At 65.5% G+C, this 230,686-nt stretch carries 204 protein-coding genes and 3 tRNA genes (1 of these 207 only partly in view); 100 read left to right on the forward strand and 107 right to left on the reverse strand.

The genetic code is table 11. The features are described 5' to 3' along the window. A protein-coding gene (locus V9K93_RS01755; RefSeq protein WP_337301993.1) for a TolC family protein crosses the window boundary here: on the forward strand, positions 1–857 show its 3' portion. Its footprint begins 583 nt before the window's first position; the window shows 857 of its 1,440 coding nt (coding positions 584–1,440); its start codon lies off the left edge, out of view; its stop codon occupies positions 855–857. Between the two features lie 159 nt (positions 858–1,016). On the opposite strand, the gene rlmB is transcribed toward V9K93_RS01755, so the two are convergent. From rlmB to rnr, 3 genes are all read right to left on the reverse strand, one after another. Continuing rightward, positions 1,017–1,760: a 23S rRNA (guanosine(2251)-2'-O)-methyltransferase RlmB gene (gene rlmB / locus V9K93_RS01760; protein ID WP_012510538.1), complete on the reverse strand. Its 744-nt coding sequence runs from the start codon at positions 1,758–1,760 to the stop codon at positions 1,017–1,019. A gap of 94 nt (positions 1,761–1,854) precedes the next feature. Further along, positions 1,855–2,349: a GFA family protein gene (locus V9K93_RS01765; protein ID WP_046983113.1), complete on the reverse strand. Its 495-nt coding sequence runs from the start codon at positions 2,347–2,349 to the stop codon at positions 1,855–1,857. A gap of 83 nt (positions 2,350–2,432) precedes the next feature. Further along, positions 2,433–4,892, reverse strand: coding sequence for a ribonuclease R (rnr, locus tag V9K93_RS01770; RefSeq protein ID WP_046983114.1), 2,460 nt, complete (start codon positions 4,890–4,892; stop codon positions 2,433–2,435). A 128-nt stretch (positions 4,893–5,020) separates the two neighbouring features. Between rnr and V9K93_RS01775 the strand changes: the two genes are divergently transcribed. Together V9K93_RS01775 and V9K93_RS01780 are read left to right on the forward strand one after the other, a co-directional pair. Further along, positions 5,021–5,105 (forward strand) — tRNA-Leu (locus tag V9K93_RS01775). A 182-nt stretch (positions 5,106–5,287) separates the two neighbouring features. Next, positions 5,288–5,374, forward strand: a tRNA-Leu gene (locus tag V9K93_RS01780). Between the two features lie 130 nt (positions 5,375–5,504). Here V9K93_RS01780 and V9K93_RS01785 read toward each other — a convergent pair. Continuing rightward, positions 5,505–6,251 (reverse strand): sulfite exporter TauE/SafE family protein, encoded by a 747-nt coding sequence (locus tag V9K93_RS01785; protein ID WP_065722395.1) that lies wholly within the window; start codon positions 6,249–6,251, stop codon positions 5,505–5,507. 99 nt (positions 6,252–6,350) lie between these two features. On the opposite strand from V9K93_RS01785, the gene V9K93_RS01790 reads away from it, so the two are divergent. The 3 genes from V9K93_RS01790 to V9K93_RS01800 all read left to right on the forward strand — a co-directional run bounded on the left by V9K93_RS01790 (position 6,351) and on the right by V9K93_RS01800 (position 7,995). Further along, positions 6,351–7,250 carry a LysR family transcriptional regulator gene (locus V9K93_RS01790; protein ID WP_136638648.1) on the forward strand — a complete coding sequence of 300 codons (900 nt, stop codon included), beginning with the start codon at positions 6,351–6,353 and terminating at the stop codon, positions 7,248–7,250. 50 nt (positions 7,251–7,300) lie between these two features. After that, positions 7,301–7,387 (forward strand) — tRNA-Leu (locus V9K93_RS01795). Between the two features lie 329 nt (positions 7,388–7,716). Beyond that, positions 7,717–7,995 (forward strand): hypothetical protein, encoded by a 279-nt coding sequence (locus tag V9K93_RS01800; protein WP_136638649.1) that lies wholly within the window; start codon positions 7,717–7,719, stop codon positions 7,993–7,995. A 132-nt stretch (positions 7,996–8,127) separates the two neighbouring features. On the opposite strand, the gene emrB is transcribed toward V9K93_RS01800, so the two are convergent. From emrB to emrR, 4 genes are read right to left on the reverse strand one after another with little or no spacing between them, the layout of a single operon-like run. Continuing rightward, complete coding sequence (gene emrB / locus V9K93_RS01805; protein ID WP_046983117.1) at positions 8,128–9,717, reverse strand: multidrug efflux MFS transporter permease subunit EmrB; 1,590 nt, start codon at positions 9,715–9,717, stop codon at positions 8,128–8,130. A 7-nt stretch (positions 9,718–9,724) separates the two neighbouring features. Continuing rightward, positions 9,725–10,903, reverse strand: a complete 1,179-nt coding sequence (gene emrA, locus V9K93_RS01810; protein WP_046983118.1) for a multidrug efflux MFS transporter periplasmic adaptor subunit EmrA — start codon at positions 10,901–10,903, stop codon at positions 9,725–9,727. Positions 10,904–10,914: 11 nt separating this feature from the next. Then, a complete protein-coding gene (emrC, locus tag V9K93_RS01815) occupies positions 10,915–12,411 on the reverse strand; it encodes a multidrug efflux transporter outer membrane subunit EmrC (protein WP_046983119.1) in 1,497 nt (498 codons plus the stop codon). Next, positions 12,408–12,851 (reverse strand): multidrug efflux system transcriptional regulator EmrR, encoded by a 444-nt coding sequence (gene emrR / locus V9K93_RS01820; RefSeq protein ID WP_025877626.1) that lies wholly within the window; start codon positions 12,849–12,851, stop codon positions 12,408–12,410. Before emrR ends, emrC begins: the two co-directional genes overlap by 4 nt. Positions 12,852–13,023: 172 nt before the next feature. On the opposite strand from emrR, the gene V9K93_RS01825 reads away from it, so the two are divergent. Together V9K93_RS01825 and parC are read left to right on the forward strand one after the other, a co-directional pair. After that, complete coding sequence (locus V9K93_RS01825) at positions 13,024–13,905, forward strand: helix-turn-helix domain-containing protein (RefSeq protein WP_049456750.1); 882 nt, start codon at positions 13,024–13,026, stop codon at positions 13,903–13,905. Between the two features lie 60 nt (positions 13,906–13,965). Beyond that, positions 13,966–16,209 (forward strand): DNA topoisomerase IV subunit A, encoded by a 2,244-nt coding sequence (gene parC / locus V9K93_RS01830; protein WP_046983121.1) that lies wholly within the window; start codon positions 13,966–13,968, stop codon positions 16,207–16,209. Positions 16,210–16,548: 339 nt separating this feature from the next. Here the strand turns inward: parC and bfr are convergent, their stop codons facing one another. Next, positions 16,549–17,037, reverse strand: coding sequence for a bacterioferritin (gene bfr, locus V9K93_RS01835; protein WP_004151115.1), 489 nt, complete (start codon positions 17,035–17,037; stop codon positions 16,549–16,551). Positions 17,038–17,160: 123 nt separating this feature from the next. Here bfr and V9K93_RS01840 point away from each other — a divergent pair, with 123 nt between their 5' ends. Then, the gene (locus V9K93_RS01840; RefSeq protein ID WP_337301994.1) at positions 17,161–19,488 is read left to right on the forward strand and encodes a penicillin acylase family protein; all 2,328 of its coding nucleotides are present in this window, start codon (positions 17,161–17,163) and stop codon (positions 19,486–19,488) included. 57 nt (positions 19,489–19,545) lie between these two features. Here V9K93_RS01840 and asnB read toward each other — a convergent pair whose 3' ends face one another. Then, positions 19,546–21,237: an asparagine synthase B gene (gene asnB, locus V9K93_RS01845; protein WP_295381942.1), complete on the reverse strand. Its 1,692-nt coding sequence runs from the start codon at positions 21,235–21,237 to the stop codon at positions 19,546–19,548. Between the two features lie 354 nt (positions 21,238–21,591). On the opposite strand from asnB, the gene V9K93_RS01850 reads away from it, so the two are divergent. Then, a complete protein-coding gene (locus tag V9K93_RS01850) occupies positions 21,592–22,470 on the forward strand; it encodes a tetratricopeptide repeat protein (protein WP_046983125.1) in 879 nt (292 codons plus the stop codon). A gap of 142 nt (positions 22,471–22,612) precedes the next feature. Here the strand turns inward: V9K93_RS01850 and dapE are convergent, their stop codons facing one another. Genes dapE through map (V9K93_RS01880) form a run of 6 tightly spaced genes read right to left on the reverse strand, consistent with a single transcriptional unit; the run spans position 22,613 to position 29,545 of the window. Then, positions 22,613–23,740 carry a succinyl-diaminopimelate desuccinylase gene (gene dapE, locus V9K93_RS01855; protein WP_046983126.1) on the reverse strand — a complete coding sequence of 376 codons (1,128 nt, stop codon included), beginning with the start codon at positions 23,738–23,740 and terminating at the stop codon, positions 22,613–22,615. Continuing rightward, complete coding sequence (locus V9K93_RS01860; RefSeq protein WP_136638654.1) at positions 23,737–24,108, reverse strand: arsenate reductase; 372 nt, start codon at positions 24,106–24,108, stop codon at positions 23,737–23,739. The genes dapE and V9K93_RS01860 overlap by 4 nt, the downstream gene beginning before the upstream one ends. 31 nt (positions 24,109–24,139) lie before the next feature. Then, entirely contained in the window at positions 24,140–25,006 is an 867-nt protein-coding gene (locus V9K93_RS01865; RefSeq protein WP_046983127.1) for a hypothetical protein, read from the reverse strand. A 2-nt stretch (positions 25,007–25,008) separates the two neighbouring features. After that, the gene (gene dapD / locus V9K93_RS01870; protein WP_046983128.1) at positions 25,009–26,073 is read right to left on the reverse strand and encodes a 2,3,4,5-tetrahydropyridine-2,6-dicarboxylate N-succinyltransferase; all 1,065 of its coding nucleotides are present in this window, start codon (positions 26,071–26,073) and stop codon (positions 25,009–25,011) included. Then, positions 26,073–28,682 (reverse strand): [protein-PII] uridylyltransferase, encoded by a 2,610-nt coding sequence (locus V9K93_RS01875; RefSeq protein WP_478475564.1) that lies wholly within the window; start codon positions 28,680–28,682, stop codon positions 26,073–26,075. Before V9K93_RS01875 ends, dapD begins: the two co-directional genes overlap by 1 nt. A gap of 20 nt (positions 28,683–28,702) precedes the next feature. Beyond that, positions 28,703–29,545 (reverse strand): type I methionyl aminopeptidase, encoded by an 843-nt coding sequence (map, locus tag V9K93_RS01880; RefSeq protein WP_046983130.1) that lies wholly within the window; start codon positions 29,543–29,545, stop codon positions 28,703–28,705. A gap of 173 nt (positions 29,546–29,718) precedes the next feature. On the opposite strand from map (V9K93_RS01880), the gene V9K93_RS01885 reads away from it, so the two are divergent. From V9K93_RS01885 to V9K93_RS02000, 24 genes are all read left to right on the forward strand, one after another. Continuing rightward, the gene (locus V9K93_RS01885) at positions 29,719–30,249 is read left to right on the forward strand and encodes a Csu type fimbrial protein (protein WP_046983131.1); all 531 of its coding nucleotides are present in this window, start codon (positions 29,719–29,721) and stop codon (positions 30,247–30,249) included. Further along, positions 30,249–30,998, forward strand: coding sequence for a fimbrial biogenesis chaperone (locus V9K93_RS01890; protein WP_253077641.1), 750 nt, complete (start codon positions 30,249–30,251; stop codon positions 30,996–30,998). The genes V9K93_RS01885 and V9K93_RS01890 overlap by 1 nt, the downstream gene beginning before the upstream one ends. A gap of 7 nt (positions 30,999–31,005) precedes the next feature. Then, the gene (locus V9K93_RS01895; RefSeq protein WP_337301995.1) at positions 31,006–33,384 is read left to right on the forward strand and encodes a fimbria/pilus outer membrane usher protein; all 2,379 of its coding nucleotides are present in this window, start codon (positions 31,006–31,008) and stop codon (positions 33,382–33,384) included. Next, positions 33,381–34,418, forward strand: coding sequence for a Csu type fimbrial protein (locus V9K93_RS01900; protein WP_337301996.1), 1,038 nt, complete (start codon positions 33,381–33,383; stop codon positions 34,416–34,418). Before V9K93_RS01895 ends, V9K93_RS01900 begins: the two co-directional genes overlap by 4 nt. 158 nt (positions 34,419–34,576) lie before the next feature. Further along, positions 34,577–34,792: a hypothetical protein gene (locus V9K93_RS01905; RefSeq protein ID WP_046983134.1), complete on the forward strand. Its 216-nt coding sequence runs from the start codon at positions 34,577–34,579 to the stop codon at positions 34,790–34,792. Continuing rightward, on the forward strand, positions 34,792–35,490 hold the full coding sequence (locus V9K93_RS01910) for a fimbrial biogenesis chaperone (protein ID WP_046983135.1): 699 nt from the start codon (positions 34,792–34,794) through the stop codon (positions 35,488–35,490). The genes V9K93_RS01905 and V9K93_RS01910 overlap by 1 nt, the downstream gene beginning before the upstream one ends. 221 nt (positions 35,491–35,711) lie before the next feature. Continuing rightward, positions 35,712–36,515, forward strand: a complete 804-nt coding sequence (gene rpsB, locus V9K93_RS01915; protein ID WP_012510514.1) for a 30S ribosomal protein S2 — start codon at positions 35,712–35,714, stop codon at positions 36,513–36,515. 125 nt (positions 36,516–36,640) lie between these two features. After that, complete coding sequence (tsf, locus tag V9K93_RS01920; RefSeq protein WP_046983136.1) at positions 36,641–37,516, forward strand: translation elongation factor Ts; 876 nt, start codon at positions 36,641–36,643, stop codon at positions 37,514–37,516. A gap of 281 nt (positions 37,517–37,797) precedes the next feature. Beyond that, on the forward strand, positions 37,798–39,336 hold the full coding sequence (locus tag V9K93_RS01925; RefSeq protein WP_046983137.1) for a GGDEF domain-containing protein: 1,539 nt from the start codon (positions 37,798–37,800) through the stop codon (positions 39,334–39,336). A gap of 120 nt (positions 39,337–39,456) precedes the next feature. Next, positions 39,457–40,185 (forward strand): UMP kinase, encoded by a 729-nt coding sequence (pyrH, locus tag V9K93_RS01930; RefSeq protein WP_005408745.1) that lies wholly within the window; start codon positions 39,457–39,459, stop codon positions 40,183–40,185. 96 nt (positions 40,186–40,281) lie between these two features. Then, complete coding sequence (gene frr, locus V9K93_RS01935) at positions 40,282–40,836, forward strand: ribosome recycling factor (protein ID WP_004151064.1); 555 nt, start codon at positions 40,282–40,284, stop codon at positions 40,834–40,836. A 5-nt stretch (positions 40,837–40,841) separates the two neighbouring features. Continuing rightward, complete coding sequence (gene uppS / locus V9K93_RS01940) at positions 40,842–41,609, forward strand: polyprenyl diphosphate synthase (RefSeq protein ID WP_046983138.1); 768 nt, start codon at positions 40,842–40,844, stop codon at positions 41,607–41,609. After that, entirely contained in the window at positions 41,606–42,442 is an 837-nt protein-coding gene (locus V9K93_RS01945) for a phosphatidate cytidylyltransferase (RefSeq protein WP_046983139.1), read from the forward strand. The genes uppS and V9K93_RS01945 overlap by 4 nt, the downstream gene beginning before the upstream one ends. 2 nt (positions 42,443–42,444) lie before the next feature. After that, positions 42,445–43,635 carry a 1-deoxy-D-xylulose-5-phosphate reductoisomerase gene (locus V9K93_RS01950; RefSeq protein ID WP_046983140.1) on the forward strand — a complete coding sequence of 397 codons (1,191 nt, stop codon included), beginning with the start codon at positions 42,445–42,447 and terminating at the stop codon, positions 43,633–43,635. A gap of 55 nt (positions 43,636–43,690) precedes the next feature. After that, on the forward strand, positions 43,691–45,049 hold the full coding sequence (gene rseP / locus V9K93_RS01955) for an RIP metalloprotease RseP (protein ID WP_046983141.1): 1,359 nt from the start codon (positions 43,691–43,693) through the stop codon (positions 45,047–45,049). Between the two features lie 74 nt (positions 45,050–45,123). Beyond that, entirely contained in the window at positions 45,124–47,487 is a 2,364-nt protein-coding gene (bamA, locus tag V9K93_RS01960; RefSeq protein WP_046983142.1) for an outer membrane protein assembly factor BamA, read from the forward strand. A gap of 376 nt (positions 47,488–47,863) precedes the next feature. Continuing rightward, positions 47,864–48,886 carry a UDP-3-O-(3-hydroxymyristoyl)glucosamine N-acyltransferase gene (lpxD, locus tag V9K93_RS01965; protein ID WP_046983143.1) on the forward strand — a complete coding sequence of 341 codons (1,023 nt, stop codon included), beginning with the start codon at positions 47,864–47,866 and terminating at the stop codon, positions 48,884–48,886. Next, a complete protein-coding gene (fabZ, locus tag V9K93_RS01970) occupies positions 48,883–49,341 on the forward strand; it encodes a 3-hydroxyacyl-ACP dehydratase FabZ (RefSeq protein WP_004150978.1) in 459 nt (152 codons plus the stop codon). Before lpxD ends, fabZ begins: the two co-directional genes overlap by 4 nt. A 16-nt stretch (positions 49,342–49,357) precedes the next feature. Continuing rightward, the gene (gene lpxA, locus V9K93_RS01975) at positions 49,358–50,149 is read left to right on the forward strand and encodes an acyl-ACP--UDP-N-acetylglucosamine O-acyltransferase (protein ID WP_012510508.1); all 792 of its coding nucleotides are present in this window, start codon (positions 49,358–49,360) and stop codon (positions 50,147–50,149) included. Then, complete coding sequence (gene lpxB / locus V9K93_RS01980; RefSeq protein WP_046983144.1) at positions 50,146–51,405, forward strand: lipid-A-disaccharide synthase; 1,260 nt, start codon at positions 50,146–50,148, stop codon at positions 51,403–51,405. The genes lpxA and lpxB overlap by 4 nt, the downstream gene beginning before the upstream one ends. After that, complete coding sequence (rnhB, locus tag V9K93_RS01985; RefSeq protein ID WP_046983145.1) at positions 51,402–52,076, forward strand: ribonuclease HII; 675 nt, start codon at positions 51,402–51,404, stop codon at positions 52,074–52,076. The genes lpxB and rnhB overlap by 4 nt, the downstream gene beginning before the upstream one ends. Before the next feature lie 260 nt (positions 52,077–52,336). Further along, a complete protein-coding gene (dnaE, locus tag V9K93_RS01990) occupies positions 52,337–55,927 on the forward strand; it encodes a DNA polymerase III subunit alpha (protein ID WP_046983146.1) in 3,591 nt (1,196 codons plus the stop codon). 65 nt (positions 55,928–55,992) lie between these two features. Continuing rightward, positions 55,993–56,862, forward strand: a complete 870-nt coding sequence (locus tag V9K93_RS01995; protein ID WP_046983147.1) for a hypothetical protein — start codon at positions 55,993–55,995, stop codon at positions 56,860–56,862. Positions 56,863–56,975: 113 nt separating this feature from the next. Beyond that, complete coding sequence (locus V9K93_RS02000) at positions 56,976–57,935, forward strand: acetyl-CoA carboxylase carboxyltransferase subunit alpha (protein ID WP_012510504.1); 960 nt, start codon at positions 56,976–56,978, stop codon at positions 57,933–57,935. Positions 57,936–58,262: 327 nt separating this feature from the next. On the opposite strand, the gene V9K93_RS02005 is transcribed toward V9K93_RS02000, so the two are convergent. Then, positions 58,263–58,718 carry a CopD family protein gene (locus tag V9K93_RS02005; protein WP_253077652.1) on the reverse strand — a complete coding sequence of 152 codons (456 nt, stop codon included), beginning with the start codon at positions 58,716–58,718 and terminating at the stop codon, positions 58,263–58,265. Between the two features lie 147 nt (positions 58,719–58,865). Here V9K93_RS02005 and V9K93_RS02010 point away from each other — a divergent pair, with 147 nt between their 5' ends. Then, positions 58,866–59,456, forward strand: coding sequence for a class I SAM-dependent DNA methyltransferase (locus tag V9K93_RS02010; RefSeq protein WP_046983149.1), 591 nt, complete (start codon positions 58,866–58,868; stop codon positions 59,454–59,456). 93 nt (positions 59,457–59,549) lie between these two features. Next, positions 59,550–60,857 (forward strand): polyhydroxyalkanoate depolymerase, encoded by a 1,308-nt coding sequence (locus V9K93_RS02015; protein WP_046983150.1) that lies wholly within the window; start codon positions 59,550–59,552, stop codon positions 60,855–60,857. A 106-nt stretch (positions 60,858–60,963) separates the two neighbouring features. Here V9K93_RS02015 and V9K93_RS02020 read toward each other — a convergent pair whose 3' ends face one another. The 3 genes from V9K93_RS02020 to V9K93_RS02030 all read right to left on the reverse strand — a co-directional run bounded on the left by V9K93_RS02020 (position 60,964) and on the right by V9K93_RS02030 (position 63,847). Continuing rightward, on the reverse strand, positions 60,964–61,953 hold the full coding sequence (locus tag V9K93_RS02020; protein WP_046983151.1) for a sensor domain-containing protein: 990 nt from the start codon (positions 61,951–61,953) through the stop codon (positions 60,964–60,966). Further along, positions 61,950–62,315: a PadR family transcriptional regulator gene (locus V9K93_RS02025; protein WP_004150914.1), complete on the reverse strand. Its 366-nt coding sequence runs from the start codon at positions 62,313–62,315 to the stop codon at positions 61,950–61,952. The genes V9K93_RS02020 and V9K93_RS02025 overlap by 4 nt, the downstream gene beginning before the upstream one ends. 92 nt (positions 62,316–62,407) lie before the next feature. Beyond that, entirely contained in the window at positions 62,408–63,847 is a 1,440-nt protein-coding gene (locus V9K93_RS02030) for a HEAT repeat domain-containing protein (RefSeq protein WP_337301997.1), read from the reverse strand. A 170-nt stretch (positions 63,848–64,017) separates the two neighbouring features. Between V9K93_RS02030 and V9K93_RS02035 the strand changes: the two genes are divergently transcribed. After that, positions 64,018–64,920, forward strand: a complete 903-nt coding sequence (locus tag V9K93_RS02035; protein ID WP_136638662.1) for a peptidylprolyl isomerase — start codon at positions 64,018–64,020, stop codon at positions 64,918–64,920. A gap of 563 nt (positions 64,921–65,483) precedes the next feature. Here V9K93_RS02035 and V9K93_RS02040 read toward each other — a convergent pair. Beyond that, on the reverse strand, positions 65,484–66,356 hold the full coding sequence (locus V9K93_RS02040) for a DMT family transporter (RefSeq protein ID WP_046983154.1): 873 nt from the start codon (positions 66,354–66,356) through the stop codon (positions 65,484–65,486). A gap of 116 nt (positions 66,357–66,472) precedes the next feature. Here V9K93_RS02040 and V9K93_RS02045 point away from each other — a divergent pair, with 116 nt between their 5' ends. Both V9K93_RS02045 and V9K93_RS02050 read left to right on the forward strand, forming a co-directional pair. Beyond that, on the forward strand, positions 66,473–67,417 hold the full coding sequence (locus V9K93_RS02045) for a LysR substrate-binding domain-containing protein (RefSeq protein ID WP_004150868.1): 945 nt from the start codon (positions 66,473–66,475) through the stop codon (positions 67,415–67,417). 69 nt (positions 67,418–67,486) lie between these two features. Continuing rightward, on the forward strand, positions 67,487–67,780 hold the full coding sequence (locus V9K93_RS02050; protein WP_046983155.1) for a hypothetical protein: 294 nt from the start codon (positions 67,487–67,489) through the stop codon (positions 67,778–67,780). Positions 67,781–67,900: 120 nt separating this feature from the next. Here the strand turns inward: V9K93_RS02050 and V9K93_RS02055 are convergent, their stop codons facing one another. Beyond that, a complete protein-coding gene (locus tag V9K93_RS02055) occupies positions 67,901–68,668 on the reverse strand; it encodes a DUF4349 domain-containing protein (protein WP_211195195.1) in 768 nt (255 codons plus the stop codon). A gap of 32 nt (positions 68,669–68,700) precedes the next feature. Next, positions 68,701–69,057, reverse strand: coding sequence for a GFA family protein (locus V9K93_RS02060; RefSeq protein WP_046983156.1), 357 nt, complete (start codon positions 69,055–69,057; stop codon positions 68,701–68,703). A 113-nt stretch (positions 69,058–69,170) separates the two neighbouring features. Between V9K93_RS02060 and V9K93_RS02065 the strand changes: the two genes are divergently transcribed. Continuing rightward, positions 69,171–70,979: a DUF885 domain-containing protein gene (locus V9K93_RS02065; protein WP_337301998.1), complete on the forward strand. Its 1,809-nt coding sequence runs from the start codon at positions 69,171–69,173 to the stop codon at positions 70,977–70,979. A gap of 474 nt (positions 70,980–71,453) precedes the next feature. On the opposite strand, the gene agp is transcribed toward V9K93_RS02065, so the two are convergent. The 3 genes from agp to V9K93_RS02080 all read right to left on the reverse strand — a co-directional run bounded on the left by agp (position 71,454) and on the right by V9K93_RS02080 (position 76,319). Then, positions 71,454–72,671: a bifunctional glucose-1-phosphatase/inositol phosphatase gene (agp, locus tag V9K93_RS02070; protein WP_337301999.1), complete on the reverse strand. Its 1,218-nt coding sequence runs from the start codon at positions 72,669–72,671 to the stop codon at positions 71,454–71,456. A gap of 120 nt (positions 72,672–72,791) precedes the next feature. After that, positions 72,792–74,624 (reverse strand): multidrug efflux ABC transporter SmrA, encoded by a 1,833-nt coding sequence (gene smrA / locus V9K93_RS02075; protein ID WP_136638665.1) that lies wholly within the window; start codon positions 74,622–74,624, stop codon positions 72,792–72,794. Between the two features lie 132 nt (positions 74,625–74,756). Beyond that, a complete protein-coding gene (locus V9K93_RS02080) occupies positions 74,757–76,319 on the reverse strand; it encodes a serine hydrolase (RefSeq protein WP_295380505.1) in 1,563 nt (520 codons plus the stop codon). Between the two features lie 110 nt (positions 76,320–76,429). Here V9K93_RS02080 and V9K93_RS02085 point away from each other — a divergent pair, with 110 nt between their 5' ends. Genes V9K93_RS02085 through V9K93_RS02095 form a run of 3 tightly spaced genes read left to right on the forward strand, consistent with a single transcriptional unit; the run spans position 76,430 to position 78,678 of the window. After that, entirely contained in the window at positions 76,430–76,873 is a 444-nt protein-coding gene (locus V9K93_RS02085; protein ID WP_295380504.1) for a VOC family protein, read from the forward strand. Continuing rightward, the gene (locus V9K93_RS02090) at positions 76,870–77,685 is read left to right on the forward strand and encodes a DUF72 domain-containing protein (protein WP_295380503.1); all 816 of its coding nucleotides are present in this window, start codon (positions 76,870–76,872) and stop codon (positions 77,683–77,685) included. The genes V9K93_RS02085 and V9K93_RS02090 overlap by 4 nt, the downstream gene beginning before the upstream one ends. Before the next feature lie 45 nt (positions 77,686–77,730). Continuing rightward, positions 77,731–78,678: a DMT family transporter gene (locus V9K93_RS02095; RefSeq protein WP_337302000.1), complete on the forward strand. Its 948-nt coding sequence runs from the start codon at positions 77,731–77,733 to the stop codon at positions 78,676–78,678. A 30-nt stretch (positions 78,679–78,708) separates the two neighbouring features. On the opposite strand, the gene V9K93_RS02100 is transcribed toward V9K93_RS02095, so the two are convergent. The 6 genes from V9K93_RS02100 to V9K93_RS02125 all read right to left on the reverse strand — a co-directional run bounded on the left by V9K93_RS02100 (position 78,709) and on the right by V9K93_RS02125 (position 88,325). Then, positions 78,709–79,869 (reverse strand): AAA family ATPase, encoded by a 1,161-nt coding sequence (locus V9K93_RS02100; protein WP_337302001.1) that lies wholly within the window; start codon positions 79,867–79,869, stop codon positions 78,709–78,711. Between the two features lie 121 nt (positions 79,870–79,990). Next, positions 79,991–81,061: a sensor domain-containing diguanylate cyclase gene (locus V9K93_RS02105; RefSeq protein WP_295380500.1), complete on the reverse strand. Its 1,071-nt coding sequence runs from the start codon at positions 81,059–81,061 to the stop codon at positions 79,991–79,993. A 144-nt stretch (positions 81,062–81,205) separates the two neighbouring features. Continuing rightward, positions 81,206–81,928 (reverse strand): pseudouridine synthase, encoded by a 723-nt coding sequence (locus V9K93_RS02110; protein ID WP_012510490.1) that lies wholly within the window; start codon positions 81,926–81,928, stop codon positions 81,206–81,208. Between the two features lie 34 nt (positions 81,929–81,962). Then, a complete protein-coding gene (locus tag V9K93_RS02115) occupies positions 81,963–83,627 on the reverse strand; it encodes a sensor domain-containing diguanylate cyclase (protein ID WP_295380499.1) in 1,665 nt (554 codons plus the stop codon). A 109-nt stretch (positions 83,628–83,736) separates the two neighbouring features. Continuing rightward, entirely contained in the window at positions 83,737–86,160 is a 2,424-nt protein-coding gene (locus tag V9K93_RS02120; protein WP_136638672.1) for a putative bifunctional diguanylate cyclase/phosphodiesterase, read from the reverse strand. Between the two features lie 227 nt (positions 86,161–86,387). Continuing rightward, a complete protein-coding gene (locus V9K93_RS02125; protein ID WP_046983170.1) occupies positions 86,388–88,325 on the reverse strand; it encodes a DEAD/DEAH box helicase in 1,938 nt (645 codons plus the stop codon). 265 nt (positions 88,326–88,590) lie between these two features. Between V9K93_RS02125 and V9K93_RS02130 the strand changes: the two genes are divergently transcribed. Continuing rightward, a complete protein-coding gene (locus tag V9K93_RS02130; protein ID WP_004150681.1) occupies positions 88,591–88,812 on the forward strand; it encodes an RNA-binding S4 domain-containing protein in 222 nt (73 codons plus the stop codon). A gap of 25 nt (positions 88,813–88,837) precedes the next feature. Here V9K93_RS02130 and ubiM read toward each other — a convergent pair whose 3' ends face one another. The 4 genes from ubiM to V9K93_RS02150 form a co-directional block, all read right to left on the reverse strand. Beyond that, positions 88,838–90,016, reverse strand: coding sequence for a 5-demethoxyubiquinol-8 5-hydroxylase UbiM (ubiM, locus tag V9K93_RS02135; protein WP_136638673.1), 1,179 nt, complete (start codon positions 90,014–90,016; stop codon positions 88,838–88,840). 80 nt (positions 90,017–90,096) lie between these two features. After that, positions 90,097–90,486: an MAPEG family protein gene (locus V9K93_RS02140; protein WP_032128357.1), complete on the reverse strand. Its 390-nt coding sequence runs from the start codon at positions 90,484–90,486 to the stop codon at positions 90,097–90,099. Between the two features lie 11 nt (positions 90,487–90,497). Then, positions 90,498–91,043, reverse strand: coding sequence for a DUF4019 domain-containing protein (locus V9K93_RS02145; protein ID WP_046983173.1), 546 nt, complete (start codon positions 91,041–91,043; stop codon positions 90,498–90,500). A gap of 58 nt (positions 91,044–91,101) precedes the next feature. Further along, positions 91,102–92,265 (reverse strand): COG3904 family protein, encoded by a 1,164-nt coding sequence (locus tag V9K93_RS02150; protein WP_337302002.1) that lies wholly within the window; start codon positions 92,263–92,265, stop codon positions 91,102–91,104. 349 nt (positions 92,266–92,614) lie between these two features. Here V9K93_RS02150 and V9K93_RS02155 point away from each other — a divergent pair, with 349 nt between their 5' ends. The 3 genes from V9K93_RS02155 (at position 92,615) to V9K93_RS02165 (ending at position 96,249) form a co-directional block, all read left to right on the forward strand. Then, positions 92,615–94,093, forward strand: a complete 1,479-nt coding sequence (locus V9K93_RS02155; protein WP_136640096.1) for a DNA-3-methyladenine glycosylase 2 — start codon at positions 92,615–92,617, stop codon at positions 94,091–94,093. Then, a complete protein-coding gene (locus tag V9K93_RS02160; RefSeq protein WP_012510484.1) occupies positions 94,090–94,581 on the forward strand; it encodes a methylated-DNA--[protein]-cysteine S-methyltransferase in 492 nt (163 codons plus the stop codon). The genes V9K93_RS02155 and V9K93_RS02160 overlap by 4 nt, the downstream gene beginning before the upstream one ends. A gap of 408 nt (positions 94,582–94,989) precedes the next feature. Then, positions 94,990–96,249, forward strand: coding sequence for an alkaline phosphatase family protein (locus V9K93_RS02165; protein ID WP_337302003.1), 1,260 nt, complete (start codon positions 94,990–94,992; stop codon positions 96,247–96,249). Between the two features lie 112 nt (positions 96,250–96,361). Here V9K93_RS02165 and V9K93_RS02170 read toward each other — a convergent pair whose 3' ends face one another. Together V9K93_RS02170 and V9K93_RS02175 are read right to left on the reverse strand one after the other, a co-directional pair. Beyond that, entirely contained in the window at positions 96,362–96,541 is a 180-nt protein-coding gene (locus V9K93_RS02170; protein ID WP_004150462.1) for a 30S ribosomal protein THX, read from the reverse strand. 110 nt (positions 96,542–96,651) lie between these two features. Continuing rightward, the gene (locus V9K93_RS02175) at positions 96,652–97,065 is read right to left on the reverse strand and encodes a MerC domain-containing protein (RefSeq protein ID WP_008264835.1); all 414 of its coding nucleotides are present in this window, start codon (positions 97,063–97,065) and stop codon (positions 96,652–96,654) included. Positions 97,066–97,200: 135 nt separating this feature from the next. Between V9K93_RS02175 and V9K93_RS02180 the strand changes: the two genes are divergently transcribed. From V9K93_RS02180 to V9K93_RS02195, 4 genes are all read left to right on the forward strand, one after another. Next, complete coding sequence (locus tag V9K93_RS02180) at positions 97,201–99,405, forward strand: TonB-dependent receptor (protein WP_337302004.1); 2,205 nt, start codon at positions 97,201–97,203, stop codon at positions 99,403–99,405. Positions 99,406–99,604: 199 nt separating this feature from the next. Then, positions 99,605–100,171, forward strand: coding sequence for a TetR/AcrR family transcriptional regulator (locus tag V9K93_RS02185; protein ID WP_010483118.1), 567 nt, complete (start codon positions 99,605–99,607; stop codon positions 100,169–100,171). Beyond that, positions 100,171–101,844: an MFS transporter gene (locus V9K93_RS02190; protein WP_136640073.1), complete on the forward strand. Its 1,674-nt coding sequence runs from the start codon at positions 100,171–100,173 to the stop codon at positions 101,842–101,844. Before V9K93_RS02185 ends, V9K93_RS02190 begins: the two co-directional genes overlap by 1 nt. Positions 101,845–101,854: 10 nt before the next feature. After that, positions 101,855–103,015, forward strand: coding sequence for an HlyD family secretion protein (locus V9K93_RS02195; RefSeq protein ID WP_136640152.1), 1,161 nt, complete (start codon positions 101,855–101,857; stop codon positions 103,013–103,015). A 94-nt stretch (positions 103,016–103,109) separates the two neighbouring features. On the opposite strand, the gene V9K93_RS02200 is transcribed toward V9K93_RS02195, so the two are convergent. The 7 genes from V9K93_RS02200 to creB all read right to left on the reverse strand — a co-directional run bounded on the left by V9K93_RS02200 (position 103,110) and on the right by creB (position 110,978). Further along, positions 103,110–103,601, reverse strand: coding sequence for a Fur family transcriptional regulator (locus V9K93_RS02200; protein ID WP_004150412.1), 492 nt, complete (start codon positions 103,599–103,601; stop codon positions 103,110–103,112). 34 nt (positions 103,602–103,635) lie between these two features. After that, positions 103,636–105,039 (reverse strand): glutamate--tRNA ligase, encoded by a 1,404-nt coding sequence (gene gltX, locus V9K93_RS02205; RefSeq protein WP_046987667.1) that lies wholly within the window; start codon positions 105,037–105,039, stop codon positions 103,636–103,638. Between the two features lie 157 nt (positions 105,040–105,196). After that, on the reverse strand, positions 105,197–106,780 hold the full coding sequence (locus V9K93_RS02210; RefSeq protein WP_046987668.1) for a M28 family metallopeptidase: 1,584 nt from the start codon (positions 106,778–106,780) through the stop codon (positions 105,197–105,199). Positions 106,781–106,964: 184 nt separating this feature from the next. Beyond that, a complete protein-coding gene (locus V9K93_RS02215; protein WP_004150406.1) occupies positions 106,965–107,375 on the reverse strand; it encodes a hypothetical protein in 411 nt (136 codons plus the stop codon). Positions 107,376–107,385: 10 nt separating this feature from the next. Further along, entirely contained in the window at positions 107,386–108,705 is a 1,320-nt protein-coding gene (gene creD, locus V9K93_RS02220) for a cell envelope integrity protein CreD (protein ID WP_046987669.1), read from the reverse strand. Between the two features lie 81 nt (positions 108,706–108,786). Further along, positions 108,787–110,247 carry a two-component system sensor histidine kinase CreC gene (gene creC, locus V9K93_RS02225; protein ID WP_253077671.1) on the reverse strand — a complete coding sequence of 487 codons (1,461 nt, stop codon included), beginning with the start codon at positions 110,245–110,247 and terminating at the stop codon, positions 108,787–108,789. 2 nt (positions 110,248–110,249) lie between these two features. Continuing rightward, positions 110,250–110,978: a two-component system response regulator CreB gene (gene creB, locus V9K93_RS02230; protein ID WP_337302005.1), complete on the reverse strand. Its 729-nt coding sequence runs from the start codon at positions 110,976–110,978 to the stop codon at positions 110,250–110,252. 35 nt (positions 110,979–111,013) lie between these two features. Between creB and V9K93_RS02235 the strand changes: the two genes are divergently transcribed. The 4 genes from V9K93_RS02235 (at position 111,014) to V9K93_RS02250 (ending at position 116,788) form a co-directional block, all read left to right on the forward strand. Then, positions 111,014–111,871 (forward strand): 23S rRNA (adenine(2030)-N(6))-methyltransferase RlmJ, encoded by an 858-nt coding sequence (locus V9K93_RS02235; RefSeq protein WP_046987671.1) that lies wholly within the window; start codon positions 111,014–111,016, stop codon positions 111,869–111,871. 95 nt (positions 111,872–111,966) lie between these two features. Then, on the forward strand, positions 111,967–112,512 hold the full coding sequence (locus tag V9K93_RS02240; protein ID WP_046987672.1) for a GNAT family N-acetyltransferase: 546 nt from the start codon (positions 111,967–111,969) through the stop codon (positions 112,510–112,512). Between the two features lie 148 nt (positions 112,513–112,660). Further along, a complete protein-coding gene (mfd, locus tag V9K93_RS02245) occupies positions 112,661–116,125 on the forward strand; it encodes a transcription-repair coupling factor (RefSeq protein WP_337302006.1) in 3,465 nt (1,154 codons plus the stop codon). 45 nt (positions 116,126–116,170) lie between these two features. After that, positions 116,171–116,788: an HD-GYP domain-containing protein gene (locus V9K93_RS02250; RefSeq protein WP_046983231.1), complete on the forward strand. Its 618-nt coding sequence runs from the start codon at positions 116,171–116,173 to the stop codon at positions 116,786–116,788. Between the two features lie 91 nt (positions 116,789–116,879). Here V9K93_RS02250 and V9K93_RS02255 read toward each other — a convergent pair whose 3' ends face one another. After that, positions 116,880–118,973, reverse strand: a complete 2,094-nt coding sequence (locus V9K93_RS02255; RefSeq protein ID WP_136638295.1) for a M13 family metallopeptidase — start codon at positions 118,971–118,973, stop codon at positions 116,880–116,882. A gap of 209 nt (positions 118,974–119,182) precedes the next feature. Continuing rightward, positions 119,183–119,932 carry a 2,3-diphosphoglycerate-dependent phosphoglycerate mutase gene (gene gpmA / locus V9K93_RS02260; protein WP_136638296.1) on the reverse strand — a complete coding sequence of 250 codons (750 nt, stop codon included), beginning with the start codon at positions 119,930–119,932 and terminating at the stop codon, positions 119,183–119,185. A 94-nt stretch (positions 119,933–120,026) separates the two neighbouring features. Between gpmA and nfi the strand changes: the two genes are divergently transcribed. After that, on the forward strand, positions 120,027–120,701 hold the full coding sequence (nfi, locus tag V9K93_RS02265) for a deoxyribonuclease V (protein WP_136638297.1): 675 nt from the start codon (positions 120,027–120,029) through the stop codon (positions 120,699–120,701). 38 nt (positions 120,702–120,739) lie between these two features. Here nfi and V9K93_RS02270 read toward each other — a convergent pair whose 3' ends face one another. Both V9K93_RS02270 and V9K93_RS02275 read right to left on the reverse strand, forming a co-directional pair. Next, positions 120,740–121,720, reverse strand: coding sequence for a cation diffusion facilitator family transporter (locus V9K93_RS02270; RefSeq protein ID WP_295379105.1), 981 nt, complete (start codon positions 121,718–121,720; stop codon positions 120,740–120,742). 218 nt (positions 121,721–121,938) lie between these two features. Next, positions 121,939–124,188: a TonB-dependent siderophore receptor gene (locus V9K93_RS02275; RefSeq protein ID WP_136638299.1), complete on the reverse strand. Its 2,250-nt coding sequence runs from the start codon at positions 124,186–124,188 to the stop codon at positions 121,939–121,941. 286 nt (positions 124,189–124,474) lie between these two features. Between V9K93_RS02275 and V9K93_RS02280 the strand changes: the two genes are divergently transcribed. Then, a complete protein-coding gene (locus V9K93_RS02280) occupies positions 124,475–125,890 on the forward strand; it encodes a GGDEF domain-containing protein (protein WP_337302007.1) in 1,416 nt (471 codons plus the stop codon). A 24-nt stretch (positions 125,891–125,914) separates the two neighbouring features. On the opposite strand, the gene V9K93_RS02285 is transcribed toward V9K93_RS02280, so the two are convergent. Then, the gene (locus V9K93_RS02285) at positions 125,915–127,099 is read right to left on the reverse strand and encodes an MFS transporter (protein ID WP_337302008.1); all 1,185 of its coding nucleotides are present in this window, start codon (positions 127,097–127,099) and stop codon (positions 125,915–125,917) included. 77 nt (positions 127,100–127,176) lie between these two features. On the opposite strand from V9K93_RS02285, the gene V9K93_RS02290 reads away from it, so the two are divergent. The 18 genes from V9K93_RS02290 to V9K93_RS02375 all read left to right on the forward strand — a co-directional run bounded on the left by V9K93_RS02290 (position 127,177) and on the right by V9K93_RS02375 (position 144,080). After that, positions 127,177–127,626, forward strand: a complete 450-nt coding sequence (locus tag V9K93_RS02290) for a winged helix-turn-helix transcriptional regulator (protein ID WP_136638302.1) — start codon at positions 127,177–127,179, stop codon at positions 127,624–127,626. A 73-nt stretch (positions 127,627–127,699) separates the two neighbouring features. After that, positions 127,700–128,827 (forward strand): metallophosphoesterase, encoded by a 1,128-nt coding sequence (locus tag V9K93_RS02295; protein ID WP_337302009.1) that lies wholly within the window; start codon positions 127,700–127,702, stop codon positions 128,825–128,827. A gap of 132 nt (positions 128,828–128,959) precedes the next feature. Then, on the forward strand, positions 128,960–129,643 hold the full coding sequence (locus V9K93_RS02300) for a response regulator (RefSeq protein ID WP_004150098.1): 684 nt from the start codon (positions 128,960–128,962) through the stop codon (positions 129,641–129,643). Then, positions 129,640–131,019: a sensor histidine kinase gene (locus tag V9K93_RS02305; RefSeq protein ID WP_046983241.1), complete on the forward strand. Its 1,380-nt coding sequence runs from the start codon at positions 129,640–129,642 to the stop codon at positions 131,017–131,019. The genes V9K93_RS02300 and V9K93_RS02305 overlap by 4 nt, the downstream gene beginning before the upstream one ends. Positions 131,020–131,099: 80 nt before the next feature. Further along, a complete protein-coding gene (locus V9K93_RS02310) occupies positions 131,100–131,936 on the forward strand; it encodes an alpha/beta hydrolase (protein ID WP_136638306.1) in 837 nt (278 codons plus the stop codon). Position 131,937: 1 nt separating this feature from the next. Beyond that, complete coding sequence (locus tag V9K93_RS02315; RefSeq protein ID WP_012510464.1) at positions 131,938–132,297, forward strand: EamA family transporter; 360 nt, start codon at positions 131,938–131,940, stop codon at positions 132,295–132,297. Continuing rightward, positions 132,294–132,692 carry a DMT family transporter gene (locus tag V9K93_RS02320; protein ID WP_337302010.1) on the forward strand — a complete coding sequence of 133 codons (399 nt, stop codon included), beginning with the start codon at positions 132,294–132,296 and terminating at the stop codon, positions 132,690–132,692. The genes V9K93_RS02315 and V9K93_RS02320 overlap by 4 nt, the downstream gene beginning before the upstream one ends. A gap of 10 nt (positions 132,693–132,702) precedes the next feature. Then, positions 132,703–133,905 (forward strand): DegT/DnrJ/EryC1/StrS family aminotransferase, encoded by a 1,203-nt coding sequence (locus tag V9K93_RS02325; protein WP_136638307.1) that lies wholly within the window; start codon positions 132,703–132,705, stop codon positions 133,903–133,905. Positions 133,906–134,079: 174 nt separating this feature from the next. Beyond that, positions 134,080–134,796 carry an MtnX-like HAD-IB family phosphatase gene (locus V9K93_RS02330; RefSeq protein ID WP_337302011.1) on the forward strand — a complete coding sequence of 239 codons (717 nt, stop codon included), beginning with the start codon at positions 134,080–134,082 and terminating at the stop codon, positions 134,794–134,796. Between the two features lie 64 nt (positions 134,797–134,860). Then, positions 134,861–136,261 carry an aspartate aminotransferase family protein gene (locus V9K93_RS02335; RefSeq protein WP_046983245.1) on the forward strand — a complete coding sequence of 467 codons (1,401 nt, stop codon included), beginning with the start codon at positions 134,861–134,863 and terminating at the stop codon, positions 136,259–136,261. Positions 136,262–136,290: 29 nt separating this feature from the next. After that, entirely contained in the window at positions 136,291–137,355 is a 1,065-nt protein-coding gene (locus V9K93_RS02340; RefSeq protein ID WP_337302012.1) for a GNAT family N-acetyltransferase, read from the forward strand. Positions 137,356–137,358: 3 nt separating this feature from the next. Further along, positions 137,359–138,243, forward strand: a complete 885-nt coding sequence (locus V9K93_RS02345) for an arginase family protein (RefSeq protein WP_337302013.1) — start codon at positions 137,359–137,361, stop codon at positions 138,241–138,243. 146 nt (positions 138,244–138,389) lie between these two features. Continuing rightward, positions 138,390–138,749 (forward strand): bleomycin resistance protein, encoded by a 360-nt coding sequence (locus tag V9K93_RS02350; protein WP_046983248.1) that lies wholly within the window; start codon positions 138,390–138,392, stop codon positions 138,747–138,749. Between the two features lie 68 nt (positions 138,750–138,817). Further along, a complete protein-coding gene (locus V9K93_RS02355; RefSeq protein ID WP_253077686.1) occupies positions 138,818–139,030 on the forward strand; it encodes a ParD-like family protein in 213 nt (70 codons plus the stop codon). Between the two features lie 10 nt (positions 139,031–139,040). Next, positions 139,041–139,832, forward strand: coding sequence for a type I methionyl aminopeptidase (map, locus tag V9K93_RS02360; protein WP_337302154.1), 792 nt, complete (start codon positions 139,041–139,043; stop codon positions 139,830–139,832). A 91-nt stretch (positions 139,833–139,923) separates the two neighbouring features. After that, a complete protein-coding gene (locus V9K93_RS02365; RefSeq protein ID WP_046983251.1) occupies positions 139,924–140,307 on the forward strand; it encodes a BlaI/MecI/CopY family transcriptional regulator in 384 nt (127 codons plus the stop codon). After that, on the forward strand, positions 140,304–141,773 hold the full coding sequence (locus tag V9K93_RS02370; protein WP_337302014.1) for a peptidoglycan DD-metalloendopeptidase family protein: 1,470 nt from the start codon (positions 140,304–140,306) through the stop codon (positions 141,771–141,773). The genes V9K93_RS02365 and V9K93_RS02370 overlap by 4 nt, the downstream gene beginning before the upstream one ends. 252 nt (positions 141,774–142,025) lie before the next feature. Beyond that, positions 142,026–144,080 carry a TonB-dependent receptor plug domain-containing protein gene (locus tag V9K93_RS02375; protein ID WP_337302015.1) on the forward strand — a complete coding sequence of 685 codons (2,055 nt, stop codon included), beginning with the start codon at positions 142,026–142,028 and terminating at the stop codon, positions 144,078–144,080. A 96-nt stretch (positions 144,081–144,176) separates the two neighbouring features. Here the strand turns inward: V9K93_RS02375 and V9K93_RS02380 are convergent, their stop codons facing one another. Then, on the reverse strand, positions 144,177–144,797 hold the full coding sequence (locus V9K93_RS02380) for a LysE/ArgO family amino acid transporter (protein ID WP_337302016.1): 621 nt from the start codon (positions 144,795–144,797) through the stop codon (positions 144,177–144,179). A 107-nt stretch (positions 144,798–144,904) separates the two neighbouring features. On the opposite strand from V9K93_RS02380, the gene V9K93_RS02385 reads away from it, so the two are divergent. The 5 genes from V9K93_RS02385 to V9K93_RS02405 all read left to right on the forward strand — a co-directional run bounded on the left by V9K93_RS02385 (position 144,905) and on the right by V9K93_RS02405 (position 150,579). Next, a complete protein-coding gene (locus tag V9K93_RS02385; protein WP_295377722.1) occupies positions 144,905–145,798 on the forward strand; it encodes a LysR family transcriptional regulator ArgP in 894 nt (297 codons plus the stop codon). A 78-nt stretch (positions 145,799–145,876) separates the two neighbouring features. Next, positions 145,877–147,277, forward strand: coding sequence for a TolC family protein (locus V9K93_RS02390; protein ID WP_337302017.1), 1,401 nt, complete (start codon positions 145,877–145,879; stop codon positions 147,275–147,277). Further along, on the forward strand, positions 147,270–148,283 hold the full coding sequence (locus tag V9K93_RS02395) for an HlyD family secretion protein (protein WP_136638316.1): 1,014 nt from the start codon (positions 147,270–147,272) through the stop codon (positions 148,281–148,283). Before V9K93_RS02390 ends, V9K93_RS02395 begins: the two co-directional genes overlap by 8 nt. Then, positions 148,268–149,455 carry an ABC transporter permease gene (locus tag V9K93_RS02400; protein ID WP_046983258.1) on the forward strand — a complete coding sequence of 396 codons (1,188 nt, stop codon included), beginning with the start codon at positions 148,268–148,270 and terminating at the stop codon, positions 149,453–149,455. The genes V9K93_RS02395 and V9K93_RS02400 overlap by 16 nt, the downstream gene beginning before the upstream one ends. Further along, positions 149,452–150,579, forward strand: coding sequence for an ABC transporter permease (locus V9K93_RS02405; protein ID WP_046983259.1), 1,128 nt, complete (start codon positions 149,452–149,454; stop codon positions 150,577–150,579). Before V9K93_RS02400 ends, V9K93_RS02405 begins: the two co-directional genes overlap by 4 nt. Positions 150,580–150,697: 118 nt before the next feature. On the opposite strand, the gene V9K93_RS02410 is transcribed toward V9K93_RS02405, so the two are convergent. Both V9K93_RS02410 and V9K93_RS02415 read right to left on the reverse strand, forming a co-directional pair. Further along, the gene (locus V9K93_RS02410) at positions 150,698–151,066 is read right to left on the reverse strand and encodes a glycine zipper 2TM domain-containing protein (RefSeq protein ID WP_032127541.1); all 369 of its coding nucleotides are present in this window, start codon (positions 151,064–151,066) and stop codon (positions 150,698–150,700) included. 167 nt (positions 151,067–151,233) lie between these two features. Further along, on the reverse strand, positions 151,234–153,456 hold the full coding sequence (locus V9K93_RS02415; RefSeq protein WP_337302018.1) for a methyl-accepting chemotaxis protein: 2,223 nt from the start codon (positions 153,454–153,456) through the stop codon (positions 151,234–151,236). 313 nt (positions 153,457–153,769) lie between these two features. On the opposite strand from V9K93_RS02415, the gene V9K93_RS02420 reads away from it, so the two are divergent. Next, a complete protein-coding gene (locus V9K93_RS02420) occupies positions 153,770–154,162 on the forward strand; it encodes a barstar family protein (protein ID WP_046983261.1) in 393 nt (130 codons plus the stop codon). 27 nt (positions 154,163–154,189) lie between these two features. On the opposite strand, the gene V9K93_RS02425 is transcribed toward V9K93_RS02420, so the two are convergent. Further along, positions 154,190–155,182 carry a glycosyltransferase family protein gene (locus V9K93_RS02425; protein WP_046983262.1) on the reverse strand — a complete coding sequence of 331 codons (993 nt, stop codon included), beginning with the start codon at positions 155,180–155,182 and terminating at the stop codon, positions 154,190–154,192. Next, positions 155,182–156,459, reverse strand: a complete 1,278-nt coding sequence (locus V9K93_RS02430) for an O-antigen ligase family protein (protein ID WP_136638318.1) — start codon at positions 156,457–156,459, stop codon at positions 155,182–155,184. The genes V9K93_RS02425 and V9K93_RS02430 overlap by 1 nt, the downstream gene beginning before the upstream one ends. A 590-nt stretch (positions 156,460–157,049) precedes the next feature. Here V9K93_RS02430 and V9K93_RS02435 point away from each other — a divergent pair. The 4 genes from V9K93_RS02435 to V9K93_RS02450 all read left to right on the forward strand — a co-directional run bounded on the left by V9K93_RS02435 (position 157,050) and on the right by V9K93_RS02450 (position 161,861). Beyond that, on the forward strand, positions 157,050–158,915 hold the full coding sequence (locus V9K93_RS02435; protein ID WP_337302019.1) for an SIR2 family protein: 1,866 nt from the start codon (positions 157,050–157,052) through the stop codon (positions 158,913–158,915). 218 nt (positions 158,916–159,133) lie between these two features. Continuing rightward, positions 159,134–160,363: an argonaute/piwi family protein gene (locus V9K93_RS02440; protein ID WP_239500778.1), complete on the forward strand. Its 1,230-nt coding sequence runs from the start codon at positions 159,134–159,136 to the stop codon at positions 160,361–160,363. A 266-nt stretch (positions 160,364–160,629) separates the two neighbouring features. Continuing rightward, positions 160,630–161,358 (forward strand): NYN domain-containing protein, encoded by a 729-nt coding sequence (locus V9K93_RS02445; protein WP_414715602.1) that lies wholly within the window; start codon positions 160,630–160,632, stop codon positions 161,356–161,358. 20 nt (positions 161,359–161,378) lie between these two features. Next, positions 161,379–161,861 carry a hypothetical protein gene (locus V9K93_RS02450; RefSeq protein WP_088100473.1) on the forward strand — a complete coding sequence of 161 codons (483 nt, stop codon included), beginning with the start codon at positions 161,379–161,381 and terminating at the stop codon, positions 161,859–161,861. 32 nt (positions 161,862–161,893) lie between these two features. On the opposite strand, the gene V9K93_RS02455 is transcribed toward V9K93_RS02450, so the two are convergent. The 3 genes from V9K93_RS02455 to mobQ form a co-directional block, all read right to left on the reverse strand. Further along, positions 161,894–162,607 carry a lysozyme inhibitor LprI family protein gene (locus tag V9K93_RS02455; RefSeq protein ID WP_140393506.1) on the reverse strand — a complete coding sequence of 238 codons (714 nt, stop codon included), beginning with the start codon at positions 162,605–162,607 and terminating at the stop codon, positions 161,894–161,896. A gap of 675 nt (positions 162,608–163,282) precedes the next feature. Next, positions 163,283–163,462, reverse strand: a complete 180-nt coding sequence (locus V9K93_RS02460; RefSeq protein WP_088100475.1) for a hypothetical protein — start codon at positions 163,460–163,462, stop codon at positions 163,283–163,285. Between the two features lie 100 nt (positions 163,463–163,562). Next, a complete protein-coding gene (gene mobQ, locus V9K93_RS02465; RefSeq protein WP_088100476.1) occupies positions 163,563–165,086 on the reverse strand; it encodes a MobQ family relaxase in 1,524 nt (507 codons plus the stop codon). A 258-nt stretch (positions 165,087–165,344) separates the two neighbouring features. On the opposite strand from mobQ, the gene V9K93_RS02470 reads away from it, so the two are divergent. From V9K93_RS02470 to V9K93_RS02485, 4 genes are all read left to right on the forward strand, one after another. Continuing rightward, positions 165,345–165,611: a hypothetical protein gene (locus tag V9K93_RS02470; RefSeq protein WP_088100477.1), complete on the forward strand. Its 267-nt coding sequence runs from the start codon at positions 165,345–165,347 to the stop codon at positions 165,609–165,611. 189 nt (positions 165,612–165,800) lie between these two features. Beyond that, on the forward strand, positions 165,801–168,764 hold the full coding sequence (locus tag V9K93_RS02475) for a tellurite resistance TerB family protein (protein WP_337302020.1): 2,964 nt from the start codon (positions 165,801–165,803) through the stop codon (positions 168,762–168,764). Beyond that, on the forward strand, positions 168,761–170,059 hold the full coding sequence (locus tag V9K93_RS02480; RefSeq protein WP_337302021.1) for an ATP-binding protein: 1,299 nt from the start codon (positions 168,761–168,763) through the stop codon (positions 170,057–170,059). The genes V9K93_RS02475 and V9K93_RS02480 overlap by 4 nt, the downstream gene beginning before the upstream one ends. Positions 170,060–170,061: 2 nt before the next feature. Continuing rightward, positions 170,062–172,242, forward strand: coding sequence for a DEAD/DEAH box helicase (locus tag V9K93_RS02485; protein ID WP_337302022.1), 2,181 nt, complete (start codon positions 170,062–170,064; stop codon positions 172,240–172,242). Positions 172,243–172,322: 80 nt separating this feature from the next. On the opposite strand, the gene V9K93_RS02490 is transcribed toward V9K93_RS02485, so the two are convergent. The 6 genes from V9K93_RS02490 to V9K93_RS02515 form a co-directional block, all read right to left on the reverse strand. Beyond that, positions 172,323–172,784, reverse strand: coding sequence for a hypothetical protein (locus V9K93_RS02490; protein WP_265951442.1), 462 nt, complete (start codon positions 172,782–172,784; stop codon positions 172,323–172,325). 975 nt (positions 172,785–173,759) lie between these two features. Then, positions 173,760–174,494 (reverse strand): uracil-DNA glycosylase family protein, encoded by a 735-nt coding sequence (locus tag V9K93_RS02495; RefSeq protein ID WP_265951443.1) that lies wholly within the window; start codon positions 174,492–174,494, stop codon positions 173,760–173,762. A 65-nt stretch (positions 174,495–174,559) separates the two neighbouring features. Continuing rightward, positions 174,560–176,203: a DUF6119 family protein gene (locus V9K93_RS02500; RefSeq protein ID WP_265951444.1), complete on the reverse strand. Its 1,644-nt coding sequence runs from the start codon at positions 176,201–176,203 to the stop codon at positions 174,560–174,562. Between the two features lie 509 nt (positions 176,204–176,712). Beyond that, positions 176,713–177,252: a DUF6624 domain-containing protein gene (locus V9K93_RS02505; RefSeq protein ID WP_337302023.1), complete on the reverse strand. Its 540-nt coding sequence runs from the start codon at positions 177,250–177,252 to the stop codon at positions 176,713–176,715. A 148-nt stretch (positions 177,253–177,400) separates the two neighbouring features. Next, positions 177,401–177,850, reverse strand: a complete 450-nt coding sequence (locus V9K93_RS02510; protein ID WP_100434270.1) for a BLUF domain-containing protein — start codon at positions 177,848–177,850, stop codon at positions 177,401–177,403. Between the two features lie 208 nt (positions 177,851–178,058). Beyond that, positions 178,059–179,102 carry an NADPH:quinone reductase gene (locus tag V9K93_RS02515; protein WP_337302024.1) on the reverse strand — a complete coding sequence of 348 codons (1,044 nt, stop codon included), beginning with the start codon at positions 179,100–179,102 and terminating at the stop codon, positions 178,059–178,061. Positions 179,103–179,164: 62 nt separating this feature from the next. On the opposite strand from V9K93_RS02515, the gene V9K93_RS02520 reads away from it, so the two are divergent. Next, a complete protein-coding gene (locus V9K93_RS02520; RefSeq protein WP_100434268.1) occupies positions 179,165–179,497 on the forward strand; it encodes a winged helix-turn-helix transcriptional regulator in 333 nt (110 codons plus the stop codon). Positions 179,498–179,624: 127 nt separating this feature from the next. On the opposite strand, the gene V9K93_RS02525 is transcribed toward V9K93_RS02520, so the two are convergent. The 3 genes from V9K93_RS02525 to V9K93_RS02535 are packed head-to-tail and all read right to left on the reverse strand — an operon-like array spanning position 179,625 to position 181,365. Then, on the reverse strand, positions 179,625–180,476 hold the full coding sequence (locus tag V9K93_RS02525; RefSeq protein WP_265951465.1) for an MBL fold metallo-hydrolase: 852 nt from the start codon (positions 180,474–180,476) through the stop codon (positions 179,625–179,627). A 9-nt stretch (positions 180,477–180,485) separates the two neighbouring features. Beyond that, positions 180,486–180,812: a hypothetical protein gene (locus tag V9K93_RS02530; RefSeq protein WP_265951466.1), complete on the reverse strand. Its 327-nt coding sequence runs from the start codon at positions 180,810–180,812 to the stop codon at positions 180,486–180,488. Then, positions 180,805–181,365, reverse strand: a complete 561-nt coding sequence (locus tag V9K93_RS02535; protein WP_265951467.1) for a hypothetical protein — start codon at positions 181,363–181,365, stop codon at positions 180,805–180,807. Before V9K93_RS02535 ends, V9K93_RS02530 begins: the two co-directional genes overlap by 8 nt. A gap of 127 nt (positions 181,366–181,492) precedes the next feature. On the opposite strand from V9K93_RS02535, the gene V9K93_RS02540 reads away from it, so the two are divergent. Continuing rightward, on the forward strand, positions 181,493–182,392 hold the full coding sequence (locus tag V9K93_RS02540) for a LysR substrate-binding domain-containing protein (protein WP_265951468.1): 900 nt from the start codon (positions 181,493–181,495) through the stop codon (positions 182,390–182,392). A gap of 875 nt (positions 182,393–183,267) precedes the next feature. Here the strand turns inward: V9K93_RS02540 and V9K93_RS02545 are convergent. From V9K93_RS02545 to V9K93_RS02565, 5 genes are all read right to left on the reverse strand, one after another. After that, positions 183,268–184,173, reverse strand: coding sequence for a LysR family transcriptional regulator (locus V9K93_RS02545; RefSeq protein WP_265951469.1), 906 nt, complete (start codon positions 184,171–184,173; stop codon positions 183,268–183,270). Positions 184,174–184,254: 81 nt separating this feature from the next. Then, complete coding sequence (locus V9K93_RS02550; RefSeq protein ID WP_337302025.1) at positions 184,255–184,971, reverse strand: type 1 glutamine amidotransferase domain-containing protein; 717 nt, start codon at positions 184,969–184,971, stop codon at positions 184,255–184,257. Between the two features lie 101 nt (positions 184,972–185,072). After that, positions 185,073–185,846, reverse strand: coding sequence for an SDR family oxidoreductase (locus tag V9K93_RS02555; protein ID WP_265955848.1), 774 nt, complete (start codon positions 185,844–185,846; stop codon positions 185,073–185,075). A gap of 252 nt (positions 185,847–186,098) precedes the next feature. Then, a complete protein-coding gene (locus V9K93_RS02560) occupies positions 186,099–187,292 on the reverse strand; it encodes an MFS transporter (protein WP_337302026.1) in 1,194 nt (397 codons plus the stop codon). A 3-nt stretch (positions 187,293–187,295) separates the two neighbouring features. Continuing rightward, a complete protein-coding gene (locus V9K93_RS02565; RefSeq protein ID WP_337302027.1) occupies positions 187,296–187,622 on the reverse strand; it encodes a type 1 glutamine amidotransferase family protein in 327 nt (108 codons plus the stop codon). A gap of 155 nt (positions 187,623–187,777) precedes the next feature. On the opposite strand from V9K93_RS02565, the gene V9K93_RS02570 reads away from it, so the two are divergent. Continuing rightward, a complete protein-coding gene (locus V9K93_RS02570) occupies positions 187,778–188,686 on the forward strand; it encodes a LysR family transcriptional regulator (protein ID WP_265955852.1) in 909 nt (302 codons plus the stop codon). A 185-nt stretch (positions 188,687–188,871) separates the two neighbouring features. Next, positions 188,872–190,218 carry an ATP-binding protein gene (locus tag V9K93_RS02575; protein ID WP_337302028.1) on the forward strand — a complete coding sequence of 449 codons (1,347 nt, stop codon included), beginning with the start codon at positions 188,872–188,874 and terminating at the stop codon, positions 190,216–190,218. A 45-nt stretch (positions 190,219–190,263) separates the two neighbouring features. Here the strand turns inward: V9K93_RS02575 and dsbG are convergent, their stop codons facing one another. The 3 genes from dsbG to dsbD are packed head-to-tail and all read right to left on the reverse strand — an operon-like array spanning position 190,264 to position 193,912. After that, positions 190,264–191,097, reverse strand: a complete 834-nt coding sequence (gene dsbG / locus V9K93_RS02580) for a thiol:disulfide interchange protein DsbG (protein ID WP_337302029.1) — start codon at positions 191,095–191,097, stop codon at positions 190,264–190,266. Continuing rightward, positions 191,094–191,915 (reverse strand): TlpA disulfide reductase family protein, encoded by an 822-nt coding sequence (locus tag V9K93_RS02585; protein WP_265953192.1) that lies wholly within the window; start codon positions 191,913–191,915, stop codon positions 191,094–191,096. The genes dsbG and V9K93_RS02585 overlap by 4 nt, the downstream gene beginning before the upstream one ends. 20 nt (positions 191,916–191,935) lie before the next feature. Next, entirely contained in the window at positions 191,936–193,912 is a 1,977-nt protein-coding gene (gene dsbD, locus V9K93_RS02590) for a protein-disulfide reductase DsbD (RefSeq protein ID WP_337302030.1), read from the reverse strand. A gap of 147 nt (positions 193,913–194,059) precedes the next feature. On the opposite strand from dsbD, the gene V9K93_RS02595 reads away from it, so the two are divergent. Continuing rightward, positions 194,060–194,731 carry a response regulator gene (locus V9K93_RS02595; protein ID WP_337302031.1) on the forward strand — a complete coding sequence of 224 codons (672 nt, stop codon included), beginning with the start codon at positions 194,060–194,062 and terminating at the stop codon, positions 194,729–194,731. A gap of 76 nt (positions 194,732–194,807) precedes the next feature. Here the strand turns inward: V9K93_RS02595 and V9K93_RS02600 are convergent, their stop codons facing one another. The 12 genes from V9K93_RS02600 to V9K93_RS02655 all read right to left on the reverse strand — a co-directional run bounded on the left by V9K93_RS02600 (position 194,808) and on the right by V9K93_RS02655 (position 203,990). Beyond that, on the reverse strand, positions 194,808–196,250 hold the full coding sequence (locus V9K93_RS02600; RefSeq protein WP_337302032.1) for a dihydrolipoyl dehydrogenase: 1,443 nt from the start codon (positions 196,248–196,250) through the stop codon (positions 194,808–194,810). Positions 196,251–196,365: 115 nt separating this feature from the next. Beyond that, on the reverse strand, positions 196,366–196,731 hold the full coding sequence (locus tag V9K93_RS02605) for a thioredoxin family protein (RefSeq protein WP_080356154.1): 366 nt from the start codon (positions 196,729–196,731) through the stop codon (positions 196,366–196,368). Positions 196,732–196,788: 57 nt separating this feature from the next. Beyond that, positions 196,789–197,118, reverse strand: a complete 330-nt coding sequence (gene trxA, locus V9K93_RS02610) for a thioredoxin (RefSeq protein WP_049450043.1) — start codon at positions 197,116–197,118, stop codon at positions 196,789–196,791. Positions 197,119–197,158: 40 nt separating this feature from the next. After that, on the reverse strand, positions 197,159–198,280 hold the full coding sequence (locus V9K93_RS02615) for an alkene reductase (RefSeq protein ID WP_049450041.1): 1,122 nt from the start codon (positions 198,278–198,280) through the stop codon (positions 197,159–197,161). Positions 198,281–198,351: 71 nt separating this feature from the next. Then, positions 198,352–198,912 carry an OsmC family protein gene (locus V9K93_RS02620; RefSeq protein WP_049450039.1) on the reverse strand — a complete coding sequence of 187 codons (561 nt, stop codon included), beginning with the start codon at positions 198,910–198,912 and terminating at the stop codon, positions 198,352–198,354. Positions 198,913–199,018: 106 nt separating this feature from the next. Continuing rightward, the gene (locus tag V9K93_RS02625) at positions 199,019–199,699 is read right to left on the reverse strand and encodes a DsbA family oxidoreductase (RefSeq protein WP_088100497.1); all 681 of its coding nucleotides are present in this window, start codon (positions 199,697–199,699) and stop codon (positions 199,019–199,021) included. A 110-nt stretch (positions 199,700–199,809) separates the two neighbouring features. Beyond that, entirely contained in the window at positions 199,810–200,373 is a 564-nt protein-coding gene (locus tag V9K93_RS02630; protein ID WP_337302033.1) for a TetR/AcrR family transcriptional regulator, read from the reverse strand. 96 nt (positions 200,374–200,469) lie between these two features. Further along, positions 200,470–200,811: a carboxymuconolactone decarboxylase family protein gene (locus tag V9K93_RS02635; protein ID WP_049450033.1), complete on the reverse strand. Its 342-nt coding sequence runs from the start codon at positions 200,809–200,811 to the stop codon at positions 200,470–200,472. Positions 200,812–200,834: 23 nt separating this feature from the next. Next, positions 200,835–201,629, reverse strand: a complete 795-nt coding sequence (locus tag V9K93_RS02640) for an SDR family NAD(P)-dependent oxidoreductase (protein ID WP_088100498.1) — start codon at positions 201,627–201,629, stop codon at positions 200,835–200,837. 598 nt (positions 201,630–202,227) lie between these two features. Further along, positions 202,228–202,722 carry an ABC transporter permease gene (locus V9K93_RS02645; RefSeq protein WP_337302034.1) on the reverse strand — a complete coding sequence of 165 codons (495 nt, stop codon included), beginning with the start codon at positions 202,720–202,722 and terminating at the stop codon, positions 202,228–202,230. Between the two features lie 45 nt (positions 202,723–202,767). Next, a complete protein-coding gene (locus tag V9K93_RS02650) occupies positions 202,768–203,130 on the reverse strand; it encodes a hypothetical protein (RefSeq protein ID WP_337302035.1) in 363 nt (120 codons plus the stop codon). Next, the gene (locus V9K93_RS02655; RefSeq protein WP_049450028.1) at positions 203,127–203,990 is read right to left on the reverse strand and encodes a hypothetical protein; all 864 of its coding nucleotides are present in this window, start codon (positions 203,988–203,990) and stop codon (positions 203,127–203,129) included. Before V9K93_RS02655 ends, V9K93_RS02650 begins: the two co-directional genes overlap by 4 nt. Before the next feature lie 147 nt (positions 203,991–204,137). Between V9K93_RS02655 and V9K93_RS02660 the strand changes: the two genes are divergently transcribed. Beyond that, the gene (locus V9K93_RS02660; protein ID WP_074726288.1) at positions 204,138–204,485 is read left to right on the forward strand and encodes a helix-turn-helix domain-containing protein; all 348 of its coding nucleotides are present in this window, start codon (positions 204,138–204,140) and stop codon (positions 204,483–204,485) included. A 351-nt stretch (positions 204,486–204,836) separates the two neighbouring features. Here V9K93_RS02660 and V9K93_RS02665 read toward each other — a convergent pair whose 3' ends face one another. The 4 genes from V9K93_RS02665 to V9K93_RS02680 form a co-directional block, all read right to left on the reverse strand. Then, entirely contained in the window at positions 204,837–205,445 is a 609-nt protein-coding gene (locus V9K93_RS02665) for a hypothetical protein (protein ID WP_049450024.1), read from the reverse strand. A gap of 94 nt (positions 205,446–205,539) precedes the next feature. After that, entirely contained in the window at positions 205,540–205,962 is a 423-nt protein-coding gene (locus V9K93_RS02670) for an ankyrin repeat domain-containing protein (protein WP_049450022.1), read from the reverse strand. 134 nt (positions 205,963–206,096) lie between these two features. After that, positions 206,097–206,870, reverse strand: coding sequence for a hypothetical protein (locus V9K93_RS02675; protein WP_074726215.1), 774 nt, complete (start codon positions 206,868–206,870; stop codon positions 206,097–206,099). Positions 206,871–206,881: 11 nt separating this feature from the next. Beyond that, complete coding sequence (locus V9K93_RS02680) at positions 206,882–208,765, reverse strand: site-specific integrase (protein ID WP_049450064.1); 1,884 nt, start codon at positions 208,763–208,765, stop codon at positions 206,882–206,884. Between the two features lie 136 nt (positions 208,766–208,901). On the opposite strand from V9K93_RS02680, the gene mutS reads away from it, so the two are divergent. The 3 genes from mutS to V9K93_RS02695 all read left to right on the forward strand — a co-directional run bounded on the left by mutS (position 208,902) and on the right by V9K93_RS02695 (position 214,072). Next, positions 208,902–211,523 (forward strand): DNA mismatch repair protein MutS, encoded by a 2,622-nt coding sequence (gene mutS / locus V9K93_RS02685; protein ID WP_489686262.1) that lies wholly within the window; start codon positions 208,902–208,904, stop codon positions 211,521–211,523. 194 nt (positions 211,524–211,717) lie between these two features. Beyond that, complete coding sequence (locus tag V9K93_RS02690; RefSeq protein ID WP_447780995.1) at positions 211,718–213,361, forward strand: catalase; 1,644 nt, start codon at positions 211,718–211,720, stop codon at positions 213,359–213,361. 108 nt (positions 213,362–213,469) lie between these two features. Then, positions 213,470–214,072 carry a DUF937 domain-containing protein gene (locus V9K93_RS02695; protein WP_337302037.1) on the forward strand — a complete coding sequence of 201 codons (603 nt, stop codon included), beginning with the start codon at positions 213,470–213,472 and terminating at the stop codon, positions 214,070–214,072. Positions 214,073–214,144: 72 nt separating this feature from the next. Here the strand turns inward: V9K93_RS02695 and V9K93_RS02700 are convergent, their stop codons facing one another. From V9K93_RS02700 to V9K93_RS02710, 3 genes are all read right to left on the reverse strand, one after another. Then, entirely contained in the window at positions 214,145–215,332 is a 1,188-nt protein-coding gene (locus V9K93_RS02700; RefSeq protein ID WP_337302038.1) for a glycoside hydrolase family 5 protein, read from the reverse strand. A gap of 113 nt (positions 215,333–215,445) precedes the next feature. Next, on the reverse strand, positions 215,446–215,853 hold the full coding sequence (locus tag V9K93_RS02705; RefSeq protein ID WP_004149153.1) for an RNA-binding S4 domain-containing protein: 408 nt from the start codon (positions 215,851–215,853) through the stop codon (positions 215,446–215,448). Positions 215,854–215,862: 9 nt separating this feature from the next. Then, entirely contained in the window at positions 215,863–216,102 is a 240-nt protein-coding gene (locus V9K93_RS02710) for a hypothetical protein (protein WP_012510442.1), read from the reverse strand. Between the two features lie 62 nt (positions 216,103–216,164). Between V9K93_RS02710 and V9K93_RS02715 the strand changes: the two genes are divergently transcribed. Then, positions 216,165–217,637 carry an MATE family efflux transporter gene (locus V9K93_RS02715; RefSeq protein ID WP_046983268.1) on the forward strand — a complete coding sequence of 491 codons (1,473 nt, stop codon included), beginning with the start codon at positions 216,165–216,167 and terminating at the stop codon, positions 217,635–217,637. 97 nt (positions 217,638–217,734) lie between these two features. Here the strand turns inward: V9K93_RS02715 and V9K93_RS02720 are convergent, their stop codons facing one another. The 10 genes from V9K93_RS02720 to ffh form a co-directional block, all read right to left on the reverse strand. Then, on the reverse strand, positions 217,735–218,142 hold the full coding sequence (locus tag V9K93_RS02720) for a DUF1801 domain-containing protein (protein ID WP_295377605.1): 408 nt from the start codon (positions 218,140–218,142) through the stop codon (positions 217,735–217,737). Positions 218,143–218,180: 38 nt separating this feature from the next. Beyond that, a complete protein-coding gene (locus V9K93_RS02725) occupies positions 218,181–218,615 on the reverse strand; it encodes a DUF1801 domain-containing protein (RefSeq protein WP_046983270.1) in 435 nt (144 codons plus the stop codon). Positions 218,616–218,694: 79 nt separating this feature from the next. Next, complete coding sequence (locus tag V9K93_RS02730; RefSeq protein ID WP_295377599.1) at positions 218,695–219,075, reverse strand: DUF6404 family protein; 381 nt, start codon at positions 219,073–219,075, stop codon at positions 218,695–218,697. Between the two features lie 82 nt (positions 219,076–219,157). Further along, a complete protein-coding gene (gene rplS, locus V9K93_RS02735; protein ID WP_004149090.1) occupies positions 219,158–219,559 on the reverse strand; it encodes a 50S ribosomal protein L19 in 402 nt (133 codons plus the stop codon). Positions 219,560–219,713: 154 nt separating this feature from the next. Continuing rightward, positions 219,714–220,472 carry a tRNA (guanosine(37)-N1)-methyltransferase TrmD gene (gene trmD, locus V9K93_RS02740; protein WP_253077702.1) on the reverse strand — a complete coding sequence of 253 codons (759 nt, stop codon included), beginning with the start codon at positions 220,470–220,472 and terminating at the stop codon, positions 219,714–219,716. An 8-nt stretch (positions 220,473–220,480) separates the two neighbouring features. Beyond that, entirely contained in the window at positions 220,481–220,993 is a 513-nt protein-coding gene (rimM, locus tag V9K93_RS02745) for a ribosome maturation factor RimM (protein ID WP_004149035.1), read from the reverse strand. 44 nt (positions 220,994–221,037) lie between these two features. Continuing rightward, entirely contained in the window at positions 221,038–221,298 is a 261-nt protein-coding gene (rpsP, locus tag V9K93_RS02750) for a 30S ribosomal protein S16 (protein ID WP_004149033.1), read from the reverse strand. Between the two features lie 101 nt (positions 221,299–221,399). Beyond that, positions 221,400–222,212, reverse strand: a complete 813-nt coding sequence (locus V9K93_RS02755) for an aminotransferase class IV family protein (protein ID WP_337302039.1) — start codon at positions 222,210–222,212, stop codon at positions 221,400–221,402. Then, entirely contained in the window at positions 222,209–223,285 is a 1,077-nt protein-coding gene (locus tag V9K93_RS02760; RefSeq protein WP_295377587.1) for an NAD(P)H-dependent flavin oxidoreductase, read from the reverse strand. The genes V9K93_RS02755 and V9K93_RS02760 overlap by 4 nt, the downstream gene beginning before the upstream one ends. A 144-nt stretch (positions 223,286–223,429) precedes the next feature. Next, positions 223,430–224,806, reverse strand: coding sequence for a signal recognition particle protein (gene ffh, locus V9K93_RS02765; RefSeq protein WP_004149025.1), 1,377 nt, complete (start codon positions 224,804–224,806; stop codon positions 223,430–223,432). 122 nt (positions 224,807–224,928) lie between these two features. On the opposite strand from ffh, the gene V9K93_RS02770 reads away from it, so the two are divergent. Then, entirely contained in the window at positions 224,929–225,723 is a 795-nt protein-coding gene (locus V9K93_RS02770) for a cytochrome C assembly family protein (RefSeq protein ID WP_337302040.1), read from the forward strand. A 71-nt stretch (positions 225,724–225,794) separates the two neighbouring features. Here V9K93_RS02770 and V9K93_RS02775 read toward each other — a convergent pair whose 3' ends face one another. The 3 genes from V9K93_RS02775 to V9K93_RS02785 all read right to left on the reverse strand — a co-directional run bounded on the left by V9K93_RS02775 (position 225,795) and on the right by V9K93_RS02785 (position 230,563). Next, complete coding sequence (locus V9K93_RS02775) at positions 225,795–226,259, reverse strand: YqhG/Tai3 family protein (RefSeq protein WP_136638329.1); 465 nt, start codon at positions 226,257–226,259, stop codon at positions 225,795–225,797. Between the two features lie 92 nt (positions 226,260–226,351). Further along, the gene (locus tag V9K93_RS02780) at positions 226,352–228,658 is read right to left on the reverse strand and encodes a tetratricopeptide repeat protein (protein WP_337302041.1); all 2,307 of its coding nucleotides are present in this window, start codon (positions 228,656–228,658) and stop codon (positions 226,352–226,354) included. A 48-nt stretch (positions 228,659–228,706) separates the two neighbouring features. Next, on the reverse strand, positions 228,707–230,563 hold the full coding sequence (locus V9K93_RS02785; protein WP_337302042.1) for an ATP-binding protein: 1,857 nt from the start codon (positions 230,561–230,563) through the stop codon (positions 228,707–228,709). Positions 230,564–230,686: the final 123 nt, after the last annotated feature.

The following is a 230,686-nucleotide window of genomic DNA, read 5'->3' on the forward strand; positions in this document are numbered from 1 at the left end:
ACTGGACGCTGGCCTATCTCAACCAGTCGATCGCCACCGGCCAGGCCAACCTGGAGCGGCTGGAGCGTACCCGGGAACTGGTGCAGGCACGCTTCGACGCCGGTGCGGTGTCGCGCCTGGAAGTGCGCCAGGCGCTGCAGAACCTGCAGTCGCAGCGGGCCTCGCAGAGCGCACTGGAACAGCAGCGTGTGGAAGTGCGCAATGCGCTGACGGTCCTGCTGGACGGCACGCCGTGGCCGCAGCAGGACGAACCGCAGGACCTGCTCGGCGCTCGCAGCCCAAGCATTGCCGAGGGCCTGCCGACCGACCTGCTTGGCCGCCGTCCCGACCTGCGCGCGGCCGAACTGCGGCTGCGCAACAGCCTGAAGACCATCAAGGTCACTGCCACCCAGTACTACCCGGCGCTGAGCCTCACTGGCAGCCTTGGCTCCAGTGCGACCTCGCTGGGTGACGTGCTGCGCAACCCGGTGGCCACCCTGGGCGCCGGCCTGTCGCTGCCGTTCCTCAACCTGCAGCGCGCACAGCTGGATACCGATATCGCCGGCACCGCGTACCAGATTGCTGCAACCAATTTCCGCAAGACGCTGTACACCGCGCTTTCGGAAGTGGACAACGCACTCTCGGCACGCGAGCAGCTGGTCCGCCAGGTCGCCGCCTCGCAGGCCTCGTACGACGAAGCGGTGGAAGTTGAACGCGCGCAGGAAGTGCGCTACCGCGTGGGCGCCACCGACCTGCGCACCTGGCTGGAAGCACAGCAGACCCGGCGCGACGCCGAGCTGTCGCTGGCGCGTGTGCGCCAGGGCCAGCTGAACAACGACGTGACGTTGTTCAAGGCACTGGGCGGCAGCGCGGGGTAAGGCGGCGGGAGCGCCAACCAAGGTTGGCGACTACCGGTAGGTGCCGACCTTGGTCGACACGGCCGATCCACGCCATGCGTGAATCGGATCGCCGGTAGCGCCGGGCCATGCCCGGCGAAGCAATCCGCCGGGCATGGCCCGGCGCTACCGGAAAGCCGATCAACCGCGCTGGCGCACGGCCTCGAACAGGCTGACGCCGGCGGCGACGGAGACGTTCAGGCTCTCGATCTCACCCGGCATCGGGATCTTGACCAGGCCATCGCAGTTCTCGCGGGTCAGGCGGCGCAGGCCGTCGGCTTCGCCGCCCAACACCAGCGCGATGTTGCCCTTCAGGTCCAGCTGGTACAACGAGGCGGTGGCTTCACCGGCCAGGCCGTAGATCCACACACCCTGCTTCTGCAGGTCCTTCAGGCAGCGCGACAGGTTGGTCACCGCCACCACCGGAATGAGGTCGGCGGCACCGGCCGAGGTCTTGCGCACCGTGGCATTCACCGACGCCGACTTGTCCTTGGGAATGATCACCGCGGTGGCGCCGGCCGCGGCAGCCGAACGCAGGCACGCGCCGAGATTGTGCGGGTCCTGCACCTCGTCCAGCACCAGCAGCAGGGCCTTGCCTTCGGCGGCCGTGACCAGGCCTTCCAGCTCGTTCTCACTGTAGGTGCGGGCCGCGGCATAGCGTGCGGCCACGCCCTGGTGACGTACCGAACCGCCCACGCCGTCCAGCGCCTGGCTGTTGACCTTGCGCACGTCGATGCCCTTGCGGCGGGCGTTTTCCTCGATCTCGGTCAGCCGCGGGTTCTTTGCACCGGCCTCGACCAGCACTTCGCGGACGTTCTCGGCGTCGTTCTCGATGGAGGAGGCGACGGCGTTGACGCCGACGATCCACTGGCTGTTCTTGCTCATGCGGGGGCCGAACCGGATAGGGGGTGGCTATGGTAGAGCATCGGCGCCGACCGCGCTGCGCGCTCGCCGGGCACGGCCCGGCGCTACCCGCCGCTCAGCCTTCGGCGGAGCGGCTGCGTGGCGGCCAGTGCGGGGTGTCGTGGTCGGGGTGCTGGTGGGACACGATCGTGGCCAGGAATTCCAAGGCCGCGATGTCCTCCTCCGTGCGCCGCGCCGGCAGGCTGGACAGGCTGTCGACGAACCCCAGCTTGCGCTCCACCCCGTACTGGATCGTCGGCGGCAGGCGTTCGGGTTGGTCAAAGGCACCAGCGGCCACGGCCACGCCGTCGGGGGCTTCATAGGTCAACGGGGTACCGCAGTCGGCGCAGAAGCCACGCCGCACCACGTTGGACGACTGGAAATAGCGCGGCTGCCCGCGGGTCCAGCTGAACTGCACGCCGCGCACCGAGACCAGCGGCGCGTAGTAGGCACCAAACGCCTTCTGGCACATCCGGCAATGGCAGATCGAACTGTCGGTCAGTTCACCGCGCGCCTGGAAGCGGATCGCGCCACACTGGCAGCCGCCGCTGTATTCGGGTTGGCCCTGCATGGTGGGTTCCTCCGTAACGTCGTGCCCACCAAGGTTGGCACCTACCAGGTGAGGTAGGTGCCGACCGTTGGTCGGCACACCTTTCAATACTTCTTTTTCGTGCGCTTGGTCGGCTTGCCACGCTCGGGCAGCGGCGGCAGGCCGTCACCTTCTTCCTCGCCCTTGTGCTCGACCAGGCGGAAGTCGATCTTGCGCTCCTCCATGCTGGCCTTCAGCACCAGAATGCGTACCTGGTCACCCAACCGGTAGCTGCTGCCACGGCGCTCACCGGTCAGCGTCTTGCGGGTCGCATCGAACTTGTAATAGTCCTGCGGCAACTGGGTCACGTGGACCAGGCCCTGCACCTTCGAATCGGCCAGCTCAACGAACAGACCGAAGCTGGTCACGCCACTGATCACGCCATCGAACTGGCCACCCACGTGCTTTTCCATCCACGCCGCGCGGTAGCGTTCGTCGACTTCGCGTTCGGCCTCGTCGGCACGACGCTCGCGCTCGGAACACTGCAGCGCCAACGCCGCCATCTCGCGCGCGTTGTAGGTGAACTTGTCCAGCGGCTTGCCGGACAACGCGTGCTTGATCGCGCGATGCACCAGCAGGTCGGGATAGCGGCGGATCGGCGAGGTGAAGTGCGCGTACGCCTCCAGTGCCAGGCCGAAATGACCGTTGTTGTCCGGGCTGTACACGGCCAGGCTCTGGCTGCGCAGCAGCACCGACTCCAGCAGCGTTGCATCGGGGCGATCGCGGATCTTCTTCAGCAACTTGGTGTAATCGCCCGGGCGCACCTTCGACCACGGCGGCAGGCTCAGCTTGAATTCCTTCAGGAACTCCAGCAGGTCGGCGTACTTGGTCTCCGGCGGCTTCTCATGCACACGGTACGGGGCCGGCACATGGCGCGACAGCAGGTACTTCGCTGCCTCCACGTTGGCCGCGATCATGCATTCCTCGATCAGCTTGTGTGCGTCGTTGCGCACCAGCATCCCGGCCTGGGTCACTTCGCCACGGTTGTCCAGAACGAAGCGTACTTCGCTGCTCTCGAACTCGATGGCGCCGCGCTTGGCGCGCGCCTTGGCCAGCACCTTGTACAGTTGGTGCAGGCGCTGCACCTGCGGCAGCAGGTCGCCGATGAACGCCTTCGCGCCAGCATCGTCCTCGCCCACCGCCTGCCAGACCTGGGTGTAGGTCAGGCGTGCGTGCGAATTCATCACCGCTTCGTAGAAGCGCGAGTGGGAAACCACGCCATCACGGTCGATCTGCATGTCGCAGACGAAGCACATGCGATCGACCTTCGGCATCAGCGAGCAGATACCGTTGGACAGGGTCTCCGGCAGCATCGGCACCACGAAGCCCGGGAAGTACACCGAGGTCGCACGCTTCTGCGCTTCCTCGTCCAGCGGCGTGCCGGGGCGCACGTAGTTGGAGACATCGGCAATGGCCACCACCAGGCGGAAGCCATCGGCGTTCGGCTCGCAGTACACCGCGTCGTCAAAATCCTTGGCGTCCTCGCCATCGATGGTGACCAGCGGCGTGCTGCGCAGGTCGACGCGGTCGCCAATCATCGCCGGTTCCACCACCAGCGGCACCGATGCGGCTTCGTCCAGCACCTCCTGCGGGAACTCGAACGGCAGTTCGTGGCCGTGGATGGCGGTCTCCACCACCAGCGAGGCGGTCAGCTTGTCGCCGAGCACCGCGATGATGCGACCGATCGGCGGGCGCCGGCTGTCCGGGGCCTGGGTCAATTCGCAGACCACCAGCTGGCCGTCGCGTGCGCCACCGGTCTGGTCCGGCGGTACCTGCACGTTGCGCTGGATGCGCTTGTCATCGGGCACCACGTAATTGATGCCCATCTCGATGCTGAAGCGACCGATCAGGCGGGTCATGCCACGTTCCAGCACGCGGGCGATGCTGCCCTCGCGACGGCCACGGTGGTCGATGCCGGTGACGCGGGCGAGCACCTTGTCGCCGTGCATCACCTTGCGCATTTCATACGGCGGCAGGAACAGGTCGTCGCCGCCCTCGACCGGGCGCAGGAAGCCGAACCCTTCCGGGTTGGCGATCACCACACCCGTGACCAGGTTGAGGGTCTGGATCGGCGCGAAGCCGCCGCGGCGGTTCTGCACCAGCTGGCCGTCACGGACCATGGCGCCGAGCCGGCGCGACAGCGCCTCGGCACGGTCAGGCGCGCCCAAGCCCAGGCGTGCACCCAGCTCCTCGGCAGTCTGCGGTCCTTCGCAACGCTCGAGCAGGGCCAGGATGGCTTCGCGACTGGCGATGGGTTGTTCGTATTTCTCTGCTTCGCGGGCGGCATAGGGATCGTCGATCACTTTGCCGGTCGGCGGCAGCTTGCGGCCCGGGGCCGGGCCCGGCGCCTCAGTGCTGCGGATCCTGCGGCCACGTGGCGGAGCGCCACCGTCGGCCAGTTCCGGGAGCCAGCCCGGCAGCGGCTTGCCCGGCTTGGTGGTGCGGGCTGCGCCCGCCTTGGCGCCCTTCTTCGGGGCCTGGCTGCGGGACGTGGTCCCGCCCTTGCTTGGTTTTTTGGTAGTCATCGCCCTACATGGTAGCCGTTGATGGCGTGCAGAACGGGTCAGCGCGCCTTTTGAAGAACCTGCATGAGAAATTTGAGGGAAGTCGTTGACAGGCTGCCAATTCATCTTCACAATTGCGCCTCTGGAACGCCCAGGTGGCGGAATTGGTAGACGCACTAGTTTCAGGTACTAGCGGGTAAAACCGTGGAGGTTCGAGTCCTCTCCTGGGCACCAACGAAAAAACTCCTCGCTTCGGCGGGGATTTTTTTTGCCCGGAATCCGGCTCTGACCCCGGCACCGGGGCGGATCCCTTCCTGCGAAGAAAAGGCTCTGGCCCCATCGCCAGAATCCATCGCGGGATTCATCCAGAAGTGTTGACACCCCCGTAACAACACCCCATAATTCTCCTCCTCGACGCCCAGATGGCGGAATTGGTAGACGCACTAGCTTCAGGTGCTAGCGGGGGCAACTTCGTGGAGGTTCGAGTCCTCTTCTGGGCACCATGTCGAGAAAGAAAACAACCCGCGCAAGCGGGTTTTTTCTTGTCTGTGATCCGGGGCGCGTAGAGTCAAGCTTGCTCAACTCTACAAAGGCGGACCGCGGTGTTCGCCGGGCCATGCGCGGCGACCTCCATCAGAACAACGGCCGCAGCACCAGCTCCAGCCCGAGCAGCAGCAGGAACCCGAGGAAACACGCGCGGAACACGCGTGCGCTGATCCGCTGCCGGATCACCTGCCCCAGCCACATGCCCAGCAGTGCCGGCACCACCGCCAACGCGCTCAGGCCCAGCTGCTGGATACCGAACGCGCCATGCAGCACCAGACCTGTCGTCAGTGAAATCGTCGACACGGTGAACGCCAGCCCGAGCGCCTGCACCAGCTCTTCGCGCTGCAGCCCCAGCGATTGCAGGTACGGCACCGCCGGCATCACGAACACGCCGGTCGCACCAGTCACCATGCCGGACAGTGCACCCACCAGCGGCCCCAGCCAGCGTTCGCGCCGTTCTGGCACGCGGAACACCGGTGCAAACAGCGCGTACGCGGCATAGATCACCAGCGCCATGCCCAAGGCCACGCGCGACCAGGTGCGATCCACCCGTACCAGCAGCGCGGCCGAACCCAGCGTCACCACCACCACGGCCAGCATCATCGGCCACAGCCGCCGCACGATGGGCCCCAGCGACGGGCCCGACAACAACTGCCACGCGTTGGTGACAAAGGTGGGAATGAACAGCATCGAGGCCGCCGCCACCGGCGACAGCGCGCTGCCCAGCAGGCCCATCGCCACCGTCGGAAGGCCCATGCCGGTCACACCCTTGACCACGCCCGCCAGCACGAACACCGCCACCAGCAGAAAATAGAAGTACGTCGTTTCGTTCATGCCGTCATTGGATCGGGCAGGCCATCGGCGCACAATGCGGTCTTCCCGACCCTGCCTTCGGTTGAACCGAAGGCTCTGGTGTCACGAGGAGGACAACACATGCGGATGGACATTGCCGACCTGCGCCTGTTCCTGGCCATCGCCGAAGCGGGCAGCATCACGGCCGGTGCATCACAGGCAAACCTGGCACTGGGCTCTGCCAGCGAACGCCTGCGCGCCATCGAAGCCGACGCCGGCACAGCCCTGCTGACCCGGCACCCGCGCGGGGTCAGCCTCACTGAAGCCGGTGCCGCCCTCGCCCACCATGCGCGGTTGATCGTGCAGCAGCAGGCGCAGCTGCGCGGCGAAATGCAGGCGTTCGCCCATGGCGCGCGCGGCACCCTGCACCTGTACGCCAATACCGCCGCACTGACCAACTACCTGCCGTCGCGGCTGGCCCCCTGGCTGGCCGAACGGCCGCGACTGCATGTAGAACTGCTGGAACGCACCAGCCCTGAGGTTGTACGCGCGATCAGTGCCGGCCAGGCCGAGGCCGGCATCATCAGCGACGCGGTCGACGCTGACGGACTGCAGCAGCACGTGGTTGCCGAAGATCCGCTGATGCTGCTGCTGCCGGCCGATCACCGCTTCGCCCCGCAGCGCACGCTGGCGTTCGCGGACGTGGCGGGCGAGACCTTCGTCGCGCTGGCCGACGGCAACGCACTGCAGACCTACATCGAAGACCAGGCCCGCGACATTGGTCGCCGCCTCGACGTCCGCATCCGCATGAAAACCTTCGAAGGCGTGTGCATCATGATCGGCCACGGCATCGGCCTCGGTATCGTACCGCGCTCCATCGCCCGCCAGCATCGGCGCAGTACGCATACCGTTGCAGTGCCGCTTGCCGATGCGTGGGCACAGCGTCGCCTGTGCGCCTGTTTCCCACACTGGAAAGCGCTTTCGCCGCCAATGCGCAGCCTGCTGCTTCACCTCGGCGTCGAAGCAGAAAAAAAAGTGTGAAACAGTGTTGACACATCCGCTGCCATGCCGCAAAATTCTTCTCCTGAGTCGCCCAGGTGGCGGAATTGGTAGACGCACTAGCTTCAGGTGCTAGCGGGGGCAACTTCGTGGAGGTTCGAGTCCTCTCCTGGGCACCATGACTCAGCAAATGATCAAACCCGCGCAAGCGGGTTTTTTCATGCCTGCGGTTTGGGATGCGCGATGCATTGCGATTGCCGCTCAGTGTGTCGTATCCGGCACCTCCCTGGCAGCCATCTGCTCGTGCGAGCTCCCACCGGCGCGTCGCTATCACGCCCTGAGCGACAACCTTTTCGGGATCCATTCCACGTTTCGTTCGAATTCGTACTTCTCCTAGACGGAATCCACTCGCGATTCCTCGCCCCCGGCAGGCAGATTCTCGGATGCCGGGTGCAGCTACCCCACCATGCCCTGCCCCTGCGCGCCTTCCCCCAACAAAGGACGCTCCATGCAGCGCAGCATCATCTGCCCCCACTGCCACACTGCCTCCAACCACGGCGTAAGCGTCTGCGTTGGATGCCAGGCCGAAGTCCACTATGGCGCTTCCAGAGAAGCGTACGCGGTTGTTTCTGTTGCCGCCCTTGTCTGCGGCGCATTCATCGGCAGCCACCTGCAGGCCACTGCCGGCTGGGTCAGCGGCGGCGTCGTGCTTGTGGCAGGAATGTGGGCGCTGGCCCAGCTGTTCCGCGATCGCGTGGTTTTCAAGCGCGTATATCGCACACGCTAGACTCGCACCAATGCGCTTGGCCTGGATGTCCTTCGGTACGCCACCTGACAGACATGGCCTGGCGTTGACAGCAACGCGCAAACAAAAACCCCGCCTTCCGGCGGGGTTTTGTTTTTCATCGACAATGATCGATCAGTGCCCACCGCCCGCCGAGGCCGCACCCGCACCGGCACCGAACGGCGGCTTGGCCAGCCACAGGAAGGTGATGATCGCCAGGAAGATCCAGCCCAGCAGGAAGAAGATGTCGTTGAAGCCCATCTGCGAGGCCTGGTGGTTGATCATGTTGTTCAGTACCGCCGCGCCATGCTGCAGGTCGCCCTGCCCCATCGCCGCTACCTGGTCCTGCATGCCCGGCTGGTAGGCCGAGATGTGCTCGGTCAGGTCCGCATGGTGCACCTGGGTACGGCGCGCCCACAGCCACGTCGTCAACGATGCCGCGAAGCTGCCGCCCAGCGTACGCAGGAACGTGGCCAGGCCGGAGCCCGCCGCGATCTCGCGGCCATCCAGGTCCGACAGCAGGATCTGCAACACCGGCATGAAGAACAAGGCCACGCCGATACCCATGATCAACTGCACGCCGGCCACGTGCTGGAAGTCCACCTGCAGGTTGAAGCCAGAGCGCAGGAAGCTGGTCATCGACAGGAACACGAAGGCGATGGTTGCCAGCATGCGCATGTCGAAGCGCGAGGCGTACTTGCCCACGAACGGGGTCATGATCACCGGCAGGATGCCGATCGGCGCCGTCGCCAGGCCCGCCCAGATCGCGGTGTAGCCCATGTCACGCTGCAGCCACTGCGGAATCAGCAGGGCCACGCTGAAGAACGCCGCGTAAGCCACTACCATCGCCAGCGTACCGGCGCGGAAGTTGCGATGCCGGAACAGCTTCAGGTCGACGATCGGATCCTTGTCGGTCAGTTCCCAGATCAGGAACACCGTCAGCGTGACCACTGCCACACACGCCAGCACTACGATCTTCATCGACGAGAACCAGTCCTCGTCATTGCCCAGGTCGAGTACCAGCTGCAGCGCACCGACGCCGATCACCAGCGTGACCAGGCCGACGTAGTCCATCTTCGGCTTCTCGATCTGCTCCGGGCGCCCCTTCAACTGGTTGCCTACCACCAGCGCGGCAAAGATGCCCAGCGGCACGTTGATCAGGAAGATCCATTCCCAGCTGTAGTTGTCGGTGATCCAACCACCGAGGATCGGGCCGCAGATCGGCGCCACCACCGTGATCATCGCCAGCAGCGCCAGCGCCTGTCCGCGTTTTTCGCGGGGATAGATCGAGACCAGCAGCGACTGCGTGATCGGGTACATCGGGCCGGCCACGAAGCCCTGCAGCGCGCGCGACAGCACCAGCATGCCCATGCTCTGCGCCAGGCCGCACAGCAGCGAAGTGATGACGAACGCCAGCGTGGCCCAGACGAACAGCTTGCGTTCGCCGAAGCGGCGGCTGAGCCAGCCGGTCAGGGGCAGCGCGATGGCCGTGCTGACCGCGAACGAGGTGATGACCCACGTCGCCTGCTGCGAACTGGCACCGAGATTACCGGCGATGGTGGGCAGCGAGACGTTGGCGATGGTGGTGTCGAGCACCTGCATGAACGACGCCATCGCCAGGCCCACGGTGCACAGGGCGACGCTGGGCGGCAGGAACCCGGAGGCCGCACCCGACGCCGCCGGGGCGCCCGGAGCACCGGGCGCGGCTGGAGCTTGTGCGGACATGGCGACCTCAGCCCACCTTCGCCTGCTGCGGCAGGTTGCCCTGGATGATCGTGTGGATCACCTCGTCGGCATCATGCAGCTGCTTGGCATACACGTCGGTGTCGAACACCGTGCCCTTGGCCGGGGTGCTCGGCAGCACTTCACCCTTCTGGTCGCGCAGGCTCACTTCGGCCTTCATCGACAGGCCGATGCGCAGCGGGTGCTCGGCCAGCTGCTTGGCATCGATGGCGATGCGCACCGGCACGCGCTGCACGATCTTGATCCAGTTGCCGCTGGCGTTCTGCGCCGGCAGCAGCGAGAACGCCGAACCGGTACCCAGGCCCAGGCTGTCGATGCGGCCCTTGTACTTCACGTCGCCGGCATACAGGTCCGACTTCAGCTCCACTTCCTGGCCCAGGCGCATGTGGCGCAGCTGGGTTTCCTTGAAGTTGGCCTCGACCCACATCTGCTCGGTCGGCACCACCGCCATCAGTGCGTTGCCCGGCTGCACGCGCTGGCCGACCTGCACCGAACGACGGGCGACGTAGCCGGTGACCGGCGCGACGATGCCAGCGCGGGCGTTGTTGAGGAAGGCCTGGCGCAGCTGCGCGGCGGCAGCCTGCACATCCGGCTGGGTGGCGATCACGGTGTCGTCGACCAGCGCACGGTTGCGCTCGACGGTCTCGCGCGAACCGGCCACGGCCGCTTCGGCAGCGGCCAGCTCGTCACGGGCGTGCGCCAGTTCTTCGTTGGAGATGGCACCGGTGGTGGCCAGGTCCTTGCGGCGGGCGAAGTCGTCGCGCACACGCTTCAGGGTGACCTGGCGGGCGTTCAAGTCCGCCTGCGCACCTTCCACGCTGCGGTACAGGCCACGGGTCTGGCGCACGGTCTTGGCGAGGTTGGCTTCGGCCTGCTGCAGCGCTACTGCGGTGTCGGACGGATCCAGCTGCACCAGCAGCTGGCCGCGCTCCACGCGCATGCCGTCATCAGCGTTGATGGCGACCACGGTACCGGCCACCAGCGGGGTGATCTGCACCTGGTTGCCCTGCACGTAAGCGTCGTCGGTTTCTTCGAACCAACGGCCGAACATGAAGTACCACAACGCCAGTGCGGCAAGCAGCAGCACGACGATCACGAAAAGGCCGCGCAGCAGGTTGCCGCGGCGGTTGGGGGCGGCCGGGGCCGCGGTGTCTTGGGTCTGGCTCATGGCAGGGATCTTCAGGAATGCGAGGAATCGGAATGGGAGGCGAGCGGCGCGGCGTGATCGGCATCACTGGGCTGGAAACCACCGCCCAGCGCCTTGCTCAGGCGCACGGAGGTCTGCACCTGCTGCGACTGCAGGCCGGCCAGCTGCTGCTGTGACTGCAGCAGGGTGGACTGCGCGGTCAGCACGTCCAGGTAGCTGCCGATGCCAGCGCGATAGCGCTGCTGGGCCAGGTCGAAGGCCGAACGCGCGGTGTCCACCGCCTGCTGTTGCGCGTTCGACTGCTGCGCCAGTGAGCGCACCGCGTTGACCTGGTCGGCCACGTCGCGCAGTGCATCGAGCACGGTCTGGTTGTAGTTGGCAACCGCCAGGTCGTACTGCGCATCGGTGTTGGCCAGGTTGGCGCGCAGCTTGCCGCCTTCGAAGATCGGCAGGCTCAACGCCGGGCCGATGTAGGCGAAGGTGGAGCTGCTCTTCAGCAGATCGCCCACGTTCGGTGCGACGACGCCAGCCAGTGCGGTCAGGTTGAAGCTCGGGTAGAACTTGGTCCTGGCGACCTTGATCTGCTTGTCGGCCGCTTCCACCCGCCAGCGCGCGGCAACGATGTCCGGACGACGGCCGAGCAGCTCGCTGGGCAGCACGCCCGGCAGCTGGAGCGCCATCGGATTCAACGCCTGCGGACGCTGGATCGACAGGCCACGGTCCGGGCCCTTGCCGACCAGGGCAGCCAGCGCGGTGCGGGCGGCGTCGATGCGCTGCTGTGCGGCCAGCACCTGCTGCTGCGCGGCCGGCACGCGGGCCTCGGCCTGGCGCACCTGCAGATCGCTGTCGATGCCGGCACTGCGGCGCTGGCGGGTCAACTGCAGCGACTTCTGCGAGCGGGTCAGCTCTTCCTCGGCCACGTCGTTGAGCTGCCACGCGTAGGCCAGGTCGGCATAGGCCTGGGTGATGCCGGTGGACAGGTTCAGGCGCGCGGCCTGGGCTTCAACAGTGGCGGCATGCGCGCCATCCACGGCGGCTTCCCAAGCGGCGCGCTTGCCGCCCCACAGGTCCACGCCATAGCTGAAATCAAACGCGACCTGGCTGCTGCCAGCGTAATGGCCGCCCATCTCGCTGCCGGCCATCGACTCGGGCAGGCGCAGACCGGTGTAACCACCGGACACCGACAGGCTGGGCAGGCGATCGGCACGCGCGGTACCGACCTGCGACTGCGCCTGGCGCAGGCGCGCATCGGCAGCGTCCAGGCTCGGGTGGCCGGCCAGCCCCTCGGCGACCAGCGCGTCCAGCTGCGCATCGCCCAGTGCCTTCCACCAGTCCTGCGCCGGGAAGCCGGTGGCGCTCAGATCGGTGTCGGCCAGGGTGCGTTCGCTGTGCAGGCTGTCCACATCGAGCACGTGGCCCTGCGGGTTGAGGCCGCGGCTGCTGGCGCAGGCGGCCAAGGCCAGGGCCAGCGCTGATACCAACAGCGCGCGCCCGGACCGGCGGAGAGTGGAATGCGGGATCGGGTTCATGGGGTCGTCAGGGAATCGCGGATTCGGGTGAGGAGGGACAGCAGCTGCGTGCGTTCGTCGGCGGACAGGTCACGCAGGGCGTAATCCATCACCGCGTCGCCACGCAGCTTCAGCCGCGCCCACAGCGCGCGGCCTTCATCGGTCAGCACGATCTGCAGCGCACGCCGGTCCTGGGCATGCGGCTCGCGGCGTACGCAGCCCAGTGCCTCCAGCTTGTCCAGCAGACGGGTCACCGCACTGGGCACCTGGTCGATGGCCTGGGCCAGTTCATTGGCCGTGCACGGCGCCATGTTCGAAAGCACCTTCAACCCGATGTAGTGGGTGAAGCCGATGCCGAGGTCTTCTTCAGCCATGGAGGCGTCGAGTTGGCGGACCAGGCCATCGCGCACCTGGCGCAGCAGCAGGCCGAAGCTGGGGGGAGTGGTTGCAGGACAGATCATGGGGGAGCATTCTCTTCCAAAAAAAATATTTCTCAATGGAAATATTTGATCTGGCATCGAATGCTGTGTTGCAGCAGTGGGCTGGATCAGTGAAGGCGCTCACCTTAATGGCCCGCTCAGCTGGCCCGGTAGTACAATTCAGCCAATGGATGACACATTTCAGCCAGCGGATATGATGAACAAGGCAGAAATTCCCCCTCCCAAGCGCCTGCTGCGTGATGACGCACTGGACTGGTTCGAGCGCAATGACGGCCCTCCGGTTGTCGCTTTCCGCTTCGACAGCCCGCAGGGCCTGGTCCGTGAAGTGGACTGGCATCACCATCAGCGCGCACAGCTGATCTGTGTCGAGCGCGGCCTGTTGACCACCCGAACCTCGCACGGCACGTGGTCGCTGGCGCCGGGTTCGGCCGGCTGGATGCCGCCGCTGGAGCCGCATACGGTCACCCTAGACGGGCCATTACGTGGCTGGGGCATGGCGCTGGCCGCGCCCGCCTGCGCCACCCTGCCCTCCGACCCCTGCGTGCTGGGCCTGTCCAAGCTGGCGCAGGCGCTGGCCGACCGTATCTGCGAATGGCCGCTGGGCTATGCCACCACCCCTGAGCGCCAGCACATCATCGATGTACTGCTGGACGAGATCCGCACCGCACCGCGCCAGCGCATGCACCTGCCGATGCCGCACGACCGGCGCCTGCTGAAGATCGCCTCGCAGCTGCTGGCCGACCCGTCCGACGAGCGCAGCCTGGCCGAATGGGCGCACTGGGCGGGTCTGTCGCCGCGCAGCCTGACCCGCCACTTCCGCGACGAGACCACGCTCAGCTTCGCCCAGTGGCGGCAGCAGGCCCGCCTGTCCGAGGCGCTGCGCCAGCTGACCGACGGCCGCAGCGTGGCCGATATCGCCCACGCGCTGGGCTTCAGCAGCGCCAGCGCCTTCGTCACCGTGTTCCGCCGCCACTTCGGTTTGCCGCCCGGGCGCTACCTGGCGCGGGCCGGGCATGGCCTGGAAACCGGACTGGACCCTGCGCGCGGCTTGGCATCCCCGGCCGCATCCGGATAATCACAGGATTGCGAGCGGCGACCGCCGTCGCCGCCTCCCGACAATAGGTAACAACGCCGCATGACCGATCTTGCCCGCCCCGTGTTCCACGGATTCGAACAACTGCCGCTGCGCGAGTACGCAGAACGCGCCTACCTCGACTACTCGATGTACGTGGTCCTGGACCGTGCCCTGCCGTTCATCGGCGACGGCCTGAAGCCGGTACAGCGCCGCATCATCTATTCGATGAGCGAGCTGGGCCTGAATGCCGCGTCCAAGCCGAAGAAGTCCGCGCGCACCGTCGGTGACGTCATCGGTAAGTACCATCCGCATGGCGACAGCGCGTGCTACGAGGCGCTGGTGCTGATGGCGCAGCCGTTCTCGTACCGCTACCCGCTGATCGAGGGCCAGGGCAACTTCGGTTCCAGCGATGACCCGAAGTCGTTCGCGGCGATGCGTTACACCGAATCCAAGCTGACCCCGATCGCCGAAGTACTGCTGGGCGAACTGGGCCAGGGCACCACCGACTGGGCGCCGAACTTCGACGGCACCCTGCAGGAACCGACCTGGATGCCGGCGCGGCTGCCGCACCTGCTGCTGAACGGCACCACCGGCATCGCCGTAGGCATGGCCACCGACGTGCCGCCGCACAATCTCAACGAGATCGTCAGCGCGCTGCTGCACCTGCTGGACAACCCCGAGGCCAGCGTGCGCGACCTGTGCGAGCACGTGCAGGGACCGGACTACCCCTCCAGCGCCGAGATCATCACCGCGGCCAATGACCTGCGGAACATGTACGAGACCGGCAACGGCAGCGTGCGTGCGCGTGCGACCTTCACCAAGGAAGCCAACAACATCGTCGTCACCGCGCTGCCGTTCCAGGTGTCGCCGTCGAAGGTGATCGAGCAGATCGCCGCGCAGATGCGCGCCAAGAAGCTGCCGTGGCTGGAGGACATCCGCGATGAGTCCGACCATGCCAACCCGGTGCGCGTGGTGCTGGTGCCGCGTTCCAACCGTGTCGACGCCGAGCAGCTGATGGGCCACCTGTTCGCCACCACGGACATGGAGCGCAGCTACCGCGTCAACCTCAACGTGATCGGGCTGGACGGCCGTCCGCAGGTGAAGAACCTGAAGATGCTGCTCAGCGAATGGCTGGCGTTCCGCAGCAGCACCGTCACCCGCCGCCTGCAGCACCGCCTGCAGAAGGTCGAGCGCCGCCTGCACCTGTTGGAAGGCCTGCTGGTCGCCTTCCTCAACCTGGACGAGGTGATCCACATCATCCGGACCGAGGACGAACCGAAGGCGGCGCTGATCGCGCGCTTCGGCCTGTCCGACGACCAGGCCGAGTACATCCTGGAAACCAAGCTGAAGCAGCTGGCGCGCCTGGAAGAGATGAAGATCCGTGGCGAGCAGGACGAGCTGGCCAAGGAGCGCGAGAAGATCCTCGGCATCCTCGACAGCAAGACCAAGCTGAAGAAGCTGATCCGCGACGAACTGACCGCCGATGCCAGGAAGTTCGGCGACGCACGCCGTTCGCCGCTGGTGCAGCGCCAGGCCGCGCAGGCCATCGACGAGACCGAACTGGTGCCGAGCGAGCCGATGACCGTCGTGCTCTCGGAGAAGGGCTGGATCCGTGCCGCCAAGGGCCACGACGTCGATGCGTCCGCCCTGTCCTATCGCGATGGTGACGCCCTGCAGGGCGCGGTGCGTGCACGCAGCACCCAGCAGGTCGCGTTCCTCGACAGCGAGGGTCGCGCCTACTCGACGCCGGTACACACCCTGCCCTCCGCGCGTGGCAACGGTGAACCGCTCACCGGACGCTTCTCGCCGGCCGCGGGCACCAGCTTCGTGACCCTGGCCAGCGCCGAGCCGGACACCCGCTTCGTGCTGGCCTCCACCCACGGCTACGGCTTCGTCACCCGCTTCGAGAACCTGATCGGCCGCAACAAGGCCGGCAAGGCGATGCTGAACCTGTCAGCCGGTTCGACCGTGCTGACCCCGTCGGTGGTGGCCAACGTCGCCACCGACCGCATCGTGGCGGTGACCAGTTCCGGCAACCTGCTGGCAATCGCCGCCAACGACCTGCCGGAACTGGACAAGGGCAAGGGCAACAAGATCATCGAGATCCCGAAGGCCAAGCTCGCCACCGAACGCGTGGTCGCCATCGTGGCGATCAGCCCGGGCCAGACCCTTCAGGTGCGCAGTGGGCAGCGCACGATGGGCCTGAAGTTCAACGAGCTCGACGCCTACCTCGGCGCCCGCGCCACCCGCGGCCACCTGCTGCCGCGCGGCTGGCAGAAGGTGGAAGGGCTGTCGGTGGAGTAAGGGCTGGGGCCCTGCTCCTGGTGGGTGTCAACCTTGGTTGACACACCTTACCCCGGTAGACGCCAACCCCGGTTGGCGTTTTCCATCCCAATGGGGTCAGAGCCGTTTTCGTTGAAAACGGATCCGACCCTGGACACGAAAAAGCCGGGGCATTCCCCGGCTTTTTCGTTGTCGGCTGGCGGGCGGTGGAGCAGCTGGCGGGCGAAAGCTGGCTGGCGGTGCTCCGGTGCTGGCGGGCGACAGAACGCTGTGCTTCTGGTAGACCCGACCGCTGGTCGGCTGCCCTGCAAAAGCGGCCGACTAACAGTCGGCCCCACCGGGTCGGCGCGAGGCGCCGGCTCAGTGCGCCGGGGCGCCGTTGCCGTCGATCTTGCTCAGCTGGTACAGCTCCAGGCCGATGCGCTTGATCAGGCCCAACTGCTGTTCCAGCCACCAGGCATGGTCTTCCTCGGTGTCCTTCAGCTGCGCCAGCAGCATGTCGCGGCTCACGTAGTCACCCTTCTCCTCGCACAGCTTCATGCCGGCGGCGAGATTGTTCCGAACCGCGTATTCAGTATCCAGATCCTTCTGCAGCATCTCCTCCACGGTCTTGCCCGGCTCGGTGGCATGCGGGCGCATGTCCGGGTCGCCTCCGAGGAACAGGATCCGGCGCAGCAGCGCGTCGGCGTGCTGGGTTTCCTCTTCCATCTCGTGGTTCAGGCGTTCGTACAGCGCGAACAGGCCCTGGTCCTCGTAGCGGCGGGAATGGATGAAGTACTGGTCGCGGGCAGCGAGTTCGCCGCGCAGCAGTTCCTTCAGGCAGGCGATGACGTCCGGGTTGCCTTTCATGGGGGGCTCCTGTGAATCGATGTGACATAGGGTGCCGCATTTCAAAATACGGTGATCTAATCGGAATCAGTCGCAGTTGCGCCTGCGGCTACAATCGGCCCACGAGTTCGGAAAGGACGTGCGATGCGACGTACATGGCGTTGGGTGCTGGGCGTGCTGATCGCCATCGTGCTGGTTACCGTACTGGGCCTGTGGCTGCTGCTGCGCGGCAGCCTGGCCGACCTCGATGGCGAACATGCACTGCCTGGGCTGGCCAGGCCGGTCACCGTCGAACGCGATGCGCTGGGCGTGGTCACCATCACTGCCGGCAGCCAGGCCGACGCGATGCGAGCACTCGGCCACGTGCATGCGCAGGAGCGCTATTTCGAGATGGACCTGATGCGCCGCAGTGCCGCCGGCGAGCTGTCGGCGCTGTTCGGGCCGAAAGCCATCGACGCCGACAAGCGCATGCGCGTGCATCGCCTGCGCGCCCGCACCGAGGCGCATCTGGATACCGCGCTGGGCGACAACGGCGCGGCCGTGCGTGCCTATGTGGACGGCGTCAATGAAGGCCTGGCTGATCTCTCCGTGCGGCCATGGGCCTACCTGCTGCTGCGGCAGTCACCGCACCCGTGGCAGGCCAGCGACAGCGTGCTGGCCGGACTGGCCATGTACGCCGACCTGCAGGACCCAGGCAACCAGACCGAGCTTGCCCTGAGCCGCATCCGCGCGGTGGTGCCGCCGGCGCTGTACGCGCTGATCGCCCACGACGGCACCGAATGGGATGCACCGCTGTTTGGCGAAGCCACCGGCAACGCGGCCCTGCCCGATGCAAGCCAGCTCGATCTGCGCACATTGAAGGGAAAGCCGGGCACCGAGCAGGAGGAGGCGGACGTCATCGGCAGCAACAACTTCGCGGTGGCCGGCGCGCTCACCGCCGACGGCCGCGCGATCGTGGCTGACGACATGCACCTGGGCCTGCGCGCGCCTGGCCTGTGGTTCCGGGTGCGCCTGCGTTACCCCGACCCGCAGGCTGCAGGCGGCCAGGTCGACGTCACTGGCTTCTCGCTGCCTGGCCTGCCGGCGGTGATCGTCGGCAGCAATGGACACGTCGCCTGGGGCTTCACCAACAGCTACATCGATACTGCCGACTACCGGACTGAACCGGCCAGCGCCGCTGTGACCGTGCACGACGAACGCATTGCGGTGGCCGGCCAGGCCGACGTGGTGTTCCCGGTGCGCGAAACCGCCTGGGGCCCGATCCTGCACACCCATGCCGATGGCAGCGGCGATGCCCTGCGCTGGGTCGCGCACCTGCCCGGCGCGGTGCGCCTGGACTTCGGTGACCTGGCCCGCGCCGGCGATCTGGATGGCGCCCTGCACTTCGCCGACCGCGCCGGCATCCCCGCGCAGAACCTGGTGGTCGGCGACCGCAGCGGACGCATCGCCTGGCGCCTGATCGGCGCCCGCCCCGACCGAGGCCCCGGCTGTGCACCGGCCGGCCTCACTGCGGCCAGCAACCAGGATTGCGCGCCGTGGCCGATCCGCAGCGATGCCTCGCCGGCACTGATCGATCCCCCCAACCATCGCCTGTGGACCGCCAACGGCCGCGTCCTCGACGGCGAAGCACTGGCCAGCGTCGGCAATGGCGGCTATGACCTTGGTGCCCGGGCGCGGCAGATCCGCGATCTGCTGGCAATCCAGGAGCGCTTCGACGAGCACGACCTGCTGGCGATCCAGCTCGATGATCGTGCCGTATTCCTGCAGCGCTGGTGGGCCCTGCTGCACGATGTCATCGAACGCAGTGACGACCCCGCCCTGAAGCGTTTGAAGGAGGTCAGCCATCAATGGGGCGGTCGCGCTTCGGCCAGCTCGGTCAGCTACCGGGTGGTGCGTGAATTCCGTACACAGGTAATGGAGACGTTGTCCGATGCACTGCTGGCACCGGCCAACGCGGCACTGGGCGATGACTATCTGGACCCGCGCCTGGCGCAGCTGGAAGGCGTGGCCTGGCCGATGCTGCAAGAGCGTCCGGCCAATCTGCTGCCTCCCGCCTTCGACAGCTGGGACGCGCTGCTGCTTGATGCAGCTCGCCGCACCGAGAGCGAGCTGGCCAAGCGAGGCCCACTGGCCCAGCGCACCTGGGGCGAGCGCAACACCGCGGCGATCTGCCATCCCATCGCGCGTGCATTGCCGGACATCGCCAAACGCTGGCTGTGCATGCCCACCGATCCCCTGCCCGGTGACCGCGACATGCCACGCGTGCAGACGCCGAACTTCGGTGCCTCCGAACGCATGGTGGTTTCGCCCGGCCACGAGGCCGACGGCATCGTGCACATGCCCGGCGGCCAGAGCGGCCATCCGCTGTCGCCGTACTGGGCGGCTGGCCACGAAGACTGGGTGCATGGCCGACCGACCCCGTTCCTGCCAGGCAAGGCGCAGCACGTGATGACGCTGGTCCCTGCGCGTTGACGACCAGGGTCAGATCCCTTTTCCAAAGAAAAGGGATCTGACCCCATCATTGCAGCGTCAGGCCAGCGCCTGCTCATGCACGCCGGCAATCGCGCGGCCGGAAGGATCGGCTGCTGCCGCGAAGCTGGCATCCCACGCAATCGCCGCCGGCGACGAACAGGCAATCGACTTGCCGCCCGGCACGGTCTCGGCCGCCGCGCGGCTGGGGAAGAACTGTTCGAACAGGTGGCGGTAGTAGTACGCCTCCTTGGTCTGCGGCGGGTTGTGCGGGAAGCGCTTGTCGGCCGCCGACAGCACGCGGTCGCTCACCTGCGCTTCGGCATGCGCTTTCAGCCCGTCGATCCAGCCATAGCCGACGCCGTCGCTGAACTGCTCCTTCTGCCGCCACAGGATGCTGTCCGGCAGGTAGCCCTCGAACGCTTCGCGCAGCACCGCCTTCTCGATGCGGCGGCCACCGAAGCCGGCACCGACCATCTTGTACGCGGCATCGAAGCGCATCGCCACATCGAGGAACTCGCGGTCGAGGAACGGGACACGCGGCTCCACGCCCCAGGCCATCATCGACTTGTTGGCGCGCAGGCAATCGTAGTTGTGCAGGGCATCAAGCTTGCGTACCAGCTCATCGTGGAATTCGCGCGCATCCGGCGCCTTGTGGAAGTACAGGTAGCCGCCGAAGATCTCGTCGCTGCCTTCGCCGGAGAGCACCATCTTCACGCCCATCGCCTTGATCCGCCGTGCGAGCAGGAACATCGGCGTCGATGCACGGATGGTGGTGACGTCGTAGGTCTCGATGTGGCGGATCACTTCCGGCAGCGCATCGAGGCCTTCCTCGAAGGTGTATTCGAAGCCGTGATGCACGGTGCCGAGTGCCTCGGCAGCGATCGCCGCAGCCGCCAGATCGGGCGAGCCCTTCAGGCCGATCGCGAACGAATGCAAGCGCGGCCACCAGGCTTCGGTCTGTCCACCATCCTCGATGCGGCGACGCGCGTAGCGTGCGGCCACCGCCGCCACCAGCGACGAGTCCAGGCCACCGGACAACAGCACGCCGTACGGAACGTCGCTCATCAGCTGGCGTTCCACCGCATGCTCGAACGCCTGGCGCAGTTCGGCCAGGTCGGCCTGGCGGCCCTGCACGTCGGCATAGTCGCGCCACGGTTGCTGGTAGTAGCGCACCAGCTCACCGCTGGCGCTGTCGAAGTAATGGCCCGGCGGGAACTGCGCGACGTCGGCACAGGTATCGACCAGTGCCTTCATTTCCGAGGCCACGCGCAGCCGGCCCTGTGCATCGTGGCCCCAGTACAGCGGCACCACGCCCACCGGGTCACGTGCCACCAGCACCCGTCCGGCCTCGCGATCCCACAGGGCGAAGGCGAAGATGCCATTGAGCTGTTCCAGCCACTGTGCTGGCGTACCGCCCTGACGGTACAGCGCGTTGATCACCTCACAGTCCGAACCGGTCTGGAAGTCGTAGGCGGTGGTCAGCGTGGCCTTCAGCTGCTGGTGGTTGTAGATCTCGCCGTTGACCGCCAGCGCCAGCTGCCCATCGGCCGACAACAACGGCTGCGAGCCACCGGCCGGATCGACGATGGCCAGCCGTTCGTGAACCAGCAGCGCGCCTTCATCGAGGTACACGCCGCTCCAGTCCGGACCGCGGTGACGCTGGCGTTGCGACAGCTCCAGCGCGTGGCGGCGCAGGGCGGGAAGATCGTCACCGGCCTGCAGGCCGAAGATTCCGAAGATCGAACACATGGCAGAGCTCCTGTTGTGGGGATTTCACGGGGAAGGTGTTCGACCGGCAACCAGGCCCGGGGGGACTGCACCCGGGCACAAAAAAACCCGCATCGGCTGATGCGGGTTTTCTGGTGTCCGGGCGTGTGTTGCTGTCTATCTACCCAGGGCGCAGTCCCGCATCGGCCGCGCACGATTATTCGCGCGCAGATTATTGCGGTTGTTGTTATTGACGGCGGTGGCCAGGCGGATCGACATGGCATCGACCCTACCCCGGTTTTCGGCGCCGCGCAACAGTTGCGTCGGCAACCACGCGGAAGGACCGCCACCGCGCCAGCCAGCGCATAATGGCCCACCCTGAACCGTGTAACAGGAATGCAACACCGCAATGGACGCACCGGGGCGCTGGCCGCCCTGCTCTGCCTGGGCCTGGCCGCCTGCCAGAGCCTACCCCCACCTTCCACACTGCAGCTGGACCAGCAACAGGTACTGGAGCAACGCGGAACCGACGGCAGCTTCGACGGCGCCTGGGAAACCGCGCGGACCTTCGAGCGCTTCAACGATCTGCGCGCCGTCACCTACTACGAGCGTGCCGCAGCGATCACACCCTGGACCTTCCACAACACCAAGGCGGAAGAAGCACTGGGCCGGATCTGGATCTCCGGCACGCTGCAGCATGCCGACAGCCCCCACATCAACCCGGCACCGGTGCTGCGCGCGTCCTGGCGACGTGGCGAACGCTGGTCTATGGCCGCCGCCAACCACGGCAATCCGTATGCGTTCTTTGACCTGGCCAAGGCCTATCGCGAGCGCGGCGATGCCCAGCGAGCGCTGCGCTGGGACCTTCGCGCGATGGTCTACCAGCGCTATGCGTCGTCGTCATCGGGACTGCCCGGCGCAGTAGCGGCCACAGGCGATACCGTGCATCCGCTGGTGGCGAGGATCCAACGCCGTGCCGCTGCAGGTGACGCCGACGCACAGGTCGATCTGGGCGCACTGCTGGAAAAAGGCGTCGGCCTGCCACGCGATCCAGCGCGTGCACTGCAGCTGTACCAGCGCGCAGGTGAGCGGGGCAATGTGTTCGGCCAGTACTTCGCCGGGCTGCTGCTGGGCCGCAGTGCGCCGGGCGTGGAGAAGGACACCGATGCTGCCGCGCGCTGGTTCGCGCGCGCCGAGGCGCAGCGCTTCTACATGGCCGCGCCCAGCTACTGGAAGAAAGCGATCGAGCCGCCGTTCTTCATTTTTTCAGAGTAGAGCCGAGCCATGCTCGGCCGCTTCTGGTGGAATAAACAGCCGAGCATGGCTCGGCCCTGCTGGGAAGCGGCCCCGGCGGGAGGCGTGCCGACCAACGGTCGGCACCCACCTCGGCAGGATCGGGGTATCCCCACCACAGGGCTCACACCAGCAACCGTTCCACCAGCCGCTGGTACAACCCCGGCAGTGCTTCCAGATCGTCAACGCGCACGTTCTCGTCCACCTGGTGGATGCTGGCGTTGACCGGTCCTACTTCGATGCACTGCGCGCCCAGCGGCGCGATGAAACGTGCATCCGAGGTGCCGCCGCCGGTGCTTTCTTCCGGGGCACGGCCGATGTGCTCGGCCAGTACCGCGCGCGCAGTCGCACGCAGCGTGCCTTCCGGGGTGTAGAACGGCTCACCGCTGCGATGCCACTTGAGCGTGTACTGCAGGCCATGCCGGTCAAGCAGTGCAATGATCTCTGCCTCCAGCTTCGGCGCATCCCAGTGCGGGTTGTAGCGGATGTTGAAATCCACCTCCAGCTCGCCGGGAATCACGTTGTTGGCACCGGTACCCGCGTGGATGTTGGATATCTGCAGGCTGGTCGGCGGGAAGCTCTCATAACCGTCGTCCCAGCGCCGTGCGCTCAGTTCGGACAGTGCCGGTGCCGCCTGATGGATCGGATTGCGCGCTTTTTCCGGGTACGCCACATGCCCCTGCACGCCCTGCACGCGCAGCTTGGCAGACAGGCTGCCACGACGGCCTACGCGCAGCAGGTCACCCAGCGTCGAAGTAGACGATGGCTCTCCTGTAATGCACCAGTCGATGCGCTGGCCGCGTTCGGCGAACAGCCGCGCCACGTGGCGCACGCCGTCGATCGCATCGCCCTCCTCGTCACTGGTCAGCAGTACTGCCAGCGTGCCGGGATGATCGGGATGTGCGGCGACGAACTGCTCGGCGGCGACCACGAATGCAGCCACGCTGCCCTTCATGTCGGCGGTGCCACGGCCGTACAGCACACCATCACGGATCTGCGGCGTGAACGGATCGCTGGCCCAGGCCTCACGCGGGCCAGGCGGTACCACGTCGGTGTGGCCCAGCAGCACCAGTACCGGCGCACCCTGGCCGTGGGTCGCCCACAGGTTGTCGACCTCGCCCAGGCGCAGGTGGTCGCAATGGAACCCGGCCTGCTTCAGCCGCGCCGCCAGCAATGCCTGGCAGCCGGCATCGTCCGGCGTCACCGAAGGCCGCGAGATCAGCTCGCAGGTCAGGTCGAGCACCGCGCTCATGCGTCGCCCACGCTGAAGCGCGCCTTGAAGCCGTTGTCACTGAACCCCTGGGTGACCTTGCCATCGGTGGTGACCACCACCGGGCGCTTGATCAGCTGCGGGTACTCGCGCAGCAACAGCTTCCACTCGGCCTCGGAATCGGCGGACTTGCGGTTGTCCGGCAACTGCCGCCAGGTGGTGGACGACTTGTTGACCATCGCGCCCAGGCCGCCCAGCTGCGCCGCCCACGCCAGCAGCGTTTCCGGGCTGGGCGTGTTGTCGCGGTAGTCGACGAAGGTGTACGGCACGCCGAAGCGGTCCAGCCACTTGGTCGCCTTCTTGCAGGTATCGCAGTTCTTCAAACCGTAGACAGTGGTGCTCATGGCCATCTGTGATGCTGGAAAACAGAGGGCCAGAATCTCACAACAGGCGCTCGGACACGACCCGGAACGGCACCCGGGGCAGCCGGAAGGCCAGTCCCCCATGCAACGCCACGTCCATCGCCTGCAGACGAGGGCAATGCAACTCGCCGAGCAGGCGCAGCGGCAGCAGGCTGTCGACGTCCACCGGCAACGCAATGCGCGTGCTGGCCCAGCGGTGGTCACAGGTACGGGCGATGGCCTCGTCCTGGCAGGTCAGGAAGCTCAGCACGGCGTGGTGACCACCGAAAGCGGCCGACCATGCTGCATCCTCCCAGGCGCCTGCGGCCCGCCACTGCAGGCGCAGGTCCGGTGCACTGCCCTCCCCACCCTCGATCCCCGTACAGCCGCCGCCTTCGGCGTCCAGCACATGCGCGAAGCGTGCCGGCAGATGCGGCTGCATGGCATCGCTGAAGGCGCGGGCGCCGGCCACGAAGGCCAGCTGGTCCATCACGTTGCGATCGAACAGCACCACCGGCGTTCCGTCCGGATCGTCGTCGCGGCGCAGGTACCAGCGCCAGTTGCTCTGCCTGGGAGACGGCAGCAGAGAACGCAGCGGCCCAGCCAGCGCCGGCCCAAAGTGCCCATGCCGGTAGCTGAGGATGGTGTAAGGCGTATGTCCGGCATGGACCACGTAATGATGGCCCGGCGGTGGCGTTGGTGCGTGGCGCACGTCGACCCACCAGCTCACGTAGACCACGTCGCGCACATCGCTGACCAGGGCCGGCATCGGCCAGCGCCGCGACAGCCCGCGGCGCAGACGGGTCCAGCGCAGGGCGTGCAGCAGGCGCGGCAGCATCCGCCCGAACAGGGTGTCGGACGGATGCCGGTAGATCGCGGACTGCGCCAGATCCTCCGGCGCAGTCACCGTCAGTCGGCCAGGCCGCGCAGCAGGTCGTTGACGCTGGTCTTGCTGCGGGTCTTGGCATCGACCTGCTTGACGATCACCGCGCAGTACAGCGAATGGGTACCGTCCTTGCTCGGCAGCGAGCCGGACACCACCACGCTGTACGGCGGGATGTAGCCATAGCTGATCTCGCCGGTGGCACGGTTGTAGATGCGGGTGCTCTGGCTGAGGAACACGCCCATGCCGATCACGCTGTGGTGGCCGACCACCACGCCTTCCACCACTTCCGAACGCGCACCGATGAAGCAGTGGTCCTCGATGATGGTCGGGCTGGCCTGCAGCGGTTCCAGCACACCACCGATACCGGCGCCGCCGGACAGGTGGCAATGCTGGCCGATCTGCGCGCACGAACCGACGGTGGCCCAGGTGTCGACCATGGTGCCCTCGCCGACGTAAGCGCCGATGTTGGTGAAGCTCGGCATCAGCACCACATCCTTGCCGAAGTACGTGCCGCGACGGGCAATCGCGCCCGGCACCACGCGCACGCCGCCACGGCGGAATTTGGCTTCGTCGTAGCCGGCGAAGCGCGATTCGACCTTGTCCCAGAACGGCGCCGGACGCGCATCGACCACCGCCATGTCGTTGACTCGGAAGTACAGCAGCACGGCCTTCTTCAGCCACTCGTTGACCTTCCAGCCACCGTGGCCGTCCGGCTCGGCAACGCGGAATTCGCCGCTCTCCAGGCCATCGATCACGCGGTTGACCAGCGGCTTGGTCGAACCTTCCAGTTCGTGCAGGGTCAGCGTGGCGCGCCGCTCGAACGCGCTCTCGATGCCGAACTTCAGCTCTTCCACGCCCGGCGCAGCCGGCTTGCGCAACGACTTGCGGGCGATGGTCTCGGCGCGCGTGGTTTCAGCGCTCTTGGCCGGAGCCTTCTTCGCTGCTGCGGCCTTTTTCACCGGGGCCTTCACTGCAGCGGCCTTCTTCGGCGCAGCGGCCTTCTTCGCGGCCGGCGTGGCGGCAGCAGTTTTCCGGGCCGCTGCGCTCTTGGTGGTCGCGGCGGTCTTCTTGGCGGGCTTGGTGGCCATCAGGCGGGGTCTCCGGCGTTTCGATCAGGGTCCAGGCAGGCGAGCATTGCGTCATGCAGCTGCTGCCGGGCGGGTTCAGTCAGGGGGAGGTCGTGTTCGTCACTGATCACGAAGGTATCTTCGGCGCGTTCGCCAAAGGTGGCAATGCGCGCGTCCTGCACGCGCAGGCCCTGGTTGCGCAGCACGAACGCGACGTCGGCCAGCAGGCCGGGACGGTCGGGGGCGACCAGGGCAAAACGGGTCGCGCCGGGCTCATCGCGGAACTCGATGCGCGGCGCAAAACGGAAGTGGCGCAGCTGCCGTGGCACCACGCGGCGTGACGGCCGCAGGCGGGTCAGGTCGCCGCTGAGCGCTTCACGCAGGGCGGCCTCCAGATTGGCGCTGCTGCCATCGGCGAAGGTATCGGCCGGGCTCACTTCAAACGTATCGAAAATGGTATCGGCCGGGCCATCCAGCACGCGTGCGCGATGGATGCCGTAGCCCTTGCGGTCCAGCGTCATGACGATCGCGGCGAACAGGCCGTCGCGGTCAGGCGAGTGCACGAACACTTCCAGTGCGGGATCGTCGACGCTGATCCGGCGCACCTTCACCAGCGCCTGCCCCTGCTTCACCGGCACCAGGGCAGCGGCCTGCCAGGCCAGCTGCTCCGGGCGCAGGCGGATGAAGCCTTCGTCGGGCATCACCGCGAACTGGCGATCGATGGTGGCGTCGTCGTAACCCTGCTCGCGCACCAGTGCACGCACGCTGTCGCGCGCTTCGGCCACGCGCTCGGCGGCCGGTACCGGATGCTCCAGGCCCTCGCGCAGCGCACGCCGTGTGGCGAAGTAGAGGTCGGCCAGCAACCGGTCCTTCCATGCGTTCCACAGCTTCGGGCTGGTGCCGGCGATGTCGGCGCAGGTCAGCAGGTACAGATAGTCCAGACGGTCGCGGCTGCCGACCAGGGTCGCAAAGCGATGGATCACCACCGGATCGGCGATGTCCTGCTTCTGTGCCGTCATCGACATGCGCAGGTGCTGTTCGACCAGCCACGCGACCAGCTCAGTATCGGAAGCACTCAGCCCGTGCGCCTGGCAGAACGCACGCGCATCGACCGCTCCCAGTTCCGAGTGATCACCGCCACGGCCCTTGGCGATGTCATGGAACAGGCCGGCCAGCAACAGCAGCTCCGGCTTGCGCAGGCGCGGCCACACTTCATGCGCGATCGAGAAGCGCTCGTCGGCACGGCTGCTGGCGAACAGGCCGATGTTGCGCAGGACCATCAGCGTGTGCTGATCGACGGTATAGACATGGAACAGGTCGAACTGCATGCGCCCGCTGACCTGGGCGAAGGCGGGAATCCACTGCCCGAGCACGCCCAGCCGCGCCATGCGCGAGAGCGTATCGACCGGGCGCTGGCCGCGCAGCAGCGCCAGGAAATGTTCGCGTGCATCGGTATCGGCCTGGTCGTAGGCCGGCAGCTGCGGCAACGATTCGGCCAACGCGCGTGCGGTCAATGAATGCAGGCCCCGCACCTGCGGGTTGTTGGCCCAGCCGGCGAACAGCGCGAATACCTGGCCGATGTCGCCACGCGGCCATTCGGCCTCGTTGGCGGCCAGATAGCCACGACGCAGGGAAAAACCAACGGTCAGCGGTTCCGGCTGTGCCTCGCCATCGAACTGCTCCTCGAAGCGCTGCAGCAGGCGGTCGCTGATCCGGCGCACCACCAGTGCGGCGCGGTAGAAGCCCTGCATCATCTTCTCGACACCGAGGTTCTCGGCGTCGTCTTCGAAGCCCAGGCGCGCGGCCAGGGTCTTCTGGTAATCGAAGCGCAGGCGCTCTTCCGGGCGACGTGCCACCAGGTGCAGGCCAAAGCGCAGGCGTGCCAGCACCGCGCGCTCGCGCTTCAGTGCTGCCGCTTCGTCGGCGCCCAGATGGCCGAGCCCGACCAGCGCCTCCAGGTCACGCACGCCGAACGCACGCAGCGCCATCCATCCCAGCGTGTTGAGGTCGCGCAGTCCGCCGGGACCATCTTTCAGGTCGGGTTCCAAATTATCGGCGGTGTCGCCAAAACGCTGGTGGCGGTTGCGCAGTTCTTCCAGCTTGGCCAGGAAGAACGCACGCGCCGGCCACAGCTCACGGTCGTCGATGGCCTCGCGCAACGCGCGACGGGTCGCATCCTCGGCGAGGATCGGTCGCGCCTCGATCAGTGCGGTCATCACCGTCTGGTCGGCAGCGGCCTCACGGCACTGCGCGGCCGAGCGCACGGCGTGGCTGACCGCCAGCCCGCAATCCCACAACAGCGCGAACAGGCGCGCCAGCGCGGCCTCGTGGGCCAACTGCGCCGCCGGCTCTCCGAACACCAGCAGGTCGATGTCCGAACACGGGAACAGTTCCCCACGCCCGTAGCCGCCCACCGCGAACAGCGACAGGCCGCTGTCGGTGGGCAGGCATCGCTGCCAGGCAAGGCGGATCAGGTGGTCGGCAGCGCGCGCGCGCAGCGCCAGCAGTCGCTCGATGTTGTCGCCCTGGTCGAATCGGCGGTACAGGCGCGCGTCGGCCTGCTGCAGCGCCTGGCGCGCGGCAGCAGCCCAGTCCGTGTCATTGAGCGACGCGGCCGGCGTGTCCAGCAGCGAACTCGCCGGCAACATGCTCAGGAGACCTGCGACTCGCCCGGCGACAGGGTCAGCACGTCGACGCCGGTTTCGGTGACCGCGATCATGTGCTCCCACTGCGCCGACAGCTTGCGGTCCTTGGTCACCACGGTCCAGCCATCCGGCAGCACCTTGTTGTAGCGGGTGCCCTCATTGATCATCGGCTCGATGGTGAAGGTCATGCCCGGCTGCAGCACCAGGCCCTGGCCGGGACGGCCGTAGTGTACCACCTGCGGTTCGTCGTGGTAGACCTTGCCGATGCCGTGGCCGCAGTACTCGCGCACCACGCTGAAACGCTCGCCTTCGGCGTAGCTCTGGATGGCATGGCCGATGTCGCCCAGCGTAGCGCCCGGACGCACCGCGCGGATGCCGCGCCACATGGCTTCGTAGGTGGCTTCCACCAGACGCCGCGCCATCACCGAGGGGGTGCCGACGAAGAACATGCGGCTGGTGTCGCCGTGCCAGCCATCCTTGATGACGGTGACGTCGATATTGATGATGTCGCCATCCTTCAGGACCTTCCCTTCACTGGGAATGCCGTGGCAGATGACGTTGTTGACCGAGGTGCACACGGTCTTCGGGAAGCCGCGGTAGCCGACGTTGGCCGGAATGGTGCCCTGCACGTTCACGATGTGGTCGTGGCAGATGCGGTCCAGTTCCTCGGTGGTGACACCGGGCTTGACGTGGGGGGTGACGATGTCGAGCACTTCGCTGGCCAGGCGGCCGGCGACACGCATCATCTCGATTTCCTGCGGGGTTTTCAGATTCACGCTCATGGCGCCCATTATCGCCGATCCGGCCGCAATCTGAACGAACGCCACCCAACTGGCGATCCGGGCCATGCACGGTTCCGGCAAGGAAAGTGAAAGCGTGATGGAGTCCGCCCTTTCGCCTGCCTATTTATCACGGATTACAGACACTTACGGCACCTAAGCTGGGGCCACTGTCGTCAACGCGGCGCCGAACATGCCGCCTTCGCCTTGTTCAACGGACCTTCGGGTCAGGGAGGTTGTCCATGCGATTCCCGCTTCGTTCGCCGCTTGCCTGGGCCTTGGCCGGGGTCCTGCTGTCCAGCCCGGCCCTGGCCGCCGACACCACCACTTTCAACGTCACCCTGGTGGTTACCAAGGCCTGCACCATCACGGCGGCGGCCGCCACCAACGTCGACTTCGGCACCGCCGCCTCGACCACCGCTACTCCCACCCTGGGCCAGGGTACGGTGACCGCACAGTGCTCGGCCCTGACCCCGTACACGATTTCACTGAATGCGGGTGCCAACGCCAGCACCGCCAATGACGTCACCACCCGCCGGATGAAGAACACCAACGCCGCGGTGACTGCCAACAACTTCGTGGGCTACCAGCTGTACCAGGATGCCGCGCACACCCTGGTCTGGGGTTCCACCTCCGGCACCAACACGCAGGCCGGCATCGGCACTGGCCTGGCCGTGCCTTACATCGTCTACGGCCAGATCCTCAACCTGAGCACCAACAACCCGGCCACCGGTAACTACCTGGATACGGTCACCGCCACGATCACCTATTGATGGAGCACGCCCGCATGGCCGGACCCCGCCCGTGGCGCGCCACCGGCGTGGCGCTGCTCGCCCTGTGCCTGCTGGCGACCTCCATGGCAGGTGCCACCAGCCTGCAGGTCGCCCCCACCAGCCTGCAGCTGGAAGCCCGCCAGCGTGCCGGCGAGCTGTGGCTGACCAACAGCGGTACCTCGCCGGTGAAGCTGCAGGTACGCGTCTTCCGCTGGGTGCAGCAGGGCGGGCAGGAACAGCTGCTGCCCACCGATGAACTGGTCGCCACCCCGCCGATGCAGGAACTGGCGGCCGGGCAGCAGCAGCTGGTGCGGGTGATGCGGCCCAACCGCGAGCCGCCGCCGGCACAGCAGTACTACCGGCTGATTGTCGACGAGGTGCCCGACCTGGCCACTCGCACCGACGGCATGCAGTTCGTGCTGCGCTATTCGATCCCGGTGTTCGTGCAGCCAGCGTCGGGCAAGCTGGCCGCGCGGCTGGAGGCCCGGCTGGTGCGGCTGGCCGATGGCCGCAACGGGGTGGAGGTAGCCAACGCCGGCAACAGCTATGCGCAGATTGCCGACCTCGCACTGGGCAGTGCCCAGCGCCCTCGCATCGTGCACCCCGGGCTGCTGGGCTATGTGCTGCCCGGGCAGGTGATGCGCTGGCCGATCGAGCGCACCGCCATCGACCGCGACAACGACCAGATCACGGCCAAGCTCAATGGCGAGTCGGAACAGACGCCGCTGTCGCCCCCATCGGCTCGCTGAGGCGTTGATGGGCGCGCTGCTTGCTGCCCTGGCTCCTGCGGCGACCGAAGCCGCCGATGTGTCCGGCGTAACGGCCACCGGGGCCGCCGACGTATCAGGCATCTCCGCCGATGCGATCCTGCCGCCCCCCACCCCGCTGACCGCCAGCCAGACGCTGTACCTGGACGTGTCGCTCAACAGCACGCCGCGCGGGCTGCTTCCCTTCATCGAGAACCGCGGCCGCCTGCAGGCCAGCCCCGAGGTTCTGCGCCAGCTCGGCTTCAATGCCAGTGGCGATGCACCGGTGTACCTGGACCAGATCAGCGGCGCGGTGGTGCGCTATGACGCCCACCTGCAGACCCTGGCGCTGGACGTGCCGCTGGACCAGCTGACCCTGCCGACCACCGTGCTCAGCCGCCCGCAGACGCGTGCGCCCGCCGGCAGCGCCTCGCCCGGCGTGCTGCTCAACTACGACATCTACGGCAGCCGGGTGGACACGCTCGGCAACCTCAGCCTGAGCTCGGAGCTGCGCCTGTTCGGCGTCGGCGACGGCACCTTCGAGAACACCGCGATCAGCCGTCGCTACCAGCAGCCCGGCGACCGTCGCTGGCGCGGCGAAAGCGTGCGCCTGGACACACGCTGGCGCCTGGATTTCCCCGACAAGGCGATGACACTGGAGGTCGGCGATTTCTACAGCGGCTTCGTCGATTGGACCCGACCGGTGCGCCTGGGCGGCCTGCAGATCGGCCGCAACTACGGGCTGCAGCCCTATCGCGTCCTGACCCCCACGCCCAGCTTCCTCGGCCAGGCGGCGGTGCCGTCCACGGTCGAGCTGTACGTTGATGGCCTGCGTCAGTACAGCGGTCAGGTGCCGGTTGGCCCGTTCCAGCTGGCCGCGCAGCCGGGCATCAGTGGCACCGGCAGCGCGCAGGTGGTGGTCACCGATGCGTTCGGCCGCATGCAGACGCTGGACTTCAGTTTCTACGGTACCCAGCAACTGCTGGCCAAGGGCCTGTCGGACTGGTCGGTCGGCGTCGGCCGCCTGCGCGAGGACTTCGGCCAGCGCTCCTTCGCCTACGATGATCGCACTGTGGCCAACGCCAGCTGGCGCGGCGGCATCAGCGACTCGTTCACCGGCGAGGCCCATGCCGAAGGCGGCGGCGGCCTGACCCAGGCCGGCGTCGGCGGCTGGTGGCTGCTCGGCGGTGCCGGCGTGTTCAACGCGGCTTACGCGCACAGCGATTACCACGGCCTGCAGGGCGGGCAGTGGGCGCTGGGTTACAGCTGGAACAACCGGCGCGTCAACTTCAACCTGCGTAGCGTGCGCAGCCACGGCGACTACCGCGACCTGGGCGCATTACAGGGCAACCTGCCGCCCAGCATCAGCGAGCAGGCCACGGTCGGCACGGATCTGCTGCGGCTGGGTACGCTCAGCGCCAGCTACCTGCGCCTGCGCTACCCGGATGGCGAGGACAACCGCTACGCCAGCCTGTTCTGGTCGCGCACCTGGAGCCAGCGCTGGTCAGCCTACCTGTCGGTGAACCAGAACCTGGACCAGAGCGACGACCGCAGCATCTATCTGTCGGTGACCGCCAGCCTGGGCAACAACCGCCAGGCCAGCCTGTCCAGCCAGCGCAACGGCGACAGCCAGAGCTGGGTGGCCGACGTGACCCAGCCGGTGCCCGGCGACGGCAGCGCTGGCGGTGTCGGCTGGCGTGCACAGGTACGCCATGGCGAAGACGGCAATGGTGGCCTGGCCGAGGTCGGCATTCTCAATGACATCGGCCGCTATTCGTTCGGCGCCTCGCGCCAGGGCGGGCTCAACTATGCCTACGGCAGCGCCAGTGGCAGCCTGGTCTGGATGGGCGGGCACGCGTTCGCCACCCGCGAGGTCTCGGACGCGTTCGCGGTGATCAGCACCAACGGCGTCGGCGGCGTGCCGGTGCGGCTGGAGAACCGCCTGATCGGCGTCACCGATGATCGTGGCCTGCTGCTGGTCAGCCCGCTGCTGTCCTGGCAGCGCAACCGGGTCTCGATCGACACTCTGGACCTGCCCGAAGACATGCGTGCCGACCGCATCGAGGACTGGGTGACGCCGCGCCAGCGCGCAGGTGCGCGCGTGACCTTCCAGCTGCGCTCGCGGCCCTCTCTGAGCCTGACCCTGCTGGCGATGGACGGACAGCCACTGGAAGTGGGCAGCGAAGTACAACTGCCCGATGGCCGCCAGACGACGGTGGGCTATGACGGCCTGCTGTATCTGGAAGACGTCGCCGCCGGCAGCGTGCTGTACATCACCACCAGCCGCGGACAGTGCCGCGTGAAGGTGCCAGATCTGCCCAAGGTGGTGGCAGCCGGCGCGCGGCCGAAGCCGGCACCGCTGCAGTGCATCCCGGAGGTGGCGCCGTGAGGGTGCTGCTGCTCGGCCTGTTGCTGTTGGCTGGCCTGCTGGCGAGCGCACCGACGGGCGCCACCGCGGCCTGTACGGCCGTCGCCAACCCCACCCTGCCGTTCGGCAACATCAACAGCAATGCTCCCGGCCCCACTACAGCCACGTTGAACATCACGGTCACCTGCACCACCGCCGCCCTCAGCCTGCTGGCCACTACCGGTGTGCGCGTCTGCGTGGGCATCGGTGCCGGCAGTGGCGGCGGTAGTGCCACTACATCACGGACGATGGCCACCGGCAGTGGCGACACCATGAATTTCCAGTTGTACAACAACGCCAGCTTCGGCCAGGTCACCGGCCTGCTTCCACACGGCACGCCACCGGCACAGGAACTGGCCATGTCCTACAACGTACCGCTGCTGACAGGCGGCAGCGGCGCGCAGACCACGCAATTGTTCGCGCAGATCCCCGCCAACCAGGTTCTGGCTTCCGGCGCGTACAGCAGCTCGTTCAATGGTGCCAACGTGGTATTGACCTGGGCCTGGAATGAAGTGCTGCTCGGCACCGCCACCGTGCCCGCCACCTGCAACGGCGGCGCCACCGGTACCAACAGCGCCAGCGCCGCCTTCAGCTTCACCGCCACCGCCAACGTGCTGCCGCAATGCGGCAGCTACGTCACCACCAACATGAACTTCGGCAATGTCACCGGCGGCATTCCGGCCAACATCGACCAGACTGCCACACTGACGCTGACCTGCCTGAAGAACACCGCCTTCCAGGTCGGCCTCAACAACGGCCAGAACAACCCCGCTGCCACTACCACCCGGCGCATGGCCACCACCATCGGCACCGGTACCTACTTCCTCAATTACGAGTTGTACCGGGACTCGGCACGGACCCAGCGCTGGGGCAATACGCTGACCGTTGATACCGCCAGCGGAACCGGCACCGGAAGTGCGCAGCAGCTGACCATCTACGGCCGGGTGCCCCCGGTCAGTGGCCAACCACCGGCGGGAACCTACAACGACCTGGTACAGGTGACGATCACCTATTGATTCATGTGTAGAGCCGAGCCTGCGCTCGGCTGCATTTCACGGGATCCGGCAAGCCGAGCACGGTCTTCGCTACAGATCCGGCCACTTCGGCCGATACCGCGCAGCAGGTCTTTCAGCACGGTGGATGGCAGGTGGTTCGCGCACTTCTGATCGGGGCGATGCTGGTCGCCAGTACGCCCGCGTGGGCCGATCCCAGCAACACGTTGCAGATCCGCCTTACCGTGGTCGAAGCCTGCAGCGCTGACACAGGCAATGCCGGCTGCCCGGTACCCCACCAGCGCAGCGACGCAGCACAGCTGCCGCCACAGATCCGCGAGCTCGTGCCGCCTGCAACCGATGACGACGAAACACCCACCGTGACCGTCATCTACTGATGCGCCTGTTGCTGCCCCTGCTTGGGTTGCTGCTGGCACTGCCTGCCGCAGCGCTGGAGCTAATGCCGACCACGTTGCAGCTGCCGGCCGAAGGTGGTCATGCCGAATTGTGGCTGCACAACCCGGGCCCAAGCCGCTGGCAGGGCCAGGTGCACATACTGGCGTGGGAACAGCACCCCGATGCCGAAGTGTTGCGGCCCAGCGACCAGATCCTGGCCAGCCCCACGCAGCTGGACCTCGCCCCCGGGGCACGCCAACGCATCTGGCTGCTGCCACGTCAGCCCGCGCCAAGTGTTGGCGAGCAGGCCTACCGGATCGTGCTGGCTCCAGGTGTACCTGACCTGCCTCGTTACTCGCTGCCGCTTTTCCGTGGCCAGGCCGCACCCGTGGCGCAGCCGCGACTGCATGCCCGCGTCGAACCGGGCATGTCGCAACCCGTGCTGCGACTGAACAACACGGGCGCCTTGCACGCCCGCCTCCACGATCTCTCGTTCATCACCGATGGCGGTCGCCGCAACCTCCTGCTGCCGGGGCTGGCCGGCTACATCCTGCCCGGCCAAGTCCGCCGCTGGGCCCTGCCCCAGCGCGCCCAGGGCTACACTGGTGGCCGGTTCCTGGCCCGGCTGCAGGACGGGCGCGAGGTCGAGTTGGCCGTGCCAGACCCTGCGATTGCAGCCAGCGCATCGAGCGGGCTATAATCGTCCGGATTCCTGCCGCATGCGTGCGCGGGAACCCGTCCACACCGGACGTCACCGGTGAATCCACACCTGCTGCCCCCATCCGTGCCGGGGTGCTCCGCAAGGAGTTCGGCCACGGAGGCAACAGGGAAGCCCAACCCCGGAACCATCCGCGCTTCCACGCGTCCCGCATACCTCTATCCCGCGGGCGGAATCGCCGGTTCCATATCAGGAGTATTGCAATGCCCCAGGTCACCATGCGTCAGATGCTGGAAGCCGGCGTCCACTTCGGCCACCAGACCCGCTACTGGAACCCGAAGATGGCTCCGTACATCTTCGGCGCCCGCGGCAAGATCCACATCATCAACCTGGAAAAGACCGTCCCGCTGTTCAACGATGCGATGAACTTCATCTCGTCGGTTGCCCAGAAGCGCGGCACCGTCCTGTTCCTGGGCACCAAGCGCAGCGCCCGCGAAACCATCAAGGAAGAAGCCGAGCGTTGCGGCATGCCGTTCATGAACCAGCGCTGGCTGGGCGGCACCCTGACCAACTTCCGTACCGTCAAGCAGTCGGTTGCCCGCCTGAAGGAACTGGAAGCCGGTGAAACCGACGGCACCTTCGAGAAGCTGGTCAAGCACGAAGTGCTGGGCCTGCGTCGCGAGCGCGACAAGCTGGAAGCCTCGCTGGGCGGCATCAAGGACATGAACCGCCTGCCGGACGCCATCTTCGTGATCGATATCGGCCACGAAGACATCGCGATCAAGGAAGCCAAGAAGCTGGGCATCCCGGTCATCGCCGTGGTTGATACCAACTACAACCCGGAACTGGTGGATTACGCGATCCCGGGCAACGACGACGCCATCCGTGCCGTGCAGCTGTACTCGCGCGCCGCCGCCGACGCCGTGCTGGAAGGCAAGGCTGCTGCTCCGCACGCCGCCACCGTCCGTGAAGAAGAGTTCGCCGACGCTCCGGCCGAAGACGCCAAGCCGGCCCGCCGCGCTCCGGCCAAGAAGGCTGCTGCCGACAAGGGCGAAGCCCAGGCCTGATCCAGGCCCCGGTGGGCGCCACGCGCCCACCTGTCCTGTCCGCTGCCGATGGCGCGACGACAGGACACTGTCACACGGGCCGGCCACCATGCCGGCCCAACCCCTTTCTTTCGTGAGGTAATCCCGTGGAAATCACTGCTTCCCTGGTCAAGGAACTGCGCGAGCGCACCGGCGCCGGCATGATGGAATGCAAGAAGGCTCTCACCGAAGCCAACGGCGACATCGACGCTGCTGCTGAAGCCATGCGCAAGTCCGGCGCTGCCAAGGCCGACAAGAAGGCTGACCGCGTGGCCGCCGAAGGCCGTCTGGGCCTGGCCCAGGATGGCGGCAAGGCCGTGCTGGTCGAAGTCAACTCGGAAACCGACTTCGTCGCCAACGACGTCAACTTCAAGAACTTCGTCGATTCCGTCGCCGCTGCCGCCCTGGCATCGGGCGCCAATGACGTCGAAGCCGTGAAGGCTGCCAAGCTGGCCGATGGCCGCACCGTTGAAGAAGCCCGCGCCACCGCCGTGCAGACCCTGGGTGAGAACATCCAGATCCGTCGCATGGTGAAGGTTGATGGCAACAACACCATCGGCGCCTACGTCCACACCAACGGCAAGGTTGGCGTGCTGGTCGACCTGGTCGGCGGCGACGTCGAGCTGGCCCGTGGCCTGGCCATGCACGTGGCTGCCCTGAAGCCGCCGCACAACAAGGCTGCGGACGTCCCGGCCGAGTTCGTCGAGAAGGAAAAGGAAATCGAGCTGGCCAAGATGTCCGAAAAGGACAAGGCCAAGCCGGCCGAGATCCTGGAAAAGATCATCAGCGGCAAGATCAACAAGATCGTCAGCGACGTGACCCTGTACGGCCAGACCTACGTGCTGGGCGACACCACCGTCGAGCAGGTGGTCAAGGCCGCTGGCGCCGACGTGGCAGGCTTCAAGCTGCTGGTCGTCGGCGAAGGCATCGAGAAGGTGGTGGAAGACTACGCCGCCGAAGTTGCCAAGGCGATGCAGGTCTGATTCCAGCCTCCCGGCTGTGATGCGACCAGAAGGAGCCGCGGGGAACCGCGGCTCTTTTTTTATGCCCGCCCCGGTGACAGGTGCGCACCGCTGGTGCCATCTCTGCCATATCTGTGGGTGCGCACCGTTGGTGCGCATACCGGCACCCAGGGTCTTTGCGTTGCGCGCGAATCAGGCCGATACTCGGCGCAGGGAATCCACAGTCACATAGCAGGAACGAAAGTCGCGGACTGTGATGTATTCCTAGGTATTCTTGTCCTAATGGAATTGAACGATCCGACATGCCTCCCGAGCTGACAGCTGCCCTGGCGCTCTGCCGCAACCTGCCTTCGCCGCCCGGTATTGCCCTGCGCATCATCGAACTGGCCCAGGACCCGGAAGCGGACATCGCCACCGCCGCCGACATCATCGCCATCGACATGGCGCTGAGCGCTCGCATGCTGCGCATCGCCAATTCGCCGCTGTATGCCAGCCGCCGCCGGATCGAGAACCTCGGCCAGGCACTGACCATGCTCGGCCTGAACGCCACGATCAGCCTCGCGCTCGGCTTCACCGTCACACAGGGCCTGACCGGTGGCGCTGGGGCCGATCATGACCTGCGCCAGCGGGCGTGGAAGCGCAGCATCCTCAGCGCACTGGCCGCCAGCCAGCTGGGCCAGGCCCGCGGCCTGCGCCGCCTGGAGGAGCTCATGCTGGCCGGCCTGCTGCAGGACCTCGGCGTACTCTGCCTGGCCCAGGCCGAATCGGAACGCTACCTGCCGCTGCTGCGCGAGGCCGGCGACAACACCGACCTGGTGGCGCGCGAGCGCAGCGAACTGGGTTGCAGCCACGCCGATGTCGGCGCCTGGGTGGCCGAACAATGGGGCCTGCCGCGCTACCTGGTGGAAAGCATCAGCCACAGCGAGGATGAAGGCGCTGCCGAATCGCCGTTCCAGGCGTGCGTACAGCTGTCCGGCGCGGTGGCCGACATCTGGCTGGATACCGATGCCGACGCCGCCCGCGAACGCGCCCTGCAGCAGGTACACGACCGCCTGGAGCTGGACAGCGCCCGCTTCGACCAGGTGCTGGCCCGCATCAGTGCCGCCCTGCCGGACATCGCCAGCCTGTTCGAGGCCGGACTGAACTCGCCGTCGCGGGTGCGCGAACTGATCGACCACGCCCAGGAACTGGCGACCCTGCGCAACCTGCGCGAACTACAGGATGCCGACCAGGCACGCCGCCGCGCCGACGAATTCGAGGCCCGGGCCAAGCGCCTGGCCGACCAGGCGCACCGCGACGCACTGACCGGCGTACTCAACCGCCGCCAGCTGGAGGCGGTGCTGGAACAGGAATTCCTGCGCGCCGGCCGCCAGGGCTGGCCACTGTCGGTGGCCTTCATCGACCTCGACGACTTCAAGAAGATCAACGACGCCCACGGCCACCTGACCGGCGACGAAGTGCTGCGGGCCTTCGCCGGCAAGCTGCAGGGCCAGCTGCGCAACAGCGACACCGTGGCCCGCTTTGGCGGTGAGGAGTTCGTCGCACTGCTGCCCAATACCAGCGAGTCGGTGGCACTGGACGTAATCCGCCGGGTATTGGCCAACATCGTTGCCACGCCGATGGCCGAGATCGAGGGTGGCCCGCTGTTCGTCACCTTCTCCGCCGGCGTGGCCACCCAGGGCGGCTACGAGCGCTTCGCTGACGTGCAGGACCTGCTGCGCGCCGCCGACGACGTGCTGTACCGCTCGAAGAACCTGGGCCGCAACCGGGTGATCGCCCGCTCGCCCGGCGCCCTCGGCCACGACGAGCTGTCAGCCACCGCCGGCGCTGAACTGGGCTGAACGAACGCCCCGGATGACCGGGGTGAACGCCGGTATTTTGCGCCGCAGTGCACAAAACACTTTGGCGCAACGCTGCATGCGCGTAGAATCGCCCGCGATTTCCACGCACCCGAGGTCCCTATGTCCAAGCTCGCCTATCGCCGCATCCTTCTGAAACTGTCCGGGGAGGCGCTGATGGGAGATGAGGACTACGGCATCGACCCGAAGATCATCAACCGCCTGGCCCGCGAGGTCATCGAAGCCCAGCAGGCCGGTGCCGAAGTGGCACTGGTGATCGGCGGCGGCAACATCTTCCGCGGTGCCGGCCTGGCCGCTGGCGGCATGGACCGGGTCACCGGCGACCAGATGGGCATGCTGGCCACGGTCATCAATGCGCTGGCCATGCAGGATGCCCTTGAAAAGCTGGGCGCCAAGGCCCGCGTGATGAGCGCGATCAAGATCAACGACGTGTGCGAGGACTACATCCGCCGCCGCGCCATCCGCCACCTGGAAAAGGGCCGCCTGGTGATCTTCGCCGCCGGCGTTGGCAGCCCGTTCTTCACCACCGATTCGGGCGCCGCCCTGCGCGCCATCGAAATCGGCGCCGACCTGCTGCTGAAGGCGACCAAGGTCGATGGCGTCTACGACAAGGACCCGAACAAGCACAGTGACGCGGTCCGCTTCGACAGCCTGAGCTACGACGAAGTGATCCGCCGCGGCCTGGAAGTGATGGATACCGCCGCCTTCGCGCTGGCGCGCGACAGCGACCTGCCGATGCGCGTGTTCGACATGGGCCAGCCGGGCGAGCTGCTGAAGATCCTCAACGGCGAGAACATCGGCACCCTGGTCCAGGGCCGCGATCCGGCCTGAGCCTGAGCGCCAGGCGAGCTGCGGGTCGATTCAGGCCCGGCAGCGTCCCGTATTCGCCTATAATCGCCCGATTCCAGTTACACCCAGGACCGGGCGATGCTCAACGACATCAAGAACAACGCGCAGACGCGCATGGCCAAGAGCATCGACGCTCTGAAGCACACCCTCACCTCGATCCGCACTGGCCGCGCCACGCCGGCCCTGCTGGACCGGGTTACGGTCAATGCCTACGGCAATGCCAGCACCCCGCTGAACCAGGTTGCGTCGATCTCCAACGCCGACGCCCACTCGCTGCTGGTCACGCCGTTCGACAAGAGCATGATCAAGGAGATCGAGAAGGGTCTCTACAACGCCGAGTTCACCCCGAACACCCTGGGCACCGCGATCCGCATCAACATGCCGCCGCCGACCGAAGAGCGCCGCAAGGAGCTGGCCAAGCAGGTGCAGAAGGAAGGTGAAGGCGCCAAGATCGCGATCCGCAACATCCGCCAGGACGCGAACAAGGAAATCGCCAAGCTGGACAAGGACAAGGCGATCAGCGAAGACGAGAAGAAGCGCGGCGAAGACGACATCCAGAAGTTGACCGACGCCAATATCAAGGACGTCGACAAGGTCGTCGCCGACAAGGAAAAAGAACTGCTGTCGGTCTGAAGTCGATGCCTTCAGTCCCGCCTCCGTTGCCGGCTGCCCTGCCCCGCCACATTGCCATCATCATGGATGGCAATGGACGCTGGGCACAGCAGCGCCGTCGCCCGCGCGTGATCGGCCACCGTGCCGGCGCGCGCGCGGTCAACCGCACCATCGAGCGCTGCCTTGAACTGGGCATCCCGGCGCTGACCCTGTTCGCGTTTTCCAGCGAGAACTGGGGCCGGCCGCAGGAAGAAGTCGACGCGTTGATGAAGCTGTTCCTCGGCGCGCTCGACCGCGAAGTGGACGAGCTGCATCGGCGTGGCGTGCGCGTACGCTTCATCGGCGAGCGCGAACGCTTCGGCGCCGGGCTGGTCAGCCGCATGCAGCTGGCCGAGCAGCGCACCGCCGACAACACCGCACTGACCCTGTCGATCGCCGCCAGTTACGGTGGCCGCCAGGACATCGCGCGTGCCGCGCGCGAACTGGCCGCCGAAGTCGCGGCAGGCCGCCTGCTGCCGGAGCAGATCGACGAATCGCTGCTGGGCCGTCAGGTCGCGCTGGCCGATCTGCCGCCGCCGGACCTGTTCATCCGCACCGGTGGCGACACCCGCATCAGCAACTTCCTGCTGTGGCAGCTGGCCTACACCGAGCTGTGGTTCACCGAGGCGCTGTGGCCGGACTTCGATGCGGCCCTGCTGCAACAGGCGCTGGACGCCTATGGCAGCCGCGAGCGGCGCTTCGGCCTGACCAGCGCCCAGATCGCCGCACTGGCCACCGAGACCACCAGCCCATGACCAAGACCCGAGTCCTCGCCGCGCTGATCATGGCGCCGGTCGCCATTGCCGCGATCCTGCTGCTGCCGACGCAATGGCTGGCCGCCGCCGCCGCCGCCGTGCTGCTGATCGGCCTGTGGGAGTGGCTGAAGCTGGCCGGGATCGAAGACACCCTGGCGCGTACCGTGCTGCTGGTGCTGAACCTGCTGCTGATGGTGCTGCTGGTCTGGGCCGATGGCAGCACGCTGGTGCTGTTCCAGATCACCACCCTGGCCGGCGTTGCCTGGTGGCTGGCGGCGCTGGTCTGGCTGCGCTTCTTCAATTTCGGTGCCCAGCCTTCGGCACCCTCGCGGATCGTGAAGATGCTGGCCGGCTCCCTGGCCATCGTCCCGGCCTGGGCCGCGCTGGTACTGATCCACGCCGGCGGCGATCCGCCCGGCAAGCAGGGCCACCTGTGGCTGCTGGCCGCACTGGCGCTGGTCTGGGCCGCCGATTCAGGCGCCTATTTCGCTGGTCGTCACTTCGGCAAGCACAAGCTGGCCCCACGCATCAGCCCGAACAAGACCTGGGAAGGCCTGTTCGGTGGCCTGCTGGCCGGTGTCGCCGTGGCCGTCGGCCTGGGCTGGCTGGCCGGCATCGACATCGCACACCTGCCGGGCCTGCTGATCACCTCGGTGGTGGCGGTGTTCGCCTCGGTGCTGGGCGATCTGTTCGAGAGCCTGATCAAGCGCCATGCCGGTGCCAAGGACTCAGGGCACCTGATCCCGGGCCATGGTGGCGTGCTCGACCGTGTCGACGGTGTTCTTGCCGCCGTGCCGGTGTTCGCGCTGGGCAAGGAAATCTTCGGGTTCTGACCATGAATGCTGTCGCAGACCTGCGCCGGGTCGCCGTGTTCGGCGCCACCGGCTCGATCGGTGCCTCCACGCTCGACGTGATCGCCCGCCACCCGCAGCGCTATCAGGCCACCGTGCTCGCCGCCGGCCGCCAGGTGCAGGCGCTGCTGGCATTGTGCCGGCAGCACCGTCCGGCGCATGCGGTGATCGCCGACGAATCGCTGTTCGCCGAGCTGCGCGACGGCCTGCGCGAGGCAGGCCTGTCCACCGAGGCCCACGCCGGCCATGCCGCGCTGGACCAGTTGGCCGCCAGCGACGCCTGCGACACCGTGGTCGCGGCGATTGTCGGCGCTGCCGGCCTGTCCTCGACCCTGGCCGCGGCCGCCGCCGGCAAGCGCATCCTGCTGGCCAACAAGGAATCACTGGTACTGGCCGGCGAACTGCTGACCCGTACCGCCCAGCAGGCAGGCGCCGAGATCATTCCGATCGACAGCGAGCACAGCGCGATCTTCCAGTGCCTGCGCTCGCGCGACGCCAGTGTCGATGGCGCCGGCGTACGCCGCATCCTGCTCACTGCGTCTGGCGGCCCGTTCCGCGGCCGCAGCCGCGCCGAGCTTGCCGCGGTCACCCCGGCGCAGGCCGTGGCCCACCCGAAGTGGTCGATGGGCCCGAAGATCTCGGTCGATTCGGCGACGTTGATGAACAAGGGCCTGGAAGTGATCGAGGCCCACCACCTGTTCGGCATCCCTGGCGAGCGCATCGAAGTGCTGGTGCACCCGCAGAGCCTGGTCCATTCGCTGGTCGAGTTCGTTGACGGCTCGACCCTGGCCCAGATGGGCCTGCCGGACATGCGCACCACCCTGGCCGTTGGCCTCGGCTGGCCGCAGCGCATCGAATCGGGCGTGGCCGGGCTGGACCTGCTGGCGCAGGGCCGCCTCGATTTCGAGGCCCCGGATACCAAAGCCTTCCCGTGCCTGGCGCTGGCCTGGCAGGCCATGCAGGCCGGCGGCACTGCCCCGGCCGTGCTGAACGCCGCCAATGAAGAGGCGGTTTCAGCGTTTCTTCAGGGCCGGATCGGTTTCCTGACCATTCCGGAACTGGTTGCTAACGCTCTTTCAACACTGCCGACCCAAGCAGCCGATACACTTGAGGTTCTGTTGTCCGCCGACCAGCGGGCACGCCAGCTCACCCTGAACACCATCGCCGCCGCCTGAACGAACGCCTCGCCCAGCATGACGACGCCGCCCCTGCCCGCCAATGTGAGCCTGCATGACTGATTTCATCGGATCGGTCTGGTGGATGATTGTCAGCCTCGGGCTGCTGGTCACCTTCCACGAATTCGGGCATTACTGGATCGGCCGCCTGTGCGGGGTCAAGGTGCTGCGCTTCTCGGTCGGCTTCGGGCGCCCGCTGTGGTCGCGCCGCGACAAGCACGGCACCGAGTTCGCCATTGCCGCCATCCCTCTGGGTGGCTACGTGAAGTTCCTCGACGAACGCGAGGTGGAGGTCCATCCGCACGAACGCGGCCAGGCTTTCAACCACAAAACGGTCTGGCAGCGCATCGCCATTGTCGCCGCCGGACCGATCGCCAACCTGCTGCTGTGCATCCTGCTGCTGTGGGCGATGTTCGTGATCGGCAAGCAGGACTATTCGCCGACCATAGGCCGCGTCAGCGGCATCGCCGCCACAGCCGGCCTCGGCAGCGGTGACCGCGTGCTGCGCGTGGACGAGCGCCAGGTGGTGACCCTGGGCGAGGCCAGCATGGCGCTGACCGCCGCGGCAATGGACCGCCGTGACGTGAAGCTGGAAGTGCTGGACCCGGCCGAACAGGTGCGCGTGCGTACCCTCCCCCTGTCGCAGCTGCCAGCCGGTTTCGATGAACGACGGGTGCCGATCCTGGCGGGCCTGTACTGGCAGTCGTGGCTGCAGCCGGCGCTGGTGGAATCGCTGACCCCGGATTCGGTCGTCAGCGGGCAACTGCAGCCGGGCGACCTGATCGTGGCCATCGACGGCCAGCGCATCGACGGCGCCGACCAGGTGATCGGTGAGATCCAGGCGCTGGGGCGTGCCGGCGGCCCGGGCATGATCGAGGTCCTGCGTGGCGGCGAGCGCCTGGCGCTGGAAGTCACGCCACGCAAGGGCCAGGACGCCAAGGGCGACCCCACCTGGCAGATCGGCGTTCAGTTCCCGACCAAATTCAGCCCACCCTACGACACCCTGCTGCGCTACGGCCCATTGGACTCGGTCACCGTCGCGGTACGTGAAACCGGCCGCCTGGCGGCCGATTCGCTCGGCATGATGGGCCGCATCGTCACCGGCAAAGCCTCGCTGCAGAACGTTTCCGGGCCGGTCACCATCGCCCGCGTGGCCAATGTCTCGGCCAAGCGCGGCCTCGACTGGTTCCTGCAGTTCCTTGCCCTGTTGTCGCTCAGCCTGTGCATCATCAACCTGCTGCCGATCCCGATCTTGGACGGCGGCCACCTGCTGTATTACCTTATCGAGTTGGTCAAGGGCAGCCCGCTGAGCGAGCGTGCCATCGCCGCCGGCCAATACATCGGCCTGGCGTTGTTGGCCGGGCTGATGGGGTTGGCGTTCTACAACGACATCCTCGGCCTGGTCCCGCGATGAACTTTTCCACGTTGTTGCCGTCTACAGCGTCGGCATCCCGCACCAATGAAATCGACCTTCCTACCGGACGTGACATGACGCGACTCCCCAATCGCCGCCTGCTGGCCCTCGCCCTCGCCGCCGTCACCGGCGCCCCCGGCCTTGCCCAGGCAGCCGAGCCCTTCACTGTCAGCGACATCCGCGTCGATGGCCTGCAGCGCATCAGCTCGGGCACGGTGTTCACCTACCTGCCGGTGGAACGTGGCGAGACGGTCACTGACAGCAAGGTCGGCGAGACCATCCGCGCCCTGTACAAGACCGGCTTCTTCGAAGACGTGCAGCTGGACCGCCAGGGCAGCATCCTGGTGGTGACCGTCAAGGAACGCCCGGCGATCAACAAGCTGACCGTGACCGGCAACAAGGACATCAAGTCCGAGCAGCTGCTCAAGGGCCTGTCCGACATCGGCCTGACCGAGGGTGGCACTTTCGACCGCCTGAGCCTGGACCGCGTGACCCAGGAACTGCGCCGCCAGTACAACGACCGTGGCAAGTACACCGTCGAGATCACCCCGACGGTGAGCCCGCTGGACCGCAACCGCGTGGACATCGCGATCGCCATCAAGGAAGGCAAGGCGGCCAAGATCCGCCACGTCAACCTGGTCGGCACCGAGAAGTTCGAGAGCAAGGACATCCTGGAAACCTGGGAGTCCAAGGAGCACAACTGGGCGTCGTGGTACCGCCGTGACGACCAGTACTCCAAGGAAAAGCTGTCCGGCGACCTGGAAAAGCTCAACTCCTGGTATCTGGATCGCGGCTACGTCGACTTCAGCATCGACTCCACCCAGGTGTCGATCAGTCCCGACAAGCGCGACATGTTCCTCACCGCCGGCGTGACCGAAGGCGCGCAGTACAAGATCTCCGAGATCAAGGTCAGCGGCGACACCATCCTCCCGCAGGAGGACGTCGAGCGCATGGTGATCCAGAAATCCGGCGACACGTTCTCGCGTGCGCTGCTGGAATTCAGCTCGGATACCATCACCAATTCGCTGTCCAACATCGGCTACGCCTTCGCCAAGGTGAACCCGATTCCGACCACCAACCGCCCCGAGCAGACCGTTGCCATCAACATGCAGGTCGTTCCCGGCCCGCGCGTGTCGGTGCGCCGCATCCTGTTCCGCGGCAATACCCGTACGTCCGACGAAGTGATGCGTCGCGAAATGCGCCAGTTCGAGAACAGCTGGTACTCGCAGGCCGCGATCGACCGCTCCAAGATCCGCCTGCAGCGCCTGGGCTACTTCGAGTCGGTGGAAGTGGAAACCCCGGCCGTCAGCGGCAGCAACGACCAGGTCGACGTCGTCTACAACGTCAAGGAAACCACCTCGGGCAGCTTCGTGTTCGGCCTGGGCTATTCGCAGTCCTACGGCATGACCACCTCGGTGCAGCTGTCGCAGAACAACTTCCTCGGCGGCGGCAACCGCGTGTCGGTCGAAGCCTCGCGCAGCAGCTACCTGCAGCGTTACGGCTTCAGCTACACCAACCCGTACTTCACCGATGACGGCGTGTCGCTGGGCTACAACCTGTCCTGGCGCGAGCTGGACTACTCCGACTTCAACACCGCGCAGTACAACAGCACCAATGGTTCGGCGCAGGTGGTGTTCGGCGTGCCGATCACCGAGACCGATACCGTCTCGCTGATGTTCGGCATCGACAGCAACCAGATCACCACCTACCAGGGCTCGACGCCGCAGTCGATCATCGACTACATCAACGTACTGGGCAGCAAGACCTTCCATGCCTGGCGCACGGAGCTGGGCTGGGCACGCGACTCGCGCAACGACTACTTCATGCCGACCCGCGGTACCTACCAGCGCGTTGGCCTGGAAACGACGCTGCCGGGCTCGACCATCGAGTACTACAAGCTGAACTACCAGATCAGCAAGTACTGGCCGATCATGCCGTCGCTGGTCATCAACACCCGCGCCGAAGTTGGTTACGGTGACAGCTATGGCAGCGACAAGACCGCAATGGTGCCGGACAAGGATGGCAACCTGCGTTCGGTCACCGCATCGGGCCTGCCTTTCTACGAGAACTTCTACGCCGGTGGTACCAACTCGGTGCGCGGTTTCGAGGACAACACCCTCGGCCCGCGTGAAGCCACCGCCGGTTATCCGGAAGGCCAGCCGCTGGGTGGTTCGCTGAAGACCGTCGGTTCGGTCGAAGCCTATTTCCCGCGCCTGTTCGACAGCCCGTCGGCGCGCGTGTCGGCCTTCGTCGACTTCGGCAACGTCTACACCGGCGTGGACAACTTCAAGGCCAACGAACTGCGCGTGTCCACCGGTGTGGCCCTGCTGTGGCGCGCCCCGGTCGGCCCGATCTCGATCAGCTACGCCTTCCCGCTGAAGAAGGAAGACGGCGACAAGGTCGAGCGGCTGCAATTCACGTTCGGTGGCCAGTTCTGAGGAACGTCGTTCCTCAGAACTGATCCACCTCCGGTGAATTGCCCCCGCATTTCACCTATCCCCCGCGCCGCTGGCGCGCCCCCCTTAACAAAGGGGGGCTCTCCACCAGTCGGGGTGCGAAGCGCCGGGCATTGCCCGGCGTTTTCGTTCTACTTGCTCGCCGCCGCCGTTACTTCCCGCGCTCGCGTGAAATCATCTGGCGATGGCGCAGGGGGCTGACCAGGACCGTTGGCGCCATGGATGGCGCCATCGAGCCCCCAGGGATGGGTTTACGGCGTGTCCTGGGCAGCCCCCTGCGCCATCACCCCGGGACATCAGGCAGGCGCCGCTTTTGACCCTGCATGACCGAAATGGCGTCACACGTTAAACTCCCGCCGTGAATACTCCCACCTACACCGCCCAGCAACTCGCCGAGCAGTTCGGCCTGCAGGTCCATGGCGACCCCGCCACCGCCATCCATGGCGTGGCCACCCTCGCCCATGCCGGCCCAGGCCAGCTGACCTTCCTCGCCAACCCGCGCTACCGTGCGCAGCTGGCCGACAGCCACGCCTCGCTGGTGGTGCTGCGTGCCGAAGACGCCGAGGCCGCCCCCGGCGCCGCGCTCGTGGCCAAGGACCCGTACACCACCTTCGCCAAGATCGCTGCACTGTTCGACATCGCGCCGACGCGCCCGCCGGGCATCCATCCCAGCGCCGTCATCGATCCCAGCGCCCAGGTCGCGGCCAGCGCGCATATCGGTCCGTTCGTCTCCATCGGCGCACGCAGCGTGGTCGGTGAGAACTGCATCATCGGCACCGGCAGCGTGATCGGCGAAGACTGCAGCCTGGACTCCGGCTGTGAACTGATTGCCCGGGTTACCCTGGTGACCCGGGTCAAGCTCGGCAAGCGCGTCCGCGTGCACCCCGGTGCCGTGCTCGGCGCCGATGGCTTCGGCCTGGCGATGGACGCCGGCAAGTGGATCAAGGTGCCGCAGCTCGGTGGTGTCCGCATCGGCGACGACTGCGAGATCGGAGCCAATACCTGCGTCGACCGCGGAGCGCTGGAAGACACGGTGCTGGATGAGGACGTTCGTCTGGACAACCTGGTGCAGATCGCGCACAACGTGCAGATCGGCGCGCACTCGGCCATCGCCGGCTGCACCGGCATCGCCGGCAGCGCCAAGATCGGCCGCTACTGCCTGCTCGGCGGCCACGTCGGCGTAGTCGGCCACCTCGAGATCTGCGACAAGGTCGTGATCACCGGCAAGTCCGTGGTCCGCAACTCCATCCATGAGCCGGGCGAATACTCGTCCGGTACCCCGTTGACCGATAACCGCACGTGGCGCAAGAACGCCGCGCGCTTCAAGCAGCTGGACGTATTGGCTCGCCGCGTCCTGGCTGCTGGCAAGGAGAAAGAATGAACGACACGCTGCAGCTTCCGATCGACGTCTGCCAGATCCAGGAACTGCTCCCGCACCGTTACCCGTTCCTGCTGGTCGACCGGGTGCTTGAGCTCGACATCGAGGCCAAGCGCATCCTGGCGCAGAAGAACGTGAGCATCAACGAGCCCTTCTTCCAGGGTCATTTCCCGGGCCGCCCGATCATGCCCGGCGTGCTGATCATCGAAGCGCTGGCCCAGGCCGGTGGCGTGATGACCCAGCTCACGCTCGGCCGCGACTCGCAGTCCAAGCTGTTCTACATGGTCAAGGTGGAAAACGCCCGCTTCAACAAGCAGGTCGTCCCCGGCGACGTACTGCTGCTGGATGTGCAGATGAAGCGCTTGATCCGCAACATGGGCTGGTACTACGGCGAAGCCAAGGTCAACGGTGAAGTCGTTGCCTCGGCCGAAGTCATGTGCGCCGGCGCCAAGGGCTGATCCACTGGAGGCAGGAATGACTGACAACGCACCCCGGATCCACCCGACCGCCGTCATCGATCCGGCCGCGCGCCTGGCCGATGACGTCCAGGTGGGCGCCTTCACCCTGATCGGTGCCGATGTGGAAATCGGCGCCGGCACGGTGGTCGGCCCCCATTGCAGCATCCACGGCCCGACCCGGATCGGCCGCGACAACCGCTTCGTCGGCCACGCCGCGATCGGTGGCGAACCGCAGGACAAGAAGTTTGCTGGTGAGCGCACCGAGCTGGTGATCGGCGACCGCAACGTGTTCCGTGAATTCGTGACCGTGAACCGCGGCACCGGCGGTGGCGGTGGCATCACCACCATCGGCAACGACAACTGGATGCTGGCCTACACGCATGTGGCGCACGACTGCCATGTCGGCAACTTCTGCGTGTTCTCCAACAACACCACCCTGGCGGGCCACGTGACCGTGGGCGACTACGTGATCATCAGCGGCTTCGCCGGTGCCCACCAGTTCTGCCGCATCGGCGCGCATGCCTTCCTCGGCATGGGCGCGCTGACCAACGGTGACGTGCCGCCGTTCACCATGGTCGGCACCGACTCTCTGGGGCGCCCGCGAGGCATCAACAGCGAAGGCCTGAAGCGCCGTGGCTTCGATGCCGAGCGCATCTCCGCCATCAAGCGTGCCTACCGCACGCTGTACGTGGCCGGCCTGCCGCTGGCCGAGGCCAAGCAGCAGCTGACCGAACAGGCGCGCGGCAGCGATGACGTGAAGGCCATGCTGGACTTCATCGAGCACGCCGAGAGGCCGTTGCTGCGATGAGCAACGCGACCGGCCAGGCGCCGGCCAGCGCCGCCGTGATCCCGCTGGCCTCGATGGCCGGCAGCGTCCCTGCGCAGCGGGTGCTCAGCGAGCGCCCACTGCGTATCGCCCTCGTCGCCGGTGAAGCCTCCGGCGACCTGCTCGGTGCAGGCCTGGTGCGTGAACTGAAGGCGCGCTTCCCGAATGCCGAATTCGCCGGCATCGGCGGCGATGCGATGCGCAGCGCCGGCTGCCAGACCTGGCACGATGCCAGCGAACTGGCGGTGATGGGCCTGACCGAAGTACTGCGCCACCTGCCACGCCTGCTGAAGCTGCGCTCGGCGTTCCGCCAGCGTGCGCTGGATTGGCAGCCGGATGTGTTCATCGGTATCGACGCCCCCGACTTCAACCTCGGTATCGAGCGCTGGCTGAAGCAGCGTGGTGTGCGCACCGTGCATTACGTCAGCCCCTCTGTCTGGGCCTGGCGCGAGAAGCGCGCCGAGAAGATCGGCAGCAGTGCCGACCTGGTGCTGTGCCTGTTCCCGATGGAACCGCCGATCTATGCCAAGCACGGCGTCGACGCGCGCTTCGTCGGTCATCCGATGGCCGATGACATTCCGCTGCACGGCAACCGTGAGGAAGCCCGTGCCGCACTGGGTTTGCCGACCTCGGCCAAGGTGCTGGCGGTGCTGCCGGGCAGCCGCCTGGGTGAAATCTCGCGGCTGGGTGAGCCGTTCTTCGAGGCCGCCTGGCAGGTCTCCGAGCGCATCCCCGGCCTGCATGTGGTGGTGCCTGCCGCCAACCCAGCCTGCAAGCGCCTGATCGAAGAGCAGCTGTCGCGCTCGGCGTTGCCGGTGGCGTACTCGCATGTGCTCGACGGCCAGGCCCGCAACGCGATGATCGCGGCCGACGTGGTGGTGCTGGCTTCCGGCACCGCGACCCTGGAAGCAATGCTGGTGAAACGGCCGATGGTGGTCGGCTACCGCGTCAACGAGCTGACCTACCGGCTGGTCAAGGCGCTGGGTCTGATCAAGGTGGACCGTTTCGCACTGCCCAACATCCTGGCTGGCCAGGACCTGGCGCCGGAACTGATGCAGCACGACTGCACGCCGGACAAACTGGCGGCTGCGGTCCAGCAATGGTTCGACCACCCGCAGCGGGTGACCGATCTGCAGGGCACCTATGCCCGCCTGCATGAGCGCCTGCGCCGCAATGCCTCGGCCCGCGCCGCCGACGCCGTCGGCGAACTGCTGATGCGCGAACAGGACCAGGCATGAGCCGCCGCCACGCCGCAGCGGCCAGCCTGGCGCTGTTCGACGGCGGCGCGGTGATCGAACCGGAGCGCCTGGTCGCCGGCGTCGACGAAGCCGGCCGTGGCCCGCTGGCCGGGCCGGTAGCGGTGGCGGCGGTGGTATTCGATCCATCGCGGCCACGCATCAATGGCCTGGACGATTCCAAGCAGCTGACCGCGGCCCGTCGCGAGCAACTGCATGATCGCATCATCGAACGGGCGCTGGCCTGGCACGTAGTGCTGGTGGACGTGGACACCATCGACCGCCTGAACATCTACCAGGCGACCCTGCAGGGTATGCGCGACGTGGTTGCGGCCGTGGCCCATGTGGCGGGCTTCGCCCGCATCGATGGCAACGTGGTGCCGAAGGGCCTGGTGCTGCCGGCACAGGCGCTGGTCGGAGGCGACGGCATCGACCGCGCCATCATGGCGGCCTCGATCCTGGCCAAGGTTTCGCGCGACCGTTACATGCTGGACGTGCATGCCCTCCACCCGCAATACGGCTTCGAGCAGCACAAGGGCTACGGCACCCCCGCCCACCTGGCCGCCCTGCGCGAGCACGGGCCCTGCCTGGAGCACCGGCGCAGCTTCGCCCCGGTGCGCGAGTGCCTGGAAACGCCGCCCGCGGCGGCTGACATCGCCATCGCGATCGCCTGAACAACGGCCGCCGGGCATGGCCCGGCGCTACCACGGCAGCGTGGACGCACCCGGCGACCGGGAAATCCACGTACACGGCAATATGAACGCATCCGGTAGCGCCGGGCCATGCCCGGCGGCATGCGCGCAATCGCCGTACCGTCAAGCCTTGTCGCCACCCCCTGCCCTCGCTACCCTGACCAGGCACTCCAGCGCTTCCCGACCCCGGCGACGATTCCCCCGTCAGCACCCGGGGCCCGCGCGCTCCAACCTGGTCCGGCATGTCCAACTCCCGCTTCGTACATCTCCACGTCCACACCGAGTTCTCGCTGGCGGACTCGACCATCCGCGTGCCGGCCAAACCCGATCAGGCCGACCCGAAGAAGGCCAAGCAGGCCAACCTGCTGTCGCGCTCGGTCGAGCTTGGCCTGCCCGCACTGGCGGTGACCGACCTCAACAACCTGTTCGCCCTGGTCAAGTTCTACAAGGCGGCCGAAGGCGTGGGCATCAAGCCGATCGCCGGCGCCGATGTGCTGATCGCCGAGGACGGGCAGGACCCGTGGCGGATGACGCTGCTGTGCCGCGACCGCGAGGGCTACCTGAGCCTGTCGCGCCTGCTGACCCGCGCCTGGATGGAAGGCCATCGCCCCGAAGGCGGCGTTGCAATCCACCCGGACTGGCTGAAGGCCGGCAACGCCAACCTGTTCGCACTCGCTGGCCGGCAGAGCCTGGCCGGGCGCCTGGCGCTGGACGGCAAGCATGAACTGGCCGAGCAGCAGCTGGCCGACTGGCAACGCGTGTTCGGCGACGGCCTGCACCTGGAGCTGACCCGCACCGGCCGCGAAGGCGAAGAAACCTTCAACCAGTTCGCACTGATGGCGGCCGGCCAGCGTGGCCTGCCGGTGGTGGCCAGCAACGACGTGCGCTTCCTGTCGCCGACGGATTTCAGCGCGCACGAAGCGCGCGTATGCATTTCCACCGGCCGCGTGCTGGACGATCCCAAGCGCCCGCGCGAGTACAGCGACCAGCAGTACCTGAAGTCGGCCGAGGAGATGTGTGCGCTGTTCGCCGACATCCCCGATGCGATCGACAACACGCTGGCGCTGGCCGAACGCTGCAACATCGAGATGCGGCTGGGCACCTACTTCCTGCCCAACTACCCGGTGCCCGACGACGAGACCCTGGACACCTGGATCCAGAAGATGTCGCGCGACGGCCTGGAAGAGCGCCTGGAGAAAAATCCGCTGGCGCCGGGCAAGACCCGCGAGGAGTACTTCGAACGCCTGGAGTTCGAGCTCAACACCATCATCAAGATGGGCTTCCCGGGTTACTTCCTGATCGTTGCCGACTTCATCCAGTGGGGCAAGAACCAGGGCATCCCGATCGGCCCGGGCCGTGGTTCGGGTGCCGGCTCGCTGGTGGCGTGGGCGCTGAAGATCACCGACCTGGACCCGCTGCCGTACAACCTGCTGTTCGAGCGATTCCTCAATCCGGAACGCGTGTCGATGCCCGACTTCGACATCGACTTCTGCATGGACCGCCGCGACGAGGTGATCGACTACGTCGCGCGCAAGTACGGGCGCGAGCGCGTCAGCCAGATCATCACCTACGGCACCATGGCCGCAAAGGCAGTGGTGCGTGACTCCGGTCGCGTGCTCGGTTTCCCGTACGGCCTGGTCGACGGCGTCTCCAAGCTGATCCCGAACATCCTCGGCATCCACCTGAAGGATGCGCTGGGCAAGGGCAAGGAAGGCCCCAGCTCGGAAATGGCCTCGGCCGAACTGATCCAGCGCTACGAAACCGAGGACGATGTCCGCGACCTGATCGACCTGGCGCTGCAGTTGGAAGACCTGACCCGCAACGCCGGCAAGCATGCCGGTGGCGTGGTGATCGGTCCCGAGCCGCTGAGCGAGTTCTGCCCGCTGTACGCCGAACACGACGAGAACGGGCTCGGCAAGAACCCGGTCACCCAGTTCGACAAGAACGACGTGGAAGAAGTGGGCCTGGTGAAGTTCGACTTCCTCGGCCTGCGCACGCTGACCATCATCGACTGGGCGGTGAAGGCGATCAACAAGCGCCATGAGCGCGCCGGCATTCCGCCGGTGGACATCGCCGCGATTCCGCTGGACGACACGCCCACCTACAAGGACATCTTCGCCAACGGCAATACCGGCGCGGTGTTCCAGTTCGAATCCTCGGGCATGCGGCGCCTGCTGAAGGACGCGCGCCCTGACCGGTTCGAAGACCTGATCGCGCTGGTGTCGCTGTACCGCCCCGGCCCGATGGACCTGATTCCTTCCTTCAACGCGCGTAAGCACGGCCAGGAAGAAATCATCTATCCCGATCCGCGCACCGAAGCCATCCTGAAGGACACCTACGGCATCATGGTGTACCAGGAGCAGGTGATGCAGATGGCGCAGATCGTCGGCGGTTACTCGCTGGGCGGCGCCGACCTGCTGCGCCGTGCGATGGGCAAGAAGGTGCCGGCCGAAATGGCCAAGCACCGCGAGATCTTCCGCGAAGGTGCGGCCAAGGATGGCGTGGACGAAGCCAAGGCCGACGCGATCTTCGACCTGATGGAGAAGTTCGCCGGCTACGGCTTCAACAAGTCGCACGCCGCCGCCTACGCGCTGGTCAGTTACCAGACCGCCTGGCTCAAGCGCCATTACCCGGCCGAGTTCATGGCGGCCACGCTGTCCTCGGACCTGGACAACACCGAGAAGGTGGTGGGCTTCCTGGACGAGGTGCGCAACCTGGGCCTGACCGTGCTGCCGCCGAAGGTGAACCACTCGGCCTTCATGTTCGAAGCGGTCACCCCGGACACCATCCAGTACGGCCTGGGCGCGATCAAGGGCGTCGGCCAGGGTGCCTGCGAGGCGGTGGTGGACGAACGCCTGAAGGGCGGCGACTACAAGGACCTGCTCGACTTCTGCACCCGCGTCGGTTCGGCCAAGCTCAACCGGCGCACGCTGGAGGCGATGATCAACTGCGGCGCGCTGGACGAGCTGGGCCACAATCGCGCCTCGTTGATGCTGCAGCTGCCGGAAGTGATCAAGGCCACCGAGCAGATGGCGCGCGAGCGTGCCTCCGGCCAGAACTCGCTGTTCGGTGGCCCCGACCCGAGCACGGTGACCATCCAGCTGGACCTTCCCGAAGCCGAGGAATGGCCGCTGCTGCAGCGCCTCAATGGCGAGCGCGACACGCTGGGCTTCTACCTCAGCGGCCACCCCTTCGACCCCTGGCGTGACGATGTGCGCGACCTGGTCGGTACTGACCTGGGTTCAGTGGAAAAGATCTGGAGCGCCAACAGCGGTGGCGGTGGCGGCGGCGAGAAGCGCTGGCGACCGGAAGTGCAGACGGTGCTGGCCGGCCAGGTGGTCGGCGTGCGCCGCAAGGGTGAAAGCCAGATCTTCATCCAGCTCGAAGATGGTCGCGGTCGCGTCGAGTGCAGCGCGTTCTCCGACGCGATGGCCGAGTTCGGCCACCTGATGACCAAGGACCGCATCCTGGTGGTCAAGGGTGGCCTGCGCGAGGACGAATTCAACGGCGGTTTCGCATTGCGCATCCGCCAGTGCTGGGACTTCGACGAAGTCTGCGCCAACTACGCCACGCGGCTGTCGCTGCGCCTGGACCTGCGCCAGCAGCGCCCGGTATGGGAGCGCATCGACGCCCTGCTCGACCGCCACCGCCCCGGCCGCACGCCGCTGCGCCTGGACCTGCTGCTGAAAGGGCCGCACGGCGGCGTCGCCGGCATGCTCGATGTGTCCGGGCAGAGCGCGGTACGCATCGATTCCAAGCTGATGGAGGCGCTGCGCGCCGACCCGGCCGTGCGCACGCTGAAGGTGCGCTACAGCCCGCCATGGGCCAGCTGAGGCTGGCTCCCTGGTTTTCCTGAAACTTCTGTTTTCCCCGTTCCAAGTATCAAGGACGATTACCGATGAAGACCCTGTTGTTCCCGTTCGCCGCTGCGCTCGCACTGGCCGCCTGCTCCCCGTCGAAGATCGAGTTCCAGATCGACAACCCGACCGACACGCCGCTGGCGTTGAGCATCGACGGCCAGGACCTGCCGGTGGCCGCACAGGGCTCGCGCCCGATTTCGCTGGCCGTGGGCGAGCATCGCCTGCACACCGACAAGCTCGGTGATGTGCGCTTCATCGTCTACGTCGACGGTCGTGGCGGGCTGATCAACCCGACCCTGAGCGAGTACGTGGTCGCCCGCGAGATCTATGTCACCGACGAGAGCAAGCTGAAGAACTTCGGCACCGGCAAGGCCGGCATCGAGCTGGGCGGTGTCGACTTCGAAGGCCCGTTCGAGAAGAGCCACGAACTGTTCATCGACAAGACCTGGACCTACGGCGTGCGCGAACCGTTCCCCGAGGAAAAGGTGGTCGCCCACGTCGATTCCAGCGGCGGCCAGATCGTGGCCAAGGTGTTCACCGCGCCGGATTTCATCACCTACGTGGAAGAAGGCATGGGCGAGCCCGGCGCGTTCAAGCGCGAGCAGCCGGCCGGCTACGTGGCCCCGACGTTCGGCCTGGAACCGGCCCCGGCCAGCCTGCCGGCGCTGGTGCCGGCCTTCGAGGCGCATGCCGCGCCGCTGCGCGAGGTCTATGCGCGCTGGCTGAAGGCGACCACCGCCGATGAACAGAAGGCCCTGCGCAAGCAGGACTTCGCCGCACAGATGGCCTTCACCTCGGCCACCGCCACTCTGGGCAGTGGGCTGGGCCGTGAGGCCAACGAGGCCTACAACGACTTCGTTTCCCAGCGCAGCCAGCTGATGGGCCGCAGCGCGCTGGTGGTGCCTTGAGCTGACTGGCGCGCCCTGCCCGGCTGCGCTACCGTCGCCTTCCAGACGAAGGCGTACGGGTGCTTTGCACGCATTCGGCTAGAATTCCCCCCTTCTTTACACGACGGCTTCCGATGAATCCGAACTACCTCGACTTCGAGCAACCCATCGCCGACCTGGAAGCCAAGATCCAGGAACTGCGCAACGCCAGCGCCGGGCCGGCGGTCAATGTCGAGGCGGAAGTGCACGCGCTGCAGGACAAGCTGCGCCTGCGCACCGCGCAGATCTTCCGCAACCTGACCTCGTGGCAGGTACTGCAGCTGGCCCGTCACCCGTCGCGCCCGTACACCGCCGACTACCTCCGCGTGATGTTCGATGAGTTCCAGGAGCTGGCCGGCGACCGTGCCTTCGCCGACGACAAGGCCATCATGGGTGGCCTGGCCCGCATCAACGGCCGTTCGGTGATGGTGATCGGCCACCAGAAGGGCCGCGACACCAAGGAAAAGATCAAGCGCAACTTCGGCATGCCCAAGCCGGAGGGCTACCGCAAGGCGCTGCGCCTGATGAAGATGGCCGAGCGCTTCGGCCTACCGGTGCTGACCCTGATCGATACCGCCGGCGCCTGGCCGGGCATCGACGCCGAATCGCGCGGCCAGTCCGAAGCGATCGCGCGCAACCTGATCGAGATGGCTGAGCTGAAGGTGCCGATCATCTGCACCGTGATCGGCGAAGGCGGCTCCGGCGGCGCGCTGGCGCTGGGCGTGGGTGACCGCACCGTGATGCTGGAATATGCGGTCTACTCGACCATCACCCCGGAAGGTTGCGCCTCGATCCTGTGGAAGGACGCCGGCAAGGCGAAGGACGCGGCCGAGCAGCTGGGCCTGACTGCCCCGCGCCTGAAGAGCCTGGGCCTGGTCGACAAGGTCGTGCGCGAGCCGACCGGTGGCGCCCACCGCAACCCGACGCAGATGGCCAAGCGCCTGAAGGCGGTACTGCTGAACGAGCTGGATGCGCTGGAAAAGCTGTCCACCGAGCAGCTGCTGGAACAGCGCTATACCCGCCTGCGCAGCTACGGCACGTACGAAGCGGCCTGATCGCTACCTGACGTCGGATAAAAAAAGAGCCGGGCAGATGCCCGGCTTTTTTTTGTCTGTACCTCGCACAGCATCCGCGCATGGCGTGGATCTACTGGGTGCAGCTGCGGCCGTTGACGTTCGGGTCCGCCATGAGGGAGCCGAGCATCGCAGGGGAATCAGGCGCGAAGAGGCGCCGGTGTCTGAGCGCAGCGAGTTCGGCGCCGTCCACTGATTCACCGAGAAGCGCAGGGAACCGGTGCGCAGCACCGGCCCACGTTCGGCGGCGAGTTCTTTGGTTACTTTCTTGCACGAGCAAGAAAGTGACATGTTCGAACGCGCGGGACTTCAGAACGGCTTGGCCAGCACCAGCCACACGATCGGAATGAACGCCAGCAGCGGGATCTCGTTGATCCAGCGCAGCGCGCGCGACGACGGCAGCGCCCTGCCCTTGGCCACGCCCTTCAGCAGCCGCCCGATCCAGATGAAGTACGCCAGCAGCAAGACTACCAGGCCCAGCTTGGCGTGCAGCCAACCAGCGCCACCGGGGGCGACCATGGTCGGGAAATCCGGGATGACCCTGTAGCCCAGCCACAGCACCAGACCCAGCAGGAACGCCAGGCCGAACATCGAGTGGCCGAAGCGGTACAGGCGCAGGCCCATCAGCTGCAGGCGCTCGGTCACCGCCGGCTGGCCAGCGGTCTCGGCCAGATTCACCAGAATGCGCGGCAGGTAGAACACCGTCGCCATCCACGCCACCACGAACACGATGTGGAAGGTCTTGACCCAGTAGTAGCTCTGCATGCGCTCGCTCCGGCGGCTGGCGTAGGTTGGCGGCCATTCTCGCATGCCGTGGCCGGGCCCCCCCTCGCGCCAGCGCCGCGACACATCGACGCATGGCACGCCGCAACGCCGTACGATAAGCGCCGTTTTCACCACTGCGACCGACCCATGGACAAGACCTACGACGCCGCCTACTTCCAACGCTGGTACCGCAGCGCCGACATCGGCGGCAGCGCTCGACTGGCGCGCAAGGTCGCTCTGGCCGTGGCCAGCGCCGAGTACTACCTGGAACGGCCGATCCGCAGCGTGCTGGATATCGGCTGTGGCGAAGGCGCCTGGCGCGCACCGCTGCTGAAGCTGCGTCCGAAGGTCGAATACCTCGGCTTCGACAGCAGCGAGTACGCTGTGCGCCGCTACGGTCGGACCCGCAACCTGCACCTGGCCAGCTTCGGTGATTTCGCTTGGCTGCGGCCCTGTGCCCCGGTCGACCTGCTGATCTGCTCGGACGTGATGCACTACGTACCCAATCGCGAACTGCGCGCAGGCCTGGCCGGCGTGGCTGAACTGACCGCGGGGGTGGCCTTCCTGGAGACCTTCGCCGCCGAGGATGCGTTCGAAGGCGACCACGATGGCTTCCAGGCCCGCCCGGCGCGCTGGTACCGGCGTGAACTGGCCCGGCAGGGCATGCAGCCGGCAGGGTCGCATTGCTGGCTCGGCCCCGCTCTGGCAGGCGATGCGGCGGCGTTGGAGCGGATGTGAATCCGGATTCATTATTTTGAGCCAACTTAACCTGCGGGACACCCGGATGGGATATGCTGCGCGGCAACATATGACCATACATATTCGGTCGGCATGCTCTATCAACTGCACGAACTGACCCGCAACCTGCTCGCCCCCTGGGTGCACCAGGCCCAGGCCAACGCCAAGTTCTTCGCCAACCAGGGCCACTGGTGGTCGCAGATGCCCGGCGCCGATCGACTGGCGGCCGTCAATGAGCTGTTCCATCGCATCGGCAAGGATTACGAGAAGCCCGAATGGGGCATCAACGAAATCGATGTCGAAGGCGAGCGCGTGCCGATCGTCGTGCACGAGGAAGTGAGCAAGCCGTTCTGCAAGCTGCTGCGCTTCAAGCGCCACAGCAATGAAGCCGACCAGCTGCACACCATGCTCAACCAGCCGTTCGTGCTGGTGGTGGCGCCGCTGTCCGGCCACCACGCCACGCTGCTGCGCGACACCGTGCGCACCCTGCTGCGCGACCACCGCGTGTATGTGACCGACTGGGTCGACGCACGCATGGTGCCGGCCAGCGAAGGCGAGTTCGGCCTCGACGACTACATCGCCTACATCCAGGAGTTCATTCGCCATCTCGGCGTCGAGCGCCTGCACGTGGTGAGCGTGTGCCAGCCGACCGTGCCGGTGCTGGCGGCGGTTTCGCTGATGGCCAGCCGTGGTGAACCTACGCCGCGCACGCTGGTGATGATGGGTGGTCCGATCGATGCGCGCTGCAGTCCGACCGCCGTCAACAACCTGGCCACGCAGAACCCGCTGTCGTGGTTCGAGAACAACGTCATCCACACCGTGCCGGCCAGCTATCCCGGCGCCGGCCGTCGCGTGTACCCGGGCTTCCTGCAGCACGCCGGCTTCCTGTCGATGAATCCCAGCCGCCACTTCAGCTCGCACTGGGATTTCTACACCGACCTGGTCAAGGGCGATCTGGAAGACGCCGACGCTCATCGCAACTTCTATGATGAGTACAACGCCGTGCTGGACATGCCGGCCAAGTACTACCTGGATACCATCCGCGTGGTGTTCCAGGACTTCCTGCTGCCGCGTGGCGAGTGGGTGGTCAACGGCGAGAAGGTCGATCCGTCGGCGATCCGCGATACCGCACTGTTGAGCATCGAAGGCGAGCTGGACGACATCGCCGGCCTCGGCCAGACCGAAGCGGCGCAGGCGCTGTGCACTGGCATCGGCGCGGACCGTCGCGAGCATTTCATCGTTGAAGGCGCCGGCCACTACGGCATCTTCAGCGGCCGTCGCTGGCGCGAAGTGGTGTACCCGAAGGTGCGCGATTTCTTCGCCGCGCATGCCGAAGCACCGGCAGCGAAGGCCTCAAAGAAGAAGAGCAACGTCACCCCGTTGCGCCGCAAGGCGGGGTAACTCGCCCCTGGTAGATGCCAACCTTGGTTGGCGCTCTACCATGAATCCCGATATCCGATGGATCGTGCCAACCAAGGTTGGCACCTGCCAAAGCGTGGATTCACGCTTACAGCCGCACCAGCAGGTTCTTGGCGATCAAGCCATGCAGCTTGCCGATGCCGCGTGCCAGATGCAGGGTCAGCACCAGCAGCAGCGCACCCACTGCGGCAACCGCGATCGCCACCAGCGGCGAGGCCGCCATCGGCAACACGTTCACGTCGTTGATGTACACGCCGGGGATGTCGCCACTGAAGACCGCCGCGACCGGTGCCCAGATCAGGCTCAGCGACAGCGACAGCAGCGTCACCGCGATGGTGAAGTAGATGATGCCCAGCGGCAGCATCAGCACGAAGTACAGCAGCGTCAGCCAGGTGCGACCATCGGTGAACATGTCGCCGATGCGCTGCAGCCATGTGCGGCTGCGGTCGGTGTAGCGCGGACGACGCGGCATGCGCTCGCCCAGCAGCGCTTCCACCAGCCGCCCTTCCAGCAACGCCAGCCCGCGCACCGAGCCGAAGAACAGCACCGTCAGCGGGATGCCGATGATCAGGATCAGCAGGCCCAGCGACAGCGACAGACCAGTCACCACCCAAGTGAAGAAGAAGATGCCGGTGGCCAGTGACAGCAGCATGTAGAACAGCGCGCCATAGGTATGCGGATCGGCCACCACGCCGAAGAAACGCGCCAGCAGCGAGCGCTGCACCGGCGTCGGCGGCGGCGCGGCAGGCTCCACGCCGCTCGCTTGCGCGGCCGCACGCAGCATCGGCGCGGTATCCGCACGCGGCGAGCGCAACGCACGATTCACCGTCACTTCGGTCTCGCGGTAGATCTCGGCCACTTCATCCGGTGCGCCATAGCTGCCGGCGACGTCGGCGATCACTTCGGTCTCGCTGCGCCCGGGCTGCGCCGCCAGCTCCGAGCGCAGATACTCCTCGGCGTCGTACAGTGCGTCCTGCACCATCGCCGGGTCGGCGCCTTCCAGTGCCGCGCGCAGCTGCGCCAGATACTGCGGAATGGTGGTCGGCAGGGCACTGCCTGCCAGGCTCGGGTCGTTCATTGTGGTACCCCCTCCAACACGGAATCGACGGAATCGCGGGTGGCCTGCCACGCCTGGCGCCATTGCGCCAACACCTCGCGGCCACGTTCATTGATGCGGTAGTAGCGCCGCGGCGGCCCGCTGCTGGACGGCTCCACATGACTTTCCAGCAGGCCCGCACCCTCCAGGTTCCGCAGCACCGGGTACAGCGCGCTCTGCTTGCCGCTCAGCACGCCCTCGCCCACCCGCTCCAGCTCCTTGGCAATCAGGTAGCCGTACAGCGGCTCGCCGGCCCGGGCCAGCACTGCCAGCAGGGCCAGCGACACGGTTCCGGCGCTGAGCTCCTTCTGGAACTTCTTCAGGTGGACATCGTCCTCGGACATGACCGGCCCTCCACTACGTTGAAGTCCACAGTAGTGCGAAGTTCGGTATAGCGAATGTGTCGTTAGTCACTCTGACGGTTGGCGAGGCGCATTCAGGCCCGACGTATCGCCTCCAGCACCTGCGCGGTGGCCGCCTCCGGCAGCGTGTGCCTGCCCTCTTCTAGCCGGCTGACCAGTGCCTGACGGCGCGCGGCCCCCAGTGGTGAGTAATGCTGGCTCGCCCGAAGCCAGTTCTCCACCAGTCGCAGGTGCCAAGCCCGCTCATCCTCGCGCTGCGGCACCGCGTCCAGCAGCAGATCGAGGTGCTGCCAAAGGGGCAGTCTGCGCAACTGGCTCAGCAGGCCGACCTGTGCCACGTGCGAAGGACCATCGTGGCAGAACGCCACCAGCCGGACCGGATCCAGCTCGCCGGCCCACAGGGGCGTCGCACGGGCCAGCAGCTCGTTCACTGTCCGCCCAGGCTCTTCCAGTGCGGCACGCAACCATTCCAGACTGGCGCCGTCCCCAGCCCTCAGCCAACCGCGCAGGCAGCTGCGTCGATGGCGCGCCGACACCTCGGGCAACAACGCGCGCAGCGCGGTCGCATCTGCAGCCTCGGCGTGGTCGCCCAACGCTTCCAACGCCTCGCGCCAGCGCCCGCGGGTACGCTGCTGAAGTTCATCGCGCCACAACGTGATCGCGGGGGGAGCATGGCGCTGCTGAAGCAGCCACGCCGCCAATCTGCGCACGCTGCGCGAACGGTCAAATGCGGCAGCTTCGATGTGTGCATCGAGACCCGGCACGTTACGTTCGACCAGTGCCCGCAACGCGCCGGCACGCACCCCGCTGGACGGCGCGGCCAACGCCACGACACATTTCTCTTCGATCTCCCCAGGCACGCCGTTCGCCAAGAGATGTGTAAGTGCCAGGTGCGAGACTTGCGGACTGTTGTCCAGCAGCGCGAGCGAGCGCAGTTCCTCCGGGTCTGGATGGATCTGCAGGGCGATGGTGAAGGCGGCCAGCCGGGTTCTTGCCTCGGGGTGGCCCAGCAGCCCTTCAAGAACGGGGTGAGCGGCTGGCGACGACAGCCAGGCGAACAGGCCGCCGTCGAGCCACTCCCGTTGCACGCGCTGTGCATCGCGCAAGCGGACAGCGATCGGCCAAGCCTTCAGCACGTGGTGCACAGCACACTGCTCGAGCAGGGACATCACAACATCCCGCGCTACCGCGCGCACTTCGGCCACCCAATCATTGCAGCGGAGCAAGGCACAGGACAACGTCAGATGGCTGGGCACCGAGCGCATCTTCTGCAACGCGGCCTCGCGCGTGTGACCATTGCCGTCCGAGCCCGCAAGGAACAGTGCCGCCGTCTGCACATCAACCGGCGGCGCTGCGCAGGCCTTCAGGCAGTCGAGCAGGCCATCTCCGTTGGGGGCCCACCAGCTGCGTCGACGCTCATCAAGATCGAACAACCCTCGTGGCGACAGCGTCTGCAACCAATGCAGACGATCCACCCCCTCATCGACGAACCCCTTCAGGATCTGGTCGATCATCGCGCGCAGTGCGGCTTCGGGCGCTTCCGGATGCGGTATCACCATCATCTGCTTCCATCAAGGACAATGGCCATCGTGCCGCACCTGCATGGACAGGGCCAGCACGCCACCGTGGCGCAGGCGCGTACTCTCGCGCAGAATCAGACCCTCGTTCATGTTCCGGGGATCCCATGCCGCACCGTCGACGCCTTGCCCTGACCGCCCTCGCCCTGACCTGCCTGCTGCCCGCAATGGCCAGCGCGGCCTCGCCCTACAGAAGCCCGCAGCAGATCCTCGACGCCTCGGCGGCCAGCGACTGGCGCACGCCGGACCCGGCCAACCTGCTGTACATGGACCTGCCGGCCGGACGGGTGATCATCGAGCTGGCTCCGCAATTCGCCCCGCGCCATGTCGCCAACATCCAGACCTTCGCCCACGAACACTTCTGGGACGGCACCAGCATCTACCGTTCGCAGGACAACTTCGTGGTGCAGTTCGGTGATGCCGACGCCGATGACGCGGCCAAGGCCAAGCCGTTCGGCAGTGCCGCGCGCAAGCTGCCGGCCGAGTTCGAGCGCGCCAGCGCTGGCCTGAAGGTCAGCGTGCTGCCGGATCGCGATGGCTGGGCCGCGCAGACCGGTTTCTTCGACGGCTTCCCGGTCGGCCAGGACCCGCAGGCCGGCAAGGCCTGGCTGGCGCATTGTTACGGCATGCTGGGCGCGGGCCGCAGCAACGAAGAGGACAGCAGCATCGGTGCCGAACTCTATGTGGTGACCGGCCAGTCGCCGCGTCAGCTGGACCGCAACATCACTCTGGTCGGTCGCGTGCTGAAGGGCATGGAACTGCTCAGCGCGACCCCGCGCGGACCGGCGCCGATGGGTTTCTATGCCGACCCGAAGCTGCGCACGCCGATCGTGTCGATCCGCCGCGCCAGCGACGTGCCGGCGGCCGAGCGCACGCCAATCCAGGTGCTGCGCACTGATTCAAAGACGTTCGCCGATACGGTCGAAGCGCGACGCAATCGCGTGGATGATTTCTACAAGCGCCCGGCGGGTCATATCGATCTTTGCAATGTTCCGGTGCCGGTGAAGTAACGCCGTCGCGGGTTCTGCGCGTGGCGCGTGCTGAAGGTGCGTCACTGTTCATGGGCGTTACTTTTCTTTGTACGCAAAGAAAAGTAACCAAAAGAAACGTTCCGCCAGCCGCGAGCCGATGCTGCGCACCGGTGCCCTGTGCTCCTCGGCCCGTCGAGGGACGGCGCGGGAACTCGCTACGCTCAGACACCCGCGCCTCTTCGCCCTCGCCGGACCTGCGGTGCTCGGCTCGCTCAAGGCGGACTGGAAGGTCAAGATCAACCGCAAAAGCATCCACGCATGGCGTGGATCTACTGGGTGCAGCTGTGGCCTTTGATCTGGATCCGCCTTGAGCGAGCCGAGCATCGCAGGGGAATCAGGGGCGAAGAGGTGCCGATGTCTGAGCGTAGCGAGTTCGGCACTGTCCCCTGATTCACCGAGAAGCGCAGGGGACCGACGTGCGAAGCACGGCGGCTCGCGACCTGGCGGCGCGTTTCTTTTGGTTACTTTTCTTTTCGCGCGAAAAGAAAAGTGACGCCCATGAACAATGAAGCGCCTTCAGCACGCACCACGTGCAAAACACCTCAGCCCTTCTGACTCACCGCCACACTCCCCAGAATCAACGCACCGGCAATCAACATCTGCACCGTGACCGCTTCACCCAGGAACAGCCACGCGAACGCTGCGCCGAACAACGGCACCAGATAGGTCACCGTCGATGCACGCGACGGGCCGATGCGGCCGATCAGACGATAGAACATCAGGAAGGCGAATCCAGTACAGACCACGCCCAACGCGATTGCCGCGCCCCAGGCCTTGCCCGGGATCGGGCCCTGCGGCAGATGGGTGAGCGCCATCGGCAACAACCACAATGAGGCGCACGACAGCGTGGCGGCGGCCGCAGCAGCCGAAGGCAATCCGGTCATGTGCCGCTTCACCAGGTTCACGCCCAGACCGTACAACAGCGAAGCGGCCGCGCCGGCCAGCACGGCCGTACCGATGCTCAGGCCCGAGATCTTGGCCGTGGCCAACACCACTACGCCGGCAAAACCAACCAGCAGCGCACCCGCACGCCGCGCACCGATCTTCTCGCCAAAGAACAGGAAGGCGATCAACGCAGCGAACAGCACCGTCATCGCATTGCAGATCGCGCCGATCGCTGCCGGTGCACGCTCGGCCGCGTAGGCGAACAGCACGAACGGCAATGCCGAATTGACCAGGCCGATCGGTGCCAGCCACAGCCAGCGCCGCGGCGGAAACTGCGCCCGCGCTTGCCACAGGAATGGCAGCAGCACCAGCGCGCCCAGCACCAGCCGCACCTCGACCAGCGCGAACGGGCCGAACGATGGCACCGCCACCCGCATGAACAGGAACGAGCAGCCCCAGATGGCGCCCAGCAGGGTCAATTCCAGCGGCGTGCGCCAGTCGCGCTCGGCCGCCTGTGGCACCGCATTCATATCCGTTCTCCAACCATCACTGCATTCCTCGTCCGGCCTCACAGGATCGGCCGCAGACGACCGCCACACAAGCGCGTAGTATCGCTGCCAGCCACAAATATGGTTTGAGGCTCGACATGCTGCTACGCCCTTCCCTGCTTCCTGCCCTGGCCGTTTTCGCGGTCGCTGCGCGCCATCAGAACTTCGCCCAGGCCGCGCAGGAACTGCACCTGACCGCCAGCGCGGTCAGCCACCATGTGCGACGCCTGGAAGAGGTGCTGGAGACCCGGCTGTTCCTGCGTCATGCGCGAGGCGTTCGCCTCACCGCCGAGGGACGGCAGCTGGCCGATGCCGCCAGTGCGGCCTTCGCTGATGTGGCCGCGGTCGCCCATCATCTGCAGCCTGACGCCGACAGCGTGCCACTGCGGATCACCACGCTGCGCTCGTTGTCCTACTGCTGGCTGCTGCCACGGCTGCCGCGCTTCACCCAGGCCCATCCGCACATACGCATCGAGCTGCACACCGGCAGCGGCCTGGACCGCTACGACGACAACGGGCCAGAGGTCGGCATCCGCTACGGCCTGGGCCAATGGCCCGGCCTGCATGCGCAGCATCTGATGGACGACAACCTGTTCCCGGTCGCCTCACCGGCGCTGGCCGGGGTCGAAACGCTGCAGGACCCGGCACGCATCGCCGAGCTGCCGCTGCTCAGTGATCTGTCACCGCAGGGTTGGCGCGACTGGTTCCGCCACGCCGGTGTACGTCCGCCCTCGCCCATGCCGCCGATGCACACCTTCGCCGACAGCACCGATGCGATGCGTGCGGCGGTGTACGGCATGGGCGCGGTACTGGCCCGCACGCATGTCGCCCAGCCCTATCTGCAACGCTATGAGCTGCTGCGCCTGCCTGGCCCAGCGTTGAAGGCACGCTATGCCTACTACGTGGTGCATGCCGAAGGACAAGCGCCGAGCCCGGCCGCGCGCCTGTTCATCGACTGGTTGCTGGAACAGGCCCAGGACGAACGCACGCCGATCCCGGCGCTGCCGGACAGCCTGCTGGGGCGCATGCCCACAGCCGGCTGACCGTGCCCTCACCCGGTCTTTGCCCGCGGCTGGCTAGTCTGCAGGCGAACTCCCCTACGTGCTTCTGCCATGGCCCTGCTACGACTGCGTATTACCGGAACCGAAGACGACGCCCGTGCGATCAGCGATCTGCTGCTTGGCCTGGACGGCATCGAGCATGTCGAGGAAACCGACGACCTGATGCCGCACATGGACGACGACGATTCCAGTTCGGCCGGTTTGTCCGATGACATCGGCCCGGGCACCCACGAACTGGAGGTGGAAGTGGGCAACGAGAGCACTGCGCAGAAGGTGCGCGATGCAGTGCAGGAGCTTGCGCTGGAGCTTGATGTGTTCGTCGAGTACGAGACGGACGAGGGCTGAGGACTCGCCGGGCATGGCCCGGCGCTACCCGATGCTCGAAGCACCCCGGTAACGCCGGGCCATGCACCGTCTGTTCCGGTAGCGCCGGGCCATGCCCGGCGAACACCGGGCGCGGTTCGATCAGGGCTTGCGGCGTCGGCGACGCCACCACGCCCGCACACCCCAGGTCGCGATCAACGCCAGCACCGCTACCGGCAACAACGCGGCGGCAGCGCGGATCAGGAACGCAATGCTGGTGCTGAAGATGCTGCCCGATTCGCTCAGCGCCTCACCGATCTCGCTGCGGCTGCGCTGGCCCGATGTGGTATCGAAGTGCATCGTGACCAGCTGGGTATCGATGCGCCGGCGTTGCTGCGCCGAATCCTTGTTGGCCTGTTCGACGCCCGCTTCGATCTCCGACAGGCGCGTGGTGATCGCCATCAGGTCCTCGATCTTCAGGTCCTTGCGGTCCTGGTAGGACAGCAGCCGCGCGTGTTCCTTCTCCAGCCGCGCCTTGGTCAGTGCGGTGTCGGCGACCTGCTGCGCGAGATCTTCGGCGCGCGTGCTACGCGACTGCAGCTTGCCGCCCTCACCGGCCAACGCGATCAACGGCTCAGTGCCCTTCGGTGCAATCCGCACCTTGACCTCGCCGCTGGGCTGCTCGCCACTGCGCTGATCGACCTGCAGCACCGCGCAGTCACCGAACCTCGCGCTCTGGCAGGCCTGCGCCACCTGCTGGATGCGCGGTGCGATCTGCGCCGCTTCCAGCTGCACCTGCACGTCGTGTTCGTAGGCGAGGAATGCGCCTTCCGGTGAAGCAACGGCAGCTTCGGCGGCGGTGGCGCCTGCATCGGCCGCCACATCGCCGTGTTTGGCACAGGCCACCAGCGCCAGCAGCAGCACCGGCATCGTCACCACGCGCATCCACACGTGCACCGGCCTCACAGTGCCGCTCCGTCGTAGGACATCACCGCCAACGTGGCCAGATCCACCTGCGGTACACAGCGCACGTTCACCGCCACCATCGGCGTGCCGGTGCGCGGGTCCACCGCTTCGCTGTAGGGGGCAACGCCGCACTCGCGGCAATGGTGATGATCGATGTGGGCCTTGTTGAAATGATAGGTGGCCACGTCCGCGGGATTGGTGCTCAGCTGGAACGCCTCGCGCGGGGCAAACCACAGCAGGCTGCCGCGGCGACGGCACATCGAGCAGTTGCAGTCGATGACGTCGCTGATCGGCGCCTCGGCCTGTACGGTGAATGCGATCCTGCCGCAATGGCAGCTTCCCTGGTATTCCATGTCCTGCGCTCCGCTGGAGGGTCCTTGTCAGTGCCCATGGTAATCCTATGGCACGGGGACAAAGCAGCTCCGGGGGCCTATGCTCGGGAATTGACCCCAGTACAGGAACGCCGATGCGCCCGCATCTTCTTGCCCTCGCCCTGGTCGCCGCCCTGGCCGGTTGCCAGCCGGCCGACGCCCCGACCAACGGTTCCACCCCGGCCGCCAGCCAGCAGGCCGGTGACGCAGCGGTTGATGCCGCCTTCGCCGACCTGTCCAAGCGCGCCCTGGACACCTGGATGCAGCTCTCGCCGGTCAGCGCCACCCAGATCGGCGACCACCGCTATGACAGCGATATCGACGATCTGAGTGCCGCCGGCCAGCAGAAGACCGTGGCCGCCTACAAGGCGCTGCTGGGCGAGCTGGACAAGATCGAGGTGGCCAAGCTGGGCCGCGAGAACCAGGTGGACGCGGCGATCCTGCGCAACCAGCTGCAGTCGGAGATCTGGAATGCCGAGGTCATGCAGTCCGGCAAGTGGGACCCGCAGCTGTACAACGGCGTGGCCGGCAGCGCGATCTACGGGCTGATGGCCCGTGAATTCGCACCGCTGCCCGAGCGCCTGAAGGCGGCCACCGCGCGCATGGAGAAGCTGCCGGCGATCTTCGCCCAGGCCCGCGAGAACCTGGATCCGGCCCGCGTGCCAAAGATCCATGCCGAGACGGTGGCCAAGCAGAACAAGGGCATTCTCAGCATCGTCGATACCTTCATCACCCCGCACATCGGCGAACTGCCGCAGGCCGACCAGCAGCGCCTGCAGGCCGCCATCGATGGCCTGAAGAAGGCCGTGGACGAGCAGCAGACCTGGCTGGACAAGACCCTGGTGCCCAACGCCAAGGGCGACTTCCGCATCGGTGCGGAGAAGTACGACCAGAAGCTGAAGTTCGCGCTGAATTCCTCGCTGTCGCGGCAGGAGATCGGCGAGCGGGCACGCGCCGAACTCAAGCGCGTGCGCGAAGACATGTACGGCATCGCGCAGACCGTGCTGAAGGACAAGCCCGGCGCACCGGAAATGCCGGCGCAGCCGACCGACGAGCAGCAGCAGAAGGCGATCGAGGTCGCGCTGGAACTGGCCTACGCCGACAAGCCGGCACGCGACAAGGTGGTGGACGATGCCAAGGCCGCGCTGGACCAATCCACCGCGTTCGTGCGCGAACACGATCTGATGACCCTGCCCGACGCGCCGGTGGACATCATCCTGATGCCGGAATTCCAGCGTGGCGTGGCAGTGGCCTACTGCGATTCGCCCGGCCCGCTGGACAAGAACCTGAAGACCTTCTACGCCGTCTCGCCGATTCCGGAGGACTGGAACGACAAGCAGGTCGACTCGTTCCTGCGTGAGTACAACTCGCGCATGATCCACCTGCTCAGCATCCACGAAGGCACCCCGGGGCACTACCTGGAAGGCTGGCATTCGGCCAAGTTCCCCTCCACCCTGCGCGCGGTGCTGCGTTCAGGCCTGTTCGCCGAAGGCTGGGCGGTCTACACCGAGCGCATGATGCAGGAGCAGGGGTATCTCAACAACGACCCGTTGTTCCACCTGGTGCAGCTGAAGTTCTACCTGCGCACGATCTCCAACGCGATCCTCGACCAGGGCGTGCACGTGGACAACTGGGATCGCGAGAAGGCGATGCACCTGATGACCCACGACGCCTTCCAGCAGGAAAGCGAAGCCTCGGGCAAGTGGGTGCGTGCGCAGCTGACCTCGGCTCAGCTGCCGACCTACTTCGTCGGTGCGCAGGAACACTTCGACACCCGCAAGGCGATGCAGGACAAGCTGGGTGACAAGTTCAACCTGAAGGCCTACCACGACCAGATGCTGTCCTACGGCGCACCGCCGGTGCGCTTCGCACGCCAGCTGATGCTGGACCAGCCGATCGAGTGATCGATCAGGTGTGAGTCGGAAATGGAACGGCCCGGGAAGACCCGGGCCGTTTTCTGTTCTGGCAGTTGCGACCTGCCATCCTGGTGGGTGCGAACCTTGGTTCGCACCGCTTCTGCCACCACTCAATCAGACGATGTGGATATACAGCTTCCTCGAGTTCAGTCTCAAATCGAGGAAGTACTCCACACCACACCCGCGGCAGGCAGCGGGACAATCCTCGTCGCTCCCACGTTGGTTCTCCGAGGCATCGGCCACCACCGGATATCCACAATCAAAACACGTAAAGGCAATGTTGCTGCCATGGGGATCCGCCCTTATTTCATCTCCATCACCGTCCATTACAAGAAAGCCCGTAATGTTCATGATTCACCGAGATCGCTTGGTTGATCGCTGGAGACTACCCGAATCCGAGCATACGGGACGCGAAGCTGCCTCCGTCTCATCACAATGCGACGCTGCCATCCATCCCCGGATTCAAGGTGAATGCAGCAGCTTCTTGAACTGCGCTTCACTGCAACCCGACTGCCCACAGCCCGGCAGCATCAGCTCCACCCGCCCCGGCGGCTGCGCGTCGGTCAACGGGATAGCACCACGCAGCTGCCCGCGCGTGGGATAGACATACACCAACCGATAACGCGCTTCGCCTGCCCCATGATCACGCCAGCGTTCAAACTGCAGCAGACCGCCGATCGGCGTCTTCTCGTACTGGCCCAGCAACGTGTAGTCCGCGATTCCCAGCGCCGCCAGCACGGAACCGATGTTGGAATCGTGGCCGACCAGCAGGCTCACCTTCGGCGATGCCGGGTCCTCGAACAACGCATTCACTCTTGCCAGCAGCGGCGCGGCCACGTCATGGGCGACCTCGGGGGTGCCGAATAGGATGTCCTGGTAGCGGTTGCGGATCTGCGCCAGCGCCTGCCATTGGGCCTCCGTGTTCAATCGGCCCCAGCCTTCGCGGGGGATGCCATTGCCCTGGTAGTGCTCCATTAGCAAGGCATCGACCAGCCCGCTGGCCAGGGCCAACGAACCGGTAGTACGCGGTTCCCTGCCCGGCTCTGCGCTGAGAATGGAATCGGCCGGCGTCAGGTGGCATTCGCTGCGGCCTGCGCACGCAGCCGACTGCGGGTAGCGGGTGATCGCCTCCACCACTGCCAACGCCGGTGCCAGATACGATGCGACCTGCGCCTGTTGCATCGCCGACAACGCGCGTTCGCGGAAGGCCGCATCACCGTTGTGGATCACCGGGTTGAACAACGGATCCATGACTCCCAGCGGCATGCGCTGCTCGACCGTGACATGGCAGCCCGGGAACGCACCGGCGATGAAGAACTGTGCGGTGGCCTGGGTGCGCTGCAGGCTGTTGGCATGGGCATGGAAATCAGCCGGCTGCGGGCAGCCTGATACCGGCAGCAGCTGTGCGTGGCGCAGCCACTGGCCAATGTAACGGCCCATGTAGACCTCCAGCACGCCGCCCTTGGTGGTCAGCTCGCCAGCACCCACGTCCCAGATTGGCCAGCGCTCCGGTGTGGCATTGGCCAAAGCACCCGATGCCACCACCGGAGCGCGCAGGTTGTGGCGGCTGAGCAGGACAACCTGCTCGAGGTGGTCGCCTTCCACTGGCGCCGGCGCAGCGGCCGCAACCGTTGCGGCGAGGGTGAGCGCCAGAAACAGGGGGCACAGGAATCGGATCATGCTGGTTTCCGGAAAGGGCTCGGTGTCAGAGCCTTTTCCTGCGGAAAAGGTTCCGTCCTTGGGGGACGTGATGTGGGGTCGGAGCCCTTTCCACCGGAAAGGGCTCCGACCCCGAAACGATCACTGATCAGCAGCGACGAAACCACCGGTCTGTCGCGCCCACAACCGCGCGTACAGTCCACCGGCCTCGATCAGCTCGGCGTGGCTACCGGTCTCGACGATGCGGCCCTGGTCCATCACCACCAGCCGGTCCATGCGCGCGATGGTCGACAAGCGGTGCGCGATCGCGATCACCGTCTTGTTGCCCATCAACTGGTCCAGGCTGTCCTGGATCGCTGCTTCCACTTCCGAGTCCAATGCCGAGGTCGCCTCATCCAGCACCAGGATCGGTGCGTCCTTCAGCAGCACGCGGGCAATGGCGATGCGCTGGCGCTGGCCACCGGACAGCTTCACGCCGCGCTCGCCCACGTGCGCGTCGTAGCCACGCCGGCCTTGCCCGTCCACCAGCGTATCGATGAAGGCTGCGGCGCGCGCCTTGGCCACGGCGGCATGCAACTGCTCGTCAGTGGCATCGGGGCGGCCATACAGCAGGTTGTCGCGGATCGAACGATGCAGCAGCGAGGTGTCCTGGGTGACCACGCCGATCTGCTGGCGCAGGCTTTCCTGCGTAACGTAGGCAATGTCCTGATCGTCGATCAGGATTCGCCCGCTTTCCAGGTCGTAGAGCCGCAGCAGCACGTTGACCAGGGTCGACTTGCCTGCACCGGAAGGGCCGACCAGGCCGATCTTCTCGCCCGGCTTCACCACCAGGTCCAGTCCGGCGATCACGCCGCCCTTCTTGCCGTAGTGGAAGTGGATGTCCTGGAAGTGCACGCCACCACGGGTCACCTGCAGCGGCACCGCATCCTCGCGGTCCTGCACGGTCAGCGGCTGGGCGATGGTGGTGATGCCATCCTGTACCGTGCCGATGTCCTCGAAGATGCCGTTGATGGTCCACATGATCCAGCCGGACATGTTGTGGATGCGGATCACCAGGCCGGTCGCCAGCGTGATCGCGCCAACGGTGATGTGGCCGCCGTTCCACAACCACAGCGCCAGGCCGCAGGTACCGGCGATCAGGAAACCGTTGACGATGGCGATGGCCAGGTCCATGCCGGTGGTGACCCGGGTCTGCGCGCGGTGCTTCACCGCCAGTTCCTGGATCGACTCGGCCACATAGGCCTGCTCGCGGCCACCATGGGCGAACAGCTTCAGCGTAGGGATGTTGGTGTAGCCGTCGACGATGCGGCCCATCGCCTTGGAACGTGCTTCGGAAGCGATCCACGCCCGTTCCTTCGCGCGCGGCACGAAGTACATCAGGATCACTGCATAGGTCAGCAGCCACAGGATCAACGGCACCATCAGGCGCCAGTCGGCCTGTGCGAACAGGTACAGCGCAGTGCCGGTATAGACCACGATGTACCACAGCGAATCGACCATCTGCACAGCCGATTCGCGCAGCGAGGTACCGGTCTGCATCACCCGGTTGGCCACGCTTCCAGCGAAGTCGTTCTGGAAGAAGTTCAGGCTCTGCCGCACCACGTAGTTGTGCATCAGCCAGCGCGAGCGGTTGCTCAGGCCTGGCACGATCGCCTGGTTGACCAGCAGGTTGTGCAGGCCGACCAGGATCGGCCGAGCGATGACCGTGATGAACAGCATCCAGCCCAGCTCGTTGGCATGGCGCTGGAAGAAGCCGGCACCGGGCTGCTCGGCGACCATGTCGACGATGCGGCCCAGGTAATCGAACATCGCCACTTCCACCAGCGCCAGCAGCAGGCCGGCAATCAGCGTGGCCAGCAGCACCGGCCACACCGGGCGCAGGTAGTGCAGGTAGAACGGCACCACCTTGCGCGGCGGCATGCGCCCGTCCACGGGCGGAAACACCGGAATCAGGGATTCAAACCAACGGAACATCGCATTCCCTCGCCTCTTGCAAGCGGCGAAGTATCCCACGCCGGATGTGTACGCCAGCCGATGATCGCCTGAGCCCCCCGGTAGTCGCCCACCTTGGTGGGCGCCCTACCGCAGGCCAACCAAGGTTGGCACCTACCGGGCCACCGGGGTGAACAGCAGGTCCTGGAAATCGAAGCTGAAATCGGTCAGGTCGGAGATCGACTGCATGCGCACCTCGCGCACCCTGCCGTCCGGGTCCAGGCTGAAGTTCACGAACGCATCGGCGTTGAGCGAACGGTCGTCCCAGCGCACGATGAAGGTGTCGTGCTGCCAATGCTCCAGCCGGCCGCTCAGCTGCGCGGTCTTCATGAAGCGCAGGCGCAGCCCCTTGCCCTCGGCGCTGACCTGCATGTCGCCGTACCAGCGGTCGCGGAAGGTGCCGCTGTAGCCGGCCATTGCCAGCGACGGCTTGCTGCCCTTGTCGCGCGCCGCCTGGTGCTTGGCCCAGGCCTCGTCGGCCTTGTCCTGGCCCTTGGCCACGGCCTTGGCATAGGCATCCACCCAGTCGTGCTTCTCGCCGCCCAGATAGGCATCAAGCACGCTCAGGGTGATCGCGTTGAACGCCGCACCCACTTCCTGGTTGGTCAGCACCACCACGCCCAGCTTCTCGCCCGGCACCAGGGTCAGCCGCGAAACCATGCCCGGCCAGCCACCGGTGTGCCAGACCAGTTTCTGCCCGCGGTAGTCACTCAGGCTCCAGCCCTCGCCATAGCCGGCGAAGTTGGCCCGCGCCGGTGCCAGCTCCGGCACGCTCGGCGCCGGGATCGACTGTGGCGTGATCATCCGCCACATCTGCTGCTGGCTCTTGTCGGTGAACAGCGGCGTGCCATTGGCCAGCTTGCCCTCGGCCAGCTGCACCTGCATCCAGCGCGCCATGTCGTGCGCACTGGAATAGATGCCACCGGCGCCGGCATTGTTCGACCAGGTCAGCGGAGCAACGGTGCGCAGGTTCTTGAAATCGTACTTGGCGTGGCCGACCGCCGCCTTATCGCCCGGCTTCAGGTGATCGGCGTTGTAGCGCGTGCCGGCCATGCCCACCTTGTCGAAGATGCGGGTCTGCAGGAACTGCTGGTAGCTCATGCCGGAGACATGTTCGATCACCTGCTGGGCGACCGCGTACAGGATGTTGTCGTAGGCGTAGCTTTCGCGGAACCCACCCTTCAGTGGCACCTTGCCCAGACGCTCCACCACTTCAGCGTTGCTGTAGGAGGTTGTCGGCCAGAACAGCAGGTCACCGGCACCCAGGCTCAGGCCGCTGCGGTGCGATAGCAGGTCCCGGATCGTCATCTGGCCGGTCACGAACGGGTCGGACATGCGGAACGACGGCAGGTGGTCGATCACCTTGTCGTCCATCTTCAGCTTGCCGTCCTCGGCCAGCAGGTTCAGCGAGGTGGCGGTGAATGCCTTGGTGTTGGAAGCGATGGCGAACAGCGTATCGGCCTGCACGGGCTCCGGCTTGCCCTGCTCGCGCACGCCCCAGCCGCGTTCCAGCACCACCTGGCCGTCCTTGACCACGGCCACGGCAATGCCGGGCACGTCGAACTGTGCACGCACGCGCTCGACGGTGGCATCCAGGTCCTGCAGCTGCTCCGGGGTCGCAGCGTTCGCCATGGTCGTGCACGCCAGCAGCACGGCTCCTCCAATCCAGGTTTTCATCCAGCACGATCTCCGAACAGGGGTGGCGGCCATGTGCAGGCCGTCACCGGGGTTTCGCGCGATGGTAACGGCCCCGGGCGCAGCCTGCCCTGTGCCATAGGAGGGGTGTCATGGGCGAGAACGGACAACCGAGCAACGGGTCGACCATCATTCCGTGCCTGCGCTACCGTGACGCGCAGGCCGCCATCGAGTGGTTGCAACGCGCCTTCGGTTTTCACGTCCAGGCGGTGTATGCCGACGGCGATATCGTGTTCCATGCGCAGCTCACATATGGCAGCGGCATGATCATGCTCGGCTCGAGCAGCAGTAGCGGCGAATGGTCCAAGCTGGCGGTGATGCCGGACGAGGTCGGCGGCCGCCAGACCCAGAGCGCCTGCGTGATCGTTGCCGATGCCGACGCGCACTACGCGCGGGCCAAGGCCGCCGGCGCTCGCATCGTCATCGACATTGCCGACCAGGACTACGGTGGCCGTGGCTACGCCTGTGCCGACCCAGAAGGTTACCTGTGGTGGTTCGGCAGCTACGATCCGTGGCGCGTGGACCACGGCCAGTGACTGCCGCAACGACGCAGGCCGCGATCCGCTGCGGCATCGGTGGCTGGGTGTTTCCCGAATGGCGCGGCGGCATGTTCTATCCGCCGGGCCTGCCGCAACGCGAGGAACTGGCCCATGCCAGCCGCGCGCTACGCTGCATCGAGATCAACGGCACCTTCTACCGCACGCCCACTGCCGCCCAGTGCGCGCAATGGGCCGCGCAGACGCCGGAGGGCTTTCGTTTCTCGATGAAGGCGCCGCGCTACCTGGTGCAACGTCGCGACCTGTCCAGCACCGTGGAAGCTGCAGCGCCGTTCCTGCAGGCGGCGCTCGCGCTGGGTGACCGGCTTGGCCCCTTGCTGTGGCAGTTCGACCCACGCCATCCGGCCGATGCCGAAGCGCTGGGCGCAATGATGGAACAGCTGCCGAGGCAGTTGGACGGCGTGCCGCTGCAGCACGCGCTGGAGGTTCGCAACGCCGAAGCACATGGCCCGGCACTGGTCGCCGCCGCGCGCCGCCATGGCGTGGCGCTGGTGATCGAGGACAGCGACGAGGCGCCATTGCATGGAGATGTCAGTGCCGGCTTCGTCTACGCGCGGATCAAGCGCAGCCAGGCACGCTTGAACGAGGGCCTGCCGGCCCCGGTGCAGCAGCGCTGGGCGGAGCGCGCAGGACGCTGGTCACGCGGCGAGCCGGTGGCCGACCTGCCCTGCCTCGCCACGGCAGCCACGGAAACACCGCGCGAGGTCTACCTGCTGTGCATAGGCGCTGCCAAAGCGCGCAATCCTGCGGCGGCAATGGCGCTGCAGCGGCACGTAGACGGCGGCGCATAGCACGACCGATGCGCGACGGGCGCCGCCTTGCCTCACAATAGGCCGATGAGCACACCCGACACCCGCAAAGCGCTGTGGCAGATCCACTTCTGTGTCCTGCTGTGGGGCATCACCGCCATCCTCGGCAAACTGATCACCCTGCCCGCGCTGCCGCTGGTGTGGTGGCGCATGCTGCTGGTGACAGCGATGCTGGCCCTGCTGCCGCGGGTCTGGCGCGGGCTGCGTACCCTGCCACTGCGACTGGTGGCAGGTTATGCCGGCATCGGCGCGCTGGTCGCCCTGCACTGGTTGACCTTCTACGGTGCGGTGAAACTGGCCAACGCTTCGGTGGCCGCCACCTGCATCGCGCTGGCACCGGTGTTCACCTCGATCATCGAACCCTGGGTTGCCAAACGGCCGTTCCAGCTGCGTGAACTGGCCTTCGGCCTGGCCGTGCTGCCGGGCGTGGCACTGGTGGTCGGTGGCGTGCCCGACGGCATGCGCCTGGGTGTGTTGATCGGCGCGATATCGGCGCTGCTGGTGGCGGTGTTCGGCTCGCTCAACAAGCGCATGGTCAGCCACGCCGATCCGCTTACGGTCACGGCACTGGAACTGGGTGCAGGTACCCTCACCCTGACCCTGCTGGCGCCGCTGATGCCCTACCTGCTGCCGGCGCTGGCCAGCCCGCTTTGGGTGGTACCGGACCTGCACGACGGCATCCTGCTGCTGGTGCTGGCCGGGTTCTGCACGCTGCTGCCGTTCGCCCTGGCGCTGGTCGCGCTGCGCCACCTGAGCGCCTACACCGTGCAGCTGGTGACCAACCTGGAGCCGGTCTATGCCGTGCTGCTGGCGGTGGTGCTACTGCGTGAACAGCACGAGGTCACCCCGTGGTTCTACCTGGGCGTGGCGATCATCGTGGGCGCGGTATTCCTGCACCCGTTGTTGAACCGCCGCAGGCCGGTGCAGCACCCGGAGATTCTCGGTACCGCCGAAGCACGCAACATCGCCGACTGAGCGCAGTCACCCCGGGCGTGGATGGCCGTGTCAACGCTGCGGCCAATGCCATGCCGGTGCATCCAGCAGGCCCTGCCCGCTCAACAGCGTGCGGCCATGTTCCTTCTGCAGGTGCAGCGAGTGGCATCCGGGCGCCTGTTCCAGCGCCGCGATCAGGCGGCTGGCATGTGAAACCACCCATACCTGGCTGCGTGCGCTGGCGGCGATGATCAGCCGCGCCAGCGCCGGCAGGAGATCGGGGTGCAGGCTGGTCTCCGGCTCGTTGAGCACCAGCAACGGTGGCGGACGCGGCGTATGCAGCGCAGCGGCCAGCAGCAGGAAGCGCAGCGTGCCGTCGGACAGCTCGGCCATCAACAACGGCCGCAGCAGGCCGGGTTGGTGGAAGCGCAGGGCCAGCCGGCCATCCAGCGGCTCGAAGCTGACCGTGGCACCCGGGAAAGCATCGTCCACGCTGCGCGCCAGTGCGCCCGGATCCCCGATCTCGAGAATGGTCACCCACGCTGCGGCCAGATCGCGGCCGTCGTGATGCAGCACCGGCGTACGCGTGGCCATCGCCGGCTGCCGCGCCGGTGCGTCGGCATCACTGCGGAAATGATCGTAGAAGCGCCAGCGACGGATGTACTCGCGCAGGGCGATGGTCTCCGGCATGCGCTGCGGATCGCCGACCTGGGTGAACAGGCTGTCGAACAGTGACACGTGGTCGTCAACCAGATCCCAGCCATGCGCATGGCGTTGCCGCACCATTGCACCACGGCGGTCGACCAGCAGGTTGGCACTGCGCAGGAAGGGCCCAGCCCAGATCGCCTCGGCCTTGATCTGCGGGTCCAGTGCGAATGCGGAACGGCTCGGTGGCGGGTAGCCCAGATCGATGGCATAGCCGAATTCGTCAGTGGTGAAGCCCAGCTTCAGTCCCACCGATTCCTGGCGTGGGCCGCCCTGCAATGGAATCTCACCGGCAGTGACCCGTCGATCTGGTTTTTCCGGACCCGCCCACAATGCCGAAGCGAGGCCGCCTTCACGGGCCAGCACCGCCGCGACGCCGCCCTGCGCGGTCTCCGCCAGCAAGCGCAGCGCGCGGTACAGGCTGGATTTGCCGCTGCCGTTGTCGCCGGTGACCACGTTCAGCTGCTGCAGCGGCAGCACCAACCCGTGCAACGAACGGTAGTGGGCGATGGCCAGGGTCTGCAGCATGGTCGGCGTCCGTGGGAATAGTAGCGCCATGGTGCAGCGCGTGGATCGCAGGGAATGCGACGCGCACGGCATTCGAATGGATTCTTCACCCACGCGTGGCGTTGATCTACCTGAGGGTGCTTCAGCCCGCCCGTTCCACCCGGTTGCGGCCATTGCCCTTGGCCCGGTACAGCGCCTTGTCGGCGCGAGCCAGCGTGTCATCCACACTTTCACCTGGCTGGTGCTGGGCAACACCGATGCTGACCGTGACCGGGAATCCAAGCGGCAGGTCGGCCACCGCCAGGCGCAGGAACTCGCACTGCAGTTCGGCCGTGTGCAGGTCGGTCGACGGCATCACCGCCACGAACTCCTCGCCGCCGTAGCGCGCAGCCATGCCGCGGCCGGTGAAGTGCGAGCGCAGCAGCACACCCAGCTCGGCCAGCACCCGGTCACCGGTGGCGTGGCCCTGGAAATCGTTGATGTGCTTGAAATGGTCGATGTCGAGCAGCGCAACGCAGGCGACGCCCGGTTGACCATCCGCCACCGCAACCGCCTCTTCCAGCGCCGCCGCCATCGCGCGGCGGTTGGGCAGGCCGGTCAGCGCATCGGTACGGCTCTGCTCGGCCAGGTCGGCATTCTGCGCAAGCAGCACGTCCTGGTATTCCGACAGCAGGCGCTCGTAATCATCACGTTCCAGCATGTGCTTCTGGATGTCGAGCGCAAAGCGGCGCAGCTCCATCACCAGCATCACCTGCCGCGACAACGCCGCCAGCGCCTCGGCCTTGTCGCTGGGCAGGTGCTGAGGATGCGCGTCGAATACGCACAGCGTGCCCAGCGGCAGGCCATCCGAGCTGATCAGTGGCGCGCCTGCATAGAAACGGATGTGCGGGTCGCCGGTCACCACCGGGTTGTCATGGAAGCGGGCGTCCTGCAACGCGTCCTCCACCACCATGATCTGCTGCGGTTGCAGGATGGCGTGGCCACACATCGAATCGCTGCGCAGGTTCTCCGCCGCGTCGATGCCCTGGATCGATTTGAACCACTGCCGTTCCACATCGATCAGGGTCACCGCCGCCATCGAAGTGCCACAGACCGCCTTGGCGATCGCGACCAGGTCGTCGAAGGATTTCTCACGCTGCGAATCCAGGATCCGGTAGCGGTACAGCGCCTCGAGCCGAAGGGCTTCGTTGGCAGGCTTGTCGGGCTTGATCATGCAGCGTCACGTTCCGGCAGGTCACTGCGGAGTCTAGCCGATGCCGGTCCGCAATCCGCGCAACGGGTAGTGCCGGCCGCTGGCCGGCATCCCGCGCTCATCCGATGCCTGGTGCAGCCGGCCAGCGGCCGGCACTACCTCGCGTTACCAGTCCAGCTGCTTCGGCAGCAGGCCCTGGAGTTCCTGCTCGGTCAGGTTGCGCCACTGGCCCGGCTTCAGCGCGCCGATCTTGATGTTGTCGATGCGCACGCGGCGCAGCTGGGTCACGCGATAGCCGAACTCGGCAGCCATCAGGCGGATCTGCCGGTTCAGGCCCTGCTGCAGGGTGATGCGGAAACCGAACTTGGCGATGCGCGAGGTCTTGCACGGCAGCGTCATCTGGTCGTGGATGCGCACGCCGCGGGCCATGCCACGCAGGAATTCGTCGGTGACCGGCTTGTTCACCGCCACCAGGTATTCCTTCTGATGGCCGTTCTCGGCACGCAGGATCTGATTGACGATGTCACCGTTGCTGGTCATCAGGATCAGCCCTTCAGACTCCTTGTCGAGACGGCCGATCGGGAAGATGCGCTGTTCATGGCCAACGAAGTCGACGATGTTGCCCTTGACCGAGGTTTCGGTGGTGCATGTCACGCCCACCGGCTTGTTCAGCGCGATGTAGACGTGGCGGCGGGTACCGGGTTTGCGTGCAACGCGCGCGCGCAGCGGCTGGCCGTCGACCAGCACCTGGTCTTCCTCGCCCACCACCGCGCCGGTACCGGCCGGGTGGCCGTTGACGGTGACCCGGCGGGCGGCGATCAGGCGATCGGCCTCGCGGCGGGAGCAGAAGCCGGTGTCAGCGATATGTTTGTTGAGTCGGGTGGTCATCGGCCCATTATCCGGCATCGCCGCCCGCTGCGCTTCATTCCGGCACGGGTGGATCGAGTTCTTCGCCGTCGAAGACGCGGTTGCGGCCCGCCCGCTTGGCCACGTACATGGCATGGTCGGCCCGGCGCAGCAGCGCGGCCAGGTCATCCTCGCCCGGACGCCACTGTGCCAGGCCGATGCTGGCCGTGACCTCCAGCCCTGGGACCTGCAATGCCTGGCCAGCCTCGATGATGCGCTGGCGCAGCCGATCCAGCCGCGCCGACGCCGCTTCGCGCGGCATGCCCGGCATCAGCAGCAGGAATTCCTCGCCGCCCATCCGCACCACCTCATCCTCGCTGCGCACCGCAGTCCGCAGCGCGCGCGCCACCGCCACCAGCACCTGGTCCCCCACCGCATGGCCGTGGCGGTCGTTGATGTCCTTGAACAGATCGATGTCCAGGAAGCCGATCACCAGCGGGCCACGCTCACGATCGACCCGCTCCAGGTGCCGGGCCAGCTGCTGCAGGCCGGCGCGGCGGTTGGGCAATCCGGTCAGGCCGTCGGTCTCGGCCAGCTGGCGCAGCTCATCACGCTGCTGGCGCAGCCGCCCCAGCCGCTGGTTCAGGGCATAGGCCGCCATCATCAGCAGCCAGGTCACCGACAGTTGCAGTGCTTCCACCCGGTACTCCAGCAGCCACTCCGCACTGCTGGCATCGGCGGCGATCATCACCAGCAGCGGCACCAGCGCCGCCAGGCCTGCCAGCGCCCAGCAGTCACCACGCAACCACGCCCGCATGCCGGCGGCCAGTGACAGCAGGCAACCGAGGATGAAGCTCAGCTGCAGGCCCTGCGCGACCAGCGCCAGGGTTTCCCAGCGCAGCCACGGTACCAGCGCGGCCAATCCCATCAGGCCCCACAGCACGCCCTGCTGTGCCGGCCGTGAGCGTGGCAGCAGGCGGTCCCCGCCGTTGAGGCGCCACAGAGCGGGCAGTACCAGCGCCTGGGTCGCAGCGGTCAGCGCCAGCAGCCACCATGCGCCACGCTCCCCCACCGGCAGCCAGGGTTCGGGGTAGCCGCTCAAGCCGCCAAGAATCGCCTGCCACACCACCACCACGAACGTCGCGCCGATGTAGACCAGGAAGCTGCGGTCACGGGTGGTCAGGTAGGCCATCAATGCCGACAGCGCCAGCGCGATCGCCACCGCGATGCAGGCCGCGCGCACCAGCAGGCGGGCGGTATCGTTCTGCTGGACCGGACTGGGCGCACCCAGCCGCAAGGTCGGCACCCAGCGCGCTTTCAGCGGCGCCTGCCACGACACCAGGAACGGCTCATGGCTGCCAGCTGCCGGCACCGCCACCAGGCCGATGCCGGCACGGAAGCGTGAATCACGGGTGCGTGCATCGTGCATGTTGCCGCAGATCTCGCGGTCGCCATGCTGTACGCGGACTTCACCAGCGAACACGTTGAACACATCCAGGGCCTGGGGTTGCCCCGACCACCCCCCGGGCGGCGCCGGTACCTCTACCTGCTCGCGTGGCCCGGCCAGCATCGCGGGCGTGCAGCCACGATGCGGCGTCGGTTCATCCGTAGGTGCGCCAACCAGCAGGAAATCCCGGCCGGCCTCGGCCATGCGCGCGCGCGCCGGATCGGGAAACAGCAATCCCATCAGCAGGACGACCAGCAGCGTCCCTGTTTCGTACCGCCACTGCCTGACGCCCACGCCACATCCTGTTCCTGCTTACGTCCGCGCCCACTGCGCGTCGCCCCTGGCGCGCATTATCGCAGCCGGGCGCGCAGCGCATGTGTAGACCAAAGTCGCCACCGGCCGTTCAGCCAGCTGCCGGAGGCCCCTTCACCGCCACCAGGCGCACCGGCCTCAGGTCACTGAGGGTCATCCGTTCCAGCGGCTGCGGTCGCTCGATCGCATACCCTTGCAACCCCTGCACGCCGAGCCGGGTCAGCGCGGCGGCCACCTCGGCGGTCTCCACCCATTCGGCCACCACCTCCATCTGCAGTTCACGCCCTAGCTCGCTGATCGCACGCACGGTGGCGTGGCTGATCGGGTCGGTATCCATGTCACGCACGAATGCGCCGTCGATCTTGAGGATGTCGGCCGGCAACTGGCGCAGGTAGCCGAACGAGGACAGGCCGGAGCCGAAATCGTCCAATGCCATCCGGCAGCCGCGTGCCTTCACCGCATCGATGAAAGCGCGGGCCTGGCTGAGGTTGCTGATCGCCGCGGTCTCGGTGATCTCGAAACACAGCTTCGAGGCCAGCGCGCGGTTGCGCTCGAGCAGATCGCAGACGAAGGCCAGGAAGCCGGGCTCGGCGATCGACTGCGCGGACACATTGACGTTGCACAGCCCCAGCTGGCGCACGTGTGCCGGGCAGACCTGCAGGTGGCGGAACAGCAGCCCCAGCACGTGCCGGTCCAGCGCCACGGCCATGCCATAACGCTCCACGGCCGGCATGAACTGGCCGGGCAGGTGCAGGCTGCCATCGCTACCGCGCATGCGCACCAGCACTTCGTAGTGCAGGTAGGACGGATCCCCCACCCGGGCGATGCGCTGTGCATACAACAGCATGCGGTTCTCGGCCATCGCCAGGCTGACGCCCTGCAGGCGCTCGGCTTCCTGGCGCCGCTCCTCCAGCGCCATGCGGTTCTCGTTGAAGCAGTGCACACGGTTGCGCCCGGCCTGCTTGGCCGCATAGCAGGCGCTGTCGGCGGCGCTCATCAACCAGTTCGCGTCCGGCGCCTCGGCACTGACCTCGACCACGCCGATGCTGCAGCTCAACTGCGGGCTGCCCTCGCTGATCGGGAACGTGGCCTGGCCCAGGTTGCGGATCACCCGTTGCAGTACCCGCTTGGCCTCGTCCTGCCCGGCATGGGCGAGGAACACCGCAAATTCATCTGCACCGAGCCGGCCCACCCAGTCGCCATCACGCACTGCGGCCACCAGGTAGTCGGCGAAACTGCGCAGCATCTGGTCACCGGCAGCATGGCCGAAGCTGTCGTTGACCAGCTTGAAGTGATCCAGGTTGATGTAGCACAGCGAATGCGTGCCGCCCTCGCTGCGCACCTGCAGCAGCGAGCGTTCCAGCAGCCGCTCGATCTCTCGACGATTGATCAGGCCGGTCAACGGATCGTGGCTGGCGTGATGCTCGATCTCGCGCGCCAGTGCATGGTTCTGGCTGACGTCCTCGATGATCGCGAACACCGACAGCCCACCCCCGGCACTGCGCACGCCGGTACCACTCCAGCGCCCCCAGACCAGGCTGCCATCGCGGCGGCAGAAGCGCAGCTCGCTCGGTCGCAGCTGCCGGTCCCAGTCGATGCGGCCCACGCCATCGATGACCAGTTCGCCTTCCATCAGCAGGTCACCCAGTGACATCTGCAGCAGCACGTCACGGCGATAGTCCAGGATATCGGCCATCGCCTGGTTGGCCTCCATCACCTTGCCATCGGTGTCGAGCTTGAGCATGCCGACGTTGGCCTGGTAGAACGCGGCACGGAAGCGGCTCTCATGCTCGGTCAGGTCCTTGCCGACGCGACGCGCCAGGGCCACCGCCATCAGGCTGATCGCCAGTACCGACAGGCCGCCGACCATCAGCGTCGCCACCCGCACCATCGTGGCCATCCGCAGCAGCGCCTGCGAGAACGCCTGCGCCTGTACCTGCAGGCGTCGATCAAGATCCCGCAGCTGCTGCAGGTAGCGATCACGATCGGTCAATGGCAAGCTGCCTCCGCCGTGCCGCCGCTGCAGCTCCGCCACCAGGTCCTGCACCGCCATCAGGTCGCCATCGGTCTGCCGCCACAGCGCGGTCGCTTCGCGGAACGCACCCAGGTCCCGCGCATAGCGGAACGAGAACACCAACCGCGGAATATCGGCGCGGGCATTGCCGCCCTGCAGGAAGCCCTGCCGCGCCCGAGACTCATCGGGCTCGGCCTGTTCAAGCGCCAGCCTTGCCTGCAGATCGCCCAGGGGCACCTGCAGCGCCTGCCGCGCGTCGTTCAGATCCTGGGCATGGCCGCGCGCCAGATAACGGCTCAACGCTGCAGTCGCATCCTGCTGCCCCCGTGACCAGTAGCCCTGCCCGGCAATCCAGGCCGTGGACGCCGCCTGCAGCTCCTGGATCAGGGCGGACAAGGCGACCAATCCGATCGCCATGCCCGTCAGCAACGCAAAGCGCAGTCCCAGCCCACGGGTCATCGGCACCCGCCGGCTGTGTTGGTCCGTGCCACTCCTACCCATCCCGGATCCCCCCGAATGTGCTGCGGTGACAACCTCCCTTGGAACCGAGCCAGCCTATGACCGCCAATGTGTTTGCCATGCGAAAAGGGGACGGAGGGGATTAAGTCGTTTTCGGCATAAGCGCACTGCCGGGCATAAGCGACTTAATCCCCTCCGTCCCCTTTTCCGGGCCCACAACGGACAACGCCAGCCCGGAGGCTGGCGTTGTTCAGGACCGCAGGTGTGGCTTAGTAGCTGCGCGGGCCGCGCGGCTTGAAGCCGTCACGGCGCGGCGGGCGGCTGTCGCGGTCACCACCGCGGTCGCCACCATGGCCACCCGGGCCACTGCGGCGCGGACCACCCGGGCCGCCCGGGCCGCCCGGACCACGCTTGTCGAAGCGCGGCTTGAACGGACGCGGCGCCGGATTGATCTCTTCACCGGCCGCCAGCGGACGCATCTGCAGCTGCTGGCCGGAGACCCACACCTTCTGCAGGTGGGTCAGCACGTCCGACGGCATCTGCGCCGGCAGGTCCAGCAGCGAGAAGTCGTCGTGAATGTCGATGCGGCCGATGAAACGGCTCTCCAGGCCAGCTTCGTTGGCGATGGCGCCGACGATGTTGGCCGGCTTCACGCCATGCTGGTGACCGACCGAAATGCGGTAGGTTTCCATGCCCTGCTCCGGTGCACCGCGCGGCGGCACGTCACGGCGCGGGCGCTGCTCGAAGCCGCCCTCGGCATCGTCACGACGCGGGCCACGCTCGAAGCGCGGGCCACGTTCGTTGCGGTCGCCACGTTCCGGGCGCTCGCTGCGCTCGAAACGCTCACGCGGCGCACGCTCTTCGCGCGGTGCACGCACCGGCGGCTGCAGCAGGAACGGGGTATCGCCCTGCATCATCTTCGCCAGTGCAGCAGCCACTTCGATGGCCGGCACGTTCTGCTCGGTCTCGAAGCGTTCCAGCAGCTGGCGGTAGAAGTCCAGGCCGCCCTGGCCCAGGGTCTCGGTGATGCGCGAAGTGAACTTGTTGATGCGGTTGTCGTTGACCGCTTCCACGCTCGGCAGCTGCATTTCTTCGATCGGCTGGCGGGTAGCGCGCTCGATCTGGCGCAGCATGCCCTTCTCGCGCGGGGTGGCGAACAGGATCGCCTCGCCGCTGCGGCCGGCACGGCCGGTACGGCCGATGCGGTGCACGTAGCTTTCGGTGTCGTACGGGATGTCGTAGTTCAGCACATGGCTGATGCGTTCCACGTCCAGGCCGCGGGCCGCCACGTCTGTGGCGACCAGGATGTCCAGCTTGCCTTCCTTCAGCATGGCGATGGTGCGCTCACGCTGCGCCTGCTGCATGTCGCCGTTGATGGCGGCAGCGGCCAGGCCACGGGCCTGCAGCTTGCTGGCCAGTTCCTCGGTGCCGGCCTTGGTGCGCGCGAAGATGATCATCGCGTCGAACGGCTCGACTTCCAGGATGCGGGTCAGCGCGTCCAGCTTGTGCATGCCGCTCACCCACCAGTAGCGCTGGCGGATGTTGGCCGAGGTGGTGGTCTTGGCCGCGATGGTCACTTCCACCGGATCCTGCAGGTAGGTCTGCGCGATGCGGCGGATCTGCGGCGGCATGGTGGCCGAGAACAGCGCCACCTGGCGCTTGGCCGGCAGCTTCTTCAGCACGGCTTCGACGTCGTCGATGAAGCCCATGCGCAGCATTTCGTCGGCTTCGTCCAGCACCAGCGTCTTCAGCTCGGACAGGTCCAGCGTGCTGCGATCCAGGTGATCGATGACGCGGCCGGGGGTACCGACCACGATGTGCACGCCGCGACGCAGCGCCGACAGCTGCTGGCCGTACGGCTGGCCGCCGTACACCGGCAGCACGCGGAAGCCGGGGATCTTCGAGGAATAGGACTGGAACGCCTCAGCGACCTGGATGGCCAGCTCGCGGGTCGGGGCCAGCACCAGCGCCTGCGGCTTGATCTGCTGCAGGTCGATGTTGGACAGTACCGGCAGCGCAAAGGCGGCGGTCTTGCCGGTGCCGGTCTGGGCCTGGCCCAGCACGTCACGGCCTTCCAGCATCGCCGGGATGGTGGCAGCCTGGATCGGCGACGGGGTTTCGTAGCCGATGGCGGTGACCGCCTGCATGACAGACTCGGACAGGCCGAGCTGCGCGAACTGCAGCTGCGCTTGGGATTCTTGGGACATGGGGAACTCCGAAGACACTGCCGTCTTCCTGGCAGTGCGATAAAAAAGGTGATGGTCCGCGCTTTGGGCGCCCTTCTTATCGCGTGCCCTGGCGCTGCTCGGTTGGAGGAGATTTCACTCGCTCAGAGCGGAATCATACCGCATTGATCCTGAACCATGCATACAGGTTGCCGTGCGTGTGCCGTCATGCCCTGTGCTGGCGCACAATACGCGCCCTCTCCCGGCCCGGCCAGAATCCGGCGCCCCTTCCCAGGAAACCCGTTCCATGCAGATTCTCGAATTCGACCTCGACGGCGACTACGTCGAGCTCAAGCAGCTGCTCAAGCTGGCCGACCTGGTCACCAGCGGCGGCGAGGCCAAGATGGTCATCAGCGACGGCCAGGTGCTGGTCGACGGCGAGGTCGAACTGCGCAAGGCCTGCAAGATCCGCGCAGGCCAGGTGGTTGAATTCGCCGACAGCCAGATCCGCGTGCTGGCCGCCGGCTGATCTGAACGGGCTGATCTGAACCGGTTCAGGCCACGCGCTGGGTCAGGTGCGAGGCGATCAGCTGCCTGAACGGCGCAACGCCCTGCGCCAGACGCAGGCCGGCCGCGCGCAGCAGCCGCGCCGGGCGGCGATCGTCGGTATACAGGCTGGCGATCGCGTTGGTGGCCTCGTACAGCGGCCGCGATGCCAGCCGATGACCGCGCTGGTAGCTGGCCAGCATGCCGGCGGCGGCGATGTCGGCACCTCGACGCTGCTGTTCGACGATGCCCTGCGCCAGCCGCTGCGCGCTGGCCAGGCCCAGATTGAAGCCATGTGCGGTGACCGGATGCATGCCCACCGCGGCATCGCCGATCAGCGCCGAACGCTCGCCGACAAAACGGTGCGCATAGACGCCAACCAGCGGATACGCCTGCGGCGTGGCCACCGGCTGCATCCGGCCCAGACGGTGCTCGAAGCAGTCACTGATGGCGTCACCGAAGGCCACTTCGTCCATCGCCAGCAGCGCTTCAATCTGGCGCGGCGGCAAGGTGACCACCGCAGACGCCTGGCCCTCGTTGAGCGGCAGCAGTGCCATGGTACGGCCGTAGCCGAACCATTCCCATGCGGTGTGGTGGTGATCACGCTCGACCTGCATGCGGCACACCAGCATCGACTTGCCGAAGTCGCGCATCTGCGCGCCGATGCCGAGCATGCGGCGGGTTGCTGAGAAGCGGCTGTCGGCGGCCACCAGCAGGCGCGCGTGCAGCGTGCTGCCGTCATCCAGCGTGACCACATGGCCCTGCGCATCGGCCTGCACGCTCTGCACCTTGCGCCCGTCAAACAGTTCCAGTCCGTCCTGGTCCTGCACGGCATCCCATGCAGCGCGGCGGATCAGATGGTTGGGCACCAGCCAGCCCAACGGCTGGCCATCGACCTGGCTGCTGGCAAAGGTCAACGCAAACGGCGAACTGCCGTTCATCACCTTGGCATCGCGTAATTCGGCGACTTCGGCGTCCGGCAGTCGCTGCCACAGGCCCAGCTGTTCCATGCTCTGCCGCGAGGCATGGGTCAACGCGATCTCACGGCCATCGAAGGCAGCCTCGGCCAGCGCCTGGCGCGGCTGTACTTCGACCATGCCGACCTGCAGGCCACTGCCGGCCAGCGCGCGCGCGAAGCACAGACCCGCCGGTCCGGCGCCGACCACCACCACGTCCATCCTGCGCATGCGCGCCTCCTGCCGTTGATTCAGTCGCCGCCAGCATAGCGCTGCGGACCTGAGCGGCCTTGATCTGGATCAGGCCACGATCACAGCAGCGCGAACACCAGCGCCAGGATCGACAGCAGCGATACCGCCCAGACCAGGCTGCGCACGTAGGGCACGCCTGCGGCATACAGCGGCAGGTAGACCACCCGTGCCCAGAAGTAGGCCTGCGCCGCCAATGCGGTGGTGTCGTTGCCGCGCCCGGCCACCACCACTGCGATCGCAGCAGCGGCGAAGAACGGGAAAGTCTCCAGGAAGTTGGCCTGGGCCCGCTGCAGGCGACCGGCCAGCGGGCTGAGTGGCCTGGCTTCGCCATCACGCGCCGAGGCATTCCACTTCATCCCGCGCTCGCGGGTGACTACGGTGGAGGTGGCGAAGATGTAGACGAAGCCCAGCAGCACCGACCAGGCCAGCATCGTCAGTTCAGTTGCCATCGTTCATCTCCTCAGGGTGCCGACGCACGCAGGCTGTAACCGGCCAGGCGCCACACATGGTCCTCGTCGAAACGGAACGACACAAGTTCGCGTACGGGTTGTGCGCTGTTGGCGAAACGGGTCGGGAAGCTGACGTTGATGTACAGGCCTTCGGGTACCGCCGCACCGGCGTTGTACTTGACCCGGGTGATGGTCGGCTGGCCGCGGCCAGCCAGGGCGCCCAGCCGCGCACGCTCGCTGGCCAACTGGCTGACGAAGGCCGCCTTCGGTACAGCACGGCGTGCGACGGCCGAAGCGCCATCCCACAATTCGCCGGCGCGGTTGGCATCGACCAGCTGCGCCGCCTTCACTGCGGCCGCGCCCATTTCCGCGTCCTGTTTCTGTACCTGCGCCTGCTGCGCGGCGGTCAGCGCCGGTGCGCCGGCCGTGGCCGGTTTTGCTGCTGCTGGCGAAGCAGGTGCCGGGCGGGCGGGCGCCGGTGCAGGCGTGGCGGGCGCAGGCGCCTGCGCCAATGCAGTCAGGGGCAGCAAGGACAGCAGCAGGAGCACGCGCTTCATGGACACCGCCGGTTCTCGGGAAAGAACCGCAGTCTACGCCAGCGCAGTGACTACGCCGTCAGCGTGCCGGGGCGTTGCCTTCCACCACTGCTGCATCGGCCTGTGCAGCGGGCGCGGTAGTATTCACCGGTGCCTGTTCGGCCACCGGCGGTGGCTCCGAAGGCGCGGGCGGCAGCGTTGCTACATCGATCTCCGACAGTGGGCTTTCTTCCGGGCACACCGCATCGGGGAAGCCGAAGCGCTGCTTCAACGCCTGGCCGCAGCTGTTGATCGATTCCATGTCGGCGCCTTCGTGCTTGCACTGCTGGTCGAAGGCGATCAGGAACGCGTCCTTGCGCTGCACGAAGTCGTCACCACAGGCACGCATCTGCTTGATCCGCTCCAGGTCGTCCTGCACCGCGTTGGTGCCGTCCAGGCCGTACTGGCGCAGTTCGTCCGGCGTCAGCAGGCGCAGGCTGCGATTGGGCACCGTCATCATCAGGTCGGCCACGCCTACCGCCACGCCGTTGCGCTGCAGGTAATCCTTCACGTTGTCGTAGACCTCGTGCAGCTCGCGGTTGAGCTCAGCGCGCGAGGTGGCCCTGGAACTGATGCGCATCATGCGGTGGATGCCGACCTTGCCTGACAGCAGGCGGTTGTCACCGGCGGCCAGCACGAACACGCAGGCGCTGTGGCAGATCGAGCCTTCGCGCACCCAGATGGTCCAGCCCGATTCACCGATGCTGTCGCCGGCGACGATCGCCGATTCCACCTGGCCACCACTGGAGTCCAGGTCAAGGATGCGCTTGTGGATCTTCTGTTCGTCGGCGACCACGGCCAAACGCCACATCATCTCGGCAAAGCCCGGATTGATCTTGCCGGCGTAGCGCACGCGTAACAGGCCTCGCTCGGCGCACGGCGCCAGCGCCTGACTGATCTGGTCGCGTTGCAGCCCTTCCAGCTCGGTGCCGTCGCCGGCATCGCCGGCATACTCGGTGCTGCAGCTGACCCAGGCGCGGCCATTCTCCAGCTGCGCCTGCGGCCACGGCCGATCCGCCCGGCTGCGCGGCGGCGCCGGCGGCGGCGGTGCATCGGCGGCATTGATCGACACCATGTTCTCGCCATCACTGGCCGGCGCCCGCGCCGCCTTGTCGGCAGCGGTCACATTGCCCGGATTCTCCAACTGACTGCAGCCCGCCAGGGCCAGGCACAACAGGGGCAACCAGCGGAATTTGGCGGACATCGGGCAACCGGTCTTCATGTAAACAAGAGCCACAGTCTACCCGTCCACGACGCGCATTCAGCGCGTGGCACTGAACCCCTTCTGACCCTTGGGAAAGCGTGTCGACCAAGGTCGACACCCACCAACAGCAGTGCAGAACGCCGTCCCGACAGGTCGCAGGAACCTGTCGAAGGCGGGGTGGGTCTTGCAGCGCCCCCTGCAACCGGACCCACCCCGCCCTCCCGGAAGTCCGCTGTTGCTGTTGCTCTGGCCTCGGCGGGTGCAGGGCGCGGCCCTGCCAGAACCCCCCTTCAGCATCCATGTCCGAATCCGGCGAGTATCCCCGCCCGCACGCGCCTAGACTGGCGCCATGGACACCGCCCTCGCCCTCGACACCGCCGCCTGCGACCGCGCCCGCCTGGCCCGCGACGCACGCTTCGACGGCGTGTTCTTCACCGCCGTGCGCAGCACCGGCATCTATTGCCGCCCTGTGTGCCCGGCACCGCCACCGAAGCCGCGCAACATCACCTACTACCCGACGGCGGCCGCTGCTGCGGCAGCCGGTTACCGCCCGTGCCTGCGCTGTCGCCCCGAGCTGGCACCGCAGGCGCAGCAGGCATTGGCCGGGCAGACCGTGCAGCGCGCACTGGCCCTGATCCATGGCGGCTTCCTGCAGGAGCAGCCAGTAGCCGACCTCGCAGAGAAGATCGGACTCAGCGCGCGCCAGCTGCAGCGCCTGTTCGTCGAACATCTGGGCGCAACGCCAGGGCAGATCCACGCCACCCATCGACTGCTGCTGGCCAAGCAGCTGCTGACCGAAACCACGCTTCCGGTGACCGATGTCGCACTGGCCGCCGGCTACAACAGCCTGCGCCGTTTCAATACCGCGTTCCTGCAAGGCTGCGGCATGGCGCCGACCGCACTGCGTCGCCAGCACCAGCCGCTGGCCACCGACGATGGCTGCCTGGTGCTGCGTCTGGCATACCGGCCACCACTGGATTTCCCGCGCATGCTGGCTTTCCTGCGCAAGCGCAGCCTGCCCGGCATCGAGCTGATCGGCGAAGACAACTACCAGCGCGTGCTCGGCACACCGGAGCGCCCCACCCTGCTGCGCGTCACCGCCGACCCGAAACGCCCGGAACTGCGGCTGCAGCTGGGCGCGGTCGATCCGCGACTGATCCCGGACATCGTGCGCCGCGTACGTCGCGTGTTCGATCTGGACGCCGACCTGCAGCAGGTACACACCGCGCTCGGCGAAGAGCCGCTGCTGGCGCGCGGCATTGCCGAACGCCCCGGGCTGCGCGTGCCCGGCGGCTGGGATGGTTTCGAAGTAGGCGTGCGCGCAGTGCTCGGCCAACAGGTCAGCGTGGCTGCGGCCACTACCTTCGCGCGGCGGCTGGTGGATGCCTATGGCGCGCACCTGCCGGGCATGCCGCCGGAATTCGATCGCCAGTTCCCGGCCCCCGAGCTTCTGGCCGAAGCGCCGCTGGAATCGATCGGCCTGCCACGCAGCCGCGCCGCCACCGTACGTGCGCTTGCCGCCGCCTGTGCCAGTGGCGCGCTCGACTTCGGCCCGGGCCAGGCGCTGGAAGAGTTCGTTTCCCGCTGTGTGGCACTGCCTGGCATCGGACCGTGGACTGCGCAGTACATCGCCCTGCGCGGGCTCGGCCAGCCCGATGCCTTCCCCGCCGGCGACCTCGTACTGCAGCAGGTGCTCGGCCATGCGCAGGGCCAGCGCCTGAGCGAACGTGCCACCGAAGCACGCTCGCAACCGTGGCGCCCTTGGCGCGCCTATGCCGTGCTGCATCTTTGGCACCTGTCCGGCACATTCGTTGGAGAACCGACATGACCCTGTTGTTCGACCGTTTCGACAGCCCGATCGGCGTGCTGACCATCGCCGGTGACGAGCGTGGTCTGTCGCACGTGCTGTTCCCGGAAAACCGTCACCCGGCACGCGGCCGCGACGACTGGCACTACGCGCCGGATGCGCTACCGGAAGCACGCGAGCAGCTGCTGCAGTTCCTGCACGGCGAACGCAGCAGCTTCGACCTTGAACTGGCGCCACGCGGTACGCCGTTCCAGCTGCGCGTGTGGCAGGCGCTGGCGCTGATCCCGTTCGGCCAGACCTGGAGCTACCTGCAGTTGGCGCAGCATCTGGGGCAGCCCAGCGCGACCCGTGCCGTCGGCGCCGCCAATGGACGCAACCCGCTGCCGATCATCCTGCCCTGCCATCGTGTGATAGGCAGCAACGGCGCGCTGACCGGCTTCGGTGGCGGACTGGAAACCAAGGCCGCACTGCTGCGACTGGAACAACGCCAGGCTCCACTGTTCGCCTGAGAGGGCTGGCAGGGCTGCGCCCGGCACCCGCAGAGGCAAGGGCAAGGTCAATAGCCAATACAGCTCCGATTTTCTACGCGTTGGGCGGGGCGGTATGGGTGGGCAGGACACGCCGTAAACCCGTCCATGGGGGCTCGATGGCGCCATCCATGGCGCCAACGGTCCTGCCTCCCCATACCGCCCCACCTTCGACAGATTCCCGCGGCTGTGGGTAGGTGTCGACCTTGGTCGACACGACAGATCCACGCCATGCGTGGATGGAAGCATCAGGAACATGTCTGAGGAAAAGCCCCTTCTTGTTGAGGACGGCGCGCAGACAGGCGCGGGGACAAGGAAAAATGCGCGGACACGGCGCGCGATAGCGCGCCGTGTCTTGGGCGCGTCATTGCACCGGCTTATCATGGGCGGATGACTTCCGTACGCCTGACCTGCGCGCTGGCGCTGCTGCTGCCATTGGCCGCCTGCACCACCACCGCGCCCGCCCCTTCCGCCTCCGCCTCCGCTTCCACTTCCGTCGCTGCGGCTGTGCCGCCGAAGCTGCTGCTGATCTCCATCGACGGCCTGCGCGCCGATGCGCTGGACCGCGGCCTGACCCCGAACCTGCAGCGACTGATCGATGGCGGTGTGCGTGCTCGCTGGATGACCCCGTCCTATCCGTCGCTGACCTTCCCCAACCACTACACCATCGTCACCGGCCTGCGCCCGGACCACCACGGCATCGTCAACAACAGCATGGACGATGCAACGCTGGGCAGGTTCGAGCTGAGCAACCGTGAGGCGGTCACCACCAGCGGCTGGTGGGGCGGTGAACCGATCTGGGTCGGCGCCGAAAACGCCGGCGTACGTTCGGCCACCACCTCGTGGCCGGGCAGCGAATCGGAAATCCGTGGCGTGCGCCCGAGCCAGTGGCGCGTGTACGACGGCAAGGAACCGCTGGAACAACGCGCGGGCACCGTGCTGGACTGGCTTGCACAGACCGATGCCGACGCACCGCGCCTGACCACGCTGTACATGGAGCACGTGGACAAGGCCGGCCACAATCACGGCCCCGAATCGAAGCAGTACGCCGACGCCATCGTGCGCGCCGACCAGATCATCGGGCAGGTACTCGACGGCCTGCTGCAACGAGGCCTGGCCGCGACCACCAACGTCATCGTGGTCTCCGACCATGGCATGGCCAGCGTCCCGGTCGGCCAGGTGATCTCCACCGAATCAATGGTCGACCCGGCCATCGCGCGCAATGTCAGCCAGGGCCAGTCGGTGGGTTTTGCGCCGTTGGCCGGTCACGAAGCCGCCGCCGAGCGCGCCCTGCTCGGTCGTCACGACCGGTACGAGTGCTGGAAGAAAGAGAACCTGCCGGCGCGCCTGCACTACGGCACTCACCCGCGCATTCCCGCCATCGTCTGCGTGATGGATGAAGGCTGGGATGCCCTGCATCAGGAGAAGATCGCCAAGCGCGACCATCAGGATCGTGGCTCGCACGGCTATGACAATGCCCTGCCGTCGATGCGTGCAGTGTTCGTGGCCAGCGGCCCGTCGTTCCGCCAGGGCCTGGTGATCGACGGCTTCGACAATATCGACGTCTACCCGCTGCTGGCCCACCTGCTGCAGGTACCGGCGGCGCCGAACGACGGCAATGCGGAAACGCTGAAGAAGACGCTGCGCTGATCGAGCGTCATCCGCCGGGCATGGCCCGGCGAACGCAGCAACCGGAACGACGGGCATAAAAAAACGCGGCGCCAAGCGCCGCGTTTTTCTTCGAAGCAGTCGACCGGCCGGATCAGGCCTTGGCGACGGCCTTCTTCGCCACAGCCTTCTTCGCCGGAGCCTTGGCCACGGTCTTCTTGGCAACCGGAGCGGCGGCGCCTACGGCGACCTTGCTCGCGGTGTGCGAACGGGCGTTGCCGTAGCTGGCGTTGTAGCGCTTGCCCTTGGCGGTCTTGCGGTCACCCTTACCCATGTCTTCAACTCCTCAAATGTGAAATCTGGTTACCCCGTACTGACACGGGTTCGGCGGGGCCGCCTTGCTGGGCGCCCCCGCGCACGATCGGAAAGCCTATCACGGAGCGCCTAGTGCGCGCAGCTGGCGTCGTGCACGTGGCCGTGGTTGAGGCGTAGGTTGACCAAATGCGCGACACCGACCAGCAGGCCGCCGATGGTCATCACCACCGCATGCGGCACCGCGTTGTGGTGCAGCGGGTCGTACAGCACGCCAGCCCACAACGCGACCAGGCCGGGAATCAGGAAGCCCAGCGCACGCAGTGCGCCATGCCGGCGATAACCCCAGACCAGGCTGAACAGCCCCAGCAGGGTCACGAACACCACCAGTGCCTGTTCCACCCCATCGCTCAGCCAGAACGACAGGCCCAGCGACGGCGCCGCCGCCAGCAGCACGGGGATCACTGCGCAGTGCACCGCGCACAGCATCGAACCAGTGGCGCCGAAACGGTCAAGCAGGTGGCGCAGGCGTGAGGACAGGGACATGACTTCCAGCAGGGTCGGCGAATCGTTATGGAATAATATAACATCTGTTCCCGACCCGCACGGTTTCCCTCCCCCTGTCCCGCTGACGGGATTCGTGCGCCCAGCGATTGATATACAGTAACAAAGGACTCTTTCATGCCCGCCCACACCCCGCGGCTCAAGCCGCATTCCCTGGCCCTGGCCCTCGCCGCCCTGCTGCCTTCGGTTGCCTTTGCCGCCGGCGATGACAGCGCTCATCGTGACCGCCACCTGACCGAACTGTCGTCGGTGCAGGTGACTGCCTCGCCGCTGCAGGGCGATGCCGAATCGCTGGCGCGCCCGGTCGATGTGCTGGCCGGTGAACGACTGGACGAGCAGAAGGCCGGCACCCTCGGCGATACCGTAGCCAAGCTGCCCGGCGTGCAGAGCACCTTCTTCGGCCCTGGCGTCGGCCGCCCGATCATCCGTGGCCAGGAAGGCCCGCGCGTGGCCGTGCTGTCCAATGGCATGGGCAACATGGATGCCTCCACCGTCAGTGCCGACCATGCCACCAGCATCGAGCCGTTCCTGGCCGACCAGATCGAAGTACTGAAGGGCCCGGCCACGCTGCTGTTCGGCAGCGGCGCCATCGGTGGTGCGGTCAATGTGGTGGATGGCCGTATCGCGCGCGAGCTGCCGGAGCGCCCGCTCAGCGGCCGCGCCGAACTGCGCGGCAATTCGGTGAACAACGAGCGCAGCGGCATGTTCCGCCTCGATGGCGTCAGCGGCAATGTCGTGCTGCATGTGGACGGCCTGGTGCGCAATGGCGACGACTACCGCATTCCCGGCTATGCAGTGATCGACAGCCTTGAAGACCATCACGATCACGACCATGACCACGCGGGCGAGGAAGGCGAAGAGCCGCGTCGCGGCCGCCTCGACAACAGCTCGATCCGTACCCGCGCCGGTGGCGTCGGCGCAACGTGGCTGGGCGAAGGCGGCTACTTCGGTGCGTCGGCCAGCACCTACCGCACCAATTACGGCATTCCCAACGGCGCGCACGTGCACGCCGATGGTGATGATCATGGCCATGACCACGGTCACGACCATGGCGATGAAGAGGAAGGCGGCGACGAGCATGACGTGCGCATCGACATGGTGCAGAACCGCTTCGAGACCAAGGCCGGCATCTACAACCCGGTCTCGTTCCTGAAGAACATCAACGCACGCGTGGCCTACACCGACTACGAGCACGTGGAGCTGGAAGCCGGCACGCCGTCCACCCGCTTCACCAACCGTGGCATCGAGGCGCGCCTGGAAGCCGTGCAGCAGCAGATCGGTGGCTGGGACGGCGCCTTCGGCCTGCAGTTCGGCAACAGTGATTTCGGCGCCAAGGGCGAAGAGGCGTTCGTTCCGGACACCGGCACCAGGAACATCGGCCTGTTCGTGCTGCAGGAAAAGCAGTTCGGCCCCTTCAAGCTGGAACTGGGCGGCCGCCACGACCAGGTCAAGCTGGACCCGACCGGTGACTATCGCCGCCGCACCTTCGGCGCCACCAACCTGTCTGCCGCCGGCATCTGGAAGCTCAACGATGCCGTTGACCTGCGCATCGGCGTGGACAGCTCCGAGCGTGCACCGACCAACGAAGAGCTGTATGCCGCCGGCGCGCACATTGCCACCCGCTCGCTGGAAATCGGCGACGCCAACCTGAAGACCGAGCGCGGCCAGCGCGTGGAACTGGGCATCCACACCCACAGTGAACGCCTGGACTTCTCCGCCTCGGTCTACCAGACGAAGTTCAAGGACTTCATCTACCTGGCCGACACCGGCGTTACCGAGGGGCTGCCGGTTCGTGCGTGGACCCAGCAGGACGCGGTGTTCCGCGGTGCCGAGGCCGAAGCGCTGGTGCACCTGTTCGAGGGTGGCGCCGGTGACTGGGATCTGCGCCTGTTCGGCGACTACGTGAAGGCCAAGCTGGATGGCAGCGGCAGCCGCAACCTCGACATTGCCGTGCCGCATGGCGACCACAGCCACAACTACAGCGTGGAGCTGGCCAACACCGGCTACCTGCCACGCATCGCCCCGGCCCGCGTCGGCGCCGACCTGCGCTGGTCGAAGGACGGCTGGCGCGCCTCGGTCGGTGCGGTGCGCTACAGCCGCCAGAAGGATGTCGCCCAGAACGAAGCCCCGAGCGACGGCTACACCCTGGTCGACGCGCACCTGGCCTACCGCTGGGATCGCAACGCCAGCAACAGCTACGAGGTGTTCCTGGATGGCAGCAACCTGACCAACCGCGAAGTGCGCCCGCATACCTCGCTGCTGCGCGACTACTCGCCGCTGCCGGGCCGTGGCGTCGCATTCGGCATCCGCGCGTTCTTCTGATCGCGCACGGCGGGGTCGGATCCCTTTCCGAAGGAAGGAGCTCTGACCCCACGCCATCCCACGGGGGCCTTCGGGCCCCCGGTTTTGTTTCGGCCGACTCCATCACGCACCCGTCACAAAGATGTGCGTACCACAACAAGCGGACAATCCCGTCACTCAAAGTCTCGCCAATCGGACATTTTTGTCCGAAAATAATTCCATGACTGCCCAACGTGCCGATGCTGCTGCCCGCCGTGCCCTCATCCTCGACGCCGCCGATCATGTGTTCGGCCAACACGGTGTCACCGCCCCGCTGGACCTGGTGGTCGAACGCGCCCAGGTGGGCCGCGCCACCCTGTACCGCAACTTCCCCGACCGAACCGCGCTGATCCAGGCGCTGCTGCAGCGTACGGTCGACCGCATCCGGCGCCAGGTCGAACAGCTCGGCGACCGCGACGATGCCCTGTTCGAAGTGTTCGAGGGTATGGCCCAGCGCATCATCGATTCGCCGGCACTGGCCGATTACTGGCGTGCAGTCGATTCGGATGTGCCAGCCATGCGCACCGCGCGCGAGACCGTGCGCGATCTGCTGGAAGCACCGATCGCCCGCGCCAAGGCCGCCGGTCTGTGCCGTGCCGACCTGGAGAAGACGGACATTTCACTGATCTCGGGCATGCTGGGCGCAGCCCTGCGCGGCAAGACCCGCGACGAGCGCGCCCACCTGGCCGGGCGTGCCCTGCAGCTGCTGCGCGGGGGTCTCCAGGGAGCAACCAGCGAGGCCCGCTGATGGTCCAGCCGTATCTGAAGCCGGTTCCGGATTGGGAGGAGCACGAGAAGCCGACCATGCCGGGTTCGGCTTCAATGCCCTGGCACCCACCGTATCGACGTGTGGCCTATGCACTGGTGTCGCTGCTCGTGGCGATCACCGGTGGCCTCGGCAATGCGCTGGTCACCGCCAACCTGCCATTCCTGCAGGGCCAGCTGGCACTGACCCCGACCCAGGGCAGCTGGCTGGTGGCTGCCTATGCAATGGTCAACGTCACGGCCAACCTGCTGGCCTTCAAGTTCCGCCAGCAGTACGGCATCCGCCTGTTCGCCGAGATCGGGCTGGGCCTGTACGCAGCCCTGGCCGTCCTGCATCTGTTCGTCGGCAGCTTCGAGACCACGATGCTGACCCGTGCTGCCAGTGGCTTCGCCGGCGCGGCCTGTTCGACACTGGGCACGCTGTACATGCTGCAGGCGCTGCCGCGCCGCTTCACCGGCAACCTGCTGGTGGTTGGCGTGGGCCTGTCGCAGCTGGCGGTGCCGATTGCCTGGATCGTCTCGCCAGGCCTGGTCGATACCGGCCAGTGGCACCAGCTGTACTCGTTCGAAGCCGGGCTCGCCCTGTGCGCGTTCGCGGCAGTTGTGGTGCTGAAGCTGCCGCCCGGCATCCAGGTGAAGGCCTTCGAGCCGCTGGACTTCCTCACCTTCGCCCTGCTCGCCCCCGCCGTCGCCCTGCTGGTGATCGTGCTGGCGCAGGGCTACACCCGCTGGTGGCTCAACACACCGTGGCTGGGCTGGGCGCTGGTCGCCTCGATCGCGCTGTCCACCACCGCCTTCATCATCGAACATTACCGGCGCAATCCGCTGCTGCAGATCCGCTGGTTATCGAAGTTGCCGGTGCTGCACTTCATCGTCGGCGCGTTCCTGATCCGCTTCCTGACCACCGAACAGTCCTATGGCGTGGTCAACCTGATGCGCACGCTGGGCATGGGCCCGGACCAGATGCGCCCGCTGTTCGTGGTGATCCTCGCGGGCGTGGTCACGGGCATCGCCGGTGCATCGCTGACCTTCGGCCCGAAGCGGCTGATCGCCCAGCTGCTGATGGCGATCCTGCTGCTGGGCGCTGCCGCCTTCTTCGATCAGCACCGCACCAGCATGGATCGACCGCACGATTTCTACGTCAGCCAGTTCCTGGCTTCGGTGGGCGCTGGCATGTTCATGGGCCCGCTGATCATGCTCGGCATTTCCGCTGCGCTGAAGCAGGGTGTGGATCACATGATCACCTTCCTGGTGACGCTGTCGATCACCCAGACCCTGGGCGGCTTGGCCGGTTCAGCGGTGCTGGGCACCTTCCAGCTGCACCGCGAGCAGCTGTACTCCAGCGCGTTGACCAGCCAACTCGACCCGGCCGACCCGGTGGTGGCGCAGCGCCTGCGCATCCAGCAACAGCTGTACAGCGCACAGATCACCGACCCGGTGCTGCGCAGTGCGCAGGGTAGCGCGCAGCTGGCGCAGACCACGCGCCGCGAAGCCAACGTGCGCGGCTTCAACGACGTGTTCACCCTCAGCGGCTGGCTGGCGATCGGCTTCCTGTGCTGGTTGCTGCTGCTGTCACTGCGCACCGCCGTGCTCAAGCAATGGCGCAAGCGCCACCCCACCTCCCTCGCTGCGGCCACGCCGGCCGCGCCCCGCTGAGTCCTCCTCCATGCCTCCCGTCCCGCCCCGCCCCGACGACATCGACGCCGACAACGTCACTCCACCGCCGCCGACCGATGCGGCGCCTGCGCCCACGCCGGCGGCACCGGCTGCCGCGCCGAAATATCTCAAGCCCAGCGCGCGCAGCGTGGTGGTGATGGTGGTAGTGGCGCTGCTGGGCATCGCGTTGATCCTGCGCGCCTGGCACCTGTGGCCGTTCACCAGCAGCGTGATGGTGACCGACAACGCTTATGTACGCGGACAGATCACGGTGATGGCGCCACAGGTGAACGGTTACGTGACCGAAGTGCTGGTGAAGGACTTCCAGCACGTGAGGGAGGGCGAGCCGCTGCTGCGCATCGATGACCGCATCTACACGCAACGTGTCGCCCAGGCGCAGGCGACGCTGGACAGCGCACGCGCAGCATTGGCCAACTCGGACCAGTCGCAGGCGCAGAACCGTGCGCAGATCGCCTCCGCGCAGGCCACGTTGTCAGCCGGCCAGGCGGAGCTGCAACGCTCGCGCAACGAGCTGAAGCGCTACGAGGAGCTGGCCGCGCAGCAGCTCGTATCGATCAACGACCGCGACAAGTTCCGCACCACCCAGGCCTCGGCACAAGCCAGCGTGCAGCAGTCGCAGGCGCAGATCCGCATCGCCGAGGAAACGCTGGTATCGACCCAGGTGGCGCGCAAGAGCCTGGAGGCCCAGGTGGAAAGCGCGCAGGCGCAGCTGGAACTGGCGCGCATCGATCTGGCCAACACGGTGATCCACGCGCCGCGCGACGGCCAGATCAGCGAAGCCAGCGTGCGCGTGGGCCAGTACGTCGCAGCCGGTTCGCAGCTGCTGTTCCTGGTGCCTGACACGCTGTGGGTGGTGGCCAACTACAAGGAAGGCCAGACCTGGGGGATGGCGATCGGCCAGCCTGCCTCGTTCTCGGTGGACGCGTTCCAGGGCCAGGTGCTGCGCGGCCGCGTGCAGGAGATCGCGCCAGCCACCGGCTCGGAATTCAGCGTGCTGCGCCCGGACAACGCCAGCGGCAACTTCACCAAGGTGGTGCAACGGCTACCGGTGCGCATTTCAATTGACGGGGAGCAGAAGCTGGCAGCACAGCTGCGGCCTGGCATGTCGGTGATCGTGCGGGTGGATACGGCGAGCAAGCCGATGGACTAGCCTTGTCATGAAACGGGGTCAGATCCCTTTGCCAATGGCAAAGGGATCTGACCCCCGCTCCTCATGCCGGCCAGCGGCCGGCACTACCGTTGCGTCACCCGGCGCAGCGCGCGCAGAGGCCGTGCACTTCCAACGTCTGCGCCTGCGGCTGGAAGCCCAGCTCCTTGGCGCGCTTTTCCAGCTGGGTGACGATCTCGCGGTCTTCCAGTTCCACCGCGCTGTGGCAGCTGTTGCAGATCAGGAACGGCACCGAGTGCGCGGCACTGCTGGGGTGGTGGCAGGCCACGAAGGCATTCACCGATTCCAGCTTGTGCACGAAGCCATTGGCCATCAGGAAGTCCAGCGCGCGGTACACGGTAGGCGGGGCATCAGCGCCCACGCCCTTGCCGTTGCGCACCCATTCCAGCAGCTCGTAGGCCTTGACCGGCTTGCCGGCCTCGGCAATCAGCTTCAGCACATTGGCGCGGATCGGGGTCAGGCGCAGCCCGCGTTCGCGCGAGACACGCTCGACCACCGCCACGAAATCCGATGCGTCGTGGACGTGATGGTGCGGGGCGGTACAAGCAGTGGCGGTCTTGGCGGGCATGCGTGTTCTCCGGTTCGGGCCTGGCAAGGATGCCTCAGGCCGTTGCTACCTTGGTGATGGCCACATCAATGCGTTTCAAGGCCTGATCGCGTCCGGCCAGATACACAGTATGGGAAATGTCAGGGCTGACCTGGGTGCCGGTGATGGCCACGCGCAACGGCTGGGCGACCTTGCCCATGCCCATCTCCAGCGCGGCGGCGGTGTCGTGCAGGGCCACGCCCACCGCCTCGGCGGTCCATTCCGGCAGGGCCGCCAGCAGCTCGCGGGCCTTGCCCAGCGCCACCTCGGCACCGGCCTTGAAGTGCTTGGCCACCGCTGCTTCGTCGTACTCGTTCAGCGGCTGGTACCAGACCACGGCCTTCTCGGCCATTTCCTTCAGGGTCTGTACGCGTTCACGCAGGGCGATCACCACGTCCACCGGTGCCGGTCCAGCGGCCACGTCCAGGCCCAGCTTCTGCAGCTGGTAGACCAGGTGCGGCGCGATGCTGGCCGGCTCCTCGGTCTTCAGGAAGTGCTGGTTGACCCAGCCCAGCTTGGCCATGTCCAGGCGCGAGGCCTTGGAATTGCAGTCCTTCACGTCGAACAGCTCGATCAGCTCCTGGCGGCTGAACAGCTCCTGGTCACCGTGCGACCAGCCCAGGCGGGCCAGGTAGCTCAGCAGCGCATCAGGCAGGTAGCCGGCGTCCTTGTACTGCATCACGTCGGCCGCGCCGGTGCGCTTGGACAGCTTGGCGCCCTGCTCGTCCAGGATCATCGGCATGTGGCCGAACTTCGGCACCGGCGCGCCGATGCCTTCGTACAGGTTGATCTGGCGCGGGGTGTTGTTGATGTGGTCGTCGCCGCGGATGACCTCGGTGATGCCCATGTCCCAGTCATCCACCACCACCGCGAAGTTGTAGGTGGGGTAGCCGTCCGGGCGGAAGATGACCATGTCGTCCAGCTCGCTGTTGGCGATCTCGATGCGGCCCTTGATCAGGTCGTCGAACACCACGGTGCCTTGCAGCGGGTTCTTGAAGCGGATGACGCGGTTCGGGTCGTCCTTGCGCGGCAGGCCCAGCTCGCGCGCGGCGCCGTTGTAGCGCGGTTTTTCCTGCTTGGCCATGGCCGCCTCGCGCATCGCGTCCAGCTCTTCGCGGGTCTCGTAGGCGTAGTAGGCCTTGCCGTCGGCCACCAGCTGCTCGGCCACTTCCAGGTAACGGGCAACACGGTCGGTCTGGTAGATCGGGCCTTCGTCATAGTCCAGGCCCAGCCATTCCATCGCCTCCAGGATGGCGTCGATCGCGCCCTGGGTGCTGCGTTCACGGTCGGTGTCCTCGATGCGCAGCACGAACTCGCCGCCACGGTGGCGGGCCTCCAGCCAGCAGTACAGCGCAGTGCGGGCACCACCGATGTGCAGGTAGCCGGTGGGACTGGGGGCGAAGCGGGTGCGGCAGGTCATGGACGGCTCGAGGAACGGGAATTCCCCGATTTTACCAGCCCACCGCCGCCTACGGAAAAAGGGGACGGAGGGGATTAAGTCGCGACTGCCCAGTTCCTGGGGCTGCGGCCGGGAAACGGAGGGGAGAAACGACTTAATCCCCTCCGTCCCCTTTTTGTCACGGCTGCGGTTCGGGCTTGCGTGGGAAGGACTGCTCGCGCGTCGCGGCGTTGTAGGCGAACGAGGCGACGATGGCGGCGGCCTGCTTCAGGTCTTCCGGCTCGGCGTGATCCCAGGTGTCCAGGTGGCTGTGGTGGACGTTGGTGAAGTAGTCCAGCCGGTCCTGGATGAACTGGAAGCCCGGCAGGCCGATGCGGTCGAAGCTGATGTGGTCGGTGCTGCCGGTGTTGCGAGTGGCCACGGTGGTGGCGCCGACGTCATGGAACGGCGCCAGCCACGCTTCGAAGATCGGCATCGCTGCCAGGTTTTCCTGCGCATAGATGCCACGGAAGCGACCCGAGCCGTTGTCCATGTTGAAGTAGACCTGGAACCTGCTGTAGTCGCGGGTCTTCTGCAGCGCGCCGGTCGGTTCGCGCAGCGAGGCCGGCAGCGCCTTCTGTGCCGGGTCGGTGGGTTCCGGGAACCGGCCGAAGTGCTTGGCCACATAGGCCTGCGAGCCGATCAGGCCCTGTTCCTCACCGCTCCACAGCGCCACCCGGATGGTGCGCTTGGGCTTGGCGCCGGTGGCCTTGAGGATGCGCATCGCCTCCATCATCACCGCCACACCGGCCGCGTTGTCGGCCGCACCGGTACCGCTGTGCCAGGAATCCAGGTGCGCACCGATCATCACCACCTCATCGGGTTTGCTGCTGCCACGGATCTCGGCCAGCGTGTTGTAGCCGGGCTGGTCGGCCTCGTCGGTGAAGCGCGCGGCCACGTCCACGCGCAGGCGCACGGTCTGCTTGGCCTCCAGTGCGCGCACCAGCGGATTGAAGTGCTCGGCGATCATCGCCAGCTCGGGGATGCCCACCGACTCATTGGCCTTTCGCGAACCACCACCGGCGACACGGATGATGCCATTGTCCCAGCTGCTGATGCTGATCGAGGCCAGCGCGCCCTCTTCCACGAAGAACGCATTGACCTTGGTCGCCAGCTGCTGGCGCTCCTGGTACTCCTTGACCCGCTTCGCACGCTCGGCGGTGGCGTCCTTGTCCTTGGGCAGGGTGAACTCCTGCAGGCCCTCCAGCGAGGTGGCATCGTGGCGATGCGAATCCGCCTCGGTTCCACGCTTGTACTCGCGCGCCTCGCCCAGCAGCAGGATCTTGCCGCGCAGCTTGCCGCGGTACTTCTCGATGTCTTCGGGTTTCTTGATTTCGACCTGCACCAGCTCGCCTTCGACCGGGCCCTTGGTACCGGGGGTCCAGGCCTTGGGCAGCGCATGCAGCGGCTGCACGCGGTCACCGAGCATCTCTACGCTGGCTGAAGTGAACTCCCAGCCACGGCCGAACTCATCGAAGGCTTCGTCGTGGACGTTGTCCAGCTTCCATTCGTTGAACTTGCCGCGGGTCCAGGCGTTGGCGCGCCCCATCGCCGGTGAGTTGGTCAGGCGCGGGCCGATGCGTTCGGTGAGGTAGCTGAAGGTGTCCATCACCTGCGAACGATGGAAGGCCTCCTGGCGGATGCGGCTGACCATGTCCAGGTCCACCGTCTCGCGCTGCTGCGCGCCTGCATTGCCACCCATTGCCAGCGCTGCGGCCAGCATGCCCCACTTCAGCCCGCTCCACTTCAACACGCCACACCCCTGCCCTTCGGCTCGATCATCAACCCATCGAGTCTAGCCAGCAGGGGCGCGGCGATACCGTCCCATCGGTCATGGGCGGCATGGAAGCGTGCAAACCAAGGCTCGCACCCACGGGAGAGTGGTTGGTTCGCACCTGCCAGCCACCTCATCCACTCCATCCCAGCCACAACTGCGCCCGTTCCGGCAGCAGCAGCAACCAGTGCCGCCGGTCGATGCTGCTGCAGCCATACACCGCCGCATGTGCGGGCCAGTCACCTGGCAGGCCACCGATACCGATCTCGGCCAGCGCCTGTGCCCCGGCCTTCCATGGCCGGTAGCGCGGCACCCTGCCTGCCAGCGCGCCGCGTCCCTGCCGCGCGCCCTGCAGCCAGGCCAGTCCCTGGCCCTGCAATCCCTCGCAGGTCACCGCTGCCAGCTGGAAGCGGACCAGGCCAGGGGCGATCCGTGCCCCCGGCAGGGCCGCCAGCACGCCATGTGCCTGCAGCAGCGCATCCACTTCCAGCAGGGCCGGAATGCCCTGCCGTGCCCGTTGCCGCAATCCCTGGCGCCAGCTCATGGCCTGCTCCTTACTTCAGGTCCGCGCCAAGCGCGTACCAGTCGACCCGGCGGGTCACCCACATCGCCAGCGCCAGGATCACGAACAGCAGCAGCGAGCCCATCAGCAGCGCGTTGTTTTCCGATACCAGCAGGCCATACAGCGCGCCATACAACACGGTCAGCAGCGCAGCGAAGCCAAGGCCGCGCTTCCAGTGACCCAGCACGTTGGCCAGGTACACCGCCTGCAGGCCGATACAGGCCACCGCCGATACCAGGTACGCCTTCCAGAACGCAATGTGCTCGGACAGACTGATCAGCAGCAGGAAGAAGATCGCCAGTGCGAGGCCGACCATCAGGTACTGCAGCGGATGGATGCGCAGCGACTTGATCAGCTCGAAAAGGATGAAGCCGACGAAGGTCAGCACCACGAACAGCACGCCGTACTTCGAAGCACGATCAGCCTGGGTATAGGCATCGACCGGATCAACCAGCGACACCGTCACCGCCTGCGAATCGATCGCACCGTCGCTGCGCAGCTGCCGCTGGGCATCGGAGGCCAGCGAGGACACCGCCCAGCGTGCATCGAAGCCCTGTGCATCGACACGACGCTCGTTGGGCAGGAAGGCACCGCTGAATGACGGGTGCGGCCAGCTGGAGCGCAATGCGATCTTGGTGTCATCACCCACCGGCACCACCGACAGCATGCGGCTGCCGTCCAGGCGCAGCTCCAGTTCAACCTCACTGCCGGCCAGGGTACCGCCGTGATCCTCGGCGAAACCGGCTACCGCTGCATGCAGGCCACGACCCACCTCACTGGCCGCGCCCACACCCGGCAACAGGCGCAGCTGCTTGCCATCCACGCGCAGGTTCGGTGTGCCAACCAGGCCACGCACATCGGAAATGCCCAGCGCCACGTACGGCTGGCCATAACTGCGGCCGGCCTTCACCGGATAGTCGTCAGCGGCGAAGGTGGCCTTCATCTGGCCGTTCCAGCTGTATACCGGCACCTTGAACAGGCCCACCTCGCGCTGGCTCGGCAGCATCTCGCCGCCGACCTCCAGCGACGCCGGCATCTGCAGCCAATGGCCCTCGGTGACCTGCACCTCGGTCTTCTTGACTCCCAGCGGGTCGACCAGTTCAACTTCCTTGCGTTCCACCCACGGCACCACACGCACCGGACCCACCAGGCGCTGCACGCCGGCGCGGCTGTCGGCCACCCGCGCAAACGCCTCATCGCGGTACTGGCTGCGCTCGTTGATGACCCCGCGGATCATCATCAGCGGGATCAGCAGCAGCAGGATCAGCCCGCCGACAATGGCAAACCTCAGCAGCATCTTCAGGGATTTCATGGTCCATCCTCGTTGGAGAGGGCTGCAGGATGGACCGCTGCGGTGAGCAGGGTTTGTGGCGAATTTGAAGCGAGTGTGAAGTCAGCGCCGCGGGCGCTGGCCCGGCACGGCCAGCGGCAACCACAGGCTGGCCACGGTGCCGCCACCCTCGCGGTCGTCGACGCTCGCGCGGCCGTCATGCAGGCGCGCAACCTCCTGCACGAACGGCAGCCCCAGCCCGGAGCTGCGCCGGCCACTGCCGGGGCGGGCCAGCGAGTAGAAGCGTTCGAATACGCGTTCGCGCGCATAGTCGGGAATGCCGGCACCGCGGTCCGCCACCTGCAGGCGCACGCCCTGCCCGTCCACCTCGGCCTGCAGCGCGATCTCCGCGCCGGCCGGAGAAAACGCAATTGCGTTGTCGATCAGGTTGTGCAGCGCCTGCCGCAGCAGATAGGTATCGCCCTGCACGCGCAGGTCGGGCACGCTGCCGATGCGGACCTGCACCCCGGCCGCCTGTGCGCGCACCTGCGCCGCCGCAGCAGCATCGGCCAGCAGCACCGGCACCGCGATCGGGTCGCGGGTCTGCAGCCAGCCGTGCTGCTCTACCTCGGCCAGCGCCAGCAGCTTGTCGATGGTCTCGGTCAGGCGTTCCTGCTGGTCGACGATGCTGCGTGCGAAGTGCATGCGGTCGGCCTCGGGCAGCGGCTCCTGCAGCAGCTCGGCGGCACCACGGATCGCTGCCAGCGGGCTCTTCATCTCGTGCGTCAGTGACTGCACGTACTGCTCGACGTAGGCCTTGCCTTCCAGCTTGCGGCGCATGGTTTCCAGCGCCTGGCCGAGATCGCCGATCTCGTCGCGGCGGCGGCGTGGCGGTGGCACCGGTTCACCGGCAGTGACCGCGCGCGCATAGCGGCTGAGCTGGCCGAGACCGGTGGTCAGCCACATCGTCACCAGCACACCGACCAGCGCCGACAACCCGATCAGCCACGCACCACGCTCGATGATGGCGCGCTGGCTGGCGGCGATGAACGGATCGATGCTGCGGTTGGGCTGGGCCAGGCTGAGCACGCCGATCAGCGTACGGCCATCCACCGGGTCGTATACCGGTGCAGCCACGTGCATCACCGTATCGCCCTCTTCACCGGCAATCTCGGGGCTGGAACGGGCGCCGTACTCGCCACGCAGGGTGCGGTAGACATCGTTCCAGCGCGAGTTGTCGCGGCCCAGGTCACGGCCCAGCGAGTCGTAGATGACGACGCCCTTGGCATCGGTGATGGTCACCCGGTAGTCGAGCGAGCGCTTCGGGAAGCGCCAGACCATCGCCTTCAGGTCGCGCTGCCGCGCCTTGGCCAGATTGCGGGTGAAGCTGCCGCTGCGGATGGTGCCGTCCTTGACGTCGGCGGCAGCCATCTCGGCCAGCACGTTGGCCGCGTCGACCAGGGTCGATTCCATCGCCTGGCGCACACCGGGCTTCACTTCGTTGACGAACACGCGCATCACGAAGAACGCGGCGATGCCGGTGATCAGGAAGAAGCCGAGGAACAGCTTCAGCACCAGGCGCATCGCTAGACCTCCAGCGCGTAGCCGAGGCCACGGTGGGTACGGATCGGATCGTCGCTGGCACCGGCCGCACGCAGCTTGGCGCGCAGCGTCTTGACATGGGTATCGACGGTGCGGTCGGCACTGTCGGCGCTGCTGTCCCAGCCCCGGTCCATCAGCTGGGCGCGGCTGAGGATGGCGCCGGGACGCTGCAGCAGCGCCTCCAGCAGCGCATATTCGTAGCGGGTCAGGTCCAATGCCTGGCCACGGAAGCGGATACGCCGGCCCTCGCGGTCGATGGCGAAGGTGCCCCGCTCCTGCCAGCCACCTTCGGTGCTGGCTGTGGCCGATGCCGCTGGCAGCGCACGGCGCAGGCGCGCGCGCACCCGCGCCACCAGCTCGCGCGGCGAGAACGGCTTGGTCATGTAGTCATCGGCGCCCAGCTCCAGGCCGAGTACGCGATCCACCTCGTCATTGCGGGCGGTCAGGAAGATCACCGGCAGCTGCGCCACGGTGCCCGGCAAGGCGCGCAGCCGGCGGCAGACCTCGAAACCGCCGAGGTCGGGCAGGCCGACATCCAGCACCACCACGTCGATGCCGCCGGCCTGCAGCCGCAGCAGAGCCTCACCGCCGAGCAGGCAGTGGCTGGCGGCATAGCCTTCGCTGCGCAGCGCATAGAGCACGGTTTCGGCAATGGCGGCTTCGTCCTCGACCAGCAGGACATGGGCAACGGGAGCTGTCATGGCGCGCAGCATAGCCGCTGCGGCCGCCGCCCCGTACACTGCCGCCCATGAACTATCGCCACGCCTTCCATGCCGGCAACCACGCCGATGTGCTCAAGCACATCGTGCAGCTGGCCCTGATCGACAGCTTCAAGCGCAAGGACAGCCCGTTCTTCGTGCTCGACACCCACGGCGGTGCCGGCCGCTACCTGCTGGCCAGCGAAGAGAGCCGCAAGACCCTGGAGGCCGAGTCCGGGATCATGCGGTTGATGGCCCAGCCCAAGCTGCCGGAGGTGGTCGAGCGCTACCTGAAGGCGGTACAGGCCGGCAATCCGGTCGGCGCGATGACCACCTATCCGGGCTCGCCGCTGCTGAGCGCGCAGGCGATGCGCGCACAGGACCGCATGGCGGTCTGTGAGCTGCAGGAAGCCGAAACGGCCACGCTGAAAGCGCTGTTCGCCCATGACAGCCGGGTCGGTGTGCATCCGGGCGACGGTTACGCGCTGCTGCGCTCGCTGTTGCCACCGAAGTTCAACGGCAGCAAGATCGGCCGCGGCCTGGTGCTGATCGATCCGCCCTACGAGGCCCAGGATGCCGAATACCAGGCGGTCCTGGCCGCCCTGGCCGAGACCCTGGCGCGCTGGCCGCAGGCCACCTGTGCGGTCTGGTTCCCGATCAAGCAGCGCCGCACCATCCTGCATTTCCTGCGCAAGGCCAGCGCGCTGCCGGTGAAATCGGCGATGACGATCGAATTCCTGGTGCGCCCGGACGACTCACCGCTGCGCCTCAACGGCAGTGGCATGCTGCTGCTCAACCCACCCTGGCAGTTCGACCGGGTGGTCGGCCCGGCCCTACCGGCCTTGCGCCAGCACCTGGGCGAGCCCGGTGCCAGCACCCGCCTGGATTGGCTCAAAGCACCCGAATAACGGCCTTCACGAGGCTGTACCGCCGTGAGCCTTTCGTTCACGGAATGCAGCCCCGGTGATGCCACAATCGATGGACCACCAAGGAATCACCCGGTATGGCCACTCGCAACCGCATGCCGCCCTGGCATGAGATCTTCAAGGCTCCCAGCGGCCACGAGCTGCTGATCCGCCCCATCCGCCCGGAAGATGGCGCGCCGCTGCAAGCAGCGTTCAGCCTGTTCGGGCCGGAAGAAATCCGTGATCGTTTCCTGCAGGCGGTGACCGAGCTCTCGCCGGAAACCACCCAGCGCCTGACCCACCCGAATCCGAAGACCGAGATCACCCTGGTCGCTGCCGAATCCCTGCCCGCCGGTGAGGCGGTAGTCGGCGCGGTCGCCCGGGCCTCGATCATCCCCGGTACCCGTGAAGCCGAGTACGCGATCCTGATCAGTCGCTTCCTGATCGGCCAGGGCCTGGGCCGGCAGCTGATGCGCAAGCTGGTGAAATGGGCCCGTGGCAAGTACCTGGACCGCCTGTACGGCGACGTTGCCGCCGAGAACGAGCCGATGAAGCAGCTGGCCGCCTCGCTGGGCTTCAAGCCGGTCCCGCACCCGACCGGCGCCGAGGGCCTGGTGCGGATGGTGCTGGAACTGGACAACTGAAGGATGCGCCGGGCGTGCCCGGCGATGCATTCCGGTAGTGCCGGCCGCTGGCCGGCATTGCGTTCCCCCAACGGCACATGAGGCTGCCGGCCATCGGCCGGCGCGACCCACCGGGCTTCGATCGGGCTTCTGCTAAAATCCGGGGTCCATGTCGCGTACCTCATACCCCGCCCCGCCGCTGCCGCGCGCCGGCCAGCTCCGCGCCTGGTGGCGCGCCCCCGCCTCGCCGACCGCCCTGGCCTGGTATCTGGCCCAGGCCGCGCGTGCGCACGACGCCCCGCTGCTGGTGATCGCCCGTGACAACCACGGCGCCAACCAGCTGGAAGCCGACCTGCACACCCTGCTCGGCGGCGACCCTGCCCTGCCGGTGGTTGCCTTCCCGGACTGGGAAACCCTGCCCTACGACCGCTTCAGCCCGCATCCGGACATCATCTCGCAGCGCCTGTCCGCCCTGCACCGCCTGCCCGCGCTGAAGCGCGGCCTGGTGATCGTGCCGGTGCAGACCCTGCTGCAGCAGCTGGCCCCGCGCAGCTACGTGATCGGTGGCAGCTTCGACCTGAAGGTCGGCCAGCGCCTGGACCTGGAAGCCGAGAAGCGCCGCCTGGAAAGCGCCGGCTACCGCAACGTGCCGCAGGTGATGGATCCGGGTGACTTCGCCGTGCGCGGCGGCCTGCTCGACGTGTACCCGATGGGTGCCGACGAGCCGCTGCGCGTGGAGCTGCTGGACGAGGACATCGACTCGATCCGTGCCTTCGATCCGGAAAGCCAGCGCTCGCTGGACAGGGTCGAGGCGGTGCACATGCTGCCGGGCCGCGAAGTGCCGATGGACGAAGCCAGCATCGCCCGCGTGCTGGCCACGCTGCGCGAGCGCTTCGATGTCGATACCCGGCGCAGTGCGCTGTACCAGGACCTGAAGTCCGGGCTGGCCCCGGCCGGTGTCGAGTACTACCTGCCGCTGTTCTTCGAGCGCACCGCGACCCTGTTCGACTACCTGCCCGACGGCAGCCTGCCGGTGGTCTGCGCCGGGGCCGGCGAAGCTGCCGAGGCGTTCTGGGCGCAGACCGGCGAGCGCTACGAGCAGCGCCGCCACGACGTTGAACGGCCGCTGCTGCCGCCATCGGCGCTGTACCTGTCGCCGGAGCTGCTGCGCGAGCGACTGAACGACACTCCTCGCATCGAGGTATGGTCGGCTGACCACGCGCGCATCGCAGATGCCCATGCGCTGGGTGACCAGCCGCTGCCGCCGCTGCCGGTGGCCGCGCGCGAAGCACCGGCCGGCGATGCGCTGAAGTCCTTCCTCGGCCACTACCCGGGCCGCGTGCTGATCGCTGCCGATTCACCCGGCCGCCGCGAGGCATTGCTGGAAGTGCTGCAGGCCGCCGAACTGAAACCACCGGTAGTGGCCGACCTGCCCAGCTTCCTCGCCGACGACGCGCGCTTCGCGATCGCGGTGGCGCCGCTGGAGGATGGCTTTGCGCTGGACGATCCGCGCATCGCGGTACTGACCGAGCGCCAGCTGTTCCCTGAGCGCGCCGGCAGCACCCGCCGCACGCGCCGTGCCGGCCGCGAACCGGAAGCGATCATCCGCGACCTCGGTGAACTGACCGAGGGTGCGCCGATCGTGCACGAGGACCATGGCGTCGGCCGCTACCGTGGCCTGATCGCGATGGACGTCGGCGGCATGCCCGGCGAATTCCTGGAAATCGAATACGCCAAGGGCGACCGCTTGTATGTGCCGGTGGCCCAGCTGCACCTGATCAGCCGCTACTCCGGCGCTTCAGCGGAAACCGCGCCACTGCATTCGCTCGGTGGCGAGCAGTGGAGCAAGGCCAAGCGCAAGGCCGCCGAGAAGGTGCGCGATGTGGCTGCGGAGCTGCTGGAGATCCAGGCCCGTCGCCAGGCGCGTGCCGGCCTCGCACTACAGGTGGACCGCGCGATGTACGAGCCGTTCGCCGCCGGTTTCCCGTTCGAAGAAACCCCGGACCAGTTGGCTGCGATCGACGCCACCCTGCGCGACCTGTCCAGCAGCCAGCCGATGGACCGCGTGGTCTGCGGCGATGTCGGCTTCGGCAAGACCGAGGTCGCAGTGCGCGCCGCGTTCGCCGCCGCCAGCGCCGGCAAGCAGGTCGCCGTGCTGGTGCCGACCACGCTGCTGGCCGAACAGCATTATCGCAACTTCCGCGACCGCTTCGCCGATTACCCGATGAAGGTCGAGGTGCTGTCACGTTTCAAGAGCACCAAGGAAATCAAAGCGGAGCTGGAGAAGGTTGCCGCCGGCACCATCGACGTCATTGTCGGCACCCATCGCCTGCTGCAGCCGGACGTGAAGTTCAAGGACCTGGGCATGGTCATCGTCGACGAGGAGCAGCGTTTCGGCGTGCGCCAGAAGGAAGCCCTGAAGGCGCTACGCGCCAACGTGCACCTGCTGACCCTGACCGCTACGCCGATCCCGCGCACCCTCAACATGGCCATGGCCGGCCTGCGCGACCTGTCGATCATCGCCACGCCGCCGCCGAACCGGCTGGCGGTGCAGACCTTCATCACCCAGTGGGACAACGCGCTGCTGCGCGAAGCCTTCCAGCGCGAGCTGGCGCGTGGCGGCCAGCTGTACTTCCTGCACAACGACGTGGAAAGCATCGGCCGCATGCAGCGCGAGCTGTCCGAGCTGGTGCCGGAGGCGCGCATCGGCATTGCCCACGGACAGATGCCGGAGCGCGAACTGGAAAAGGTGATGCTGGATTTCCAGAAGCAGCGCTTCAACGTGCTGCTGTCGACCACGATCATCGAATCGGGCATCGACATCCCCAACGCCAACACCATCATCATCAACCGCGCCGACCGCTTCGGCCTGGCCCAGCTGCACCAGCTGCGCGGCCGCGTCGGTCGTTCGCACCACCGTGCCTACGCCTACCTGGTCGCCCCCGACCGTCGTTCGATCACCCCTGACGCGGAAAAGCGCCTGGAAGCGATCGCCTCGATGGACGAACTCGGCGCCGGCTTCACCCTGGCCACGCACGATCTGGAAATCCGCGGTGCCGGTGAACTGCTGGGCGAAGACCAGAGCGGGCAGATGGCCGAGGTCGGTTTCAGCCTCTACACCGAGCTGCTGGAACGCGCGGTACGCAGCATCAAGCAGGGCAAGCTCCCCGACCTGGATGCCGGCGAGGAAGTGCGCGGTGCCGAGGTCGAACTGCACGTGCCGGCACTGATTCCGGAAGACTACCTGCCGGACGTGCACACTCGCCTGACCCTGTACAAGCGCATCTCCAGCGCGCGCGACAGTGATGCGCTGCGCGAACTGCAGGTGGAGATGATCGACCGCTTCGGCCTGCTGCCGGATGCGGCCAAGCACCTGTTCGCCATTGCCGAGCTGAAGCTGAAAGCCAACACGCTGGGCATCCGCAAGCTGGATCTGGGCGAGAACGGTGGCCGCATCGTGTTCGAGTCTAAGCCGAACATCGATCCGATGGCGGTGATCCAGCTGATCCAGAAACAACCGAACCTCTACGCCATGGAAGGGCCTGACAAGCTGCGCATCAAGCACCCCCTGCCGTTGCCGGAAGACCGCTTCAATGCGGCCCGCGCCCTTCTGACCACCCTCGCCCCGGGTTGATCGCCCCCCGAACACCCCGCACCGGCCCCCACCCGGTGCGGGCGGATGACCATGTTCCCTGACGCCGTACCCGCCCCCGACCTGCTGCATGCGCAGGCCTGCCTGATCGATGCCCTCTCGATGTCGCTGCAGATGCGCGACGCCTACACCCGCCACCACTGCGACCGCGTCGGCCTGCTCGCACAGCGCCTGGCCGCACGCTGCGACCTCGACGATGAAGCCTGCGCGCAGATCGGCCTGGCCGCCCGTTTCCACGACATCGGCAAGATCGGCATTCCCGACGATGTGTTGCTGGCCCCGCGCCGGCATACCGACGAGGAGCGCGCGATCATGCGCGAGCATCCGGTGCGTGGCGAGCATATTTTCATGGCCACCGGCCGCAGCGATGCCGTACCGGTGGCACGGCTGATCCGTACCCATCACGAGGCCTTCGATGGCAGTGGCTATCCCGACGGCCTGCGCGGCGAGGACATTCCACTCGGTGCACGCATCGTCACCATCGCCGATGCCTACGACGCGATGACCAGCGTGCGCCCCTATCGCACCGCGATGGAGCACGAAAAGGTGCTGCGGATCATCGACGAGCAATCCGGCGGCCTGATCGATCCCTACGTGCTGCAGCGCTTCCATCGCATGCTGGCGCAGGAACCGGCGCTGGCCTGAGATCCGCCGGGCATGGCCCGACGCTACCGATCAGACAAAAAAAGGCCCGGCGTTCGCCGGGCCTTCTGCTTCACGCATCACCTGCGATCGGTTACCAGATCACCACGCGCTTGTCGTCGGCACGCACCATCGCGTCACCGGCCTTGCACTGGAATGCAGCGGCGTACGACGGCATGTTCGACGGCGCGCCGTTGGCACGGAAGTTGGCCGGGGCATGCGGGTCGGTGTTCAGGCGCACACGCAGCTCACCATCGGTGAAGTTGCGGCGCCACACGGTGGCCCAGTTCATGAAGAAGCGCTGGTCCTGGCTGTGGCCGTCGACTTCCACGTTCGCCTTCGGGTCTTCCTTCAGCGCCATCTGCAGCGCGTCATACGCCACGGTCAGGCCACCGAGGTCACCGATGTTTTCGCCCAGGGTCAGCTTGCCCTTGACGAACACGCCCGGCACCGACTCGTAGCCATCGAACTGCGCGACCAGCTGGTCGGTACGCTCGGTGAAGGCCTTGCGGTCAGCGTCGGTCCACCAGTTGTCGAAGTTGCCGTTGGCGGCAAACTGACTGCCCGAGTCATCGTAGCCGTGCATCATCTCGTGGCCGATGACCGCACCGATGCCGCCATAGTTCAGCGCCGGATCGGCCTTGGCGTCGAAGAACGGCGCCTGCAGGATCGCCGCCGGGAACACGATCTCGTTCTTGGTGGCGTTGTAGTAGGCGTTGACGGTCTGCGGGGTCATGCCCCACTCGGTCTTGTCCACCGGCTTGCCGATCTTGTCCAGCATGTATCGGTAGTTGAACGCACGCGCTGCCTGCATGTTGCCCAGGTAGCTGTCACCGCTGGTCTGCAGGCCCGTCCACTCACGCCACTTGTCCGGGTAACCGATCTTCGGGGTGAAGCTGGCCCACTTTTCCAGCGCCTTCTTCTTGGTTTCCTCGCCCATCCACGGCAGCTGCTCCAGGCGCGCCTTCAGCGCCTGCGACAGGTTTTCCACCAGGTGCTGCATGGCGACCTTCGACTCGGCCGGGAACACGGCGTCGACGTACAGCTGGCCCAGGGCTTCACCCATGCCGCCGTTGACCGACTCCAGCACGCGCTTCCAGCGCGGCTGCATTTCCTTCTGGCCACGCAGGGTGGTGCCATAGAAATCGAAGTTGGCCTTCTCGAACTGACTGCTCAGGTACGGCGAGGCGTCGTCGATGGTGTGGAAGCGCAGGTACGCCTGCCAGGTGCTGGCCGGCACGTCGGCGAGCATCTTGTCCATTTCACCGAAGAAGCCCGGCTGCGCCAGCGAGAACTTCTGCGCGGCCGGCACCTTCAGGGTGTCGAACAGCGCGGTCCAGCTGAAGTTCGGGGTCAGCTTGTCGGCGTCGGCGGCGCTGAGCGGGTTGTAGCGCTTGGCCGGGTCACGCATTTCGATGCGCGACATCGAGGCCTTGGCCAGGCGGGTTTCGAAGGCCATCACCGCCTTGGCCTGTTCGGCAGCCTGCGCCGCGTCCACGCCGGACAGCGTCAGCACCTGCGCGATGTAGGCCACGTAGGCGTCGCGGATCTTCGCCTGCGCGTCGTCGAAGTAGTAGCCCTTCTCCGGCAGGCCCAGGCCGCCCTGGCCGACGTAGGCGATGACGTTGGCCGAATCCTTGTAATCGGCATTGGCGAACAGCGAGAACAGCACGCCCTTGCCCTCGGCCTGGCTGTCGCGCAGGTACTGGGTGATGGCGGCGGTGTCGTTCAGCGCGGTGATCTTGTCCAGCTGCGGCTGCAGCGGGGCCAGGCCAGCGGCTTCGATCTTGGCTTCATCGTTGCCGGTCTTCCAGATGTCACCGATCTTGGCTTCCACCGAGCCGGCCTTGGCCTGGCTGGCGGCGGCCTGCTGCACCAGTGCGTGCTGCACTTCCAGCGAGCGCTCGCGCAGGATCTCGAAGCTGCCCCAGGTGGTCTGGTCGCCCGGCACCGGGTTGGCCTTCAGCCACTTGCTGTTGACGAAGCCATTGAGGTCGGTACAGGCCGAAATGGCCGGATCGAGGTCGGCGCTGTTGAGCGAGATCAGCGGCGTCTTGATCTGCGACTGGTCGAAGGCCGGCTTGGCGTCGGCGTTGGCGGCCGGCGCGGTTTCATTCTTGCCACAGGCAGCCAGCGAGGCGGCGATGGCGATGGTCAGGCCCAACGGGGCCAGGTTGCGGAAGTTCATGAGGCTCTCCTGCGGGTAATTTCACAGGGTAGCCGGGCAGGCCCGCGGCGGGGACCGCCAAAGGTCACAGGGCACCGCTTCTGTAGAGTCGAGCCGTGCTCGACTGCTGCTGGTCTCTTGCCGCAGGGGTCATGAACCCGGAACGGAGAGCAATCGAGCATGGCCTGACTCTACAAATCGAAAGGCCGGCTTGCGCCGGCCCTTCGTTGTTACTTCGCCTTGCCCTGGTTGGCCACGGCTTCAGCGGCCTTGCGGGCCGCTTCCGGGTCGCCCAGGTAGCGGAACGACTTCACCGTCAGGTCGTCGTTCAACTCGAACAGCAGCGGAATGCCGGTCGGGATGTTCAGCTCGAGGATTTCCTCGCGCGACACGTTGTTGAGGTACTTGTACAGCGCGCGCAGCGAATTGCCATGGGCGGTGACCAGCACGGTCTTGCCGTCCTTCAGCTGCGGCGCGATGGCGTCGTGCCAGTACGGCAGCACGCGATCCAGGGTGGTCGCCAGCGATTCGGTGCCCGGCAGCGCGTTGCGATCCAGGCCGGCGTAGCGGCGGTCATGGATCGGGTGGCCCGGATCTTCCAGGTCCATGGCCGGCGGCGGGATGTCGTACGAACGACGCCACACCTTGACCTGATCCTCGCCGTGCTTGGCGGCGGTCTCGGCCTTGTCCAGGCCCTGCAGGCCACCGTAATGGCGTTCGTTGAGGCGCCAGGACTTGTTCACCGGCAGCCAGTCCTGTTCCAGCTCGGCCAGTGCACCCTGCAGGGTGTGGATGGCGCGCTTCAGCACGGAGGTGTGGGCGACGTCGAACTGCAGGCCTTCCTCGCGCATCAGGCGACCAGCGGCGGCCGCTTCCCCGCGCCCCTGTTCGGTCAGGTCGACATCGACCCAGCCGGTGAAGCGGTTGTCCAGGTTCCACTGGCTCTGGCCATGGCGCAACAGTACGAGTTTACGGGTCACTGCAGGGTCTCCAACGCGAGGAAAGGCAGGCCGCCATTGTAGCCCCGGGCGCCGCTCACCGCGCCGTGGCCCCACACATGCGATGCTGCAACCAATGAATACGGTGATCGACCCCGGACGCTGGGAAGGCAGCGTCGCCGCCGCCCGCGAGCAGCAGATCCAGCTGGCCGGTCGCGTGGAACGCCAGGACCGGCTGTCACGCACGGTGCGCTGGCTGGCCGGGCTGGATGTTGGCTTCGAGGATGACGGCGCCACCACCCGTGCTGCGGCGGTACTTCTGGATGCGAAGACGCTGCTGCCTGTGGCGCAGGAAATCGCGCGCATCCCTACTGTGATGCCCTACATCCCCGGCCTGCTCAGCTTCCGCGAGTTGCCGGCGCTGCTGGCCGCGCTGGCGCTGCTGCCGCGCACGCCGGACCTGGTGTTCGTCGATGGCCATGGCATCAGCCACCCGCGCCGGCTGGGGGTGGCCGCTCACCTCGGTGTGGTCACCGACCTGCCAAGCATCGGCGTCGCCAAGTCGAAACTGGTGGGCCGCTTCGTCGAACCGGGCACAGACGCCGGCGCGCATACGCCGCTGCTGGACGGTAACGAGCAGCTCGGCTGGGTGCTGCGCAGCAAGGTGAAATGCAAGCCGCTGTTCGTGGCCGGTGGCCATCGGGTCAGCGCCGATACTGCGCTGGACTGGGTGCAGCGCACGCTGCGCGGTTACCGGCTGCCGGAGCCGACCCGGCTGGCGGATCGGCTGGCCTCACGGCGGGGCGAATGACCGCACCGGGCATCATCCAGCGCGGTCGCCATCCTCGATCAGCGATGCACGTGGCCGCGGTGGCCCTGCGCGTCCTCGCCGTGGTCGTGGCCTTCATGGCCCTCGTGCTCACCGCCCTTGGCCGGCGCCGGCTCGCCACAGGCTTCACCGCAATGATCCGCCTCGATCTGCAGCGTCACGTGCTCGATACCGAAGTCATCGTGCAGGCGGCCGCCCAGCTCTCGACGCAGTGAATCAGCGTCGGTTCCATCACGCATCACGATGTGCGCGGTCAGCGCCGGGGTGCTGGAGGCCAACGCCCACACATGCAGGTCATGCACGTCCAGCACGGCGGCATGATCTGACAGGCTGTCGCGCACCTTGGCCACGTCCATGCCCTTGGGCACGCCTTCCAGCAGCACGTTGATCGCCTCGCGCATCAGCACATAGGTGCGTGGCAGCACCCACAGGCCGATCAGTACCGCCAGGATCGGGTCGATCGGCTTCCAGCCGGTCCACTTGATCAACAACGCGCCGGCAATCACCGCCACCGAGCCAAGCATGTCCGCCCACACTTCCAGGTAGGCGCCCTTCACGTTGAGGCTTTCGCCACTGCCCGCCTGCAGCAGGCGCATCGAGATCAGATTGATGACCAGGCCCGCGGCGGCGATCACCAGCATGCCGGAGGAGGCAATCTCCTGCGGCTCGCGGAAACGTCCGATCGCCTCCCACAGGATGTAACCGGCGACTACGAACAGCATCGCGCCGTTGATCATCGCGCCCAGCGCTTCCAGGCGTGCATAGCCGTAGGTGCGACGCGCATCCGGCGGGCGCCGGCTCAGCCTCACCGCAACCAGCGCGATCATCAGCGCCAAAGCGTCGGTGGCCATGTGCGCGGCGTCGGACAGCAGCGCCAGGCTGTTGGTCCAGAACGCACCCACCACTTCGACAACGAGGAAGGTGGAGGTCAGGCCGAGTGCCCACCACAAGGGTTTCTCGTGGCGGATCTCGGATGGCAGGTGATCGTGGTCGTGGCCCATGGCAACAGCTCCTTTGCGATGGGAGGCAGGCTACGCCGGAGGGCGTTGGGAAACTATCACGGTGTTTATAACATTGCAGGCCACCGATACCTTCGCCGGGCATGGCCCGGCGCTACCGGGGCGCGGATTGCTGGGCGATACCATCGTGCACGGCCCGGCGCTACCCCGTAGCGCCAGGCCATGCCTGACGAACGCAGCGGGCCGTTACCCGCGTGTGCTCAGAACCCGAATCGCAGGCTGGCCCAGTAGGCGCGGCCCGGTTCGTTGTAGGTGGCCGCGCCGGCATCGCTGCTGTTGGCCTCGCGGAACAGGCGCTTGTCGGCCAGGTTGTTGACGCCGAAGCCGAAGCTGACCGTCTCGGTCACCTTGTAGCGTGCGCTCACGCCCCAGATGTTGTACGCACCGCGATCCTGCAGTGCGATCGACGGATCGCAGGTGCCGGTGCAACGCGGATCATTGTTGATGTTGGTGGTAGCCGGCTTCTGCTTGCCATAGAACGTGCCGGTCAGCAGCAGCGACAGCTTGTCGGTGGCCTGCCAGTCCAGCATCGTGTTGATCGTGTACTTCGGAATCACCGACAGCGGCTGGCCGGTGCTCTTGTTCTCGTTCTCCACCATGTAGGTGAAGTTGTTGCTCCACTTCAGGCGGTTGCCCTGCTCGCCCAGCAGCGGAATCACCAGGTTGCCTTCCAGCCCCTGCACGATCGCCTTCGGTGCATTCTCCCAGCGGAAGATGCGGCCCTTTGTATCGGCAGTCAGCCCGATCTGGGTGTAGCCGGCCTGGATCTTGTCCTTGTAGTCGTTGTGGAAGTACGTCAAGGACGCCTGCCAGCCGCTCTGCGGTGCCCACTCGATGCCTAGTTCCTTGTTCAGGCTGGTTTCCGCCTTCAGGTCCGCATTGCCGCGCATGTAGCAGCCGGCACCCAGGCTCGGCAGTGCGTTCGGGCAGCCATTGCCACGGGTGTAGTACAGATAGTCCGGATTCGACTGGTACAGGTTCGGCGCCTTGAACGCACGCGCGATGCCGCCCTTCACCACCCAGTCGCCGTTGATACGGAACTGCGCGTTGAAGCTGGGGCTGGTGTTGTTGCCGAACTGGCTGTGATGGTCGAAGCGCAGGCCCGGGGTAACGATCCAGCGCTCGCCCAGATAGATGTTGTCTTCCACGAATACAGCGGTGGTCTGCGCATCGGCCTTGCCGCGCGCACGGTCGGCCGACAGCCCCGGGAAGCCGCCGCCGCTGCTGCTGGACTGGCTCATCGAATACGGGTCGGTCAGACGGCTGTCCAGGTACTCGAAGCCCAGCGTCCAGATGTTCTCGGCACCGCCCAGCGTGGTCGGGAAGCTCACTTCGCCGTCCAGCTGGTAATTGCGCAGGCGCGAGGTCGACCAGTCGGTGCCGTTGAAGCTGCCTTCCGGGCCACCGGCCAAGCCTTCATTGATGCGCGAGTTGTTCACCGCTTCCACTGCCGCCGTTACCCGCGAGGTCACGTCTCCCCAGCGGCCGCGATGGGTGATCGCGCCGGTATTGCGGTACATGCGGTTGGTCTCGGCCTGCTGCTCGGCCAAAGCCCCCAGATCGATCGGTGTCGAGGTGCCGGTGGTACTGACGGCGCGGTCGCCGGCATAGATGTTGCCCTGGCGGCTGGTGCCGGCTTCGAACTCGACCACCTGGTTGGCGGTTACGTCCCAGCGCAGCAGCGCGTTGACGTCGCGGTTCTTGACGCCCTCGCGGCCGGCTGGCGGCACTGCGTTGGGGTTGGTGGCGTACTGGCGGTTGAGGTCCAGTGAGTCGGCATCGGTTTTGTTGAGATTGCCGTACAAGCGGAACGACAGGGTGTCGGTCATCGGCCCACTCAGCTGCAGGCCGACGCGCTCGCTGCCGCCTTCGGCGCTGTGCTCGGGCACCAGGCCATACAGGTCGACCGCACCGGTCAGATCGCCGGTCGGGCGCTTGGTGATGATGTTGACCACGCCACCGGAAGCACCGGAGCCATAGCGCGCCGCTGCAGGGCCGCGCAGCACTTCGATGCGCTCGATCATTTCCGCCGGCACCCAGTTGGTATCACCGCGGGTATTGCGCTCACCGCTGCGGCCCATGCGCACAGCATCACGCGCGCCGATGCGCTTGCCGTCGACCAGGATCAGGGTGTTTTCCGGGCCCATGCCACGCAGATCGATCTGGCGGTTGTTGCCGTACTGGCCCGACGCGCTGTTGCCGGTCAGGTTGACACCTGGCATGGTCCGCAACAGTTCGGCGATGTCGTTGGCCGGCGGCCGCTTGGCGATGTCCTCGGCGGTGATGGTCGAGGTGCCCAGCGCCTGCCGTGCGATCTGTGAAGCGGTGACATGCACCGTGTCGATATCGGTGGCGTCGGTTTCAGCGTGGGCGGTCAGCGCGCTGCCGGCCAGCAGGGCGGCAACGGCGAGCGCCAGCGGGCGCGGCGAAGGGACAACGGCTCGGGACATGATCTGGACCTTCTGGCAGGGCAACGGGGCCTCTGGCAAAGGGCTTGAGGCAACGACGAGGGGGAGGCGGAGCGCCGCTGCAGGTAGCCACAGCCCGATCCGTGCGCGCATTCTCCCATCAATGCGAGTGATTCTCAAATGCGTTCACGCATTGCCGCAGCCGTGCCGATGTGCTTTGCGCACCGCGCAAGCCTGCATCGCGCTTAAACTGGTCGGCTAGCCCGCCATCAACCGCACGCCGCCACGGCCGATACCCGTGGTTTGCCGTACGCAATCAGAGATCGACGTGGAACCACCCCAGTTGGACGACGCCAGCCAGCCGCTGGCCGAGGCCTGGCAGCAGTGCCTGCTGCAGGCCGGCCCTGCCGCCACCGCGCTGCTGCATGCCGCGGCCGCCGATGCCCCACCGGCCCTGGCCCAACGCTTCTACGAAGTGCTGCTGCAGGACACCCGTGCGCGCCGTTTCCTTTCCCACGACCAGGTCAAGCAGCGCCTGCAGCCGGCCATGCAGCGCTGGCTGGCGCAGCTGCTGACCACCGATGCCAGCGGCATCGCCAACACGGTGGCCTCGCAACGGATCATCGGCGACGTGCACGCCCGCGTCGGCATTCCGGTCGACCTGGTCACCCGTGGCGCACGCGTGCTCAAACATGAACTGTTCGTGCGCCTGCGCGACGATGCGCCGGACAGCGACACTGCGTTCGCCGCCATCGACTGCCTCAGCGCGATCATGGATATCGCCATGGAAGGCATGACCCTGGCCTACACCCATGCCCGCGAACGCTCCACCCGCGCCGATGCTGCGTACCGGCTGTTCTCGCTGGTGCAGAACGTCAGCACCGAGCGCGAGCGCCAGCGCGCGCTGCTGCTGGACTGGGAAAACGCGCTACTCTACGCCCTGGCCGGCCATGTGCAGGGCAGCGACGGCGCCAGCCTGGCCACTTCCGAATTTGGCCTGTGGTTCACCCACAAGGGCATTCCCAGCTTCGGCGAAAGCAGCGAGACACAGCAGGTCGACCAGCTGATGGCGCGTATCGACGGCTGCCTGCAGCGGGCCGCCGCCGATGATCCTGCGCAGCGGCTTGCAGTGCTGCCAGCGATCCGCGAGGACCTGGCCGCGATCCGCACCTTGATGACCCTGCTGTTCGAGCGCATCGGCGAACTCGATGCCGGCAGCGACGCGCTGACCAACCTGCTCAACCGCCGCTTCCTGCCGACCGTGCTGCGCCGGGAAATCGAGCTGGCTACACGCAACCGTACGCCGTTCTCGCTGTTGCTGCTCGACCTGGATCATTTCAAGGCGATCAACGACGGCCACGGCCACGATGCGGGTGACCGCGCACTGCAGCATGTGGCTGGGGTGCTCGGCCAGCTCACCCGTGGCAGCGATTATCTGTTCCGCTACGGTGGCGAGGAATTCGTGGTGGTGCTGGTCGCCGCCAGCGAATCACAGGCGGCAGTGATTGCCGATAGCCTGCGCCGGCAGATCGCACAATCGCCGGTACCGCTGGCCAACGGCCAGGTATTGAGCCTGACCGCCAGCATCGGTGTCGCCGGCCATGATGGTCATCCGGACTACGAGCGGCTGATGGCCCGTGCCGACGCGGCGATGTACGAGGCCAAACGCAGTGGCCGCAACCGAGTGGTGGTGGCCAGCGATGCACTGCAGGAAGCCCCCGGGCGGCGGGCATTGCAGCGGTAGCGGCAACCCCGGGCGCGAACGTCGCTACATTGCGGCCCGGCGCGGTACCCGCCACGCCGCCCACCACAGCAGCGCCAGCAACGCGATGCCGGCGCCCAGCAGGCATACCGCCTGCCAGCCATTCCGCGCCTGCATCCAGGGCCCGGCCGCTGCACCGGCACCACTGCCCAGCGCATAGAACAGCATGTACAGCGCCACCAGGCGCCCATGCTGTTCGCCCGGCGCGCGCAGCAACAGGGCCTGGTTCGATACATGCAGCGCCTGCCCGCCCAGATCGAGCACGACCACGCCCAGCAACAGCATGCCCACCGAATGCGGCAACCCCAGCAGCGGCCACCACGCGACCAGCATCAGCAGCAGCGCGCCGAGGCTGACCCGATGCGCGAATCCACGGTCCATCCAGTGCCCGACCCGCGCCGCAAGCAGCGCACCGATCACCCCAGCCAGGCCCAGCGCACCGATGGCGGCAGTCGACCAGTGCAGCGGTGGCGCCGACAACGGCAGTGGCGCTGCCGCCCAGAACACATTGAGGCCGGCAAACAGCAACAGTGCCAACGGACCGCGCTCACGCAGCGTCCGGTCATCGCGCAGCATGCCCAGCATCGACCCCATCAAGGCACGCCAGCCCGGCGGCACCACCGGTACCGGCACCGCCGGCAGACGCCGCCACAGCAGCACTGCCAACGCCGCCATCAGCGCCGCCGACAGCAGATAGACCGCGCGCCAGCCAACAGCGGCCGCCACCACGCCGGACACTACACGCGCCAGCAGCAGGCCAATGAACACACCGCCCTGCACCATGCCGACCACGCGCCCGCGCTGCTGAGCCGGTGCCAGCGATGCGGTGTAGGCGATCAACCCCTGGGTCAGCGCGGTGCCCAGCAGGCCGGCCAGAAGCATGCCCGACAACAGCCACACGGCCGTTCGCGCGGCCGCCAACCACAGCAATGCGACCACCAGCGCCATCAACTGCAGGCGTAGCAGGCGCCGGCGATCGCCCCTGTCGGCCAATGGCAGCAGGCCCAGCAAGGCCAGCACGCTGCCCGCCTGGGTCGCTGCCAGTACCGCCCCGGCCAGCGCGGGGTCCAGCGCAAAGGCCTGTGCCAGGCGTTCCAGCAATGGCTGTGCGTAATAGACGTTGGCAACGCTGGCACCTGCGGCAACCGCGAGCAGGACCAGCAGGGGGCGTGGGATGGGTGCTGCAGTCATGATGTAGTTGCAATTTGAAACTTGATGCAGGCTACTGCCATTGGTTTTAAACTGCAACCACATCAGAGAGGTCCACCATGCACGCCGACAGCCCCTGCCCCGTTGCCCGCAGCGCCGATCTGCTCGGTGACCGTTGGGCGCTGCTGGTCATCCGTGATGCCTTCGATGGCGTCACCCGCTTTGGCGATTTCCAGCGCAGCCTCGGTGCGGCCCGTAATATCCTCAGCGACCGCCTGCGCCGGCTGGTCGAAGCAGGCATCCTGCGGCTGCAGCCCGCCTCCGACGGCTCGGCCTATCAGGAATACGTGCTCACCGCCGCTGGCCTGGAACTGTTCCCGCTGCTGGTCGCCCTGCGCCAGTGGGGCGAGCGCCACCGCTTCGGCGCCGGTGAAGCGCACTCCCAGCTGATCGAGTCGAGCACACGGCGACCGCTGCCCTACATGCAGCCACGCGGTCGCGATGGCGAACCGCTGCCAGCCTCTGCCACCCGTGTGCGCAAGCTCAAGGACGGGAGCGGCAGCAGCTGACCCGCCCGTTCGCGCACACCGCCGCCCGGCCACGCCGGTTAGGATCAGGCCTTTCCGCTGCCGGACGCTGCCGATGTCGCGCTATCGCCCTTCCCTGTTGACCGCCCTGCTGCTGCCGGTGCTGGCCTGCGCCGCAGCAACCACGCAGGCACGCGAGGTCGCGGCCCCCGCCGCCCATGTGGACGCCGATGGCCCCTATGTGTTCCGCCAGGGCGAGCAACTGCAAGCCAAGTGGATCTGCGCCGACAAGGTCGAGTCGCGCACACTTGCCATGGGCACTGCAGGCACCGATATCGCAGCGCGCTGTGGCTACGGGCACACCGTGCATGTGGCGGCACCGAACGCGCCTTCGGCCTCCGTGCTTCCGGCTGCGCCGCGCATCGTCGCGCTGTCCGACATCCATGGCCAGTACGGGCTGCTGGTGCGCCTGCTGCGCGCCCACCAGGTCATCGATGCGCAGGACCGTTGGGCACTGGGCAAGGACACGCTGGTGGTCGCCGGCGATGTGTTCGACCGCGGCCCGCAGGTAACCGAGGCGTTCTGGCTGCTGTACGGCCTGCAGCAGCAGGCGGCCGCCGCCGGCGGCGCGGTGCATTTCGTGCTGGGCAACCACGAAACCATGGTGCTGTACGACGACCTCCGCTACGTCAATCCGAAGTACCTGCGCAGCGCGCAGCTGCTCGGCCGCAGCTACCCGCAGCTGTACGGTGCCGATTCGGTGATCGGGCAGTGGCTGCGCACCCGCCCGGTACTGCTGAAGATCGGCGACACTCTGTTCCTGCATGGCGGCATCTCGCCCGAGGCGGTGGAGCTGGCGCTGGAACCGGCTCGCACCAATGCGGCCTACCAGGCGTCGCTGGGCCTGCCCAAGGCCGAAGTGAAGGCCGACCCGGCCACCGCGCCGCTGTATGACGGCAAGACCAGCCCGATCTGGTACCGCGGCTACTTCGATGGCCGCCTCGATACGCAGGGCGTACAGGCGGTGCTGGATCGCCTGCAACTCAAGCGCATCGTGGTCGGCCACACCTCGATGCCGCACGTCAGCAGTTTCCATGACGACCGCGTGATCGCCATCGACAGCAGCATCAAGAACGGTGAAAACGGCGAACTGCTGTTCATCGAGAACGGCACGCTCAGCCGGGGCCTGCTGGATGGCTCGCGGGTGCCGCTGGCGCAGGGCGAGCCCGGCCTGCAGGACTGAATGGAAGGACAGCGCGGCGGCGCCTGCAAGCGCCAGCGCGCTCCCCCTTCACCCGGTTTGCGGCTACCCTCGGCAGCCGAGAGGCCCACCGCGATCATCCGGCCGGCCTGACTGCTACTGGAGCCCACGCGCATGCGCGTTCTGATTGCTGAAGACGACCCGGACATCGCCTCCGGCCTGTGCGCCTCGTTGCGCCGGCAGGGCCATGTGGTCGACCACGTCGACAACGGCGCGCACGCCGATGCCGCGCTGGGCTCGACCCAGTACGCGCTGCTGGTGCTGGACCTGGGCCTGCCGCAGCTGGACGGCCGTGACGTGCTGCAGCGCCTGCGCCAGCGCGGTGATGGCCTGGCAGTGCTGGTGGTGACCGCCCGTGACGGCCTGGCCGAACGCGTGCGGGTGCTCGACCTTGGCGCCGATGACTACCTGGTCAAGCCGTTCGCGCTGGACGAATTCGAGGCGCGCGTGCGTGCGCAGCTGCGCCGGGTCACCAGCAATGGCAACCCGGACCTGCGCATCGGCCGCCTGCGGCTGGATCTGGCCGGACACCGCGTGTGGATCGACGAGCAGTCGCTGGAGCTGACCGCACGCGAATTCGGCCTGCTGTCCGCACTGGCGGTGCGTGCCGAACGCATCGTCTCGCGCGCACAGCTGGTCGAAGCGCTGTGCGACTGGGGCCAGGACCTGACCGACAACGGCCTGGACATCGCCCTGCATCGCCTGCGCCGCAAGCTGCAACCCGGCGGCATCGGCATCCGCACCGTACGCGGGCTGGGCTACATGCTGGAAGACGCGCAGGACGACAGCACGCCGTGATCAGTGGCCCGCCCAGCCTGCGCCGGCGCCTGCTCGCCTTCCTGGCGCTGCCGATGCTGGGCCTGTTGATCTTCAACACGGTCCTTGCCTATTACGTTGCGCTGGACTATTCCAATCGCATCCACGACCGCAACCTGATCGACGACACGCATTCGTTCGCACAGATGCTGAGCACCATGCCGGTGACCAGCGACCTGTCTCCGCAGGCGCGCTTCCTGATCGAGTACGACCCCGACGGCCATCGCTACTTCAACGTCGACAGCAGCCGCATGGGTACGCTCAGCGGCAATGCGGACTTCAGCCCGTACGCTCCTTCGCAGGACTGCACCGGTGTGCATCCTGCGCTCTACGACGGTACCCTCAACGGCCAGCAGGTGCGCATGGCCACCGTCTGCACGCAGGCGATGAACGACCCGCAGGACCAGCTGGCGGTGACCGTGGCCGAGAGCATGGCCGACCGCCGGCAGCGTGCGCGCGAGATCCTGATGATCATCATCCCGCTGATGACCATGCTGGCGCTGGGTACCGCGGCGCTGGTCTGGTTCGGCGTGACCTATGGCCTGCGCATCCTGACCCCGTTGACCACCCGCCTGGCACAGCGCCGTGGCGAGCTGGCGCCGATCTCCGATGCCGACGTGCCGGAAGAAATCCAACCGCTGATCAGCACCATCGATGGCCTGTTCGCCCGCCAGGCGGAGATGATCACGCTGCAGAACCGCTTCATCGCCGATGCCGCGCATCAGCTGCGCTCGCCCTTGGCCGGCATGGCCCTGCACGTGGACCAGGCGCTGGCACATGGCGACCCGGACACCGTGCGCGAGGCGCTGCAACACATCCGCCGGCTCAACCAGCGCACCGCGCGGGTCAGCACCCAGCTGCTGGCGCTGAGCCGCGCGCAGACCGTGCCGGAAACCGTCGAAGCGCTGGATCTTGGCACCCTGCTGCCGCAATGGGTGGGCACCCGCGTGCCGGAAGCGATCCGCGATGGCATCGACCTCGGCTACCGCGGCAGCAGCCAGCCGCTGCGTGTGCTCGGCAACGGCGCCCTGCTGCAGGATGCGCTGGACAACCTTATCGACAATGCCCTGCGCTATGCAGGCCGCGGCGCCACCGTCACGGTCGGCGTGCAGGCGCTGGACGACAATGATGTGGAGCTGTACGTGGAGGACAACGGCCCCGGCGTGCCCGAGGACGTGATGCCACGGCTGGGCGAGCGTTTCTTCCGCGCCCCGGGCACCACGTCCAGCGGCACCGGCCTGGGCCTGGCCATCGCCCACGAGGCCGTGGAGCACTTCGGTGGACGCCTGGGCTTCCTCAACCGTGCCGGCGGCGGACTGAAGGTCACCATCACGCTGCCGCTGCTGAAGGCCCCCTGACCCGGTCCGGGGCGCTGAAAGGCTGGTGAAAATCGCGCTTGCGATCCTGACCATCCCCACTGCCGCCCCGGAGCCGCCAGGTGACCGAAACGCACGACTTCTTCCTCCCCGGTGGCCCGCAGGGCGTGCTGCTGGTTCACGGCCTGACCGGCACGCCAGCGGAAATGCGCATGCTGGGCAAGGGCCTGAACAATGCCGGTTTCACCGTGCACGGCGTGCAGCTGCCCGGCCATTGCGGCAGCGTCGACGACCTGCTGGCGACCACCTGGGAACAGTGGTACCAGGGCGTGGAAGATGCGGCAGCGACCCTGCGCGGCAAGGTTGACCAGCTGTTCGTCGGCGGCCTGTCGATGGGCGCGGTACTGTCGCTGGCATTGGCTGCGCGCCGCCCGGAATGGGTTTCCGGCGTGGGCGTATACGGCGCCACGTTCCGCTACGACGGTTGGAACATTCCGGCCGTGGCCCGCTTCTCGTTCCTGCTGCCGTGGTTCAAGCGCTTCAACATCGGCCGCGATCGCATGTTCATGGAAGAGCCGCCCTACGGCCTGCGTGACGAGCGCCTGCGCGCGCAGGTCAGCGCAGCCATGCTGTCCGGCGACAGCGCCGCCGCCGGCCTGCCGGGCAACCCCTGGCATGCCCTGGCCGAAATGCGCGCCCTGAGCAACTGGACCCGCCGCCACCTGCACCAGGTCACCGCCCCCTGTCTGGTGATGCACGCCCGCGAGGACGACGTGGCCAGCATGGGCAACGCCGAGCTGGTGATATCGCGGGTCAGCGGCCCGAAGGAACTGGTGGTGCTGGAAGACAGCTACCACATGATCACCATCGATCGCGAACGGCGCGACGTGATCCGTCGCAGCGCGCGCTTCTTCAGCGAGATCGGTGAACGCAGCGGCGTCCTCAAGGCGGTGGCCTGAAATGGGGTCACTCGCCACGCTGTTGTGGCTGGTCAACGTGGTGCTCGATACCGGTGGCCAGCTTGCGTTCAAGGCCGCCGCCAGCGACCCGAATGAAGCAGAGGGCCTGCAGCGCTGGAAGCACATGCTGAGCCGGCCCTGGTTGTGGTTGGGAATCGCCTGCTATGTGCTCGAGTTCGTCGCCTGGATCGCGTTCCTGTCACTGGTGCCGTTGTCCAAGGGCGTGCTGCTCGGCTCGATCAACATCGTCGCGCTGATGATCGCCGGCCGCATACTGTTCCGCGAGAAACTGACACCGCTGCGGGTGACCGGCATGCTGCTGGTCACTGCCGGCGTGGCGGTGGTGGGGGCCGGCTCGTGAGGCGCCTGTATGTGATCGGTTTCCCGCTGCTGATGGCCTTCGATACGCTGGCCCAGCTGTGCTTCAAGTACGCCGGCGATGCCGCGCTGCCGGTCGAAGCCAATACCGCCTGGCTGTTGCGCGTGCTGTCGCAGCCCTGGGTGTACGGCGCGATCCTCGGCTACGTGGGCGCGTTCTTCACCTGGATGAGCCTGCTGCGCCACGCGCCGATCGGACCTGCCTTCGCGGCCTCGCACCTGGAGGTGATCAGCGTGCTGCTGCTGTCGGCGTGGCTGTTGAATGAACCACTGACGCTGCATCATCTGCTCGGTGCGGTACTGATCGTGACCGGCATCGTCTGCCTCGGCCGTGCCGAGGCGGACGACCCGCACAGCCCTACCGAAGCCACGACGTGAGCGCGTTGCGATGAGCCTGTTCGCGCGCGAACTGCCGCCCACTGCTGGCCTGCCAATGCAGGCCAGCGACTTCCTTCCCGGCGGTGGCGACCTGCGCGAGATCCTGGCCAGCCAACTGGGTACCCCTCCGCTGCAGCTGACCTGCTCCGGCACCCACGCGCTGCTGATCGCGCTGCGTACGCTGCGCAGGCGCGCGCCCAGGCGCGATACCGTGATCATGCCGGCCTATACCTGCCCACTGGTACCGATCGCGGTGCACAGCCTGGGCCTGCGTGTGCAGCTGTGCGACACCCGTCGCGGTCATTTCGACTTCGATCCGGGCCAGCTCAAGCGGCTGGCCGATGGGCGCACGCTTGCGATCCTGCCTACCCACCTGGGAGGACGCATTGCCGATGTGGATCTGGCCAATGAAGTGGCGCGCGCCGCGGGCGCCTGGGTGATCGAAGATGCCGCACAGGCGCTGGGTGCACGGGTCGGCAACAGCAGTGTCGGCCTGCGTGGCGATATCGGATTCTTCAGCCTCGCCGCTGGCAAGGGCCTGAGCCTGCATGAAGGCGGCCTGCTGGTCAGTCGTGACGATGCGTTGCGCGCGGCACTGGCCGAGCATGCCGCCGAGCAGACGCGTTTCAACCTTCGGTGGGAGCTGCTGCGCAGCGTTCAGCTGCTCGGCCTGGCCGCCTGCTACCGCCCGCCGTTGCTGTCGCTGGTGTATGGCAATCCGCTACGCCGTGCGCTGCAGCGTGGCGATCTCGAAGAAGCGGTGGGTGACATCTTCGCGCTGGATATCCCGCAGCACCGGGTCAGCCGATGGCGGCAGAACATCGGAGCCAATGCCGCGCGGCGCCTGCCTGCCTTCCTGCAGGCTGGACGCCTGCGCGCCCTGCAACTGCGGGTGCAGTTGGCGCAACTGCCGGCGGTGGAAGTGGTCGATGGACTGGCCGGTACCGGCGGCACCTGGCCGATGCTGATGCTGCTGCTGCCCAGCCAGCAGGCCCGCGATGGCGTGCTGAAAGAGCTGTGGCCGCGCGGGCTCGGAGTCAGCCGCATGTTCATCCATGCCCTGCCCGACTACACCTACCTGCGCGGCATCGTGCCGGGTGACCCGATGCCCAACGCGCGCGACTTCGCCGCACGCATGCTGACGCTCGGCAACAGCGCCTGGCAGACCCGTAAAGACACCGCCGAAATCCTGCAGGCACTCGCCCGGGCCTGACCTTCAGGCGCAGGCATGACCTGCGCCACACGCATTCATCCCTGCACCTTCCTGAACGCTTTCCCCGGCCGGAAATGCGAGCTTTCAACAGGAAAGGAACGAGAAAGGCTGCCTGCCTACATTGAGCCTGCCCCGGCATCGCGCCGGACGTTTCTTTCATCGACGGACCTGCCCATGCGCTGGAGCATCCTGTGTGACTTCGATGGCACCATCAGCCTCGAAGATGTCATCGACTCGCTGCTGGAGAAGTACGGCCAGCCGGGCTGGCAGGCGCTGGAAGACCAGTGGAAGTCGGGAAAGATCGGCTCGCGCGAATGCATGCAGGGCCAGGTGCGGTTGTTGAAGCTCGACCCGGCCACGCTCGACGCACACCTGGACCAGGTGCAGATCGATCCGGGTTTCTCCGCCTTCGTCACCCGTGCCGACCAGCTCGGCCTGCCGCTGCGCATCGTCAGTGATGGTCTGGACTATGCGATCCACCGCATCCTCGCCAACCATGGCCTGCCGCCGCTGCCGGTGGTGGCCAACCACCTGCGCTGGTGCGATGACCATTGGGAACTGGAATCGCCCTACCAGGCCGAAGGTTGCCGCAGCGGCACCTGCAAATGCACCTGCGCCGCACAGGCACGCGCCAACGAAGCACCGCGCGTGCTGATGATCGGCGATGGCAGCTCGGACTTCTGCGTCTCCGAAGACGCCGACTTCGTGTTCGCCAAGCGCCGCCTGATCACCCATTGCAGCAATGCCGGCATCGAGCATGCCGCCATCGACACCTTCCACGATGCAATCGCGCTGTTGCCGCGCCTGCTTGATGGCAGCCTGCTACAGCCACGTCGCATCGACGCCAGCCCGCAGCCAGCAGCACTGCCGCTGCTGCTGGCCACCGCCTGAGCACTCCCTTCCAAGCACGCCCCCTGTTGTCCTCTTTCGAACGTCCTTCACGGAACCGAACTGCATGAACATTTTTGACAAGAACGCCGACGCAGCCGCCTCCGACGCGCAGCTGCTGGCCGACGAAGCCCGTTACAGCTCCTTCGGCGACACCGTCCACTACGTCGACCCGCCGAAGATCTTCCAGCGCGGTGAAGGCAGCTACATGTTCGACGGTGCGGGCGTGCCCTACCTCGACCTGCAGATGTGGTACTCGGCCTGCAACTTCGGCTACAGCAACAAGCGCCTGAACGACGCGCTGAAGGACCAGATCGACACCCTGCCGCAGGTGGCCAGCCAGTACCTGCACCCGACCCGCGTGCAGCTGGCCAAGACCATTGCCGTGGACATGCACGAGAAGTTCGGCCTCGACGGCCGCGTGCATTTCAACGTCGGCGGCGCGCAGGCCATTGAAGACTCGCTGAAGATCGTGCGCAACGCGCGTGGCGGCAAGAGCCTGATGTTCGCCTTCGAAGGTGGTTACCACGGCCGCACCCTGGGTGCGTCGTCGATCACCTCCAGCTACCGCTACCGCCGCCGCTACGGCCACTTCGGCGAGCGCGCGATGTTCATCCCGTTCCCGTACCCGTTCCGTCGCCCGAAGGGCATGACCCCGGACGAGTATTCCGACCACTGCGTGTGGCAGTTCGAGCGCCTGTTCGAAAGCGAATACAACGGCGTGTGGGATCCCAAGGTCGGCCAGGCCGAGTACGCCGCGTTCTATGTCGAGCCGATCCAGGGGACCGGCGGCTACGTCATCCCGCCGCGCAACTTCTTCACCGGCCTCAAGCGCGTGCTGGACAAGTACGGCATCCTGATGGTCGTCGATGAAATCCAGATGGGCTTCTGGCGCACCGGCAAGCTGTGGGCGATCGAGCACTTCGGCGTGACCCCGGACGTGCTGGTGTTCGGCAAGGCGCTGACCAACGGCCTGAACCCGTTGTCGGGCCTGTGGGCGCGCGAGGAGCTGATCAACCCGACCGTGTTCCCGCCGGGCTCCACCCACTCCACCTTCAACTCCAACCCGCTGGGCACGCGCCTGGGCCTGGAAGTGCTGAAGCTGGGCAAGGAAATGGATTACGAGCGCACCGTCCCGGAAAAGGGCGCGTACTTCCTCGATGGCCTGCGTGGCCTGCAGAAGCGCCACCCGGAAATCGGCGATGTCGACGGCCTGGGCCTGGCCCTGCGTGCGGAGATCTGCCAGACCGACGGCTACACCCCGAACAAGGAACTGCTGGACCGCATGGTCGACATCGGCCTGGCCGGTGACCTGCTGCACGACGGCAAGCGCATGGGCCTCGTGCTCGACGTGGGTGGCTGGTACAAGAACGTGATCACCTTCGCGCCGTCGCTGGACATCAGCTACGAAGAGATCGACCTGGCGATCACCCTGCTCGACCAGGCGCTGACCAAGGCCAAGGGCTGAGGTCGGATGCGCTGCCGGTTCCCGTGCCGATGGAGATGACGTCACGTGCATCCAGCACTGCGCTGGAACCGGCCGCGCTGTTGGAAGGCTTCCTGGCCCACCCGCCGCTCGGTTTCGAGGCAGGCCGCCTGCCCAGTGGCCTGCCGACCTTCCGTGCGCCGCTGGACCTGACCACCACGATGGACGACGCACTCCGCGGCAAGCTGCTCGGCCTGCCGCTGTCGCGCCTGTGGCGGCCGTGGATCACCTGGCAGACCCGCTTCATCGGTGCCACCAGCACCGAGTACGCCCCGCTGCCGGCGCACGTCGCGCCGGAGGCACTGGCCGAGGACGTGATGCGACACGCGATCGGCGATACGCGCCTGCTGGTGGTCAAGGACCTGGCCATCGATTCACCGCTGCTGGACGATGCAGCCAACGCACACAGCGATGCCTTCCTGCAGGCGCTGCTGGCACGCGGCTTCGTCGAACTGGAAGGCATGCCACTGGCCTGGGTGGCGATCGATTTCGATTCGCTCGACGGCTATCTCGGCCGCCTGTCGTCCTCGCGCCGCAAGAACATCCGGCGCAAGCTGCGCTCGCGTGATGACCTGCAGATCGACTGCGTCGCCACTGGTGATCCGGCGCTGGCCGACCCGCAGCTGCAGGCCGAACTGTACGCGCTGTACTTGGGCGTGTTCGCGCAGAGCGCGGTGCATTTCGACCAGCTCGACCTGCCCTATTTCCAGTACCTTCTGGCCGACAGCCAGGGCCAGGGACGGATGTTCCTGTACCACCACCAGGGCCAGCTGATCGGCTGGAACCTGTGCTACGTGCATGCCGGCAAGCTGGTGGACAAGTACATCGGCCTGGCCTATCCGCAATCGCGCGAGCACAACCTGTACGCGATCAGCTGGATGCACAACCTCGAGTACGCGCTGCAGCACGGCCTGAGCCACTACGTGGCCGGCTGGACCGATTCGCGGATCAAGGCCGAACTGGGTGCCAGCTTCACCTCCACCCGGCATGCGATCCACGCCCGTTCTCCGCTGCTGCGTGCAGCCCTGCGCAGGCTGGCCCCGTACCTGCAGGGCGAACCGGACGGAGGCGGTTGAACGATGCCGTTGCGTTCCCCGCTGATCCTGGACCTGGACGGTGGCGTGCTGCCGCTGCCACAAGCGCAGACCCTGGCCCTGTCGCAGTGGCACGACCCGCTGCGCTTCGCCTGCAGCAATGCCACCCTGGAGCGTTTCGCCACTGAAGTGCTGGCACCGCTGCCCGCGCAGCTCGGCACGGTAATGCTCGGCAGTGGCGACTTCCATCACCTCAGCCTGCCGCTGCTGCAGCGCATGCGCACGCAGGCGCCGTTCCAGCTGGTGGTGCTGGACAACCATCCTGACAACATGCGTTTCCCGTTCGGCATGCACTGCGGTTCGTGGGTGAACGCCGCCAGCAAGCTGCCACAGATCTCGCACATCCACGTGCTCGGCATCACCTCCAGCGACATCGGCCTCGGCCATGCCTGGGAGAACCACTGGCGCCCGCTGATGAGCGGCCGGCTGACGTACTGGTGCATGGACGTGGACGTGGGCTGGGGTCACCGCCTGGGCATGGGCCATGCATTCCGCCGCTTCGAGCATCCGGAGGCGCTGGTCGCCGCATTCGCCGCCGAGCAGGCCAAGTCGCCGCAGCCGACCTACCTGTCGATCGACAAGGACGTGTTCGCCGAGGACGTCGCCCGCAGCAACTGGGACCAGGGCCGCTTCCAGCTGGAACACGCACTGGTGGTGATCGAAGCGCTGCGCGCCGGTGGCCTGGCCGGCAGTGACATCACCGGCGAAGTGTCGCTGGCCCACTACCAGAGCCGCTTCAAGCGCTGGCTGTCGTCGCTGGATGGCCAGCCTGACGTCAGCGCCGGGGATCTGCCGGTGTGGCAGGCGCGGCACCAGCAGGTGAACCGGGAGCTGCTGGCGGCGATGGCCTCGGTGCCGACGGCCTGCTGACCGCGTTGATCGTGCCGGCCGCTGGCCGACGTGGCTTCGGTTCGGTAGTGCCGGCCGCTGGCCGGCAACCTCATTGTTCCCAGTCCCACGAGGATGCCGGCCAGCGGCCGACACTACACTGGGTTCCCACCCCAGGAGCCGCCGCCATGCCCCAGACCGTCATCCCCCAGCTGCGCATGCGCCACGCCGATACCACCGTGCCGTTCTACGTACAGGGGCTCGGTTTCGTGGTTGACTGGGAACACCGCTTCGAACCCGGCTTCCCGCTGTTCGCCCAGCTCACCCGCGACGGCCAGACGATCTTCCTCACCGAACACAGCGGTGACTGCGAGGTCGGCGGCGCGGTGTACTTCATCGTCGACGACGTCGACAGCCTGCACCGCGCCTTCAGTGCCGCCAACGTGCCGATCGAGCAACCGCCACACGACACCGAATGGGGCAGCCGGGAGATGCTGCTACACGACCCGGACGGCAACCGCCTGCGCTTTGCCACCGACGCCAGCTGAACCGCTTGGCCTTGAGGTGGATATACGAAACGTATACGCTTCGTATATCAACTCCTCCAGGACCGCCCATGGGCATCGTCAACATCGATGACACCCTGCACGACCAGCTGCGCCGTGCCTGCACCGTTTCCAGCCGCTCGATCAATGCCCAGGCCAATTTCTGGATCAGGGTCGGCATGCTGTGCGAGCTGAACCCCACGCTCAGCTTCCAGGACATCGTCGCCAGCGAACTGCGGGCGGCGGGCGTGCAGCCGCCGCTGTTGTCGCCGGGCCAGGCCTGAGCCAATGGCGATCATCAAGCATCCCGACGAGATCGCGCTGATGGCCGAATCCGGCCGCCTGCTGGCGCAGGTGTTCGCCGCACTCGACCGGCTGCCGCTGCAGGGCCGTAGCACCATGGAGATCAACGATTTCGTCGAACGCATGATCGTCGATGAACTGCAGGCGCGGCCGGCCAGCAAGGGCCAGTACGGCTTCCCCTACGTGCTCAACACCTCGATCGACAACGTGATCTGCCACGGCGTGCCCAGCACCACCGACGTGCTGCGCAACGGCCAGATCGTCAACCTCGACATCACCCTGGAAAAGAACGGCTACATCGCTGACTCCAGCACCACCTATCTGGTCGGTGAGGTCGACTACGCCGCGCGCAGGCTGGTGCAGACCACCTACCAGGCGATGTGGAAAGGCATTGCCGCCGTGCGTCCTGGTGCGCGGCTGGGCGACATCGGCCACGCCATCGCCCGCCATGCGCGCAGCCACGGCTACAGCGTAGTGAAGGAATACTGCGGCCACGGCATCGGCCAGGAGATGCACGAGGAACCGCAGATCCTGCACTACGGCCATCCCAATACCGGCATGGTGCTGGAAGAAGGCATGGTGTTCACCATCGAACCGATGCTCAACCAGGGAAAGCCGGCCATCCGCCAACAGCCTGACGAATGGCCGGTCTACACCCGCGACGGCAAGCTGTCGGCGCAGTTCGAGCACACCGTGGCGGTCACCCGCAGCGGCGTGCGCGTATTGACCCTGCGCCCCGGCGAAACGCCGTTGTGCGACATCGACCGGATGGCGATCGACTGACCTCAGTACTTCCTCGCCTCGATGCCCCTCTTGCATGGCATGCGACAGATGTCGCACACTCGCGACATCAATCGCACGCACAGGTCTGGCCATGCCCCGCCCCCCAACACCTTCGAACGCCGAACTGGAGTTGTTGAAGTGCCTGTGGCGCGATGGCGCCTGCAGTGCGCGTGAACTGCACAACGCGGCAGCTGCTGCACTGGACTGGTCGTATTCGTCCACGCGCAAGACGCTGGAAAGGATGGTCGACAAGGGGCTGGTGAAAGAGGGCAGCCAGCACGGCCTGAATGTCTACAGCGCCCAGGTCGGCAAGGTGGCCACCCTGGCCGCACTCAGTGCCGACTTCGCTCGCCGCGTACTGGAGATCGACGGGCCGCTGCCGACCCAGGCCTTCGCCGAAAGCCGCCTGCTGAGCGACAAGGAAATCGAGCAACTGCAGGCGCTGCTGCTCCAGGGCGACGAGGACCAGCCATGAGCCTGCCATCAACCGGCCTGTGGATGATCAGCCTCGCTGCGAGCCTACTGGGGGCTGGCCTGGTCTGGTACGGCGCGCAACTGTTGCAGCGCCAGCTCGGGCTCTCGCATGCGTCGGCGCGTTTCTGGCTGGGGGCGTGGTTGTGCGCTGTGCTGCCCCCCTTGCTGGCGCTGATGCTGCCGATGCAGGCCACGCCGTTGCAGGAGCTGTCCAGCGCATTGCCGGTTGCGCTGGACAGCGGCAGCGGCGCACTGCTGCCAGTGCAGCTGCCTGCACTCGCGGCCACCGAACCCTTGATGGCCTGGCTGACGCCACTGCTGCTGACCGTCCATATCGCAGGGGCCCTGCTGGCTCTCGCTCGGTGGGCGTTGGCCAGCCGCCGGCTGCGCGCCCTGCTGCGCTACAGTCAGCTGCTGCAGACAATGCAACTGCCGGGCCCGCAATCGCGCCAGGTCATGCGGGAGCTGCAGCAGAAAGGGGTCGCGCTGCGTTTTGTAGCCGGCAACGGCACGCCGTTTGCCCTGTGCAGGCCGCAACCACAGATCATCCTGCCGGCAGCCAGCCTTGCCCTGCCGGATCGAACGCTACGCCTGGTCATTGCCCATGAGGCGGCTCATCTGCAGCGCCGCGATCCCCAGCGCGCTGCGCTGATGCGACTGGTCGGTGCGCTGTACTGGTTCAATCCATTCGTACGACACATTGCCGCGCGCGTGCAGCTTGCCGCCGAGTTGCAATGCGATGCGCGTGCACTGGCCGAGGGGGGCGCCAGCAACGATGGCCGCCTGTTGGCCCACGCCTATATCCAGACACTTCGCCATGCTACGGGAGAGCAACCAGCCAGTGCCCTGACCCATCGCGATTTCGGCGGCCACCAGGTACGCCTGCAGCATATGCTGCAGGGCGATGCGGGTCGCCGCCCCGGTATCACCAGCGTCCTGCTGCTGGTCGCGCTGGGTACCGCCTGCACGCTCGGCCTGGCCACCGTCCATGCCGCCGCGATGGCAGGGCCGCCGTCTCTTCCGCTGCCATTGCCGGTCACATCAGTAACAGTTCTGGAAGCCGCGCTGCCGCCAGCCCCTTCATTCGCTGCGCCGCTGTCCAATGCGCGGGTTACCAGCGTGTTCGGTCATGTTTCTGACTTCCGCCAGCGCGCCCATCGCGGCACCGACTTCGCCGCGCGCCGAGGCACCGCCGTGCTCGCCCCCGCCGACGGCACTGTGATCGCTGCCACCCACGCCTATCCCGATGGCGCCAACTACGGCACGGTTGTCGTGATTGATCATGGCGCTGGCTGGCAGTCGCTGTTTGCGCACCTGCAGGACTTCGCCGTACAGCCAGGCCAGCGCGTGCGCAGGGGCGATCCCATCGCCCGCAGCGGCAACACGGGGCGCACCACCGGCCCACACCTGCACATGGAACTGCTGCGCAACGGAACACGAGTGGACCCCCAGGACTGGCTGCAGTAATGCACTGATCGGCGCTCTGCCGCCGCCTCCATGCATCGTTTCGATACCCGGCCGCGGGAGGACCTGCTGCGGCCCGCTGTCCCGCCGTGACAAAGGAACTGCACGACCATGCGACGATCATCGCCTTCCCCGACAACGCTGCGGCCACACGCTGGCATGTGGCTCACTATTGGCTGCCTGATGGCACCAGCGAATGCTGTGGCCCTTCCACCAAACACAGCCGCCTCTTCAAACACGACCGATCTGGATGCAGTGCACGTCCAGGCCGAGCGCTACGATGCTCGCCGTGACGACACCGCGAGTCGCATCGTGGTGGACCGCGAGGCACTGCAACGGCATGGCGACACCGACCTGCTGGAGGCACTCAAGCGCTTGCCCGGCATCAGCGTTTCCAGTGGTGCACCGGGCCGCCCAGGCAGCGTGTCACTACGCGGCCTGGGTGCCGGCTACACGCAGATCCTGCTGGACGGCCAGCGTACGCCCGCCGGCTTCAGCCTGGACTCGCTGGCCACCGATCTGATCGAGCGCATCGAAATCCTGCGCGCGCCTACTGCTGACCAGGGCATGGGTGCCGTCGCCGGTACACTCAACATCGTCACCCGCGCGCCGATTGCAAAAGACAGCCAGCGGCTGACACTTTCATGGGCCAACAATCAGGGGCGCAGCACCCCATCGGCAAGCTGGCGGCAGACCCATGCCGGCCTGGACCGAGATCATGCACTGACTGCCACAGCTACTGCCCGTGGCTTCCTGGTGGAGGAACGCAGCAGAGAAGATGCTTGGGATGGTGTTGGCGCGCCGTTGCTGCATCGACAATCCCGCCTGCGCGCCACCGGGCATCGTGACAGCGTCTCGCTCGCCCCCTCACTGACACTCAGAACCAGCGAGGACACCACTCTTTCACTGCAGGCCCTGGTGGATGCATCCGACTTCCGTCGCGACATGTACATCGATTGGGAAACGGCGCTGGGTGCGGAACTGCGTACTCCACACTACCGGCAGCGCACGCGTCTGCGCCTTGATCAGGGCCAGGCCAGCGCGGAGTGGGAGAAGAAGCTACCGGACGGCGGCAGCCTGAACCTGCGTCTGGCACTGGATGGCAACCGCGAAAACTACCGCTTCCGCGAGCAGGGACAGGATGCGGGGCAGCAGGACAACCTTCTCGATCGCACCGATGCGCAGCTGCATGTGCTGGGCGGCACTACCCGCGTGCAGTGGACTCTGCCGGCGTGGGGTCGCCATACATTTCAGGTCGGTGCCGAAAGCAGCATGGATTCGCGCCGCGAATCACGCCTGCAGCAACTCCGCTATTCCCCGGATGAGCCATCGACGATCAGCGACCTTTCCTTTGATGCGCGCCTGCACCGCATCGCCGTCTATGCGCAGGACGAGTTCCCATTGGGAACGCGCAGCGCCTTCTATGTCGGCGGTCGCTGGGAACAACTGCAGACCCGCAGCGAAGGGAGTGGCTTCGCTGCGATGCGTCACCGGGCCAGCGTTTTCACGCCGGTCCTGCAGGGTCTCTGGAAGCGCGCAAAGGGCAAGGACCAGCTACGGGTATCACTGAGCCGCAGCTTCCGCGCACCGGCACTGCGCTCACTGGTCCCGCGGCCGTATACCTCCACCAACAACCGCCCACTGAACCCCGACGAGATCGGGAATCCAGCGCTGCGTCCGGAACTGGCATGGGGTCTGGATGCGGCCTGGGAAATGCACGGCCGTGAAGGTACACAGGGGAGCATCGGCGGTTACATGCGCCGCATCGACGCGCCGATCCGCAATGAAACCATCCTGCGTGAAGGGCGTTGGGTATCGACGCCGGTCAACGGTACCCGCGCCACGGCCTGGGGCATCGAAATGGATGGCAGGATGCCGCTGGCACGTCTGTACCGCAGAGCGCCGGATATCGAGCTGCGCGGCAACGCCACCTGGAACCACTCCCGGGTCAGGGATCTTCCCGGGCCTGACAATCGGATTGAAGACCAGGTGCCATTCACCGCCAGTGCGTCGCTCGATTACCGCATTTCATCGCGCTGGAGCAGTGGCCTGGCGTACACCCATCGCAGCGGAGGCAGAATACGCTACAGCCTGAGCGAGCTGGACATCACGTCCTATCGACGCGAGCTGGAGGCTTGGGCGCAGTACGCAAGCGAACGGCGCGGCAAGCTGCGCTTGACCGCCTCGAACCTGTTGGCGCAGGACCTCGAGACCGGCCAGTGGCGTTTCGACGAAGGCGGATCGCAGGTACTTCGCAACACCCGACGTTCCGTGCCCGGTCTTCGCCTGCAATGGGAGCTCCCACTGTGATCAGCATATGCACGGGGTACAACTCAAACGCACAGCACCCGGCCGCGTGAACCGTATAGGTGGAACACACACGCAACACCGGCGTGCGTCATGCACTCATGGCGATAGCGGACGCAACAGCAGCAGCGTGGCGAGGCAGAACATGAAGACCGCCACGCCTGCGTCCAGCACACGCCACGCAGCCGGCCTGCGGAACACCGGCTGCAGGATGCGCGCGCCATAGCCCAACGTGCAGAACCAGGCCACACTGGCAACGCAGGCACCGGCGGCGAAGGCCCAGCGCAGATCGCCGGGGTAACGCGTGGACAGGCTGCCCAGCAGCACGACGGTATCCAGATAGACGTGCGGGTTGAGCAGGGTGAAGGCCAGGCAGGTCATCAGCACCTGCCGTCCACTGCCGCCCTGCGCCTCGGCGGCGGCCAGCGCGCTGCCACCGCGCCACGCGCGCAGCCCGGCCTGCAGGCCGTACCAGAGCAGGAATGCCGCGCCACCGAAGCGCAGCACCTGCAGCAGCAGCGGCCACTGCAGCACCAGCGCGCCCATCCCGCCCACGCCGGCCAGGATCAGCGCGATGTCCGCGCCGGCACAGGCCAGCACCACCCTCCCCACATGGCGCTGCTGCAGGCCCTGGCGCAGCACGAAGGCGTTCTGCGCGCCGATGGCGATGATCAGGCCGGCACCTGCGAACAGGCCGGCGGCGGTAGCGGCAATCCACATCAGGGACGGGCCAGGCAGTGAAGGGACGCGCAGGGTGCGGCCAACGGTCCTGTTAAGACAATCTGTTTTTTCTTTATCCTGTGCAGAAAAACTGAAGAGGCTTCCGCGTGGACCTGGTACATCCGCAACTTGCCGCCTTCGCTGCGGTGCTGGAAGAGGGCAGCTTCGAGGCTGGGGCACGCCGCCTGTCGATCAGCCCGTCGGCACTTTCGCAGCGGATCAAGGCACTGGAGGATCGGCTCGGCCAGGTGCTGGTCGTGCGCCAGGCACCGTGCCGGCCCACCGCCGCAGGTGAAGCGCTGCTGCGCCGGGTACGGCCGATGCAGGCGCTGGAGGCCGAGGCACTGGCCGAGCTGTTGCCCGAACGCGGCAGCGATGCCGCGCGCACACCGATCCCCTTGGCGGTCAATGACGACTCGCTTGATACCTGGTTCGTGCCGGCCATCGCCGAACTGCACCAGCGCCATGGCTACCTGTTCGACCTGCGCATGGACGACCAGGATCACACCCTGCAGCTGCTGCGCGATGGCAGCGTGCTCGGCGCGGTCACCGCCGAAAGCCAGCCGGTGAAAGGCTGCAACGTGCACCCGCTCGGCGCGATGCGCTACCACGCTGTCGCCTCGCCCGGCTTCGCCCGCCAGTACTTCAGCGACGGCATGCAGGCTGCGGCACTGGCGCGCGCACCGATGCTGGTGTTCAACCGCAAGGATGAACTGCAATGGCGCTTCGTGCGGCGCCTGACCCGCGCCCGCCTGCAGCCACCGCTACACTACCTGCCCTCCTCCACCGGTTTCGTCGAAGCCGCTGCGTGCGGACTCGGCTGGGGCATGGCCCCGGAAACCCTGGTCGCGCCCGCCGTGCGCGCGGGCCGCGTGGTGGTACTGGAACCCCGCCGCTGGCTCGATGTGCCGTTGTACTGGCAGCATGCCGCCGTACGCTCAAGCACGCTGCAGCACATCACCCAGGCGCTGCGCACTGCGGCCAGCGGCACCCTACGATGAGGACAATCCAATGACCGCAGACCCGGGCTTCACGCCGCGCGCACTACCGTTTGCGCACTTCTTCACCATTGGGACGGCATGGGCGTGATCGGCCGACGTACAAGGATGCACTGCGCGAAGGCCGCGCTGGCACTGGCAGCCTGCCTGCCACTGGCTGCAGCGGCGCAGACTCTCACCGATGCACCCGCATTGGACTGGGAACAGGCTCGGCAGCGGCTGGAGCAGGTCTCCGACGCACTGGCCGCCTCCGATGCCGCCGTACGCAACAAGCAGGACCTGCAGGAAGCCACGCGCCTGCTGCGCCTGCCGGAGATCACCGGCGAGGTACGCCGCCTGCAGTTCCAGAAGACCCTCACCCTGCCACTGGGTTCGCTGGCGCCGGTGGCCGAGGCCTATGGCATCGACTCGCCGCTGTCATTCACCGAACGCGACTGGCGTACCCGGCCCGTGGTCACTGCGGTGCTACCGTTGTACACCGGCGGCGTGATTCCGGCCGCGCAACGTGCCGCCAGCGCTGCCCACGAGCAGGCCAGCGCCGAGCGCGAGGCTCAACGCCAATCGCTGACCGTGCAGCTGGCCCAGGCCTATTTCGGCCAGCGCCTGGCCGAGCAGGCGGTGGATGTGCGGCGCGAGGTGCGCGATGGCCTCAACCGCCACCTGTCCGACGCGGAGAAGCTGGAACGTGAGGGCTTCGCCACCCGTGCACAGCGCCTGCAGGCCACCGTGGCCCGCGACAAGGCCGAGCGCGAGTACCAGAAGACAATGAATGACCTGGCCACGCTGAAGGCGGCGCTGGCCACACTGCTGCGCAGTGGTGGCGAAGTACAGCCGGTATCACCGCTGTTCGTGCAGCGCGTGCCGCTGGATCCGGTCACCAGCTTCGAGCGCACCGCGCAGGCACGCCAGCCGCAGATCGCACGCCTGCGGGCGATGGTGGCGCAGGCCGAACAGGGCGTGCGCGTGCAGCAGGCCAAGCTGAAACCGCAGATCTTCGCCTTCGGCCAGTACGACTTCCGTCGCCGCGACGAGATGCTGACCGATCCGGACTGGGCGTTCGGCATCGGCCTGAAGTACACCTTCCTGTCGCCAAACTCGCGACCGGCGCAGATCAGCGCCGCGCGTGCGCAGCAGGACCAGGCCGAAGCGGGCCTGCGTGAGGCCGAGAACCAAGTCGCGCTGGGCGTGCGCAAGGCCTGGAACGAGCTGGAAACCGCGCGCCAGCAGTACGTGCTGCTCGACAGCAGCATTGCCCAGGCACAGGAAAACCTGCGCCTGCAGGAGTTGGCGTTCCGCGAGGGCCAGGCCACCTCGCTGGATGTGATCGATGCACGGCTCGGCCTCGGCGGCGCCCGCGTCGAGCGCGCGCAGGCCGCCTATCAATACGATATTGCGCTGGCACAGTTGCTGGAGATAAGTGGACAGATGGACCGTTTCGAAGAATTCCGGCGCCGTGCGGACGAGGTGATCGACCATGAGTGATGTGCTGCACGACGATGCGACGACGCCCCCGGGCAAGCGCCGGTTGGGACCGATCCTGATAGTGGTGCTGCTGGTCGTGGTGGTGCTCGGCCTGTGGCTGGCCTGGCGCAGCCCAGGCGACCAGATCCAGGGCATGGCCGATGCGGACACCATCAACGTGGCCGCCAAGATCACCGCGCGCGTGGCCGAGCTGAAGGTGCGCGAGGGCGACCGCGTGCAGCCCGGGCAGGTGCTGTTCCTGCTCGACAGCCCCGAAGTGGCCGCCAAGGAACAGCAGGCGCACGGTGCATTGGCCGCCGCACAGGCGGTGGCCGACAAGGCCGACGAAGGCGCGCGCAGCGAAGACATCCGCGCCGCCGAAGCGAACTGGAAGCGGGCCGAAGCCGGTGCGACGCTGGCTGAAGCCACCTACCGGCGCGTGCAGAACCTGTTCAACGAAGGAGTGATGACCCGGCAGAAGCGCGATGAGGCGCATGCCCAGGCCACCAGTTCCCGGGAACTGGCGCGTGCCGCGCGTGCGCAGTACGACATGGCACTGGCCGGCGCACGCGAGCAGGACAAGCGTGCCGCGCAGGGCCAGGTGCAGCAGGCACAGGGCGCGGTGGCCGAAGTCAACGCTGCGCGTGTCGAGGTCGAAGGGCGCGCACCGGTGGCCGGCGAGATCAACAAGCGCATGGCCGACCCGGGCGAACTGGTGCCGGCCGGCTACCCGGTGTTCACACTGGTCGACATCGACCGCATGTGGGTGGCGATGAACCTGCGCGAATCGCAGATGCAGGGCCTGAAGGTCGGCAGCAAGCTGCGCGGCAGCGTGCCGGCGCTCGGCCAGGACGGCGAATTCGAGGTCTACTTCATCAACCCGGCCGGCGACTATGCAACCTGGCGCACCACCCGCCAGTCGTCCGGCTACGACGTCCGCAGCTTCGAGGTGCGGGTGCGCCCGGTACGCCGCATCGAGGGCTTCCGCCCGGGCATGAGCGTGCTGTTCGCATGGCCCCAGCACTGAGCCCCGACCGCGGCGGCTTCGCCGGCTCCTGGCGGCGCGAACTGCGTGCGCTGCGCGGCAGCCGCGCCGATCTGATGTTGGTCACCTTGCTGCCGCTGTTGATGCTGGCCGTGATGGCGTGGATGTTCACGCCCTCGGTGATGCGCGACATACCCATCGCCGTGGTCGACCTCGACCACAGCGGTGACAGCCGCCTGCTGCTGCGCATGCTCGATGCCAGTCCCGGCGTGCGCATCGCCAGCCAGCCGGCGGACCTGGAAGACGCACGCTCGCAGCTGCGCAGCCTGGACGTGTTCGCCATCGTGCTGGTGCCGCGCGACGTCACCCGGCAGGCGCTGCGTGGCCGCCAGGGCACGGTGTTCGCCTATTACAACGCTACCTACATGACCACTGGACAATCCGCTGCGCGCGATATCGGCGACGCGGTCTCGGCCTGGAACGCGCGCCTGCTACGCGAGCGCATCGGCCTGCAGGTCGGCCCGGGCAAGCTGCGTGCGGCGCCGATCGCGGTGCAGTCGGACATCCTCTACAACCCTGCACGCAGCTACGAACTGTTCCTGCTGCCGCTGATCTTCCCGGCGGTACTGTCACTGGTACTGGCGCTTGCCGTGGCCGGCAGCCTCGGCCGCGAGATCCGCGACGGCACCCTGCGCGCCTGGCTGGGCCGCACGCCGTGGCCGGCGATCGCCGGCAAGGTCGCGCCATACATCCTGCTGTTCTCGGTGTATGGCGCACTCGGCATCGGCTACCTCGCCTGGCTGCGCGGCGATGGCGTGGCGGGCAGCGTGCTCCTGCTGCTGCTCGCACAACCCTTGTTCTATCTGGCTACCGCCGCCTACGCGCTGTTCTTCGTCGGCGTCACCCGCGACATGGGCACCGCGCTGTCCGCGGTCGGCCTCAGCATCGGCACCGCGCTGGCGTTCTCCAGCGCGACCTTCCCGGTGCTGGACGGCCCGTTGTTCACCCGCATCTGGCACCAGCTGCTGCCACTGAGCGCCTACATCAAGCTGCAGACCCAGCAGCAGTTCATCGGTTCGCCGCTGCTGGTCTCGTCGTGGCCGCTGGCCACGCTGCTGCTGATGTCAGTCGTAGCCGGCGGCATCGGTGGGCTGCGCCTGATCGCCTTCGCGCGTGCGCCCGAGGCCGCACAACCGGCAGGGGCCGACGCATGAGCGCACTGTGGCGCAGCCTGCGGCAGACCCTGATGGCGGTGCTGTGCGACCGCTATGCGATCGTGGTGATGGTCGGCGCGGTGATCCTGTATTCGTTCTTCTACCCGGCCGCATACCGCCACCAGGTGGCCGGCAACCTGCCGGTGCTGGTGGTGGATGAAGACCACAGCGCGACCAGCCGCGAACTGCTGCGCAAGCTCGATGCACTGCGGGTCGCGCGCGTGGTCGGGCAACCGGCCGACATCGACAGCGCACGCCAACAGCTGGAAGCCGGCCACGCCGAAGGCGTCGTGCTGATCCCGGCCAACCTGGAGCGCGACATCCTGCGCGGCCATCCTGCCAAGCTGGTGCTGCTCGGCAACGGTGCCTACCTGGGCCGCGCCAGCTGGGTGCTGGGCAGCGTGGCCGATGCACTGGGTGCCTTCGGGCGTGACGCCGTGGTCGGCCAGGCCGCCTTCATGGGCGCGCCGCAGGCACCACCGATCACCCTGGTGCAGCGCCCGCTGTACAACACCCAGGAAGGCTACGGCAGCGCCATCGTGCCCGGCGTGGCCGAGCTGATCGTGCACCAGACGCTGCTGATGGGCATCGGCGTCCTGCTCGGCGGCCGCCGCCTCGCACTCGGTCGGCGACTGCGCTTCGACCTCCCGACTTTGGGGGGCATGGCATTGGGCTTCGGCCTGATCGGACTGTTCGGCCTGTTCTACTACGCCGGTTTCACCGCCTGGGTGCAGGACTATCCGCGCGGCGGCAACCCGCTGGGCCAGCTGCTGGGCGGCACCCTGTTCATCGCCGCCACGGTGGCGTTCGGCCTGTTCGTCGGCAGCTTCTTCCGCACCCGCGAGCGTGCGTTCCAGTACATCATTGCCACCTCGATCCCGCTGTTCTTCCTGGCCAACCTGTCGTGGCCGGCGGTGATGACGCCGCAACCGCTGGTCTGGCTGGCGCAGTTGCTGCCGACCACCTCGGGCATCAACCTGATGGTGCGCCTGAACCAGATGGATGCCAGTCTTGCGGAAGTCAGCCACGAGCTGATCACCCTCAGCACCCTGCTACTGCTCTACGGTGCCCTCGCCGCCTGGCGCCTCCTCGCAAAAAAGGGGACGGAGGGGATTAAGTCGTAAGCGGCCGGTTGGGGGATTGCGACTTAATCCCCTCCGTCCCCTTTTTGCATAACGACGAACGCCGGCGTGGGGCCGGCGTCCGAGTACTGCAGTGTGGAAGGGGTGACGGGTCGATCAATCAGCGGTAGACGCGCTCACAGCGGCGTTCAACCACGCGATCACCATTCTTCTGCTGGCTGTTGCCCTGGATCTGGCGGCCCGCCGCACCACCGGCGACGGCACCCGCCACGGTGGCCAGCTTCTTGCCGTTGCCGCCGCCGACCTGGTTGCCGAGCAGGCCACCGATCACGGCGCCAGTCGCGGTACCCGTGATGCGGTTCGGGTCGCGCGAGTTGCGCTGCACTTCCACGTTCTTGCAGACCACGCGGCTGCCGTCATTGAACTTGCGTCCTTCATCACGTGGTCCGTAGGTCTGTGCGCCGGCAACGGACGATGCCGCCAGCAGCGTGCCCAGCACAAGCAATCGGGTCGAAGTCTTCATGGCCATCTCCTGAGGTCCGGTATGGCACAAGTTTCCTCCCGCGGTTGGCAACCGGAAGTGAAATGCATGTGTCCGCCACTTCATCGGCCATCAGCCGTTCAGGAAGAAAATTCGCGCCCATCGCGATCAGCCATCGCGATGGGCGCCGTCTCCCTGCCGGCATTTCAACCCTGCTAGAACTCTTCCCAGCCGCCCGCATTGGCCGCCAGCGTCGGTTCGATGCGTGGCGACAGCGGTGCAGAACGGCGCACCGGGGTAACGGTGGCAGCCACTGCAGCCAAGGCCGGGCGTACCGCAGCTGCGGCCGTCATTGCGCCGGTGCGGAATACCGATACCGCCTCGGCCAGCAGGTTGGACTGCTCCTCCATCGAGCGTGCGGCGGCGCTCGCTTCTTCCACCAGGGCCGCGTTCTGCTGGGTGGTCTCGTCCATCTGCACCACCGCCTGGTTGACCTGCTCGATACCCGAGCTCTGCTCCTGCGAGGCGGCGGAGATGTCGGCCATGATGTCGGTCACCCGCTGCACGGAGGCCACGATCTCACCCATCGTGGTGCCGGCCTGGCGGACCAGGGCCGATCCGTCGGCGACCTTGCCGACCGAGTCTTCGATCAGGCCCTTGATCTCCTTGGCCGCGCCTGCCGAACGCTGCGCCAGTGTGCGTACCTCGCTGGCAACCACTGCAAACCCCCTGCCCTGCTCGCCGGCACGCGCGGCTTCCACCGCGGCATTCAACGCCAGAATATTGGTCTGGAACGCGATACCGTCGATGACCGAGATGATCTCAGCGATCTTCTTCGACGACGCCTCGATGGCCGTCATCGTGGTGACCACCTGGCCAACCACCTCGCCGCCCTGCGAGGCGACACCATGCGCGCCGATGGCGAGCTGGTTGGCCTGGCGTGCATGCTCGGCATTCTGCTTCACGGTGGAGGTCAGCTCCTCCATCGATGCCGCCGTCTCTTCCAGGTTCGCCGCCTGCTGCTCGGTACGCCGCGACAGGTCGGTGTTGCCCGAGGCGATCTCACCTGCCGCAAGGTTGATGCTGGATGCACTGGCCTGGATGCGACCGACGATCTGCTTGAGCTGATCGACCGTGGCATTGCAGTCATCACGCATGCGCGCGAACACACCATGGAAATCGCCCTGCATGCGCACGGTCAGGTCACCGCGCGAGATGGCCTGCAGCAGGGTCGAGACCTGTACCAGGTTCTCGTCGGTGGTCTGCATCAGGCGATTGAGCCCCGCCACCATGTCGCGGAAATCGTAGGCGAAGCGATCCTCGTCACCACGCAGGCTGAAGTCACCTGCCGCAGCGGCGGTTGCCAAGCGGCGGATCTCGCTGTTGATCGCCGACAGGCTGCTCTTGGTCTCATCCATCGCCTGGGTGATCGCCGCCTTCTCGCCGGGCAATGGATCCATGTCCACCGACAGGTCGCCACGCGCGTAGTGCTTCATCACCTCGATCAAGCGGTTCTGCACCTGCACGTGCGAGCCGACCAGCGCATTGGTCTCGTGCACCATGCGCCCGTAGTCGCCGGGGAACGCGCTTTCATCCATGCGGTAGCTGAGGCTGCCGGCATCGTGCTGGCGGGCCAGCTCGCCCTGTGCCGCCATCACCGACTGCAACTGTGCCTGCATGCGCTGCATCGACTTCAGCAGCTGGGTCACCTCGTCATTGCCGGTGGCGTCGATGCTGCTGTCCAGACGGCCATTGGCGATGCCATCGGCCAGCTTCACCGCTCCTTCCAGCGGGCGGGTCAGGCTGCGGGTGATCGCCCAGGCCGCCAACGTGCCCAGCAACAGGCTCAGTGCCCCGAACGCGATCGATAGCGTGCCGGTCCACGATTCTGTTGCGCGGTACTCTTCGCGGCTGCGTTCGGTCAGCGTTTCCTGATGGCGCAGCAGGGCCGAAATGGATTCATTCCAGGCCGTTGCCAATCCGTGCTCGGCCAGCAGCTCCTTCGCTGCGCCATCAAAATCCCCGGACTTCATGCGCTCATGCAGTTGCTGGGTTGACGCATCGGTGGCCTTGCGGGCGGCCTCGATGCGTGCAACCAGGGTGTCGCCGGTAGCATCACGCGGAATCTTGATGTACTTGGCCCAGATACCGTCATAGGTCCGCGACAACTCCTGGGCACGCTGGTAATCCTTGTCGAACTCGTCACCACGCTTGATCACCATCAGGCGGCGATGCATCAGCACCGCGTTGTTGGTATCAAGCATGTCATTCAACAAACGCATCTTCACCATGTTGACGTCCACCACTTTCTCGAACTGGGCGGACTTCAGGTGATTTCCATACAGCACGAGGCCGACGATGGCCATGATGAACAGCAGCAGCAGACCGAAGCCGGCGCCAAGCCGGGATCCCACACGGAGATTACGTAAGGCAAGCATCTCAATTCCCTTGATCGTGGCCGTACGTTCGATGGCGGCGCAGCGACGGGAAACTTTACGGGACTTTATATATGGACCGATCCAAATACATGAAACTGTGCAGGTAGTCAGAAAATAAAGAAGCGGATAATGGCGCCATATCATTTATCGAATACCGCTGACACGCCAGTGCCCGATGAAAATCACATGGATTTAACGCCATAATCACGCCAGGCCCTGTGCACGATGACCCTGGATTATCTGCACATGACAGAACTGTCCCGGACCGGGCATGTCATGGCATGGCGACGCCCGGGACGGCTACAGTCGGCAGATGACCCGGATCCTGCACATCGAAGGCGCGTCCATCAACGACATCGCCAGTCTCTACGTGGAAATCAATCGCGTGTTCATGGCCGACGAAGACTGGCAGCTGGGACCCAGCCTGGACGCGTTGGATGATCTGCTGTGGGGTGGCTACGGCGCTCTCGCTGGTCATGCCTCCACCACGGTTGTGTGGCGCGACATCGAGCACAGCCGCGAAGCACTGGGCCGCAGGACCACCCAGGCCTGGCTGCAGTCAAAACTCGATCAGGCCGGCACCTTCAACACCGCGGTGATCGCCGACCAGCTGGCGGCGCTGCAACAGGGCCAGGGACAGACCTACTTCGAGATCGTGATGGAGATCTTCAACGGCCACCCGCAGGTCACGCTGGTCCCCGCCTGAGCACGCACCAACCACAGCGTGTTCGCCTCAGAGCTTGGCCAGGGCCTCACCCAGCCGCTTCGGGAACGCGACCTCGCTGGCCAGATGCCACGCGCGCGCATCCGCGCCCAAACGGCTCCACTCCAGCGCATCCATCGCCAAGGCACGCTCGATGGCCTGTTCCAGCGCCGCCTCGTCCACGTGCCAGGTCCTGGACAGGTGGCAGGGCTGGCCCTCATGGGCAGCAACGAGGATGCCACGACTGTCGTCGATCATCTGGTTCATCGGCGCGCCATCGCAGGTGATCACCACCGCCGCACAGCTCATCGCCTCCACCAGGTAGTGGCCCCAGCCTTCCGTCTGCGACAGGCACAGGTGGAACGCATGTTCGTTCTGCAGGCGCCGCACTTCCTCATCGAGCAGGCGCTCGCGGACGATCCGCAGGTTCGCGGCACCGCCCTCGTCCTCGTCCGAAGGACCACCCCGCAGGACGGTCAGCAACGGCCACTCCGGATGGCGCTTCCAGACCTCGACCAGCGTTGCCGTGCCCTTCATGCGACTGGTACCGGCTGCATGCAGGAAGCTGCGCGGCTTGCGCGGCACCGAAGGGTCGTGACGGTCACGACTGCAGAAGCCGACCTCCAGCGCGCGCAGGCCAAGTGCATTGAAGATGCGCGTGGCTTCTTCGGTCTTGGTCAGCAGTGCATCGAACCGCGGCAGGATGCGCAGGCTGCGTGCGGACACCCATTCCGGATTCGGAATCAGCAGGTTGACCTTCGCCAGGCCGAAGCTTGCCGGCCGGACATGCTCCAGCGAGATGTTGATGTCGAACCGTGCCGGCTTCCGGCCCAGGCTCAGCCACGAGGCCAGCAGCCTGCGCAGGCGCATCCCGCGCAGCTTCCAGGCGCCGCCATTGCGCACTGCATCAAGACGGCTGACGGTCACCTCGTGCCCGAGCTGCTGCAGCGAGCGCTCGATCACCTGGATGTCATGGGACAGGCCACGCTGGTTGTCGGCGGCCAGCAGATGGATATGTGCCATCAGCGGGCACTCCCTTCCCGGTGCAGGTTGCGCGCAGGCAATGCGGTCGCCAGCATGAAGCCCAGCACCAGGTAGAAATAGAACGAATGCGGCATCGCCCGGTAGAACACGTTGTCCGTGAACGCCGAGAGTGCGTAGACAATGACCACTGCGAGTCCTGCGGTGGCGATCATCGCGGTCGTCTCATCGGCATGGCCGAGACGTCGCGCGAAGTGGATGCCGGGCAGGATGAAGATCAGCAGCATGATCACCAACAGCGGCACACCACCGGTCGCCGCCGCTTCCAGGTATTCGTTGTGCGGGTGGTTGTAACGTACGATTGAATCGGAGACCTCGCCGCGGGCGATACCTTCGCGTGCATAGGTGCCGAACTGGTTCAGGCCGACACCGGCCAACGGGTGCTCCGCGAAGGCGTCGACCGCCACGCCCCACATTGCAATGCGCTCGCGGACCGAGCCGACCTCGTTCTCCTGGCTGAAACCGGAGATTTCGCCACTGACCTCACCGAAGCGCTGGATGACCTGGTGGTTCAGCACGCTGGTGGCACCGGCCACGCCGATGACCAGCGCCCCGACAAAGGCCAACGCGCCGCGCCAGCGCCGGGTGCGCCGGACGTGCACGGCGATCACCATCAGCATTGCGGGAATGAACGCCAGGATCGGCCCCCGGCTCTGCGCCAGGATCGAACCGTAGACGCCCACCGTGATGGCGATGCCGTGCAGCCAGCGCTCGGCCGGATGGACGTTCGGCTGGATCAGCCGGATGACCGAAAACAGCGCCATGCACAGCGTGACCATGGTGAACTCGATGGCCGTCCACTCACCACCGCTGAAACCATGTGCGCGTTCCAGCCCCATCATGTGGTGCTGCACGATGCACGAGCCACCGAAGATCAGGGTCGACAAAGCGAAGATCTTCCAGATCAGTCGCCAGTCCAGGGCGGTGGCGAACACCGCGGCCGTGCCCAGGTAGATCAGTGTCTGTGCCGGAAGGTCCAGTTCGTTCCAGCGCAGGCCGTGCCAGCCGATGCTGTAGAAGGCGTAGGCCAGGCGCAGCAAGCAGACGATCACGATGAACCGGGCGATGTGGTAGCGCAGTCGGACATCGGGCTGGCGGCGGATCAGGACCACGCCGGTGACCAGCAGGGCCAGCAGCAGCACCGCCTTCAGCAGGTTGTAGGGTGCGGATCCGGCAAGCGGGACAAGTGCGACCAGAATGCTGAGCAGGACGGTACGCCAGGTGTAACGAGGTTCGGCGGCCGTGCTGGCTGCAGTCATGCTTGTTCTTTCCATCAACGCCCGCCCGGGGATGAGTTGCCCCGGTTTCCATGGAGGCCGTTTGGCGGAAATCGCCGGGGCTGACACTACCGTGGGGGCCTACGGAAATCAACCAAACCACAGGTGTATGGGCGTGTGGCGTTGGCCTGCAGACAGCCCGGCCAACGGCCCTGCCCGGAGCACCGACGCTGCGGATCACCGACCGCCCCAGGTCGCTACACTAACGGCCCTGCCGGCCGTGGTCGCATGGCCACGCCCCGACGCCCTGCCCAAGACGCGAAACGCCCCAAGTGACTGATACAAAAGACAACACCAGCAACGCCAAGGCGTCCAAGGACCACACCCCGCTGATGAAGCATGATGGATTCATCGGAATCATATGCAAGCAAAGCCTTCTGCAGCAATGACTCTGGCCCGTTGGCGGCGGAACACCGCTCAAAACGCAACACCGTCGCAACAAGCCCCCTGCAGCAAGCCCGACCCATTTTTGTTGATTGGAATCGATTCCAATCTCGGAGTCTAAGGAGATGAGACACGAGCGGTAGTAGGATTGGGTTGTCCCATTCACCTGGCCACTCAACAGCTGCCTGATGACGAAATCCATCCAGGTTATTTCTGCATCTAAGTTCGCTACAACCTTTGCCCTCCGACCCGAGCTTCACGCGTGGCTTCTCGGTGCCGGCGCTTCTGCGGCCTCTGGCATCCCGACCGGCTACGACATGATCCTGGACTTCAAAGCCAGGCTCTATTGCCAAGAGACCCGGTTCCCTCGCCGAAACGTTGATCCGAGCGATCCGCTGTGGGTTCAGCGCATTGACGAGTTCTTCTCTCGCACCCCGCTCCTTCCGCCTCCTAACGATCCGACCGAGTATGCGGCCGCGTTCGAGGCGATTTATCCGCAAGAGACCCATCGTCGCCAATACATCGCTGACGCCATCAGCAAGGGCACCCCCTGCTTTGGGCACCGCATGCTGGCCGGTCTGATAAGCGCCTCAAAGGCTCCCTGCGTCTTCACGACCAACTTTGATCCTCTGATTGAAGAATCCAGCCTGCTGGCGGCATCCCTAATGCCCCCAGGTGCCGCGAGCAAGCCTACGGTGGCGACTCTAGACTCTGCACACCTGGCTACGCGCTGCCTGGATGAGTCTGACTGGCCCCTCATCGCCAAACTTCATGGCGACTACCGTTCAACATCCCTGAAGAACACCACGAGCGAGCTGGCTTCCCAAGACCATGATCTGCGCCGGGCTATGGTTGAAGCCTGCAAGCGGTTCGGTCTGGTCGTAGTCGGCTACAGCGGACGCGATTCCTCCGTGATGGAGGCGCTTGAGTCGGTCCTGGCCTACGAGAACCCCTTCCCAAGCAGCCTCTACTGGTGTGCGTCTTCCCGCTCCAAGCTCCTGCCGGCTGTGAATGATTTTTTGCAGAAGGCTGTGTCTGCGGGAGTCAGCGTCTTCATCATCGAGTCCGCGACGTTCGACGAGTTGGCCGGCGATCTGCTCAACCAAATCAGCCTTCCCAGCCCGCTGCTGGACCATGTCCTGTCGTTCCAGCCGACCCAGCTCGCAGCTCCCATCCCCGTGCGCACGGCGGAAGCACGGAAGTTCCCCGTGCTGCGCCTCTCCGCATTGCTGGTTGAAAGTCTCCCCATAACGGCAAGAAGAGTAGCCTTGGGCCGCCCATCCTCCATCGTTGAGGTGCGGGAAATGCTCAAGGCCACGAAGTGCCGGTCGGCGGTGGCAATGGTTGGGAATGAGCTCGCAGCCTTCGGCAAAGATGCAGAAATCCTCGCTTCATTGCACAGTCTGAAACCAGTGCTAAACGGGCATTGGACGCTGGACCCCGTCCAAGACAGCTGGGCGCTAGGCCTCATCTACGATGCCCTCCTTCGCGCATTGGCCCGGCGACGACCGTTGATTCCGAGACTTAAGCGTTCCGGGCACTCGCTTATGGTTGCCAGCGCAAGGGTCAACGAAACAGACGAGCAGCGACATCGCCGCGAAAGCCAACTATCCAAGCTCAAGGCGGCCTATGGAAGCGAGCTCACGGGGAATAAGTTCGGTCGCAACTACAACGAAGCCATCTCGGTTCGGCTGGAAGAGATTGAGGGACGCTGGTGGTGCGGGTTTGACCCGTACACTGCCGTAGAAGCACCGCAAGATGAGCGACTGGCTCCTTCTGACACGGCCCAAGGCGACCCGCTGGGCTGGTCGACGCAGCGCAAGCCAGATCCGACCGCTGACTGGAGACGAGAGCGCTGGGCGACCAAGTACAACGGTGCTTGGGCCAACATCATCGACGCGTGGGCGAGCTTGCTCACGTCCCCACACGGCGTCACCTTTCACGCGTTCGGAATAGAAGATCAAGAGGGAGTCGATGCAGCCTTTCGCATTTCACCGCTCACCGGCTTCAGTCGTCCTGGACATCACGACAAATACTTTGACCGGAGGCAGTGATGGTAGATGTTTCTCGCTCGCAGCTACCGCCGCTGTCCTTGCTTTCGGAACCGGAGCTGGCCTTTTCTCCTGAGCACTCCGGGGGGCGAGACGTCCACCCCCTTCGCGGGCTGGCGCACTACGGCCCCTTCTCGTCCCAGACATTCAGCCAGTTCACGCCCACCGTTCGCATCGCCACAGTGGGCCCAGCAAGTGCGTTCTGGACTCGGGGCGCACTTATGGCATCGCTGAAAGAGCGACATGGGGCTAGCGATAGGAGCGGCTACGCCCCAGATTTTCCCGGTTTCGCCAGCGTATTCGGCGTGGACTTGGCTTCCTCGGACAAGGCCAACCACATCCGCTGGCCCGACTCCATCAACGATCTTCCAGGATCTGGCCCGCTTCAGCATCGCCTGGTGGCCGCCTTCGACGCAGCTCTCTCGCAACTAAGCACAAGACACGAACAGTTTGACGTGGTCCTAGTCCATCTCCCAGAGGCGTGGCTTCCTCACACGTCCGGGGACGGGTTCGACGCGCATGATGTCCTCAAGGCATTGGGAGCAAAGCACGGCATCCCAACCCAAGTGGTCAACGACCGGACCTTCAGCTTCTCCAACAAGGCTCAGCTGGCTTGGAGGCTGTCGATCGCGCTCTATGTCAAAGCCGGCGGCATTCCTTGGAAGCTCGCCCCTCTGGCGGGAGTGCCCGCGGACACTGCCTACATTGGTTTGGCATACGCGCTGAAGAAGGTCAACGACGAAACCCACTTTGTCACCTGCTGCTCGCAGGTGTTCGACATGGACGGGGGCGGCATGCAGTTCGTGGCGTTCGAGGCAAAGGATCCGGTCAAGGACGTGCGCGAAGCACGAAGGAATCCGTTCTTGTCACGAGAAGACATGCGAGCCGTTATTGCCCGTAGTCTATCGATCTACCAACAGCGCAATGGAGGCATTCTTCCCCGGCGAATGGTCATTCACAAGAGCAATGCGTTCAAAGAAGAGGAGGTTCTTGGTGCTCGCGACGCCTTGACGGCCGTCCCCGAGGTGGAATGCATCGAGATCAGCTCCAGACCGACTTGGCGGGGAGTATGGCTGGTCAAATCCTCTGGTGGGACGGCGCGCACCCAGCCAGCGAGATACCCAGTCCCCCGCGGCACCTTCGTCCCCCGGTCGGGCACGTCCGCTCTTCTTTGGGCTGCAGGCAATGTTTCAGACGTTTCAAGCAAATCAGACTACTACCAAGGCGGGAAGAGCATCCCACGTCCACTTCTACTGACCCGTCACGCGGGCAGCGGACCACTGGAAACGATCGCCCACGAAACACTGGCGCTGACCAAGATGGACTGGAACAACGACGCACTCTACGACCCAGTGCCCGTCAGCATCCGCTACTCCCAGAAGCTCGCCAGGACCATCTCCAATGTTAAGGACCTTCCCGGGAACAGCTATCCATATCGTCTATTCATGTAGCGGCTTCCCAATGCGAGGAGAAGACGGTTAACGTAATGTGCGAACTACGCCCATCATTGAATGGGCGTCGGGCTTTGGTCGACGGCCAGATGGTTCACTCAGGCCTTAATCACCGCGCGTCAGCACGCGTGTAAGATGCTTCCACGATCGGCTTACCAAGCTTCCCGTTGAAGCCGCTGGCGAGGCGAGAGCAGGTCTTGGAAAACCAAAACCTAAGGAAACCTATGGCAAACGGAAATGCCCCCCAGGACTGCAAAGTGGCTGTCTTGGTGGACTGCGACAACGTAAGTCCTGACATCGTTGACCATGCGCTGTTGATGGGTGCCCAGTTCGGCAGGGTCGTGCTGCGTCGAGGCTACGGGAATCACGCCACCCTCGCCAACCGGTGGCAGGAAGTGATGGTCCAACAGGCGTTCACACCTTGCCTGCAGTATCAGTACGCTGCGGGGAAGAACACTTCGGACATCGCTCTGGCTTTGGACGCACAAGAGGCCATGTTCGATGGCAGGGCGGATACGTTCTGCCTGGTCACCAGCGACTCCGACTTTGCCTATCTCTGCCGAAAACTCCGCGAGCGCGGCGCAACCGTTTGCATTGTTGGCGAGGCCAAGACACCACTCGCCCTGCGCAACGCATGTGACCAATTCTTCCTCTGGGAGAGCGTTTCGGCTGCTGGGACACGTGACACCACTGGTCTCAACGAATCAGCGAGCACAGCCCCCGGCAAAGTGGAGCGCCCCCTCCCCAAACGTCGGCCTAGGTTCTTGGTGGATGCGGTGGCCTTGCTTGCAGGCGAGACCTCCGAGGGAAAAGTGGGGCTGGGCGCACTGGGGCAATACTTGCGACGAACCAACCCATCGTTTACCCCGAATGCATACGGCCACTCTGGGCTGCTGAACATGGTGAAGACCTACGACCTGCTCTCGCCGCAGCAGGAACCCGGCGGCAACTGGTCGGTTGGGCTGGCAACCAGCCCTGCCGGCGATGCCAAATAGCCCAACAAAACAGGTCCAACATGCCCGCCTCCGCACTCCGTGCCTTTCGCCTGCTCCGAGCGTTCGGTGCCCTTGAGTTCGCATTGAAACAAGTTCCCGGGTTCACCGGCGCTTACTCAAACGGATCCGCCAAGGTGAATTGGCAAGCCGTCGACACTGCACTTGAAGTGATGCAACCAGAGCGACTCACGTTGGCGGTGTCTGACTCGACCAAGCAGAAGATTCTGGGCGGGAAACGGGATCGTCCCATGGTCCAGGTGGTGATCGTGCACGCCGGCCACAACATCACCTCCTTCCGGGCCGAAGCCCTGAGCGCGTCAGACCCGAAGGCGCTGATGCAAGCCGCCCGCCGGGTTCGTAACAACCTCTTTCACGGTGGGAAAGAAGATCCGCTTGAAGAGGCGTTTCCGGGCGATGACAATGAGTGGATATCGGCCGCAACCGATGTCGCCCGGAGCGTTCTTGATCTGGTCGCCCATGGACTGCTCAGGCCCGTGCCCTGAGCAGTCACGGCCAGCCATAGCTTCCTTAGGAGCTATTTCAACTCGGCCAATCGCGCTTGGTAAGCCTGCTCCACACAGGCTTCGTCGGTACAGACGTCCCGCACCGTCCTGCGCCACCGTCCTTGACTCGCCGCAACCTCGCCCGGATCCATCGAGCGGGTCCGGACGGCACCAAACACCTCTGCAGTTTGCTTGTCCAACCGGGCCAGATCCGGATCGGCACAGATCATTTGCTCTACGGCCGACGACGCATTCCCACAGTCAAAGCTGGGCCCAGTCGAAGCGGCATCCGCCAGCGGCTCGTCCGAGTTGGGCTCTTGGTAATCGTCCGCCTTCGTCGACATCGCTGAATCATAAGCAGGATCAACGTCCACTGCCTGTGACTCTTCCACTGGGGCCGCAGCTGCGGGAGCCAAGGCTTGTGTTTGGCTCCGGACATTGGAGCTGATAGCCGCTCCGATGCCAATAAGATCTCCAGGAAGCACCTGGACCTCGGCCAAGTGTTGTCCATTGACCGTCTGAGAGGTGTATTCAAGCCGTAGCTTGTAAACGTCCTGCCCAGGGTTGTTGAATGGCGCGGCCAGGTCAGCTTCGCAACTGTAGCGGCTGATCTTCTCATCAAAGCTCGTCGGATGAGCCAAAGAGATGGGAAGAACACTGCGAAGCTGCTCTGCGCTCAAGTTGGCAGCAGCACTTGCCGCCCCCAGCTCCCGCTGGATGATGCTGCGAACCAGGTCCAGGGTCATCTCATCGCCGCACTCCGGCGCTCCGGGCTTCCCGCACCCTACGAGTGCAGGAAGCAAGAACGCACTGCTTAGAACCATTTTTTTCATTGACATCCTGTCCTCGTCGCAAAAGTTGGGCAACTCCCTCTTATGCGGCTATCGACCCCGTTGCGAATTTCTTTAGAGAGCTAACTTGGGGCCATCGTCATCCAACGCCGGCGGAGTCAGCCCCGCTTGTGGGGCCGACTGCGCGACTGCAGGTGACTTTCCAGGGGCCGCTTCCCCGCCAGCAAGTTCTTTTCGACTAAGTAGCAATTGTGTGCGCAATTCCCTGCTGAGTGCTCTTGCTAATTTTCACTTAACTGTTTGGCTACGAGCACACACCAACCGAGGACGCACATTGCTAGATCCACGAACCCAAATCGCCGCGCTAATCCTGAGCGGCAGCTTCAATCCCACCGTCCATCGCACTCGCGAAGAGCGCTTGGGAAACATCCAAGCCGCTCTGGAGCTCGCGGAGCATGTCCTGGGCAGGTCTTCAGGAAAAAGCCCGATCCAACCCATCGATGCTCGGTTGACCGACGACGGGCACACACCAACGACGGAGGAACCATGACTGATCCACAAACCCGAATCGCCGCGCTGGTTTTAAGCGGCACCATCGAACGAGCGGCTCAGCGTACACAGCACGAGCGCTCAGAAGATGTTCGAGTGGCCTTGGAGGTCGCCGCCGAGGTTTTGCGCCAGCGCGCAGGCGGAAACCCAGTCGACCTCATTCATGACAGGCCTCACCTTCACCCACGGCCCGCTCCTACAACCAAGGAACGCGTCGAGGTAAAAGAGGATCTGGCTCCGTTGGACCAACTGCTCGCTCATCGGCGGGGAATCAGGCCCTCGGCCAAGCCGCCAACGACCAAACGGCCAACGCTTCATTGAACTCCCCCCCCCCCGCCACAGCGGGGGCTCTTCATTCCTGTCAGTGAAGCCTTGGCCGAGGCGTGGCCTGCTGCGTGGATACAGTCAGCTTTGCGGGGTCTCCCGTTTCGTGGAGCGCATCCTCCAACTGATCCAAGGCCCCCCTGCTGCCGGCTTCCAACTCTGCCACGGCGGCTGACAGCTGATTCGCACAGGCCTCTTCCTGACCGTCCTCGATCTTTGTACGAGCTTTTCTCAGGGCATCCAAACGCTGCTCGATTGCTGCCAAACGACGTCCGCGACGCCGGGCCCAGGCCACCAGTCCAGCGCCTGTTGGTCGGGGCTGCTGCTCGACGAAGTCCTCCAACGACCTCTCGGCGCGCGTCAGAAGCGATGCTGCCCGACGTTCAGCCTCCACCCGCCGCATCCACTCCGTCGCTCGTCTCCTCACTGCGGCCAAGCCCCTCAGCGTTCGCTGGACATCCTTGCGCACCCTTGTTCCCACGCTCCCGTTGCCAATGGCCGAGTCCAAGCGACGTAGAAGCACGAGTGTGGAGCGAAGCGCCCCCTCAAGCCCCGCAGCCACCACGTCACGCCAAAGTCCCCACGCGCTCTCCATCAGGGATTGCAGCGAGGGTTCGGGTGCATTGGGAAGAGTGCGGATGGCCAAAACTCCTCGCCGACCGAATCCCTTGACGTCCTCGATGTAGCTTTCACCTGATTTCGCCCCCAGCTCGACACAGTTCGGTGGCGTCGACGCATGTCTGTGGGCACGGTCTGTATCCGTCGCTGCCCTCTCAAACCGTATCGCTGCCCGATGCACAGCACCCTGGTTGTCCGCAACAATGTTGGCCAGAACCTTCCCGACATCGGTCTCCACTCCCCGCCGTTCCAGCGCTGAGGCTTGTTGGCCTAGGTGGATGGTTGGGCGCCGCCCGAGAACCGCAGCTGCGACGATGTCGCCGCGTTCAAGCGCGTCCTCCGCTTGAGCTTCCAAACTTCGATGATCGACGGACGCTGGGATCTCGGCAGCGGCCAGGTGCTGGTTTGTCAGCTGGGCCACCATCGCTCGGAGCCACTCCACTTCGCTACGCCCAGAGGGTCCACCGTCGAGCTCGCGCGTTTTGTCCGCAAGACCTTCGGCATCCAAGCGCCGGGTGGTGGCGAGGATGTGCACGTGCCAGTTTAGTCCGTCGTTGCTGCCCGGCGAGTGGATGCTCGCTTGGACTGCAAAGCCGTAGCGATCAACCAAGGCCCGGGCGATGTCCGCCGTAAGGGCCGAGCGCTCAGGCCCATCCAGCTCGTGCGGAAGCGCGATCTCAAACTCGCGGGCCACGGTCGCGTCTTTTCGCTTCTCTGCCGCCTCGGCCGCTTGCCAGAGCTTGGCGGCGTCGAGCGACCAGTCGGGCGCCTTCAAAGGCACCACCCAGCGGCTCTCGACCACTCCGCCTCTGCGAGAGTAATCGTGCCGCGCTCCCGTGCGCTCGTCGACGAGCGAGAGTCCGGCCCGGTAGGCCGCAGCGGCAACGGCCGAATGGCCTTTGGCACGGGAGAAGGTTTTGACACGGGTGTGGTAGATCGCCATGCAGAGAGCTCCAGTTCTTTGAACTCTTTATGCCTTTGAATTTGCCGTTGGCAAGTCGCAAAGCGGCTTGGGGTTCAAGGGGCGAAGCCCTTTGCGCACGCATCACTTGTGATGCCTAAGTGCGCTTTTCGCTCTTTGCTTTTGCATCTTCCTTTCCTGATTTTCTGAATTGCTTCAAGTTCGAAAGCGATGTCGCCATCAATAGTTGACGGATGAGAAATCATTGCTTCACTGAGGGAGACTCACTAGGAGAAGATCATGTCATCCACCAATCACTACCGCGATCAGATCCAAAGGGCGACCCATCGGCTGGCCCAGCTTCAAGCCAGGGAGCTTCTGGCGCATCAGCGGCAGGATGCCAGGGAGAAGGCCATCAAGCGCCGCGACGACGCCAAGCGCAGACGACAAGTGGCCGAACTCGTTTTCCTGGCCGGGGCCCAGAACCTGCCAGACAACGAGATAGTCGCAGCCCTGCAGCGGCACCTGCTTGCGGTGAACGAAACACGCCTCTCACCGCCCCACTGATCACCCCTGCTCACTCGTACGGCCATCAACGTCATGGCCAGGGGCAGACACTCCAGCGCCCTGGACGCCAATACTGAATGGGCGAAACCCTGGCCATCCCGGTGCCCCGCCCCGTCCTCGCTATGCGCGTCTCACGTGGAGTGGGCGAGCTACAATGCCCCAAAGGAAGCGCCAAAGGCAGGGGGCCACATGGCGAGAAGGAAGCAAACCGCAGGCGGCTGGATCGTCGCAATCCTGGTCGTCATAGCATTGGTGCCAAAGGAAGTCTGGATCGGATTGGGTATCGTCCTTGCGGTGGCCACTGCCGTTTGGCTCTGGGCCAAGTGGCAGGCGATGCGCCCGAAAAGGACACCCTCTTCCGCCAAGCCGGTCCCCGCTCCAGAGCCGACCTTGGCAGAGTTGATCAAGGCATCCGCTCTTCCATCTGGGCTGGCGGCACAGAGACAGCCCCGCCCAGAAGCTGCCCAACCGGCGAGACCCCCGAATATTGAATCGGGCACCTCCTCGGGATCGGTCGGCGCTGCCGTGTCAGAAAATGCGCACCCGGTTGGCTCTGAGGGTCGCTCGGCGCTGACCTCGGCGCAGGCCCCGAGCAGAGCGCGCCCAGAGACTCTATCGCCGCCCCGTCCTGGCAATTTGGAAGACGTCAAAGCCGCGGTGAGCATGCGCCTCGCCATCGAGTCCGCCGCACGGGTGCTGACGGCCGTGGGCTCCGCAAACCCTTCTACCCCCTACCCCTACCAACCTGACGAGGAACGCATTGAGCGCGCGCGCCCAGGCAACCTCGCTGCGGCGAAACTTGCCGTGACCCAGCGCTTGGCTGCGACTTCGCAAGATGAGCTGGTCGAGCCTCTGATCCGGTCCGCCACAAACGCGGACACAACCTCGGGAGAGACCTTGACGGGCACCATAGATGGGCGAGCGTACCCGGACTCAAGAGCCGCAGAGCAGACTAACCCTCCCCACACGAACGGAACCCGCGACGCAAGTGCAATGACGCCGCCGCCCCCGCTTCCATCGCGGGCTTCGCCTCCCTCCCTGCCCGATGAGCTCCGGCAGGTGGCCATGGACTCCGAAAAGCCGGCAAAGCAATACACAGTGCCCCGACCGCCCGAGGGCTGGGACAAAACCCGCTGGCTCGGCGCCCAGGACGAGATCGAGATCGCGGGCATCGTTATCCGGGGCGGCCTGTTCTACACAGGTCCGCGGCTGACCACCCCTGGCACGCGTGAGAAGGAGCCCAGCTTGGTCAATGGCGTTCTTGCCGTTGGGCGATACGGGGATTACCGGTCCACGACGCGCTACTGGGGAGGCTACGCAGATTTTGAACCCGCTGAACGCCACGCCTATCTGAAGTGGCTCGCTTCGGACCGTACCGATCCCGGCTGCGCAATCCAGTATGTTCGATTGTTCCTGTTTGGATTGGAGCGTCGCATCTTGCTGGATTCGGTGAACGATCCGGATTCCAAGCAAGACTGGCCCGCTATCGAGGCGATGCTCCGCCGTTTGTCGTCTGCTTATGCTGCCGTGCTTCCGAACGTCCACGGCCATGTCAACAGCCTGCTCGACTGGATGGCTCTGACCGAAGCAGGCGACCAGCTTTACAACGCGCCGCTTCCCGCGTTCGAACGAACTTACGAACTGCCTTTCTACATCCGCTTGGCCCTGGGGCAATGCTCCTTGGATCGAATCCCCGTGCCCGCCGCGCTGGCCACGGCTTGGGTGCGCCTCAATCCAGAGATTCCGCTGCGAACGGCCGCAACGCGTTGCGCGGAAGAGTTTGATCGCCTTTTCGCTCTGCGGTATCAAGAAACATTCGGCCCTGGAATGGTGCTGCCAAAAAACCGCACCAAGCTGAAGTTCACACACCGCCCCTTTAACCCGGCCCTGGACCGAACTGACGCCGGCACCAAGGCATTCGGTGACATTCCTGATGTCACCGCATTGCGAGCGCCCCTGAAGGCGCTGCAGGAACTTGTTTCTCAGTGCACGGAGGACCTTGGAGCCTTCAGCCGGCTCGTGGGCAAGAACCCCGAGGCCCGCCAATCCATTGAGGGCACCTTGCTGCTTCCGTCAGAGATCTGGCCGCTGGCCACGCGGACAGCATTGGCCGAAGTTGCTTCGGATGTTCAAACCGCCAATTTGTCGATAAAGCTGACTGACCTATTGGGAAGGCTTGGGGCAGTCGGAACCACCTTGGGCAAGGACAGGATTCGGGAACTCGCACGAGCACTGGAGCAGTCTAAGGTCGGCATGGAACCCAATGTGCTCGAAGGCGCGCGGGTGCCTGGTGAGAACGACCCCATCGTTCTCTTCGCCCTGCTTCCCGACCAAACCCATCGAACGGACGCTCAGGCCTATCAAACGGCCCAGTTGACCCTGCAACTCGGCTCGACGGTCGCTCAGTCTGATGGCACGTTCAGCGCCCACGAACTTGAGCACCTTTCACACGAAATCGAGAGCTGGACGCACCTCAGCGAGGGGGACCGACGGCGGCTGCGCGCGCACCTTGATCTCTTGGCGATGGCACCGCTTTCCTTGCCTACGTTGCGCAAGAAGCTGGATCCGCTCAGCGAGGACATCAAGGACGCCATCGCCGGGTCCATGGCCACCCTCGCCCAGGTCGACGGAATGGTCTCTCCAGAGGAGGTCCGGTTCTTGGAGCGCGTCTACAAAGCGCTGGGCGTGGATCCCACTCGTGTGTTCAGCGACGTCCATGCCCCACGCCCGTCCAAAGCCCCAAGCGCATTGCCCAAGGCTGCGTCTGGCGCATTCCAACTCGATCCCGACCGGATCGCTGCTCTTCAGCGGGACACAGCCCAAGTCTCCGCGTTGCTCGCCAACATTTTCACCGACGAGGAAGCGACTCCCCCTGATCACGCGCCGGCGGAAGCGGTGGGTGCCGAGGTGGAGAGTGCTGGTCAGTTGCTAGGGCTTGACCAGGCACACAGCGCGCTGCTGCGCCTCATGCTGTCGCGCCCGGTTTGGACCCGTGCCGAACTGGAAGATGGCGCGGCAGACATGGAGCTGATGCTCGACGGCGCGCTTGAACAAATCAACGACGCGTCGTTCGACGCATACGACATCCCATTTTCCGACGGCGACGACCCGTTGGAGATCAATCCCGAATTCATTGAGAAGATCGAGCAATGAGCAGCCCAATCCGTTCCAGGGACCGCGACGCGGTGATCCAGTCGCTGCGCGCCGGCGTCGTTCCACGCGCCGGTCAGCATTTGATCCAAGTCGGGCGCGCCCGTGAAGTGCAAACCCTGGTCAGTGACATCGATCGGCTCGCCGATGGCGGCTCGTCCTTCCGCCTGGTGGTGGGTGAGTACGGCGCAGGCAAGACCTTTTTCTTGAACCTCGTTCGCGCCATTGCAATGGAGCGAAAGCTCGTCGTGGCCAGCGCGGATCTGAATCCCGACAGGCGGTTGCATGCTTCAGGGGGGCAGGCCCGGTCGCTCTACGCGGAGCTCATGCGGAACTTGGCCACTCGGACCAAGCCCGACGGAGGCGCCCTGCCCGGGGTGGTCGAGAAGTTCATTTCGACCGCAGTGGCCGAATCCAAGTCGCAAGGCGTATCCACCGAGGAGGTCATTCGCGCGAAGCTCGAGCAGCTGAGCGAACTGGTGAACGGCTATGACTTTGCCGACGTGATCGCCGCTTATTGGAGAGGGTTCGAGCAAGGCAACGAGCAGCTCAAGTCCGATGCCATTCGTTGGTTGCGTGGCGAATTTTCCACCCGTACGGATGCGCGTGCAGCGCTGGGCGTCCGAACCATCGTCAACGACGCATCGGTCTACGACCAGCTCAAGCTCATGGGCCGCTTTGTTCGACTGGCGGGCTATAGCGGCCTACTGGTCTGCCTGGACGAACTGGTCAACCTCTACAAATTGGCCAACGCCCAGGCCCGGAATGCAAACTACGAGCAGCTCCTGCGCATGCTAAACGACTCCCTGCAGGGCTCTGCGGTTGGCCTTGGCTTTGTTCTGGGCGGCACCCCGGACTTCCTGATGGATACCCGCCGCGGCGTCTACAGCTATGAAGCTCTTCAGAGCCGCCTGGCCCAGAATACCTTTGCCACCAACGGACTGGTGGATTTCAGCGGCCCTGTGGTTCGACTGTCGAGCCTGACGGCCGAAGATTTTTACGTCCTGCTCACCAAGATTCGCCATGTCTACGCTGCCGGCGACACGGGCAAGTATCTCTTGCCCGACGATGCCATTCACCAGTTCATGACCCACTGCGCCAATCGAATCGGCGATAGCTTCTTCCGCACCCCGCGCACGACGATCACCGCGTTTATCAACCTCTTGGCCGTCTTGGAGCAGAACCCGGGCGTGGGCTGGCAGGACCTGATTGGATCGGTCGAGGTGGCAGCTGACCACGGGGGCGACGGCGAATTGGTCGTTCAAGAGGACGACGAGCTGGCGTCGTTCAGGCTCTAACGATGACTGCCTCCAGCGCCTTCCAATCGCTGCACCCTCGAATCCAGCGCTACCTCTGGACCGAACAATGGGAGGCGCTGCGTGAGGTCCAGGAATTGGCGATTCCCCTCGTCCTGACCGCCGACCATGACGTGATCATCGCCGCCAGCACCGCCTCGGGAAAAACCGAGGCCGCTTTTCTTCCTGCGCTCACGCACCTTCTGAACACCGACGAGGAGGGCCTGATTGTCTACATCAGCCCTCTAAAGGCGCTCATCAACGACCAATTTGAACGGCTGCAGCGGCTTTGCGAGGACCTTGAAGTCCCCGTGTGGCCTTGGCACGGAGACATATCGGGCTCGACCAAGCAGCGATTCTTTAAGCACCCCCGTGGCGTGCTCCTGATCACACCGGAGTCCATGGAGGCGATGCTCTGCAACCGCGGGACCTCCGTAGCCGCCGCGTTCTCCAGACTCCTGTACGTTGTCGTGGACGAACTCCATGCGTTCATTGGGAGCGAGCGCGGAAAGCAGCTTCAGTCGTTGATGCACCGGATTGACGTGCTATTACGGCGGCGGACTCCCCGCTTGGGCCTGTCGGCAACATTGGGGGATTTTTCGAGTGCCGGGGCCTTCCTACGCCCGGGTGTTGGGACTGCCCCCGCGCTGGTCAACGCCCCATCAGCTGGAAATGATCTCCAGCTGATCATCAAGGGCTACGAGCAACCCGCATCTGAGGGCGGATCCGACGAGAATCCCGCGGCTCCCGCTGCGGTGGCCGAGCACCTCTACCGGGTGCTTTCAGGGACGAACAACCTGATCTTCCCCAATAGCCGAAGGGAGGTTGAACGCTACACGCACCTCCTCAACCTGCTGAGCGAACAGGACGGCCGGCCGAGAGAGTTCTGGCCACACCATGGGAGCCTGTCCAAGGAAATACGCTCGGACACGGAAGCGGCCCTGAAACAAAAGGGTCGTCCAGCGAGCGCAATTTGCACGAACACTCTGGAACTGGGCATCGATATCGGAGCGGTGAAGAGCATCGCGCAAATTGGCCCACCACCTTCCGTGGCTAGCCTTCGCCAACGCCTTGGTCGCTCCGGGCGCCGCCCTGGAGAGCCAGCGGTGTTGCGCGGCTACGTTATCGAGGACTCAATCGACGCTGAGTCGACGTTGAAGACAAGGCTTCGACTGGACACAGTTCAGTCCACTGCTTGCGTGCTGCTATTGCTGGAGAGGTGGTTTGAACCGCCTTCGGTCAACGGCCTACACCTTTCAACGCTCGTCCAGCAGTTGCTTTCTTCCATCGCCCAATACGGCGGGCTTAAGGCAGCTCAAGCGTATCAGCTGCTCTGCGCAGATCAGGGACCGTTTCACGGCCTATCCCAAGACGCGTTCGCAGAGTTGCTTCGCCACCTTGGCCAAGAACAGGTTCTGATTCAAGATGGCTCCGGCTTGCTGCTCCACGGCCCGGTCGGCGACAAGTTGGTCAACCATTACACCTTCTACGCCGCTTTCAGCGTCGACGAAGAGTTCCGGATCGTGGCCGCCGGAAAGGCACTAGGCACGCTCCCCGTTTCCCAACTGCTGACCGTCGGCCAGCGAATATTGTTTGGCGGCCGCACTTGGCTCGTCGAGCAGATCGACGACGCCCAAAAGACGATCTACGTGGCCGCAGCGAAGGGCGGCACCCCACCTCTTTTCAATGGAACGGGCGGGCAGATCCACACCCAGGTCCGTCAAAAGATGCGTGGACTGTATCAGCAAGAGATCAAACCAGACTTCTTGGATCCCACTGCCTCTCGCTTCCTGCAGGAGGCGCAGAGCGCCTACCGTCAATTGAGCCTGGACGGGAAGGTTCTCCTCGACCAGGGCAGCGATGCCTTGCTGCTGACGTGGCTGGGAGACTCTTCGAATGAAGCCATCGCCTGCCTCCTAAACGCTCAGGGATTCATTTCTCAGGCCGGTAGGCTGGGCGTGGAAATCTCCAAGGGGGCTAGGAGTCTCGATGATGTGATCAAGGTGCTCGGGCGGGTGGCAAAGATGCCATTGCCATCGCCAGAGACGCTTCTTCACTCTGCAAACAACTTGGTCACGCAGAAGTGGGACGGCCTCCTTCCTCCACGCCTTTTGCGACGCTCCTATGCATCGTTAAAGCTGAACCTGGAAGAGGCTACCGCTTGGCTCGCTCTTAGGTTCGGATAGTGTTCCAGTTCTAGCGAAGCTTCCGCATTGGCGCCTACTCGCCCCGCACGCGCCCTTCCGTTGTTAGGCCGGCTCAGAGACTAGCTTGTGGAGTCATCTGATGACCTACGACTCGACCTTCTTGTCTCAAAGAATTTTTCGCCACGCTCAATCCGCGCTATCTGGCGCTGAATATACGAATCACCCTTGCGAATGCGAACAATCATACCTAACGGAAAGATCACGCAACCGTAGATCGCAAGAGCCCCAATTGTGACGATCACACCCAACCAGTGAAGCCCGCCGGTCGAATAGGCCAATGGCGCAACCATCGCGGCAATTGCCAGGAAGCAGAAGCACCACAGAAGCTGGGTCAGCAAGAATTGCAGGAGATTCGACCTGTCCGAAGCTAGGTGCTGAACCTTCCTCAGCTCGGCCCTGTTCATAGCAAGACCTAACTTCTCATTCCAAAAGCCGGCCTTGGCATAGGCCCATTTCGCTAGTGACGTAACGATGCTCGAGATGACAAAAACAGCGAGCCCCTGTGCCAGCCAGTTTTCCATAGTTTGTCTCATTCATAGAGTGTGGGTGGGCTATGGGCACCCGATGCTCCGGGTCAGAGTTCGATCCGTGCAATGCTTGGCCACAACTATGCCAGCCCCCAGCGTGCCTACTCGGGGGCTGCAAGGAGCCTTCAGCGTCGTTGAAAGTCTATGCCCATTTCTAACAGAGCGGCGGGTGTCGGAGAAAATTTAGTACCTTCAAGGATGACCCTAGGAGCCGGACGCTGAAAGGCTGCGTCTCCTCCAGGACTTCGCCGCACAATGCCACGCCCATCGCTGCACTTCCCTAGCCGTTCGCCGGAACGTATCAGTCCCTTCCACGAAGACCCAGACGGCCCTTTCGTCCCGCTCGCCACCAGCTTAGGTTCCGGCGCGCCTCTACCTGGTGCCGGGCTCGGAGCTCACACACCAACAGACTAGCGTCCCCACTCGCGCATCTTTTTTTGCCGCATCAGTGGCGTGCACCGTGTCAGTGCCACTGAGCGCCCTCTCCAAGCCCTCGTCGATCACCAGAAGGCTCGGACCACCTAATGGCGTCCTTTGCACGGAGAGATCGCCGCGCAGCTCTGATCAGCTCGGCTATCCAGTTCGACGAACCCGGCCGCACTGATAAAAGCCGACGCCACAGCGGCGTCGGCCTTTTTGTCACGTTTCTGTCCTGTTGCTTTCTTGCCCCAAGAACAGCTCCGCTTTAAGTCATTTGCCGGGCTTATGCTTGTGAGGCTTCAAGCCCGGAGTATTCCCTGGGGTATCCTTGTTATCCCGTCGACGCTTATCCGGTTCTCCGGTAGACGGAGCTATTGGCTTCGGGCCAGGCTTAATCGACATAACTTGACTCCTTCATTAAGAGGGAACAGCCACACAAAGCTGCAACATCGCACCACAACTGTCAATACACCCTAACGAGATTAAATAACTCATTCGAGATTTCCTTTGTCTGCCCTTCCCTATTCTGCCCAGAGAGGCCCGACAGCCTCAGTTCTGTTTCGCAAGTGAGATGAGGTGGCGCAGCGCACGCGCCCGATCCTGCCACGTATCCACGTTCCACGATGGATGGTAGACCCACGTCATCAGGACAGACCCTCCCGTGTAGTCCAGCGACCAGACTTCCCGAGATTCAATGTAGCGTCGCTTGCCCGCCCCTCGATTCACCTGTTGGGCGATGAAGGGCTCCAAGCCCGGTCGCGGTTCGCCGTGACGAAAGAACCGCCAAGCGGTGCGACCGAGCACCAGCACCACATCCGGCCGAAGCGCCGGCAGAATGTGTCGAACCAATACGTCCCCGCCGTCGCGCAGCGCCTGATTTCGCGGCCGGTGATTTGCCTGGGAACCTGCGAACGCCTGGGAAAGGTTCAGAAATGCCACGCGTCTCCAAGTCTCGGCGGCGTCTTGGAGTCGGAAGTCCTGCCGCCCGGTGAGGATCAGATCGAGCGCCTTGAAGAAGGGTCCGTCGCGACCGTTCCGGGCGGGCAAGGCCATCTCTCGGAAATGGTCTTGAGTGAAAGGACGGGTCACTTCCAGCGAATCGCTCGCCCCCTCCCTCCGATAGTGCGACTCGCCAAGCAAGAGCACCCGCCGGCCACCCAGCCCGCCCCAGTAGAGGTCACCCCAATACGGGATGAAACGGACTTCATCGGGCCATTGATGGCCCTCGAGATTCGTTTCAGGTGGGCCGGCATACCTCTGCACAGCTTGGTTTCCCCTGGTCATAATCGCTCCTCGAACAATGCACTCCGAATAGGCCCGAACAGGGCAACACTGGCAGCTGAAGCGACTCAGTGGCCGCCCCGTGCCATCCTTTGCCCGCGCTTCGCTGGCTTCTTACCTGGCGGCAGTTTCTTCACCTTAACTTTGTCTTGATCGACGGAGATCTTGGCAAGCATGACCTCTCCAAAGCCACGCTCGAGGATGCGCGTGCATACAGACTTGAGCACGACCTTGGCGAAAAATGGCAGATGCAGTCCTGGCGCTTCAGACTGGCTTATTACACCGAACACCACCTTGTAATCTGTGACGTCACGCGGGACGTCAAACGGAAGGTCAAGCGCATGAGCCGGATCGATCTTCTCGTTGGCGAGTTGCACGAAGCTCTTGTCTGACTTAAGCAACTCGGCTGACACCAACCCCTGATTGAACAGGTGCCCGAGCACGCTGGAGCTACCGTAGTGCTTTATGTGCAAGAGAGTCTTAGCCCCATAGACATCGCAGAACTCAACCTTGTCGTGCACCCCGCCCACATTGAGAAGCTTGCGGTCCATCAAACACCAGGCTCCATTGCCCTCGTCTACAAGGGCCTGGTTGTAAGCCGCCTCATCGTCGTGGTTGTAGATCGGCAGCTCTAAGGGAAACTTCGCGATGTTCGCATAGAATTCTTCGATGCTTGCGGCAAAATCATCATGGACCTCAAACCAGTTCCCTGCGGAGAGGACGTAAGATTTCCCACCATCCTCCAGCTCACAGTGGATGCAGCGGTAGATTTGCCAGTCCTCTACGGTCCATTGCTCCTCATCCACCGCGAATGCCTGCCGGGATCGCAAGAACTCAATGCTCGGTTCTGCGTCTGGATATGCTTGTACGAGGCCAGGCAGGTGGAGATCCGAAGACATGCCTTCGTTCTTCTTGCGGGTGAACTTGAAGCCTGCGATGCGGGTCCAGTCCACCACATCAGGAATAGCAAGCCAACAGCCCTCAACCCGCCCGCCTTGCTGCCAAGCGATCTTTAGCTTCTCCACCAGCAGGGCATCTAGCTCGACTGCACGTTGACCCTTGGGCCTTAGCTGGCGAACCTGATCAACCCAAGGAAACTTCTCTTTGTAATCGGTGGAAGAGTAGGCCCGAAGATAGCGGCGCAGCTGCCTTTTCAGCTCCGGGATATCCGCTTTGCTGGTGAAGTTGAGGGCATCCGATCCGGACAACCGGCGCCCCATCTCAGGCGCATCGGGATAGCCAACAATGCCCCGAATAAGGTCGCGTTCGATATCGATGCCGAACTCCAACGCAGCAGATGCCTGACTGGTTTGCACACGGCTGTTTTGGTCATCCACGAAGGCGCGCTTATCCACACTACGGAGAGCATCCTGCCGCACGGAGTTCAGTGTTACGAGCAGCCCAAACCGCTCTTCAAAAGCCTCGGGCTTTAGTAGATGTCTTCCTTGACCAAACGTAACGGCGAAAAGGCGCTTGTCCACGGGGACGATGAGGACCGCTGCGGAGGACTGGACATATCCAAGCTTCTTCTTGTCCACAAAGGGCGTGAACAAAGGAGACCACTTCGGCTCCCGTGGTGCCGTCGGCTTTACGAACAGTGTCCCGTAGTGGGACGCACCATCGACTATAGGAATGCCAGCGACCTGGACGGCGATCGCATCGCAGTCCGTCTTGATGTCCTCACGCAGCAAGTAGACCGTGTAATTGTTCATACCCCTCCCTTGGACAAACAATTCGACTTTCGTGCCACCACTCGTGGCCAGGCGACCAATGTCACTGATTACTTAGATCAGCCCATTCGCCCGCCGGAACACTTAAGACGCATTACACACAAATCCTCTTACCTGAGAGCTTTGCAAGCAATCTAGACCCCATTGCCACGCCTAGTTCACTCCACTCCCGCCCGACCGGGGCTTCCCGTTTTGCAGGGGCGCACCTTGCGAATCAATCACGATCACCTCTCCCAGCCCCAAGGCACGCACTGACACCTCGACACGGGACAAGTCCCCAACCACGACCCACGTCAACCTGCTGGCGGACCTCGCAATCCCGCGCTGAATCTCCGCCATGGCGTCTGCCGCCCGCCGGGACTGCTTGTGACTCTCAACACCGCATGCCGGAGAACCGGCCTCACCCCTGCCTTTCCCCGTGCAGCGCAGCAGCTGCTGATTCGATCTTAACGCCCAAACTGCTCGCAGTGCTTGGAGACCATCGCTTGATACTACGCCATAGGCGTCAGGCCCATTTGAGCACGACGCTCCTCAAGTTTCTCAGGTGCCTCGACCGTGCGGGGCACCCAACGCCCCTTATCCGCACAACGCCCCTGCGTTCCATAGCGCTGGGGGTCGTGGGTGCGGTCCCAAAGGTAGGCGTAATTGGACGCTTTGATCTGCCCAGGGGCTACCAAGGGCTCCATGGCTTCCGCAACTGAGCGCTGGAACGCCGGGTCCTTGTCGGCATGCTGGGCCAGCAGCCAAGCCGCGTCCGCCCCGTCCTGGCCCACCTGCGCCACGGTCGGCCAGCCATGGGCCGCAACAACGGCCTTCAGCCGAGCGCTGTGCACCGCATCGACGGCACTGAGCACCCTCTCCTCACCCTCGGTGGTCAGCGGGAGGTCCCGCACCGCCTGATCGGCATCCTTCATCCGCAGTAGCTCACCGCGCAGCTCGGGGTCAGTGGGCGTCCCACCGCTGGCTCCCAGCGGCGCGAAGAGGATCGCAATCACTAACAAATGGACCGAGTCGTTGCGCCACAGCTCCACCTCCCAAGTGGTTTCTCAGCCATCAACTGACCACGCCGTTTAACAGCCGTACAGAACTAAACTAACATCCCAGAGAGAGTTGTTAGCTTGTAGAAATTAAACAGTACAGGTTCGCGGGAGCCCGGGGCTCCGGCCATCAGTGCGCCTGTTAGTCGACAAGCGCTCGCCGGCTGACCAGGAACAGCAGACGGTCAATTGCCGTCGCGTTGAGTGCTTCGCCATCTCCCCGTACCTTGAACGCGGTCCAGTCGCTGGCCGCCACCCGGCTCAGTTCGTCCGTTTCAACGGGTAGCCACCTCATCGGCCAATAGGGCAGACGCCGGTCTGCCACAGCGCCCCGTTGCAACTCAATCAGATGGAGGTGGCTCGAGGCCCCGAGCACGCGGGAGAAGGCAACGTCGAGCCCATCCGCCGGGCCCTCTAGGTATTGGAGAAACCTGGCACCGTCGAAGAGCAACACCCCGCTGACGCCCGCGTCGCGGTTGAAGCGCGCAGCGTCATCCACCAGATCGTCCAGCTTCGAACCTTGCAGCCCCAGCTTGTCTCCAGTCAGAAGATCCGAAGCTTCACTCACATACGCCACCGCCCGAATTGGCACCCACTGCTCCTTGTCGCCCCCATCAGCAGAAGAAGTTACCAAAACTGAATCAGCAAGGTTGGCGCAGCAGTGGGAAGTGCGACGCCAATCCTGACTGATTCACAAAAGCCCAGGACGGCGTGGAGCCTTTTTAGCCATTCTGAATCATCGGGTCAAGGTCCGCTTCCGGCCAGAAGCCGACCCGCATATGCACCGGCGAGGGCTTGGCTCAAATGGCGATGAGGACTTTACCCATGACAGATCCCGCTTCAAGTGCCCCGTGCGCTTCGGCGATCTTCTCCAGCCCCACCTTAAGGCCGACATGGGGCGAATAGGCGCCGCTGGCAAGGCATGCGTTGATGTCCCTGATCGCGTTGTCTTTCGCTTCTTGAGGGACCGAATAGATGTACACGAAGCGGAGCACGCAACCGTGCACCATCGCACGCAACAGCGGCAGTGAAAGCGCATCGGTTGCCCCTACGGTTGCATAAGCGCTGATAACCCCACCAGAAGCGAGGCATGCGAGGTCAAGATCGAGGTTTGCCTTCACATTGACGTCTACGATGCGGTCCACGCCCGCATTCCGGGTAGTCGCTTGAATCGCGCCGGCGACATCGTCGTTCAGACGGTCCAGCACCAGATCTGCTCCGGCCGCCCGGGCAATGATTGCCTGCTCGGGATTCATCACCGTTGCCGCGACCCAGGCTCCCGCCCACTTCGCCAGAAGGATGGCGGCGGTGCCGACCACGCCCGCCCCGCCTTGCACCAACACCCTTCGGCCGTCGATGGCGCCATCGGCGAAGAGGCAGCGATGGGCTGTCAGTGCCGGGATGCCCAGGGATGCACCCACCTCGAAAGAGACATCGTCAGGCAGCGGCACGGCATGCCCTGATGGCACCACCACGAACGCTGCTGCCGTCCCGCTCGCCCGGCCATGCTGGGCTTCATAGATCCAGACCCGTTGCCCTAGACGGCCCACCTCGTCCGCGTCGCCAACCGCATCGATCACACCCGCCCCGTCTTGGTGGGGAATGATGCGTGGAAACGGCATCGGCGAAGAGAACCCTGTGCGGGCCTTGAGGTCTGTGGGATTCAGCCCCGACATGTGGACCCGAACCCGAACTTCGCCTGGCCCGGGTTGCGGGGTCGGCAGCTCGGCGACACGAAGCACCACATCGGCCGGGCCCTGGCGGTCGTAGTACGCAGCTCTCACGGGCTTTCTCTCTGATTGCGAAGGGACTCCTTCGGGGTCAGCACTATCGGAGGCAAGCATCCGTTTTACAACTAGGCACACTTTGTATATATAGGGATACAAAGTATCCCATTGGAGCAGTCATGCCCCGTAGCGCCCCTCCCGAGTACCGATGTGCCGTAGAAATCACCGTGGACATCGCGGGTGGCAAGTGGAAGCCGTTGATCGTTCACTACCTGCTGAGCGGAACCAAACGGTTTGGGGAACTGCGAAAACTGATCGGCGGAGTGACCCAGCGCTCGCTGACCTTGCAGCTGCGCGAGCTTGAGGCAAGCGGCATCGTTCGACGCGAAGTGTTCGCAGAAGTTCCACCACGCGTTGAATACACGTTGACGGCGCTAGGCACCACGCTGGCACCGACGCTGGAAGCAATGAAGTCCTGGGGGGAGCACTATCTGGCCAGCAGGAACGACTAGCCCTGTTGGGATCGCGGTTCGCAATGTGCTCGGCTTAGCGCATAGTTTGTTTCCGACTCTAGGCGCCGTCCTGGACGGCTGCTTTCGGCCAGGAGCGGACGCTGCCCTTACAACAACCAGTCCTTCTTCATCCGGCGTAGGTGAAGGCATAACTCCTTCCGATGCGCTGGATGCGAGCAAACCCCAGCTCACCCAAGTGCATGCCGGCCGCGATCAACCGATCTGCACTGACCATATCCAAAAGCGCTGAACGGGCCGCTACAGCCCGCTGCGGATCCTGGTCGAACGCGATGGATACGTTGGGCCTGGCAATTTGGATGTGGGGGAAATGCACGATGTCACCCCAGATCAACGCACTGCGGCCCTCCGATTCCACCCGATAGCCAGTGTGCCCGGGCGTATGGCCCGGCAGCGGGACCATACTAATACCGGGCAGCACATCGTCCTCGGCCAACAAGCGCAAGTTGCGGCGGTATCCGGCGAACACCTGCCGTGCGAGCAGGAAGTTGCCCCGGGCACGATCATTGCTGCGGGCAAGGTTGCCGTCGTCCTCCCAGAACGCCAGCTCGCGTGGGTGTATGAGCAGCTCCGCATTGGGGAAGACGGGGTGACCTTGAGCATCGAGTAGACCGCCAACATGATCAGGATGCGCATGCGTGAGCAGGATCGTATCCACATCCGCGGGCTGCACACCGGCTCGCAACAGATTGCCCCTCAGCTTCCCTCCCCAGCCCTTGATCCCCCCGGCACCGGCGTCGATGAGGATCGTGCGGTCCTTCCCACGCACCAGGTAGGTGTTGATGTGGATCGAGGACGGGTCGCTGACCCCTGCCTTCAGCTGTAGCTGCGCGGCCTCGGCCGGATCAATGTGGGAGAGCAGATCCAAACTGGCGGTCAGATGGCCATCGCTGATCGCTTGGATCAGGAAGCCACCGATCTGGAGGGTGGGCAGAGCCCGTTCAACGATGGATGCGTTCATGGCCGCTCGTCAGTTTCGTGCGTGGAGGGAATCACTGGCGTAGCCAAAGCAACGGATGCGCGCCGTCAGTCCTGCATGGTCTTGGATGGCCAGGTCGAGCTGCCGCATGAATTCGTCCATGAGCTCGGGCGTCCTCCCCGGTCCCAGTCGATAGGCCAGTTCCGCGGACGCCGGATGGCCCCGTCCCTGGCGCGCAGCCAGGTAGAGAATGTGGACGTTGTCCAACGCAGCACCAAGCACCTCCGTGCATAGCATCGCGCATCGCTCAGTGAGCTCCACCAGACTCTTGTCCGCCGGCATCCCTTCCTCGGTGAAGTAGATCGTGAGTCTAGGCATGTGAGCGCTGCTCCGATCCTTGTTGACCTTCAATCGCCTCGCTCTTGAGTTGTGCTGTCATAGGCGTATACGCATACACCCCACTCGGAAGGAATTCCTCAGCTGGAGCTATCCCGGCCGGAAGGCGCGCAAGCCAGAGCGCTGCGGGCGCATGATCCAGCGCAACCGCATGCATGGCCTCGGGGGGGAGCCCCATCGCAATGAGCGGCTCAGGGCCGACGCGACTCACCAAGAGGTAATCGCCCTGTTCGACGGCGAAGGCCCGATCCAAGCCACTGTATAGGTTGCGATGCCAGTCGGTGATGTGCTGCTGCCAGCGCGCGAAGTTGCCCCCTCCTTTCCGGGCGTACTCCTCCCCTTGCAGGACCTCCAGGCCGTCTATCGAGTGAAGGGCAAGGTAGGTCGGGCACCCTGCACCACATGCCCGGAAGCGCTGCGAGGTGTGGAACCCACGCACGGAAATGAGCGCAGGCAATTTGTGCAGGCTGTAGAAATCGTTCCATTCATCCTCGCTGGCGGAGTCGGAATAGCTGCATTCGACGGTGTAGATCATGGGAACACTCCTGGGCCGGCTTGTGCGCGTGCCCCTTGTTGATGTCCCATCATGCTAGGCCTGCATTGGCTCCCACCAAATCGATGTTTCGGTATGCTTCAGTGACAAAAGGTCACGTTGAATCCCCATGCGCAGGAAGATTCCCAGCAGCACCGCCCTGACCGCGTTCGAGGCCGCCGCCCGCCACGGCAGCTTCGCGCGGGCAGCGGAAGAGCTTTCCCTCACCGAGGGGGCGATCAGCCGCCAGATCGGCAGGCTGGAGTCCTTCCTAGGGGTCCCCCTGTTTGAGCGGGTCGGCAATCGCGTCCGCCTGCTGCCCAATGGCGAGCGATACGCTGCCCAAGTCCGCGAGTCGCTGGACCGCTTGGACCGCGACAGTCAATACCTGATGGGCCAGCCGAAGGACGCTGCAAGCCTGGACATTGCCGTCACGCCCACCTTCGCGTTGCGATGGCTCATCCCTCGCCTGCCCGCGTTTAGTCGCGCGCACCCGAACATCACCGTGCACCTTTCCGAGCGCACTGACCCGTTCGCGCTTGCCGGCAGCGGATTCGATGCCGCCGTGCACTTCGAGCACCCAGCCTGGGCAGGTATGCGCACATACCCGCTGCTGCAGGAAGTGCTGGTGCCGGTGTGCCATCCCGCGCTCATCAATGGCGCAAAGGCTCGCGTCTCGCTGGACCAACTGCCGCGGCTACACCGACGACAAAGCCCCGATGCCTGGCACCGCTACGCCAAGGACTCAGGCATACCCCTCACCAACCCAGCGGTGGGGGCACGCTTCGACCTTCATGCGATGTTGATTGAAGCAGCGCTTGCAGGCCTCGGGGTCGCCTTGGTGCCACGCCTCTACGTGGACACAGAGCTGGAGCAAGGTCGGCTAGTGGCGCCATGGCCGCAAGGCGAGGCGGTGTCCAAGACGTTCTGCCTGGTGCTGTCCGAACCGATCGGTTTGACTGCCGGTCCAGTGCAAGCGTTTGCACACTGGTTGCAGGAAGAGGCCCGCGCGGCTCGGATGGAAAACTGACTTGATGACCACGCCGTAGGAGCGCTCGCAATGACAGCATTGGCCTACCGCTAAGAGGGTTATGCAGGCGCCCCTTCGTTGAATGATTCACTTAGACGACCATGTGGCCGAACTTCGTCACATCCAACTGTGCTGGGAACTGTGCTCTCAGAAACTCGGCAACAGAGTCCTCTGGAGAGCCATGGCCGGAAAGCGCTGTAGATCATCCGGAATCCTCAGATAAAGCTGATCAAATTTGATCTTCATCCTCCTTCCTCCGCCTGCTCACCCGAGCCTCGGCGGATGCCTGGGCACGTGCACGACCTAGCCCGACCGCGTCCCGTACGCTCAACTCCCCCCAGATCTCTTTCCGGGCTGGCCAACACCCTGGATCATCGTCTCGCTGAATAAGCCACAGAGCTGTGGCCACGATGCCCACTCTTACGGAGGGGTCACCGGCCTCAAGGCGAAGCAACGTAGACACTGAAACACCCAGTCGCTAGGCCCATGCTTTAAGGGACTCTCCGCGCCTCAATCTGGCCACAGCCGAATCCGCCCCAAGCTTCTAAATTGCAGCTGCGGTAGACCATGGAAGTTACTGGATTGCGCGGGAAGCCTTTGACATAAACATATAGCTTACTTAAATCCGCATATTTGCAAACATATATATTACTTTTTGCGCGGAACGCTCCAAGCCACTTCATTCTCCCGATGGAGGCGATGGCAGGAGTGCTCGCCCCTCCTCATCACGAGCGCTGGCGTGTTCAAGACCTCCGCATCTGATACGGCCGCGCTGGCGTATTGGTGGGGACGTCTGATCCAACGCGTCCATCGCTGCTGCGTTGACAGCCGGCCAAGGTTGGTTCCAGCCATCCCATCGCCGACCTGGCTAGGCCTCACAGGTCGAGGTGGGGCCGCATCAGCGCCTCAAACCATTCAATGAAGGCATTGAGTCGGCGAGAACGCTGCCTGCGGTTGGGGTAGACAAGCGATACCTGCATGGGCGCGGCGCGAAAGCCGGGCATGACTTCCACAAGTTCGCCCCTGTCGAGCAGGTGCTGGACATCAAACCGGGGAATCTGGATCAATCCCATCCCCGCCACGCAGCAGGCGATGTAGCTTTCGGCGTTGTTGACGACCACCCGGCTGGCTACGGCGACCAGCCGTTCCTGGCCCGACACAACGTATTCCCAGGGAAGTTTGCGCCCGATGGAAGGCGAGGCATAGCCCACGGACAAGTGGCCCTGGAGCAGATCCTCCGGCCTAGTCGGCATGCCATGCTCACGCAGGTAGCCCGGGCTGGCGCAGTTGACCAGGGCGATATGCCCCAGCGGACGAGCGACCAGACTGCTGTCGTGCAGCGCGCCGATCCGCACGGCACAATCAACGCCTTCCTGCACGAGATCGATCGCTCGGTCGGTCGAGCCCAATGCCAGCTGGAGACCGGGATAGCGACGGAAGAAGCCGGGCAGTGCAGGGGCAATCAGCCGACGCGCGATGCGGCTGGGCACGTCCACGTTGAGCCGTCCCGAAATCTTGCGTTGGCTGGCATGGAACAGCTGCTCGATGTCTTCGGCGTCGCAGAGGAACAGGCGGACGCGCTCTAGCAACTGCACGCCATCGGCAGTGAGTCGCACCTGCCGTGTCGTTCGGTGCAACAGGCGCGAGCCCATGGCTGACTCAAGTTGCTGGACGGCAGCAGACACCGATGCGCGCGGCACGTCCAGCGCATGGGCGGCCTTGATGAAACTGCCCATCTCGGCAACCTGAACGAAGATGCGGTACTGACCGAGTTTGTCCATTCATCCTTTCCCACGATCGCGCAACCACCAAATAACACCGACGGCCCCCACACATGCGAGTGCTCGTCATGTCCAAGGACCCTACTCGTCCAAGGCATCGAGCACCAGCTCGGCGGTGAGCCCACTGCTGTACTGCTGCTGCCCGGTGATCAAGCGCCCATCGCGGATCGCAAACGGTTCGTTCGCGCCCCGGCAGCGGTAGGTGGTGCCCTGGATCCGGGCGGCTTCGCCCTGGATGGTGTAGTCGTTCAGGGTCATGCCAAAGGCCTTGTTGACCTCGTCCTCCTCCTCGTCGCTGAAGCCGGTCCAGGTCTTGCCTTCGGCCAGCAACCTGCCATCGGACAGCCGCGTCCAGAGCAGGAGGCAAGCGCCGTGGCAGATCAAGGCGACGATCTTCCCCTTCTCGTAGAAGTCGGCAATCAGCGCGTGCAGCGCCGGGGCGTCCTTGAAGGTAAGCAGCGGCCCGCCCCCGCCGGCAACCCACACCGCGTCGTAGTCGTCCACGTTCACCGCACTGATCGGCAGCGTCTGCCTGAGCAACGGGCCAAACCCGGCGTGATGGACGAAGCCCAGAGTGACCAGGTCGTCGGCGTAGGGGCCGCCGGGCGTGCGCGGGTCGCTGTGCGTGTCGATCATGACCTCGCCGCCTTCCGGAGACGCCAGGTCCACCCGATGCCCGGCTTCTGTGAACATCAGGAAGGCGCGGGTCATCTCTTCGCCAAAGAAGCCCACCGCAAAGCCCTTCAGCTGGGCGGTATTGGAGACGATCGACAGGATGCGGCGCGGCTTGCGCTTCACGCCGATGCGGGTTTCAACTTTCAGGTCAGATGCTGGCATGGCTGTGCCCTCCAAAGTTCAACTGTCGCCCGGACCTGGGCCCCGGCGGCTGGCGTGGACGCTTACTTGGTTGTATATCCACCGTTAATGAGGATAGTTTGGCCGGTGATCCACCAACCGTCGCTCACCAAATGGCGGATGAAGGGCACTACGTCCTCAATATCAGTCAGGCCGGTCTTGCTGAAAGGCGAAAGCGCTGCGGCCGTCTTGTGGTAGGCCACCGCATCGGCGCCCTCGGCCGGATAGAAGAAGGGCGTGTCCATCGGGCCCGGGCCGATGGCCGTGACCGAGATGCCGCGTGCACCGAACTCCTTGGAGGCCGCGCGGGTGAAATGCTCCACCGGCGCCTTGGTGCCTGCGTAGGCGGCATAGAACGGGGTGAAGGCGCCCAGCAGCGAGGTCACGATTGTGCAGATCTTGCCGTTGTCGTTGAGGTTCCTGCCGGCTTCCTTGAGGAAGAAAAAGGCGGTCTTGGAATTAACGGCCGTCATCTGGTCATACTCGGCCTCGCTGATCTCGGCCATGGGCTTCTTGAGCACCTTGCCGACGGTATTGATGGCGATGTCGGGCTTGCCGACCGCCACGACAGCGTCGGCGAACAGCTTTTCGACGGCACCGGCCGTGCTCAGGTCGCCCTGCAACGCCACGGCCTGCGCACCGCTGGCCTGCACCGCGGCGACGGTGGCATCGGCATCTGCCTTGGATGCGGCGCTGTTGTAGTGGATCACCACGGCCTTGGCGCCCTGCGCGGCCAAGTCGCGGGCGATCAGGCCGCCGAGGTTCTTGGCGCCGCCGGCGATGAGGACAACCTTGCCCCGGATGGAATGGTCTGCCATGGAAAATCTCCTTCACGAGTCACGGAGAGTTGAGCTTAGGCGGCTCCTGCCAAGCGATAATCCGTCACTGACTGGATAGATAATCCAGAAAAACAGCCCAATGAAGGAACGCTGGGCTTCGGCTTTCACAACTCGCACCGGAAAATGAGGGCTCGCGCCATGAGCTATCCCATGAAGACAGCCCCATTTGTGGCTCCTGGCGGGGTAGATGCCTACGCTGCCCGCCGGCACGAACCGGTGCCAGCGGAATGATCAGGTCACAAGTCTTTCAACCTGAAATGCCGGACGCCGCATCTGCCAGAGCATCCAGAGGATCCCCAGGCCAACGGCAACCGCCCCCACCCACGCCGTGCTGGTCAGCCCCATCGCCTCCAGACTGGCACCGCCCAGCAGCGAACCCAGCGCAATACCGCCATTAAAGCCGGCGATGTTCAGCCCAGCTGCCACCGCCGGCGCCTGCGGCGCGTGGACCTGCGACAGACCGATCACACGCGCCTGCAAAGCCGGCACCGCAGCATAGGTCAGCGCACCCAGCAAGCCCGTCAACAACACCATCAATGGCAACGACGGTGCCGATACCCAAATCGCCAGCAGCACCACTGCCAAGCCGACCAGTACGATCATCACGGCAAAGTCCGCACCCTTGCGGTCGGTCAGGCGTCCGCCCCAGATGTTGCCAATGGCTGCCATCACGCCATAGCCCAGCATCAACAGGCTGGCCCTGCTCTCGCTGACGTTCGTCACCTGCAGCAGGATCGGGGAAATGTAGGTGTAGAGCGCGAACGACCCGGCATAGGCCAACACAGTGATGCCGGCTCCGGCCAGCAGACGCGGATTGAACATGGCTTTGAGACCATCCATTGCGTTGGCCTGCGCCGAGCCGTCGTTCCGATCCGTCGGCATCAGGGCAAGCAGGCCGAGGAAACCAATCGCGCCGCTCGCGGCGACCGCCATGAAGATGACTTGCCAGCTCAGCACGGCGCCCAGGTAGGTGCCAAGAGGAACGCCCAACGCCAGGGCCAAGGTCAGGCCGCCGAACACTACAGCCACCGCCGCCCCGGCCCGATGCCGGCCCGCCAATTGCGTGGCAACGCTCGAGGCCACGGCCAGGAACACGCCGTGCCCCAGGCCCGAGGCGAAGCGAGCAATCAGCAAAGGCGTCAGCGCATCCGACAAGCTGACCACCGCGTTGCCCAGCGTGAACAGCCCCATCGCCATCAGCAGTAGCGGCTTGCGCGGCCAGCGGCTCGCCAGCGCGGTCAGGCCCGGCGCACCGATTACCGCGCCCAGCGCATAGGCCGTGACCGCCGTGCCGACCTGGGCCACGCTGACATGCAGGTGGCTGGAGATGGTGGAGACCAGCCCGATGGTCACGAACTCGGTGAAACCCAGTGCGAACGCGCAAAGCGCGAAGACGTAGATGACGAAAGGCATGCGCTCGTTCATGGCTTAGATCCGACCCACGGATGCCGCTGCCAGCAGCGGCAGCATCGCCTCGGCCACACCCTTGGCCGAAGCCGGGTTCTGGTCCAGCACCAGCCTCTCGCTGGCTAACCCCCTTCTGCTGAAGATTCGGTTCGGGCATTGCCGGATACCGCGTTCCTGCACGGCATCGGCAAGCGGGAGCGGCAGGATGTCGTAATAGCGCGCGTCAGCCAGCACTCGATGCGGATGCGAGGGTTTGGAAACACGGAAACCACCAGGAGCCGTGTCGGCGGCGCCAGTCGGCCCCTTGCGGTCGTGGCTGCTCAGGACGAAGAGAATGCGTTGGGTCATCGAAAGGCTCCTGGGTGCGGGTCGTGCACCCCGCCAGGCACCTCCAAGGGGAGCGTGCGCGTTGCGGTATGCGAGGTAAGGAACCTCATTCTGGTGAATCCGATATATCCTTCAAATGACCAAAATAGACAAACACTTTCCCCGGAATGGCCCAAATGGCTCTGCGCAATCTCGATGATCTGGCGGTGTTCGTGCATGTGGTGGACCGGCGCAGCTTTTCCGCCGCCGCACGCGACCTGCACCTCGCGCCCAAGACGGTCAGCAAGCAGATCGCCCGGCTAGAACAGGCGCTGGGCACCACGCTGTTCGAGCGCAACACCCGCAACTTGCGCATCACCGACGAAGGGCGGGCTATCGCTGAGCGTGCCCGCGTGGCCCTAGCGGTGCTGGAGGAAGTGCAGGAACTGGCGACCGGCGGCAACCAAGAACTAAGCGGCACCATCCGCCTGACGGCCCCCATGCCGTTCGGGCGCAAGTTCGTGGCCCCAGCGATCCACGATTTCTGTCGTCTACATCCCCGAGTCGGCTTCGACCTGCGCCTGTCCGATCAGGTGCAGGACCTGTATAGCGGCGATCTGGACTTGGCGATCCGCATGGGCGAACTGGCCGACTCACGCCTGGTGGCGAGGCGCGTGGCCGACAACCGGCGGATTCTTGCGGCGTCTCCCGCCTACCTAAAAGTGAATGGACAGCCCGCTCAGCCGGAAGATCTGGAGCGGCACAACTGCTTGGTGTTCGCCTATCCGGGGCTGTTGCAAAACACCTGGCCGCTGCGTATGGGCCGGCGGGAGAAGTCTGTCACGGTCAGCGGCACGCTCTGTAGCGACAGCGGCGACGTCCTACACGCTTGGTGCCTTGCCGGACTGGGCGTCTCGCTGCGCGAAACCTGGGACATCCACGAGGAACTCCGCGATGGGCGATTGGTGCGCGTTTTGCCGGACTGGGAGGCCGTCCCCTCGAAGATCAGCATCGTGCGGGTGCGGCGAGAGCCTGTGCCCCGCCGACTGACGGCCTTCAGCGACTTCCTACTGAGGCGCTGGCAGCAGGCCCCTTGGGATCAATGACAGCCTAAAGCTCGAACCCAGCCACTCAATCGAAGCAGGTTGGACCCCGCTCAGTTACTGCTGGGAACACACTGGCATTGAGCCGTATATCATCTGACGGAGGCTGGAGATCGTCGAGAGCCATGCGCTGACTCTCACAAAACAAGGAGAGTCGACGTGATCGTTGTTGGTCAGGAGTTCGATCCGTGAGTCTGAGACTTCGAGTTGTGATGCTAACCGGCCTCGCCCTACTTCTGCTGTGGGCAGGCGCGGCAACCTGGATGCTCAGTGGCATCCAGACAAAGCTGGAACACACCCTCGATGGTCGACTGGCGATGTCGGCAAGGATGGTAGCAGGGCTGGTTTCTCGCACATCTTTGGACATCCCCGCCTCAGCAGTCCAGTTCGATCATGCGTTGAAGAGCGCCGCGCATGAAGGCATTGCTTGTGAGGTCCGCACCATGCAAGGAGAGGTTCTGTCTCGCCGTGGCGAGCCGCCAACGAACTCGGCCGCGCGCCTTCCCACTGGATTCTCCACGAAAGTCGTTGCAGGCACCGAGTGGAGGATCTACGTGCTCCGAGACGATGCGTATCAGGTCACCACAGCCGATCGAATCGATGAACGGTCGGACTTGACTGATCGGATGCTGATTGCCGCTGGTCTGCCGTTCCTGATCGCGGTTATCGGTGGACTTGGTGTGTTGTGGATCGGCATCAGCCGTGGCTTGGCACCACTGACCAGGCTATCCCAGGAGCTGACATCACGAGACGCCGACAGTGTCGTCCCGGTCGACGCTGCGCATTACCCAACCGAACTTGAGCCGATGCTGCAATCCCTGAACGCGTTGGTGGCACGCCTGGTGAAGACGGTAAACAACCAGCGGGCATTCACAGACGCCGCCGCTCATGAGCTACGCACACCGCTAACGATCATCGACACACACCTACAGGTGGCTCGCCAGTCAACAGGCGATGCGGTCGCCCCCGCATTGGACAATGCCCAACATGGCGTGCGGCGCCTGCGGCACACCTTGGACCAAATGCTCGCGTTGGTGCGTGCCGACAGTCCTGACATGCTCGAACAATCGTCTGTCTCGCTTGCCGATGTCTTGGCCGACAGCGTGCTTGCTGTAGCGCCGCAGCAGAGATCGCGGATCGAGCTGGGCGATCACGGCGAGGACATCACCGTTGCCATGCCCCGGCCCTTGCTGCAAACCGCCGTCAAGAACCTGCTCGACAACGCGCTTCGCTACTCGCCGGTCGATACCAAGGTGGCTCTTCGAATGTCCTGGGATAAGGATCGCCGCCGCTGCCTGCTCTCAGTGTTAGACCGCGGCCAGGGGCTGAGTGCCGACCAAGCGGAACAGATTGGTCGGCGTTTCTGGCGTGGCGATCACGAAAGGGCGGGCGCCGAAGGCTCGGGTCTAGGAATCTCCATCGTTCGCACGATCGTCGAGCGCTTCGGTGGGCGGTTGGAGTTCGTTGCCCGCGACGGCGGCGGCCTAGAGGTGTTGCTGGACCTGCCCGCGCACGCGCCGACCTTGCCGCCGTGAACTCCCCCATCGGGCTATCCGCCCGCCCCGGATTCCCCTCCGTTGTCAGCGTGGCCCCAAGATGTCCACAAGATCTTCGCCTTGCGGCATCCCGTTGATCTTCTTCAAGCTGCCATCGGGCAGCTTCACGACTACCCCTGGCGTGCCACGGAACCCCTGGGCAAACATCAGCAACTGATGTTCGTCCAACTTGGTTTTGATCCCAGCTGGAACCGCAGCGACGGGCTTGATCCCGCCGCGATCATAGTTTTGCTCGTTCTCCAGGAGCGCCGCCGACGGATCGCCTGCCCCCATGATGGCCGCAGCCTTCCCTGGGCTATCGGCCTTGATCATGCCAACCATGATGTGCCGAAGCTGCACTTTGCCGGCGGACACCCAAGGCCGGGCCGCCTCCCAGAACCTATGGCAGTAAGGGCAGTTGGCATCGCTGAAGGTGTAGATGATCCGGGGCGCATCTGCCTTCCCGTCCAGCACCCATGCCGACTTGCCCAGCTCCGCCCATGCCTTCTCCCCCATGGGACGGGCAACTAGCGCTTGCAACGTCTCCTCGTCAGCCGGCTGTCCCTGCGGCGTGAGTCGGGTGCCCACAATCGCAGAGCCGTCGGCGGTTACATAGACGCCGATTGGGCGATCACCAGCCGACCCAGCGAACGCCCGAAGCCCAGGGCCTGCATCGAAACTGTCGACGATATTGATACCCTGGCCTTCGAGGGTAGACAGCACCTCAGGACGACCAGCTCCAGCGTGCTTGGCCTCACGATTGATGCCTTGCGTGGGCGCATTAGAGCCTGATCCCGCTGGCGCCGCCTGCGAGCACCCGCTGAGCAGGCCGAGTCCGAGTGCCACGGCGGCTAGGCTGAAAAACTGAGATGGCTTCATTTGGATTCCTTGGAGGTGGTAGTTGAACGGGAATGCGAAGGGAAATAGCGCTGTAGCTTTCCCTCCAGGCCAGCACGGGTCATCTCTCCCAGGTGGATGTCCAGCAAGCGGCCGTCGTGGTCGAACATGGCCGTGGTGGGCAACGCCCGCGTATTCAACGCCTGCATCGTGGAGGAGCTGGAATCCAGCAGCACATGCGGGAAATGCAGGCCGCTGTTGCGCAGAAATGCTTCTGCATCCGCCGCAGATTCGCCTTGGTTGACCATCAGGAAGGTCACTTCGGGATGGCGGGCCTGCGCTGCGTGGAACGCCGGCATTTCGCGCCGGCAAGGCGGGCACCATGTGGCCCATAGGTTGACCACCACCGGGGCACCCGCGTGATCGCGCAGCGACACCGGCTGTCCGGAAACATCGACGAGGGTCAGCTCTGGTAGCGGCGGCGCTGAACGCAGCAGCAGCCCGTGAACGCCTGAGAGCATCAGCCATACGCAGAGCGCGGCAGTTACTCCCGCTCCCGCTGCAATTCCGGTGGAGCGCGCGCGTCTTGCGCGCCACGCAATGAAAGCGATCGCCATGGGCGCGCCTACCCACCACACGAATCCGCCATCGCCGACGGTCAGCATGCTCCATGGCGCCGCCGCGTACTCGTCCCACCAGCGAACGATGTAGGCCAGTCGTGCCGACAGTGCACCGACCAAAAAGGCATCGAAGAACAGCGACGTTGCGGCACGCGGCGGCGCCGACGCCGGCGAGCGCCCGAGCCGTCGCGCCACCCACCATCCCGCGAGAATGCCCGCCACCGCCAGCAGGATCTTCATCGATACAGGACCGAGTCCGTTCACGGCACGCCCGCCGCATCCAGGCGGCCGAGGAAGCCGGCCGCCGAGATCTCCCCGACCACGCGCTGCGCGCGTCGCTCTTGACCATCCGGATCAATCAGGATGAGTGTCGGCGGCCCCATCACGCCCCACCGCTTCAGTAGCGCCTGGTCGGAAGCATCGTTGCGGGTCACATCCGGCCGCACGATCTGCATCGACGACAAGCGCGTGCCTACGACGGGGTCGCCGAAGACGTTGCGCTCGATCACGTGGCAGCTCACGCACCAATCGGCGTAGAAGTCGATCAGGGTCCACTGTCCTTGCCTACCGGCGGCCGCGATGTGTGCCTCCACGTCCTGCACCGTCTTGGCCAGTTTGTACTCCAGGCGACTGCCGGCGACTACAGCCCCGCTCCGGTCGCCGGCAAGGTGCTCCAATGGCTGTAGCACCGATGTGCCACCCGAGGCACCACCGGCCACCAGCACGACCGCCCACACGCCCACACAGGCGGCGACCGACCTCACGAGCCAGGCGAGCCGCGGGCGTTGCGTCGTCGCGCCCCAGGCGACCAGCCCCACGGTCACGGCGACCGCCAACAGACCCCACAGAATCAGCGCACTCCACGCAGGAAGGAAGCGCGAAAGCATGCTGATCGCCATCCCCAGCATCAGGTAACCAAACGCTATCCGGACGCGCTCCATCCAAGGCCCAGGCGTTGGCAGAATGCGGGCGCCGAACGCGGCGATCAGCACCAGCGGCAGTCCCATGCCCACGCCAAGCGCGAACAACGCAAGCCCACCGTGGAAGGCGCTGCCAGTCTGGCCAATGTAGAGCAGCGCACCGGCAAGTGGCGCGGTCATGCATGGCCCCACCAGTAGCGCCGACAGCAGTCCGAGGACCGCAGCACCGGGCACGCTGCCTCCGGGCCGCTGCCCCGCCCGGTCAAGGCGACGAGTCAGCCATGCCGGGAGCTGAAGTTCGAATGCACCGAACAACGACGCGGCAAGCACCGCAAACAGCAGCGCGAAGGCGCCCAGCAACAACGGCGATTGCAGCGTTGCCTGTAGGTTTGACCCGGCAAGACCCGCAGCGACCCCCAGTGCTGCATATGTTGCGGCCATTGCCAGGACGTAGGCACTGGACAGCAGCGCGGCGCGACGTGGCGTGGCCTGCACGCCGACCACGATGGTCGAGACGATGGGAATCATGGGCAGCGTGCACGGCGTAAACGCCAGCAACAGTCCAAGCCCGAAGAACAACGCCGCAGCCGATACTGGCCCCAGCGACGCAAGGCGCGAGGCAGTCCGTTGGTCCTCGGCAGCACCGTCATGGTCCTGCACAGTTGTTGTGAGCAATCTATCCGCTGCGGCATCAACGGGGACCGGGGTGCCATCGGCCGCTGGCAAGCTCGGGGCCGTCTGATCCGGCGAACCTTGGGCAACTGCTGCGGGCGTTGTGACAGTGGGTGCGGCCGGTTCCATGCGCTTGCCTGCCGGCGGTGCAGTGGATCGTTCTGAAACGGCCTCATCCACCGAAGCAGTTGGCATCTGCGCAGTCGTGGGCACCTCAAGCGCCACTGTCTGCGGCGGGTAGCAGATGCCCTGGTCCGCACAGCCCTGCCAATGCAAGGTCGCCGGCCCGGATGCGGCGCCGGTCAACTCAATGTGCAGATCGCCCGCTGTGTAAACCTCGGTCTCGCCGAAGAACTCGTCCTGCTTGGTCACGCCCTTCGGCAACCGCAGGGTCTGCTCCCGCCCAGCGCTGTCGATCAGTTTCAAGGAGGGGCGGTAGACGTAATACCCTTCCGCGACCCGGGCGAGGGTTCTGATGCCGGCCACTCCATCGGTCGTTGCCGGCTGCACCCGAAAGACTGACTCCGCAGGCAGGAAGTCCGCCTGTTGCTGGCCAGGTTGCCAACTCAGGCCAGGGGCGCCCATGGCGGCGATGCTCGCAGACGCGAGCACAATCACTACGACGATGGTTCGGAACAACAGCATGCGCTTCCAAGAGTCTTCTTCAACGCCCGAGATTGCCACCAGCCACTTAAGCCAGAATTAAGTGCGATTCGCCCCAGATACCGATCGCTACGAGAGCGCATTTGGGCATACTGACGGCGGTCTATTCCATACAGGTGCCGCGTGAGGGTGTTGCTGGTCGAAGATGACGTGCTGATTGCCAACGGAATTTGCAGTGGGCTGAGAGTCTTCGGCATTGAAGTGACGCACGCGGTCACTGCGTCAGATGCTGAAGCCATCTACGTTGATGACTCCTTTGCTGCGGTGGTGTTGGATCTGGGACTTCCGGATGCCGAAGGGTTGGATCTGATCAGTGTCTTTAGATCGGTGGAGACGCACCTGCCGGTGCTGATCCTGTCTGCGCGTGATGCCATCGAGTCCCGTGTTTCTGGGCTACAGGGCGGTGCCGACGATTACCTCGTCAAGCCCTTCGACTTGCGGGAGCTCGCTGCGCGCCTTTATGCACTTGTCAGACGCACGCAAGGTCGCACCTCGCAGACTGTCGCTGCTGGGCCCCTCAAACTGGAGCCCGCAAGCGGCTTGGCGTGGCTGGACGGCAACCCGGTCACTCTGTCGCGGAGGGAAATTGACCTGCTCACCGAGCTAGCTAGTGCGGACGGGAGGTGGATCTCTCCCGAAGCATTGGTTGAGAAACTCTTCGGTTTGGCAACCGAGTCCGGCACAAACACCCTCAATGTTCATATTCACAATGTGCGCCGAAAGCTGGGAAGCGAAGCCATCAGCACAGCCAGGGGAATGGGATACCGGCTTGGGTGGGCGCTGGACAGCGATCCTCGCTAATCATGTGTAACCACCACGCAGGGGGCCGTGTAGCGATCTGCTTGCCCCCAACTTTGACGGCCATTTATGGTCCAACCTACGCGCCTGGCAAGCAGTCCAAGCAACTTTCCGGCGGCGGCGGTGGGATGACCAGCTTGCGCTGTATTTGACGCAAAGCCGTCCGAACACCTTCCTCGACAACCGGGTGATAGAACGGGCTGTCGATCATCTGCTGGACGGTATCTCGCCGCTGAACGCTCCACGACAGCAGATGGCCAATGTGTTCGGCCGATGGGCCGACCATCTCCGCACCCAAGAAGGTTCCTGTGGCGCTGTCGGCGTAGACACGGATCACTCCGTGGTTCTCCAGCATGACCCGGCTGCGCCCCTGATCAGCGAACGATGCCTCTCCAACCTCAAAGGCCGCGCCACTCTCGGTCAACTGCCGGAAGGTGGCGCCCGCCATCGCGATCTGGGGGTTGGAAAACACGATCCCCAGAGGCGCCCTGCGCGGGCGTGGGCGCACGTTTGGATAGCGGCCCGCGTTGTCGCCTGCGATGCGGCCATCGTCTGCGGCCTCATGAAGGATATCGGCCATCCCATTGGCATCCCCGGCAACGAAGATGTGCGGGCAGGTGCTCTGACCGGTAGCACGGTCGACGATGGGCAGCCCGTAGCTGTCCAAACCGATACCGGCTTTGTCCAAGCCGGTTCCGAGCATGTTGGGCTTACGACCTGTCGCGGCAATCAAGAAGTCGAACGTCTCGGTGCTGCGAACACCCTCAGAATTCTCGGAGACCACTAATACGCGACCATCCTCCGTGAGCGAGGGTGTGACCTTTGCGCCCAGGCTCACAGGAACTTCTTCAGAGAAGATGCGCGTGGCCTCCGCCGCAACCACTGGGTCGCTCAGCGGTCCGATGAAGCGACTGCGACCGTAAAGGCGAACCGTCACTCCAAGGCGATGCAGGGCCTGTGCCAACTCAAGGCCGATGACCCCGCTGCCAACAACGGCCACTGAGCTGGGCAGATCAGTCCACTCAAAAACGTCATCGTTCACAAGAAGCCTGTCGCCCAGCGCCTCACGCCATCCCTCCGGAACGAAGGGGCTGGACCCTGTCGCTACAACGATGCGATCAGCTTCGACGATGGTAGATGATCCGACCAGAAGCTCATGAGCGGAGAGGAACGTCGCCTTGCCGCGCAGCCGGTGTTCCTCCGGCCACGCTTCTACCGACTCCACAACGAAGCCGACGAAGCGATCGCGCTCGCGGCGCACCCGAGCCATTACTTCCCGTCCGTCGACCTTGATTGCTCCAGGCATGACGCCAAAGCTCGGCGCCAACGTCAGCGTATGAGCAGCATCTGCGGCACTGATGAGCAGCTTGCTTGGCATGCAGCCAACCCTGGCACAGGTGGTGCCATAGACGCCACCTTCAATCACCACAAGGCTGTCGGTATGCGCTTTGGCCGCGCGGTAGGCCGTCATGCCAGCACTGCCGGCGCCAATGATTGCAACATCAACCTTGATACGAGTCATCTGATACCTCTTTTCGCCAGTGCATTGCAGTGGATTGCAGCCCGATCGGCGGAGAATGAATCGACCTCAACTTGTGAACGGCCGATTCAAACATTTGGGAGTATTCGGTTGTCGACTATTGGCGTGCGCTATCGAGTCGCTTCTGAGCCCACTGCGCGATACGCGGTGCGGACAACGAGCCCAGGAGCCGGCCTACTTCTTGACCTTGCTCGTCATACATCAGGAGCATCGGCACAGCAGCGACCTTCAACGAGTCCAACAGCTGCGGATCCGTCGCTGCATTCACCTTGAGGAACCGGGCCTTTGTGCCCATTGCCTCGGCGGCGGTAGCGAAAGCAGGCTCCATCGTCTTGCAGGGAGGACACCATGGTGCCCCTATGTAGAGCAGAAGAGGATCGGCTGTGGAGCGCGCAATGCGGTTGAATCCCATGGCGTTCACTTCTTCCACCTTCCCAACCCATGAAGGCACGGACGTGTTCATCGCTTCACCTTCTTTGCTACGCGGGCGCCCCATAGAGGACGCCCGCTTGGTTGTGGCTTACTCGCCCTTTACGAACGGAGCGATCTGCTCGTGCAAAGCCTGCTTAGGCATCGCGCCGACGATCTCCTTGGCGACCTTGCCATCCACGAACACTTTCAAGGTAGGGATGGACCGCACCCCAAATCGCTGAGCCAACTCCGGGTTCTGATCGATATCGACCTTGACCACCTGGAGCTTGCCTTCAAGCTCATCGGATATCTCTTCCAAGAAAGGCGCGATGGCTCGGCAAGGTGGGCACCACGGGGCCCAGAAGTCCACCAGCACCGGCGTCTTGCTTTCAAGGACGTCGGACTCGAAGTCGAAAGTCGTTGTGCTACGGGTTGCCATGTCACACCTCATCTGTGGCCCGCACGTGCGGGGTGGTTGATCAGACGACTGCTGCGTCGGCGCGAGCGCCATCGTAGGTCGGATAGTCGGTGTAGCCCTTTGCCCCGATCACGCCGTAGAAGGTCGACGGATCAGGCTTTGCCAGCGGCCAGCCGTTCTTCATCCGCTCCACCAGGTCGGGGTTGGAGATAAAGTTGGTGCCGAACGCAATCAGGTCGAGCTCGCCCTTGGCCAGTTCCGCCTCGGCCAGCTCCTGGGTGAACCCGCCTGCACCGATCAGCGTGCCCTGGTAAGCTTTCCGGAACGCGGCGCCAAAGCCGGCAGGCGTGCCCGCTGCCGAGATCGTGGTCTGGTAGTTCAGATGCACGAACGCCAGGGTCCGCTCGTTCAGCGCCGAGGCCATGCTTGCCCACGCTTCAGCCTCGCCTTCGAAGGCCTCCATATCGTAGATGCGACCAAACGGGGACACGCGAACACCTACCTTGTCGCCGCCAATTTCAGCCGCGACCGCGTCGATGGTTTCCAGCAGCAGACGCTGACGGTTCTCGATCGACCCACCATACTGGTCGGTGCGGGTATTGAGCTTGCTGCTCAGGAACTGGTCAAACAGGAACGCGTTGGCGGCCATCAGTTCGACGCCATCGAAGCCCGCATCCATCGCACGACGCGCAGACGAGGCGAAGTCCTGAATGACACGCTTGACCTCATCGGTGGTCAGGGCGCGCGGCTTGCTCGGCAACACTGGGCCTTCCTTGCCGGGCTCGACCCACGCATAGACCATCGTGGTGGTCGCCGGCACGTCGCCCGACGACACCGGCGCGACGTTGCCCGGCTGCAGCGAGACGTGCGACAGCCGACCGACGTGCCAGAGCTGGGCAAAAATCTTGCCGCCGTTGGCATGCACCGCATCGGTGACTTTACGCCAGCCTTCGGTCTGTTCGTCGGTGTAGAGACCTGGGGTATACAGGTAACCACGGCCCTCGTCGGAAACCGGAAGGCCCTCCGTGATGATCAGACCGGCCGAGGCGCGTTGGCCGTAGTAGAGCGCCGTCAGCTCGCTCGGGATGTTCTCCGGCGTGCGGGTCCGGGTCATCGGGGCCATGACGACGCGGTTTGCCAGCGGCAAGCCGGAAAGGTCGTAGGTAGTGAACAGCTTGCTCATGATGGTCTCTCTTTATTGAATACGCAGTGCGAAGGGGCTGCTGCTACAGGTGCTGTGAATGGAGACAGGGCTCAGCCCTCGACGACTTCCAGCTTCGGAACCATGCGGATTGCCTTGGAGAAGTTGGCGTAGTTCACCGAGGTTTTAGTCACGGTTTTGTGCAGCTCTTCCACTTGCTCACGCGATCCATCGGTGTGCAGCCGAACCACGTAGCTCACCTCGTCGTAGCCAGGATTGACGCTCTCATCCAGGCCCAGCACGCCGCGCAGATCGAGCTCGCCATCGGTTTCGATTTCCAAGCTGTGGATCGTGATGCCCATGGCAGCAGCATTGACCGCATAGCCCACCGACAAGCACGCATTGAGGGCGGCCATGAGCAGTTCCTGCGGATTCGGCGCCGTGTTCTGACCCAGGAACTCCAGCGGTTCATCCGCGGCAATCTCGAAGTGGCGCTTGTACTCTTCACCGCGGATCGAATACCGGCTCACGGTCGCAACGCTGCGGGTCTGGTTCTCCCACTTCGTCTTCACGTTGAAACGGGCACTACGCTTTGCAGGCTCAGTGGTTGCGGCGACTTCTTGTGCGACAGCCTGAAGAGCAGAGACGTCAATGCCGTTGAGGTTGGTGGTCATTTGAATGGTCCTTTCAAGAATGCGCCCTTGGCGCGTTGGAGTGCATCGGAAGGGCATCGAGCCACTTCCTTAGATTTATCGATATCTCGTTGCGTGTCCGGAAGGCTCAATGGCAGCCGTCGATGCCGCAGCTTTCGCCTTCGCCGGCGACACTCATTGGCGCTGGCATCTCACGGGCTGCTTCAAGGATGGCGCGTTCGAACACATCCACTTCTCGAGCACCGGAGACAAACACCTTGTTGTTGAACAAGAACAACGGAACGCCATTGGCGATCTGGTTTGCATCCATTTCATCGCGTCCGATCTCAGCGGCGATGCGCTCAGAGTCGAACTCGAACAAGGTGTCCGTCACGCCGACCTCTTTGGCAAGCGATGCCAGGACGTCCTGGTCAAAGATGTCGATGCCATCGGTGGTCGCTGCTTTGTAGATGCGCTCGCTCAGCAGCTGGGACACCACCGGGGAGCGGATACTCTTGACCAGCGCATGCGCAACCGTCGTATCACCGAAACGCATGGTGTCGAAGTTGTAGACCAAGCCTTCCAGGATGCCATTCGTGCTGACGGCCGCCATCATCCGATCTGCGCCCGCCGGACCGCCCAGCTTCTGATACAACGCGGTCTTGTAGTCCATCGGCTTGACACCTCGCGCAAGGCGATAGGCCTTGTGAGTCACCTCAACCTGGACCTGTCCTGCCAGCGCATCCACCGCCTTTTCAAAGCGCTTTTTTGCAATCCAACACCACGGGCAGACGTAGTCCGACCAGATGTCCACCTTGACCGTTTTCATGAAGCTCTCCGTAGATCAAAACAGCTTCGCCATACCATTCAGTTGGTAGGTTTCGCATTTAGAAGAATACCGTGCGAGCCCTCATTGCTTGAGGGGGCACCGCGATAAGATCAGGCGTTTTCGACGATCAGCCGGATAACGCCGGGCTTCAACGTGTCGGCGTCTTTGGTGGCCCAGTTGATGAAGCTGGATCCCTCCAAGACACTGAGAAGCAGAAACGCCTTCTGCCTGGCCCCACTGCCTTTGGGGATTTGCTTGAGCTTGATGCCTTGCTCAAGCATCCGGGTAAGCCAGGTCAACTGCATCTCAAAGAACCGCTGCGTCAACTGCTGCATACTCGGCGGCAAGGCGGACATTTCTGCCGCCAACGCCCCGCATAGGGGGAGCAAGCGGCCTTCGTCACCAGATTTGAAGATCTGGAAGAACGCCTCAAGGCGGGCAACCACATCGCTGTGCTGAACCTCAACACGATCGAACTCGGTGCGGACACGTTCAATGTAGTCCTCCACGATTGCCCCGCCCAAGTCTTCCTTGGTCGGGAAATGGTGGTGGATGCTTGCCTTGCGAATGCCCACCACCTCGGCCAGGTCCGCGTAACTGAAAGCGCTGTAGCCGCGGGTTCGCATCAAGTTTTCAGCGGTCTGAACCAAGGCGTCGCGTGTGCCAACAGGCATGTCAATTCCTCAACTCTTCGATAAAGCAACTCTACCTACCACATGGTAGATAGTCAACGCCCAACGACCCACCTCTTTTGGTCGTTGGGCCCCGGTTTAGGCGCCAAGCTCTCCATACGCTTCGAGGGCGCGGGAAGAGTAGACGTAAGCAGCGCCGGCGTTGAGCGATATGGCGGTGCCCAACGCAGCGGCAATCTCTTCCTTGGTCGCACCGGCCTTCTTGGCCGCGCCGGCGTGTGCGGCGATGCAGCCATCGCACCGGGTGGTCACGGCCACCGCCAGCGAGATCAGCTCATGCGTCTTGGCGTCCAGCACGTTGCCCTCACGGGTGGCCAGTTCCAGCTTATGGAAGGCGCTGGCCACAGGAGCATTGGCCTTGTTGAAGCTGCTGACCCGCTTGATGAGCGACTTCAGCTCTTCGGTCCATTTCTTTTCCATTTCGATCACCTCTTTGTTTTGGATTAGTTGCCGAGCTTGCGTGCAGCCATGACGCCGCCGTCCACGTCCCAGACCGCACCGGTGACCCAAGAGGCCTTGTCGGACAGCAGGAAGATGACGGTTTCCGCGACATCGCGCGGCGTGCCATTTCGGCCGAGCGGATGGAAGTTCTTGAAGCCATCCAACGCGCCCGCAAGCTGCTCGCCAGGAATAAACCGCTCAAAAATCTTGGTCTCCACCATGCCGGGGCTGACTGCGTTCACGCGAATGCCGTGCTCCGCCAGTTCCGCAGCGACATGCCTGGTCATGGCATCCAAGCCCATCTTGGCCATCGAGTAGGCGGGCGCCTTCACCGTTTCGATGGCCTGGCGGGCCGCAACAGCGGTGACGTTGACGATCGAACCCGGCTTCTTCTGCGCGACCAGCGAAGCGGCCACCTGCTGGGTGATGAAGAACAGCGAGCGATTCAGGTCGAGGAAGTTGTTGTAGTCCTCAATCGAGTGCTCCAAGAATGCCTTCGGATAGAAGATGCCTGCCGTGTTGACGAGGAGGTCAATGTCGCTGTGTTCCGCCGCCAGCTTTGCAAGCAACGTCTGCACGCTTTCCGGGTTCGAGAGATCTGCGGCGAAAGCAGCTGCCTTGCCCTCCCCCGCTACGGCCGCCAACTGCTGGCGCGCAACCTCTGCCTTTTCCGGGCGATTGCCGACCACAACGACCGCGCCGCCCTGCTCGGCCACCATTTGGGCGACCTCCAGGCCGATCCCACTGCTGCCACCCACGACCAACAACTTGCGACCGTCGAACTGTTTGATGTCCATCTGATTGGCCCTTATGCCTACCTAGTGGTTGGTAGGCTATGCCGATGATCGATGGGTGTCAAGAAAGACTCGCGGCCTTTTCATTCAGCTTGTTCAGGTCTAGCCCTGAACCACCTAGGGAGCCCTGGGCTGACCTTGGTCAGCCATAGCAGGTCGATAAATAGTGGAGCGCCGCAAAAGGACGTCAGAGAGTCCCGATCTCGGAAATGGTTACCTGTGCTTCTACAAGGACAGCGACCAGCATCCGTCCCCCGGCAACGGTCCGCCCCACGCTTTTGTTGAGGTAGGCCGCCTGCAGCCGGCCGGCCTCCAATACGGCGTCAAGTTCGAAGCTGCCCGGACGCCCGCGCAATGGTTCCCCGGGTAACGCCAGGCCACCTTCCAGCGGCTGCAGCCGTGTCGGAGCACCGCCCGCATGGGCACCGACGCGTTGATCGCTGCGGCCAAAACGGGCCTCAGGGACGCCTGCGAGAACTACCGGACGGCGCTGATCGAGCATCGAGGGACGTAGGCGGCCATCGTCGCGGCGTCTTTTGCGGACCGCCCAAAGGCGACATTTCCCCTCCCTTTGACGGTTTTTAGAAGTTCGTGGCCCGCCCTACAGACTGGTGGCGCGCCACGCGCGCCCGATCAACCCGCCCACCAGTGGCGCAATCGGGAAGACGGTGTAGAGGGCGGCCAGCGCCAGCGGCGGGACGGAAACAAAGAAATTGCGTTCCGATTCAATCAGACCGGGGTAGAAGATTCCCACACCGATGCTCGCCAGCTGGATCGCGACCACGACCAGCGTCCCCATCAGTGCCCCCTTCCAAAAGCCCCCGCGCCTCGGTTCCAAGAAGGGATTGACCGCCTTGGCTGCCCGAACGCGCGCCGCCCGCCAGTTCAGCATGTAAAGCAGCAGGAGAAGCGCCAGCACGCCGACACCGGCCGAGAACGCTGCCACAGCCTGCCAGGCAAGCCCCGGCTCTCCAGAAATTTCTGCACCGCCTGCAAAGGCGAGCAGGCCAGCGCCGCCCAGGAGGACCGTTGCGGGTGCAAGCAGGCCCCACTGCATATGGGACGCGGTTGAGTGAGAGCCGACATGGGCATTCATGGAACCTCCAAATGAGCGAAATCGAGGGCGGGTTACAGAGGCGGATCAGGGCTTCTTCTGTGCGTCGATGAGCACCCACTGCCCTGCCCGCTTTTCAAACACCAGGTCTGCCCGGGCAGGCACAGGCGCAGGCTCTTCCTTCAGCTGGCGCCCACCCTGGAAACCAATCACATCGAGGGTGCCGCCCGTGACGCACGTCGTTCGCTCGGGCCCGGTCTGACTACAGTCGGCGCTCAAGTTGTCCCAGCCTCGCACTTCCACGCGCTGCCCCAGTTCGGCCACCAAGTTCGCGTTGAAATACTGCTCGTACCCCTTCGCCACCTGCTCTACCGACGGGCCCTGCTCCGCCTTACCGCATGCGCTCAAGGCAACGGCTGCTACCGCGGCGACCACCATTCCACGCTTCATGCACCTTCTCCTTGGTTCCTGGTGACATCCACTTCGATCGTTTCGTTCCGATAGCCCAGGCTCACCTTCTCGACAGTCACGTCCATCTTGGGCTCCGTGCCGTCGATCCAAACCCGATTGACCGAGAAGACCACGCGGTCGTCCTGGAACGACCGGCCTTGCCGCGCGAGGTTGGCCGCTTCAGCGGGGTCCATCCGGATCAGCAACCGGTAGCGCCCCGCGTTCGGAGGACTGGACACGCCCGTCGGCGTCTTGCGGATCCAGGGGACGAAGTTCTTTCCGGTGACACTCAAGCCAGCAACCGAGATCTGCGGCATCGGCACGAACACTTCCATGACGCCCCGATCCGGGTTGTAACTGACCCCACCCAGTGCCTTGAAATTCGGGCGTACGGCATACCGCCGAATCCCTTTGAACCGCTCCAGCCGGGCGTCGAAAGCAGGCCCGAAACGCTTCTCGATCGCCGCCGCGGATGGCTCCGCCTCTTGGCTGCCGGTCGTCCTCTTTGCAGCCACCCACGCCTGCCGTAAGCACCACTGCCGCTTTTCCGATGGCAACTGATAGGAGGAATGGGCCATGGCCAACAGGCCCATGTCGCACATGTCGATCCCTTGCGCGCCCGTGGAGGACAGCCCTTCGCGCAGGTGCTGAGCACCCTCAAGGGTGTCCCCGTCCAGGTCCCAGTAGATGCCGGCCGGCTCGGCGTACAGGGGATGGGATACCTTGGCCTGTGATCCGGACTTTCCAGAAAGGGCCCCTCCAACCTGCCGTAGCAAACCCGATGGGGTCGTGGATTGGGCGCTGGCACCCGTCGATAAGGCCAGCGCGATCGCGCCAGCCAGAACTGCCCCGTTCTTCATACAGCCCCTCGTTCCTTTGGATGGACTTGCCACATACTTACGTGGCACGTAGAGTCTACCCGGGGCGTAGGCCTTGCGTCATGATCGGTGCATGCTTGCACTGCATCCGTTCAGCCTGTGACTACGCCGACAACTCCGCGAGCGATCGTGGCCGCGCGCTTGCGCCAAGCCAGGATCCTTCGAGGCTTCAGCCAGCGCGAAGTGGGGGTCAGGATGGGCCTGGACAAAGACACCGCATCGGCTCGCATCAGTCGATATGAAAGCGAGTCGATGACGGTGAGCCTGGAAGCACTGTTTGAGCTTGCGCAGGCACTGGACGTGCCGCCGGCCTACCTGCTGGCGACGACGCCGGCGATGGCCGACGCGATTTTGGCACTGGGCGTTCAAAGCGAGACCCAGCAGGCCAAGCTGTCTCAAGCCCTCGAAGGGCTCGCCGCGCTCCCACCCGGCAAGCGGAAGCAAGCCATTGACCGACTCTTGGCAGACTTCACATAGCCGATAGCGATCGTTCTGTCGGTTTCAGTCGCCTGCGCGCGGTGACGCCACGGATGCGGGTCGTTGCCTGTATGCCAGCCGCCTCCTCCAGCATTCGCTCACCCAGCCTTCAGTTCCTGCGATCCGACTTCGAGGTCCCGCTGCAGGTTGTTGCCAACAGGATTTAGACCTACTAACGAAGGGCATATTCTCCAGAGCGATAGCTCCTCATGCAGCCGAGGGGCCTTGACAGGCTAGAAATTCAGCATACCTTTCCAAAATGAAGAAGCACTCCCAAGCTAGAGGAATTATTGCCGTTGCTCTCGCATGGCTTGCTGTAGCCATTGTTCTTGCAGATAAGATCATGGCCAGCTAAATGAGAGGAAGCGCTGCCGCCGCAAGAACCATAGCAGTTCCATAGAACGTATTGTATGAGGCAGACAGTAGGCCTTCGGCTATATCTTTCTGAGACAGCCACTCTCGCCTTTGTTTTTTGGAAGACTGCTCCATGACGGCCTGTTCGTAGTTGGATATTAAATCATCAACATCTGAGCGCCACTGCTGAAGCGAGCAGGGATCACAGTTGCGCAGACCTTCTAGCAACTTGACAAAGGCCCGGCTCTGCATGACCTCTCTAACATACACTGTCGGATGCTCTTTTTCGTTATCTATCAGCCGGTTAAGATAATTTCTCTTCCAGAATCCGACATAGACACCCAAGAGGATCTGAAGACCACCGGCGAATGTGAGAATGAGCTGCGCATCCTGTATCGTCCGCGGGGAATGGACATACTTTCCGTACACAACGACAGCAATTGAAAGTATGCCCGCCACTATCCAGGTGTACCTACCAAGGAAATTTGCCACCAGCTCTATTTTGGCCCACTTCCCCGCCATCTGCCTGCCTTGTGCTGCGCGAATCTCCCACTCAGCACCCATGTCTACCGGCTCAGTATTCGCATCTTCCATATTCAGCCCCATTTATCGTTCAAGGTTCACACCTCGGACACGCCACCCAACTAAATAAAAGAAAATTTAAATCGACCCAGCTGCTGCGACTCCAACTCTGAGACTATCATCTGGATTGTAGGTAATCTGCTAAATCATAGTCGCCCGCCGAGCGAGCGGCCTCAGCCGCCCCTCCTTCTTGAACGTCCGCCCCTGCAGCAAAGAGTGCCTCGGCGATCTGACGCTTCACCTCGAAACCAAGCTCGGTGTCACGGGCCAGCCAGACCAATGGAGGCTGATCCTCATCGTCGTCTGTGTAGGTATAGGCATCGGGGTCCAGGCCAGTAGCTAAGAGCGCCGTCACCAGTTCGGCATCCCCCATCGCGCAGGCATTGTGCAGTTGGGGATACATCAGTGACCGCCCACGCTCCTGGAGGCTTTCTGGCAGCGCCTTTACCGCATCCAGCATCTCATCGAAGCGCTCACGGAAGGCCTCATTTCCGCTGTACAGGTCGTCGAAGCCCATGGCGGCTGCAATGCGTGCGTTCATATCTCTTCCTCTCTAAGGTTGAAGGACCATCACCTATCCAAGTGGGTGCTACGCGCTACGACTACGGCTTTGGCCAACTGCGCGCTGTCTGTCAAACGTGCCCTTAGTCGCCTCCCCCAGGCCCATCTGCCGCGTCACGACACTTCTTTGTCTCGGGCAAAAGGCCGCACTGGCACACCCATCGCATCCCCTGGTGCCCAACGCGCCTCCAGATCATTGGCTCGCTGGACGGCTTGCGCTTCGCAGAGTTCACGCATCGCCGCCTGCAACACCTTTGCGAAGGCGGCATGGTAGGGCTCACGCGTCTCCCCGTTGACCCAAGGCGCCTGCAATGCAGCTTCAACCGTGGCGTCCCATAGGTCACCCCGTTCAAGCGCACCGCTGAGCACTTGGTCGCTCACCACCAGGACATGCCCAGCCACCCGGCCATCCACCAGTGCCCACTCATGGGGAACCAGGGCAATGTCATCGAGCGTGGCCAGCGTTGCGATGCGGCCCAGCTTCTTCTGCAACCTGCTTGCGTCGTCCCGCGCCTGCCGCAAGGCCAATTCGATTTCCAGCTCACGGACCCGTTGCTGGGCTGCGTCCAGTTCGTCGATAAGGCGACGCTCTTTGACACTGCGCCCCACGCGTGAGGCCTGCCAAGCAACGAGTTCGATGTAAGGGTAACGAACGTGCTCGTTGGCCCCTCCAGCAGCGCGGCCGGCACCTTTGACGAAAGGCGGCCCGGCCGGAGGCGTTCGACGGCGCCACTCGCCAAGCGTGTCGAAGTGCACTCCCAGGTAACGCGCCGCTGCCTTGCTGCTGATGGTCGGAGGCGGGAGGCCCGCGGCGGCTTTGTTCAGCTCAGCATCCAGTGCCGCAGAGCGCTGCTCCAGGTAGTCCTCTTCTTTACGCTGGCATTCCATTGGGTCGCTCCTTACTGGGCGTCGCGTCGGTTTCTTGCTGAGAAAATGGAGACTGGGGCATCGCCGGACTCGTCCAGCCGGGGCTTGTCCGTGCCTTTCAATCGATTCCAAACACGGGGACTCGTGGCCACCATGTGCTCTTCAACCCGGCCCATGGCCTCGCGGAGCTTGGACCACTCCTGCTCGGTGTAGCGCTCCGAGACAGCGGCCATTCGATCCTCACCTCGCCCCAACGTTCTGTGGTGGAGCAATTGGGACACGATTCGACTTTCGCCGAACAGGAGGGCGGCGTAGCGGCCGAGCGTCCGGCGCAGGTCGTGGAGGGTCAGACCAATGTCCACCTCTGCCCGCAGATCGAGCAACCCCGCGTCCCGGCGCACGTTTGCCACGATGCTCTTGCTGTCCGAGTAGTGCCCCGTCGTGCTTCGGTCCGATCGGGCGGGGAAAACGAACATGGTTTTGACCAGCGCGCGGCGTGCCCTCTCCACCTCTTTTTCCAGCCGGTCCAGCAGATCCCGGCGTGCCCGCCTGGCTCGGGCGACGTCCAACACTTCTTGCGCGTCCGCCAAGTCTTGCTTGAGCTTGGTTTCGTCCGCGCGCTCGTCGAAACGCCGCTGCAAAATCTTTTCAGCAAAATAGGCGACCGGCAGGTAGCGCTCCTCGCCGTTCTTGGTGTCAAACAAGTAAACCTGAGAGCCCGCTCGCCTCGTGTAAGGGTTGACCTCATCCGGCCCGGCCAACCAGACCCAGGACACCTCCGACTGGCGCAACTCGCCTGGGGAACACCGGTCGAACCAGCGCAGCGGGGCAGCTTCGCCGCGGCGGGTGCCCCACAGCAAGGTCAGCAGCAAGTAGTCCGCGCCAGTGGCGTTCAAGCCGCCCTGCTCGTCCCGCCTGGCCAAGATCACCTTCAGGACCGTAGGCAGCGTCTCGTCCCCCAACGGATTGCGCACTTCCGCGCGCTCGTAGTGCCGGCGCAGCGCTTGCGAGTCCCGCAGCATGTCGTCGTCGTGGATGACCTGGAACGGGTTGTAGCGCAGCACCGGTTCCCGCTGCTGCTGAGCGGCCGCTTTGCGTTCCCGCTTCAGCACCAGGTCGACCGCCCTCTTCGCGTCTGTGAACGCGTGCTCGGTCGACGCCAAACCGGCGGCTTTGACTCGCTGGATGTACTTCCCGGTCACGCCCAATGCTTCGAGCTGTTGCGTGGAGAGCGCGGCCCAATCCGGCTGGTCGGCCAGTGCTTGGCGCATCCAGGTGGGGATTCGATTGGAGCGCACCATGGATGATCGCCGCAGGCCGTCGAACGCACGGTGGATGTCCTTGTCCAAAAGCTGAAGGATCGGCCTGTCCGCCAGCCCGACTTCCGGGCGAGCGAACCGCGCCAAGCTGTCCTGGATGGCCCGGATGCTGGCGGGCTTGGCTTTCTTGTTGCGGACGCGCTTCTGCAGGTCCTCAACGTAGGTCGCAAAGCAATCCGCCAGCGTGAGCCCCTTCAGCTCCACCAGCTGCTCGGCTCGGGCCTCTTCCCTCGAAGGATGCTCGCCCGTTTCTCGAACCACGGCCAATTTCCGCCGCGCCAGCTCGTAGGCTTGCTCCGGTCCGATGTCGGTGACGCTGCCCAGGGAGAACCGACGAACCCCCGCCGGGCCTCGGACCACGACTTCGTAAGTGGTGCGGGTGGTGCCCACGTAGAAGCCAAAGCCCGTTGGCGCGCCCTGATTGCCGTCCAGGACGCGGTAAGGCTTCCCGACGTCTTCGGGCAGTCGAGGGGCGATGACTACCCTTCCCTGCTTGCCTTCGACCGGGCCTCGCGCCACGCTCAACTCGCAGATTTGCCGGTAGGTAAGCTTAAACTTGGTGCCTCGGCGGCGCGGGGCCGCAACAACCGTATCCATGGTCGATCCGCCGTCTGTCCGTCGCAACATCGATTTGATCCTCTTTGAGTGACTGGCGCAACCGCGGCGCAACGAAGAACCCCGTTACTTGCCGCAAGTCGCCTGGATTGATCGCTACAACCCGTAGGAAGTTCTCTTGCAAACCACTGATTCAAAAGCGAAACCGTCTGCATCGAAGTCCAGCGCAGAGCACACGCCCCTCATGAAGCAGTTCTTCGCGGCCAAGTCCGACCATCCGGACCTGCTGCTGTTCTTCCGCATGGGTGACTTCTACGAGCTGTTCTACGATGACGCCCGCAAGGCGGCACGGCTGCTGGACATCACCCTGACCCAGCGCGGCAGCTCCGGCGGCGCGCCGATCCCGATGGCCGGCGTACCCGTGCATGCCTACGAAGGCTACCTGGCACGGCTGGTGGCACTGGGCGAATCGGTGGCGATCTGTGAACAGATCGGCGACCCGGCCCTGGCCAAGGGCCTGGTCGAACGCAAGGTGGTGCGCATCGTCACCCCCGGCACGGTCACCGACGAGGCCCTGCTGGATGAACGCCGCGACACCCTGCTGATGGCGCTGTCGCGCAGCAAGCAGGGTTACGGCCTGGCGTGGGCCGACCTGGCCGGTGGCCGCTTCCTGGTCAACGAGGTGGAAACCGACGACGCACTGGAAGCCGAGCTGGCACGGCTGGAACCGGCCGAACTGCTGGTGCCCGACGAGGAAAACTGGCCGGAATTCCTGCGCCAGCGCACCGGCGTGCGCCGCCGCGCACCGTGGCTGTTCGACGCCGACAGCGGGCGCCGCCAGCTGCTGGCCTTCTTCAAGCTGCATGATCTGAGCGGCTTCGGCATCGATGACAAGCCGCGCGCCACTGCAGCAGCCAGCGCCCTGCTCGGCTATGTGGAGGAGACCCAGAAGCAGCGCCTGCCGCACCTGACCTCCATCGCGATGGAAACCGCCGGCGAAGCGATCGCGATGAATGCAGCAACACGCCGCCATCTGGAACTGGACACGCGCGTCGACGGCGATACCCGCAACACCCTGCTGGGCGTGCTCGACAGCACGGTGACGCCGATGGGCGGACGCCTGCTGCGGCGCTGGCTGCATCGCCCGCTGCGCCTGCGCGAGGTACTGGTACAGCGCCACCACGCAGTGGAAACGCTGATCGACCGCGGCAGCGATGCTGACATCCGCGAGCAGTTCCGTCGCCTCGGCGATCTCGAACGCATCCTCACCCGCGTCGCCCTGCGCTCGGCGCGCCCGCGCGACTTCTCTACCCTGCGTGATGGCCTCGGCCTGCTGCCAGCCGTGCGCGACGTGCTGGCACCGCTGGATTCGCCGCGCCTGCAGGCCCTGCACGCCGCACTCGGCGAGCACGACGAATGCGCGCACCTGCTGGCCAGCGCCATCGCCGAGATGCCGCCGCTGAAGCTGAGCGATGGTGGCGTGCTGGCCGACGGCTTCGATGCCGAGCTGGATGAACTGCGCCGCCTGTCCACCCATGCCGACCAGTTCCTGGTCGACCTGGAAGCACGCGAGCGCGAAAGCAGCGGTATTGCCACCCTGAAGGTGGGCTACAACCGCGTGCACGGCTACTACATCGAAATCAGCAAGGGCCAGTCCGATCGTGCCCCGGTGCACTATACCCGCCGGCAGACGCTGACCAATGCCGAGCGCTACATCACCGAAGAGCTGAAGGCTTTCGAGGACAAGGTGCTGTCCGCGCGCGACCGTTCGCTGTCGCGCGAGAAGTACCTGTACGAGCAGCTGCTGGATACCCTCGGCGGGCAGCTGGAACCGCTGAAGCAGTGTGCTGCCGCGCTGAGCGAACTGGACGTGCTGGCCGGCTTCGCCGAACGCGCGCAGGCGCTGGACTGGGCACGCCCGGAACTGCAGGCCGAGCCCTGCCTGAAGATCGAGCGTGGCCGCCACCCGGTGGTCGAGGCGGTGCGCGAGCAGCCGTTCGAACCGAACGACCTGGACCTGCATCCGGACCGTCGCATGCTGGTCATCACCGGCCCGAACATGGGTGGTAAATCGACCTACATGCGGCAGAACGCGCTGATCGTGCTGCTGGCCCACATCGGCAGCTTCGTGCCGGCCAGCCGTGCGCTGATCGGCCCCATCGACCGTATCCTCACCCGCATCGGCGCCGGTGATGATCTGGCACGCGGGCAGTCGACCTTCATGGTCGAGATGGCCGAGACCAGCTACATCCTGCATCACGCCACCGCGCATTCGCTGGTGCTGATGGACGAGATCGGTCGTGGCACCTCCACCTACGACGGGCTGGCCCTGGCCGATGCCGTGGCGCGCCACCTCGCCTATGAGAACCGCTGCTACACGCTGTTCGCGACCCACTACTTCGAACTGACCGCATTGGCCGACGAGCAGCACGAAGGCGGCCGCAGCGGCATCGCCAACGTGCACCTGGATGCGGTCGAGCACGGTGAGGCGCTGGTGTTCATGCATGCGGTGAAGGATGGCCCGGCCAACCGCAGCTTCGGCCTGCAGGTGGCCGCGCTGGCCGGTCTGCCGCGCGCCACCGTGGCGCAGGCACGGCGCCGCCTGGCCGAGCTGGAGCAGCGCGGCGGTGAAAGCCATGCCGCCGAGCTGGCGCCGCAGGCGCTGGATGCACCGCAGCAATTTGGCCTGTTCGCGGCACCGTCGAGCAAGGCACAGGAAGCACTGGCCGCGATCGACCCCGACGAACTGACCCCGAAGCAGGCGCTGGAAGCGTTGTACCGGTTGAAGGCGCTGCTGTAACCGCAGCGCACGCCCATGGCCTCCCGCCGCCTTGCGGGAGGCCCATCGAAAGGTTGCGCAAATCTGATTCTGCGTTCCAATTGACAGAATCTATCAACCTGAATGAATCATTCGATTATTCATTTCATCTGGCCATAGCTAAAGTCGAGTGAAGATGTTTCTCCCACGTCTTCACCGCCACCAGGAGCCAGCCGATGAGCCAGTCCGACAACAACAACGCCAAGTGCCCTTACCACAGCGCCCCGTCGCCTGAGGAAGGCGCCCAGCAGCAGCGCGAGCTGAGCACCACGCCGAAGCAGAAGCATGGTGACGATCCGGTCACGCCGATGACCACGGCCTTCGGCGCACCGGTGGTGGACAACCAGAACAGCAAGACCGCCGGCCCGCGCGGCCCGCTGCTGATGGAAGACGTCTGGCTGCTGGAAAAGCTGGCCAACCTCAACCGCGAGATCATTCCCGAGCGCCGCATGCACGCCAAGGGCTCGGGCGCGTTCGGCACCTTCACTGTCACCCACGACATCAGCAAGTACACCCGCGCCAGGCTGTTCGAGAAGGTCGGCAAGCAGACCGAGATGTTCGCCCGCTTCACCACGGTAGCCGGCGAGCGCGGTGCCGCCGACGCCGAGCGCGACATCCGCGGCTTCGCGCTGAAGTTCTACACCGAAGAAGGCAACTGGGACCTGGTCGGCAACAACACCCCGGTGTTCTTCCTGCGCGACCCGCGCAAGTTCGCCGACCTCAACAAGGCGGTCAAGCGCGACCCGCACACCAACCTGCGCAGCGCGCGCAACAACTGGGATTTCTGGACGCTGCTGCCCGAAGCCCTGCTGCAGGTGACCGTGGTGATGAGCGACCGCGGCATCCCGCGCAGCTTCCGCCACATGCACGGCTTCGGCTCGCATACCTACAGCTTCACCAATGCCGACAGCGAACGCTTCTGGGTCAAGTTCCATTTCGTCAGCCAGCAAGGCATCGAATCGCTGACCGACGCGCAGGCGCAGATTCTGGTCGGCCATGACCGCGAAAGCCACGGCCGCGACCTGTTCGCCGCCATCGAGAAGGGCGACTTCCCGAAGTGGAAGCTGTTCATCCAGGTCATGCCGGAGCTGGATGCGGAAACCTACCGCGTGCATCCGTTCGACCTGACCAAGGTGTGGCCGAAGAGCGACTACCCGCTGATCGAAGTGGGCCAGTTCGAACTGAACCGCAATCCGGTCAACTGGTACCAGGACGTGGAGCAGTCGGCGTTCGCACCGAGCAACCTGGTGCCGGGCATCGGCCCGTCGCCGGACAAGATGCTGCAGGCACGCCTGTTCGCCTATTCCGATGCGCAGCGTTACCGTCTGGGCGTGAACCACCACCAGATTCCGGTGAACGCGGCGCGCTGCCCGGTGCACAGCAACCACCGCGATGGTGCGATGCGCGTGGATGGCAACTACGGTGGCCTGCCGCACTACGAGCCGAACAGCTACGGCCAGTGGCAGGAGCAGCCGGCATACCGCGAGCCGCCGATGAAGATCCGGGGCGACGCCGACTTCTGGAACTTCCGTGAGGACGACGCCGACTACTTCAGCCAGCCCGGTGCGTTGTTCCGCAGCTACAACCAGGCACAGAAGGAACGCCTGTTCGCCAACACCGCCCGCGCCCTCGGCGATGCGCCCGATTTCATCAAGCAGCGCCACATCGACAACTGCAACAAGGCCGACCCGGCCTATGGTGCCGGCATCGCTGCGGCCCTGAAGGCGCTGGCCGGCCAACCGTCCGACCCGTTCAAGCCTGCACAGCCGGACGCGGACTTCCCCGCTGCGACCCCGGGTGCGGAAGACATCGAGCTCTGATCGCCCTCCCCTGCGTACGGCACGCCGCCTCCCCGTGAGGCGGCGTCGCCGTTTTAACGGTCCGCGTCGTACCTTCTGCACGCCCAACCCCAATCGAGGATTCCCCAGATGAGCCTGACCGATGAACTTCTGACCAAGTTGCAGGGCGCCCCGCTGCAACAGGTGTCGCAGCAGCTTGGCATCAGCGATACCCAGGCTTCCGGCGCGATCAGTGCCGCACTGCCGGTGCTGATGGGCGCGCTGGGCAACAACGCCTCGCAGCCACAGGGCGCACAGGCGCTGCTCGGCGCATTGCAGAACAATCACAGCGGCCTGGACCTGGGCAGCGTGCTCGGTTCGGTGCTGGGCGGCGGCGGCGGCGGTGCGGCCAGCGATGGCGCCGGTATCCTCGGCCACATCTTCGGCGGCAGCCAGCAGAAGGTGGAAACCGGCCTGGCCCAGGCCACCCAACTCGACAGTGGCCGCACCAGCCAGCTGCTGCAGATCCTTGCTCCCATCGTGATGGCCTTCCTGGCACAGCGCCTGGGCGGCGGCCAGGCCGATGCCGGCTCGCTCAGCCAGGCCCTGGGCCAGGAAAAGCAGCAGGTGCAGCAGCAGGGTGGCCTGGCTGGTGGCCTGCTCGGCAGCCTGCTGGACCAGGACGGTGATGGTCAGCTGGGCATGGGCGATCTGTTCAAGCTGGGCGGCAATCTGCTCGGCGGCAAGCGCTGACGGAAAGCCTCGCCGGGCATGGGCCGGCGCTATCGGCATCTCCATGGGTAGCGCCGGGCCATGCCCGGCGGCTTACTGGTTGCCCGCCTTCAAACGCTGCAGGATCGGTGCGAACAAGGGCGCCTGCATCAAGCGCGGCGGCTCGACATGGCGGCCCTTTTCCTGCGCCTGCCAGTACGACCACGGCAGCGGCTTGTCGCCCAGTTCGTAGTCCATGCCGTCCCAGCCATCCTCGCGGAAGGCGTAGAAGGCCCAGTGCACCTTGTCCTGTTCCAGCACCTGCAGCACATCCTGCAGGTAGCGGCTGCAGTCCGGCCATCGCCGCATGCAGCCGAATTCGGCCACCACCATGCGGTTGGCACCGACACCATGCGAGGCGGCCCACGTCATCGGCTGCTGCAGGTAACGGCGTACACGCGCCGCATCCCAACGTTCGCTGCCTCCACCGAACGGCACCTGTGCCGGATAACGCCAGGGCTTGGCGCGCGTCTGGTTCGGCGCACTGGTTGCCGCGTACGGCTCGTACATGTGCACGCTGTACAGCAGCTTCGAATCCGCCAACGGTGCCGGCCAGTAGTTGAAACCGTCGGCGGCAGCGTACCAGCCCGCATCCAGCATCAGCGGCATCGCGGCGTCGACCTCGCGGATGCTGGCGATCAACCCGGAATAAAAGCGGCGCAGGTCGCGTGGGCCGTCCTGCACACCGGCATACCACTGCTTCATCGCCTCGCTGGACGCATGCTCGGCCAGGCCTGCACCGTATTCGGGCACCGGTTCATTGATGAGATTGTAGGCGGCCAAGGCAGGATGATCCTTCAGCGCCGTGGCCAGATCGTGCCAGAAACGCCGGGCGGGCTCCTGGTTGTCGAAGGACTGCCACAGGCGCTGGTCGACGACATCGCCGTTGTGCTGCTTCCAGCGCAGTAACGGCAGCGACAGCGGCGTCAGCACCACTTTCAGCCCGGCCGCATCGGCGTCATCCAGCACCCGCCGCAGCGTGGCCAGGTCGGCTGGAACCAGTCCGCGATAGTCATCGGCGTTGCCGATCAGAAAGTCACGACCGCCCCGCCCCTTCCACTTGTCCGGCACCAGCCGCACCCAGGTCGCACCGGTCGCACGCAGCGCCTCGAAGTATTTCTGGTCCGGAGGCGACATGTTCATGCTGTTGCCACCGCGTTGCGGTACGTCCCAGAAGGTGATGTCGGCAGCGTGCAGTGGCGCAGCAGCAAGCAGGGACAGGCATAACAGCAGACGACGCATGGGCAGGCCTCCGATAGATGAAAAACCAGCCTGCCCAGCGCAATCCGAACGCACCGTGACCGGCGCCCTCTTTCGCACCGCGATAGGAACAATCCGTTGGAATCAGGATTTCGCTACAGCGCGTCGATGTCGCCCAACGCCCGGATCAAACGCCGCGCGCGCTTGTCCGGCTTGTGTTCCGGCGGCTGGAAACCATCGCGTGCCGCGATGCGCAGTGCACGCTGTTCGGCACGGCGCGCCTTCGAAGCCTCGCTCTCGGCATACAGCTGCTGTGCCGTTGGCGCCGGCCCGCGCTGGTCGCTCAGGCCCAGCACCTGGATCTCGAAATGCTCCTCGCCACGATCCACCTGCAGCTGCTCACCCACGCGTACCGCGCGCGAGGACTTCGGGCGCTGCCCGGCCACGCTGACCTTGCCGGTCTCGATGGCCTGCTTGGCCAGGCTGCGGGTCTTGAAGAAACGGGCCGCCCACAACCAGATGTCCAGGCGGACACTGGGCGACAACGGGGAAAGCTCAGGCATCGGTGCGGACTACTCCGGTGGCTTGTTCAGAGGGCGCGGATGGTCGGGGTCGGTGCGGCAGCCGCTGCCCCCGATCAACGTGGGTACACCGGCGGACAGGTCCTGGCGCTGGCTGCCGACCAGGCACTCGGGACGGTCGGTCGGCCGCACCTGGGTATCGCCCAGCCGGTCACCTGTCGAACATGCGGCCAGTACAACGCCGATCAAGGCCAACGCCATGCTCCGCTTCACCCGCAGTCGTTGATGCATTGCCACATCCCGCAAACCGGCTTGGTGCTAGTGTGCGCCTCCCGGGATTCGATCACCACTCCATGGCCAAAGCGCCGCTTGACCTGACCTCCGGCCCGATCGGCCGCAATCTCCTGCTGTTCTCCCTGCCGATCCTGGCCGGCAACATCGCGCAGTCGCTGAACGGTTCGGTGAATGCCGTATGGGTGGGGCGCTTCCTCGGGGAGGCGGCACTGACCGCCACCGCGAACGCCAACAACATCATGTTCTTCCTGATCGGCTCGGTGTTCGGCTTCGGCATGGCCTCGACCATCCTGATCGGCCAGGCCATCGGTGCGCGCGACATCGCGCAGGCGCGGCGCGTGGTCGGTACCAGCGCCACCTTCTTCATCGGCCTGTCGGTGATCATCGCCATCGCCGGCTGGTTCATGGCGCATCCGCTGCTGGCAGCGATGGGCACGCCGGCTGCCTCGCTGCCGCTGGCCGAGGCTTACCTGCAGATCATCTTCCTGGCGATGCCGACGCTGTACGCGTTCGCCTTCCTCACCGCCGCGCTGCGCGGTGCCGGTGATTCACGCACGCCGTTCCGTTTCCTGATGGTGTCGGTGGCGCTGGACATCGTGCTGAATCCGGTGCTGATCTTCGGCATGGGACCATTCCCCGCGCTGGGCATCGCCGGCTCGGCCTGGGCCACGCTGGTCGCGCAGACGCTGTCGCTGGCCGGCCTGCTGCTGTACATGCGGCACAAGCGCCACACCCTGTGGCTGGGCCGCGCCGACATGCGCCTGCTCAAGCTCGACCTGACCATTCTCAAGGCGCTGGTGATCAAGGGCGTGCCGATGGGCCTGCAGATGGTGCTGATCTCGCTGTCGGTGATCCTGCTGATGACCATGGTCAACCAGTACGGCACCGACACCGGCGCCGGTTACGGCGCCGCGCTTCAATTGTGGAACTACCTGCAGATGCCGGCAATGGCGATCGGTGCGGCGTGCTCGACGATGGCCGCGCAGAACGTCGGCGCGCAGCGGTGGGACCGCGTGCGCGGCACCGCGCGGCAGGGCGTGCTGTTCAACTTCCTGCTGACCGGCGCACTGATCCTGCCGCTGGTGCTGTTCGATCGGCAACTGCTGGCGCTGTTCCTGCCGCCGGCCAGCGAGGCGCTGGACATCGCCCGCCACCTCAACCATGTGGTGATCGGTTCGTTCCTGTTCTTCGGCGTCAGCTTCGTGATCTCCGGCGTGGTGCGCTCCACCGGCGCGGTGATTCCGCCGCTGCTGATCCTGGCCGGCTCGCTGTGGGGCGTGCGCGTACCGTTCGCCGAGCTGCTGCAGCCGTACTGGGGCGCCGATGCGATCTGGTGGAGTTTCCCGGTCAGCTCGCTGGTGTCGATGCTGCTGTCGCTGGCGTATTACCGCTGGGGTGGCTGGCGCAAGGCCACGATGATCGGCAAGCCGTCGCATGCCGAGGAACTGGCCACGCCGTCGGAGATCCCGGCCTGCCCACCCTCGCCGGTGGCCGACCCGGATGCCGCACTGGAGTCAGCGCCGCCACGTTAGTACTGATCGCCGGTGATTACCACGGTAGTGCCGGCCGCTGGCCGGCAGCTTCATGCCTCTCCGGAAGCATCGCGCAACAGCCGGCCAGCGGCCGGCTCTACCGCTTCTTTTTCGCCGCGTTGAACTTAGCCGCTTCGCGCAGCAGCGCCTTCAATGCCGCGGCATCGGGCATCGCGCCTTCATGGATGTCGATCGCACGTCGCGTGTTGCCTTCCAGGCTGGCATTGAACAGGCCTTTCGGGTCGGCCAGCGCCGCACCATGGGCGAAGGTCAGCTTCACCGCCTGTTTGTAGGTTTCGCCAGTGCACAGGATGCCGTTGTGCTCCCACACCGGCGTGCCGCGCCACTTCCAGGTTTCCTGCACGTCGGGCAGCGCTTCATGGATCAACGCGCGCACGCGCGCCAGCGTTTCGCCACGCCAGTCGCCCAGCTCGGCGATGCGTGCATCGATCAGTTCGGCAGCCGGGGTTCCGGCATCGGTAGGATTCGGCGCGTGCGTGGCCATCAGCGGTTCTCGTCGGCAAGCAGATCGGAACGGTGGGCTTACATGCGCTCGCCGGGCAATGCCGCAGCTTGGCGCACCCAGTCAAGGAACCGGGCTTCATCCAGCACGCCGTCCTGTGCAATGTGCAGGTAGCGCGTGTCTGCGCTCCTGGACGGCTCGGGCGGTATCGGCTTCAGTGCGGCGCCCCGGAAAAATGCCACCTTGATGTAGCGGGTGAAGCAATGGAAGCTGAGGAACCAGCCCTCGCCCTTGGCAACCGCATACATCGGCGAATTCCACTTCACCGCCTTGTGCACGCCGGGCACGGCCTGCTCGATCAGCGCATCCAACCGCGCGCCGAGCGGTCGTTTCCAGTCCGGCATCGCCGCGATATAGGCCTGCACCGTAGCATCGCCCTCGCCCTTGGCGATCTGCGGGTTACCACCGGACAGCAGCTTGGGCGCGGTGGAGGGTGCGGTTCGCTTGGCAGGCATCGCACGGCACGTCCATCAGGATGAAGCGCCAGCCTAGCGCGACGGGTGCCTGTCGGTCACGGCGCGGTGCGCCATCGGCTCAGTCCGCCTGACGGGCCAGGAACTGCCGCCAGTCCGGTAGCTTGCGGTGACGTCGCAGCGAGCGCATCAGGGCCGCCATCACGATACCAAACAGGGCACCGGCCAACAGACCGGCCAACAACAGCAGCACCAGTGGGCGCTCGCTGCCCTGCCACAACATCAGCCACATCAGGCCGGTCCAGAACAGCCCGAACAGCAGGCCCTGCACCAGCGCGTTGGTGGCGAAGCCGGCCAGGATCGGTGGCGGCAGTGCGATGCCCATCCGCCACAACAACCGGTGCAGCAACGGTGCCGACTGCACCCGCGCCAGCCCCTTGCCGTCGAGGAAGCGCAGCGCGGCCTGGATCACGGCGGGATAGCGTGGGTTGATCTCGTTCATCGCCTGATCGTGGCCGATGCGATGCCGAAAACGCAAACGGCCACCCGAAGGTGGCCGTCGCGGCAACAACCGAAGTTGTTTATCAGGCCTTTTCGGCCAGACGGGCAGCCTTGGCGGCAGCAGCGGCAGCCAGGTCTTCCTTGATGCGGGCAGCCTTGCCTTCCAGGCCACGCAGGTAGTACAGCTTGCCGGCGCGGACCTTACCACGACGCTTCACTTCGACCGAGTCGATGATGGCGCTGTGGGTCTGGAAGACGCGCTCGACGCCGTAGCCGTGCGAGATCTTGCGGACGGTGAACGAGGAGTTCAGGCCGCCGTTCTTGGTCGCGATCACAACGCCTTCATAGGCCTGCACGCGCTCGCGGGCACCTTCCTTCACCTTCACGTTGACGACAACGGTGTCGCCCTGGCTGAACTTCGGCAGTTCGCGGGTGATCTGGGCGGATTCGAATTCCGCGACGATGGACTTGTTCAGCTTGCTCATGGGTTACACCGATTCTTGTTCGGGTGGGCGTGTCGTTTCGACAACGTAGGCTGATGCAGTCACTGGACTGTGCTGCACGTTTGTTGTGGGTACTGCGCGCGCCGGCCGAAGCTGGCGGTAATTGGCCATGATAGCCGAAAAAGCCAGCCCTGCGCTAGGGGCTGGCCTTCTGTTTCCGGGCCTGGCGGGCCTGGTCGAGCAGTTTTCGGTCGGCCTTGCCCAGTGCCTGTTCATCCAGCAGGTCCGGGCGCCGCTGCGCGGTCCGGACCAGCGACTGCTGGCGGCGCCAAGCGGCGATGGCCGCATGGTTGCCCGAGCGCAGCACCTCCGGCACGTCACCCAGCGGATGCTGGGCCGGCTGGCTGTAATGCGGGCAGTCGAGCAGCCCCAGGTCACCTTCGAAGCTGTCCTGGGCGGCCGATTCAGCATCGTTCAGGGCACCGTCCTGCAGACGGGCCACGGCGTCGATGATCACCGCCGCGCCCAGCTCACCGCCGGACAGCACGTAATCGCCAAGGGAAATCTCCTCGTCGACATTGGCTTCCAGGAAGCGCTCGTCGATGCCCTCGTAGCGGCCGCAGAGCAGGACCATGCGCGGCAACGCCGCCAGTTCCCGCACTTTGGCCTGGGTCAACGGCGCACCCTGCGGGCTGAGATGGATCACCCGCGCCGGGGTCGGATCAGCATCGCGGATCGCCTGCAGGCAGGCCTGCAGCGGCTCGATCAGCATCACCATGCCCGGGCCACCGCCGAACGGACGGTCGTCCACCCGGCGGTAGTTGCCTTCAGCGTAATCACGGGGGTTCCAGCCGTGCAGGCTGAACAGGCCCTTCTCCTGCGCACGCCCGACCACGCCCAGTCCGGCGGACTGGGCGAGGAACTCGGGGAACAGGGTGATGACGTCGAAACGCATGCTCACACTCAGAACTCGGGGTCCCAGTCGACCACGACCAGGTTGGCCTCGAAGTCGACCGACTTGACGAACTCCGGCAACACGAACGGAATCATCCGCTCACGATCGCCGCGCACGACCACCACATCGTTGGCGCCGGTGCTGAACAGGTGCGAGACCTGGCCCAGGGCAACGCCCTCGGTGGTCTTCACATCCAGGCCTTCAAGGTCGACCCAGTAATACTCATCGGCATTCGGCGGTGGCAGTGCACTGCGGGCCACGTAGACCTCGGTGCCATGCATCGCCTCGACCGTATCGCGATCTTCGATGCCCGGAAAGCGGGCCACCAGATGCTTGCCGCTGTCGCGGCCACGGGCGCCTTCAAGCGTCGATTCCTGCCCGTTGGGGCTGCGCAGGATCCACGGCTGGTAACGGAAAATAGCGGAACGCGGCTCGGTCCAGGACTCGAGCTTTATTTCGCCGCGCACACCAAAAGCGCCGACAATCCTGCCCAGCAGGATGCGGCGCTCGTTATCTTTCATCTGCGTTCAACCAGACGGGCCGCGCCAGGCGCAGCCCTTCGGGATCAGGCCGCAGCGGCCTGGGACTTGGCCGCTTCCTTGATCAGGTTGCGGACCTTTTCAGTCGGCTGGGCGCCGTTCTTGACCCAATGGTCAACACGGGCCAGATCCAGCTCGATGCGCTTCTCGCCACCCTGTGCAACCGGGTTGTAGAAGCCGACGCGCTCGATGTTGCGGCCATCACGGGCGCTGCGAACGTCGGTCACGATGATGTGGTAGAACGGACGCTTCTTGGCGCCGCCGCGGGTCAGTCGAATCTTGACCATGGTCTTTTTTTCCTATTGCCCAGTCGCCAGGATGGCGCGGTAAGCCGGCGATTATAGCGGCAGTGTCGGCCGGAGCCAACCCCGGGGTTGGCCAGCCGGGGTCAGGTCCCTTTTGCAGGGGACAAGGGATCTGACCCCAATCCCCGCCAGGGCACCGCCGCCAGCACCGCCCTGCCCTGTTCCGCCAGCGCCTGCGAACCCGGCAGGGCATGCCCGTCGATGGCGTCCAGCGCCCACAGGCCGCTGGCGTTGCAGGCAAAGGCCGCCTTCACACCCCCCAGTTCAGCCAGCGCCAGCGGTCGCGTGGCCTGTGGGCCGGGCCAGTGCTGCTTCAGCAAGGCCTCGGCGGTACCGCGCAGGGCTGGCGCCTGCGGCCAGAGCAGCCGCTCACCATCGTGCACGGCCAGGTTCCAGGTGCTGCCTTCACCCATTTCGCCATCGGCGGTCACGAACAGCACATCGTCGAAACCGTCAGCCATTGCCGCGCGGCGCTCGGCGAACAGGCCGAAGGTGCCGACATGCTTGATGTGCGGCAGTTCGCGCTGCCAGGCCACGCTGCACACACGCTTGGGTGCGGCCAGCGTCACCGGCGAGGACACCGCTACCAGTGCGTCCACCGGTACCACGGCCAGCGGATTGCGGAAATCGAAGTGGCGCGAGTACACCGTCACCCGCAGCGAGGCATCAGCCAGCCCAGCCAGCTGCAGGGCCTGCGCCATCCAGGCCTGCAGCTGCGCCACAACCAGCTCGCTGCCGAACAGTTCACGGGTAGCGTGCGACAACCGCGCCAGATGCAGGTCCAGTCCCTGCACCGCCCCACCCCGCACCTGCAGCGAGGTGAAGTGGCCGTAGTTGACCAGCGCTGGCAGCAGATCCTCGACCTGTGCTGGCCGGCCGTTGCAGGTCACCGTCATTTCAGCAATGCCTGCGCCTGGCTCCACATGTCGTGCAGCACATCGGCGGCCGGTCGTGCCGGCGCCATCCATGCCGATTGCCCGGCCCAGGCCTGCATTGCGGCCAACCGGTTTTCCTGCGCTGCCTGCTTGCGCATCGGCGCGGTCAGGCCGCGCTGCACCGGGTACGGGCGCGGCGCCGGCGCACCTTCGGCGGCGGCAGCGCGCACGTAGGCCGTGGCAAGGCCGCGACCCAGGCGGCCACTGAAAGCACGGGTCGGCCAGGTGTCTTCTGGTTCGCTGGCCGCCAATCCATCGGCCCACGCCGAAGCGATCGCCGCTTCGGGCGTGCGCAGGAATGCAGTGCCGATCTGCACCGCGCTGGCACCCAGGGTGAGCGCGGCGGCAATGCCACGGCCATCGGCAATGCCACCGGCGGCGATCACCGGAATCTGCAGGTGGTCGGCCAGGCGTGGCAGCAGCGCGAACAGTCCAACCAGCTGACGCTCGGCCATCGCCGGATCAAATGAACCGCGATGACCACCGGCCTCCACGCCCTGCGCCACCACCGCGTCGGCGCCAGCATCCTGTGCAGCACGCGCTTCAGACAGCGTGGTCGCACAGGCAATCCAGGCAATGCCCGCATCCTTCAGTTGCTGCACGTGGCGCGGCGAAAGCACGCCCATGATGGTCGAGGCCACCTCCGGGCAGGCGGCCAGCAGCGCTGCGAACTGTTCTTCGAAACCGGCGGGCGTGGCGTCGGCAGCACTGGCCGGTACATCCGGTCCCCATTGCGCGAGGAAAGCACGACTGGCTGCCTCGGCGGCGACGTCACGGGTCGCTGCCGGGTCCGGCAACCACAGGTTCACCTGCGCCGGGCCGGTGGAGACGGCGCGGAAGTCATCCATCCAGCGGCCGATATCGGCTGGCGACGACAACACCGCGCCCATCGCGCCCATGCTGCCGGCATTGGCCAGCGCGGCCGACAACGGCACCGGGCAGGCACCGGCCATCGGTGCCAGCAGGATCGGAACGGAAACGTCGAAGCGCTGGCAGAACGCCTCGGCGCGGGAAGCAACAGCGGACATCTGCATGGCGGCCCATCGTTTCGGACAGGCCTCCATGGTGCGCGCAGGACGGGGGTAGAGTCGAGCTTGCTCGACTGTTTGATGCGGCGCCTCGGCGCCGCCGCCCGAGCATGGGCTCGGCGCTACATCAGAGTGCAGACGGGGCCCGCATCAACGGAACGGCATGCCGCGGCCGCCCATGGCACCCATCATGCCCTTCATGCTTCGCATCATGCCCTTCATGCCGCCGCCGGCCATCTTGCTCATCATCTTTTCCATCTGCATGTACTGCTTCATGAGCTTGTTGACGTCAGCCGGGGTCACGCCCGAGCCCTTGGCGATGCGCGCGCGGCGCGAGCCATTGAGCAGGTTCGGGTTGCGCCGCTCCTTCTTGGTCATCGAGCTGATGATGGCGATCATGCGTGGCACTTCCTTGCCCTGGCTGACCTGCTGCTTCAGGTGGTCGGGGATGTTGCCCAGGCCCGGCAGCTTGTCCATCAGGCCGCCGATGCCGCCCATGTTCTGCATCTGCTCAAGCTGGTCACGCATGTCGTTCAGGTCGAACTTCTTGCCCTTGGCGACCTTCTCGGCCAGCTTGGCGGCCTTGTCCTTGTCGACCTGCTGCTCGACCTGCTCGACCAGCGACAGCACGTCGCCCATGTCGAGGATGCGGCTGGCGATACGGTCCGGATGGAACACGTCCAGGCCTTCCGGCTTTTCGCTGACACCGACGAACTTGATCGGCTTGCCGGTGATGTAGCGCACGCTCAGCGCGGCACCGCCACGCGCGTCACCGTCGGTCTTGGTCAGCACCACGCCGGTCAGCGGCAGCGCATCGCCGAAGGCCTTGGCGGTGTTGGCCGCGTCCTGACCGGTCATGGCATCGACCACGAACAGCGTTTCGGCCGGGTTGACCGCCGCGTGCAGGGCCTTGATCTCGGCCATCATCGCTTCGTCGATGGCCAGGCGGCCGGCGGTATCGACCAGCAGCACGTCGACGAACGACTTGCGCGCATCGTCAATGGCGGCGCGGACGATGGCTTCCGGCTTCTGGTCGGCGCTGGACGGGAAGAACAGCACGCCGACCTGCTCGGCCAGGGTCTTCAGCTGTTCGATCGCGGCCGGACGGTAGACGTCGGCCGAGACCACCATCACCTTCTTTTTGCGCTTTTCCTTCAGGTGCTTGGCCAGCTTGCCCACGGTAGTGGTCTTGCCGGCGCCCTGCAGGCCCGCCATCAGGATGATCGCCGGGGCCGGGACATTCAGGTTCAGGTCGCTGGCTTCGGCGCCCATCACCGCGGTCAGCTCGTCGCGCACGACCTTGATCAGGGCCTGGCCCGGGGTCAGCGACTTCAGCACTTCCTGGCCGACCGCACGCACCTTGATGCGCTCGATCAGGGCCTGCACCACGGGCAGCGCGACGTCGGCTTCGAGCAGCGCGATGCGGACCTCGCGGGTCGCCTCGCGGATGTTCTCTTCGGTCAGGCGGCCGCGGCCACGCAGGCGCTCGATGGTGCCGGAAAGGCGCTGGGTCAGGGACTCGAACATGCGGTACGACCTGTCTGAAAACGGGGGACAATAAGGCACACAGTATAGCGGGTCCGCCCTGCCCGCCGGACTGCGACGCTGCGGCCGTCGCCACCACCGCGGGGGTATGCGAAACTGCAACGATGACAATCGTTCTCATCGCCGTCCTGCTCTACCTGGCTGCCAGTGTCCTGCTGGTGCGCGCGCTCGGCCGCGATGAAACCACCGGCTCCCCGGTCTGGCTGTGGCCGGCCCTGCCAGCGATGCTGCTGCATGGCGGCTACCACGTGATGGTGGCGATGCGCACCAACGGCGGGCCGGACATGCACTTCTTCGCCGCACTGTCGCTGGTCGGCCTGGGCATGGCCTGGCTGACCTCGCTGGTCGGCGCGCGCGGGCGCATGTCGGCACTGGGCGTGGTGGTGTTCCCGCTGGCCGCGGTACTGCTGCTGGCCTACCACGGCTACGGCCACGAACCGAGCAAGGTGCTGGGCTGGCGCCTGGCCAGCCACGCCTGGCTGGCGCTTCTGGCCTACGCCACGCTGAGCATCGCCGCGCTGCTGGCAATCATGCTGTGGCTGCAGGAGCGCGCCCTGCGTCGCCGCGAGTTCCGCCCGTGGCTGCGGGCGCTGCCGCCGCTGGCCGACCTGGAATCGCTGCTGTTCCGGGTGATCACCGTCGGCTTCGCGCTGCTGACCCTGACCCTGGTCACCGGCGTGCTGTTCGTCGACGACCTGCTGGCGCAGAAGCTGGTGCACAAGACCGTGCTGAGCGTGCTGTCGTGGATCGTATTCGGTGTGCTGCTGATCGGCCGCCGACGCAACGGCTGGCGCGGCATGAAAGCGGTGCACTGGACGCTGGCGGCGATGCTGTTGCTGTTGCTGGCGTTCTTCGGCAGCCAGTTCGTGATCGAACTGGTGTTCGGGCATTCGCGATAAAGGCGTGCCGGCCGCTGGCCGGCAATCGCACATGGAGTAGCTCCACGCCATGCGTGGATGCCGTCGGCAGTTCAGGGCACCGGCTGGGCCAGGATCCTGCGCACCGAACGACCGCTGTTGGTGAGGATGTCGTCCACCTGCCAGCAGCCCTGGCCTTCGCGCACCATCGGCAGGCGGGTCAGGTAGGCCGTATTCCATACCGAATAGCGCATTTCAACCTGGCCCGTAGTGGCCGAGATCTCTTTCCAGCTGTATCGCACCGGGCTGTCGATGTCACCATCCTGGGCGTCCAGCCACGGATCGGAATCGATGGTGCAGATGCCTTCCTCACGCGTCTGGCAGGCGCGCTCGCCACGCAGGGCCTTGACGAAGGCCGGGCTGACCAGCGCCGGCGGCGGTTCCAGCAGATCGCCATTGCCGGTGGTTGCCTCGTAGAAGGCACGGGCCACAGCCACTGGTTCCTGGCAGGCCGGCGCAGCCTGCACGGCGGGGGCCAGCAGCAGCCCGGCGATCACGAACATCCCTGTCTTTCGCATGTATATCTCCTTGAGGTAGTGCCGGCCGCTGGCCGGCAACACAGGATCTCATGGCGTTGCCGGCCAGCGGCCGGCACTGCCCGATATCACGCTTACAACCCGTAACGCTCGATCACGTCCAGGTGCGGCTGGCGATCCTGGTCACAGGCCTCGGCCAGGCGCAGCCAGCAGTGCGGGTGCGGCCACTTCGCGGTCTCCTGCTGCAGGAGGCGGTGCAGCGCCAGCGGCGCATGATCCTGCGGCTGGGCGACGGTGAACAGCACGCCCGGCAGGGTGCCCTCCTCCATGTCCGGATCGGTCACGGTGTAGTCCGCACGGCTGTGCGACCACACCTTCCAGCCCTGCGCCTCGGCGGCTTCGACGAAGGCATTCCACGCGTCCTCGCCCGGATGCGCGCCATCGACCAGCCAGCTGCGGGCAAAGCCGCCGCGCTCCAGCACATGCACCTGCGCATAGGTCGGGATGAAATGCTCGCGCGCTTCCTCTTCCTCCGGCGCCGGATGCACCAGCGCGGCGTCGAACACCACCCAGTCGCCCACCTGCTGCGCACGATTGGCCGGCGCGTTCTCGACGATGCGTGCGGTCACCGGGCCACTACGGCGTGCGTAGTACTCCATCGGCTCGCCGTTCTCTTCGCTGCGGATGATCACCCAGCCCCACGGCTCCTCGACCACGCCGTCCTGGCTGGACAGCTCCATGCCGATCGCCGCCGCCGAGCGACGCACCGCGTCCCAGTCGCGTGCCGCGCTGGCCGCACTCATGTGGTCCCAGTGCGCGGCGCTGGGTTCTTCCAGCAACTCCACCAGCTGCGCATAGCTGGCCTGCGCCTCGCTGAAGCGACCGGTTTCCATGTACATCCGCGCCAGCGTGCCGCGTGCGCCATGCGAGCCCGGCGAGGCCGCCAGCAGCGCCTGCGCGGCCTGCTCCAGCGCCGGCCAGTCCGACACGCGGCGGGCGCGCTGCACCTCGCACCAGTGCGCAAACACCGGCACACTGCCGCGATAGGTATCCGCCAGCAGGCGCAGGCCGTCGTCGTCGCCCTGCTCGGCCAGCCAGCGCATCAGCGTGTAGGCGGCCGGGCCATCATCCTGCGTGTGCGCGCGCACGAAGCGCCACAGCAATGCGCGCGCTTCCGTCTGTGCACCACAGGCGCTCAGCGCGGAGGCGGCCATTTCTGCCAGCGCCTCATCATCTGGCAGCTGCGCCTGTGCCTGCAGCAGCCACTGCGCCTCACGTTCGGGATCGCGCGACTGATTCTGCTCCCCCTGCTCGTTCAGCCAAGCCAGCAGTTCAGCGGCCGGCACCGGCAGCGGTGCGACCTCCGGCAACGCATCGATGCGCGCAGCCAGGCCCGCCACCAGCGCAGCCGCACCGCGGTCCTGGCGCAGCTGCGCCAGATGGCTACGGGCAAGCTCCAGCTGGCGCTGCGCGACCCAGCGCGCGCCACGCTGCAGGGCCAGCTCCAGGCTCAGCGCGGCCACCTCGATCAGCAGGCGGTGCGAGCCGACGCGGGCGAAGTGTTCGATGATGGTATTGAAGCGCGTGCCCAGGTCCCAGGTATTGCGCGTCGGATCACGCTGGCATAGTGCGGCAGCTGTGTTCGCCCACAGCCGCCAGTATGTCGGCGTCAGCTCGCTCCACGGCACCAGCTGCTGCACGGACTCTTCGTCGCGGCCGAGCTGGGCCAGCGCCCACGCCTTGGACAGGCGGCGCGGCACCGTGCAGTTGGCCGGCTCGTACTCGCCGGACGCGGCCACTTCGGCCTCGCGCTTCTCGATCAGTACCAGCGCTTCCTCGGCGCGGCCCATGCCCAGCAGGATCTTGATCTGCATCTCCGGGAAGCTGTCGAACACTTCCTTGCCGCAGGCTTCGATCGCATCCGACTGCACCTGCAGGTAGTCCAGCGCGTCCTGGCCGCGGCCATCATCAAGCAGTGCATCGGCCTTCTCGCAGCTCAGGCACTGGAAGCAGGCCCAGCTCGGGTCGATGCGACCCAGTGTTTCATCGCACACCTCGATACGTTCCGGCACCCAGCCCGGGCCATCGATGTTGCCGTAGCAGGCAGCCAGATCCTGGGTCACGCAGATCGACTGCGGGCACTCCAGCGTGTCCTCGCGGTGTGCACGCTCGAACAGCGCCACGGCTTCGCCCAGCGCGCTTTCGCCTTCGACGCGGTTGCCGACGCGGTTGCGCAGTGCCCAGTGGCCGACGTAGACGTCGACCCAGGGGTTGTCCAGCGCCTTGCCCAGCGCACGTGCTTCGGGCAGCAGTGCGTCGACGCGGTCGACCTGCAGTTCGCTGACCTCGTCGGCGAGACGGTTCAGCAGGTGCGCGTTCTGCGCCTGGCCGGCCTGGCGCAGGTCACCCTGCAGTTTTTCGACCCAGTTCCAGATGTCCATGGGGTAAATGCTCCTGTCTAGCGAAGGCTGGATGAGAAGGGGTGGTGCTCAACGCAGCATCTGCTGCAGGGCACCGGCAATATCGGCGAAGGCGCCATTGAGATCCGGGCCCGGCGTGGCAGCCGTGCGGGCCAGCGGACGGCCCTGCGCGGCGACGATGATCTTCAGCGAACGCAACAGGCGTGCAGCGGCTTCGGCCTGCGGATGTCCGTCGCGCTGGGCGCGCAGCAGGGCCTGCACCGCCGGGTTGTCGAGATTGAGGTACAGCCGCGACGGCGCGCGCGATTCGATGCGCGCGGTGAACTGCCGGGCCAGGCGCAGCGCCGCCATTGAAACGCGCTTGTCGTTCTCGTCGTCTTCCAGGCGCTGCTTCAGCTCGGCCTCGCGGTCGGGCACCACCACTACCGGCAGCGCCTCCGGGCTGAAGCGTGCCGGCAGCAGCTGTTCACCATCGCCCAGCTGCTCGCGCAGCCACGCCAGCTGCGTCTCATCAAGGGTGTCATCGGTACGGAACAGCGCGCGATTGCCCTGCTCGGTGCCGAGTTCGACCAGACGCAGGCCCTTGGCCTGGGCCCAGCGCCGCAGGAACGGCACCACCGCATAGCGATGGCCGTGCGCCACCGGTACGCCCATCGCGCGGAACAGCATTTCCTCGAAGCCGCCGCCGTTGTCGAGGATGACGTGCACCGCGCCACGTGCCGGCAACGCGCTGGCCGGCAGGTCGCCCTGCGAGGTCGGCACGCGAACATGCTCCAGCAGCAGTTCGAACAGGCGGTCATCACACAGCGCCGCTCCCAGCAGTGCCTCGTTGTGGCGGCTCAGCACGCGCCGCCAGGCTTCCGGCTGTTGCCGTGCGACGTCGGCCAGGCCATCGATCAGCGCTTCCAGCAATGCATGCTGCACGGCGCGGTACTGGTCGTCACGCTGCAGGTCCTCGCGACTGGCAGTGGGCGTCAGCCGCGAGGATTCGATCACACCGCCGATGAAGCCGGCCCACGGCGGCAGCAGATCGCGCGCATCATCGTCCAGCAGCATCCCGCGCACGAACACCGACAGGTTGCGGTTGTCACTGGTGCCGTAAGTGGCACCGTCCTGTACCCACAACATGCCTGTGGCATCGCTGTCGCCATCGGCACGCAACGGCACAGTCACGATGGGCTCGAAATCATGCTCGAAGCGCGCCGCAAACTGCAGCGCCTGGCGCCGCGCCTGCACCGGATGCACGGCGACCTCTCCCTGGCCGCGCCAGGGCGGCGGCTCAGGGTTGAGCGCCTCGGCCCCGGCACCGATGAAAATCGGCTCGGACAGCAGCGCGCAATAGCGGCCCAGCACCTCGTGCAAGCGCGCTTCGTTGGCCAGTGGCAGGAAATCCGGATGCAGCTCCAGCTCCACCTCGGTGCCAACCGCACGCGCAGGCATTTCACTGACGGTGTACTGCTCGGCGTTGCTGGACACGTATAGGTGCCCCAGCTCCGGCGTCTGGTACGAGGTGGTGCGCACGCTGACCCGGCGTGCCAGCACGAACGCCGACAGGAAGCCGAGGCCGAACATGCCGATCAGGCCTTCATCGTCCTCGCCGCCTTGGCGCAGGCCACGGGTGTAGCCAACGCCGACGGTGGCCAGGTAATCATGGATCTCCTGGCGGGTCAGGCCGGCGCCGGTATCGCTGATGCGCAGCACGCCAGCGGCGGCATCGACCTGCACCGAAATGCGCGAGGGCACCTCGACGCCAGGCTGTTCAATGCGACGGCGGATGATCGAGTCGTGCGCGTTCTGCACCAGCTCGCGCAGCGCCACCACCGGGGTGGAATACAGGTGCTTGCCCAGCACCGTCATCAGTCCATTGAGATCGACCCCGGCGCGACGGATTTCGGCGTTGGGGGCGGTGAGTGCGGTGTCCTGCATGTAATCGGTTACTCCTGGGCACGGAAAGACGCCAGAGGGCGCCTTCGTCGAGCGGGAAAAACTAGCACAGGGAGGCTGACCGTTGCCGTGTTTGAGGTCGTATTCCAGATCCGCGCCGGTAGC

This window comes from Stenotrophomonas sp. CCNWLW162, assembly GCF_037203745.1.
In the GTDB taxonomy this organism is placed as follows: Bacteria; Pseudomonadota; Gammaproteobacteria; order Xanthomonadales; family Xanthomonadaceae; genus Stenotrophomonas; species Stenotrophomonas maltophilia_AQ.

Bases quoted from the DNA above. Each gene is read 5' to 3' on its own strand.
- V9K93_RS02215 (WP_004150406.1), bottom strand. From the start codon at position 107,375: ATGAGCTGGCGCCAGGGATTGCGGCAACGGGCACGGCAGGGCATTCCG.
- V9K93_RS02020 (WP_046983151.1), bottom strand. From the start codon at position 61,953: ATGAACGACCCGAGCCTGGCAGGCAGTGCCCTGCCGACCACCATTCCG.
- V9K93_RS02185 (WP_010483118.1), top strand. From the start codon at position 99,605: ATGACTGCCCAACGTGCCGATGCTGCTGCCCGCCGTGCCCTCATCCTC.
- rpsP (WP_004149033.1), bottom strand. From the start codon at position 221,298: ATGGTCAAGATTCGACTGACCCGCGGCGGCGCCAAGAAGCGTCCGTTC.
- V9K93_RS02470 (WP_088100477.1), top strand. From the start codon at position 165,345: ATGTCATCCACCAATCACTACCGCGATCAGATCCAAAGGGCGACCCAT.
- V9K93_RS02615 (WP_049450041.1), bottom strand. From the start codon at position 198,280: ATGAGCAAGCTGTTCACTACCTACGACCTTTCCGGCTTGCCGCTGGCA.
- V9K93_RS01785 (WP_065722395.1), bottom strand. From the start codon at position 6,251: ATGAACGAAACGACGTACTTCTATTTTCTGCTGGTGGCGGTGTTCGTG.
- V9K93_RS02460 (WP_088100475.1), bottom strand. From the start codon at position 163,462: ATGAGCGAGCAGTTGGTCCAACGGAGCCAGATCCTCTTTTACCTCGAC.
- V9K93_RS01850 (WP_046983125.1), top strand. From the start codon at position 21,592: ATGCAACACCGCAATGGACGCACCGGGGCGCTGGCCGCCCTGCTCTGC.
- smrA (WP_136638665.1), bottom strand. From the start codon at position 74,624: ATGTTCCGTTGGTTTGAATCCCTGATTCCGGTGTTTCCGCCCGTGGAC.
- V9K93_RS02475 (WP_337302020.1), top strand. From the start codon at position 165,801: ATGGCGAGAAGGAAGCAAACCGCAGGCGGCTGGATCGTCGCAATCCTG.
- V9K93_RS02625 (WP_088100497.1), bottom strand. From the start codon at position 199,699: ATGAAAACGGTCAAGGTGGACATCTGGTCGGACTACGTCTGCCCGTGG.
- map (WP_046983130.1), bottom strand. From the start codon at position 29,545: ATGGCCCGGATCGCCAGTTGGGTGGCGTTCGTTCAGATTGCGGCCGGA.
- V9K93_RS02180 (WP_337302004.1), top strand. From the start codon at position 97,201: ATGCCCGCCCACACCCCGCGGCTCAAGCCGCATTCCCTGGCCCTGGCC.
- V9K93_RS02190 (WP_136640073.1), top strand. From the start codon at position 100,171: ATGGTCCAGCCGTATCTGAAGCCGGTTCCGGATTGGGAGGAGCACGAG.
- V9K93_RS02150 (WP_337302002.1), bottom strand. From the start codon at position 92,265: ATGTCCGCCAAATTCCGCTGGTTGCCCCTGTTGTGCCTGGCCCTGGCG.
- V9K93_RS02210 (WP_046987668.1), bottom strand. From the start codon at position 106,780: ATGCTGGCCGCAGCGCTGGCAATGGGTGGCAATGCAGGCGCGCAGCAG.
- rplS (WP_004149090.1), bottom strand. From the start codon at position 219,559: ATGAGCAAGCTGAACAAGTCCATCGTCGCGGAATTCGAATCCGCCCAG.
- V9K93_RS02095 (WP_337302000.1), top strand. From the start codon at position 77,731: ATGAGCACACCCGACACCCGCAAAGCGCTGTGGCAGATCCACTTCTGT.
- pyrH (WP_005408745.1), top strand. From the start codon at position 39,457: ATGTCCAAGCTCGCCTATCGCCGCATCCTTCTGAAACTGTCCGGGGAG.
- V9K93_RS02405 (WP_046983259.1), top strand. From the start codon at position 149,452: ATGAGCGCACTGTGGCGCAGCCTGCGGCAGACCCTGATGGCGGTGCTG.
- V9K93_RS02630 (WP_337302033.1), bottom strand. From the start codon at position 200,373: ATGCCTGTTGGCACACGCGACGCCTTGGTTCAGACCGCTGAAAACTTG.
- V9K93_RS01885 (WP_046983131.1), top strand. From the start codon at position 29,719: ATGCGATTCCCGCTTCGTTCGCCGCTTGCCTGGGCCTTGGCCGGGGTC.
- V9K93_RS02085 (WP_295380504.1), top strand. From the start codon at position 76,430: ATGGGCGAGAACGGACAACCGAGCAACGGGTCGACCATCATTCCGTGC.
- V9K93_RS02760 (WP_295377587.1), bottom strand. From the start codon at position 223,285: ATGCAGATGTCCGCTGTTGCTTCCCGCGCCGAGGCGTTCTGCCAGCGC.
- V9K93_RS02780 (WP_337302041.1), bottom strand. From the start codon at position 228,658: ATGGACATCTGGAACTGGGTCGAAAAACTGCAGGGTGACCTGCGCCAG.
- trmD (WP_253077702.1), bottom strand. From the start codon at position 220,472: ATGCGTTTCGACGTCATCACCCTGTTCCCCGAGTTCCTCGCCCAGTCC.
- V9K93_RS02645 (WP_337302034.1), bottom strand. From the start codon at position 202,722: ATGAATGCCCATGTCGGCTCTCACTCAACCGCGTCCCATATGCAGTGG.
- V9K93_RS02330 (WP_337302011.1), top strand. From the start codon at position 134,080: ATGCGCTGGAGCATCCTGTGTGACTTCGATGGCACCATCAGCCTCGAA.
- V9K93_RS02055 (WP_211195195.1), bottom strand. From the start codon at position 68,668: ATGCCGGTGCTGCTGCTGGCGCTGGTGGCCTGTGCCAAACACGGCGAT.
- V9K93_RS02635 (WP_049450033.1), bottom strand. From the start codon at position 200,811: ATGGAAAAGAAATGGACCGAAGAGCTGAAGTCGCTCATCAAGCGGGTC.
- V9K93_RS02160 (WP_012510484.1), top strand. From the start codon at position 94,090: ATGACCCTGTTGTTCGACCGTTTCGACAGCCCGATCGGCGTGCTGACC.
- V9K93_RS02240 (WP_046987672.1), top strand. From the start codon at position 111,967: ATGGCCACTCGCAACCGCATGCCGCCCTGGCATGAGATCTTCAAGGCT.
- V9K93_RS01840 (WP_337301994.1), top strand. From the start codon at position 17,161: ATGCGACGTACATGGCGTTGGGTGCTGGGCGTGCTGATCGCCATCGTG.
- V9K93_RS02485 (WP_337302022.1), top strand. From the start codon at position 170,062: ATGACTGCCTCCAGCGCCTTCCAATCGCTGCACCCTCGAATCCAGCGC.
- dsbD (WP_337302030.1), bottom strand. From the start codon at position 193,912: ATGCTGTTGTTCCGAACCATCGTCGTAGTGATTGTGCTCGCGTCTGCG.
- V9K93_RS02200 (WP_004150412.1), bottom strand. From the start codon at position 103,601: ATGCCCGCCAAGACCGCCACTGCTTGTACCGCCCCGCACCATCACGTC.
- V9K93_RS02715 (WP_046983268.1), top strand. From the start codon at position 216,165: ATGGCCAAAGCGCCGCTTGACCTGACCTCCGGCCCGATCGGCCGCAAT.
- V9K93_RS02700 (WP_337302038.1), bottom strand. From the start codon at position 215,332: ATGCGTCGTCTGCTGTTATGCCTGTCCCTGCTTGCTGCTGCGCCACTG.
- V9K93_RS02025 (WP_004150914.1), bottom strand. From the start codon at position 62,315: ATGTCCGAGGACGATGTCCACCTGAAGAAGTTCCAGAAGGAGCTCAGC.
- V9K93_RS02080 (WP_295380505.1), bottom strand. From the start codon at position 76,319: ATGAAAACCTGGATTGGAGGAGCCGTGCTGCTGGCGTGCACGACCATG.
- parC (WP_046983121.1), top strand. From the start codon at position 13,966: ATGACCGATCTTGCCCGCCCCGTGTTCCACGGATTCGAACAACTGCCG.
- V9K93_RS02455 (WP_140393506.1), bottom strand. From the start codon at position 162,607: ATGACCCTGGACCTGGTTCGCAGCATCATCCAGCGGGAGCTGGGGGCG.
- rnr (WP_046983114.1), bottom strand. From the start codon at position 4,892: ATGACTACCAAAAAACCAAGCAAGGGCGGGACCACGTCCCGCAGCCAG.
- V9K93_RS02540 (WP_265951468.1), top strand. From the start codon at position 181,493: ATGCGCAGGAAGATTCCCAGCAGCACCGCCCTGACCGCGTTCGAGGCC.
- V9K93_RS02140 (WP_032128357.1), bottom strand. From the start codon at position 90,486: ATGGCAACTGAACTGACGATGCTGGCCTGGTCGGTGCTGCTGGGCTTC.
- V9K93_RS02275 (WP_136638299.1), bottom strand. From the start codon at position 124,188: ATGTCCCGAGCCGTTGTCCCTTCGCCGCGCCCGCTGGCGCTCGCCGTT.
- ubiM (WP_136638673.1), bottom strand. From the start codon at position 90,016: ATGCGCAGGATGGACGTGGTGGTGGTCGGCGCCGGACCGGCGGGTCTG.
- V9K93_RS02640 (WP_088100498.1), bottom strand. From the start codon at position 201,629: ATGGACATCAAACAGTTCGACGGTCGCAAGTTGTTGGTCGTGGGTGGC.
- V9K93_RS01800 (WP_136638649.1), top strand. From the start codon at position 7,717: ATGCAGCGCAGCATCATCTGCCCCCACTGCCACACTGCCTCCAACCAC.
- V9K93_RS02125 (WP_046983170.1), bottom strand. From the start codon at position 88,325: ATGTCCCAAGAATCCCAAGCGCAGCTGCAGTTCGCGCAGCTCGGCCTG.
- V9K93_RS02605 (WP_080356154.1), bottom strand. From the start codon at position 196,731: ATGAACACGTCCGTGCCTTCATGGGTTGGGAAGGTGGAAGAAGTGAAC.
- mfd (WP_337302006.1), top strand. From the start codon at position 112,661: ATGTCGCGTACCTCATACCCCGCCCCGCCGCTGCCGCGCGCCGGCCAG.
- V9K93_RS02300 (WP_004150098.1), top strand. From the start codon at position 128,960: ATGCGCGTTCTGATTGCTGAAGACGACCCGGACATCGCCTCCGGCCTG.
- uppS (WP_046983138.1), top strand. From the start codon at position 40,842: ATGCCTTCAGTCCCGCCTCCGTTGCCGGCTGCCCTGCCCCGCCACATT.
- dapE (WP_046983126.1), bottom strand. From the start codon at position 23,740: ATGAGCGCGGTGCTCGACCTGACCTGCGAGCTGATCTCGCGGCCTTCG.
- V9K93_RS02450 (WP_088100473.1), top strand. From the start codon at position 161,379: ATGCCCGCCTCCGCACTCCGTGCCTTTCGCCTGCTCCGAGCGTTCGGT.
- V9K93_RS02350 (WP_046983248.1), top strand. From the start codon at position 138,390: ATGCCCCAGACCGTCATCCCCCAGCTGCGCATGCGCCACGCCGATACC.
- V9K93_RS02675 (WP_074726215.1), bottom strand. From the start codon at position 206,870: ATGGAATGCCAGCGTAAAGAAGAGGACTACCTGGAGCAGCGCTCTGCG.
- V9K93_RS02565 (WP_337302027.1), bottom strand. From the start codon at position 187,622: ATGACCCAACGCATTCTCTTCGTCCTGAGCAGCCACGACCGCAAGGGG.
- V9K93_RS02755 (WP_337302039.1), bottom strand. From the start codon at position 222,212: ATGACGGTGACCTGCAACGGCCGGCCAGCACAGGTCGAGGATCTGCTG.
- V9K93_RS01790 (WP_136638648.1), top strand. From the start codon at position 6,351: ATGCGGATGGACATTGCCGACCTGCGCCTGTTCCTGGCCATCGCCGAA.
- V9K93_RS02410 (WP_032127541.1), bottom strand. From the start codon at position 151,066: ATGGCCATGAAGACTTCGACCCGATTGCTTGTGCTGGGCACGCTGCTG.
- V9K93_RS02100 (WP_337302001.1), bottom strand. From the start codon at position 79,869: ATGCTGCAGACCCTGGCCATCGCCCACTACCGTTCGTTGCACGGGTTG.
- frr (WP_004151064.1), top strand. From the start codon at position 40,282: ATGCTCAACGACATCAAGAACAACGCGCAGACGCGCATGGCCAAGAGC.
- V9K93_RS02120 (WP_136638672.1), bottom strand. From the start codon at position 86,160: ATGGGTAGGAGTGGCACGGACCAACACAGCCGGCGGGTGCCGATGACC.
- V9K93_RS02555 (WP_265955848.1), bottom strand. From the start codon at position 185,846: ATGGCAGACCATTCCATCCGGGGCAAGGTTGTCCTCATCGCCGGCGGC.
- V9K93_RS02435 (WP_337302019.1), top strand. From the start codon at position 157,050: ATGACGAAATCCATCCAGGTTATTTCTGCATCTAAGTTCGCTACAACC.
- V9K93_RS02490 (WP_265951442.1), bottom strand. From the start codon at position 172,784: ATGGAAAACTGGCTGGCACAGGGGCTCGCTGTTTTTGTCATCTCGAGC.
- asnB (WP_295381942.1), bottom strand. From the start codon at position 21,237: ATGTGTTCGATCTTCGGAATCTTCGGCCTGCAGGCCGGTGACGATCTT.
- V9K93_RS02060 (WP_046983156.1), bottom strand. From the start codon at position 69,057: ATGGAATACCAGGGAAGCTGCCATTGCGGCAGGATCGCATTCACCGTA.
- V9K93_RS02290 (WP_136638302.1), top strand. From the start codon at position 127,177: ATGCACGCCGACAGCCCCTGCCCCGTTGCCCGCAGCGCCGATCTGCTC.
- rnhB (WP_046983145.1), top strand. From the start codon at position 51,402: ATGAGCCGCCGCCACGCCGCAGCGGCCAGCCTGGCGCTGTTCGACGGC.
- V9K93_RS01890 (WP_253077641.1), top strand. From the start codon at position 30,249: ATGGAGCACGCCCGCATGGCCGGACCCCGCCCGTGGCGCGCCACCGGC.
- V9K93_RS02335 (WP_046983245.1), top strand. From the start codon at position 134,861: ATGAACATTTTTGACAAGAACGCCGACGCAGCCGCCTCCGACGCGCAG.
- V9K93_RS02570 (WP_265955852.1), top strand. From the start codon at position 187,778: ATGGCTCTGCGCAATCTCGATGATCTGGCGGTGTTCGTGCATGTGGTG.
- V9K93_RS02065 (WP_337301998.1), top strand. From the start codon at position 69,171: ATGCGCCCGCATCTTCTTGCCCTCGCCCTGGTCGCCGCCCTGGCCGGT.
- dapD (WP_046983128.1), bottom strand. From the start codon at position 26,073: ATGGCCACCAAGCCCGCCAAGAAGACCGCCGCGACCACCAAGAGCGCA.
- V9K93_RS02380 (WP_337302016.1), bottom strand. From the start codon at position 144,797: ATGTGGATTGCCGCTACCGCCGCCGGCCTGTTCGCAGGTGCCGGCCTG.
- V9K93_RS02015 (WP_046983150.1), top strand. From the start codon at position 59,550: ATGCTCTATCAACTGCACGAACTGACCCGCAACCTGCTCGCCCCCTGG.
- rimM (WP_004149035.1), bottom strand. From the start codon at position 220,993: ATGAAAGATAACGAGCGCCGCATCCTGCTGGGCAGGATTGTCGGCGCT.
- V9K93_RS02705 (WP_004149153.1), bottom strand. From the start codon at position 215,853: ATGCCTGAGCTTTCCCCGTTGTCGCCCAGTGTCCGCCTGGACATCTGG.
- V9K93_RS01860 (WP_136638654.1), bottom strand. From the start codon at position 24,108: ATGGCCATGAGCACCACTGTCTACGGTTTGAAGAACTGCGATACCTGC.
- V9K93_RS02340 (WP_337302012.1), top strand. From the start codon at position 136,291: ATGGAGATGACGTCACGTGCATCCAGCACTGCGCTGGAACCGGCCGCG.
- V9K93_RS02315 (WP_012510464.1), top strand. From the start codon at position 131,938: ATGGGGTCACTCGCCACGCTGTTGTGGCTGGTCAACGTGGTGCTCGAT.
- V9K93_RS02650 (WP_337302035.1), bottom strand. From the start codon at position 203,130: ATGAAGCGTGGAATGGTGGTCGCCGCGGTAGCAGCCGTTGCCTTGAGC.
- V9K93_RS02515 (WP_337302024.1), bottom strand. From the start codon at position 179,102: ATGCTTGCCTCCGATAGTGCTGACCCCGAAGGAGTCCCTTCGCAATCA.
- V9K93_RS02545 (WP_265951469.1), bottom strand. From the start codon at position 184,173: ATGGACAAACTCGGTCAGTACCGCATCTTCGTTCAGGTTGCCGAGATG.
- V9K93_RS02440 (WP_239500778.1), top strand. From the start codon at position 159,134: ATGGCATCGCTGAAAGAGCGACATGGGGCTAGCGATAGGAGCGGCTAC.
- V9K93_RS02045 (WP_004150868.1), top strand. From the start codon at position 66,473: ATGCTGCTACGCCCTTCCCTGCTTCCTGCCCTGGCCGTTTTCGCGGTC.
- V9K93_RS01925 (WP_046983137.1), top strand. From the start codon at position 37,798: ATGCCTCCCGAGCTGACAGCTGCCCTGGCGCTCTGCCGCAACCTGCCT.
- trxA (WP_049450043.1), bottom strand. From the start codon at position 197,118: ATGGCAACCCGTAGCACAACGACTTTCGACTTCGAGTCCGACGTCCTT.
- V9K93_RS02530 (WP_265951466.1), bottom strand. From the start codon at position 180,812: ATGCCTAGACTCACGATCTACTTCACCGAGGAAGGGATGCCGGCGGAC.
- V9K93_RS02690 (WP_447780995.1), top strand. From the start codon at position 211,718: ATGAGCCAGTCCGACAACAACAACGCCAAGTGCCCTTACCACAGCGCC.
- nfi (WP_136638297.1), top strand. From the start codon at position 120,027: ATGAATACGGTGATCGACCCCGGACGCTGGGAAGGCAGCGTCGCCGCC.
- V9K93_RS02400 (WP_046983258.1), top strand. From the start codon at position 148,268: ATGGCCCCAGCACTGAGCCCCGACCGCGGCGGCTTCGCCGGCTCCTGG.
- V9K93_RS02155 (WP_136640096.1), top strand. From the start codon at position 92,615: ATGGACACCGCCCTCGCCCTCGACACCGCCGCCTGCGACCGCGCCCGC.
- V9K93_RS02585 (WP_265953192.1), bottom strand. From the start codon at position 191,915: ATGAAGATCCTGCTGGCGGTGGCGGGCATTCTCGCGGGATGGTGGGTG.
- creC (WP_253077671.1), bottom strand. From the start codon at position 110,247: ATGCGCCTGGTGCTGAAGCTGTTCCTCGGCTTCTTCCTGATCACCGGC.
- V9K93_RS02560 (WP_337302026.1), bottom strand. From the start codon at position 187,292: ATGAACGAGCGCATGCCTTTCGTCATCTACGTCTTCGCGCTTTGCGCG.
- V9K93_RS02325 (WP_136638307.1), top strand. From the start codon at position 132,703: ATGAGCCTGTTCGCGCGCGAACTGCCGCCCACTGCTGGCCTGCCAATG.
- dnaE (WP_046983146.1), top strand. From the start codon at position 52,337: ATGTCCAACTCCCGCTTCGTACATCTCCACGTCCACACCGAGTTCTCG.
- V9K93_RS02680 (WP_049450064.1), bottom strand. From the start codon at position 208,765: ATGGATACGGTTGTTGCGGCCCCGCGCCGCCGAGGCACCAAGTTTAAG.
- fabZ (WP_004150978.1), top strand. From the start codon at position 48,883: ATGAACGACACGCTGCAGCTTCCGATCGACGTCTGCCAGATCCAGGAA.
- dsbG (WP_337302029.1), bottom strand. From the start codon at position 191,097: ATGAAGCCATCTCAGTTTTTCAGCCTAGCCGCCGTGGCACTCGGACTC.
- V9K93_RS02525 (WP_265951465.1), bottom strand. From the start codon at position 180,476: ATGAACGCATCCATCGTTGAACGGGCTCTGCCCACCCTCCAGATCGGT.
- V9K93_RS02355 (WP_253077686.1), top strand. From the start codon at position 138,818: ATGGGCATCGTCAACATCGATGACACCCTGCACGACCAGCTGCGCCGT.
- V9K93_RS02370 (WP_337302014.1), top strand. From the start codon at position 140,304: ATGAGCCTGCCATCAACCGGCCTGTGGATGATCAGCCTCGCTGCGAGC.
- V9K93_RS02670 (WP_049450022.1), bottom strand. From the start codon at position 205,962: ATGAACGCACGCATTGCAGCCGCCATGGGCTTCGACGACCTGTACAGC.
- V9K93_RS02145 (WP_046983173.1), bottom strand. From the start codon at position 91,043: ATGAAGCGCGTGCTCCTGCTGCTGTCCTTGCTGCCCCTGACTGCATTG.
- V9K93_RS02725 (WP_046983270.1), bottom strand. From the start codon at position 218,615: ATGCCTGCCAAGCGAACCGCACCCTCCACCGCGCCCAAGCTGCTGTCC.
- bfr (WP_004151115.1), bottom strand. From the start codon at position 17,037: ATGAAAGGCAACCCGGACGTCATCGCCTGCCTGAAGGAACTGCTGCGC.
- V9K93_RS02620 (WP_049450039.1), bottom strand. From the start codon at position 198,912: ATGACCACCAACCTCAACGGCATTGACGTCTCTGCTCTTCAGGCTGTC.
- agp (WP_337301999.1), bottom strand. From the start codon at position 72,671: ATGATCCGATTCCTGTGCCCCCTGTTTCTGGCGCTCACCCTCGCCGCA.
- V9K93_RS02195 (WP_136640152.1), top strand. From the start codon at position 101,855: ATGCCTCCCGTCCCGCCCCGCCCCGACGACATCGACGCCGACAACGTC.
- V9K93_RS02030 (WP_337301997.1), bottom strand. From the start codon at position 63,847: ATGATCGACCAGATCCTGAAGGGGTTCGTCGATGAGGGGGTGGATCGT.
- emrR (WP_025877626.1), bottom strand. From the start codon at position 12,851: ATGATCTGTCCTGCAACCACTCCCCCCAGCTTCGGCCTGCTGCTGCGC.
- V9K93_RS02420 (WP_046983261.1), top strand. From the start codon at position 153,770: ATGACCCGGATCCTGCACATCGAAGGCGCGTCCATCAACGACATCGCC.
- V9K93_RS02710 (WP_012510442.1), bottom strand. From the start codon at position 216,102: ATGCATCAACGACTGCGGGTGAAGCGGAGCATGGCGTTGGCCTTGATC.
- V9K93_RS02250 (WP_046983231.1), top strand. From the start codon at position 116,171: ATGACCATGTTCCCTGACGCCGTACCCGCCCCCGACCTGCTGCATGCG.
- V9K93_RS02270 (WP_295379105.1), bottom strand. From the start codon at position 121,720: ATGGGCCACGACCACGATCACCTGCCATCCGAGATCCGCCACGAGAAA.
- V9K93_RS02365 (WP_046983251.1), top strand. From the start codon at position 139,924: ATGCCCCGCCCCCCAACACCTTCGAACGCCGAACTGGAGTTGTTGAAG.
- rpsB (WP_012510514.1), top strand. From the start codon at position 35,712: ATGCCCCAGGTCACCATGCGTCAGATGCTGGAAGCCGGCGTCCACTTC.
- V9K93_RS02110 (WP_012510490.1), bottom strand. From the start codon at position 81,928: ATGACCACCCGACTCAACAAACATATCGCTGACACCGGCTTCTGCTCC.
- V9K93_RS01995 (WP_046983147.1), top strand. From the start codon at position 55,993: ATGAAGACCCTGTTGTTCCCGTTCGCCGCTGCGCTCGCACTGGCCGCC.
- V9K93_RS02500 (WP_265951444.1), bottom strand. From the start codon at position 176,203: ATGAACAATTACACGGTCTACTTGCTGCGTGAGGACATCAAGACGGAC.
- V9K93_RS02695 (WP_337302037.1), top strand. From the start codon at position 213,470: ATGAGCCTGACCGATGAACTTCTGACCAAGTTGCAGGGCGCCCCGCTG.
- V9K93_RS01945 (WP_046983139.1), top strand. From the start codon at position 41,606: ATGACCAAGACCCGAGTCCTCGCCGCGCTGATCATGGCGCCGGTCGCC.
- lpxA (WP_012510508.1), top strand. From the start codon at position 49,358: ATGACTGACAACGCACCCCGGATCCACCCGACCGCCGTCATCGATCCG.
- V9K93_RS02040 (WP_046983154.1), bottom strand. From the start codon at position 66,356: ATGAATGCGGTGCCACAGGCGGCCGAGCGCGACTGGCGCACGCCGCTG.
- V9K93_RS02520 (WP_100434268.1), top strand. From the start codon at position 179,165: ATGCCCCGTAGCGCCCCTCCCGAGTACCGATGTGCCGTAGAAATCACC.
- V9K93_RS02255 (WP_136638295.1), bottom strand. From the start codon at position 118,973: ATGAACTTCCGCAACCTGGCCCCGTTGGGCCTGACCATCGCCATCGCC.
- V9K93_RS02720 (WP_295377605.1), bottom strand. From the start codon at position 218,142: ATGGCCACGCACGCGCCGAATCCTACCGATGCCGGAACCCCGGCTGCC.
- V9K93_RS02775 (WP_136638329.1), bottom strand. From the start codon at position 226,259: ATGCGAAAGACAGGGATGTTCGTGATCGCCGGGCTGCTGCTGGCCCCC.
- emrB (WP_046983117.1), bottom strand. From the start codon at position 9,717: ATGTCCGCACAAGCTCCAGCCGCGCCCGGTGCTCCGGGCGCCCCGGCG.
- V9K93_RS02010 (WP_046983149.1), top strand. From the start codon at position 58,866: ATGGACAAGACCTACGACGCCGCCTACTTCCAACGCTGGTACCGCAGC.
- lpxB (WP_046983144.1), top strand. From the start codon at position 50,146: ATGAGCAACGCGACCGGCCAGGCGCCGGCCAGCGCCGCCGTGATCCCG.
- creB (WP_337302005.1), bottom strand. From the start codon at position 110,978: ATGCTGCGCGCCATGACAGCTCCCGTTGCCCATGTCCTGCTGGTCGAG.
- V9K93_RS02035 (WP_136638662.1), top strand. From the start codon at position 64,018: ATGCCGCACCGTCGACGCCTTGCCCTGACCGCCCTCGCCCTGACCTGC.
- V9K93_RS02170 (WP_004150462.1), bottom strand. From the start codon at position 96,541: ATGGGTAAGGGTGACCGCAAGACCGCCAAGGGCAAGCGCTACAACGCC.
- V9K93_RS02535 (WP_265951467.1), bottom strand. From the start codon at position 181,365: ATGATCTACACCGTCGAATGCAGCTATTCCGACTCCGCCAGCGAGGAT.
- V9K93_RS02785 (WP_337302042.1), bottom strand. From the start codon at position 230,563: ATGCAGGACACCGCACTCACCGCCCCCAACGCCGAAATCCGTCGCGCC.
- gltX (WP_046987667.1), bottom strand. From the start codon at position 105,039: ATGACCTGCCGCACCCGCTTCGCCCCCAGTCCCACCGGCTACCTGCAC.
- V9K93_RS01905 (WP_046983134.1), top strand. From the start codon at position 34,577: ATGCTGGTCGCCAGTACGCCCGCGTGGGCCGATCCCAGCAACACGTTG.
- V9K93_RS02430 (WP_136638318.1), bottom strand. From the start codon at position 156,459: ATGACTGCAGCCAGCACGGCCGCCGAACCTCGTTACACCTGGCGTACC.
- V9K93_RS02425 (WP_046983262.1), bottom strand. From the start codon at position 155,182: ATGGCACATATCCATCTGCTGGCCGCCGACAACCAGCGTGGCCTGTCC.
- V9K93_RS02345 (WP_337302013.1), top strand. From the start codon at position 137,359: ATGCCGTTGCGTTCCCCGCTGATCCTGGACCTGGACGGTGGCGTGCTG.
- V9K93_RS02130 (WP_004150681.1), top strand. From the start codon at position 88,591: ATGCAGATTCTCGAATTCGACCTCGACGGCGACTACGTCGAGCTCAAG.
- V9K93_RS01910 (WP_046983135.1), top strand. From the start codon at position 34,792: ATGCGCCTGTTGCTGCCCCTGCTTGGGTTGCTGCTGGCACTGCCTGCC.
- V9K93_RS02105 (WP_295380500.1), bottom strand. From the start codon at position 81,061: ATGATCAAGCCCGACAAGCCTGCCAACGAAGCCCTTCGGCTCGAGGCG.
- rseP (WP_046983141.1), top strand. From the start codon at position 43,691: ATGACTGATTTCATCGGATCGGTCTGGTGGATGATTGTCAGCCTCGGG.
- V9K93_RS02665 (WP_049450024.1), bottom strand. From the start codon at position 205,445: ATGGGGCTGAATATGGAAGATGCGAATACTGAGCCGGTAGACATGGGT.
- V9K93_RS02175 (WP_008264835.1), bottom strand. From the start codon at position 97,065: ATGTCCCTGTCCTCACGCCTGCGCCACCTGCTTGACCGTTTCGGCGCC.
- V9K93_RS02235 (WP_046987671.1), top strand. From the start codon at position 111,014: ATGAACTATCGCCACGCCTTCCATGCCGGCAACCACGCCGATGTGCTC.
- V9K93_RS01765 (WP_046983113.1), bottom strand. From the start codon at position 2,349: ATGCAGGGCCAACCCGAATACAGCGGCGGCTGCCAGTGTGGCGCGATC.
- V9K93_RS02495 (WP_265951443.1), bottom strand. From the start codon at position 174,494: ATGACCAGGGGAAACCAAGCTGTGCAGAGGTATGCCGGCCCACCTGAA.
- V9K93_RS02050 (WP_046983155.1), top strand. From the start codon at position 67,487: ATGGCCCTGCTACGACTGCGTATTACCGGAACCGAAGACGACGCCCGT.
- V9K93_RS01895 (WP_337301995.1), top strand. From the start codon at position 31,006: ATGGGCGCGCTGCTTGCTGCCCTGGCTCCTGCGGCGACCGAAGCCGCC.
- V9K93_RS02415 (WP_337302018.1), bottom strand. From the start codon at position 153,456: ATGCTTGCCTTACGTAATCTCCGTGTGGGATCCCGGCTTGGCGCCGGC.
- V9K93_RS02480 (WP_337302021.1), top strand. From the start codon at position 168,761: ATGAGCAGCCCAATCCGTTCCAGGGACCGCGACGCGGTGATCCAGTCG.
- V9K93_RS02770 (WP_337302040.1), top strand. From the start codon at position 224,929: ATGACAATCGTTCTCATCGCCGTCCTGCTCTACCTGGCTGCCAGTGTC.
- V9K93_RS02655 (WP_049450028.1), bottom strand. From the start codon at position 203,990: ATGAAGAACGGGGCAGTTCTGGCTGGCGCGATCGCGCTGGCCTTATCG.
- V9K93_RS02285 (WP_337302008.1), bottom strand. From the start codon at position 127,099: ATGACTGCAGCACCCATCCCACGCCCCCTGCTGGTCCTGCTCGCGGTT.
- V9K93_RS02390 (WP_337302017.1), top strand. From the start codon at position 145,877: ATGGGCGTGATCGGCCGACGTACAAGGATGCACTGCGCGAAGGCCGCG.
- emrA (WP_046983118.1), bottom strand. From the start codon at position 10,903: ATGAGCCAGACCCAAGACACCGCGGCCCCGGCCGCCCCCAACCGCCGC.
- bamA (WP_046983142.1), top strand. From the start codon at position 45,124: ATGACGCGACTCCCCAATCGCCGCCTGCTGGCCCTCGCCCTCGCCGCC.
- emrC (WP_046983119.1), bottom strand. From the start codon at position 12,411: ATGAACCCGATCCCGCATTCCACTCTCCGCCGGTCCGGGCGCGCGCTG.
- V9K93_RS01825 (WP_049456750.1), top strand. From the start codon at position 13,024: ATGATGAACAAGGCAGAAATTCCCCCTCCCAAGCGCCTGCTGCGTGAT.
- V9K93_RS02165 (WP_337302003.1), top strand. From the start codon at position 94,990: ATGACTTCCGTACGCCTGACCTGCGCGCTGGCGCTGCTGCTGCCATTG.
- V9K93_RS02730 (WP_295377599.1), bottom strand. From the start codon at position 219,075: ATGAACGAGATCAACCCACGCTATCCCGCCGTGATCCAGGCCGCGCTG.
- V9K93_RS02600 (WP_337302032.1), bottom strand. From the start codon at position 196,250: ATGACTCGTATCAAGGTTGATGTTGCAATCATTGGCGCCGGCAGTGCT.
- V9K93_RS02005 (WP_253077652.1), bottom strand. From the start codon at position 58,718: ATGCAGAGCTACTACTGGGTCAAGACCTTCCACATCGTGTTCGTGGTG.
- V9K93_RS01950 (WP_046983140.1), top strand. From the start codon at position 42,445: ATGAATGCTGTCGCAGACCTGCGCCGGGTCGCCGTGTTCGGCGCCACC.
- V9K93_RS02395 (WP_136638316.1), top strand. From the start codon at position 147,270: ATGAGTGATGTGCTGCACGACGATGCGACGACGCCCCCGGGCAAGCGC.
- V9K93_RS02000 (WP_012510504.1), top strand. From the start codon at position 56,976: ATGAATCCGAACTACCTCGACTTCGAGCAACCCATCGCCGACCTGGAA.
- creD (WP_046987669.1), bottom strand. From the start codon at position 108,705: ATGAAATCCCTGAAGATGCTGCTGAGGTTTGCCATTGTCGGCGGGCTG.
- rlmB (WP_012510538.1), bottom strand. From the start codon at position 1,760: ATGAGCAAGAACAGCCAGTGGATCGTCGGCGTCAACGCCGTCGCCTCC.
- ffh (WP_004149025.1), bottom strand. From the start codon at position 224,806: ATGTTCGAGTCCCTGACCCAGCGCCTTTCCGGCACCATCGAGCGCCTG.
- mobQ (WP_088100476.1), bottom strand. From the start codon at position 165,086: ATGGCGATCTACCACACCCGTGTCAAAACCTTCTCCCGTGCCAAAGGC.
- V9K93_RS02295 (WP_337302009.1), top strand. From the start codon at position 127,700: ATGTCGCGCTATCGCCCTTCCCTGTTGACCGCCCTGCTGCTGCCGGTG.